This is a genomic window from Catenuloplanes atrovinosus (assembly GCF_031458235.1).
In the GTDB taxonomy this organism is placed as follows: Bacteria; Actinomycetota; Actinomycetes; order Mycobacteriales; family Micromonosporaceae; genus Catenuloplanes; species Catenuloplanes atrovinosus.
Map to the genome: position 1 here is coordinate 2278537 of NZ_JAVDYB010000001.1, position 223352 is coordinate 2501888.

General features: G+C 73.4%; 219 protein-coding genes, 9 tRNA genes, 1 pseudogene and 1 riboswitch (2 of these 230 only partly in view). Of the genes and pseudogenes, 111 read left to right on the forward strand and 118 right to left on the reverse strand.

All coding sequences use genetic code 11. From position 1 onward, the window contains the following. Nucleotides 1–199, reverse strand: the start of a protein-coding gene (locus tag J2S41_RS10140; protein ID WP_310365980.1) for a helix-turn-helix transcriptional regulator. It extends 740 nt beyond the left edge of the window; only the first 199 of its 939 coding nucleotides appear in the window; it begins with the start codon at nucleotides 197–199; the stop codon falls past the left edge of the window. A 150-nt stretch (nucleotides 200–349) separates the two neighbouring features. Between J2S41_RS10140 and J2S41_RS10145 the strand changes: the two genes are divergently transcribed. After that, nucleotides 350–1186, forward strand: coding sequence for an alpha/beta hydrolase (locus J2S41_RS10145; RefSeq protein ID WP_310365985.1), 837 nt, complete (start codon nucleotides 350–352; stop codon nucleotides 1184–1186). 55 nt (nucleotides 1187–1241) lie between these two features. Next, nucleotides 1242–1697 (forward strand): DUF4396 domain-containing protein, encoded by a 456-nt coding sequence (locus J2S41_RS10150; protein WP_310365987.1) that lies wholly within the window; start codon nucleotides 1242–1244, stop codon nucleotides 1695–1697. 58 nt (nucleotides 1698–1755) lie between these two features. On the opposite strand, the gene J2S41_RS10155 is transcribed toward J2S41_RS10150, so the two are convergent. Next, nucleotides 1756–2163 carry a YkvA family protein gene (locus J2S41_RS10155; protein ID WP_310365989.1) on the reverse strand — a complete coding sequence of 136 codons (408 nt, stop codon included), beginning with the start codon at nucleotides 2161–2163 and terminating at the stop codon, nucleotides 1756–1758. Nucleotides 2164–2261: 98 nt separating this feature from the next. Here J2S41_RS10155 and J2S41_RS10160 point away from each other — a divergent pair, with 98 nt between their 5' ends. Then, complete coding sequence (locus tag J2S41_RS10160) at nucleotides 2262–3410, forward strand: HD domain-containing phosphohydrolase (RefSeq protein WP_310365992.1); 1149 nt, start codon at nucleotides 2262–2264, stop codon at nucleotides 3408–3410. Between the two features lie 4 nt (nucleotides 3411–3414). On the opposite strand, the gene J2S41_RS10165 is transcribed toward J2S41_RS10160, so the two are convergent. Further along, complete coding sequence (locus tag J2S41_RS10165) at nucleotides 3415–5502, reverse strand: ATP-binding protein (protein ID WP_310365995.1); 2088 nt, start codon at nucleotides 5500–5502, stop codon at nucleotides 3415–3417. Nucleotides 5503–6494: 992 nt separating this feature from the next. Continuing rightward, entirely contained in the window at nucleotides 6495–7382 is an 888-nt protein-coding gene (locus tag J2S41_RS10170; protein ID WP_310365996.1) for an AfsR/SARP family transcriptional regulator, read from the reverse strand. A gap of 189 nt (nucleotides 7383–7571) precedes the next feature. On the opposite strand from J2S41_RS10170, the gene J2S41_RS10175 reads away from it, so the two are divergent. Next, nucleotides 7572–8786: a hypothetical protein gene (locus J2S41_RS10175; protein ID WP_310365999.1), complete on the forward strand. Its 1215-nt coding sequence runs from the start codon at nucleotides 7572–7574 to the stop codon at nucleotides 8784–8786. Further along, nucleotides 8783–9112 carry a hypothetical protein gene (locus J2S41_RS10180; protein WP_310366000.1) on the forward strand — a complete coding sequence of 110 codons (330 nt, stop codon included), beginning with the start codon at nucleotides 8783–8785 and terminating at the stop codon, nucleotides 9110–9112. The genes J2S41_RS10175 and J2S41_RS10180 overlap by 4 nt, the downstream gene beginning before the upstream one ends. Here J2S41_RS10180 and J2S41_RS10185 read toward each other — a convergent pair. Continuing rightward, complete coding sequence (locus J2S41_RS10185) at nucleotides 9049–11037, reverse strand: AAA family ATPase (protein ID WP_310366003.1); 1989 nt, start codon at nucleotides 11035–11037, stop codon at nucleotides 9049–9051. The two genes, J2S41_RS10180 and J2S41_RS10185, sit on opposite strands and share 64 nt — an antisense overlap. Nucleotides 11038–11460: 423 nt before the next feature. Between J2S41_RS10185 and J2S41_RS10190 the strand changes: the two genes are divergently transcribed. Then, complete coding sequence (locus tag J2S41_RS10190) at nucleotides 11461–13998, forward strand: ATP-binding protein (protein WP_310366006.1); 2538 nt, start codon at nucleotides 11461–11463, stop codon at nucleotides 13996–13998. Here the strand turns inward: J2S41_RS10190 and J2S41_RS10195 are convergent. Genes J2S41_RS10195 through J2S41_RS10205 form a run of 3 tightly spaced genes read right to left on the reverse strand, consistent with a single transcriptional unit; the run spans nucleotide 13995 to nucleotide 16836 of the window. Beyond that, the gene (locus J2S41_RS10195) at nucleotides 13995–14816 is read right to left on the reverse strand and encodes a metallophosphoesterase family protein (RefSeq protein WP_310366009.1); all 822 of its coding nucleotides are present in this window, start codon (nucleotides 14814–14816) and stop codon (nucleotides 13995–13997) included. The two genes, J2S41_RS10190 and J2S41_RS10195, sit on opposite strands and share 4 nt — an antisense overlap. Beyond that, nucleotides 14813–15715 carry a diacylglycerol/lipid kinase family protein gene (locus tag J2S41_RS10200; protein ID WP_310366011.1) on the reverse strand — a complete coding sequence of 301 codons (903 nt, stop codon included), beginning with the start codon at nucleotides 15713–15715 and terminating at the stop codon, nucleotides 14813–14815. Before J2S41_RS10200 ends, J2S41_RS10195 begins: the two co-directional genes overlap by 4 nt. Nucleotides 15716–15765: 50 nt before the next feature. Continuing rightward, on the reverse strand, nucleotides 15766–16836 hold the full coding sequence (locus tag J2S41_RS10205; RefSeq protein WP_310366013.1) for a glycoside hydrolase family 43 protein: 1071 nt from the start codon (nucleotides 16834–16836) through the stop codon (nucleotides 15766–15768). Between the two features lie 27 nt (nucleotides 16837–16863). On the opposite strand from J2S41_RS10205, the gene J2S41_RS10210 reads away from it, so the two are divergent. Beyond that, a complete protein-coding gene (locus J2S41_RS10210; RefSeq protein WP_310366016.1) occupies nucleotides 16864–18960 on the forward strand; it encodes an Hsp70 family protein in 2097 nt (698 codons plus the stop codon). 16 nt (nucleotides 18961–18976) lie between these two features. Then, entirely contained in the window at nucleotides 18977–19387 is a 411-nt protein-coding gene (locus J2S41_RS10215; RefSeq protein WP_310366018.1) for a hypothetical protein, read from the forward strand. Here J2S41_RS10215 and J2S41_RS10220 read toward each other — a convergent pair. Together J2S41_RS10220 and J2S41_RS10225 are read right to left on the reverse strand one after the other, a co-directional pair. After that, the gene (locus J2S41_RS10220; RefSeq protein ID WP_310366019.1) at nucleotides 19382–19852 is read right to left on the reverse strand and encodes an SRPBCC family protein; all 471 of its coding nucleotides are present in this window, start codon (nucleotides 19850–19852) and stop codon (nucleotides 19382–19384) included. The genes J2S41_RS10215 and J2S41_RS10220 overlap by 6 nt on opposite strands. A gap of 87 nt (nucleotides 19853–19939) precedes the next feature. After that, nucleotides 19940–20383 (reverse strand): hypothetical protein, encoded by a 444-nt coding sequence (locus J2S41_RS10225; RefSeq protein ID WP_310366021.1) that lies wholly within the window; start codon nucleotides 20381–20383, stop codon nucleotides 19940–19942. A 113-nt stretch (nucleotides 20384–20496) separates the two neighbouring features. Between J2S41_RS10225 and J2S41_RS10230 the strand changes: the two genes are divergently transcribed. From J2S41_RS10230 to J2S41_RS10240, 3 genes are read left to right on the forward strand one after another with little or no spacing between them, the layout of a single operon-like run. Further along, nucleotides 20497–21678: a hypothetical protein gene (locus J2S41_RS10230; protein ID WP_310366024.1), complete on the forward strand. Its 1182-nt coding sequence runs from the start codon at nucleotides 20497–20499 to the stop codon at nucleotides 21676–21678. After that, the gene (locus tag J2S41_RS10235) at nucleotides 21662–23362 is read left to right on the forward strand and encodes a VWA domain-containing protein (protein ID WP_310366028.1); all 1701 of its coding nucleotides are present in this window, start codon (nucleotides 21662–21664) and stop codon (nucleotides 23360–23362) included. The genes J2S41_RS10230 and J2S41_RS10235 overlap by 17 nt, the downstream gene beginning before the upstream one ends. Continuing rightward, entirely contained in the window at nucleotides 23349–23804 is a 456-nt protein-coding gene (locus tag J2S41_RS10240) for a hypothetical protein (RefSeq protein WP_310366031.1), read from the forward strand. Before J2S41_RS10235 ends, J2S41_RS10240 begins: the two co-directional genes overlap by 14 nt. 78 nt (nucleotides 23805–23882) lie before the next feature. On the opposite strand, the gene J2S41_RS10245 is transcribed toward J2S41_RS10240, so the two are convergent. Continuing rightward, on the reverse strand, nucleotides 23883–25082 hold the full coding sequence (locus J2S41_RS10245) for a S8 family peptidase (RefSeq protein ID WP_310366034.1): 1200 nt from the start codon (nucleotides 25080–25082) through the stop codon (nucleotides 23883–23885). A 197-nt stretch (nucleotides 25083–25279) separates the two neighbouring features. On the opposite strand from J2S41_RS10245, the gene J2S41_RS10250 reads away from it, so the two are divergent. Next, nucleotides 25280–25414, forward strand: coding sequence for a hypothetical protein (locus J2S41_RS10250; RefSeq protein WP_310366036.1), 135 nt, complete (start codon nucleotides 25280–25282; stop codon nucleotides 25412–25414). Between the two features lie 9 nt (nucleotides 25415–25423). Continuing rightward, entirely contained in the window at nucleotides 25424–25876 is a 453-nt protein-coding gene (locus J2S41_RS10255; RefSeq protein ID WP_310366038.1) for a response regulator transcription factor, read from the forward strand. Nucleotides 25877–25990: 114 nt separating this feature from the next. On the opposite strand, the gene J2S41_RS10260 is transcribed toward J2S41_RS10255, so the two are convergent. The 3 genes from J2S41_RS10260 to J2S41_RS10270 form a co-directional block, all read right to left on the reverse strand. Beyond that, complete coding sequence (locus tag J2S41_RS10260; RefSeq protein WP_310366040.1) at nucleotides 25991–26779, reverse strand: poly-gamma-glutamate hydrolase family protein; 789 nt, start codon at nucleotides 26777–26779, stop codon at nucleotides 25991–25993. Between the two features lie 61 nt (nucleotides 26780–26840). Further along, nucleotides 26841–28016: a metal-dependent hydrolase family protein gene (locus J2S41_RS10265; protein WP_310376340.1), complete on the reverse strand. Its 1176-nt coding sequence runs from the start codon at nucleotides 28014–28016 to the stop codon at nucleotides 26841–26843. A gap of 93 nt (nucleotides 28017–28109) precedes the next feature. Further along, the gene (locus J2S41_RS10270) at nucleotides 28110–28529 is read right to left on the reverse strand and encodes a BLUF domain-containing protein (protein WP_310366042.1); all 420 of its coding nucleotides are present in this window, start codon (nucleotides 28527–28529) and stop codon (nucleotides 28110–28112) included. A 66-nt stretch (nucleotides 28530–28595) separates the two neighbouring features. Between J2S41_RS10270 and J2S41_RS10275 the strand changes: the two genes are divergently transcribed. Continuing rightward, entirely contained in the window at nucleotides 28596–29060 is a 465-nt protein-coding gene (locus tag J2S41_RS10275; protein ID WP_310366044.1) for a DUF6194 family protein, read from the forward strand. Here J2S41_RS10275 and J2S41_RS10280 read toward each other — a convergent pair whose 3' ends face one another. The 3 genes from J2S41_RS10280 to J2S41_RS10290 form a co-directional block, all read right to left on the reverse strand. Continuing rightward, the gene (locus J2S41_RS10280; protein ID WP_310366048.1) at nucleotides 29061–30062 is read right to left on the reverse strand and encodes an LLM class flavin-dependent oxidoreductase; all 1002 of its coding nucleotides are present in this window, start codon (nucleotides 30060–30062) and stop codon (nucleotides 29061–29063) included. Nucleotides 30063–30079: 17 nt separating this feature from the next. Then, entirely contained in the window at nucleotides 30080–30367 is a 288-nt protein-coding gene (locus J2S41_RS10285) for an ArsR/SmtB family transcription factor (protein ID WP_310366050.1), read from the reverse strand. 83 nt (nucleotides 30368–30450) lie between these two features. After that, a complete protein-coding gene (locus J2S41_RS10290; protein WP_310366051.1) occupies nucleotides 30451–30861 on the reverse strand; it encodes a MarR family winged helix-turn-helix transcriptional regulator in 411 nt (136 codons plus the stop codon). 76 nt (nucleotides 30862–30937) lie between these two features. On the opposite strand from J2S41_RS10290, the gene J2S41_RS10295 reads away from it, so the two are divergent. Further along, entirely contained in the window at nucleotides 30938–31429 is a 492-nt protein-coding gene (locus J2S41_RS10295; protein WP_310366053.1) for a YbhB/YbcL family Raf kinase inhibitor-like protein, read from the forward strand. A gap of 831 nt (nucleotides 31430–32260) precedes the next feature. Here J2S41_RS10295 and J2S41_RS10300 read toward each other — a convergent pair. After that, on the reverse strand, nucleotides 32261–32881 hold the full coding sequence (locus J2S41_RS10300; protein WP_310366055.1) for a hypothetical protein: 621 nt from the start codon (nucleotides 32879–32881) through the stop codon (nucleotides 32261–32263). Between the two features lie 80 nt (nucleotides 32882–32961). On the opposite strand from J2S41_RS10300, the gene J2S41_RS10305 reads away from it, so the two are divergent. The 3 genes from J2S41_RS10305 to J2S41_RS10315 all read left to right on the forward strand — a co-directional run bounded on the left by J2S41_RS10305 (nucleotide 32962) and on the right by J2S41_RS10315 (nucleotide 35664). Further along, nucleotides 32962–33579, forward strand: a complete 618-nt coding sequence (locus J2S41_RS10305) for a TetR/AcrR family transcriptional regulator (protein ID WP_310366057.1) — start codon at nucleotides 32962–32964, stop codon at nucleotides 33577–33579. A gap of 89 nt (nucleotides 33580–33668) precedes the next feature. Beyond that, nucleotides 33669–34784: an oxidoreductase gene (locus J2S41_RS10310; protein ID WP_310366059.1), complete on the forward strand. Its 1116-nt coding sequence runs from the start codon at nucleotides 33669–33671 to the stop codon at nucleotides 34782–34784. Between the two features lie 76 nt (nucleotides 34785–34860). Then, entirely contained in the window at nucleotides 34861–35664 is an 804-nt protein-coding gene (locus tag J2S41_RS10315) for a class I SAM-dependent methyltransferase (RefSeq protein WP_310366061.1), read from the forward strand. On the opposite strand, the gene J2S41_RS10320 is transcribed toward J2S41_RS10315, so the two are convergent. The 3 genes from J2S41_RS10320 to J2S41_RS10330 all read right to left on the reverse strand — a co-directional run bounded on the left by J2S41_RS10320 (nucleotide 35652) and on the right by J2S41_RS10330 (nucleotide 39742). Continuing rightward, nucleotides 35652–36392 carry a dienelactone hydrolase family protein gene (locus J2S41_RS10320; protein WP_310366063.1) on the reverse strand — a complete coding sequence of 247 codons (741 nt, stop codon included), beginning with the start codon at nucleotides 36390–36392 and terminating at the stop codon, nucleotides 35652–35654. The genes J2S41_RS10315 and J2S41_RS10320 overlap by 13 nt on opposite strands. 185 nt (nucleotides 36393–36577) lie before the next feature. Then, on the reverse strand, nucleotides 36578–37573 hold the full coding sequence (locus J2S41_RS10325) for an alpha/beta fold hydrolase (protein ID WP_310366064.1): 996 nt from the start codon (nucleotides 37571–37573) through the stop codon (nucleotides 36578–36580). 63 nt (nucleotides 37574–37636) lie between these two features. Continuing rightward, nucleotides 37637–39742: an alpha-galactosidase gene (locus J2S41_RS10330; RefSeq protein WP_310366067.1), complete on the reverse strand. Its 2106-nt coding sequence runs from the start codon at nucleotides 39740–39742 to the stop codon at nucleotides 37637–37639. Nucleotides 39743–39781: 39 nt separating this feature from the next. On the opposite strand from J2S41_RS10330, the gene J2S41_RS10335 reads away from it, so the two are divergent. The 4 genes from J2S41_RS10335 to J2S41_RS10350 all read left to right on the forward strand — a co-directional run bounded on the left by J2S41_RS10335 (nucleotide 39782) and on the right by J2S41_RS10350 (nucleotide 42907). Beyond that, complete coding sequence (locus tag J2S41_RS10335) at nucleotides 39782–40795, forward strand: LacI family DNA-binding transcriptional regulator (RefSeq protein ID WP_310366069.1); 1014 nt, start codon at nucleotides 39782–39784, stop codon at nucleotides 40793–40795. A gap of 65 nt (nucleotides 40796–40860) precedes the next feature. Continuing rightward, nucleotides 40861–41391: a hypothetical protein gene (locus tag J2S41_RS10340; protein WP_310366071.1), complete on the forward strand. Its 531-nt coding sequence runs from the start codon at nucleotides 40861–40863 to the stop codon at nucleotides 41389–41391. 47 nt (nucleotides 41392–41438) lie between these two features. After that, nucleotides 41439–42518: a DICT sensory domain-containing protein gene (locus J2S41_RS10345; RefSeq protein WP_310366073.1), complete on the forward strand. Its 1080-nt coding sequence runs from the start codon at nucleotides 41439–41441 to the stop codon at nucleotides 42516–42518. After that, nucleotides 42515–42907, forward strand: coding sequence for a VOC family protein (locus J2S41_RS10350; RefSeq protein ID WP_310366075.1), 393 nt, complete (start codon nucleotides 42515–42517; stop codon nucleotides 42905–42907). Before J2S41_RS10345 ends, J2S41_RS10350 begins: the two co-directional genes overlap by 4 nt. 11 nt (nucleotides 42908–42918) lie before the next feature. Here the strand turns inward: J2S41_RS10350 and J2S41_RS10355 are convergent, their stop codons facing one another. Together J2S41_RS10355 and J2S41_RS10360 are read right to left on the reverse strand one after the other, a co-directional pair. Beyond that, nucleotides 42919–43254, reverse strand: a complete 336-nt coding sequence (locus tag J2S41_RS10355) for a TraR/DksA family transcriptional regulator (RefSeq protein WP_310366078.1) — start codon at nucleotides 43252–43254, stop codon at nucleotides 42919–42921. Beyond that, nucleotides 43247–43864: a TetR family transcriptional regulator gene (locus J2S41_RS10360; protein WP_310366080.1), complete on the reverse strand. Its 618-nt coding sequence runs from the start codon at nucleotides 43862–43864 to the stop codon at nucleotides 43247–43249. Before J2S41_RS10360 ends, J2S41_RS10355 begins: the two co-directional genes overlap by 8 nt. 70 nt (nucleotides 43865–43934) lie before the next feature. On the opposite strand from J2S41_RS10360, the gene J2S41_RS10365 reads away from it, so the two are divergent. Both J2S41_RS10365 and J2S41_RS10370 read left to right on the forward strand, forming a co-directional pair. Continuing rightward, nucleotides 43935–44411 (forward strand): nitroreductase/quinone reductase family protein, encoded by a 477-nt coding sequence (locus J2S41_RS10365; protein WP_310366083.1) that lies wholly within the window; start codon nucleotides 43935–43937, stop codon nucleotides 44409–44411. Between the two features lie 104 nt (nucleotides 44412–44515). Beyond that, nucleotides 44516–44959, forward strand: coding sequence for a hypothetical protein (locus tag J2S41_RS10370; RefSeq protein ID WP_310366087.1), 444 nt, complete (start codon nucleotides 44516–44518; stop codon nucleotides 44957–44959). A gap of 32 nt (nucleotides 44960–44991) precedes the next feature. On the opposite strand, the gene J2S41_RS10375 is transcribed toward J2S41_RS10370, so the two are convergent. Beyond that, on the reverse strand, nucleotides 44992–45864 hold the full coding sequence (locus J2S41_RS10375) for a ketopantoate reductase family protein (protein WP_310366089.1): 873 nt from the start codon (nucleotides 45862–45864) through the stop codon (nucleotides 44992–44994). Between the two features lie 55 nt (nucleotides 45865–45919). Here J2S41_RS10375 and J2S41_RS10380 point away from each other — a divergent pair, with 55 nt between their 5' ends. Continuing rightward, nucleotides 45920–46525, forward strand: coding sequence for a TetR/AcrR family transcriptional regulator (locus J2S41_RS10380; RefSeq protein WP_310366091.1), 606 nt, complete (start codon nucleotides 45920–45922; stop codon nucleotides 46523–46525). 175 nt (nucleotides 46526–46700) lie between these two features. Here the strand turns inward: J2S41_RS10380 and J2S41_RS10385 are convergent, their stop codons facing one another. Then, nucleotides 46701–47882, reverse strand: a complete 1182-nt coding sequence (locus J2S41_RS10385; RefSeq protein ID WP_310366093.1) for a hypothetical protein — start codon at nucleotides 47880–47882, stop codon at nucleotides 46701–46703. Beyond that, a complete protein-coding gene (locus J2S41_RS10390; protein WP_310366095.1) occupies nucleotides 47879–49057 on the reverse strand; it encodes a VWA domain-containing protein in 1179 nt (392 codons plus the stop codon). The genes J2S41_RS10385 and J2S41_RS10390 overlap by 4 nt, the downstream gene beginning before the upstream one ends. Nucleotides 49058–49223: 166 nt before the next feature. On the opposite strand from J2S41_RS10390, the gene J2S41_RS10395 reads away from it, so the two are divergent. Next, nucleotides 49224–49727, forward strand: coding sequence for a hypothetical protein (locus J2S41_RS10395; protein WP_310366098.1), 504 nt, complete (start codon nucleotides 49224–49226; stop codon nucleotides 49725–49727). 65 nt (nucleotides 49728–49792) lie between these two features. Here the strand turns inward: J2S41_RS10395 and J2S41_RS10400 are convergent, their stop codons facing one another. Both J2S41_RS10400 and J2S41_RS10405 read right to left on the reverse strand, forming a co-directional pair. Further along, nucleotides 49793–50758 carry an RNA polymerase subunit sigma-70 gene (locus J2S41_RS10400; RefSeq protein WP_310366100.1) on the reverse strand — a complete coding sequence of 322 codons (966 nt, stop codon included), beginning with the start codon at nucleotides 50756–50758 and terminating at the stop codon, nucleotides 49793–49795. A 46-nt stretch (nucleotides 50759–50804) separates the two neighbouring features. Continuing rightward, nucleotides 50805–51545 (reverse strand): lysophospholipid acyltransferase family protein, encoded by a 741-nt coding sequence (locus J2S41_RS10405; RefSeq protein ID WP_310366102.1) that lies wholly within the window; start codon nucleotides 51543–51545, stop codon nucleotides 50805–50807. Nucleotides 51546–51641: 96 nt separating this feature from the next. On the opposite strand from J2S41_RS10405, the gene J2S41_RS10410 reads away from it, so the two are divergent. After that, nucleotides 51642–52646, forward strand: a complete 1005-nt coding sequence (locus J2S41_RS10410; protein ID WP_310366104.1) for a TerC/Alx family metal homeostasis membrane protein — start codon at nucleotides 51642–51644, stop codon at nucleotides 52644–52646. Between the two features lie 12 nt (nucleotides 52647–52658). On the opposite strand, the gene J2S41_RS10415 is transcribed toward J2S41_RS10410, so the two are convergent. The 4 genes from J2S41_RS10415 to J2S41_RS10430 all read right to left on the reverse strand — a co-directional run bounded on the left by J2S41_RS10415 (nucleotide 52659) and on the right by J2S41_RS10430 (nucleotide 57282). After that, on the reverse strand, nucleotides 52659–53351 hold the full coding sequence (locus J2S41_RS10415; RefSeq protein WP_310366107.1) for a hypothetical protein: 693 nt from the start codon (nucleotides 53349–53351) through the stop codon (nucleotides 52659–52661). A 217-nt stretch (nucleotides 53352–53568) separates the two neighbouring features. Further along, the gene (locus tag J2S41_RS10420) at nucleotides 53569–55821 is read right to left on the reverse strand and encodes an FdhF/YdeP family oxidoreductase (protein ID WP_310366110.1); all 2253 of its coding nucleotides are present in this window, start codon (nucleotides 55819–55821) and stop codon (nucleotides 53569–53571) included. 71 nt (nucleotides 55822–55892) lie between these two features. Then, complete coding sequence (locus J2S41_RS10425) at nucleotides 55893–56786, reverse strand: alpha/beta hydrolase fold domain-containing protein (RefSeq protein ID WP_310366112.1); 894 nt, start codon at nucleotides 56784–56786, stop codon at nucleotides 55893–55895. Continuing rightward, complete coding sequence (locus J2S41_RS10430) at nucleotides 56779–57282, reverse strand: GNAT family N-acetyltransferase (RefSeq protein WP_310366114.1); 504 nt, start codon at nucleotides 57280–57282, stop codon at nucleotides 56779–56781. Before J2S41_RS10430 ends, J2S41_RS10425 begins: the two co-directional genes overlap by 8 nt. Nucleotides 57283–57430: 148 nt before the next feature. Between J2S41_RS10430 and J2S41_RS10435 the strand changes: the two are divergent. Then, nucleotides 57431–57655: pseudogene (locus J2S41_RS10435) on the forward strand (ketol-acid reductoisomerase); the annotation flags it as partial. A gap of 363 nt (nucleotides 57656–58018) precedes the next feature. Here the strand turns inward: J2S41_RS10435 and J2S41_RS10440 are convergent. Together J2S41_RS10440 and J2S41_RS10445 are read right to left on the reverse strand one after the other, a co-directional pair. Beyond that, a complete protein-coding gene (locus J2S41_RS10440; protein WP_310376342.1) occupies nucleotides 58019–58459 on the reverse strand; it encodes a cupin domain-containing protein in 441 nt (146 codons plus the stop codon). A 2-nt stretch (nucleotides 58460–58461) separates the two neighbouring features. Further along, a complete protein-coding gene (locus J2S41_RS10445; protein ID WP_310366116.1) occupies nucleotides 58462–59238 on the reverse strand; it encodes a MerR family transcriptional regulator in 777 nt (258 codons plus the stop codon). 49 nt (nucleotides 59239–59287) lie between these two features. On the opposite strand from J2S41_RS10445, the gene J2S41_RS10450 reads away from it, so the two are divergent. From J2S41_RS10450 to J2S41_RS10460, 3 genes are all read left to right on the forward strand, one after another. Then, complete coding sequence (locus tag J2S41_RS10450) at nucleotides 59288–59890, forward strand: hypothetical protein (RefSeq protein WP_310366118.1); 603 nt, start codon at nucleotides 59288–59290, stop codon at nucleotides 59888–59890. A gap of 21 nt (nucleotides 59891–59911) precedes the next feature. Further along, the gene (locus J2S41_RS10455) at nucleotides 59912–60892 is read left to right on the forward strand and encodes an SMP-30/gluconolactonase/LRE family protein (RefSeq protein ID WP_310366120.1); all 981 of its coding nucleotides are present in this window, start codon (nucleotides 59912–59914) and stop codon (nucleotides 60890–60892) included. A 159-nt stretch (nucleotides 60893–61051) separates the two neighbouring features. Further along, nucleotides 61052–61510, forward strand: a complete 459-nt coding sequence (locus tag J2S41_RS10460) for a hypothetical protein (protein ID WP_310366123.1) — start codon at nucleotides 61052–61054, stop codon at nucleotides 61508–61510. Nucleotides 61511–61556: 46 nt separating this feature from the next. On the opposite strand, the gene J2S41_RS10465 is transcribed toward J2S41_RS10460, so the two are convergent. Beyond that, nucleotides 61557–63035 (reverse strand): endo-1,4-beta-xylanase, encoded by a 1479-nt coding sequence (locus J2S41_RS10465; protein WP_310366126.1) that lies wholly within the window; start codon nucleotides 63033–63035, stop codon nucleotides 61557–61559. 191 nt (nucleotides 63036–63226) lie between these two features. Beyond that, entirely contained in the window at nucleotides 63227–64240 is a 1014-nt protein-coding gene (locus tag J2S41_RS10470; RefSeq protein ID WP_310366129.1) for a LacI family DNA-binding transcriptional regulator, read from the reverse strand. Nucleotides 64241–64435: 195 nt separating this feature from the next. Here J2S41_RS10470 and J2S41_RS10475 point away from each other — a divergent pair, with 195 nt between their 5' ends. Further along, nucleotides 64436–65401, forward strand: a complete 966-nt coding sequence (locus tag J2S41_RS10475) for a glycoside hydrolase family 6 protein (protein ID WP_310366132.1) — start codon at nucleotides 64436–64438, stop codon at nucleotides 65399–65401. Nucleotides 65402–65453: 52 nt separating this feature from the next. Here J2S41_RS10475 and J2S41_RS10480 read toward each other — a convergent pair whose 3' ends face one another. The 7 genes from J2S41_RS10480 to J2S41_RS10510 all read right to left on the reverse strand — a co-directional run bounded on the left by J2S41_RS10480 (nucleotide 65454) and on the right by J2S41_RS10510 (nucleotide 73469). Next, complete coding sequence (locus J2S41_RS10480) at nucleotides 65454–65900, reverse strand: DUF4383 domain-containing protein (protein WP_310366133.1); 447 nt, start codon at nucleotides 65898–65900, stop codon at nucleotides 65454–65456. Between the two features lie 59 nt (nucleotides 65901–65959). Beyond that, nucleotides 65960–66559, reverse strand: coding sequence for an HD domain-containing protein (locus tag J2S41_RS10485; RefSeq protein WP_310366136.1), 600 nt, complete (start codon nucleotides 66557–66559; stop codon nucleotides 65960–65962). Next, the gene (locus J2S41_RS10490) at nucleotides 66556–68835 is read right to left on the reverse strand and encodes a sensor histidine kinase (RefSeq protein WP_310366138.1); all 2280 of its coding nucleotides are present in this window, start codon (nucleotides 68833–68835) and stop codon (nucleotides 66556–66558) included. The genes J2S41_RS10485 and J2S41_RS10490 overlap by 4 nt, the downstream gene beginning before the upstream one ends. Continuing rightward, nucleotides 68832–70514 (reverse strand): S8 family peptidase, encoded by a 1683-nt coding sequence (locus J2S41_RS10495; protein ID WP_310366140.1) that lies wholly within the window; start codon nucleotides 70512–70514, stop codon nucleotides 68832–68834. The genes J2S41_RS10490 and J2S41_RS10495 overlap by 4 nt, the downstream gene beginning before the upstream one ends. A 97-nt stretch (nucleotides 70515–70611) precedes the next feature. Beyond that, nucleotides 70612–71001, reverse strand: coding sequence for a response regulator transcription factor (locus J2S41_RS10500; protein ID WP_310366143.1), 390 nt, complete (start codon nucleotides 70999–71001; stop codon nucleotides 70612–70614). Between the two features lie 22 nt (nucleotides 71002–71023). Beyond that, the gene (locus J2S41_RS10505) at nucleotides 71024–72172 is read right to left on the reverse strand and encodes a response regulator (RefSeq protein WP_310366145.1); all 1149 of its coding nucleotides are present in this window, start codon (nucleotides 72170–72172) and stop codon (nucleotides 71024–71026) included. Between the two features lie 94 nt (nucleotides 72173–72266). Continuing rightward, a complete protein-coding gene (locus tag J2S41_RS10510; protein ID WP_310366146.1) occupies nucleotides 72267–73469 on the reverse strand; it encodes a two-component system sensor histidine kinase NtrB in 1203 nt (400 codons plus the stop codon). Nucleotides 73470–73618: 149 nt separating this feature from the next. On the opposite strand from J2S41_RS10510, the gene J2S41_RS10515 reads away from it, so the two are divergent. Both J2S41_RS10515 and J2S41_RS10520 read left to right on the forward strand, forming a co-directional pair. Next, the gene (locus tag J2S41_RS10515; RefSeq protein ID WP_310366148.1) at nucleotides 73619–75790 is read left to right on the forward strand and encodes a two-component system sensor histidine kinase NtrB; all 2172 of its coding nucleotides are present in this window, start codon (nucleotides 73619–73621) and stop codon (nucleotides 75788–75790) included. Next, a complete protein-coding gene (locus J2S41_RS10520) occupies nucleotides 75787–76971 on the forward strand; it encodes an HDOD domain-containing protein (protein ID WP_310366150.1) in 1185 nt (394 codons plus the stop codon). The genes J2S41_RS10515 and J2S41_RS10520 overlap by 4 nt, the downstream gene beginning before the upstream one ends. A 395-nt stretch (nucleotides 76972–77366) precedes the next feature. Here the strand turns inward: J2S41_RS10520 and J2S41_RS10525 are convergent, their stop codons facing one another. From J2S41_RS10525 to J2S41_RS10540, 4 genes are all read right to left on the reverse strand, one after another. Beyond that, on the reverse strand, nucleotides 77367–78479 hold the full coding sequence (locus J2S41_RS10525) for a caspase family protein (RefSeq protein WP_310366151.1): 1113 nt from the start codon (nucleotides 78477–78479) through the stop codon (nucleotides 77367–77369). 308 nt (nucleotides 78480–78787) lie between these two features. Then, the gene (locus tag J2S41_RS10530) at nucleotides 78788–79177 is read right to left on the reverse strand and encodes a type III secretion system chaperone family protein (protein WP_310366154.1); all 390 of its coding nucleotides are present in this window, start codon (nucleotides 79175–79177) and stop codon (nucleotides 78788–78790) included. A 91-nt stretch (nucleotides 79178–79268) separates the two neighbouring features. Continuing rightward, nucleotides 79269–79733 carry a DUF427 domain-containing protein gene (locus J2S41_RS10535; protein WP_310366156.1) on the reverse strand — a complete coding sequence of 155 codons (465 nt, stop codon included), beginning with the start codon at nucleotides 79731–79733 and terminating at the stop codon, nucleotides 79269–79271. A 50-nt stretch (nucleotides 79734–79783) separates the two neighbouring features. Then, entirely contained in the window at nucleotides 79784–80122 is a 339-nt protein-coding gene (locus tag J2S41_RS10540) for a DUF6204 family protein (protein ID WP_310366158.1), read from the reverse strand. Nucleotides 80123–80732: 610 nt separating this feature from the next. Between J2S41_RS10540 and J2S41_RS10545 the strand changes: the two genes are divergently transcribed. Both J2S41_RS10545 and J2S41_RS10550 read left to right on the forward strand, forming a co-directional pair. After that, on the forward strand, nucleotides 80733–81938 hold the full coding sequence (locus J2S41_RS10545) for a pyridoxal phosphate-dependent aminotransferase (RefSeq protein WP_310366159.1): 1206 nt from the start codon (nucleotides 80733–80735) through the stop codon (nucleotides 81936–81938). 75 nt (nucleotides 81939–82013) lie between these two features. After that, a complete protein-coding gene (locus J2S41_RS10550) occupies nucleotides 82014–82517 on the forward strand; it encodes an LURP-one-related/scramblase family protein (protein WP_310366161.1) in 504 nt (167 codons plus the stop codon). A 203-nt stretch (nucleotides 82518–82720) separates the two neighbouring features. Here the strand turns inward: J2S41_RS10550 and J2S41_RS10555 are convergent, their stop codons facing one another. The 3 genes from J2S41_RS10555 to J2S41_RS10565 form a co-directional block, all read right to left on the reverse strand. Next, nucleotides 82721–83338, reverse strand: a complete 618-nt coding sequence (locus tag J2S41_RS10555) for a DUF6518 family protein (protein ID WP_310366164.1) — start codon at nucleotides 83336–83338, stop codon at nucleotides 82721–82723. Nucleotides 83339–83416: 78 nt separating this feature from the next. Next, nucleotides 83417–83812, reverse strand: coding sequence for a nuclear transport factor 2 family protein (locus J2S41_RS10560; protein WP_310366167.1), 396 nt, complete (start codon nucleotides 83810–83812; stop codon nucleotides 83417–83419). Continuing rightward, nucleotides 83812–84807, reverse strand: coding sequence for an NADP-dependent oxidoreductase (locus tag J2S41_RS10565; protein ID WP_310366169.1), 996 nt, complete (start codon nucleotides 84805–84807; stop codon nucleotides 83812–83814). The genes J2S41_RS10560 and J2S41_RS10565 overlap by 1 nt, the downstream gene beginning before the upstream one ends. A 127-nt stretch (nucleotides 84808–84934) precedes the next feature. On the opposite strand from J2S41_RS10565, the gene J2S41_RS10570 reads away from it, so the two are divergent. Together J2S41_RS10570 and J2S41_RS10575 are read left to right on the forward strand one after the other, a co-directional pair. Then, the gene (locus tag J2S41_RS10570; protein ID WP_310366172.1) at nucleotides 84935–85822 is read left to right on the forward strand and encodes a LysR family transcriptional regulator; all 888 of its coding nucleotides are present in this window, start codon (nucleotides 84935–84937) and stop codon (nucleotides 85820–85822) included. Nucleotides 85823–85875: 53 nt separating this feature from the next. Continuing rightward, nucleotides 85876–86403, forward strand: a complete 528-nt coding sequence (locus tag J2S41_RS10575; protein WP_310366178.1) for a DUF4240 domain-containing protein — start codon at nucleotides 85876–85878, stop codon at nucleotides 86401–86403. Here the strand turns inward: J2S41_RS10575 and J2S41_RS10580 are convergent. After that, the gene (locus tag J2S41_RS10580; RefSeq protein WP_310366181.1) at nucleotides 86400–86963 is read right to left on the reverse strand and encodes a hypothetical protein; all 564 of its coding nucleotides are present in this window, start codon (nucleotides 86961–86963) and stop codon (nucleotides 86400–86402) included. The genes J2S41_RS10575 and J2S41_RS10580 overlap by 4 nt on opposite strands. Before the next feature lie 314 nt (nucleotides 86964–87277). Here J2S41_RS10580 and J2S41_RS10585 point away from each other — a divergent pair. The 10 genes from J2S41_RS10585 (at nucleotide 87278) to J2S41_RS10630 (ending at nucleotide 88910) form a co-directional block, all read left to right on the forward strand. Next, a tRNA-Trp gene (locus tag J2S41_RS10585) sits at nucleotides 87278–87350 on the forward strand. 70 nt (nucleotides 87351–87420) lie between these two features. After that, nucleotides 87421–87491, forward strand: a tRNA-Gly gene (locus J2S41_RS10590). A gap of 39 nt (nucleotides 87492–87530) precedes the next feature. Next, complete coding sequence (locus J2S41_RS10595) at nucleotides 87531–87968, forward strand: HNH endonuclease (RefSeq protein WP_310366184.1); 438 nt, start codon at nucleotides 87531–87533, stop codon at nucleotides 87966–87968. Nucleotides 87969–88004: 36 nt separating this feature from the next. Beyond that, nucleotides 88005–88077: transfer RNA gene (locus J2S41_RS10600), tRNA-Gln, on the forward strand. Between the two features lie 13 nt (nucleotides 88078–88090). After that, nucleotides 88091–88184, forward strand: a tRNA-Ser gene (locus tag J2S41_RS10605). Nucleotide 88185: 1 nt separating this feature from the next. After that, a tRNA-Arg gene (locus tag J2S41_RS10610) sits at nucleotides 88186–88258 on the forward strand. Nucleotides 88259–88492: 234 nt separating this feature from the next. Beyond that, nucleotides 88493–88564 (forward strand) — tRNA-Pro (locus tag J2S41_RS10615). A 114-nt stretch (nucleotides 88565–88678) separates the two neighbouring features. Beyond that, a tRNA-Val gene (locus tag J2S41_RS10620) sits at nucleotides 88679–88751 on the forward strand. Between the two features lie 12 nt (nucleotides 88752–88763). Next, nucleotides 88764–88835, forward strand: a tRNA-Val gene (locus J2S41_RS10625). 2 nt (nucleotides 88836–88837) lie between these two features. After that, nucleotides 88838–88910, forward strand: a tRNA-His gene (locus J2S41_RS10630). A gap of 1443 nt (nucleotides 88911–90353) precedes the next feature. On the opposite strand, the gene J2S41_RS10635 is transcribed toward J2S41_RS10630, so the two are convergent. From J2S41_RS10635 to J2S41_RS10645, 3 genes are read right to left on the reverse strand one after another with little or no spacing between them, the layout of a single operon-like run. Next, the gene (locus J2S41_RS10635; protein WP_310366187.1) at nucleotides 90354–91181 is read right to left on the reverse strand and encodes a carbohydrate ABC transporter permease; all 828 of its coding nucleotides are present in this window, start codon (nucleotides 91179–91181) and stop codon (nucleotides 90354–90356) included. A gap of 2 nt (nucleotides 91182–91183) precedes the next feature. Beyond that, nucleotides 91184–92110, reverse strand: a complete 927-nt coding sequence (locus J2S41_RS10640; RefSeq protein WP_310366189.1) for a carbohydrate ABC transporter permease — start codon at nucleotides 92108–92110, stop codon at nucleotides 91184–91186. Beyond that, on the reverse strand, nucleotides 92107–93429 hold the full coding sequence (locus J2S41_RS10645; protein ID WP_310366191.1) for an extracellular solute-binding protein: 1323 nt from the start codon (nucleotides 93427–93429) through the stop codon (nucleotides 92107–92109). The genes J2S41_RS10640 and J2S41_RS10645 overlap by 4 nt, the downstream gene beginning before the upstream one ends. Before the next feature lie 413 nt (nucleotides 93430–93842). On the opposite strand from J2S41_RS10645, the gene J2S41_RS10650 reads away from it, so the two are divergent. Further along, the gene (locus J2S41_RS10650; RefSeq protein ID WP_310366194.1) at nucleotides 93843–95003 is read left to right on the forward strand and encodes a TetR/AcrR family transcriptional regulator; all 1161 of its coding nucleotides are present in this window, start codon (nucleotides 93843–93845) and stop codon (nucleotides 95001–95003) included. Between the two features lie 45 nt (nucleotides 95004–95048). On the opposite strand, the gene J2S41_RS10655 is transcribed toward J2S41_RS10650, so the two are convergent. Both J2S41_RS10655 and J2S41_RS10660 read right to left on the reverse strand, forming a co-directional pair. Next, nucleotides 95049–96263 carry an oxygenase MpaB family protein gene (locus J2S41_RS10655; RefSeq protein WP_310366197.1) on the reverse strand — a complete coding sequence of 405 codons (1215 nt, stop codon included), beginning with the start codon at nucleotides 96261–96263 and terminating at the stop codon, nucleotides 95049–95051. Between the two features lie 99 nt (nucleotides 96264–96362). Then, complete coding sequence (locus tag J2S41_RS10660; protein WP_310366200.1) at nucleotides 96363–96995, reverse strand: TetR/AcrR family transcriptional regulator; 633 nt, start codon at nucleotides 96993–96995, stop codon at nucleotides 96363–96365. Nucleotides 96996–97062: 67 nt separating this feature from the next. Here J2S41_RS10660 and J2S41_RS10665 point away from each other — a divergent pair, with 67 nt between their 5' ends. The 5 genes from J2S41_RS10665 to egtD all read left to right on the forward strand — a co-directional run bounded on the left by J2S41_RS10665 (nucleotide 97063) and on the right by egtD (nucleotide 103593). Further along, the gene (locus tag J2S41_RS10665) at nucleotides 97063–99225 is read left to right on the forward strand and encodes a 2Fe-2S iron-sulfur cluster-binding protein (RefSeq protein ID WP_310366203.1); all 2163 of its coding nucleotides are present in this window, start codon (nucleotides 97063–97065) and stop codon (nucleotides 99223–99225) included. Between the two features lie 76 nt (nucleotides 99226–99301). Further along, nucleotides 99302–100498: an ergothioneine biosynthesis glutamate--cysteine ligase EgtA gene (egtA, locus tag J2S41_RS10670; RefSeq protein ID WP_310366205.1), complete on the forward strand. Its 1197-nt coding sequence runs from the start codon at nucleotides 99302–99304 to the stop codon at nucleotides 100496–100498. 70 nt (nucleotides 100499–100568) lie between these two features. Continuing rightward, the gene (gene egtB, locus J2S41_RS10675) at nucleotides 100569–101870 is read left to right on the forward strand and encodes an ergothioneine biosynthesis protein EgtB (RefSeq protein ID WP_310366207.1); all 1302 of its coding nucleotides are present in this window, start codon (nucleotides 100569–100571) and stop codon (nucleotides 101868–101870) included. Then, on the forward strand, nucleotides 101870–102619 hold the full coding sequence (gene egtC, locus J2S41_RS10680) for an ergothioneine biosynthesis protein EgtC (protein WP_310366209.1): 750 nt from the start codon (nucleotides 101870–101872) through the stop codon (nucleotides 102617–102619). The genes egtB and egtC overlap by 1 nt, the downstream gene beginning before the upstream one ends. Beyond that, entirely contained in the window at nucleotides 102616–103593 is a 978-nt protein-coding gene (egtD, locus tag J2S41_RS10685; protein WP_310366211.1) for an L-histidine N(alpha)-methyltransferase, read from the forward strand. The genes egtC and egtD overlap by 4 nt, the downstream gene beginning before the upstream one ends. Before the next feature lie 45 nt (nucleotides 103594–103638). Here egtD and J2S41_RS10690 read toward each other — a convergent pair whose 3' ends face one another. Then, entirely contained in the window at nucleotides 103639–103884 is a 246-nt protein-coding gene (locus tag J2S41_RS10690) for a zinc ribbon domain-containing protein (RefSeq protein ID WP_310366213.1), read from the reverse strand. Between the two features lie 64 nt (nucleotides 103885–103948). After that, nucleotides 103949–104167, reverse strand: coding sequence for a hypothetical protein (locus tag J2S41_RS10695; protein ID WP_310366215.1), 219 nt, complete (start codon nucleotides 104165–104167; stop codon nucleotides 103949–103951). A 147-nt stretch (nucleotides 104168–104314) separates the two neighbouring features. On the opposite strand from J2S41_RS10695, the gene J2S41_RS10700 reads away from it, so the two are divergent. The 5 genes from J2S41_RS10700 (at nucleotide 104315) to J2S41_RS10720 (ending at nucleotide 108771) form a co-directional block, all read left to right on the forward strand. After that, nucleotides 104315–104893 carry a DUF5709 domain-containing protein gene (locus J2S41_RS10700; protein ID WP_310366218.1) on the forward strand — a complete coding sequence of 193 codons (579 nt, stop codon included), beginning with the start codon at nucleotides 104315–104317 and terminating at the stop codon, nucleotides 104891–104893. A 17-nt stretch (nucleotides 104894–104910) separates the two neighbouring features. Then, nucleotides 104911–105348 (forward strand): hypothetical protein, encoded by a 438-nt coding sequence (locus J2S41_RS10705; RefSeq protein ID WP_310366220.1) that lies wholly within the window; start codon nucleotides 104911–104913, stop codon nucleotides 105346–105348. Between the two features lie 2 nt (nucleotides 105349–105350). Then, nucleotides 105351–107567: a helix-turn-helix domain-containing protein gene (locus J2S41_RS10710; RefSeq protein ID WP_310366222.1), complete on the forward strand. Its 2217-nt coding sequence runs from the start codon at nucleotides 105351–105353 to the stop codon at nucleotides 107565–107567. An 82-nt stretch (nucleotides 107568–107649) separates the two neighbouring features. After that, nucleotides 107650–108483, forward strand: a complete 834-nt coding sequence (locus J2S41_RS10715) for an alpha/beta fold hydrolase (RefSeq protein WP_310366224.1) — start codon at nucleotides 107650–107652, stop codon at nucleotides 108481–108483. 90 nt (nucleotides 108484–108573) lie between these two features. Continuing rightward, on the forward strand, nucleotides 108574–108771 hold the full coding sequence (locus tag J2S41_RS10720; protein WP_310366226.1) for a hypothetical protein: 198 nt from the start codon (nucleotides 108574–108576) through the stop codon (nucleotides 108769–108771). Between the two features lie 152 nt (nucleotides 108772–108923). Here the strand turns inward: J2S41_RS10720 and J2S41_RS10725 are convergent, their stop codons facing one another. Genes J2S41_RS10725 through J2S41_RS10740 form a run of 4 tightly spaced genes read right to left on the reverse strand, consistent with a single transcriptional unit; the run spans nucleotide 108924 to nucleotide 113571 of the window. Continuing rightward, nucleotides 108924–109934, reverse strand: coding sequence for an XdhC family protein (locus J2S41_RS10725; protein ID WP_310366228.1), 1011 nt, complete (start codon nucleotides 109932–109934; stop codon nucleotides 108924–108926). Between the two features lie 15 nt (nucleotides 109935–109949). Further along, nucleotides 109950–112148, reverse strand: coding sequence for a xanthine dehydrogenase family protein molybdopterin-binding subunit (locus J2S41_RS10730; RefSeq protein ID WP_310366230.1), 2199 nt, complete (start codon nucleotides 112146–112148; stop codon nucleotides 109950–109952). Beyond that, the gene (locus tag J2S41_RS10735; protein ID WP_310366233.1) at nucleotides 112145–113110 is read right to left on the reverse strand and encodes an FAD binding domain-containing protein; all 966 of its coding nucleotides are present in this window, start codon (nucleotides 113108–113110) and stop codon (nucleotides 112145–112147) included. The genes J2S41_RS10730 and J2S41_RS10735 overlap by 4 nt, the downstream gene beginning before the upstream one ends. Further along, nucleotides 113110–113571: a (2Fe-2S)-binding protein gene (locus J2S41_RS10740; RefSeq protein ID WP_310376345.1), complete on the reverse strand. Its 462-nt coding sequence runs from the start codon at nucleotides 113569–113571 to the stop codon at nucleotides 113110–113112. The genes J2S41_RS10735 and J2S41_RS10740 overlap by 1 nt, the downstream gene beginning before the upstream one ends. Before the next feature lie 177 nt (nucleotides 113572–113748). On the opposite strand from J2S41_RS10740, the gene J2S41_RS10745 reads away from it, so the two are divergent. Continuing rightward, nucleotides 113749–115188 carry a nitroreductase family protein gene (locus J2S41_RS10745; RefSeq protein WP_310366234.1) on the forward strand — a complete coding sequence of 480 codons (1440 nt, stop codon included), beginning with the start codon at nucleotides 113749–113751 and terminating at the stop codon, nucleotides 115186–115188. 70 nt (nucleotides 115189–115258) lie between these two features. Next, nucleotides 115259–115654: a VOC family protein gene (locus J2S41_RS10750; protein ID WP_310366236.1), complete on the forward strand. Its 396-nt coding sequence runs from the start codon at nucleotides 115259–115261 to the stop codon at nucleotides 115652–115654. A 3-nt stretch (nucleotides 115655–115657) separates the two neighbouring features. Here J2S41_RS10750 and J2S41_RS10755 read toward each other — a convergent pair whose 3' ends face one another. Next, on the reverse strand, nucleotides 115658–115972 hold the full coding sequence (locus J2S41_RS10755) for a hypothetical protein (protein WP_310366239.1): 315 nt from the start codon (nucleotides 115970–115972) through the stop codon (nucleotides 115658–115660). Between the two features lie 194 nt (nucleotides 115973–116166). On the opposite strand from J2S41_RS10755, the gene J2S41_RS10760 reads away from it, so the two are divergent. Further along, the gene (locus J2S41_RS10760; RefSeq protein WP_310366242.1) at nucleotides 116167–116631 is read left to right on the forward strand and encodes a heme-degrading domain-containing protein; all 465 of its coding nucleotides are present in this window, start codon (nucleotides 116167–116169) and stop codon (nucleotides 116629–116631) included. On the opposite strand, the gene J2S41_RS10765 is transcribed toward J2S41_RS10760, so the two are convergent. Then, nucleotides 116632–116790 (reverse strand): hypothetical protein, encoded by a 159-nt coding sequence (locus J2S41_RS10765; RefSeq protein WP_310366245.1) that lies wholly within the window; start codon nucleotides 116788–116790, stop codon nucleotides 116632–116634. Nucleotides 116791–116894: 104 nt separating this feature from the next. On the opposite strand from J2S41_RS10765, the gene J2S41_RS10770 reads away from it, so the two are divergent. The 9 genes from J2S41_RS10770 (at nucleotide 116895) to J2S41_RS10810 (ending at nucleotide 127984) form a co-directional block, all read left to right on the forward strand. Next, the gene (locus J2S41_RS10770) at nucleotides 116895–117842 is read left to right on the forward strand and encodes an ABC transporter substrate-binding protein (RefSeq protein WP_310366246.1); all 948 of its coding nucleotides are present in this window, start codon (nucleotides 116895–116897) and stop codon (nucleotides 117840–117842) included. Continuing rightward, on the forward strand, nucleotides 117839–118588 hold the full coding sequence (locus J2S41_RS10775; protein WP_310366248.1) for an ABC transporter permease: 750 nt from the start codon (nucleotides 117839–117841) through the stop codon (nucleotides 118586–118588). The genes J2S41_RS10770 and J2S41_RS10775 overlap by 4 nt, the downstream gene beginning before the upstream one ends. After that, nucleotides 118585–119316 carry an ABC transporter permease gene (locus tag J2S41_RS10780; RefSeq protein ID WP_310366250.1) on the forward strand — a complete coding sequence of 244 codons (732 nt, stop codon included), beginning with the start codon at nucleotides 118585–118587 and terminating at the stop codon, nucleotides 119314–119316. Before J2S41_RS10775 ends, J2S41_RS10780 begins: the two co-directional genes overlap by 4 nt. Continuing rightward, nucleotides 119310–120053 (forward strand): ABC transporter ATP-binding protein, encoded by a 744-nt coding sequence (locus tag J2S41_RS10785; RefSeq protein WP_310366251.1) that lies wholly within the window; start codon nucleotides 119310–119312, stop codon nucleotides 120051–120053. Before J2S41_RS10780 ends, J2S41_RS10785 begins: the two co-directional genes overlap by 7 nt. Then, a complete protein-coding gene (locus J2S41_RS10790; protein WP_310366254.1) occupies nucleotides 120050–121216 on the forward strand; it encodes an acyl-CoA dehydrogenase family protein in 1167 nt (388 codons plus the stop codon). Before J2S41_RS10785 ends, J2S41_RS10790 begins: the two co-directional genes overlap by 4 nt. Next, nucleotides 121213–122229: a nucleoside hydrolase gene (locus tag J2S41_RS10795; RefSeq protein ID WP_310366256.1), complete on the forward strand. Its 1017-nt coding sequence runs from the start codon at nucleotides 121213–121215 to the stop codon at nucleotides 122227–122229. Before J2S41_RS10790 ends, J2S41_RS10795 begins: the two co-directional genes overlap by 4 nt. A 21-nt stretch (nucleotides 122230–122250) precedes the next feature. Beyond that, nucleotides 122251–123354, forward strand: coding sequence for a sensor histidine kinase (locus J2S41_RS10800; RefSeq protein WP_310366259.1), 1104 nt, complete (start codon nucleotides 122251–122253; stop codon nucleotides 123352–123354). Further along, entirely contained in the window at nucleotides 123351–124004 is a 654-nt protein-coding gene (locus tag J2S41_RS10805) for a response regulator transcription factor (protein WP_310366261.1), read from the forward strand. The genes J2S41_RS10800 and J2S41_RS10805 overlap by 4 nt, the downstream gene beginning before the upstream one ends. A 281-nt stretch (nucleotides 124005–124285) precedes the next feature. Then, a complete protein-coding gene (locus J2S41_RS10810; protein WP_310366264.1) occupies nucleotides 124286–127984 on the forward strand; it encodes an nSTAND1 domain-containing NTPase in 3699 nt (1232 codons plus the stop codon). A gap of 406 nt (nucleotides 127985–128390) precedes the next feature. Here the strand turns inward: J2S41_RS10810 and J2S41_RS10815 are convergent, their stop codons facing one another. Further along, a complete protein-coding gene (locus tag J2S41_RS10815) occupies nucleotides 128391–129347 on the reverse strand; it encodes an AraC-like ligand-binding domain-containing protein (protein WP_310366267.1) in 957 nt (318 codons plus the stop codon). Nucleotides 129348–129754: 407 nt separating this feature from the next. On the opposite strand from J2S41_RS10815, the gene J2S41_RS10820 reads away from it, so the two are divergent. Next, nucleotides 129755–130339, forward strand: a complete 585-nt coding sequence (locus tag J2S41_RS10820; RefSeq protein WP_310366270.1) for a hypothetical protein — start codon at nucleotides 129755–129757, stop codon at nucleotides 130337–130339. Between the two features lie 277 nt (nucleotides 130340–130616). Here the strand turns inward: J2S41_RS10820 and J2S41_RS10825 are convergent, their stop codons facing one another. Further along, the gene (locus J2S41_RS10825) at nucleotides 130617–130994 is read right to left on the reverse strand and encodes a winged helix-turn-helix transcriptional regulator (RefSeq protein ID WP_310366272.1); all 378 of its coding nucleotides are present in this window, start codon (nucleotides 130992–130994) and stop codon (nucleotides 130617–130619) included. Between the two features lie 129 nt (nucleotides 130995–131123). Here J2S41_RS10825 and J2S41_RS10830 point away from each other — a divergent pair, with 129 nt between their 5' ends. Beyond that, nucleotides 131124–131489 (forward strand): DoxX family protein, encoded by a 366-nt coding sequence (locus J2S41_RS10830; protein WP_310366275.1) that lies wholly within the window; start codon nucleotides 131124–131126, stop codon nucleotides 131487–131489. 50 nt (nucleotides 131490–131539) lie between these two features. Beyond that, the gene (locus J2S41_RS10835) at nucleotides 131540–132457 is read left to right on the forward strand and encodes a class I SAM-dependent methyltransferase (protein WP_310366278.1); all 918 of its coding nucleotides are present in this window, start codon (nucleotides 131540–131542) and stop codon (nucleotides 132455–132457) included. A 1-nt stretch (nucleotide 132458) separates the two neighbouring features. Here the strand turns inward: J2S41_RS10835 and J2S41_RS10840 are convergent, their stop codons facing one another. Then, the gene (locus J2S41_RS10840; protein WP_310366281.1) at nucleotides 132459–133181 is read right to left on the reverse strand and encodes an SDR family NAD(P)-dependent oxidoreductase; all 723 of its coding nucleotides are present in this window, start codon (nucleotides 133179–133181) and stop codon (nucleotides 132459–132461) included. A 70-nt stretch (nucleotides 133182–133251) separates the two neighbouring features. On the opposite strand from J2S41_RS10840, the gene J2S41_RS10845 reads away from it, so the two are divergent. Beyond that, nucleotides 133252–134100 carry a LysR family transcriptional regulator gene (locus J2S41_RS10845; RefSeq protein ID WP_310366283.1) on the forward strand — a complete coding sequence of 283 codons (849 nt, stop codon included), beginning with the start codon at nucleotides 133252–133254 and terminating at the stop codon, nucleotides 134098–134100. Here the strand turns inward: J2S41_RS10845 and J2S41_RS10850 are convergent. The 3 genes from J2S41_RS10850 to J2S41_RS10860 form a co-directional block, all read right to left on the reverse strand. Continuing rightward, nucleotides 134087–134548, reverse strand: coding sequence for an SPW repeat protein (locus J2S41_RS10850; protein WP_310366285.1), 462 nt, complete (start codon nucleotides 134546–134548; stop codon nucleotides 134087–134089). The two genes, J2S41_RS10845 and J2S41_RS10850, sit on opposite strands and share 14 nt — an antisense overlap. A 51-nt stretch (nucleotides 134549–134599) precedes the next feature. After that, on the reverse strand, nucleotides 134600–135994 hold the full coding sequence (locus tag J2S41_RS10855) for a M28 family peptidase (RefSeq protein WP_310366286.1): 1395 nt from the start codon (nucleotides 135992–135994) through the stop codon (nucleotides 134600–134602). A gap of 113 nt (nucleotides 135995–136107) precedes the next feature. After that, on the reverse strand, nucleotides 136108–136569 hold the full coding sequence (locus J2S41_RS10860; RefSeq protein ID WP_310366287.1) for a MarR family winged helix-turn-helix transcriptional regulator: 462 nt from the start codon (nucleotides 136567–136569) through the stop codon (nucleotides 136108–136110). A 74-nt stretch (nucleotides 136570–136643) separates the two neighbouring features. Between J2S41_RS10860 and J2S41_RS10865 the strand changes: the two genes are divergently transcribed. Together J2S41_RS10865 and J2S41_RS10870 are read left to right on the forward strand one after the other, a co-directional pair. Next, entirely contained in the window at nucleotides 136644–137669 is a 1026-nt protein-coding gene (locus tag J2S41_RS10865; protein WP_310366288.1) for an LLM class flavin-dependent oxidoreductase, read from the forward strand. Between the two features lie 4 nt (nucleotides 137670–137673). Next, nucleotides 137674–138351, forward strand: coding sequence for an NADPH-dependent F420 reductase (locus tag J2S41_RS10870; RefSeq protein ID WP_310366290.1), 678 nt, complete (start codon nucleotides 137674–137676; stop codon nucleotides 138349–138351). A gap of 29 nt (nucleotides 138352–138380) precedes the next feature. Here J2S41_RS10870 and J2S41_RS10875 read toward each other — a convergent pair whose 3' ends face one another. After that, on the reverse strand, nucleotides 138381–138773 hold the full coding sequence (locus J2S41_RS10875; protein WP_310366291.1) for a hypothetical protein: 393 nt from the start codon (nucleotides 138771–138773) through the stop codon (nucleotides 138381–138383). A gap of 40 nt (nucleotides 138774–138813) precedes the next feature. Between J2S41_RS10875 and J2S41_RS10880 the strand changes: the two genes are divergently transcribed. Further along, complete coding sequence (locus J2S41_RS10880; protein ID WP_310366292.1) at nucleotides 138814–139470, forward strand: TetR/AcrR family transcriptional regulator; 657 nt, start codon at nucleotides 138814–138816, stop codon at nucleotides 139468–139470. A 39-nt stretch (nucleotides 139471–139509) separates the two neighbouring features. Here the strand turns inward: J2S41_RS10880 and J2S41_RS10885 are convergent, their stop codons facing one another. Together J2S41_RS10885 and J2S41_RS10890 are read right to left on the reverse strand one after the other, a co-directional pair. Next, complete coding sequence (locus J2S41_RS10885) at nucleotides 139510–140589, reverse strand: Gfo/Idh/MocA family protein (protein ID WP_310366293.1); 1080 nt, start codon at nucleotides 140587–140589, stop codon at nucleotides 139510–139512. A 144-nt stretch (nucleotides 140590–140733) separates the two neighbouring features. After that, complete coding sequence (locus J2S41_RS10890; protein ID WP_310366294.1) at nucleotides 140734–141456, reverse strand: sugar phosphate isomerase/epimerase family protein; 723 nt, start codon at nucleotides 141454–141456, stop codon at nucleotides 140734–140736. A 347-nt stretch (nucleotides 141457–141803) separates the two neighbouring features. Here J2S41_RS10890 and J2S41_RS10895 point away from each other — a divergent pair, with 347 nt between their 5' ends. Together J2S41_RS10895 and J2S41_RS10900 are read left to right on the forward strand one after the other, a co-directional pair. After that, entirely contained in the window at nucleotides 141804–142106 is a 303-nt protein-coding gene (locus J2S41_RS10895) for a hypothetical protein (RefSeq protein ID WP_310366295.1), read from the forward strand. 77 nt (nucleotides 142107–142183) lie between these two features. Further along, nucleotides 142184–142543, forward strand: a complete 360-nt coding sequence (locus J2S41_RS10900; protein WP_310366297.1) for a hypothetical protein — start codon at nucleotides 142184–142186, stop codon at nucleotides 142541–142543. A 51-nt stretch (nucleotides 142544–142594) separates the two neighbouring features. Here J2S41_RS10900 and J2S41_RS10905 read toward each other — a convergent pair whose 3' ends face one another. Together J2S41_RS10905 and J2S41_RS10910 are read right to left on the reverse strand one after the other, a co-directional pair. Continuing rightward, nucleotides 142595–143176, reverse strand: coding sequence for a dihydrofolate reductase family protein (locus tag J2S41_RS10905; RefSeq protein WP_310366299.1), 582 nt, complete (start codon nucleotides 143174–143176; stop codon nucleotides 142595–142597). Between the two features lie 68 nt (nucleotides 143177–143244). Continuing rightward, nucleotides 143245–144084: a helix-turn-helix domain-containing protein gene (locus J2S41_RS10910; RefSeq protein WP_310366301.1), complete on the reverse strand. Its 840-nt coding sequence runs from the start codon at nucleotides 144082–144084 to the stop codon at nucleotides 143245–143247. Nucleotides 144085–144197: 113 nt separating this feature from the next. Here J2S41_RS10910 and J2S41_RS10915 point away from each other — a divergent pair, with 113 nt between their 5' ends. After that, complete coding sequence (locus J2S41_RS10915; protein WP_310366302.1) at nucleotides 144198–144791, forward strand: TetR/AcrR family transcriptional regulator; 594 nt, start codon at nucleotides 144198–144200, stop codon at nucleotides 144789–144791. 85 nt (nucleotides 144792–144876) lie between these two features. Here the strand turns inward: J2S41_RS10915 and J2S41_RS10920 are convergent, their stop codons facing one another. Further along, entirely contained in the window at nucleotides 144877–145887 is a 1011-nt protein-coding gene (locus J2S41_RS10920) for a LacI family DNA-binding transcriptional regulator (protein ID WP_310366303.1), read from the reverse strand. Between the two features lie 148 nt (nucleotides 145888–146035). On the opposite strand from J2S41_RS10920, the gene J2S41_RS10925 reads away from it, so the two are divergent. The 4 genes from J2S41_RS10925 (at nucleotide 146036) to J2S41_RS10940 (ending at nucleotide 150304) form a co-directional block, all read left to right on the forward strand. Beyond that, nucleotides 146036–147373: a cellulase family glycosylhydrolase gene (locus J2S41_RS10925; RefSeq protein ID WP_310366304.1), complete on the forward strand. Its 1338-nt coding sequence runs from the start codon at nucleotides 146036–146038 to the stop codon at nucleotides 147371–147373. A 236-nt stretch (nucleotides 147374–147609) separates the two neighbouring features. Continuing rightward, on the forward strand, nucleotides 147610–148104 hold the full coding sequence (locus J2S41_RS10930) for a PH domain-containing protein (RefSeq protein WP_310366305.1): 495 nt from the start codon (nucleotides 147610–147612) through the stop codon (nucleotides 148102–148104). Continuing rightward, nucleotides 148101–149597: a PH domain-containing protein gene (locus J2S41_RS10935; RefSeq protein WP_310366306.1), complete on the forward strand. Its 1497-nt coding sequence runs from the start codon at nucleotides 148101–148103 to the stop codon at nucleotides 149595–149597. The genes J2S41_RS10930 and J2S41_RS10935 overlap by 4 nt, the downstream gene beginning before the upstream one ends. Before the next feature lie 143 nt (nucleotides 149598–149740). Then, nucleotides 149741–150304, forward strand: a complete 564-nt coding sequence (locus J2S41_RS10940; RefSeq protein ID WP_310366308.1) for a hypothetical protein — start codon at nucleotides 149741–149743, stop codon at nucleotides 150302–150304. A gap of 62 nt (nucleotides 150305–150366) precedes the next feature. On the opposite strand, the gene J2S41_RS10945 is transcribed toward J2S41_RS10940, so the two are convergent. The 6 genes from J2S41_RS10945 to J2S41_RS10970 form a co-directional block, all read right to left on the reverse strand. Continuing rightward, entirely contained in the window at nucleotides 150367–151746 is a 1380-nt protein-coding gene (locus tag J2S41_RS10945) for a M28 family peptidase (protein ID WP_310366310.1), read from the reverse strand. 86 nt (nucleotides 151747–151832) lie between these two features. Then, nucleotides 151833–152711 carry a hypothetical protein gene (locus J2S41_RS10950; protein WP_310366311.1) on the reverse strand — a complete coding sequence of 293 codons (879 nt, stop codon included), beginning with the start codon at nucleotides 152709–152711 and terminating at the stop codon, nucleotides 151833–151835. After that, entirely contained in the window at nucleotides 152704–154131 is a 1428-nt protein-coding gene (locus J2S41_RS10955; RefSeq protein WP_310366313.1) for a CATRA conflict system CASPASE/TPR repeat-associated protein, read from the reverse strand. Before J2S41_RS10955 ends, J2S41_RS10950 begins: the two co-directional genes overlap by 8 nt. Beyond that, nucleotides 154122–154484 (reverse strand): CATRA system-associated protein, encoded by a 363-nt coding sequence (locus tag J2S41_RS10960; protein ID WP_310366315.1) that lies wholly within the window; start codon nucleotides 154482–154484, stop codon nucleotides 154122–154124. Before J2S41_RS10960 ends, J2S41_RS10955 begins: the two co-directional genes overlap by 10 nt. After that, nucleotides 154481–157240 carry a CHAT domain-containing protein gene (locus J2S41_RS10965; protein ID WP_310366316.1) on the reverse strand — a complete coding sequence of 920 codons (2760 nt, stop codon included), beginning with the start codon at nucleotides 157238–157240 and terminating at the stop codon, nucleotides 154481–154483. The genes J2S41_RS10960 and J2S41_RS10965 overlap by 4 nt, the downstream gene beginning before the upstream one ends. Continuing rightward, entirely contained in the window at nucleotides 157237–157911 is a 675-nt protein-coding gene (locus J2S41_RS10970) for a hypothetical protein (protein WP_310366318.1), read from the reverse strand. Before J2S41_RS10970 ends, J2S41_RS10965 begins: the two co-directional genes overlap by 4 nt. Nucleotides 157912–158514: 603 nt before the next feature. Here J2S41_RS10970 and J2S41_RS10975 point away from each other — a divergent pair. Continuing rightward, on the forward strand, nucleotides 158515–159084 hold the full coding sequence (locus J2S41_RS10975) for a J domain-containing protein (protein WP_310366320.1): 570 nt from the start codon (nucleotides 158515–158517) through the stop codon (nucleotides 159082–159084). A 12-nt stretch (nucleotides 159085–159096) separates the two neighbouring features. Here the strand turns inward: J2S41_RS10975 and J2S41_RS10980 are convergent, their stop codons facing one another. The 5 genes from J2S41_RS10980 to J2S41_RS11000 all read right to left on the reverse strand — a co-directional run bounded on the left by J2S41_RS10980 (nucleotide 159097) and on the right by J2S41_RS11000 (nucleotide 164775). Continuing rightward, nucleotides 159097–159804, reverse strand: a complete 708-nt coding sequence (locus tag J2S41_RS10980) for a hypothetical protein (RefSeq protein WP_310366322.1) — start codon at nucleotides 159802–159804, stop codon at nucleotides 159097–159099. A 118-nt stretch (nucleotides 159805–159922) separates the two neighbouring features. Beyond that, nucleotides 159923–161458: a glycosyltransferase gene (locus J2S41_RS10985; RefSeq protein ID WP_310366323.1), complete on the reverse strand. Its 1536-nt coding sequence runs from the start codon at nucleotides 161456–161458 to the stop codon at nucleotides 159923–159925. Beyond that, nucleotides 161455–162537, reverse strand: coding sequence for a glycosyltransferase (locus J2S41_RS10990; protein ID WP_310366325.1), 1083 nt, complete (start codon nucleotides 162535–162537; stop codon nucleotides 161455–161457). The genes J2S41_RS10985 and J2S41_RS10990 overlap by 4 nt, the downstream gene beginning before the upstream one ends. After that, nucleotides 162521–163558: a zinc-dependent alcohol dehydrogenase gene (locus J2S41_RS10995; protein WP_310366327.1), complete on the reverse strand. Its 1038-nt coding sequence runs from the start codon at nucleotides 163556–163558 to the stop codon at nucleotides 162521–162523. Before J2S41_RS10995 ends, J2S41_RS10990 begins: the two co-directional genes overlap by 17 nt. Then, nucleotides 163555–164775, reverse strand: a complete 1221-nt coding sequence (locus J2S41_RS11000) for an aspartate aminotransferase family protein (RefSeq protein WP_310366329.1) — start codon at nucleotides 164773–164775, stop codon at nucleotides 163555–163557. The genes J2S41_RS10995 and J2S41_RS11000 overlap by 4 nt, the downstream gene beginning before the upstream one ends. Nucleotides 164776–165257: 482 nt before the next feature. On the opposite strand from J2S41_RS11000, the gene J2S41_RS11005 reads away from it, so the two are divergent. Next, a complete protein-coding gene (locus J2S41_RS11005; protein WP_310366331.1) occupies nucleotides 165258–166091 on the forward strand; it encodes a S1 family peptidase in 834 nt (277 codons plus the stop codon). Nucleotides 166092–166321: 230 nt separating this feature from the next. After that, nucleotides 166322–166525: a cold-shock protein gene (locus tag J2S41_RS11010; protein ID WP_306829036.1), complete on the forward strand. Its 204-nt coding sequence runs from the start codon at nucleotides 166322–166324 to the stop codon at nucleotides 166523–166525. A 106-nt stretch (nucleotides 166526–166631) separates the two neighbouring features. Here the strand turns inward: J2S41_RS11010 and J2S41_RS11015 are convergent, their stop codons facing one another. Then, complete coding sequence (locus J2S41_RS11015; RefSeq protein ID WP_310366337.1) at nucleotides 166632–167066, reverse strand: DoxX family protein; 435 nt, start codon at nucleotides 167064–167066, stop codon at nucleotides 166632–166634. 270 nt (nucleotides 167067–167336) lie between these two features. Here J2S41_RS11015 and helR point away from each other — a divergent pair, with 270 nt between their 5' ends. From helR to J2S41_RS11040, 5 genes are all read left to right on the forward strand, one after another. Further along, on the forward strand, nucleotides 167337–169451 hold the full coding sequence (gene helR / locus J2S41_RS11020; RefSeq protein WP_310366339.1) for an RNA polymerase recycling motor ATPase HelR: 2115 nt from the start codon (nucleotides 167337–167339) through the stop codon (nucleotides 169449–169451). A 123-nt stretch (nucleotides 169452–169574) separates the two neighbouring features. Further along, the gene (locus J2S41_RS11025) at nucleotides 169575–169757 is read left to right on the forward strand and encodes a hypothetical protein (RefSeq protein WP_310366341.1); all 183 of its coding nucleotides are present in this window, start codon (nucleotides 169575–169577) and stop codon (nucleotides 169755–169757) included. Nucleotides 169758–169779: 22 nt separating this feature from the next. Next, nucleotides 169780–172749, forward strand: coding sequence for an NACHT domain-containing protein (locus J2S41_RS11030; RefSeq protein WP_310366343.1), 2970 nt, complete (start codon nucleotides 169780–169782; stop codon nucleotides 172747–172749). 66 nt (nucleotides 172750–172815) lie between these two features. Beyond that, entirely contained in the window at nucleotides 172816–173949 is a 1134-nt protein-coding gene (locus tag J2S41_RS11035) for an AI-2E family transporter (RefSeq protein ID WP_310366345.1), read from the forward strand. 144 nt (nucleotides 173950–174093) lie between these two features. Continuing rightward, entirely contained in the window at nucleotides 174094–175707 is a 1614-nt protein-coding gene (locus J2S41_RS11040) for an alpha/beta fold hydrolase (RefSeq protein ID WP_310366347.1), read from the forward strand. A gap of 25 nt (nucleotides 175708–175732) precedes the next feature. Here the strand turns inward: J2S41_RS11040 and J2S41_RS11045 are convergent, their stop codons facing one another. Then, nucleotides 175733–176458, reverse strand: a complete 726-nt coding sequence (locus tag J2S41_RS11045) for an alpha/beta fold hydrolase (protein ID WP_310366349.1) — start codon at nucleotides 176456–176458, stop codon at nucleotides 175733–175735. A gap of 157 nt (nucleotides 176459–176615) precedes the next feature. Here J2S41_RS11045 and J2S41_RS11050 point away from each other — a divergent pair, with 157 nt between their 5' ends. From J2S41_RS11050 to J2S41_RS11060, 3 genes are read left to right on the forward strand one after another with little or no spacing between them, the layout of a single operon-like run. Then, complete coding sequence (locus tag J2S41_RS11050) at nucleotides 176616–177188, forward strand: TetR/AcrR family transcriptional regulator (protein ID WP_310366351.1); 573 nt, start codon at nucleotides 176616–176618, stop codon at nucleotides 177186–177188. Between the two features lie 52 nt (nucleotides 177189–177240). Then, entirely contained in the window at nucleotides 177241–177933 is a 693-nt protein-coding gene (locus tag J2S41_RS11055) for a tryptophan 2,3-dioxygenase family protein (protein ID WP_310376347.1), read from the forward strand. Next, nucleotides 177930–179063, forward strand: coding sequence for a tryptophan 2,3-dioxygenase family protein (locus J2S41_RS11060; protein WP_310366353.1), 1134 nt, complete (start codon nucleotides 177930–177932; stop codon nucleotides 179061–179063). Before J2S41_RS11055 ends, J2S41_RS11060 begins: the two co-directional genes overlap by 4 nt. A gap of 306 nt (nucleotides 179064–179369) precedes the next feature. Here J2S41_RS11060 and J2S41_RS11065 read toward each other — a convergent pair whose 3' ends face one another. Further along, on the reverse strand, nucleotides 179370–182453 hold the full coding sequence (locus tag J2S41_RS11065) for an AfsR/SARP family transcriptional regulator (RefSeq protein WP_310366355.1): 3084 nt from the start codon (nucleotides 182451–182453) through the stop codon (nucleotides 179370–179372). Nucleotides 182454–182663: 210 nt separating this feature from the next. Between J2S41_RS11065 and J2S41_RS11070 the strand changes: the two genes are divergently transcribed. Continuing rightward, nucleotides 182664–183209 carry a LuxR C-terminal-related transcriptional regulator gene (locus tag J2S41_RS11070; protein ID WP_310366357.1) on the forward strand — a complete coding sequence of 182 codons (546 nt, stop codon included), beginning with the start codon at nucleotides 182664–182666 and terminating at the stop codon, nucleotides 183207–183209. 303 nt (nucleotides 183210–183512) lie between these two features. Here J2S41_RS11070 and J2S41_RS11075 read toward each other — a convergent pair whose 3' ends face one another. The 13 genes from J2S41_RS11075 to J2S41_RS11135 form a co-directional block, all read right to left on the reverse strand. Then, nucleotides 183513–184289, reverse strand: a complete 777-nt coding sequence (locus J2S41_RS11075; RefSeq protein ID WP_310366359.1) for an SDR family NAD(P)-dependent oxidoreductase — start codon at nucleotides 184287–184289, stop codon at nucleotides 183513–183515. A 9-nt stretch (nucleotides 184290–184298) separates the two neighbouring features. Continuing rightward, nucleotides 184299–185558 (reverse strand): APC family permease, encoded by a 1260-nt coding sequence (locus tag J2S41_RS11080; RefSeq protein ID WP_310366363.1) that lies wholly within the window; start codon nucleotides 185556–185558, stop codon nucleotides 184299–184301. A gap of 11 nt (nucleotides 185559–185569) precedes the next feature. Next, the gene (locus J2S41_RS11085) at nucleotides 185570–186505 is read right to left on the reverse strand and encodes a transketolase family protein (protein ID WP_310366366.1); all 936 of its coding nucleotides are present in this window, start codon (nucleotides 186503–186505) and stop codon (nucleotides 185570–185572) included. Further along, nucleotides 186502–187329, reverse strand: coding sequence for a thiamine pyrophosphate-binding protein (locus J2S41_RS11090; RefSeq protein WP_310366369.1), 828 nt, complete (start codon nucleotides 187327–187329; stop codon nucleotides 186502–186504). The genes J2S41_RS11085 and J2S41_RS11090 overlap by 4 nt, the downstream gene beginning before the upstream one ends. Then, nucleotides 187326–189200: a M20/M25/M40 family metallo-hydrolase gene (locus tag J2S41_RS11095; RefSeq protein ID WP_310366372.1), complete on the reverse strand. Its 1875-nt coding sequence runs from the start codon at nucleotides 189198–189200 to the stop codon at nucleotides 187326–187328. Before J2S41_RS11095 ends, J2S41_RS11090 begins: the two co-directional genes overlap by 4 nt. Continuing rightward, nucleotides 189197–190237: an N-acetyl-gamma-glutamyl-phosphate reductase gene (argC, locus tag J2S41_RS11100; RefSeq protein WP_310366373.1), complete on the reverse strand. Its 1041-nt coding sequence runs from the start codon at nucleotides 190235–190237 to the stop codon at nucleotides 189197–189199. Before argC ends, J2S41_RS11095 begins: the two co-directional genes overlap by 4 nt. Further along, a complete protein-coding gene (locus J2S41_RS11105; protein ID WP_310366375.1) occupies nucleotides 190230–191549 on the reverse strand; it encodes an aminotransferase class I/II-fold pyridoxal phosphate-dependent enzyme in 1320 nt (439 codons plus the stop codon). The genes argC and J2S41_RS11105 overlap by 8 nt, the downstream gene beginning before the upstream one ends. Next, nucleotides 191546–192181, reverse strand: a complete 636-nt coding sequence (locus J2S41_RS11110) for a PLP-dependent aminotransferase family protein (protein WP_310366377.1) — start codon at nucleotides 192179–192181, stop codon at nucleotides 191546–191548. The genes J2S41_RS11105 and J2S41_RS11110 overlap by 4 nt, the downstream gene beginning before the upstream one ends. Before the next feature lie 78 nt (nucleotides 192182–192259). Continuing rightward, entirely contained in the window at nucleotides 192260–193141 is an 882-nt protein-coding gene (locus J2S41_RS11115) for a RimK family alpha-L-glutamate ligase (protein ID WP_310366379.1), read from the reverse strand. After that, a complete protein-coding gene (locus J2S41_RS11120; RefSeq protein WP_310366381.1) occupies nucleotides 193138–193329 on the reverse strand; it encodes a lysine biosynthesis protein LysW in 192 nt (63 codons plus the stop codon). The genes J2S41_RS11115 and J2S41_RS11120 overlap by 4 nt, the downstream gene beginning before the upstream one ends. 115 nt (nucleotides 193330–193444) lie before the next feature. Next, nucleotides 193445–194902 (reverse strand): amidohydrolase family protein, encoded by a 1458-nt coding sequence (locus J2S41_RS11125; protein ID WP_310366383.1) that lies wholly within the window; start codon nucleotides 194900–194902, stop codon nucleotides 193445–193447. Between the two features lie 58 nt (nucleotides 194903–194960). Then, complete coding sequence (locus J2S41_RS11130) at nucleotides 194961–195371, reverse strand: hypothetical protein (RefSeq protein ID WP_310366386.1); 411 nt, start codon at nucleotides 195369–195371, stop codon at nucleotides 194961–194963. A 5-nt stretch (nucleotides 195372–195376) separates the two neighbouring features. After that, nucleotides 195377–195928, reverse strand: coding sequence for a PadR family transcriptional regulator (locus J2S41_RS11135; RefSeq protein WP_310366389.1), 552 nt, complete (start codon nucleotides 195926–195928; stop codon nucleotides 195377–195379). Between the two features lie 263 nt (nucleotides 195929–196191). Between J2S41_RS11135 and J2S41_RS11140 the strand changes: the two genes are divergently transcribed. The 3 genes from J2S41_RS11140 (at nucleotide 196192) to J2S41_RS11150 (ending at nucleotide 198737) form a co-directional block, all read left to right on the forward strand. Beyond that, nucleotides 196192–197175, forward strand: a complete 984-nt coding sequence (locus tag J2S41_RS11140) for a methionine ABC transporter ATP-binding protein (RefSeq protein ID WP_310366390.1) — start codon at nucleotides 196192–196194, stop codon at nucleotides 197173–197175. Nucleotides 197176–197242: 67 nt separating this feature from the next. Continuing rightward, entirely contained in the window at nucleotides 197243–197899 is a 657-nt protein-coding gene (locus tag J2S41_RS11145) for a methionine ABC transporter permease (protein WP_310366392.1), read from the forward strand. A gap of 19 nt (nucleotides 197900–197918) precedes the next feature. Beyond that, nucleotides 197919–198737: a MetQ/NlpA family ABC transporter substrate-binding protein gene (locus tag J2S41_RS11150; protein ID WP_310366394.1), complete on the forward strand. Its 819-nt coding sequence runs from the start codon at nucleotides 197919–197921 to the stop codon at nucleotides 198735–198737. 38 nt (nucleotides 198738–198775) lie between these two features. Here J2S41_RS11150 and J2S41_RS11155 read toward each other — a convergent pair whose 3' ends face one another. Further along, a complete protein-coding gene (locus J2S41_RS11155; RefSeq protein ID WP_310366396.1) occupies nucleotides 198776–201445 on the reverse strand; it encodes a hypothetical protein in 2670 nt (889 codons plus the stop codon). Between the two features lie 40 nt (nucleotides 201446–201485). Beyond that, nucleotides 201486–202073 carry a nucleoside/nucleotide kinase family protein gene (locus J2S41_RS11160; RefSeq protein ID WP_310376349.1) on the reverse strand — a complete coding sequence of 196 codons (588 nt, stop codon included), beginning with the start codon at nucleotides 202071–202073 and terminating at the stop codon, nucleotides 201486–201488. A gap of 41 nt (nucleotides 202074–202114) precedes the next feature. Between J2S41_RS11160 and J2S41_RS11165 the strand changes: the two genes are divergently transcribed. After that, the gene (locus J2S41_RS11165; RefSeq protein WP_310366398.1) at nucleotides 202115–202855 is read left to right on the forward strand and encodes a nucleotidyltransferase domain-containing protein; all 741 of its coding nucleotides are present in this window, start codon (nucleotides 202115–202117) and stop codon (nucleotides 202853–202855) included. 403 nt (nucleotides 202856–203258) lie between these two features. Here J2S41_RS11165 and J2S41_RS11170 read toward each other — a convergent pair whose 3' ends face one another. Together J2S41_RS11170 and J2S41_RS11175 are read right to left on the reverse strand one after the other, a co-directional pair. Next, the gene (locus tag J2S41_RS11170) at nucleotides 203259–203861 is read right to left on the reverse strand and encodes a GNAT family N-acetyltransferase (protein ID WP_310366400.1); all 603 of its coding nucleotides are present in this window, start codon (nucleotides 203859–203861) and stop codon (nucleotides 203259–203261) included. Nucleotides 203862–203873: 12 nt separating this feature from the next. Next, a riboswitch (SAM riboswitch) is annotated at nucleotides 203874–203987 on the reverse strand. Nucleotides 203988–204416: 429 nt separating this feature from the next. After that, complete coding sequence (locus J2S41_RS11175) at nucleotides 204417–205265, reverse strand: LysR family transcriptional regulator (protein WP_310366403.1); 849 nt, start codon at nucleotides 205263–205265, stop codon at nucleotides 204417–204419. A gap of 84 nt (nucleotides 205266–205349) precedes the next feature. On the opposite strand from J2S41_RS11175, the gene J2S41_RS11180 reads away from it, so the two are divergent. Together J2S41_RS11180 and J2S41_RS11185 are read left to right on the forward strand one after the other, a co-directional pair. Continuing rightward, a complete protein-coding gene (locus J2S41_RS11180; RefSeq protein ID WP_310366405.1) occupies nucleotides 205350–206204 on the forward strand; it encodes an LLM class flavin-dependent oxidoreductase in 855 nt (284 codons plus the stop codon). Nucleotides 206205–206272: 68 nt separating this feature from the next. Next, nucleotides 206273–206908, forward strand: a complete 636-nt coding sequence (locus J2S41_RS11185; protein WP_310366407.1) for a TetR/AcrR family transcriptional regulator — start codon at nucleotides 206273–206275, stop codon at nucleotides 206906–206908. Between the two features lie 732 nt (nucleotides 206909–207640). Here the strand turns inward: J2S41_RS11185 and J2S41_RS11190 are convergent. From J2S41_RS11190 to J2S41_RS11225, 8 genes are all read right to left on the reverse strand, one after another. Next, nucleotides 207641–208102 carry a hypothetical protein gene (locus tag J2S41_RS11190; RefSeq protein WP_310366412.1) on the reverse strand — a complete coding sequence of 154 codons (462 nt, stop codon included), beginning with the start codon at nucleotides 208100–208102 and terminating at the stop codon, nucleotides 207641–207643. 8 nt (nucleotides 208103–208110) lie between these two features. After that, nucleotides 208111–209169 (reverse strand): hypothetical protein, encoded by a 1059-nt coding sequence (locus J2S41_RS11195; RefSeq protein WP_310366414.1) that lies wholly within the window; start codon nucleotides 209167–209169, stop codon nucleotides 208111–208113. After that, nucleotides 209166–209492 (reverse strand): hypothetical protein, encoded by a 327-nt coding sequence (locus J2S41_RS11200; RefSeq protein ID WP_310366417.1) that lies wholly within the window; start codon nucleotides 209490–209492, stop codon nucleotides 209166–209168. The genes J2S41_RS11195 and J2S41_RS11200 overlap by 4 nt, the downstream gene beginning before the upstream one ends. Beyond that, on the reverse strand, nucleotides 209485–209886 hold the full coding sequence (locus tag J2S41_RS11205; RefSeq protein WP_310366420.1) for a YbaB/EbfC family nucleoid-associated protein: 402 nt from the start codon (nucleotides 209884–209886) through the stop codon (nucleotides 209485–209487). Before J2S41_RS11205 ends, J2S41_RS11200 begins: the two co-directional genes overlap by 8 nt. Next, a complete protein-coding gene (locus J2S41_RS11210) occupies nucleotides 209883–210200 on the reverse strand; it encodes a YbaB/EbfC family nucleoid-associated protein (RefSeq protein WP_310366423.1) in 318 nt (105 codons plus the stop codon). Before J2S41_RS11210 ends, J2S41_RS11205 begins: the two co-directional genes overlap by 4 nt. A 94-nt stretch (nucleotides 210201–210294) precedes the next feature. Then, a complete protein-coding gene (locus tag J2S41_RS11215) occupies nucleotides 210295–211194 on the reverse strand; it encodes an LLM class flavin-dependent oxidoreductase (protein WP_310366426.1) in 900 nt (299 codons plus the stop codon). A gap of 347 nt (nucleotides 211195–211541) precedes the next feature. Beyond that, the gene (locus J2S41_RS11220) at nucleotides 211542–212201 is read right to left on the reverse strand and encodes a response regulator (protein WP_310366428.1); all 660 of its coding nucleotides are present in this window, start codon (nucleotides 212199–212201) and stop codon (nucleotides 211542–211544) included. After that, nucleotides 212198–213028: a sensor histidine kinase gene (locus tag J2S41_RS11225; protein ID WP_310366430.1), complete on the reverse strand. Its 831-nt coding sequence runs from the start codon at nucleotides 213026–213028 to the stop codon at nucleotides 212198–212200. Before J2S41_RS11225 ends, J2S41_RS11220 begins: the two co-directional genes overlap by 4 nt. Before the next feature lie 98 nt (nucleotides 213029–213126). On the opposite strand from J2S41_RS11225, the gene J2S41_RS11230 reads away from it, so the two are divergent. The 4 genes from J2S41_RS11230 to J2S41_RS11245 all read left to right on the forward strand — a co-directional run bounded on the left by J2S41_RS11230 (nucleotide 213127) and on the right by J2S41_RS11245 (nucleotide 216217). Continuing rightward, nucleotides 213127–213846, forward strand: a complete 720-nt coding sequence (locus tag J2S41_RS11230) for an ABC transporter ATP-binding protein (RefSeq protein ID WP_310366432.1) — start codon at nucleotides 213127–213129, stop codon at nucleotides 213844–213846. Beyond that, entirely contained in the window at nucleotides 213843–214583 is a 741-nt protein-coding gene (locus tag J2S41_RS11235) for a hypothetical protein (RefSeq protein ID WP_310366434.1), read from the forward strand. The genes J2S41_RS11230 and J2S41_RS11235 overlap by 4 nt, the downstream gene beginning before the upstream one ends. 59 nt (nucleotides 214584–214642) lie before the next feature. Further along, the gene (locus tag J2S41_RS11240; RefSeq protein WP_310366436.1) at nucleotides 214643–215209 is read left to right on the forward strand and encodes a hypothetical protein; all 567 of its coding nucleotides are present in this window, start codon (nucleotides 214643–214645) and stop codon (nucleotides 215207–215209) included. A gap of 312 nt (nucleotides 215210–215521) precedes the next feature. Continuing rightward, nucleotides 215522–216217 carry a DUF6082 family protein gene (locus J2S41_RS11245; protein WP_310366438.1) on the forward strand — a complete coding sequence of 232 codons (696 nt, stop codon included), beginning with the start codon at nucleotides 215522–215524 and terminating at the stop codon, nucleotides 216215–216217. Here the strand turns inward: J2S41_RS11245 and J2S41_RS39815 are convergent. Together J2S41_RS39815 and J2S41_RS11250 are read right to left on the reverse strand one after the other, a co-directional pair. Next, entirely contained in the window at nucleotides 216166–216366 is a 201-nt protein-coding gene (locus J2S41_RS39815; protein ID WP_374728124.1) for a DUF397 domain-containing protein, read from the reverse strand. The two genes, J2S41_RS11245 and J2S41_RS39815, sit on opposite strands and share 52 nt — an antisense overlap. A gap of 1078 nt (nucleotides 216367–217444) precedes the next feature. Continuing rightward, nucleotides 217445–218011 carry a hypothetical protein gene (locus J2S41_RS11250; protein ID WP_310366441.1) on the reverse strand — a complete coding sequence of 189 codons (567 nt, stop codon included), beginning with the start codon at nucleotides 218009–218011 and terminating at the stop codon, nucleotides 217445–217447. 489 nt (nucleotides 218012–218500) lie between these two features. Here J2S41_RS11250 and J2S41_RS11255 point away from each other — a divergent pair, with 489 nt between their 5' ends. From J2S41_RS11255 to J2S41_RS11265, 3 genes are all read left to right on the forward strand, one after another. Continuing rightward, a complete protein-coding gene (locus J2S41_RS11255; RefSeq protein WP_310366442.1) occupies nucleotides 218501–219778 on the forward strand; it encodes a multidrug effflux MFS transporter in 1278 nt (425 codons plus the stop codon). A gap of 106 nt (nucleotides 219779–219884) precedes the next feature. Then, nucleotides 219885–220787 carry a dioxygenase family protein gene (locus J2S41_RS11260; RefSeq protein WP_310366444.1) on the forward strand — a complete coding sequence of 301 codons (903 nt, stop codon included), beginning with the start codon at nucleotides 219885–219887 and terminating at the stop codon, nucleotides 220785–220787. A 49-nt stretch (nucleotides 220788–220836) separates the two neighbouring features. Beyond that, nucleotides 220837–221049 carry a CDGSH iron-sulfur domain-containing protein gene (locus J2S41_RS11265; RefSeq protein ID WP_310366446.1) on the forward strand — a complete coding sequence of 71 codons (213 nt, stop codon included), beginning with the start codon at nucleotides 220837–220839 and terminating at the stop codon, nucleotides 221047–221049. Here the strand turns inward: J2S41_RS11265 and J2S41_RS11270 are convergent. Continuing rightward, nucleotides 221021–222031 carry an iron-containing redox enzyme family protein gene (locus J2S41_RS11270; protein WP_310366449.1) on the reverse strand — a complete coding sequence of 337 codons (1011 nt, stop codon included), beginning with the start codon at nucleotides 222029–222031 and terminating at the stop codon, nucleotides 221021–221023. The two genes, J2S41_RS11265 and J2S41_RS11270, sit on opposite strands and share 29 nt — an antisense overlap. Before the next feature lie 376 nt (nucleotides 222032–222407). On the opposite strand from J2S41_RS11270, the gene pip reads away from it, so the two are divergent. Further along, nucleotides 222408–223352, forward strand: the 5' portion of a protein-coding gene (gene pip, locus J2S41_RS11275; RefSeq protein ID WP_310366451.1) for a prolyl aminopeptidase. Its footprint extends 9 nt past the window's final position; only the first 945 of its 954 coding nucleotides appear in the window; its start codon is at nucleotides 222408–222410; its stop codon lies beyond the right edge, outside the window.

Below are 223352 nucleotides of genomic sequence, written 5' to 3' on the forward strand. Positions count from 1 at the left end.
CCATCCGCATCCCCGTGCCGTGGAACGAGAACGTGTGCACGCCGGCGCCGAGCGGCCAGAACTCCAGGTGCGCGCGGACCGGCGCGCCGGTCCGCTCCAGCGCCACGTCCACCCGGCCGCAGGAGATCTCCATCGTGCTGACGACCGCCTCCAGGGACTCCCGTTCCGCCAGTCCCTGGGTGCTCAGAACTATCGGCATGGCCGCAATGTAGACGACCGGTGTTACGGCGGAACGCGGCCCGTGACGGGGTTGCACGCACAGCAAAGCGCCGTGCGCTCTGGTCCATGTGCGTACCGAGGTGCTCTCCCTACGGTTCGTGGTGCACCCGCGCGAACGGAGAAACCTGACATGAGTTTGCAGACCGACCTCGCCCAGATCGAGGCCGCCAACGCGTCCGGCCGGCCGCCGGTCGTGTTCATCCACGGCCTGTGGCTGCTGCCGACCAGCTGGCAGCGGTGGGCCGACCTGTTCGCCGAGGCCGGGTACGCGCCGGTGCTGCCCGGCTGGCCGGACGACCCGGACACGGTCGAGGAGGCCAACGCCCACCCCGAGGTGTTCGCGAAGAAGAGCGTCGGCCAGGTCGCGGACCACTTCTGCGACCTGATCGGCAAGCTGGACCGCAGGCCCGCGGTCGTCGGCCACTCGTTCGGCGGCCTGCTCACCCAGATCAGCGCCGGGCGCGGCCTGTCCGCCGCCTCGGTGGCGATCGACCCGGCGCCGTTCCGCGGCGTGCTGCCGCTGCCGATCTCCGCGCTGCGGGTGGCGAGCGTGGTCATCGGCAACCCGGCCAACTACCACCGGGCGGTGCCGCTGACCTACGACCAGTTCCGGTACGGCTTCGCCAACGCCGTTGCCGAGGAGGAGGCCCGCGAGCTGTACGCCACGTTCGCGGTCCCGGCCTCCGGTGAGCCGCTGTTCCAGGCCGCCACCGCGAACCTCAACCCGTGGACCGAGGTCAAGGTCGACACGGCCAACCCCGAGCGCGGCCCGCTGCTGATCATCTCCGGCGAGAAGGACCACACCGTGCCGTGGGCGATCGCCAACGCCTCGTACAAGCAGCAGAAGGACAACCCCGGCGTCACCGAGATCATCGAGATCCCGGGCCGCGGTCACTCCCTCACCATCGACAGCGGCTGGCGCGAGGTCGCCGACACCGCCCTCACCTTCATCAAGCGCTTCCACTGAGCGGCACGCCCGGACCGGCCCCACCGGTCCGGGCGCGGCCGGAAAGGTCTTCCGCATGATCGAGCAGGTCCACCACGCCGGCTGGCGCATGGCGGTCAGCGCCACGCTGCACTGCCTCACCGGCTGCGCCATCGGCGAGGTCCTCGGCATGGCCATCGGCACCGCCGCCGGCCTGAGCGACGGCGCCACCATCGCGCTCGCCGTCGTGCTGGCGTTCGTCTTCGGCTACGCGCTGACCGCCCGGCGCGTGGTACGCACCGGACTGCCCTGGCGGCGGGCGATCCGGATCGCCTTCGTCGCCGACACCCTGTCCATCGCCGTGATGGAACTCGTGGACAACCTGGTGCTGCTGGCGCTGCCGGGCGCCATGGACGCGGGCCTGACCAGCGCCACCTTCTGGCTGTCGCTGGCCTTCGCGCTGGCGGTCGCGTTCGTCGTCACCGTGCCGGTCAACCGCTGGCTCATCGCCCGGGGCCGCGGACACGCCGTCGTCCCGCACGCCGGCCACTGACCCCGGCCGCGGGCCCGGCGCCGTGGGCACGGGCCGTCCCGCACGCCGGCCTCCGGGCTCAGCCGGCCAGGCCGGTGAGGCGGGTGAGGGCGGTGAAGCCGTCGTCGGTGCCGGGCCAGTGGCGGCGGACCGCGTCGAGGCCCGCGCGCCGGACCGTGGAGCGCAGGACCGCGATGACGATGATGGCGTCGTCGGCGTAGCCGAGGACCGGGATGAAGTCCGGGACCAGGTCGATCGGGACGGCCAGGTAGGCGAGCAGGAGGCTGAGGCGAATCCGGACGCCGCGCGGGAGGGTGCGGTCGGCTGCGAGGCGGCGCAGCAGCCGGAGCAGGTCGGGGAGCAGGCGGAGCGCTTCGGTGAGCCGCGGGCGGTCCGGCGCGACGATCACCAGGGCGACCAGCAGGCCGAGCCAGGCCAGCAGCAGCGCCGCGGCGAGGCTGATCAGCAGCTGCCACCACAGGTCCACCGCGCGACTCCTTCACCTGCGGACTACCGGCACATGATCGCATGGCCTGCGTAGAATCATGAAAAATCAGGACATTGCGACTGTGAGCGGAAGTGACCATGGCCGGCTCTGATCTGCCGCGAATCCTGCTGGTCGACGACGAACAGGATCTCCTCGACGGTCTTCGCCGGCAACTGCGCCGCGAGTTCGACGTGGAGACCGCGGTCGGCGCCGCGAACGGGCTGTTCTCGCTCGGTAAGGGCGCGCCGTTCGAGGTGATCGTGTCCGACTTCATGATGCCGGGGATCAACGGCGCGCAGTTCCTCACGGCCGCGAGGAAGGCGGCGCCGTCCGCGACGCGCATGCTGCTCACCGGCCACACGAACCTGGCCGACGCGGCGATCACGGTGAACCAGGGCGGAATCTTCCGGATGCTGCTCAAGCCGGTCGACCACGAGACGATGACCGGCGCGCTGCGCGACTGCGTGGCCCAGCACCGGCTCGTGGTGGCCGAGCGGGAGCTGCTGGAGCAGACGCTGCGCGGCAGCGTGCAGGCGCTGACCGAGGTGCTGTCGCTGGTCAGCCCGGCCGCGTTCGGGCGCGGCACGCGCATGCGCCGGGTCGCGGCCGCGATCCTGGACGCGGTCGGCGCCGAGGACCGCTGGGCGCTGGAGCTGGCGGTCCAGATGTCCCAGCTCGGCGCGGTCTCGCTGCCGCCGGCCGTGGCGGAGCGGCTGATGACCGGCGTCGACCTCAACGCCACGGAGCAGGCGATGGTCGACCGGATGGGCGAGGTCGCCGAGCAGCTCGTCTCGCCGATCCCGCGGCTGGGCGCGGTCGCGGAGGCGATCCGCTACTCCCGCAAGGGCTTCGACGGATCAGGAGCACCACCCGACGGTACGGCCGGCGACCGCATCCCGTTCGGCGGCCGGCTGCTGCGCCTGGTCGAGGACCACGACGCGCTGCTGGCCCAGGGCGCCTCGCCGACCGTGGCGATCGCCACGCTGCGCTCGCAGGCCGCCCGCTACGACCCGGTGCTGCTGGACGCGCTGGCCGCGGTCGCCTCACCGGCCGGCGGCGTGCGTGGCGTGCCGATGGCGGAACTCCAGGTCGGCATGGTGCTCGCCGCGCCGGTGACCAGCCTGTCCGGCGTCCTGCTGGTCAGCGGCGGGCAGGACGTCACGCCCGGGCTGCTCACCCGGCTGCGCAACTTCGCCGAGCTGGAGGACGGGGTGGCGGAACCGCTGATGGTGATGGACGCGGAGTGACCGGTCACGCGGCCACGGCGTCGGCGAGCGCGGCCGGCTGGGTGACCGGCAGGCGCACCGTGAACACCGTGCCGGCCCCGACCTCGCTGGTGAAGTCGATCGTCCCGCCGTGGCGGTCGGTGACCAGCGTCCGTACCAGCGGAAGCCCCTGACCCGTGCCCTTGCCGACCTCCTTGGTGGTGAAGAACGGCTCGAACAGCTTGTCCGCGATCTCCGGCGGCACTCCGGTGCCGGTGTCGGCGACCTGGATGACGAGCTGACCGGCCTCCATCCGGGTGCTGACCCGGATGGTGCCGCGCCCGCGGTCCGCGTCGGCGATCGCGTGCGCCGCGTTGACCAGCAGGTTCAGCATCACCTGGTTGATGTCGCCCAGGTGGCAGTAGATCGGGGGCAGGTCGGCCAGGTCCGTCTCGACGTCCGCCACGTACTTGATCTCGTTGTTCGCGACCACGAGCGTGTTCTGGATCGCCTCGGCGATGTTCGCCAGCGCCTTCTCGTCGGTGCCGGGGTGACCGAACGCCTTCATGGCGCGCACGATGCCGGCCACCCGGTCGACGCCCTTGAGCGTCTGGGAGATCGCGGTCGGCACCTCCTCCATCAGGTACTCCATCTCGATCTCCTCGGCCAGCCGGTCGACCGCGCGCAGCGCCTCCAGCACCTGCTCCGCGCCGCCCTCGGTGGCCATGGCCGCGCGGTACGCGGTCCACAGCCGTACCACGTCCGCGAACGAGTCGTTCATGAACCGCACGTTGTCCCCGATGAACTGGATCGGAGTGTTGATCTCGTGCGCGATGCCGGCGGCCAGCCGGCCGACGGACTCCAGCTTCTGCGCGTGCCGCAGCTCCAGCTCCAGCCGCTGCCGCTCGGAGACGTCCCGGGCGGTGAACACGATGCTGCGCGAGCCGTCGTGCTCGGTCGCGTACTCCAGCAGCGCCTCCACGTCGATCCACGGCGCGTCCTCGGTGCCGCGGATCCGGCACTGCCGCACCGGCGGCCCCTCCGCGGGCGCGGCCAGCAGCGCGGGCAGGTCCGCCGGGTGCACCAGGTTCCACAGCGAGTCGCCGACCAGCCCACCCGGCGGACGGCCGAGCATGGCGACCGCGGCCGGGTTGACGAACCTGATCGTGCCCGCCTCGCCGGCCAGCACCAGCGCGTCCGGCAGGTGGTCGACCACCACGGAGAGCCGCGAGCGGATCAGCAGCTCGTCCAGGATCAGCGCGGACTCGCCGGCCAGCGTGCGCACCGGCGCCGCGAGGTCGTCGGCGGTGCGCCGGTCCAGCGCCAGCACCAGCATGCCGAACGCGTTCTCGTGCGCGACCAGCGGCGCGAGCGCCACCGCGCGATGCCGGGGCAGCCGCAGCGCGTCCGTGACCTCGTCCGCCGCGCCGTCCGCCAGCACCGCGTACCCGCCGGAGCCGAGCAGTTCCCGCGCCTGAGCCGGCAGCCGGTCCAGCTCGGTGACCCAGCCGGTCGCGTCCGCGCCGACCCGGCCCGCCGCCGCGATCACGTGCAGCGCCGGCCCCGCGACCGTGAAGACCAGTGCCGCGCTCACCTGCCGGTCGAGCGACAGCGCGGCGCCCAGCGCCACGTCCAGCGCCTCCGCCCGGGACGACGCCGCCGCGAGCCCCGCGCCGGCCGACGCCATCACGCTCTCCCGGGCCGCCGCCCGGTCCCGGGCCGAGCTGGCGCGCGCCAGCACGTGGTTGACCGACAGTGCCAGCAGCGCGGTGAACAGCAGCGACACGGTGCTGCCCGGGCTGGCGCCGGCCACCGCGATGCCGGACACCATGATGACCAGCAGCACGGCGGCGCCGAGCACCTTCTCCGCCAGCCGGCCGTACAGCGCGCGGAAGTTGACCCAGACGAAGCACAGGCCGAGCGTGCCCTCGAAGTCGGACGCGCCCAGCACCACCAGCACGAGGAGACCCTCGGGGACCCAGCTCCACGCGGGGAACCGCTGCCGCCGGTAGCCGGCGTACAGCCAGGCCAGCAGCACCACGGTGGCGGCCAGCGCCAGCTCGATCCGGCGGATGCCGCCGGCCAGGTCGACGCCCCACAGCCCGACGACCGGCCACAGAATCAGAAAGCCCAAGAAAAGGGTACGAATCTGGCCCAACATCGTATCGGTGCCGCGCAGCCAGCGCTCCACACTCATCCTCTGGTACGTCATCGCCGACCTCTCCATCCTCAGCGCGCCCACGATCGGCACCCGTCCACGGATGCTGAGCAGGTCTCCGCCCGGCGACAGGCGGCGGAGCCGGGACGGGCGGGTGGCCACGTCGATCGCGATGACCGGCCGGCGCCGGTCACGATCCGCGGCACCAGCACCGCCCGCCCGCGCCGGCGGGCCGGCTCCGGGCGCGACCCCGGCGGAACGCCCCGCACCCGGCGCCGTGCCCGGCTCGCCGGCTTCCGCGCCGCCTCCGGCGCGCGCTCCACGATCGGCGCGACGACGACGCCGAACGGCACGGCTGACAGGCCGTGCGGCGCGAACGCGATCCGCTCGGCGGGAGGGAGCCGGTCCGGCCCAGCCCTACCTCCCCGGCCGGCACCGCCGCGTCCAGGGGATCGGCCTCGCCGGCCGAGCCGGGGAGCCGGAGTGCCACGGGGTACCGAAACCGGCGGAGGGGTGGAGAATCCGCTGCCGGGCATCGCGGCGGCCGGTGAGCCGCGGGCCACGGCGCCGGGGTCGACATAGTCGATTAAGTGCGCTAGGGTTCTCGGTGCGGAGAGAAACAAGGAAGTCGGCCCGGGGTCGGCCGTTCGGCGCCGACCCCGGAGAGGTGGTGCGAACTCGGGCTCAGAACCCGACTATGGTGAGTGCCAGAGCAATTCGATCTTCAATGAAGAGGATCAAGGGCATTACCTGTGGGATCTTGTTCAGAAGCAGGAACGAGATCAGGTTCGGTACCATTCGGCTCCATTGCTCGATGGTGAGGGCACGGTGTTGCTCGATGGGATCATGGTTCTCAGGCCTGCGAATCCCATCGACGGGAAATGATAGACCCTCACCCTCCACTTAGTGGAGTCGAGATCGAGAGCGCTCGACGGATCGCCCGTTCGGGTGATCCGTCGCCGACAACCCTAACGGCGCCTTGGGAGAATGAAGACCTGATCGCGCCCTGCGAAGTAGACATTGCCACAATTGGTGGCCGTCTGCTGCACCCGCTCGCCGTCCCGGTCCTCGTGCGGCCCGTGCTTCTCATGGGATTCGCGCGGCGGGCGCGGGGCGGCGGGCGGGTTCGCGGTCAACTCGGCGGCGCGCCTGCGGACCGCCTCGCCCGGCCGCACCGCGGCCAGCCGCCACATGCGCTCCGCCGCCTCGGTCAGGAACTGATCGATGTCCGAGTGCCGTCCGCCGCGGGCCAGCGCCTCCAGCCCGATCATGATGATCTCGTCCGTCGGCGTCACCTCGGCGAGCAGCACCGAGACGCCGGACGCCGCCTCCGCGTGCGCCCCGATCTCCAGCTGCCGCCGGACGAGCGCGCACCGCGCCTCCGTGTGCTCCCGCCGCAACCGGACCGCGGAGCGCGCGGCCCACGTGGTGCCCACGTCCGCCAGCGCCTCCCCGCGCCACAGCCCGACCGCTCGCGCGTAGAGATCCGCGGACGCGGGCGGTGAGTCCGCGCGCGCCGCGTCGCGCACCAGCGCGCGGAACCGGTGATAGTCCACCGACTCCGGCGGCACGTGCAGCTCGTACCCGGTCGTCCGCCGGTTCCTGAGCACGCCCGGATCGGCGCCGGCCGCGACCAGTGCCGCACGCACGGCGCGGGTGTACGTGGCGAGCGTCTCGCGCGCCTTCTCCGGCGGCGGGTCGTCCCACAGGCACGCGGTCAGCGCGCCCGTGCCGACCAGCCGGCCCGGTTGCAGCGCCAGCGCGGCCAGGACCGCGCGGTGCCCGGCGCGCTCCAGCCGTACCGGCCGTCCGGCGTCGTCCCTGATCTCCACCGGGCCGAGCAGGCTGATGTCCATGAATGCAGTGTGGCATCGCCCGCCACGATTTCTTTTTTCCGCGCCTGACCTGCGGCGTCCGGTTTTCCGTCCGGTTCCGCGTCCCGCTTCGCGTCCGCCGGGACCCCCGATGCTTCGGCGGTCATGCCGCATCGAGCAGGGGAGACGGGACGTCATGCGAGAACGATCAAAACCCGGCGTGGGTACGCGATGAGCGCGCACTGGCTGGAGATGCCGGCCGGTCCCGGCGCCGCACGCTGGCACACCGCGCCGGTGGAGCGGCTGGTGCTGGCGGTCTGCCACACGGTCGCGAGCGCGCAGCACGTGCTGGACGCGATCGGGCTGGTCGAGGCGGACGAGCGCGTGCAGGTGGTCTTCACCCGCGCGCCCGACGTGATCAGCAACGGCACCGACGAGCTGCTGGCGTCGCTGGGCGCGGTGGTGATCCCGTGGGAGCAGGCGATCCGGTCCACGTTCGGCCTGGCGGTGGCCGCGGACTGCGCCGGGCTGCACCAGGTGCGCGCGCCGATCATCCAGCTGCCGCACGGGATCACGAGTAACAAGGTCGCCTGGTCGCCGCCCGGTGAGCCGTCGACCGGGCTGGTCACCGGCCTGTCCGCGCCGTGGCTGACCTGGTACGGGCGCCTGATCCCGGAGGTCGTCACGATCTCGCACGGGGCCGCGCGCGACGTGCTGGCCCGGCAGTGCCCGCAGGCGCTCCCGGCCGCCCGGCTCACCGGCGACCTGTGCCTGGACCGGCTCACCGCGAGCCTGGCGCGGCGGGCCGCGTACCGCCGTGGCCTCGGCGTCCCGGTGGACCGCACGCTGGTCGCGGTCAGCAGCACCTGGGGGGAGTGGTCGCTGTTCCGGCGCGCCTGGCCCGCGCTCCGCGAGGCGCTGCGCGCGCTGCCCCCCGACCGGTACGCGATCCGCGCCGTCCTCCACCCGGCCGCGTGGATGGGACACGGGCCGCGCCAGGTGGAGGCCTGGGCGCGGAGCCGGCGGGTGCCGGGCCTGCGCTACGTCGAGCCGCTGGACTGGCGCGCGCTCGCCGCCGCCGCGGACGTGTGGATCGGTGACTTCGGCTCGCCCACCATCTACGCCGCCGCGGCCGGGATTCCGGTGGTGCACCTGCCGGCCCCGGAGGGCCGCGTCGCACCCGGGTCCGCGGCCGAGGCGCTGGCCCGGACCGCGACCCCGCTCGACCTGGACCGGCCGCTGGCGCCGCTGCTGCGGGACGCCGGCACCCGGCGCGAGGCGGTGGCGGCCGCGGTCCCGCCGCTGGTCAGCTCCGTGCGCGGACAGGCGGCGCGGCGGCTGCGGGCGGAGATCTACCGGCTGCTGCGGTTGCCGGAGCCGGCCGGGCGCGCGGTGGCCCGGCCGGTGGCGGTGCCGGAGCCGTACCGTCGCCGGGTGTCGCCGTGAACGGCGAGGTCTATCTGGTGGTGGCGGTGCCGGGCGGCGACCCGCGCTGGGTGCCGGTGGCCGACGTGCTGCTGCGTGCCGGAGCGGGCGCGGAGCCGGCGGAGGCGTTGCTGGCGCGGCATCCGGGCGTGTCCGCGGTGGCGTCGCCGCACCCGGGCGGCGTGACGCTGATCCACCGCAACGGCCGGATCGCCGCGTCCGCCGGGGCCCGTACGGCGTCGCCGGCGGTGCGGGCCGTGGTGCTGCTGCGGCTGCTCTCCGGTCACGGCAGCCGGTCGAGCAGCCGGCGCACCTGCCCCGCCTCGGTGTCGGCCAGCTCGGCGTAGGCCTGCTCGGCCGCGGTGAGGTCCCGCCGCGCCTCCGCGATCCGCCCGGCGGCGAGGTGCACCTCGCCGCGCCGGTGCAGCGCCTGGGCCCGGCCGCGCGCGGAGCCGAGCCGGTCCAGTTGGGACAGGGCGTGGTCGAGCTCGCGCCGGGCGGCGTCCAACTCGCCGAGGCCGGTCAGCGCGCGTCCGAGCTCGACGTGCGCGACCGCCTCGTTGTAGGGGTCCACGGCGAGCCCGGAGAGGAGCGTGACCGCCTGCCGCAGGTAGGTGACCGCGTCCGCGGGCCGGCCGGACTCGTTCTCCACCACGCCGAGCCGGAGCAGGCCGAGCGTGGCGCGGCGTACGTCGCCGTACTCGGTGAAGAGGCGGTGCTGCGCGGCGAAGTGGCGGCGGGCCTCGTCGTACCGGGCGCGGGCCAGCGCCACCATGCCCAGGCCGGCGTGGGCGCCGCCGAGCCCGGCGCGGTCGCCCGCGTCGGCGGCCAACTCCATCGCGCGGTCGAAGCACGGCGCGGACTCGTCGTACCGTCCGGTGTCGTAGAGCGACCAGGCGAGGCGCTTGACCATCTCGGCCTCGCCGGCCGGGTCGCCCAGCCGGCGCGCGCACTCGGCCGCGGCCCGGTCCACGGCCTGCCGGTCCGCGTGGTGGCGGCGCAGGTGGAACATCGGCCAGCACTCGTCCGCGATCTGCCAGGCGAGCAGCGGAAACGGCTCCGCGGTGGTGAGCACGGCGGCGACCAGGTTGGGCCGCTCGGCGTCGAACCAGGACAGCGCCGCCGCGCGGTCGGGCAGGTTCGGCGAGACCGGCCGTGACCGAGGGGCGGGCCGGTTCCGGTACGGCGTCAGGAGCTGCCCGGCCCCGGCGGCGCCGTCCCGGTACCACTCGCCGGCCCGGCGCAGCAGCTCGTTCCACTCCGGATCGGCGGACGCGGCCCGGCGCGCGTGCCGGCGCACCAGGTCGTGCAGGCGGAACCGCTCGCCGTCGGCGCCGCTCTCGTCCACCAGGCTCGCCTCGATCAGCCGGTCCAGCAGCGCCGCGGCCTCCGCCGTGGTGACGTCCAGCATGGCGGCCACGACCGGCGCACCGCACTCCGTGCCGGGGTGCGCGCCGAGCGCGCGGTAACAGCGGGCGGCTGCCGGGTCGAGGCTGCGGTACGAGAGCTCGAAGACCGTCGCCAGTGACATCTCACCGGGCAGCGCGGCGTCGTCCTGGTTCAATTCGTCCACCATTCGTCGTACCGGCCATCGGGGGCGGCTGGCGAGCCGGGCGGCGGCCACGGCCAGCGCGACCGGCAGGCCGGAGCACCAGCGCAGCAGCGAGCCGGTCGCCTCCCGGTCGGTGTCGATCCGCTGGTCGCCGAGCCGCCGGCGGAGCATCTCCGCGGCGGTCTCCTCCGGCAGCGGGCCGACCGGCAGGAACCGCGCGCCGTCGAGCGCCAGCCCGCCGAGCCGCCAGCGCGCGGTGACCACCACGGCCGAGGCCGAGGACGCGGGCAGCAGCGGCCGGATCTGCGCCGCGGAGACCGCGTTGTCCAGCAGCAGGAGCAGGCGGAGGCCGGACGTCACGGTGCGGAACATGGCGGTGCGCTCGGTGGCGCGGGCCGGGATCTGCTCCTCGGCCAGGCCCAGCGAGCGCAGCGCCTCGGCCAGCGTCTCCGCCGGATCGGCCGGGCCGGTCGGGTCGAACGCGCCGAGCTGCGCGTAGAGCTGGCCGTCGGGGTAGCGGCCGGCGGCGGCGTGCGCCCAGCGCAGGGCCAGCGCGCTCTTGCCGACGCCACCGACGCCGGTGAGCACGACGACCGCCGGACCGTCCGGCCCGCGTGCGGCGAGGGAGTCCAGCCGGTCGAGCTCCTCGGCGCGGCCGACGAAGCCCGCCGGGCCGGCCGGGATCTGTCGCGGGACCGGCCGTCCGGTCGATGAGTTCATCCGCCCCCTCCGAAGGATCAACTCGATGCCTGTGAGATTAGTGCACCATTAATCGATCAACATCTAATTGTGATCGACATGATGGTCAAATATGCGAATCGCGTACCGCCGAGATGAATGAATGGGAGTGAATGCTCGGATGATGACCGTTTCCCATCGCGGTGATCCATTGAGTAGGTGCTGCTGAAACCCTGTGTGAATCGGCGGAACGTGCGGGTGCCTGTGCAATTGCAGGTGACGTGCCGGGTACGGCCACCCGCGTCGATGCCGCCTACCCGATCAGGTCGTGCGTGCGCGGTGATGATGAGTGAGACACACCGGGAGCCGAAAGACCAGGGGGGATCATGCGAGTGCATGCCATCGGGGGATCACGATTTCGACGGGGCGGCCGTGACCGGCTGCCCGGAGTGACCGGCGGCCGTCATGCCGGGCGATGACGCCGGGGGGCGACCGTCGCAGCACGCGGAGGGCAGCGCCGAGGTGTTCCAGGCCGGCCGCGATCAGTACTTCTTCGGCACGCCCGGCGAGCGCCCCGCTCCGCCGTGGACCGTGCCGAGGGACGCGGGGCCGCTGATCGGCCGGGACGCCGAGATCGAGAGGCTGACCGCGGGGGACGGGCTGCACCTGATCGCGGGCATGCCGGGGGTCGGCAAGACCGCGCTCGCCGTGCACGTGGCCCACCTGCTGCGCCCGCGCTACCCGGACGGCGGGTTCCTGGTGGACCTCAAGGCGCACGCGCCGGGCATGCGCGCGGTGACCCCGGAGGACGCGCTCTACCAGCTGCTCATCGCGGACGGGCTGTCGCCCGGCCAGATCGCGACCGGCGCGGAGGCGCGCGCCCTGCAGTGGCGCAACCGACTGGCCGCGCGCAGGTGCGTCGTCGTGCTCGACAACGCGCTCGACCGCCCGCAGGTGGCCCCGCTGCTGCCGGCCGGCGGGGACAGCGTCGTGCTGGTGACCAGCCGGCGACGCCTGACCGGCCTGATGGCGCAGCACGCGGCGGACGCGCTGGAGCTGCCGACGCTCACCGATGCCGCGGCCGCGGCCCTGTTCGCCCGGAGGTCCGGCCGGGAGCACCGCGGCTCCGAGTCGGCGGCGGTGGCGGAGATCGTGCGCGACTGCGGCACGCTGCCGCTGGCGATCTGCCTGCTCGCGGCCCAGCTCCAGGGCCATCCACAGCAGACCGCGGCCGAGTTGCTGCGCGAGCTGCGGCGCGCGGTGCACCGCACGTCCCGGATGCGGGCCGAGGATCTGGCGGTGGGCCCCGCCTTCGACCTGTCGTTCCGGCGCCTGCCGAAGCCGCTGCGGCGGTTCCTGCTGCGGCTCGGCACATATCCGGGCGCCGACCTGGACGTGTCGGCCACCGCCGCGCTCACCGGCGTCGGCGCGGAGGAGGCGAGGCGCGGGCTGGACGCGCTCGTCCAGGAGCACCTGGTCATCGCGCGCGGCGCCGGCCGCTACCAGTTGCACGACCTGATCTGCGACTACACGCGGATGCGGAACGCGGAGCTGCCGAACGGCGAGGCGGAGCGGGTCGGGGCGCTCGCCCGGCTGGCGGAGGACTACGTCCGGCGGGTGCACGCGGCCGACGCGGCACTGGCCGTGCCGTACCCCCCGGTGCTGGCCCGGGTGGAGCAGCGCACCGTGGCACTGGCCTGGTTGCAGCAGCAGCGCGTCAACCTGCTCGCCTGCGCGCGGGAGCTGGCCCGGACCGGCGAGCACGAGCTGATGGCCCGGCTCACCGGCGGGCTGGCCGCGTTCCTGCGGGAGTACGGCCCGTGGGAGCAGGCGGTCACGCTCTACCGCATCGCGGCCGCGTGCGCCGCGCGCAACGGCGCCCACACCGCCCGCGCGGTGGCGCTGCGCGAGCTCGCCGGCGTGCTGTACCTGCGCAGCGAATACCCGGCCGCGATCGCGGAGTGCGAACGCGCGCTCGCCACGCTGCGCGCGCATCCCGGCGGTGACCGGGCCGAGGCGGAGGAGGCGGCGACGCTGCTCACCCTGGTCGCCGCGCGGCGGCAGGCCGGGACGCGAACCGCGCTCGCCGCCGACCTGGAACGGGCGCTGGACCTCTACCGGCGGTCCGGCGACCGGGCGGGCGAGGGGGAGGCGCTCGCCGAACTGGGGACGCTGCACCTGGCGAGCGGCGCGTACGACGCGGCCGTCGAGACGCTCCGCGAGGCGACGGCGGTCCTCCTCGGCGACCACGCCAGCGCCCGGACGTGCGCCGCCGTGCTGAACAAGCTCGGGGCCGCGCTCCAGAACCGTGGGGAGAACCGGGAGGCCACCGAGATCCACGAGCATGCGTTCCGGGTCAGCGACATCCTCGGCGACCGGCGTGGCATGGCCGTGAGCCTGAACTACCTGGGCCACCTGCACTGCCAGGCCGGCGACCACGAGCGCGCCGCCGCCGTGCTGGAGAAGGCCCGGGTCCTGCACGAACGGATGGGATCGCGCTCCGGCGGCGCGCACTGCCTGTTGTATCTCGCGCGCGCGTACCTCGGGCTCGCACGGTACGAGCACGCGGGCGAGGCGGCCCGGCAGGCGCTGTCGATCTTCCGGGAGATGCCCCACCGCACCGGGTACGCCAGCGCGCTCAACCTGCTCGGCACGCTGCACCGCCTGGCGGGCGACCCGGCGGCGGCCGAGGCCGCGCACCAGGAGGCGCTGGACGTCTTCGTCGAGGAGCAGTCGTTACTGGGCCAGGCGGAGGTACGCAACGCCCAGGGCGACCTCGACCGGCTCACCAAGCGCGTCACCCGGGCGCTGGACCGGCACCGGTGCGCGCTCGACCTGGCGACCCGGGCCGGCGGCGACGCGGAGCGGGCGCGGGCGTACCGGGGCATCGGCCACTGCCTCACCGCGCTCGGCGAGGACGAGGCCGGCCGCGACGCCCACCGGGCCGCCCGCGACATCCTGGAACGGCTCGGCGCCCACGACCCCGCGAAGGCGCTACCCTAGCCCGCCGGCGCGCCCGGGATGGACCATTCGTGGCCGTCCCGGGCGTACTCGGTGCTCTCGTGGGTCTCGAAGCGGTCGTCGCCCCAGCGGCGGATGGCGACGGTGACGCGGTCGCCGGTGGCGTCGATCAGGTTGTAGCTGTTCGGCTCGCCCTTGAGGCGGTTGGAGACCGCGGTGCCGCACTGGGAGACGACCAGGCCGTCGACGATGCCGCTGTACGCCAGGTGGATGTGCCCGCCGAGCAGCAGGTCGGCGCGGTGGCGCAGGTGGCGCAGGGCCAGCGAGGACCGGCCGACCAGCCCCCGGCCGCGGACCGCGTCGGTGAGCAGGAACGGGTGGTGCGCGATGACCACGCGCAGGTCGTCGCGCGGCGCCTCGTCGAAGGCCTCGCCGATCGCGGTCAGCTGGCGCATGTTGATCCGGCCGCGCGACCAGTCGTGGTGGAACGTCCACCGGCGGGCCGTGTTCACGCCGACCGCGATCAGGCCGTCGGTCTCGTAGGTGACGGCGCCGTACGGGTCGCTGGCGATGTGCCGGCGCCAGCGCCGCCACGGCCGGGTGAAGCGGGTCCAGAACCGCCAGCCGGGCAGGTCGTGGTTGCCGGGCACGATCAGCGACGGCGCGGGCAGCTTGTCCAGGAACGCGCTGGCCGCCTGGAACTCCGCCTCCGCCGCGGTCTGCGTCAGATCGCCGCAGACCGCGATCAGCGTGGGCCGGACCTCGCGCAACTCCTCCAGCAGCGTCTCCGCGACCGCGGGCACGTCCCGGCCGAAGTGCAGGTCGGCGATCTGCGCGATCCGGACGCCGGCCGGCTTCACGACGCCGCCCCGGGTGCCAGCACCGCCAGCGCGCGCGGCCGGATCTCATAGCGCAGCGGGGTGGCCAGCTGGGCGTTCTCCCCGTCGCTCATCACGCTCATCAGCGCGAGCCTCGACGATCTCACCTCTACAGTCTTACCCTCGTACACCCGGATCCGCTCGTCGTGCCGCCAGCCGCCGTTGAACAGCTTCGCGACCACCTCGACCAGGTCCCAGCTCGATCGCTCCCGGGTGACGTAGACCGCCAGCCGCCCGGCGTCGAGCCGTTCCCGGCCGGGGATCGGCGCCGGCCCGGCCGCGAGCGGGTTGCAGGAGACCACCACCGCGCGGGTACGGGTCAGGTGCTCCTCGCCGTCCACCGCGATCGCGAGCTCCATCCGCGGGTACCGGCGGATCAGCCGCAGCGCCCGGTCGGCCAGCCGCACCGCGCCGAGCCGCTGACCGCGCACCCGCTCCCGGATGCGCCCGAGGTGCGGCAGCATGGCCAGCATCGAGCTGTGCAGGTACGGCGAGCCGTTGACCGTGGCCACGTCGATCCGGTCGACCGGCGCGGCCAGCAGCGCGTCCACCGCCGATTCGAGATCATCGGGTACGCCCAGGTCGCGCGCCAGCAGGTTCATCGTGCCCAGCGGCAGGATGCCCAGCGGCACGTCGCCGCCCATCAGCTGCTCCGCGACCGACCGCACCGTGCCGTCCCCGCCCGCGACGACCAGCGCGTCGGGCTCGCCGGACAGCAGCTCACCCACGTCGATCCGCAGCGTGCCGGGCTCGAACGCCCGCAGCTCCGCGGTCACGCCGCGCGCCGCGAACAGCTCGGTCAGCTGCTCCTCCGGGGAGGCCTCGGCCCGGGCGAGAAGCGCGCCGGAGCGCGCGTTATAGACGACAGCAATGCGTTTCACCAGCGAAGTCTAGATTCGGTCGCGTCCGGGCGCGCGCCGGAGGACCGCGCTCACTCGTAGAACTTGAGCGCCCACCCGGTGTCCGACGTGGCGCCGGGCACGTTCGCGCGGGTGTAGGTGGTGTTGCCCCACCACTGGAACGTGCCGGTGTACCAGTACCGGTTCGCCCAGCTGTATGGCGTGCCCTTCGGGACCGCGTGGAACATCAGCGGGAACTGCGGGCCGGCCGGCGGGCTGGTGTTGATGTCGCCGTTGAGCAGCACGAAGCTGTGATGTCCCGGGCCGTCGACGTGGAGCGTCGGGTCCCAGCCGGCCATCATGGTGGCCCGGTTCGCACCGAAGTGACAGCCGTTGGACTTGTACCAGTCCCACACGTAGGTCGGGTCGCCGCCGGCGCGCAGCCGCAGGTCGGCCAGGCAGTACTGCTCGCTCCAGCTGCCGTTGGCGGAGTAGTAGAGGTGCAACTGCCCGCTCGGGTCCTTGATCGCCTCGGGGGCCTCGTTGATGAACGGGTTGCCGACCACGCGCTCCCACGGCTCGCGCGGCTGCGAGATCGCGTACCGCGGGCCGGTGGTGGCGGTCGGGCCGCTCATCCGCGCGATGTAGAGGTTCTGTTCGACGTTGGTGTCGCCGGCCCAGCCGGACCAGACGAAGTACCGCTGGCCGTTGAAGGTGAACATGGTGCCGTCGATCGCCCACTTGTCGTCCGGCAGCGCCATCCGCTGCGCCGCGGTGTAGCCGCCCGCCGCGGACGCGGAGCTGATCACGTACATCCGGTGCGCCGCGCCGACGCCCGCGGCGAAGTACACGTAGTACCGGCCGCCGTCGTAGTGGAGCTCCGGTGCCCAGACCTCGCCGAGCCGGCCGGTGTCCGACCAGACCTGGCTGACCGGCGCGTTCGCCAGCGCGGTCGTCGACGCGGCCTGCCGCACGCCGATCCCGCCGTTCCACACCTGCACGGAGACGTAGGTGCCGCCGACCCGGATCACGCTCGGGTCCGCGGCCCGGATCGTCTGCGCCGCGCTCGCGTCCCCGGCCCGGTACACGCCGACGCCGAGCGCGAGAGCGGCGGCCACCAGCAACGCGGCGGCGCCGATCAGCCGGCGGTGAGAGAACCTCATGAATTGAAGCTCGGCGTTGATGTCGGCATGTCCAGCACGGCGGCGGTCGCGGGCGACGGCACCGCGATCCTGTTCGACGGGCTGCCGCTGCTGCCGTCCGGGATCTGCGCGGCCGGCGATCGGCTGATCACCGGCAGCGAGGCGCTGGGGCGGGCCGGCATCACGCCGGACGCCTACGAGCCGCACCCGAAGCGCTTCGCCGGCGTCGACACCGTGCCGCTCGGCGCCTTCACGTTCCCGGTGCCGAAACTGATCGGGGCGGTGCTGGCGCGCGCGGCCGAGGAGGCCGCGGTGACCACCGGCGAGACGGTCACCGAACTCGTGCTCACCCACCCGGTGTCGTGGGGCGCGGACCGGTGCGGGACGCTGGTGGCCGCGGCCCGGGAGGCCGGGCTGCCCACGCCGGAGCTGGTGCCGGAGCCGGTCGCGGCCGGGCGCGCGCTCGGCGGCGTGCCCGTCGCCGAGGGGGCCGCGGTGCTGGTCTGCGACTTCGGCGGCGGCTCGTTCGGCGCGACCGTGCTGCGGCGTACCGGCGACGGCTACCAGGTCGCCGCCACGGAGACACTCGCGGACGCGGGCGGGCTCGCCCTGGACGGCGCGCTGCTGACCTGGCTGGCCACGTCCGTGCCGGGGGAGGCCGGCTGGCAGCGGCTGCTGTCGCCGACGTCGTCCGCCGACCGGCGCGCCGCGCGACGGCTGCGCGACGACGTGCGGCAGGCGAAGGAGGCACTGTCCGGCACCTCCTCCGCGACGGTACGGGTGCCGCTGCTCGACCAGGACGTCGTGATCACCCGGCAGCGACTCGAGGCGGTGGCCGGGCCGATCCTCGAGCGCGCGGTCGCGGCGAGCGGGTCGGCGCTGCGCGCGGCCGGCGCGGTACCGGCGGCGGTCGTCATGATCGGCGGTGGCGGCCGCATGCCGCTCGCCGCGACGCTGCTGCACCGGGCGTTGCAGGTGCCACCGGTCCTGCTGGCGGACCCGGAGCTGGCGATCGCCAGGGGCGGCATCGGCGGGTACGCCGCGCGGGCGGGCTCGCCGGGGGCCGCGAGGATGCCGGGCACGGCCGGAGTGCCGGCCCAGCCGGGGTTCCCCGGGAGCGTGGCCGGGCCGGGTGTCGCGGGAGCGGCGGCCCAGCCGGGGTTCCCCGGGAACGTGGCGGGGCCGGGTGTCGCGGGAGCGGCGGTCCAGCCGGGGTTCCCCGGGAGCGTGGCCGGGCCGGGTGTCGTGGGAGCGGCGGCCCAGCCGGGGTTCCCCGGGAACGTGGCGGGGCCGGGTGTCGCGGGAGCGGCGGTCCAGCCGGGGTTCCCCGGGAGCGTGGCCGGGCCGGGTGCCGCGGGGGCGGCGACCCAGCCGGGTCACCGGAATCGCGGCCCAGCCGGGTTCCGCCGGGGTGCCGGCGCAGCCGGGCTCGGCCGCGCCGGCAGCGGCAGCGTCCGCGCATCCCGCCGCGGCTCCCGGCCCGCTGCCCGGCACATCGGCGGCGGCCGGTGCGGCGACGGGAGCCGCGTTGCCGGCCGCGACCGCGCACCTGCCCGGCCCGCCGCAACACGCACCGATCTCCGGCGCTCCGGCGTCGGGCTCGCCGATCTCCGGCACGCCGGTCCCTGGTACACCTGTCTCCGGCGGCCCGGCCTCCGGCGCGCCGGTCTGGGGCCCGCCCGTCTCCGGCACGCCGATCTCCGGCACGCCGGCCTCCGGCGTCCCCGTGTCCGGTGCGGCGGCGTTTCCGGTGGGGGAGCGGGACAGCGCGACCGCGGTGCGCCGCTGGGCGATCGTCGCCGGGGCCGCCGCGGCCGTGGCCGCGGTCGCCGCCACCGCCACGCTGCTGATCCCCGGCGCCGGCGACCGGCCCGCCGACGGCGTCGCGTTCCCGCCGCCGGCCGCCACCACCGCCGCGCCCGGCCAGGGCGCGGTCACCACCGGCCGGCCGGAGCCCTCCGCGAGCGCCTCCGCCACCGCCACCGCCACCGCCCCGGCCGCCGGCGCGGCCACCGCCGCACCCGCGCCCGCGGCCACCACCGGCGCCCCGGCCGCGCCGCCGCCCGCGCGGGGCGCCACGTTCTCCGTACCCCGGACGCTCTGCCCGGCCGTTCGCTACGGCGCGGTCACCGCGCTCGTCGGTGAGCAGGTCAGCGCGCCGGTGCGGTCCAGCTTCGACCCGACCATCCCGGACCTGCGCACCTGCCAGGTCGACTACGCCACCGGTGGCTTCCAGGCGCTGGCCATCTCGCTGGGCAGCGAGGCGGAGGCCCGCGAGTACATGACGGGCGTCCGCGAGTTCGAGGCGGGCGGCGGCGGCATCGAGGGCGCCCGCCCCGAGCTCACCGAACGGGACGCCGGCGCGCTCGGGGTCGGCCAGGAGTCGTTCAGCTTCGCCGCGGAGGCACCGGGCGGCACCCGGGCCGGTCTGGTGCTGCGCAACGGCAACCTGGTCATGGAGTTCGAGATCTACGGCTACGACGCGCTGGTCAAGGACCGCGGCAAGCGCGACACGGTCACCGGCGCGATGGCGCGGGCCGTCCGCGAGACGCTGCCGCAGCTGCGCTCATAGCGCGGCGTACCGGGCGACCAGCGCCTCGAGCGTGGCGGTGATGCCCTTCGCGTTCTGCGCCGGGAAGCCGAGCAGCTTCATCATCCACGGCGCCCCGGTCGTGGAGTAGTCGAACGTCTCGGTGACCTCGGTGCGCCCGTCCGGCCGCTGTGCGAACTCCCAGCGCCACCGGTGCCCGAGCGGATGCCGCCACTCGATCAGCCGGTCCTCCTCGCACGCGGTCACCACCGAGGTGACCTTGTACGGCGCGCCGAGCTGCCGCATCGGCACGGTGAACCGGTCGCCCCTGGCCAGCCGGTGCGGCCCCTCGACGTGCTCCCGCCGCACCGTGCCGGAGCCGTCCAGCTCCGCATGCCGGTGCGGATCCGCGACCAGCGAGAACAGCTCCGCCGCGGGCGCGTCCACCACCGCGCGGCGAGACACCCGCCGCTCGCCGGTGTCAACCGCGATGACCGTGTCGCTCATGGACAGACCCCTCCGCTCGCCCCTGGACAGATGATCCCACGGACCGGCCGCGGCGCCACCGTGACCGGGGCGCCGCGGCGGCGGAACTCAGGTGTCGTACTCGCCGCTGTCCCACGGGGCGCTGAACGCCATGTAGTCGCCGGGCTCGGCGATCACCCACCACTCGTCGTCCTCGTCCTCCTCCTCCGGCGGCCAGGCGACCAGGCCGAACGTGGTGCCGAACCGGTCGACGGCGAACGGCTCGACCTCGATGCGCGCGATCGTCACCTCGCCCAGCTCCGCCAGCCGCGCGTCGTACGCGGCCTCGTGTGCCGCCTCGTCGAGGGTGTCGCGATGGCCGAACGAGTCGATCTTCGCCTCCAGGAGGCGCCCGCCCGCGTCGAAGAGGTAGAGCGCGATGAACTCCTCCCCCTCCGGCTCGAACGGCGTGGTGAGGAAGAACTGGCGGCCGTCGGCGGTACGGCCGACGTGCTCGGCGTGGTGGTCGTCGGGCTCGATGGCGATGCGGCTGGGCCGCCCGTCGGGGAACATGCCGCGCACGCTAGCGGCCCATGATCACCGGGTCCAGCGGCATCGACGGGACGGGACGGGCGGCATCGACGTACTACGCTGGAGATCGCCGATTCCTCCGAGGGCGGGCGTGGATGGACAGACAGCGGACAAGGGCGATTCTCGGCTTCCTCCTCACGACTCTGGTGATCGTCTCCATCGGACTGGTCTCGTCCGGCGTCCGCAGGGACGCGTGTGAGCTGCAGGTTCGTCACGTACTCGAATGTGATCTCTTCACCGTCAACGGCCTGGTCGGCTCCGAGAAGCTGTCCTTCTTCCAGGACGAGGACGTGATCGAGGAGTTCGCGCTGCGCGGCCTGACCGTCACGGTCCGGTCGGCCGGCTCGCGCACGATGGCGTGTGACGGTGATCTCTCCGGCTACGACTTCGCCTTCCCGGGCAGCGCGTCCGCGGCGGCGGACGTGCTGGCGAACGCGCAGGTGACCGGCGAACCGGTGGTGATCTTCTCGTCGCCGCTGGTGGTGGCGACCTTCGAGGACGTGGCCGCGGCGCTGCCGCCCGGGGTGGCGTCCGCGGACGCGCGCACGTTCGACGTGGCCCGCTACCTCACGGACGTGTTCCGTGCCGGGAAACGGTGGGGCGATCTGACGCTGGACGGGCCGTACCCGGCATTCCAGCGCGCGATCCTGCTCAGCACGCGGCTGGACACCTCGAACTCCGCGGAGCTGTTCCTGGCACTGGCCAGCGCCGCCGACAGCGGGAGCCCGGCCGTGCCGGCGCCGAACGTCAGCGCGCAGACCGAGTGGCTGACCGAACTGTTCCGCGCGCAGGGCAGCACCGGCCTGACCAGTGACGAGCCGTTCGACCAGTACCTGTCCGCGGAGGGCTATCAACTGCCGATGCAGGTCGTCTACGAGGCGCAGTTCCTCGACGCGCTGCGCACGGGCTCCGGCGACCTGGTCACGACGGTCACCGGCCCGGACGGCACGTCGTACGAGTCCCGGCGGCTCATGCTGTACCCGACGCCGTCCATCTCCAGCGACCACGCGATCGCGCCGCTGACCGATCGCGGACGCATGATCGCGGAGGCGCTCACCGAGGACGAGGACCTGCGCCGGCTCGCCGCGGAGCACGGGTTCCGGCCGGCCGGCGACCCGGCCGCGTTCGCGTCCGTGAACGAGGAGCTCGGCTTCGCGCTGCCGGAGGTGCCGGGGCCGGCGGTGTCGCTGCGGCCGAACGGCGAGTGGACCGGCTTCATGAACGGGGTCATCGACGGTGTCTACGGGGAGGATCGGGCCGGTGCCGCGTGTACGTAGGACGGTGAGCGCGCTGCTCGCCGCGCTGCTGGCGCTCGGTGCGGCCGGCTGCGGGGCGGCCGCCGAGCCCGGTGAGCCGGTGGTGCTGCGGGTGCTGGCCGGCAGCGAACTGGCCGACATGGCGGAGACGCTCCGCGAGGCCGAGGAGGCGCTGAACGTCCGCGTCGAACTCACCAGCATCGGCTCGGTCGAGGGCGCGCAACTGCTGACGGAGCCGGACGTGGCGCAGCGGTACGACGCGGTCTGGTTCGGCGCGGACCAGTTCTTCGGCCTCTGGCCGGGCAGCCGCGCCGCGCTGCTGCGGCAGTCGCCGCCGCTGATGCGCTCGCCCGTGCTGGTCGGTGTGCGAGCCTCGCTCGCGGAGGAGCGCGGCTGGACCGAGACGGCACCGCCGAACTGGACCGACCTCGTCGGCGCGGTCGCCGCCGGGCAGTTCCGCTTCGGCATGACCCGGCCGGACCACTCCAACTCCGGGCTCGCCGGGCTGGTCGCGGTGGCCACCGCGCTGGCCGGCACCGGGCTGCCGGTCACCGACGCCGACGTACCCGGACTCCAGGACGACCTCCGCGCGTTCTTCGCCGGGCACCGGCTGACCGCGAACACGTCGCTGGAGCTGTCCCAGGCCTACCTGACGCAGGCGGGATCGGGCGGCACCGACTGCGGGCGGGCGAGCGGCACAGACGGCGTCGACGGGCTGATCATCTACGAGTCCGAGATCAAGCGGATGAACAACACGGAGCTGAACGAGGACTGCCGGCTGCGGGCGATCTACCCGGGCGAGGGGACCACGATCGCGGAGTACCGGCTGAGCCTGCTGCGCGGCACCACGCCGCGCGTGCAGGAGGCGTTCGACCGGCTGTGGCGCTGGCTGCTGGAGCCGCCGGTGCAGGAGCGGATCAGCGACCGGACCAGCCGCCGGCCCGGCAACCCGGCGGTCGCGTCGCCGCAGAACGCGGTGCCGGTCGCGCAACTGCGCTACCCGACGAACCCGGCCGTGCTGCGGAATCTGGTCGAGCGGTACCGCACCAGCGTGCGGCCGCCGTCCCGGATGGTGTTCGTGCTGGACGTGTCCGGTTCCATGGAGGACAACATGAGCCTGCTGCGGAACGCGATCATCTCGCTGACCGGCACCGACCCGGAGGACCCGACCACGTACTACGCGTTCCTGCCCGGCGAACAGGTGACCTTCGTGCCGTTCAACCAGAAACCCCTGCCGGCGCGCACGTTTCCGCTGCCCGCCGGCACGGAGACCGCGCCGACGCTGGCCGAGATCCGGGACTACGTGCGGAACGACCTGCGGGCCGAGGGCAACACCGCCATGTACGCCGCGCTCGAGGAGGCGCACCGGCGGGTGGATCCGGGGCCGTCCACCTCGATCGTGCTGTTCTCCGACGGCCAGAACAACTGCGGCCACAACTACGGCGACTACATCCGGTTCCGTGACACGCTGTCGCCGGAGGAGCGCGAGGTGCCGATCTACACCATCGCCTTCGACTCCGGCGCGTCCGGCGGCGTCTCATGCGGCGGCTACCGGCCGGACGACGGACCGGCCGGCGTCGACGGCGCCACCCAGTGGGAGCGCGAGCTGCGAGCGATCGCGGCGGCCAGCGGCGGCCAGCTGTTCCCGGCGAGCCCGGACGCGCCGCTCTACAGCGTCTTCTGGAGCATCCGTGGCCAGCAGTAAGGTGACCGGCTGGTTCGCGTCGATGCCGCACCTGATCGGGGCGTCGGCCGCGCTGATCTTCGGTGGTGCCGCCATGCTCGGCGTGCTGGAGACGATGATGCGCCCGCACTTCCGGTTCTGGCCGCTGGTGGTGCTCGCCGCCTACCTCCTCGGCTCGCTGGTCACCGGGCTGCTGATGTGGCTCACCGCCGCCCGGCCCCGGCCGCCGCTCTGGACGTACTGGGTGATCGACGTGCCCATCTGGCGACTGGGCGGAGAGCCGCGCCGCCTGCTGCTGATGGCCGCCGTCACCCTCGGGGTGGTCAGCCTGCTCTACATCCCGCTGTTCTACCTCGGCTGGCAGCACCTCGAGGGGTGGAGCGGCCCGGCGAGCGTGATCGTCGCGGTGGCGTCGCTGGTCGTCGCCTATGTCGAGTCCCGCAACCGCCGCGGCCCCGGGTGACCGTGCCCGGGGTGCCCGCCCGGCGCCGAGGCCGCCCCCGGGAACCCGTTCCCGGGGGCGGTCCCCGATCTCCGGCGGTCAGAGACCGCCGGTGTGGAGCAGGAGGTTCGGCGAGCCGGTGCCCGGGTTGGCGACCACCCCCGGCGTCGCCGCCGCGAGGACGGCCGCGTTGACCTCGGCCGGGGCGGCGGACGGGTGGGTGGCCAGGTAGAGCGCGGCGGCGCCGGCCACGTGCGGCGCGGCCATCGACGTACCGCTGATGGTGCTCGTCGAGGTGTCGTCGGTGGACCACGCGGACGTGATGTTGATGCCCGGTGCGAACAGGTCGACGCACGTGCCGTAGTTGGGCCAGCCGGGCTTGCGGTCGACCGAGTTGGTGGCGGAGACGGTCAGCGCCTCGGTCACCCGGGCCGGCGACTGCGTGCAGGCGTCCAGCGCGATGATGCCGAGCAGGCCGTTGCCGGCCGCGATCGCGTAGGTGACGCCCGAGGCGATCGAGCGGCGCACCGCGTCGTCCAGCACGGTGTCGGCGCCGCCGCCCAGGCTCATGTTCGCCACCGCGGTGTCCGCCGCGTTCGCGGTGACCCAGTCGATGCCGGCCACCACCTGCGCGGTCGTGCCGCTGCCCTCGCAGTTCAGCACGCGCACCGCGACCAGCGAGACGCCCTTGGCCACGCCGTGCGCCTCGCCGCCGACCGTGCCGGCCACGTGCGTGCCGTGGCCGTTGCAGTCATCCGCGGTGCCGCCGTCGACCGCGTCGAAACCGCTGACCGCCCGCCCGCCGAAGTCGCCGTGCGTGGTGCGGATGCCGGTGTCGATGATGTACGCCGTCACGTTCTCCGCCGTGGTGGCGTACGTGTACGACTCGTCCAGCGGCCGTTCGCGCTGGTCGATGCGGTCCAGTCCCCACGACGGCGGGCTCGGCTGCGTCGCCTGCACCGTGTGGATCACGTTCGCCTGCACGTAGGCCACGCCCGGCGCGGCGGCGAGCCGCCGGGCCTGCGTCGCCGACATCGTCGCGGCGAACCCGCGCAGCGCGTGCTCGAACGTGTCCCGTACCGTCGCGCCGTGCCGTTTCGCCAGGTCACGTGCCTGGTCCGGGACCGCGGTGGTGCCGTCGTCGAGCACCACGACGTAGCTGTCCGGGACCACCCGCGCGCCCGGCGCCTCGAGCACCGTGCCCTCCGCGGGCGCCGCCGCGGACGCTCCCGGCAGGCCGAACGTGCCGATCGCCACCGCGATCCCGGCCGCGATCCCCAGCCGCCCTCGTCTCGCCATCCGTACCTCCCCATCGAAGACCGAACCGGCAGGCTCGGCCGCCCTGTCCGGACGCTATCGCCTGCGATCGATGAAAGGGAATGCCTGGATGCAACCGGATCGCACCCGGGCGGCACCCGCGCCGCCACCGGGTGACGGTTTCGTCAGCGTGGGCGGTGAATCCCCGCCGCCCGGCGGACGGCAGACAGGACGGCGGCATGGTGACCAAGGCGCTTCGCACCCACGACCCGGTCGCGGACGACGACTCCACCCCGAGCGCCCCGGCGCGCCCGGTCACGCTGCCGCCGCTGCCCGGCGGTGACGTTCCCGCACTCGGCATCCAGCGCGCGTAGGGGGTCATCGTGCGCCAGACCACCATGCCGTATCTGACCAGCGCGTTCATCGTTCCGGCCGGGACCGCGGCGCCGGAGCCGGCCGGGCCGCCCGGACCGCCGACCGTGCTGGTCGCCGACGACGACGAGGACGTGCGCGCGCTCGTCGAGTTCACGCTGGAGTCCGCCGGCTACCGGGTGATCATGACTGGGGACGGGCTGTCCGCGCTCAGCCTCGCGGTCCAGCACCGCCCGCAGCTGATCCTGCTGGACGTGGTCATGCCCGGCCTGAACGGTCTGGACATCTGCTACGAGCTCCGGGCGAAACCCCGCACCACGGACATCCCGGTGCTGATCCTGAGCGGCCGCGACACCAGCGGCGACATCGACCTCGGCATGACGCTCGGCGCCAGCTACTACATGACCAAGCCGTTCCGCCCTCAGGAACTGCTCAACCGCGTCCAGCGCCTGCTGCACCCCTGACATTCCGTTTCCAGCTTCCGGCGTGGTCACCCCCCGCACGCTCGGAGCGGGCACCGGTCGTCGCTGGCGCTCCTCCCTGTCCGATCCGAGGCCGGTCACCGAACGAAACCCGGGTCAGTCCGTGAGGGCGAGGCGGGTGGCGGCGACGAACGCGTCGAAGACCGCGGTGGTGGTGTGCTTGCGGCGGGGCCGGGTGTTCTCGGTGAACATGGCGGCGCGCAGGTCGGTGGTCAGCTCCAACTGGGTGCCCGCGCCGGTCAGCGTGCGGTTGGCGATGTTGGCCGGGTCGGTGCCGGACAGCGCGGGCACGGTGGCGGCGTCCACGTGCTGGATGCCGGCGGCCTCGTACCGGTTGCGGAGCCGGGTCTTCAGCGCCTGATCACGGCCGCCGACCAGGACCGCGGCGGTGCCGTCCGGCAGGCCGGCCTCCGCGGTGGAGCAGCCGTGCAGCGAGACGGTGCGGCGGGCGCCACCGGCCAGGGACAGCGCGACCGGGTCGTCGCAGTTCGTGGACGTGACGTGCAGGTCCGCGTTGCCGCTGGAACGCAGCCCCTCGAACAGCCAGTGGTCGTAGAGCCGGCCGGTCAGCGGCGCCTCGTCGGACGGGCGGTAACCGGCGATCGCGATGCACAGCTCGGACGTGCCCGGCTCGATGCCGCCGCCGTGCACCGCGAGAATCGTGGTGTCCGGGAACGGCTGGGTGCCGCCGTGCGCGGTCGCGTGCCGCCGGAACCGCCGCGTCCACTCGACGTGCTCGACGGAGGCCAGCGCGGCGTAGAGCGCGCTGTTGGACGGGTAGCGGTCGGCCGCGTGCGCGGGACGGGCGCCGGCGGCCACGGCGATCGGCGGCGCGGCCAGCGCGCCGAGCGCGACGAGAACGGTACGGCGGTGCAGCGTGGACATCGATCGGCTCCAGTCTGGAACATCGGGTCGTGACACGGCGTCCAGTATGGACGACGCGGTGTCACGCCGGTGTCACGTCCTTGACCCGGGTGCCGGCCCGCCACACGCCGATGATCCGGGACGGGTCCGCCAGCAGGGACGGGTCCGCCAGCGGGTCACCGTCGACGGTCAGCACGTCCGCGTCGTAGCCCGCCGCGAGCAGCCCGGAGCGGGGCGCCTGGCGGCCGAGCGTGGCCGGGCCGGTCGCGGTGGCGGCCTCGATCGCGGCCAGCGGCGTCATGCCGATCTCGGTGAGCAGCACGATCTCGCGCCCGTTGCGCCCCCACGCCGCCGTGCCGTCACCGGTGCCGCCGAGGTCGGAGCCCATCGCGATGGTCACGCCGGCCTCGTACGCGCGGGTGACGTTGTCCCGGTGGGTCTGCGCGATCGCGGCCATCTTCCGCGCGGCGTACGGCGCCACCCGTCCACTGTCGAGCACCTCGCGGATGATGGTGAGCGTCGGCACCAGGATCGCGCCGGTCTCCCTCATCGCCGCGCACGCCTCGTCGTCGAGGTAGCTGCCGTGCTCGATGGTGTGCACCCCGGCCGTGAGCGCCGCCATGATGCCCGGCTTGCCGTGGCAGTGCGCGGCGACGCTGCGTTCCGCGAGCCCGGCGACCTCCACGATGGTGCGCAGTTCCCGGTCGGTGAACTGCTGGTGGATCGGATCGTCGATCACGCTCATCACGCCGCCGGACGCGCACACCTTGATCACCTTGGCGTTGCGCCGCAACTGCTCGCGGACCACCTTGGCGCACTCGGCCTCGCCGTCGGCCAGGCGGAAGTCGGCGCCCAGCCGGGCGGTGTCACGGACCCACTCGACCGGGAACGAGTGCACGTCGCCGTGCCCGCCCGTGGTGGACAGCACCGATCCGGCCGCGTAGATGGCCGGTCCGTCGGCCAGGCCCTCCTCGACCACGGGCGCCAGGTAGAGGCCCAGGCCGCCCAGCTCGCGGATGCTGGTCACGCCGGCGTCGAGCGCCCGCCGCAGGCTCCGCGTGCTGCGCGCCGCCCGCGTCGCCGGGTGCTCCTGCGCGATCTCGGCGTAGTCGAACTGGTCCGGGCGGGTGCCGAGCAGGTGCGTGTGCGAGTCCCAGAGGCCCGGCATGACGGTACGGGCCCGGACCACCGGCGTCGCCTCCGTGCCGGGCGGTGCCTCGCCGCGCGGCCCGGCGTACGCGATGACGGGCCCGTCCATGACGACGACGGCGTCGCGGACCGGCTCGCCGCGCCCGGGGATCAGCTGCTCTGCCTCGATACGGTGCACCGGCGCACCCTACCGCCGCCGGGCTCAGGCGCTTCGGTGCAGCGCGCGGATGCGCTGCATCAGCGTGGTCACCTGATCGGTGCCGAGGTGGTCGGGGATGAAGTCGCCGGTGGACATCACGTCGGCGACGGCCTCGCGGACGCCCGGCGCCTCGGTGTCGATCAGGCCCATGGACCAGTCCGCGAACGTGCGCCGCGGCACGTCGCGCACCGCGATCAGCGCGACGTCGTCGTGCCGGGGGTCCTCCGCGATGGTCCGGAACGTGCGGGTGACCTGCGCGGCGTCGCCCTCCAGGCACTGCAGGAAGTGCTCCGGGCCGTACAGCAGCACGCCGGTCAGGCCGAGCCGCGCGTTGTTCTCCCGGGCCTGGTCGCGGATGTGGTGGATGCTCTCCGGCGACAGCCGATCCTGCCGGCTGCGGTAGATCAGTTGCGTCACCGTCACCGCCTCAATCTATCGCGTACTCGGGCGTATCGGGCGGGCTTGCGCCACGGATGGCAGGCTTGACGCATGACGATGGACGAGATCATCGCGTACGTGTCCGGCCTCGACGACGGCGTGCTGGTGCTGCGCCCGCGCCCGGGCGACGGCACGCCGGAGATCGCCTGGGGCGACGCGTTCTTCTACCACTCGCCGGACGGCAGCGTGCCCACCGCGGTCCAGCCGTTCGCCACGATCGTCACCAAGGACTACCCGGACGACCTGAGCTCGCGACTGGACCGGCCGGACACGTTCCGCCTCAACGTGCACGTGTCCAAGGACGACTTCGCGCGGCTCACCGGGCACCGGCCGCGGGAGGCCGGCGCGGCCGGGGCGGACCCGAGCGCGCCGGACACCGTGTTCCCGCACCCGCTGTACGGCACCATGGGCTGGCTGTCGATCGTCAACCCCGGCCCGCGCACCGGCGACCTCGCCCGCGAGCTGCTGCGCAAGGCGCACGAGACGGCCCGCTCACGGTACGAGCGCCGGGCCTGATCAGGCCGCGGCCGGGGCCGTCATCGCCGCGCCGGTCAGCTCCACGGACCTCACCCGCGCGGCCACGTCCTCCGCGTGGTGCGCGGTGATCAGCTCGTCCGCCTTGATCGAGGCGGCGAACGCCTCCAGGTAGTCGCGCACCTCGTCCGGCGTGCCGACCGCGGTGTACCGCGTCATCTCGGCCAGTTGGCGGCCGTTCGGCGAGGCGAGGAACGCGTCGATCTCCGCGTCCGTGAAGTTCTGGCCGACCGCGCCGCGCGAGATGAACGCGCGGGTGCGGTTGCGGTACGCGCGGGTCCGCTGGTCCTCGGCCTCCTCGCGGGTGTCCGCGGCGATCACGTTCACGCCGGCGATCACGTACGGCTCGGCGAGCTGCGCGGACGGCGTGAACGTCTCGCGGTAGACCTGCACGGCCTGGTGCAGCGCGTCCGGCGCGAAGTGCGAGGCGAACGCGTACGGCAGGCCGAGCTGCGCGGCCAGCTGCGCGCCGAACAGCGACGAGCCGAGGATGAACAGCGGCACCTCGCCGTCCGGCTTCGGGTACGACTGCACACCCGCGACGCGCGTCCGGCCGGTCAGATAGCCCTGCAGCTCCAGGACGTCCTGCGGGAAGGAATCGGCGGAGAGGTGGTCGCGGCGCAGCGCGCGCATGGTCACCTGGTCGCTGCCGGGCGCGCGGCCGAGGCCGAGGTCGATGCGGCCGGGGTAGAGCGTGGCGAGCGTGCCGAACTGCTCCGCGATGACCAGCGGCGAGTGGTTCGGCAGCATGATCCCGCCCGAGCCCAGCTTGATCGACTCGGTGTGCGCGGCCACGTACCCGATCAGCACGCTCGTGGCGGAGGAGGCGATCGTCGCCATGTTGTGGTGCTCGGCGTACCAGACGCGCCGGTAACCGCTGCGCTCCGCGGCGCGGGCCAGCTCCACGCTGGCCTCGAAGCTGTCGCGCGCGGTCTGGCCGGTCGCGATCGGGGCGAGGTCGAGCAGGGAGAGTGCGGTGGGCATGGTGCCGCCTTCCGGGGTCACAGGTCGTGGTGCAGGCGTTCGGCGAACGCGCGGATGCGGGCCTCGTCGCGGCGGTAGTACGTCCACTGGCCGCGGCGGGTGGCGCGCAGGAACCCGGCGCGCTGCAGGACGGCGAGGTGCGCGGAGACGGTCGAGGCGGAACAGCCGGCGCGCTGCTGGATCAGGCCCACGCAGACGCCGAGCGGCTCGTCCCCGCCGATCGGGAAGTGCGTGGCCGGGTCCTTCAGCCACTCCAGGATGCTCAGGCGAGTCTCGTTCGCCAGGGCCTTGCACTCGTCCAGCACGCGTACCGTCCTTCGGTATTTCGCTAAGTTCCGAAATTACGTCACGCAGCGTGGCGCCGCCAGCATGACGCTGCTCACGCTGCTCACGGTGTCAGCTTGCGCAGGATCTCCGGGATGCGGGCTGCGATGTCCCGCTCCGCGGGCGTGAGGTGGGTGAGCGTGCCGGCGATGACCGCGGCCCGCGCGCGCCGCGCCTCGGTGAGCCGGATGGTGCCGGCCGGGGTGATCACCACCACGACCTGGCGCCGGTCGAGCGCGTCCGGGCGCAGCGTGACCAGGTGCTGGTCCGCGAGGAGGCCGACGGTGCGGGTCATCGACTGGTGGCGGACGGCCTCGCGGCGGGCCAGGTCGGCGATCGAGAGCGCGCCGTCGCGGTGCAGGTGGCCCAGGGCGGCGAGTTGGCCGGGCGGCATCGCCTCCAGCGGGCGGACACGCCGCACGAAGTCGCCGACCGCGGCCCGCAGCGCCTCCGCGAGATCCAGATCATCGCTCATTGGCAGAACAATACAGCAATGCTGTACGTTCGGCGCGTCACGGATGTACAGCACTGCTGTGGAAATGGAGATGGTCATGGCCTACCACCCGTACGCGATCGCGTTCCCCGCCCCCGCGTTCACGCTGCGCTCGCCGGACTTCACGGACGGCGCGCCGCTGCCGGACACGGCCTACGCGGCGCACGGCGGCGAGTCGCCGGCGCTGAACTGGGACGGCCTTCCCGCCGGGACCCGGAGCCTGGTGGTGACCGCGTTCGACGCGGACGCGCCGATCCCGGGCGGGCTGTGGCACTGGGCCGTCAAGGACGTGCCGGCCGCGCCAGGCGGGCTCGGTCGCGGCGCGCGGGCCGGCGTGCCGCTGGTCAACGACCTGGGCGTGGCCGGCTACTCGGGCGTGCGCCCGCCGGCGGGCACGGGCGTCCACCGGCTGTTCGTGTGCGCGACCGCGCTCGGCGTCCCGGAACTGGAGCTGCCGCCGGGCGCGAGCCTGGCGATGCTGCACATCCTGATGATCCCGCACACGCTCGGGCGCGCGATCCTGGTCGGCACCAGCACCCCGGCCTCCTAGGAACCGGATCAACGCGGCCCGACCGCACCACGCCGCAGCTTCGCATCCCGCACCGCCTCGCGATCTCGCGCCGCCCTCAGGATCTCCGCCGGGCTCGGGATCTCGCGCCGGGCTCGGGATCTTGCGCCGGGCTCGGGATCTTGCGCCGGGCTCGGGATCTTGCGCCGGGCTCGGGATCTTGCGCCGGGCTCGGGATCTCGCGCCGGGCTCGGGATCTCGCGCCGGGCTCGGGATCTCGCGCCGGGCTCGGGATCTCGCGCCGGGCTCGGGATCTCGCGCCGCCCTCGAAATCTCCCGCCGGGCTCGAAATCTCGTGCTGCGGCTCAGAATCTCGCGCCGCAGCGTGGAATCTCACGCCCCGCCGATATTGGGCGCCGCGACTCGATATTCCGTGCTGCGGCCCGGCACTCGCGGCCGCGACCCGCATCTCCGGCCGCGAGTGGTAGCTGGTGCCGGATCCGCCGTTCCGTGCCGAGCCTGGTGTCCCGTGCGCCGTGCCGCGTCCGGTGTTACGTGCCGCAGCTGGTATCCGCGCTGCGATCGGTATCCCGCGCGGTGGCCGGCGGCCGGCACGGCCGACCTCCGGCCTCGTGACCGGCATCCGGCCCACTGACCGACCTCCGGCCGTGACCGACCTCCGGCCCACTGGCCGGCACCGGGGCCCACTGGCCGGCACCGGGCCCACTGGCCGGCACCGGGCCCACTGGCCGGCACCGGGCCCACTGGCCGGCACCGGGCCCACTGGCCGGCACCGGGCCCACTGGCCGGCATTCGGCCCCCGTGACCGGCCCCCGGCCCCCGGCCTCCCACGTCGATGCGGGCTGAGCCCGGTCAGGCGATGACCGGGTCGTTCAGGAACGTCCGGGCGAACGCGACCAACTCGTCCGGCCGGTCCGCGTGGAACCGCAGCTCCGTGACGCCCTCCTCGCGTCCCTTCGGCAGGTCGAGCGTCACCGGTGCGCGGAACACCACGTCGACCGCGGTGAGGCTGCTCATCGCGATGCTCACCACGTCGCCGGCGCGCTGCACGGTGTCGCTCTCCATCAGGTAGCGGCTGTGTGCCCGTACCGTCTCGATGGTGTCCCAGGGCAGGTCCAGCGTGAGCGTGTGCGAGTTGCGGACGCGCAGGCCGGACGGGCCGACCACGTGGCGGTGGGTGACCAGGTTCGCCGCGAGGCCGATCATCCAGAGCAGGCCCCAGACGCCGAGCACCAGCGCGACCGTGCGCAGCCACTCCCAGTCCGGCAGGAAGTGGCGCAGGGCCAGGTCGACCGCGACGATGTCGATCGCTGACACCACGATGAACACGCCGAGCACCGGCGCGACCGGGCGGACGTAGCCGAAGTCGCGCGCGCCCGGCTCCATCGGCATCGGACGACGGAACGTGAGCCGGTAGAGACTCACCCAGAGGGCGATCTCCCAGCGAACGACCTTCCTGACCAGCTCGATCATCTCACCCTCCCCGTTTTGCGTTGCACTCGTAATGTAAAAGACCGCCACGTGGGGTGTCAATACGACTGCAATGTGAAAACATGGGCCGCGTGCCGAAGAGGGTCGACCACGCCGAACGCCGGGAACTGATCGTCGAGGCGCTGATGCGCGTCGCCGCGAGCGGCGGACTGGAGGCGATCAGCCTGCGGCACGTGGCCGCGGAGGCCGGCGTCACCACCGGCATGGTGCAGCACTACTTCGCCACCAAGGACGACCTGATGCGGTTCGCGCTGCACGGCATCATGGAGCGCACCACCGCCCGGGTCAACGCGGCCATGGCCCGGCTGCCGCAACCCCTCACCCCGGCCGACACGGTACGGACGCTGCTGACCACGCTGCTGCCGCTGGACGAGGAGCGCCGCGCGGACGGCCGGGTCGGCCTGGCGTTCCTCGCCTACGCCGCGGTCGAGCCGTCCGCGGCCGAACTGCTGCGCGACAGCACCCGGCAGATGGCCGCGTTCATGGCCGACCAGATCCGCGCGGCGCGGGCCGCCGGTGAGGCGTCCGCGACCGTGGACGCCGAGGCCGCGGGCGCCGGGCTGCTGGCCGCCATGGAGGGGCTGTCCATCTACGTCCTGGGCGGCTACTACACGCCCGAGACCGCGCTGCGCGCGCTGGACGCCCACCTGACCATGATCTTCACGTCCCGGCCGGCGTGACGGGGATTACCACGCGTTGGCAATAATCCGCGTGCGCATCTAATCTGGCGAACCGACACGATGTCCACGCCCCGGGAAGCGAGACCGCCGTGACCGCACGCCTGTTCGAGCCGATCACCCTGCCCACGGCGGACGGCGCCGGGCTGCGCGTCCGCAACCGCGCGTTCGTGGCGCCGATGTGCCAGTACGCGATCGACGCCGAGGACGGCGTACCCACCGACTGGCACCTGGTCCACCTCGGCGCGTTCGCGTCCGGCGGCTTCGGGCTGGTCGTCACGGAGGCCACCGCGGTCGAGGCCCGCGGCCGCATCTCGCCGCGCGACGCCGGCCTGTGGAACGACGCACAGCGGGACGCGCACGCCCGGATCGTCCGCTTCGCGCACGCGCGGGGCGCGGCGGCCGGCGTCCAGCTCGCCCACGCCGGCGGCAAGGGCTCCACGTACCCGTCGCTGCCCGGCCGCCCGCTCGGCACCGTGCCGGCCGCAGAGCGCGGCTGGCCCACGGTCAGCGCCGTGGACGGGCCGGTCCAGCCCGGGCTCGCGCCGGCGACCGCGCTCGACGAGGCCGGCATCGCCGACGTGGTGGACGCGTTCGCGGACGCGGCCCGCCGCGCGGACGAGGCCGGATACGACGTGCTCCAGATCCACGCGGCGCACGGCTACCTGCTCCACCAGTTCCTGTCGCCGCTGACCAACACCCGCACCGACGGGTACGGCGCGGGCGAGGAGGGCCGCACCCGCCTGGCGCGCGAGGTCGCCGCCGCGGTGCGCAAGGTGTGGCCGTCGCACAAGCCGCTCGGCATCCGGATCAGCGCCACCGACTGGGTCGAGGGCGGCTGGGACGTGGCGGCCTCCGCCCGGCTGGCCCGCACGCTCGCCGACGAGCACGGCGTGACCTGGGTGGACGTCTCCACCGGCGGGCTGCAGGCCGGCGCCGCCATCCCGGTCGGGCCCGGTTACCAGGTGCCGTACGCCGCGCACCTCACCGCCGCGCTCGCCGGCACGGACACCGTGGTCAGCGCGGTCGGCCTGATCGAGCACGCCGCCCAGGCCGAGACCGTCCTCGCCACCGGCCAGGCCCACGCGGTCTCGATCGGCCGGGCCGCGCTGCGCAACCCGCACTGGGCCACCGAGGCCGCCGCCGCGCTCGGCGTGCCGGCCGCGGACCTGCCGCGCGCGGAGCAGTACTGGCGCGCCCGCTGGTGACGGTTCCCCGTCCGGGGCGCGCACGGCGTACCGTCTGAATCGAGGTTCTTCGTTCTTCGATGCGGCGGGGTGCGTGATGGCAGAGGACCGGATCGACGCCAGTGCGATTCCCGACGACGACGTGACCTGGACCATGCTGGCCACGCTCTACCTGCGGGCGCAGGAGAACCGGCGGGCCCGGCCGGTGCTCGGCGATCCGTACGCGGCCGAGGCGCTGGCGCGCATCGACTACCGCTTCCCGCCGATGCGCCGGCGCCTGCTCACCGGCGGCGCGCAGTTCATCGTCACGCTGCGCGGCCGGCGGTTCGACGACTGGGCGCGCGCCTGTCTCGCGCGGCGGCCGGACGCGACCGTGCTGCATCTCGGCTGCGGGCTGGACAGCCGCATGCTGCGCCTCGATCCGGAGCACCGGCTGCGCTGGTACGACCTGGACATCCCGCCGGTGATGGCGCTGCGCCGGCGGCTCTACGCCGAGCGCGGCGGCTACCGGATGATCGACGCCTCGGTCTCCGACCGGGGCTGGCTGGAGAGCATCCCGGCGGACCGGCCCGTGCTCGTGGTGGCGGAGGGCCTGCTGCCGTACCTGACCCCGGAGGCGGTCGGTGACCTGCTGCGGCGGATCACCGACCACTTCCCGGCCGGGGACCTGATCTTCGACGGCGTGCCCCCGTGGATGGTCCGGATCGCGCGGCCGGTCAGCTGGACGCCGGCCACGCACCCGGTCACGGCCGCGGCGCCGCGGCTGACGCTGGCCGAGCGCGTGCCGATCAGCGCCGGATACGACCGCATCCCGGTCCGCGGCTACCGGGCGATGTACCGGTTCGTGCACGCGGTCCGCCCGCTGCGCGAGTTCCTGGTCGGCTACCGCTACACGTTCTGAGGCCTCAGCTGCCGGGCGAAGAACCGGTTCGCGTCGTCCGCCTCGAAGGCCGGGATGCCGGTGTGCCCGCCCAGGTTCGCGTGCAGCGTCTTCTCCGCGGAGCCGAGCGCGTCGAACACGTCCAGTGCCAGCCGCCGGTCGTTGCCCTCGTCGTCCCACTGCAGCAGCACCCGTACCGGGACGGTGACCCGCCGGGCCTCCTCGATCATGCCGCGCGGCAGGTAGCTGCCCGCGAACAGCACCGCGGCCGCGATCCGGGGCTCGACCACCGCCAGCCGGAGTCCGATGGCGATCACCCCGCCGGAGTAGCCGACCGGTCCGCCGATCTCCGGCAGCGTCAGGACGGCGTCCAGCAGCGCCCGCCACTCCGGCACCGCGCGCTCGACCAGCGGCAGGACCAGCCGGTCCACGATCTCGTCGAGCGGCTCACCGGTTCGCAGCGCCCGTTGCAGGTCCGCCCGCGCCCGCTCGGCGTCCGCGAGCGGTGGCCGGTCACCGGCGCCCGGCTGTTCGATGGTGACCGCGGCGAAGCCCGCCGCGGTGGCGTGCCGACCCCGGGCGGCCAGCCGCGGATGCATCCGGCGCAGCCCGCCCGGGTGTCCGATCAGGATCAGCGGCATCGGCGCGGCGGCGGACGTGGGCGTCCACAGCAGACCGGGTACGCCGCCGAGCGTGAACTCGCGTTCGAGGACGCCGTCGTCGAGGCGCCGCGTGGTGGTGAAGTGCATGGTCGTGCCTTTCGGGAGTGCTCACCAACGGTGCTCCCGGACGACCTACCGCCCGACCGTGACCCCGAAGGAGAGCACCCACGTCGTAACGTCCACGGGTACCACCTCCTCGACTCCGTCCCGGCCCGCCGACATGCTAACCGCGCCGCCCACCCGCCGCCAGCGGGTTTCAGCTCCCGCCGGCGTCATCCGAAGAAGGCCAGCAGCTCGGCCGTGACGAAGTCCGGGTTCTCCGCGATCAGCCAGTGCCCGGCCCCGGGGACGTCGACCGCGCGGGTGATGTTCGGCATGCGGGGCTGGACCGTCGAGCGGGTGAAGGCGAGCGTGCCCTCGGCGGTCAGCAGCAGCGCCGGCACCGTGACCGGCTGCGCCGCCGTGTTGTCCCGCTCGTCCTGGTCCAGGGTGCGGTACAGCGCGAAGCCGCCGGTCAGGACCTCGGGGCGCTGGTACGTACGGGCGTATTCGTCGATCTGTTCCGCGGTGAACGGGGCCTTCGCGCCCGGCCCGCCGAAGCTGGTCCCGCCGTACGCGACGTACCCGTAGAACAGCGACAGATAGCCGCGGACGTCGTCGTCGACCAGCAGTTCGGGGAACCCGTCCTGGGTGTGGAACGACATGTGCCAGCTCGCCTGGCGGTAGGCGTTCGCGCCGAGTGCGGGACCGGGCAGCGGGTAGTCGAGGTGGGCGTACCTGACCAACTCGCCCGGGAACCGCGCGGCGTACTGGAACGCCACCCCGGCCCCGAGATCGTGCCCGGCGAGGTTGATCCCGCGCAGTCCCAGCCGGTCGGCGAGCAGCCCGTGGACGTACCGGGCGAGCGTGGCCTTGTCGTAACCGGACGGCGCGCCAGCGCTGTCCCCGAGCCCCGGCAGATCGAGCGCGTAGACCGTGTACCGCTCGGCGAGCGCCGGCATGATCTCGCGCCACGAGTACCACGTCTGCGGCCACCCGTGCAGCAGGACGAGCGGCTCGCCGCGCCCGCCGGTGACGTAGTGCATCGTCACGCCGTCGACCTCGGCCGTCTCGTGCCGGAACAGCCGGTTGAAGTCGGCGTCGTCCCGGGTGGCCGCGTCGTGGGCGGTCGCCGGCGTCGCCCCGGGCCGCTGGCCGGTGGTCGTGCACGCGGCCGTCAGGACGAGCGCGGCCGTGAGCGCCGCCGTGATCCATGCTTTCGTGAACATGGCCGTCAGCATGGCCGGCGCTGTTGCACGACCGCCAGAAAAATTGCCGATCCGCATGAGCGGTCAGGCGGACACCTCGAACAGCGCGGCCTGCTGCGGCTTGAGCAGCGGCACCGCCAGGCCGACCGCGGAGAGCACCCGGCCGGGCAGCGTCACCGAGCCGGACGCCAGCCACGGCGGCGGCGCGTCCTGCGTGACCGGGCCGGTGAGCAGCGGCCGTACCGTGTAGAGCCGGTCCGGGTGCAGGCCGGGGAACCGGATCGGGGCGGGCAGCGCGGCCTGCGGCGCGTCCAGCGTGACGTACGCGAAGACGGCCTGCCGCCGGTCCCGCGCGACCACGCCGTGCACGAGCTGCGCCGGGTCCGCGGTGTCGCCGCGCACCACCCGGCCGGTGTGCAGCAGCTCGCGCAGCCGCTTGTGCAGCGCGATCCACTCGGTGATCGCCTCGCGCTCGCCGGGCGTGGCGCGCAGCAGGTTCCACTCGATGCCGGCGCTGCCGAACAGTGCGGTGACCTGCCGGAACGCGAGATCCGTGGTGCGCCCGGTGATGTGCGCGGCCTTGTCGCCGAGGTGCCCACCGAGATATTCCGGGGGTACGAGCACCGACGTCCACCGCTGGATGGTCTGCCGGTCGAGCGGGTCGTTGGTGTCCGAGGTCCAGAACCGGTCGACCAGCTCCAGGATGCCCAGGTCGATCCGGGCGCCGCCGGACGCGCAGCTCTCGATCTCCACGTCCGGGTGGGCCACCCGCAGCTCGCGCAGCAGCCGGTAGAGCGCGGTGGTCTGCCGGTGCGCCACGCCGGGGGCGAGCACGTCCCGGTTGTGGTCCCACTTCAGGAACGCGATCGGGTACTCGCTGAGCAGCGCGTTCAGCCGTTCCAGCACGTACCCGTAGGCCTCGGGGTTGGCCAGGTCCAGCACGCGCTGGAAGCGCCAGGTGGGGGAGCCGTCCAGCACCCAGTCCGGGTGCCGCTCGGCCAGCGACGACGTGGGGCTCACCATCTCCGGCTCGACCCACAGGCCGAAGTCCATGCCGGCCTCGTGCACCCGGGTGATCAGCGGGTGCAGCCCGGCCGGCCAGACCTCGGCGTCGACGAACCAGTCGCCGAGCGCGCGCCGGTCGTCGCGCCGCCCGGTGAACCAGCCGTCGTCCAGCACGAACCGCTCCACGCCCACGGCGCCGGCCGCGTCCGCGAGCGCGCCGAGCGTCTCCAGATCCTGCGCGAAGTAGACGGCCTCCCAGGTGTTCAGCACCACCGGGCGCGGCCGGCGCAGCTCGCAGCGGCCGCGGATCCACGGGTGCAGCCGGTCGGAGAGCCCGTCCAGGCCGCGATCGGACCAGACCGCGACCAGCCACGGCGTGGTGTACTCCGCGCCCGGCGCGAGCGTGACCTCGCCGGCGCCGAGCAGCTCACCGGCGCCGAGCACGGCCGGGCCGAGCGCGGACCGCGCCGCCCACACCCGCTTGTCGCCGCTCCACGCCAGGTGCGCGGCCCACACCTCGCCGTCCCGGAACCCGAACCCGGGCGCGCCCGCGACCAGCAGGAACGCGTCGTCGTGTCCGGGGCGGCCGTGCCGCGACTCGCGCATCCACGCGCCGTGGCGCAGCTCGCCGCGCTGCGGCCGGCGCTCGTGCGCCCACAGCCCGGAGAAGTCCAGCACCTCGCGCGCCCGGTCCGGCACCGGCAGTTGCAGGTCCAGCGCGGTCAGCACGAAGTCGGCCGAACCGCGGTTGGCCAGCGTGTGCCGGATTCGCAGCACGCCCTCGCGGGACAGCTCCAGCCGCGTGGTGACCGCCAGCGTGCCGGTCCCGGTGACGCTCAGCCACCCGTCACCGGCGTCGGCCGACCAGGTCTCCAGCGCGACCGGGGTGTGGTCGGTGAAGAAGCCGTCGAGGCCCGGGCGCTCGCTCCACCCGTCGGTGAACGAGGGCAGCAACGGCAGCCACAGCGGTACGTCGATGCTGCTCGGCGGCACCGCGGGCACGGACGCGTCGGCGATCGCGGCGAGCGCGCCGGCCGGGAGATCGCCGAGGTCGGCGCCCCAGTGGACGATGGCGGGCGGTCGTGCGCCGCGGGCGTCCAGCACGATGCCGGTGCCCGCGGCGCGAAGCTGGCGGATCAGGGCTCTACTCCTCGCGTGTGTGAACGTGCACACGTTGTCACTCACCCGTCCGGTGGTCAAGGACGCGCCGCTACGCTGTGCCGCGTGGCACGGTCCCAACCGCAGAAGCGCGCCACGGTGCACGACGTGGCGGCCGCCGCCGGCGTCTCCCGCGGCACCGTGAGCCGGGTCCTCAACGGCGGGTACGTCTCCGCCGCCGCCCGCACCGCCATCGAGGCCGCGATCGCCGAGGTCGGCTACGTGCCGAACACGGCCGCGCGCAACCTGGTCCGGCGCCGCTCGCAGGCCGTCGGCTTCCTCACCCTCGAACCGCACTCGCTGCTGCTGGAGGACCCCAACCTCGGGGCGATCATGCTCGGCGCGAACGAGGAGCTCTCCGTCGCCGACCACCAGATGGTCAGCCTGGTCGTCGACTCCGCCCGCGACACCGAGCGCGTCGCCCGCTACCTCAGCGGCGGCTTCGTCGACGGCGCTATCGTCGTCTCCGCCCGCACCAACGACCCGATCACCCGCGTCATCGCCGCGCTCGGCCTGCCCGCCACGTTCGTCGGCCACCCGCCCGACCTGGCCCGCGAGATTCCCTGGGTCGGCATCGACAACGCCGGCTCCGCCCAGGCCCTGGTCACCCGCCTGGCCGCCACCGGCCGCCGCCGGATCGGCATGATCGCCGCCGCGCTCGACCGCGACTCCGGCGCGGACCGCCTCGCCGGCTTCCGCGCCGCGCTCGGCGACCGCTTCGACCCCGCGCTCGTGGCCGAGGTGCCGCTCTACGACTACGCCTCCGGCGTCAAGGGCATGCGCGAGTTGCTCAGCCGCGACCCGTCCATCGACGGCGTCTTCGCCGCCTCCGACGCGATCGCCGCCGGCGCCCTGGAAACCCTGCGCGACGCCGGCCGTTCCGTACCCTCCGACGTGGGCCTCGTGGGCTTCGACGACAGTTCCTGGGCGGTGCGCGCCCAGCCACCCCTCTCCACGGTCCACCAGCCCGCCCGCCAACTCGGCGCGGCCGCCGCCGACCTCGTCCTCCGCCAGATCCACGGCCACCACCCCACCCCCCTCCTCCTCCCTTCCCCCATCATCTGGCGCGACTCCGCCTGATCGTTCGGCTTCGCTACAATCGCCGGCCACGCGGTCGTGATCGACGGGGGTGGACGGTGGACTGGTTGCCGATCGTGAGTACCGCGGTGGGGGCGGGTATCGCGTTCGCCGGGACGATGGTCGCGGATCTGGGGCGGGCAAGGGGGCAGCGGCGCCGGGAGCAGGAGCTGGACCGGTGGCAGCACGGGATCGACTTCCTGGTGGCGCTGGACGCGGCGCACGGGCTGCTGCGGGAGGTCGCGCGCTCGCGGCCCGACCCGGGCGAGCTGCCGGCGGCGGTCGCGGAGGCGATGGGGGAGTCGGGTCTCTACGGGGCGCGGGAGAAGCTGCTGATCGCGGGCACGCCGCAGGTCGTGCGGGCGGCCGAGGTGGTGGTGGGCAGGCTGGTCGCGATCCGCAACGCGGTGCGGTCCGGTGCGACGCTCGACTCCCGGTCCTATCACGACGCCTACCACGACTACGCGGAGTCGCTGTGGGCGTTCCGGATGGTGGTGCGCAAGGGGTTCGGCCATCGCACGATCGCGCCGTCGGATCTGGACCGGCCGGACTGGTCCGAGCGGGCGCACTGCCGGGTCTGCGCCGCGGACGGGTCCTGAGCCCGGGCCGGGTCGTGCGGGAGGCGTTCGTTCTCTAGGCTGCGGGGGTGGTCGCACCCGAGAACCAGAAACTGCTGACGAAGTCCACCTTGGTGACGGTCTCGCACGCGATCGAGAGGGCCGCGCTCGCCGTGGGCGAGGACGGGCCGATGCTGGTCCTGGCGCTGTTTCAGCGGATGCCGTATTTCGAGCGGGAACGGGACGTCTACGAGCGGATCGCGCGGCGGGCGGCGGTCACGGTCGTGGGCGTGGTCGGTGACCAGCCGGGGCGGATGCCGGACGGGGTGCACCTGGTCGCGCTGAACGAGAACGAGGCGTACGCGCGGGAGTGGACGGTCGTGGTCCTCACGCCGCGGTTCGGGGCGGTGCTGGTCGCGTACGACCGGGAGCAGGTCAGCGGGGCCGCGGCGACGCTCGAGGCCGGCCGGCTGTTCGACGGCTGGTGGAGCCTGCGCCGGGACGACGCGCTGCACAAGGCGCTCGCGCTGCAGGCCGCGTTCGCGGACCGCTTGCCGCCGGCCGCGCGCGCCGCGGTGTCGGACGTGCTGGCGTACGTCCGCGATCTGCCGGCCGGCACGGGGGAGAGCCGCGCCGACGCGCTCGCCCGGCTGCTGATCGAGCACGCCGAGCGGGCCGGGACCGAGCTGGCCTCGCTGCGCCGCCGCGTCGCGGTGGCGGACCACTCGCCGGTCACCGCGGCGGACGAGGTGAGCCGCTGGTCCGGCACCGCGTCCGGTACGCTGCCGGTCGCGCTGCTGGCGGTGCGCGTCCCGAGCCCGCACCAGCTGCCGGAGCAGGCGGGCCGGCGTACCGGCGCGTTGCGCAACGAGGGCCTGATAGCCGTGCTGTCCGCGGTGCTGCGCGACTCGGACCGGCTGACCCGGCTGTCCGACGACGACTTCCTCCTCATGCTTCCGGCGCTGTCCCTCGCCGACGCGCTGAAGACGGCACACCAGCTGCAGGCCGACCTGGCGGCGGCCGCGGCGCACAACGCGTTCCTGCCGGGCGGCGCGCACATGCTGGTCATGGCGACGCGGCGCCGGCCGTTCCCGATCCCGCGCATCATTGAGGGGCTGGACTGGGCGCAGCGCGAGCGCGTCCCGGTGGCCCAGGTGGAGGACGCGTGACCTCGTACGTCTCGCACACCACGGTGGACTGCACCGACGCGTACGCGCTGTCCCGCTGGTGGCGGGTCGTGCTCGACTATCGCGAGGACCCCGCCGATCCGAACGAGCCCGGCGACGAGGAGTGCATGATCGCGTCCGCCGACGGGCGGCACCGGCTCCTCTTCATCGAGGTGCCGGACGCGAAGCGGGTCAAGAACCGGGTGCACCTCGACCTGCGCCCCGCCGAGGGCACCCGGGACGCGGAACTGGCCCGCCTGACCGGCCTCGGCGCCACGGTCGTGGCCGACCGCCGCAACCCCGACGGCACCGGCTGGGTGGTGCTCGCCGACCCGGAGGGCAACGAGTTCTGCATCCTCCGCGGCGAGGCCGAGGTGGCCGCCACGGGCTGACCGCGCGCCCGTTACGCGCAGCGGATGCAGCGCCGGGCGAACGGCCGCGCGGCCAGCCGCTCCGCAGCGATCAGCTGCCCGCAGCTCTCGCAGACGCCGTACGTTCCGGCGTCCATCCGCCGCAGCGCCTCGTCCACCTCGGCGATCCGTTCCCGCGCGCCGGCCAGCAGCGCGGTGAGCTGCGCCCGTTCGAACCCGATGGTCGACCCCTCCGGGTCGTGCTCGTCGTCCGCGTTCGAGTCCCGGGAGGCCGCGAACAGCGCCTCCAGGTCCCGCGCCAGCGTCGCGGCCTCCGCCTCGGTGCTCGCGCGCAGCCGCAGCAACTCCGTCCGCACCGGCTCAGTCATGGCCGGCAGCCGGCGTCGCGGGGAAGTCGAGCCCGGCGGACAGCAGGTCGAACGCCTGACCGGCCAGCTCGGACTCCGGTGCGTCCCGGCCGGCGGCCCGCCAGGCGACGACCGCCGGCTGCACCGCGCACAGCACGACCGAGGCCACCAGGTACGGCCGGGGGTCCGTGGCGGGGTCGGCCCCCATCCGCGCGCCGATCAGCCGCGCCGTCTCGTCGATGCGGGCGGTCGCGCGCTGGGCGCGGGCCGCCGTCAGCGCCGGGCTGACCGAGAGCAGTTCCTGCAAGGTCCGGAAGCGGGCCTGGTCCTCGTACGCCCGGACCACCCCGACCGCGGCGGTCCGCATCGCGGTCAGCACCGGCACGTCGGCCGGCTGTCCGGCGAACGCATCGAGGAGCGCGGTGATCTGCTCGTCCGCCAGCGACAGCGCCACGTCCTCCTTGGAGGTGAAGTACCGGAAGAACGTTCGCGGGGAGACGTCCACCGCCGCGGCGATCTCGTCGATCGTGGTGGCCTCGAAGCCGTTGGCGCAGAACAGGGCGTGGGCCGCGTCGATCAGCGCCTCGCGCGTGCGCTGCTTCTTCCGTTCGCGCAGGCCGGCCTTTTCCATGCGGCGAGCGTACCGGTAGCAAGATTTTGTCATTTGACGACAAGTGTCATGAACTGACAATATTGCCGGTATGCCTAAGCCACCCGCCCCGTCGTCCCTTTTCTGGAAGCTGCACCGCCGGTTGGCACGCCTCAACACGGTCCTGTTCCGCCGCACCCGCGGCCGGGTCGGCGGCACCTACTTCGGCGGCCCGCCGGTGCTCCTGCTGCACCACGTCGGCCGCCGGTCCGGTCGGGCGCGCATCAACCCGCTGATCTACCTCGACGACGCGCCGCGACTGGTGATCATCGCCTCGAAGGGCGGCGTCGACACGCATCCGGCGTGGTTCCACAACCTGATGGCGATGTCGGCCACGGAGGTGGAGTTGCCCGGCGGCGAGCGCCGCCGGGTCCGCCCGCGCGTCGCCGAGGGCGCGGAGCGAGCGTCGCTGTGGGAACGGGCGGTGGCGATCTACCGGCCGTACGCGACCTACGCGACCCACACCCGGCGGGAGATCCCCGTGGTCGTGCTCGAACCGGCCGGGGGAAGCGCGCCCGAAGGCCGGTGACGCCGAGTTACGCTGGTCACGATCGAAGGCGCCGGGCGAGGACGTTCATGGGACACGTGACGGTGGTGGTTCCGCCGCATCTCGCCGGTCGGCTGGATCCGCCCATGCGGTCCCTCGTCACGGGCGCGCGGGTGACCGACGTCGCGGACGTCCCCTGCGTGTCGGACGAGTCGCGAACCAGGCCCGTCACCCTGAGGCTGCCGGTCAGCGCGGCGGATCAGGTGGCGTTCCGGCGTGGAGCCGCCTACGACCGGCTGCACGGCCGCATCGTCATTCCGCTCGTCTACACGGTCATGGCCGCCGCCACCGCGCTGTGGATGCTCATCCGGCTCTCCGGCCGTCACGACCACCTGAAACTCGCGGCTTTCCTGCTGGCCGGCGCCTGCCTCCTGGTGGCCGTCTCGACGGGCGTCATGCGGCCGATCGTCATCAGCCGGGCCCACCCACGGATCCGGCGGAACGGCGACGTCGTCTTCCCGAGGATGCCGGCCGATCTCGCCGACGAGTGGAGGGACGCGAACCCCGGCATCACCGTACGGACGAGATGACGCCCGTGGCCGGCGGGTGGATGGACGCCGCCTCAGCCGGGCAGGCCCACGGCGCGCAACTGGTCGGCCAGCCGGTCGTACTCCGCGGCGGCCGAGGGTGAGGTGTCGCTGAGTCCGCTGTGGACGGCCGTGCGGCTGCGCAGGAAGGCGCGGAACGCCGGGACGAGCAGGGCCTCCGGCACGGTGTGGAGCGCGTCGAACGCGCGGGGGACCGGCGGGCCGGGCAGCGCGGCCAGGCTTCGCCGGATGTCGCGGATCATGGAGCGGACGGCGGCCGGATCGGCGGCCAGCGCGACCGGGCCCCCGGCGGCGTGGACGGCGCGGCCGAGCGGCACCTCGAACGCGGCGTGCGTGGTGAGCCAGGCGGCCGCGCGCGGCTCGTGCCGGGCGTTGATCCCGGCGGACCGGAAGGTCCGGATGATCCGTTCCAGGCGCGGCGTGGACCGGCCGCCGGGCTCGCCGACCGGTATCGGGACCCGGCGGGTGACGGCGCCGGCCCGGCGGGCGCGGACCACGTCGCCGTCCATCGTGCCGCCGAACGCGCCGAAGCCGAGCAGCACCCGCTCGTGGCCGAGCGCCGCGCCCAGCGGACCCGGACCGGCCGCCCAGTTGAGCATGAACAGCACGTCGCCGCCGGTCGGGGCCAGTGACTCCAGCACGGCGTCGACCTGGTGGGCGCGGACGAGGACCACGGTCAGGTCGTAGTCGCCGCCCGGGTGATCGACCACCGGCACCGGGACCGCCCGGACGGCCGGGCCGTCGTCCTCGGTCAGCCGCACGCCGTGCCGGCGCAGCGCGGCCAGGCGCTCACCGCGGGCCAGGAGGACGACGTCCCGCCCGGCCTCGTGCAGCCGGACGGCGAGCTGGCTGCCGAGGACGCCGGCGCCGAACACGAGAATCCTCATCACGAGACTCTTTTCAAACGATCGTATGAATCAAACGTTCGTATAGTATGCCCGAGTGGCCCGCCCCGACACCCGCACCCAGCTCCTCGACGCCGCCGAACGCCTCTTCGCCGAGCACGGCTTTCGTGGCACCTCGATCCGCGCGGTCACCGACCTGGCCGGCGCCAACCTGGCCGCCGTCGGCTACCACTTCGGCTCCAAGGCCGACCTGCTCGCCGCCGTCGCCCGCCGCGCCGTCGAGCCGATCACCGCCGCTCAATCGGCCAACCTGGACCGGCTGCTGGCCCGCACGCCGGACCCGGCCGTGGCGGACCTGGTGGAGGCGTTCGCCGGGCCGCTGTTCGACGGGCTGCCGGGCGGCGACGAGCCCGGTGCGCGCCGCTCCCGCCTGATCGTCGCGATCCTCACCGACCCGGCCGAGGAGATGCGCCGGTGGACGACCCCGGCGGAGGACACGCTCGCCGAGCGTTACCTGGCCGCGTTCCGGCGCGCGCTGCCCACCCTCTCCGCCGGCGAGCTGTGGTTCCGCATCCGCGGCATCCTGGCCGTCACCGCCGTGGACCGCCTCGAGGCGTACAACACGCCCACCACCCCGGGCGGGCCCGGCCGCCGCTGGGCGATCACGTTCCTGACCGCGGCGATGAGCGCGCCACCGAGCTAGCGCCTGTGTCGACGTGGGATGCCGGGCTGCGGCGTGGCCCGGGCACCGCCCGGCCGCACGCCGCGAAAGCCCACAGACGACACCGGTGTGCGGCCTTCCGCTCCGCACACCCGGACGACACCTGGACCTCGCCCCGCTCCGGCCCCCACGTCGATACGGGCTCTGGCGTCCATGGTCATCCGCCGAGGCGGAGCGTGTTCATCACCATCAGGTCGAAGTCGGCGATCAGCTGGTCGGCGGCCCGGTCGTCGCGGTAGACGGCGAGGTTCACCGTGTACCGGGTCGGTCCCGCGTCGAACACGTAGGTGACCAGCCGGTCGCCGGGGCCCTGCGCGCCGAACCCCTCCGAGGTGAGCACGCCGGACGAGCGCTGGCCGCCGGCGCCGGCCGCGGTCGTCACCCGCGAGACCTCGAGTCCGGTGAACGCGTCCGGGCTGGGCGGCTGGATCGCGCCGACCGCCTCGCCGGTCCGGATCCACACCCGGTAGAACAGGAAATCCGTCGGTACGCACTCCGGGATCAGCTCCGCGGATTCGGCCAGCCAGTGGTTGTAGACCGTGTCGATGCGGCACTCCTCGGACACCCAGGACGGCGGGTGGCGCAGCGAGTAGCCCTGGTCGGCGCTGGCGAACGCGGTCCACCCCGCGGTCGGGTCCGGCGGGGCGGGCAGCGTGATCTCCGAGGCCTCCGGCAGCTCCGGCACGGTCAGCTGCTCCAGCACGGCCGCGAGCGCCTCCGGCGTCTGCGGGAAGACCGGCGTGCCCGCGCCGGCCGCGCCCGCCAGCAGCGTGAACGAGTCCCGCTCCGCCTCCGGCACGGCGAAGCCGACGAACCGGAAGTCCAGGTCGAGCCCGCTGTCGCGCAGCTCCCGCTCGATCCGCGCGGAGACCGCGGCCTGGTCCTGCGTGCACGCGTCCGCGCCGTGGTGCGCCACCACGATGATCCGGTTGCTGAGCCGGCCGCGGAACGGGTACCGCCGGTCGAAGTCGCCGATCGCGGCGAGCACGCCGTCGAGCAGTGTGGGCCGGCCCGCGGCTTCGACCGTACCCATGGCGTCATTGATCCTCTGGGTGTTTCCGGTGCCGGCGGCGACCAGTTCCTCCGTGGTGCCGGCACCGCCGCACTCGCCGCCGAACCGGCGCAGCGCCAGCGAGTCCCGGTCGCCGGTGTTGCCGGCGGCGGCGCGCACGGCCGCGCCGACCGCGCCGAGATCGCCGGACGCCGGCACGGAGCTGTCGACGAGGAAGGTGATCCGGTGCTCGGGCACGCCGCGCAGCACCACGGCGGTGCCGATCACGACCGCGGCGACGGCCGCGAACACCCCCACGACCAGAACCCATCGGCGGGTACGGCTCATCGCACGCCCTTCGGTGCCGTGGCGCGCAGCGCCGCCAGTGCGTCGTTCATCGCGGTGACCTCGGCGTTGTAGCCGTTCGCGACGGTGGAGAACCGCTCGTGCCCGGGCCCGAGCGGCCGGCCGTCGCGCGCGTCCGCGAGCAGCGACTCCGCGGACTCGACCACGTCCCGTTGGAGGTCCTTGAGCGACAGCGCGCGCCGGTTGAGGTCCGCGGCCTCGGCGGTACCGGTCCGGCCGTCCAGGTCCTCGAACGCCGCGTCCGCCGCCGTGATCGCGTCCCGCGCGTCGCCGATGCGCCGCTCCGCCACGTCGAGCCGACCGTCCATGGTGGCCGCCACCGCCTCGTTCACCGTGGTCACGGTCGGGTTGAGCACGTCGACGACCGCCTTCGCGTTGCGCAGCACCGGCTCGACGTTGGTGAACCAGTCCAGCGCCGCGTCCAGGTCGGTGGCGGTCTCGACGAACATCGGCTCGGGCGCGCCGGACCCGGCCGCGAGCCGCGCGAGCTGGTCCTGCTGGTCGTCCTCGACCCGGTAGCCGATCACCCGGAACTCGATCTCCAGCCCGGCCGCCTCGATCCGGTCACTGATCTCCCGCTGCACGAACGCGGTGTCGGCGTCGCAGCCGTCCTCGCCCTGCCGCGCCACCACGACGATGCGGTTGACCTGCTTGGCGTCCTGCGCGAACGGCCGGCTGAAGTCCTCGATCGCCTGCACGATGCCGCGCTGCAGCGTGGCCACGCCACCGCCGCGCACGCCGGCCGCGGCCGCCGCGATCTCGTCCCGGTTGCCGGTGCCGAAGTCGACCAGCCGGGTGGTGTTGTCGTCCGCGCCGCACTCGCCGCCGAAACTGCGCAGCGCCAGCGAATCCCGGTCGCCGGAGTTCCCCACCACGGTCCGCAGCGACTCGGTGATCTCGGCCAGCCCCGCCGGATCCGCCGCCGCGGACGCGTCGATCAGGAACTCCGTCTTGTACGTCGGCGCGAACTGCGGCAGCACCAGCGCCACCACCGCCCACCCGCCGGCCGCCAGCACGCCCAGCGTGAGCACGGAGATCAGCGCCACCCGTACGCTGCGCGGCACCTCCATCCGGAAGACGTTCTGCTGCCGCCCGTGATCACCGATCTGGACACCGGCCGCCCCACGCGCGTCGACCCCGGCCCGTTCGCCCGCCACCGTTCCCCGCCCCCCGAGAGCATTCGTCAGGGCCTCTTTGTAGCGTCGCCGATCCACCACCCATCAGACGTTGTCCCGAACCCGACATTCCCCGGCCCCGAATCCGGCCACACGCGACCCAGTCCTCGCCGAGCGTCCACTGTCGCCGGGTTGGCATCATGGTGTGGTGGCTGTGCTCTTCGACGCGGAGATCTCCGTGCACTACGGCTTCGTCATGCTCTCGGACGGGGACGATCCGCCGGACCTGATCGAGAGCCGGGCCGGGCAGCGCAACGGCCTGTGCGGCGCCGCGATCCCGGGCGGGCTCGCGATGGTGACCGGGTTGCACACCGGCCGGGTCCCGTTCGTCGTGCGGTGGCACGACGAGGAACCGCCGGTCGGCGCGGAGTGGGAGGACGTGGTGGAGGTGCCGTTCCGGCCCGCCTCCCCCGAACTGGTGCTGAGTGCGTTCGAGGACTTCTTCGACGTCCGCGTGCCCTCGGCCGGGAGTCTTCGGACCCGGTACTGCGCGGTCGGCATGGACGCCGCCAACGACCGGGACACGATCCTCGACGACGAGCCGACCATCGATCGCTACCTGCTCTCGCTGTGGCCGGCCGAGCCGGCGCCGGACGCGGTGCTCAGGCAGTCCAGCGCCGTCGCGGCGTACTGGCACGGCGTCTGCTCGTAGCGGCCACCCCACCGGCCGGGATTGGGCCGGCCGCGCCGCACCACCCGAGCGCCGCTGCTCCGGGCCTACTCCGTGCCGTCGGCCGGCAGGCGGTCCGGGAGGCCGAGGCGGGGGAAACGGTCGTCGTGGAAGGTGAGGATCTCGGTGATCGCGCCGCCGGAGATGCGCAGGACGTCGACGGTGAGCGGCAGGTACGCGCGCTCGTCCGCCCGCCAGAGGTAGAACCCGACGGCCGGCTGCCGGTTGACGGTGGTGGGGACGGTCTTGAGCCGGCCCAGCGCCTCGAAGCCGTCCTCGACCCAGCTGCTCACCACCGCGTCGCGGCCGACGTGCACGCCGGGCGTGGGCGGCATCGCGCAGCGGACGTCGTCGCGGAGCAGGGCGGCCAGCGCCGGGACGTCGGTGGCCACGGCGGCCTCGGTGAAGCGGCGGACCAGGTCGCGGGTGGCGGCGTCCTCCTTGCCGCCGGTCCAGTCCTGCCGCTCGGCGGGCAGGTGCTCCCGCATGCCGGCGCGGGCCCGCTGGAGCGCGCTGTTGACGGAGTTGACCGAGTCGCCGAGCAACTCCGCGACCTCCTTCGCGGGCCAGCCGAGCACGTCGCGGAGGATCAGCACGGCGCGCGGGCGCGGCGCGAGGTGCTGGACCGCCACCAGGTACGCCAGCTCGATCGTCTCCCGCGCCACGGCCGCGGCCTCCGGCTCGTCCGCGCCGACGGCGGGCAACTCGTCGAGCAGCCGGTCCGGGTACGGCTGCAACCACGGCACCTCGCCGCCGGTGGCCGGCTCCGGGCGTACCGTGGCGAGCAGGTCCAGGCAGGCGTTGGTGGCGATCCGGTACAGCCAGGCCCGGACCGTCGACCGCCCCTCGAACGACTCCCGCCGCCGCCACGCGCGCAGGAACGTCTCCTGCACGGTGTCCTCCGCGTCCTCGAACGAGCCGAGCATCCGGTAGCAGTGCACGTGCAGCTCCCGCCGGTGCCGCTCCGCCAGCCCGGCGAACGCGGGTTTCTCCAGCCGCAGGTCCGTGTCCATGACGTCATCCTTCCGCCTCGTCGTGTCCCGTCCGAAGGTATGACGGCTACGAGCCGGAAAACTCATCACCGGCCGCGGTGAGCGCCGCCTCGATCTTGTGGTGGGCGGCCTCGCGGAGCGCGGCCGTGTCCGGGTAGTCGGACGGCAGCAGCGGCTCCAGCACCTCGACCCGCGCGTCGACCTGGGAGCGCAGCACCAGCCCGTGCTTGGGCAGCGCGCGGCCGGTGCCGTGCACGGCGATCGGGTAGACCGGCACGCCGTGGCGCACGGACAGCTCGAATGCCCCGTCCTTGAACCGCTGGAGCCGGCCGTCCGCGGAGCGCCGGCCCTCCGGGAAGATCAGCACCGGTACGCCCCGGTCGAGCAACTCGCCGCAGCGGGCCATCATCCGGCGCACCGACTCGCCGCTGCCGCGGACCAGCGGTACGTAGCCGTTGAGCCGCATGTTCCAGCCGACGAACGGCACCGCGAAGATCTCTGACTTGGAGACCCACTTGTACGGCCGGAACAGGTCGAACAGCACCAGGATGTCGATCAGCGAGGCGTGGTTGGCGACCAGCACCGCGCCGCCGCGCCACGGCAGCCGCCGCCGCCCGGAGGTGCGCAGCCGCCACAGCGGGTTCAGCCGGACGTAGAAGACGGCCCACGCGGACGAGTAGAGGTGCAGCACCACCTTGCGCCGGTCGAACGGCGCGGTCACCGCCCACGTGAGCAGCGCGCCGAGGAAGAAGAACGGGCAGGTGACGACGATGACCGCCCAGTACAGGTACGAGATGAGCCGGAGCATGCGCAGAATCTAGCCTGAGGCCTCGCCGCGCTGCTCACCCGCGTAATCGGCGGCCCGGCCGGGTAAAGAGCCGCGAACCGCTCGGAAGGGAGTCGCATGCTCGAGGTGACCGCGCTCGGCTGGGCGCTGACGATCGGCGTCATCGTGGCGCTGCTGGCGATCGACCTGCTGGCCGGCTGGCTGCGCCCGCACGCGGTCGGATTCGCGGAGGCGACCGCGTGGTCGGTCTTCTACATCGCGGTCGCGGTGGTCTTCGGCGTCGTGTTCGCCGGGCAGGTGGGGTGGGAGTACGGCACCGAGTACTTCGCCGGCTACATCGTGGAGAAGAGCCTGTCGATCGACAACCTCTTCGTCTTCGTGATCATCATCAGCACGTTCGCGGTGCCGGCCGAGCACCAGCACAAGGTGCTCACGTTCGGCATCCTGGCCGCGCTGGTGCTGCGCGTCATCTTCATCGCGCTCGGCGCGGCGCTGCTGTCGCTGTTCTCGTTCATGTTCCTGATCTTCGGGCTGGTGCTGATCTGGACCGCGATCCAGCTCTTCCGGCACCGGAACGAGGACCCGGACGTGGAGGACAACGGCCTGGTCAAGGTGGCCCGCCGGGTGCTGCCGACCACCACGGACTACCACGACGGCCACCTGTTCGCGCGCGTCGACGGCCGCCGGGTCGCCACGCCGCTGTTCATCGTGCTCATCTCGATCGCCGGCACCGACCTGCTGTTCGCGCTCGACTCGATCCCGGCCGTGTTCGGCGTGACCGAGGAGGCGTACATCGTCTTCGTCGCCAACGCGTTCGCGCTGCTCGGCCTGCGCGCGCTGTTCTTCCTGGTCAAGGGCCTGCTCGACCGGCTGGTCTACCTGTCCGTGGGGCTGGCGGTGATCCTCGCGTTCATCGGCGTGAAGCTGATCCTGCACTGGGCGCACGACCTCAGCGACGCCATCCCGACCGTCTCCACGCCGCTGTCGCTGTCCGTCATCATCGGCGTGCTGGTCATCGCCACCGTCGCCAGCCTGATCCGGGTCCGCCGCGACCCCACCGCGACCGCCCACGCCGGCTCGCTGCGCGTCCGCCCCCGCCGCGACGACGACCGCGACCGGTGATCCACGACCGGCCTACCAGCTCAGCAACCGGCGCCGGGACGACGGGCGCACCGATCCGGTGCGCCCGACCTCGATCGCGACCGGCACCAGGATGAGCACCAGCAGCAGCGCGCCGGGCAGCTCGCCCCAGCCGGCCGCCTTCAGCACGCCGCCCCAGATGGTCGCCCACCACGCCACCACCAGTGCGCGGCCCAGCCCGAGGACGCGTGCCCGGTACAGCGCGGCGGCCAGCAGCGCACCGCCGGCGTACTGCCCGCACGCGGCGATCACCGGCAGCCGCCACGGCCCGTACGACAGGTCCGCGTAGGCGTCCAGCACGAACGCCACCGCGAACTCCGTGCCGTACGCGTCCGCGAGGCCGAACGCGGTCTGCTCCACGCCCGCCCAGTAGAGCCGCGCCCCCAGCCCGGTGGCCAGCAGCAGCCCGCCCACGGGGGCCAGCACCGGCGCTCCGGGCGTGGCGAGGCGGGTCAGCACGGCCACCGCGATCACCATGACCACGGCGCCGGCCAGGAACACGGCGTAGCCGGCGACCACCAGAGCCGGATCCAGCCGGTACACCGCGAGCTCGCCCGGCACCGCGAACGGCTCGTCGCGGAGATGGTCCGGGACACGGGCGCCCGCGATCGCGCGGATCGTCAGGCCGCACAGCCACAGCAGCGGCCCGAGCACGAGCGCGCCCGCGGAGAGGAGACGCGTGGTCATGCGGGCGACGGTAGCGAGAAAGCGGCCGTGGCGGCCCGGCACGCTCAGGGCGCTCTCAGCCGTACCCCCGTGGGGCGGGGCACGGCCCGGCCGGAACGGGCTTGTCCGGCCGGGCCGTGCGTCCGGCGGTGTCGCCGCCGTGGACCCAGACGAGGAGACGGCGGTCGCGGGACCCGGAAGAGTTCCCGCGCGCCGCGGCCGCAAACGGGGTGGTTCGTCAGGCCGTGACCGGCTCCAGGCGGACCACGATCTCCTTGGAGGTGGGCGTGTTGGACAGCTCGGCCGTGGAGTCCAGCGGGACCAGCACGTTCGCCTCCGGGAAGTAGGCGCCCGCGCAGCCGGCCGCGATCGGGTACTCCACCACGCGGAAGCCGGGCGCGCGACGCTCCACGCCGTCCCTCCACTCCGAGACGATGTCCACCATGGACCCGTCGGCCAGGCCCAGCGACGCCAGGTCCGTCGCGCTGACGAAGACGACGCGCCGGCCGCCGGAGATGCCGCGGTACCGGTCGTCCAGGCCGTAGATCGTGGTGTTGTACTGGTCGTGGCTGCGCATGGTCTGCAACAGCAGCCGGCCCGGCGGCAGCGTCCGCTCCACGATCGTGTTGACCGTGAACCGCGCCCGGCCGTCCGGCGTGGCGAACTCGCGCGAGTCCCGCGGCCCGTGCGGGAGCGTGAAGCCCTCGCGGGTCGCGACCTTCGCCTCGTAGTCGTCGAAGCCGGGCACCACCTTCGCGATCACCTCGCGCACGGCCGGGTACGACTCCTCCCACCGAGCCCACGGCAGGTCCGCACCCAGCACCGCGCGCGCCAGGCGGGAGATGATGGCCAGCTCGGACAGCAGGTCGGGGGAGGCGGGCGCGAGCCGGCCGACGGAGGCGTGCACGGCCGACATCGAGTCCTCGACCGTGACGAACCCGGCCGGGTCCCGCTCGGTGCGGCCCAGGCACGGCAGGATCAGCGATACCCGGCCGGGCGTGGTGTGCGTGCGGTTGAGCTTCGTGGACACGTGCACGGTCAGGTCGCAGGAGGCGAGCGCGGCGAGCGTGACGTCGGTGTCCGGCGCGGCGGCGGCGAAGTTGCCGCCGAGCGCCATGAAGATGCTCGCGCGGCCGTCGCGCATCGCCCGGATCGCCTCGACCACGTCGTACCCGTGCGTCCCGGGCACCTCGACGCCCAGCTCACGCGTCAGGTTCCCGGCCCACGGCGGCGGGCGTTCGATGATGCCCATGGTGCGGTCGCCCTGCACGTTGCTGTGGCCGCGGACCGGGCACAGGCCGGCGCCGGGCTTGCCCACCATGCCGCGCAGCAGCTGCACGTTGACGACCTCACGGATCGTCGGTACGGAGTCGGAGCGCTGCGTCAGGCCCATCGCCCAGCAGACGATGGTCGCGTCCGACGCCGCCATCAGGGCCGCGACCTCCTCGATCTGCGCGCGGGCGAGCCCGGTCTGCGTCTCGATCACGGCCCAGTCCACGGTGGCGCGCGCCCGCGCGTACTCCTCGAACCCGGACGTGTGCGCCTCGATGAAGCCGGTGTCCGCGTGCGGCAGCAGCAGGTGACCGAGCGCCGCGAACAGCGCCAGGTCGCCACCGACGCGGATCTGCAGGTAGTGGTCGGCCAGCGCGGTGCCCCGGCCGACCACGCCGTCCGGGTGCTGCGGGTTCTTGAAGCGCAGCAGGCCGGCCTCGGGCAGCGGGTTGACCGCCACGATCGTGGCGCCCGCCTTCTTCGCCTTCTCCAGCGCCGTGAGCATGCGCGGGTGGTTCGTGCCCGGGTTCTGCCCGACCACCACGATCAGCTTCGCCCGGTGCACGTCCTCGAGCGTGACCGACCCCTTGCCGATGCCGATCGTCTCCATCAGCGCCACGCCGGACGACTCGTGGCACATGTTGGAGCAGTCCGGCAGGTTGTTCGTGCCGTACGCCCGGGCGAACGCCTGGTACGCGAACGCGGCCTCGTTCGAGGTGCGCCCGCTGGTGTAGAACACCGACCGGTCCGGCTCCACCGCGCGCATCCGCTCCGCGATCAGCGCGAACGCGTCGTCCCAGGAGATCGGCGCGTAGTGGTCGCTGTCCGCCCGCTTGACCACCGGCGCGGTGAGCCGCCCCTGCTGCCCGAGCCAGTAGTCGGACCGCCCGGCCAGGTCGGATATGGAATGCCGTGCGAAGAACTCCGGCGTGACCCGCCGCAGCGTCGCCTCCTCCGCGACCGCCTTGGCGCCGTTCTCACAGAACTCGAAGTGACTCCGGTCGTTCGGCGCGGGCTCCGGCCACGCGCACCCCGGACAGTCGAATCCGCCCGCCTGATTGACTTTGAGCAGGGTGAGCGCGCTGCGCCGCACCCCCATCTGCTGCTGTGCGGCGGCCAGCCCATGCAGAACACCGGGCACGCCGGCCGCCGCCTTCTTGGGCGGTGCGACGTGGAGATCACGGTCTCCGAGGTCGTCGGTGGGAGCGTTCTTGACCATGGGGGAGACCTTATGCCGGTTGAGATCCTTTTCGCACTAGTCAGGCGTCGGGATGAGTGTGCGGGCGGCAGTCACGCCCGGAGCGCGTCCCGGAGGAACGCCACGCTCCGCCGCACCTGCGCACCCAGATCCGCGCCGCCGAACAGGTGGTCCGCGCCCGGCACCAGGCCCAGCTCCACCCGCGCCCCCGCCGCCCGCAGCCGGTCGGCCAGCGCGACGCTCTGCCGGTACCCGACCACCACGTCCTCCTCGCCGTGCAGCAGCAGCATCGGCGGCGCGTCCGCGCGCACGTACGTCACCGGGCTCGCCGCCGCGGCCCGCTCGGGGGACCGGGTCACCGGCGCGCCGATCAGCAGCGACTCCGGCGAGTCGTCCGCGTCGTGGTCCCCGGTCGCGCGCGGATGCTGGTGCGCCCGCATGGTGGCCAGCTCCGACGGCCCGTACCAGATCACCGCTGCCTGCACGGACGAGTCCCCATCGGTCACCCCGACCGTGCCCTCCAGCGCCGGGTCCGTCACCAGCGCCACCAGCGACGCGAGCAACCCGCCCGCCGACTCGCCCCACACGCCCACCCGGGCCGGGTCGATGCCCAGCTCGGCGGCGTGGAAGCGCAGGTAGCGCACCGCGGACTTGAGGTCGTGCAGCGGCGCCGGGAACGCGGCCTCGCGGCTGAGCCGGTACGCGGGGAGCGCCACCGCGAGACCGGCGGCGAGCGCCCGGCCCACGTGGTCCTCGCCGGCGAGCCAGTCCGGCGTCACCTTGGGCGAGCCGTTGAGCCAGCCGCCGCCGTGGATCCACAGCACCACCGGGACCGGCCCGCCGGCGTCCGCGGGCACGATCAGGTCGAGCAGCAGCGGCCGGTAGCCCTGCTCCTGCGCCACGAACGCGTCGCGGTACTCGATCCGGTCGCCGCGGCGCTCGCCCGCGGGCGGCGCGCCGAACCGGTCCCTGCCAGCATCAGCCATGATCCGATACTGCCAGGTGCAGCACGTGTTCGCGCAGGCCGTCCGCGAGCCGGTGGGACACGGTCCAGTGGGCGCCGTCCGCGGCGGTGAACGAGCGGTGCCGTACCGCGCCGGCCATCGCCGGGTTACCCGGCAGCACGTAGCCGCGGACCTCGTCGATGCCGGCCTCGGCGCACCGGCCGAGCAGCTCGCGCAGCAGCCGGGTGCCGATGCCGTTGCGCTGCCACGGGTCGGCCACGATCACGGCGACCTCGTAGCCGTGCGCGGGCCCGCCCCGGCACTCGGCCCAGCCGACCAGGTGACCGTCCGCGACGGTGACCTGCATCAGCCACGGCGGCGCGGCCGGGTCCTGCTGGCGCAGCAGCATCCGGCGGTACGCGGCGGGCAGCGCGGACCCGCCGGTGAAGAACCGGCGCCACACCGTCTCCGCCGACAGGTGCGACTCGAATCCGCTCAGCAGCGCGTAGTCGTCGGCCTGCCACGGACGTACCGTCATCGTCGTCGTCTCCCGCATGCGAGGTACGACGGACGCGCGCGCGGCCGGTTCTGTGATGTGACGCGCGTCGCGCTGTCCGATTCGATCCGCATGCCCCGCTCCGCCGTCTGTGGGGCACGGGTCGTCATGGTGGCGGCTGAGGGAGGAACACCTGAAGGCCGGGGAGGCGCTGATGTTCGCGCACGGCTTCAACATCCGGTACGGGTTCGTCACCGCGCCCGCGGACGTGGACGTCGCCATGATCGCCCCGAAGGCCCCCGGTCACCTGGTCCGCCGCCAGTTCGTCGACGGCAAGGGCGTGCCGGTGCTGGTCGCGGTCGAGCAGGACGCGACCGGCACCGCGTTCCCGCTGGCGCTGCCCTACGCGGCCGCCGGCCGGCCGCGGTTCACCGCGTACCGCGAGCGGGCCGCCGCGCACCCGATCGAGGAGACCGGCCGCGAGCTGCGCGCCATGATGAGCTGGGTGGACCGCCCGATCACCGAGACGGCCTGAGCGCGGAGATCCCCCGCCGGGCTCAGCGGTCGGCCGAGTCCCGGTGCCTGACCACCAGGTGCCAGTAGATCCAGCCGGCGGCGCGCAGGAGGCGGGCGATCGTGCCGTACAGGAGATCCTTCACGGTGCTTCGGACGCGCGGGACCGGGAAAGGTTCACCGGCTGTGACGTGCGATACGCCGGCCCGCGCGCGGTGTCGCGGGCCGGCGGCGGGCCGCTACCGGCCCGGGCGATGATCGCCGGTCACTCGAAGTCGCACCCCGGGTTCGCCGCGTCGCGGGACAGCGGCGAGCCGGTGGGCAGCACGTACAACACCTCCAGGACCACGGGGGTACGCCCGCGGTTGATGCCGATGTGCACCTCGTCGTCGCCGCTCGGCTCGTGGATGAAGCTGCCGCGCGGGTAGTAGCCGTCCTGCGCGCAGGTCGAGTCGAAGTGGCTCAGCGCGCCCTGCCGGACCGTCGCGTAGAGCGGCCCGTCGTGGTAGTGCCAGCCGGTCGCCTGACCCGCCGGGATGGTGATCTCCCGCAGCACGTAGTCGGTCCCGCCGACCGTGTGCTGCGCGATGATCGTGCCGACCACGCCCGGGCCGGGCGGCGTCGCCCGCGCGGCACCGGCCATGCCGAGCGTGGTGGCGGCCACGGCCGCGGCGATCACCGCGGTGCGCCGGGCCTGTCGCTGCATCGTCACGTCTGCTCCTTCACTGTCGACCTCTCGGGCACATCGGACGGACGAGCGGGATACCACCCCGGTTCACCGGAGCGGCGTACCGGAATCTCCAGCACGGTGGCGGCGCCGCCGTCGCCGTCCACCAGGTGCTCCTCCAGCGTGGGCCCGTCCACCGCCAGCCCGTGCCGGTCCACCCAGCCGAACAGCGCCCGCCCGGACGCCACCAGACCCGCGCCGGCCGGCACCACCGCGCGGACCACGGCCCGGCCCGGCAGCGTCAGCGGCTCGCCGCGCGGCACGGTCACGGCCGCGTCGAAGCCCCCGGCCGGCGCGCCGGGCAGCCAGGTCAGCAGCGCGCGGGCCGGCTCGTCGCCGCAGAGCGCGGCCAGGCCGGACGGGTGCCCGACGTGCCCCCGCCGCACCCGCAGCGTCCGCGCGCCCACGGTCGCGCGCTGCGGTAGCAGCCCGGACGGGTCCGCGAGCCGGTCCTCGGCGGCCTGGACCGCGGCGGTCAGCTCCGCGATCGACGTGCGCAGCCCGGCGACCGTCTCGGTCAGCGCGGCCCGCAGCCGGGCGTCCGGCGCGTCGGCCAGCTCGGCGATCCGGGAAAGCGACAGCCCGAGCCGCCGCAGGCCGCGGATGCGTTCGAGCCGGGTCAGCTCGGCCGCGCCGTACCAGCGGTATCCGGTGCCCGGCGAGACCGCGGCCGGTGGCAGCAGCCCGATCGCGTCGTAGTGGCGCAGCGTGCGCTCGGACACGCCGGTCATCCGCGCCAGTCGCCCGATCCGCCACACGGCGTCCTCCTTGACCCTCGCGCTGCGTCAGGGTTCTACGGTCCGGCGCATGAGGACCCGCATCCTGCTGATCGCCGCCCCGCTCGCCATGGTGGCCTCCGCCGTGCTCGTCGTGCCATCCGGGCTCACCCTGAATCCGTCCGACCCCGCGTCCGCGCTCGCCGCCGTGCACGAGCGGACCGCGCTGCACCTGGTCGAGCTGGCGCTGGACGTGCTCGGCTGGCTCGCGCTGACCGCGGCCGGCCTGTCGATCGCCGGCGGGCGGCGGGGTGACCCGCTCGCCGGTGGCCTGCTCGCCGCGGCCGGACTCGCCGGGATGCTGCACGACGCCGGGAACCTGGCGGTCACCCAGCTGGCCGCCGCGCCCGCCGACCCGGCCGCGATCACCACGGCCGCCGCGGTGATGCTCACCGCGAAGTGGGGCGTCAACCTGGCCGGGCTGCTGTGGACCGCGGCCACCCTCGCCGCCGCGCGGGGCCGGTGGCCGGGGCTGCTGGCGGCGGCGTCCGGGCTGGCCGCCGTGGTGCTGCCGTGGACCTTCGGCACCGGTACGCCGTCGCCCGCGGCCGAGCAGGTGGGCTACCTGCTGCACGTACCCGTGATGGTCTGGTGGTTGATCCACGGTCTGCGCGCCGCTCCGCGCCGCGCCTGACCGGCATGGAAGACTGTGCGGGTGAGGTCCGGGTTCGCCGTCGCGGTGCTGCTGCTCACCGGCGGGTTCGCGGCCCCGGCGGCGGAGACCGTCTGCACGGTGCGCGACGAGCGGCTCGCGGAGCTGTCCGGGTTCGCGGCCACGGCCGACGGCTACGTCGCGGTCAACGACGGCGCGGACGACCCGGCCGCCCGCCGGATCTTCTTCCTCGACGCGGGCTGCGCGGTGGTGCGCGAGGTGCGCTACCCGTCGGAGCCGCGCGACACCGAGGATCTCGCGGTCGCGCCGGACGGCACGGTCTGGGTCGCGGACATCGGCGACAACGGCGCCGTGCGCGAGACGGTCGCGCTGTGGCGCCTCGACCCGGGCGGGGACGAGCCGGTGCTCGCGCGCTACACCTATCCGGACGGCGCCAAGGACGCGGAGGCGCTGTTGCTGGACGGCGACGGCACGCCGATCGTCGTGACCAAGGAGCCGTTCGCCGCCGGGCTGTACGCGGTGGCGGACGGCGGCACGCTGCGGGAGGCCGGCACGTTCCGCATCCCGGACACGTCGACCGGCAACCCGTTCGGCTTCGCCGGGCGCTACGTGGTGACCGGCGGCGCGGTGTCGCCGGACGGCACCCGGGTCGCGCTGCGCACGTACGCGGACGCGTTCGAGTTCCCCGTCACGGACGGCGACGTCGTCGCGAGCATCACCGGCGGTACGGCCGAGGCGACGCCGCTGCCGGACGAGCCGCAGGGCGAGTCCGTCACGTACAGCGCGGACGGTTCGTCGCTGCTCACGGTCTCGGAGGGCGCCACGCCCACGGTGCTGCGCTACCCGTCCGCGGTCCCGGCGCCCACGCCGTCGGCGTCGCCGTCCGCCGCACCGGCGCCGGCCGCGGCCGAGAGCCCGCGGGGCGGGCTCGGCACGGCCGGGATCGCGGTCATCGCGGGCGCGGCCGTGCTGGTGGCCGTGGCCCTCGCGGTCGGCCTCGCCCGCCGGCTGCGCCGTTCCTGACGGCCGGTCCGACACTGTGCTGACCTGCGGAAAGTCTCCTGTATGGAGGACCGCACCGTTCACTGTGGTGGCATAAATCCGGGATAACGCGGCCGTGCCGGTTCCCATAGTTTTGTCGCAGCGCCACCGGCGGCGCGGAGCGACAGAGGGGGAGCGGACATGAGCGAGTTCTACGGCGAGACGGTCATCACCGAGGTCGACAGCGACGACAACGGCGTGATCGACACGATCCTGCACGACTACAACGGCGACGGTGTCACCGACAAGGCCGAGTACGACCTGAACGAGAACGGCGTCGCGGAGAGCACCGTGATCGACCAGGACGGCGACGGCCCGATGGACAGCGAGTACCACGACCTGGACGAGAACGGCCTGGTCGAGTTCAGCGAGCACGACACGGACGGTGACGGCCTCCGGGAGACCCGGCTCTTCGACGTCGACGGCAACGGCGTGGCCGACGAGGCCGACATCGACTCCGACGGCGACGGCGACATCGACGTGATCCTGCGCGACGTCGACGGTGACGGGTTCGCCGACGAGTCGTACGACATCAACGGCGACGCCGGCTGGACCCCGGTCGAGGGCCAGGTCCAGGTCAACCCGTACGCCCGCGGCTGACCCGTCCGTGTCCGGGGCGGCGTCACCCGCCCCGGACACGGACGGGTCAGGACGCGGTGCAGGTGGGTGTGATGCCGGTGGCCGAGCCGGTGCCCTGGAAGCCGAACTCGGTGGACTGTCCCGCGGCGATCCGCCCGTTGTGGCCGGCGTTCGTGAACCGGACGGCGCCGCTGGTGCCGGTGGCGGTGCTGTTCCAGGTGTTGGTGACGGTGGCGCCGGCGGGCAGGTTCACCCCGACGGCCCAGCCGTTGACCGGCGCGGAGCCGGCGGTGACCCGGACCGTGGCGACGAAGCCGCCGTTCCAGGAGTTCAGCGACACCGCCGCCGCGCACCCGGCGGGCTGCGGTGACGGGCTGGACGTCGGGCTCGGTGAGGTGTTCGGCGTGGTCGGGGTGACCGGCGGCGTCGAGGGCGTGCCCGCGCGGCCCTTGTTCAGCTCGTCCAGCACCGCGGTGTAGGCGGCCTTCTTCTGGTAGTTGCCGTTGCCGCCGGTGAACAGCAGGCCCCGCTCGGAGGCGCGCCACGACTCGCTGTCGGCGATGCCCCACACCGTGATGCCGGTGCAGCCCGCGACGTTGAGGCAGGCGCGGACGACCTTGCGGTAGTTGTCCGCCTGGCCCTGCCCGATGTCGTTGTTGCTCAGGTCGTCGTCGATGTCCAGCTCGGTGATGTGCACCTCGACGCCGAGGTCGGCGAACCGCTGGATGTTGGCCTGCAGGTCGTTGCTGATGATGCTGTTCGGGTTGTCGTTGAAGTGCGCCTGGAAGCCGACGCAGTCGATGTACTGCCGGTAGGTGCGGACGATGTCGTACAGCGCGTTGGCCTTGCGGTTCGGCGTGCCACCCTGGACGGTCAGGCCCTCGACGTCGTAGTCGTTGATGCACAGCTTGGTGCTGAGGCCGTTGGCCTGGACGACCTGCTTGGCCCGGATGAACGAGTCCCGGATGACGTCGGTGTCGCCGGCGTCGAAGAGGTCACCGTCGCCGTTGGCGTCGCGGTTGAGCGTGTGCGGCCACACGGTGCGGCGGGCGCCGGTGTTGTTGTCGTCCAGCGCCTCGTTGACCACGTCCCAGTACGCGATGCGGTTGCCCCAGCGGGTGAGCGCGTTGCCGATGAACGTGTTCAGCGTGGCCTGGCTGGCGCCCTGCAGCGCGCCGGCCTGCGAGTGCCAGACCAGGGTGTGGCCGCGGACCAGCATGTTGTTGCTCTGCGCGTAGTTGACCAGCGTGTCCGCGTTGCCGGTGTTCTGCAGCCCGCCGCTGGACGTGGCGATGGTGGACGGCTTCATGTCGTTCTCGGGCGTGAGCTGGTTGAACTCCTGCGCCACGATCGAACTCAGCCGGCCGGGGGAGGCGGCGACCCCGAAGAAGAGGCCGGCCTTGGCGGCGGCCGCCCGCAGCGTGGTCTCGGCCGCGGCGGCCGGGGTGGTCGACTGGACGGCCACCGCGCCGCCGGCCAGCAGCAGCGCCGCTGCCGTCAGCGCGATGCTCCGTCGTCTCGTGCGGTGATCCGGGCTGCGACTCATGGGATGCCTCTCGGGTCAGCGACCAACGTCGATGCTTGTCGATGTGGCGAGTATCGATACGGCGTCCTCGGGATGTCAACTCCCGGAAACGTTCCGGAATCATCCACGCCGTCGACGTGCTGCTCACACCCGTGTCGGACGTCGGCGCGTGATCGCCTCACGGCGAGGTGTGCGGCCGGAATTTGCGGAGTTCAGGCGGAGCCGCGCCGCACCAGTCTGGTGGGCAGGATGATCGACGTGGGCTCCTGGCCGGCGATCACGGCGACGAGTACCCGGGCCATCTCCCGGCCGAGCGCCTGGATCGACTGGTGGACCGTGGTGAGCGGCGGGTCGGTGCGGGTGGCGATGCCGAGGTCGTCGAAGCCCACCACCGCCACCTCCGCCGGTACGGACCGGCCCGCCCCGCTCAGCACGCGCAGCGCCCCGGCCGCCATGTTGTCGCTGGCGGCGAAGACCGCGTCGAGGTCGGGGTGGCGATCCAGCAGGGACCTCATCGCGGCGGCGCCGCCGGCCTCGGTGAAGTCGCCCTCGGCCGTACCGTGCGGGGTCAGTCCTGCCATGGCCATGGCTTCCCGGTATCCGCGGTGGCGCGCGTCGCCGACGTCGGTGAGCAACTGGCCGGTGATCGTGGCGATCCGGGTGCGGCCGAGCCCGATGAGGTGCTCGGTCGCCAGGCGTGCCCCGCCGGCGTTGTCGGAGTCGACGTACCACCGCGGCTCGGTGCGCAGCGGCCGGCCGCCGTGCACCACGGGCAGGCCGGCCCGGTCCACGATGTGGGTCAGCGGATCGTCGCCGTGCAGCGCCATCAGCATGATGCCGTCCACGCCGCGGGTCTGCAGCAGGTTCAGCAGCCGGGACCGGCCCCGGCCGGAGCTGGCCAGGCACAGCAGCAGGTGCAGGTCGGTGTCTTCGAGCGCGGCCGAGACGCCGACGATGACCTGCGCGTAGAACGGGTCGGCGAACAGTTCGGGATCGTCGTGCGAGACGGCCAGTGCGACGATGCCGGTCTGCCGGGTGGCCAGGGCGCGGGCGGTGCGGTTGGGCAGGTAGCCCAGTTCCCGGACCGCGGTCTCGACCGCGTCGCGGGTGGCGCGGCTGACGTGCGGCGCCTTGTTGATCGCCCGCGACGCCGCGGATCGTGACACGCCGGCCCGCTCGGCCACCTCGTCCAGGGTGGGCTGTCGCCGAGGTGCCGCCGCTGCCATCTCGCCGCCGGTCCTTCCACGCTGGGATCGCGACCGATCGTATCGACCGGCGGCGTCGATGGCGACGAATGGCTGGAAGCGGTTCCAGTGCCGCGCGAGCTTCTTGACACGCGTGGGTGGATTTGCCGAGTATCAGACGGAAGCACATCGACGTATATGACTGGAAGCGCTTCCAGAATTCTGAGGAGAACCCCCATGAAACGACCTCTGCTCACCACGGCGCTGGCCGCGCTGGCGCTGGCCGTGCCCGCGGTGCTGGCCGCCGCGCCCGCCGCCCACGCCGACCCGATCAGCCAGACCAGCGGCTTCTACGTCAACCCGAATTCCAGCCCGGCCACCTGGGTCGCGGCGAACCCCGGTGACGGGCGCGCCGCCGCGATCCGCACCGAGATCGCGCAGCGGCCGATGGCGAGCTGGTTCGGCAACTGGAGCGGCGACATCGCGAGCGCGGTCGGCGGATACGTCGGGGCCGCGGACGCGGTCGACAAGCTGCCGCTGCTGGTGGCATACAACCTGCCCGGCCGGGACGCCTGCGGCGGCCACTCCGGCGGCGGTGCCGGCAGCGTCGCCGCCTACGACGCGTGGATCTCCTCGTTCGCCGGCGCCATCGGCAGCCGGCCCGCCGTGGTCGTCATCGAGCCGGACGCGCTGGGCGACTTCAACTGCATGAGCCAGGCGCAGATCAACGACCGCGTCGGCATGCTCTCCCGCGCCGTCGGCCAGTTCCGGGCCAAGGCGGCCAACACCTGGGTCTACCTCGACGCGGGCAACCCCGGCTGGGTCGACGCCGCGACCATGGCGCAGCGGCTCAACCAGGCCGGCGTGTCCGGCGCGCGCGGCTTCGCCCTCAACGTGTCCAACTACTTCACCACCGGCGAGAACAGCGCGTACGGCAACCGGGTCGCCGCCGAGCTGCAGCGCTTCGGGTACACCAAGCCGTTCGTGATCGACACCAGCCGCAACGGCAACGGCGCCAACGGCCAGTGGTGCAACCCGGCCGGCCGCCGGATCGGCACGCCCACCCAGCTCGGCGGCGGCGCCGAGATGCTGCTGTGGCTCAAGACGCCCGGCGAGTCGGACGGCGACTGCGGGGTCGGTGCCGGTTCCACCGCCGGGCAGTTCCTGCCGGAGGTGGCCTACCGGCTGGTCTACGGACACTGACCCGCCCACGCGCCGTGGTGGGGGCGATCCGGCGCCCCCACCACGGTACGGCTCAGGTGCGGGCCGGGCGCCGGACCAGCAGCAGGCCCAGGCCGATCATGGTGATCGCCAGGAACAGGTGCAGCCAGTTGTCCGCGTTGTTCAGCGGCACGAAGTTGGCCGCGGTGTCGTGGCCGATGACCAGGCCGTAGAGCCACAGCACCAGGTAGACGGCGCCGCCGACCACCAGGTAGAGGCGGGCGCCGCTGACGGTACGGGCGAGCGCGAGCCCGGCGATGCCGTAGAGCAGGTGCACGGCGTTGTGCAGGATGGACACCTGGAACAGGCCGAGCAGCTTAGCCTCGGACTCGTGCCCGGCGAACTGCATCGTGCCGTAGTCGGTGGTGACGCCCGGGATGAAGCCCAGGATGCCGACCAGCAGGAAGACGACGGCGTAGGCGAGCGCGGCGGTGCGGATGGGGGACCGCGTGACCGCCGTCGCGGAGGAGTGGTTGGCCATGACATTTACCTCCATCGAGAGGTGGGCCGTGTGCCCGGTCCCGATGGCGGTAAACGTGCTCACCTCAGCGCGTGCCCGTACCGGATGGTCAGCGGCGCCAGATCGGGATCGCCGAACTCCGCGCGGAGCTGCGCGAACCTGGCCGGCTTGTCCGCGCCGAACCGGCGGATCGAGGCGGCGAACGCGTCGGCGGAGTTGAACACCGGCGGCGTCTTCTTGCTGTGGAACTTGTCCGCGTACATGATCAGCCGTTCCTCCGCGGTCTCCGCGAGGTAGTCGGCGGGCGGCAGCGGGAGCCGCTGCGCGAGCACGTCCGCGCGGCTGATCCCGACGCCGGTGTGGTGCGAGCAGATCCGGCACAGCACCTCCGGCAGTCCTTCCGCACGCAGCAACTCGTCGCCGAGCACGCCGTGCCGGACGTAGTCGCGGCCGTGGAGCGCGCCGGTGTCGTCGTAGAGGCGGTAGACGCCGATGTCGTGCAGCAGGCATCCGGCGCGTACCAGCCCGGGATGGAGATCGAGGTCCGGCCGGCCGTCCATCAGCTGCTCGGCGATCGCGCAGACGATCTCGCAGTGCGTGTAGACCAGGTCGAACGCGGCCTGGTGCGGCGCGTACCGTTCGTGCAGGTCCCGGATCCGGCGGTCACTCGGAATGATCACGCCCCATTGTCCGGTACGACCGGCTCGGCCAGCGGCAGGGCCAGCGTGAACGTCGATCCCACGCCGAGCGTCGAGGTCACCGCGATGTCGCCGTCCATCGCCTGGGCCAGCCGGCGCGCGATGAACAGTCCGAGGCCGGTGCCGCCGGTGCTCATCGTCATCGGGTCCTCCACCCGGTGGAACTTCTCGAACACCTTCTCCAACTGGTCCGCCGGGATGCCCCGGCCCCGGTCGGTCACGTCCACCCAGGCGAGCTCGGCGCGCACGTGCAGCCGGACGTCCACCCGCGCGTCGGCCGGCGAGTACTTGAGCGCGTTGCCGACCAGGTTGCCCACCACTTGCACGGTGCGCCCGGCATCGCACCGGACCGGCACCGGCTCCCCGGGCACGTCCGTCACGATCCGGCCGCCGTCGCCGCCGAGGTCACCGGTGACCTGGCGGACCAGGGCGACCAGGTCGTGCGCGCCGAGATCCACCCGCAGCGCCGGCTCGTCCTGACCGTCCCCGACCCGCGACGCCAGCAGCAGGTCTTCGACCAGCCGGGACATGTGCCGGGCGCGGTCGGCCACGAGCTCCAGCGACTGCGCGCGCTTCTGCGGCGTCATCCGGTCGCCGCGGGTGCGCAGCAGGTCCAGATAGCCGATGATCGGCGTGAGCGGCGTGCGCAGCTCGTGCGACACCGTCGCGATGAAGTCGGACTTCAGGCGCTCGGCCCGGTACTCCCTGGTCAAGTCCGTGATCACGACGACGTCGCGGACCAGCCGGCCGGTGTCGAAGACCGCCGAGTGCGCCAGCCGCAGCCGGCGCAGCTCGCCGTCGGGGCGGCGGATGGTCAGTTCGGTGGCGGTCTGCGGCGACGCCGGCGTGACCGGCAGCAGGCCGGCGCGGTCGTCGTCGTCCGGCACGTCCAGCAGACCGGCCAGCGGCCGTCCGTCGGCCGCGGCGGCGCTGACCCCGGTCAGCTCCGCGAAGGCCTCGTTCCACATCCGGACGACGCCGTCCTCCTCCACCATCACGATGCCGGCCGAGGACTGCTCGACCACCGCGTGCAGCTTGCTCGACTCCTCGACCAGCCGGTCCAGGTGCTCGGCGCCGCGCAGCGCGACCGCCAGCGCGTTGCCCAGCGGCGCGAGCAGCGTCAGGTCCCGCGTCGACAGCCGCCGGCCGCGCCGGGTACGGGCGCCGAGCGCCACCGTCCCGAACCGGCGCCCGCCCGCCTCGACCGGCACGACCAGCAGGTCACGCAGGTCCGCGGTCAGCCCGGTGGTCAGGTGCGCCGGCCGGTCCGGGTCGCCGAGCCGCTCCAGGTACGCCGGAATCGGCCCGGTGGCGACCTCGCCGGGCGCGTCCGCGTCCACGCTCACGGCCGTGCCCGCGACGGTGACGGCCACCGCGATGTCCGCGTCGAACGCGTCGCGCACCAGCAGCAGGAACCGGCGGATCAGGTCCTCGCGCTCGGCCAGCACCTGGGACAGCTCCAGCAGCCGCGCGGACCGCGCCCGCTCGTCCGCCTCCTGCGCGGCCGCGCGGTACGCGAAGGTGAGCGCCAGCGCCGGCAGCGCCATGAACGGCAGCAGCATCGGGCTGTGCCGCGCGATCTCGACGGTGGTCAGGCCGGTGGCGACCGTGCCGAGCGCCATGTACAGCGACAGCCGCGCCTCGTCCCGGATGATCTGCCACGGCGAGACGCCGGAGACCACGCCGAGGATCTGCGCCAGGCAGCCCAGGTTGATCACGGTGAACAGCAGCGTGCCCAGCAGCACGCCGGCCAGCACCCGGGGCGTCAGGTGCCCGGGCGTTCCGCCGACCGCGTGCACCACCAGGATCAGGCCGGAGACGGCGGCGGCGTACGTACCGAGGTTGAACACCGCCTTGACCAGCGGGCGGCGCTGGACCGCGCTGGCCACGACCAGCGCGATGAGCGCGGTGAGCAGCGCCAGCCCGGGCGGCAGCAGCAGCACGACGATGATGAGCGCGGCCTCGTACAGGCTGAGCTCCTCGACCGCGTCACCGTGCCGCAGCCGGACCACGGTCAGCTCCGCCGCGCAGGTCAGCGCCATCAGGCCGGGCACCAGCCAGGCGTCGCTCAGGCCGACACCGTCCATCACGCCGCCGCGGTCCGCGGTGAGCCACAGGACCACGGCCGCCAGGGCCGCGCCGAGCAGGCTCACCGCGGCGACCCGCCGCAGCACCGGATCGCCGCGCGCCTCGCGCACGGCGGTGGCCACCCGGGCGAGAGCGCCCGGGTGGCCCGTCGGTGTCGGCGTGATCGTCACGTGTCCGTGCGGATCCAGGCCCAGGACCGGGCGCTCCAGCGGTCCGCCGCCCAGGCGCGGGCGGCCCAGTCGGCGTCGGCCCAGGCCCGGGCCGCCCAGGCGCGCGCGGCCCAGTCGTCCGCCGCCCACGCTCGTGCCGCCCAGGCACGTGCCGCCCAGGCGCGCGCGGCCCACTCCTCGCCGGCGCCGGCCCAGGCGCGGGCCGCCCAGGCCCGTGCGGCCCAGGCGCGGGCGGCCGGGTCCAGCTGGGCCCAGGCGCGCGCCGCCCAGTCACGGGAGGCCGGGCTCAGCGCGTTCCACAGCGCGGCGGACGCGTTGCCGTCGCCGTCGAGCAGCGCGGTCTCCAGCGCCGCCCACTGCTTCGCGTCCCTGGTCAGCGTGGCCATGTCCCGAGTCTGAGCCTGGTCGGCGGGCTGTGACCGCCACTCGCCGGCTTCGTCCAGGATGCGGGCGGCGTCGAGGCCGCCGGAGCCGCCGCCGGCGGACCGGGCCAGCCCGGTCGCGGCGTACGTGGTCTCGGTGAACAGCGTCTTCACCGAGTCCGGGCGCAGGCCCGGCTCCTCCGCCAGCGCCAGCGCGGCGATGCCGGAGGTGACCGCGGTGGCCATCGACGTGCCGGAGCCCCGGAAGTAGTCGGTGCCGACCCGGGCCTGCGGCGCGGCCGTGTCCACGACGCTGCCCGGCGAGCGCAGGCTCACCACGCGGCCGCCCGGCGCGACCAGGTCCGGCTTCGCGTCGCCCTGCGCGGTGGGGCCGCGCCCCGACCACACGCCCACGACGTCGTCGCCGCGGTCCGCGGTGCCGCCGTCGTCCAGGCCGCCGACGGTCAGCAGCAGCGGGTCGTTGCCCGGCGCGGTGACGGTGCCGGCCTCCGGGCCCTCGTTGCCGGACGGTACGACCACGGTGATCCCGCGGTTCCACAGCGCGCGCAGCGCCTGGTTGAGCGGGTCCACCTGGTACGGCAGCGTGCTGCCCGAGGAGAGCGACAGGTTCAGCACCTGCACCTGCCCGGCGTTGTCGCTGACCCACTGCAGGCCGCGCAGCACGGTGATCAGGTCGGTGCTGCCCGCGGCGTCGGCGACCTTCACGTCGATCAGCGAGGTCGCGGGCGCGACGCCCCGGTAGGCGCCGCCGGAGGCCGCGCCGGAGCCGGCGATCAGGCCGGCCATGAACGTGCCGTGCCCGTAGCCGTCGCCCGCACCGGTGCCGGTGAAGTCGACCCGCTGCGCGACCCGGCCGGCCAGATCCGGCACGTCCGCGATCCCGGTGTCGACCACCGCGACCGTGACGCCGGCGCCCTCGCCGCCGCCGGCCGGCAGGCCGAGCGTGTCGCGCAGCGTGGCCGTGGCCGTGGTGTCGGTGGTGCCGGTGGCGGCGACCCGCAGTTCGCGCTGCGGGGCGACCAGCCAGCGCGGGTCGAGCCGGGCGTCGCCGGGCAACCGGGCGGCGACGCCGCCGGCCACCGGAAGGGAGGCGAGCACCTCGCCGCCGGCCGCCAGCACGGCGTCCGCGGCTCCGGCCGGGCCGGTCACCACGACCTCGCGCCAGCCGGAACCGGCATGCGCGACGGCGGGCGTGGCCGTGAACGGGACCGCGACCGAGGTGACGGCGAGGGCTGCGGCCACCGCCAGGGCTATCGTGCGACGGGCCGGTGCCCGCCTGCTACCGCTGTGTTCCATGTTCCTGCCACCTTCGCGGGTGTGCTGGGGGAATGAGGCGAGATCAGCATCGGCCGCCCGGCCGGAGGGCTGAGGAAACCGGATCACACCCGGTGCACTACCCGTCGTCACCGACGCCCGGGACGCGGTCGCCGAGCACGCCCTCGACCAGATCGAGCAGCGTGTCCGCGGTGAACGGCTTGGCCAGGTAGTAGTCGACGCCGTCCGCCCAGCCGCGGGCCGCCGAGTCGGAATCGGCGGCGGCGGTGAGCATCAGGACCGGCACGGGATCGCCCTCGTGGCCGCGGATGGACCGCAGCACGCCGTACCCGTCCAGACCCGGCATCATCACGTCCAGGATCACGAAGTCGGGCTGGAGCACGTCGTAGGCGCGCAGGCCGTCGTTGCCGTCCACGGCCACCGCCACGACGTGCCCGTCCATCTCCAGCACGTCGGTCAGGAGCTGCCGGATCGCCGGGTCGTCGTCCACCACCAGGATGGTCGCCATGATCCCTCCGTCGTCTGCGCTGTCATCGGGTCTCGAAACGGTCTCCGGCCCGCGTCGACGCCGCCTGCGCCGCCCGGCGCCAGTCGGTGTCGCGGACGGCCAGTTGGGGATGGGCCAGCAGCCGGGCCAGTTCGTCGTCGCGCCGCCCGGCGGACGGATCGCGGGCGTCGGTCTGCTGCACCAGCAGGTGCGCGGTGCGCAGCGCGCCGGTCACGCCGAGCCCGGACTCGGCCGGCTCGTGCGGCAGGTCGCGCTCGGCGACCGCGGTCACGATCGGCGCGGGCAGGCCCCACAGGTGCAGCAGCTCCACGCCCACGTCGCGGAACGGCAGGCCGTCGTGGCCGGCCGCGGCCGGATCGGGTGCGTCGCCGTTCAGCGCGGCGAGCCGCCCGACGTCCTGCAACAGCGCGGCGGCCTGCGCGTACGGGCGGTGCGCCGGCGACGCCACCTGCTCCACCAGCAGCGCGGTCGCCACCGCGTGCCGCCAGACCGTCCGCACGTACGCCTCGGTGGCCGGCGTCCAGCCGACCGGCGCGTCCTGCGCGGACGCGGCGCCGAACAGGCCCTGGATGGTGGAGACCCCCATGGCACCGATCACCGCGGCGATGGAGGCGTTCTTCGACCGGGAGCCGAGGAAGCCCGAGTTGGACAGCTGCAGCAGCTTGGCGGAGAGCCAGATGTGCTGCACCACCGCGTCGATCACCCGGTCGTGGTCCACCTCCGCGGCGCCGAGCAGGCCGGCCAGCTCGGCGTCCTGCCGGGGGAGCGCGGGCAGCCACCGGACCGCCCCGGCGATCCGGCGGGCCCGCCGGCCGTGCGCGGCCGACGTGCGGACGATGAGCTGGCCCACCACGTCGATCACCACGTCGGCCTCGGTCGGCTTGGACAGGAAGCGGTGCCCGGCGATGGCCGCCTTGATCGCGGACTCCCGCTCGGTGTGCCCGGACAGCACGACCCGGGCGACCTCCGGATGCCGGCGGCTCACCTCGGCGAGCAGCTGAGCACCGTCCATCCCGGGCATCCGCATGTCGGAGACGACCACGTCGTACGGGTCCGCGGCGAGCGCCTCCAGGGCCGGCTCACCCCCGTCGGCGAAGGACATGTCCCACTCGTCCCGTTTGACGCGCAGCGACCGGCGCAGCCCGTCCAGGATGCGCGGCTCGTCGTCCACGAAGAGAACCCTCGGACGATTCATGCCGGGCCCCCGTGGAAGCCGCGGTCCCGGCGTGGCCGGCGCTGAGTCAGCGATTCGCTCGCCCGCGCGCTCATGCCGGCTCGCGCCTTCCCGCGATCGGCAGCCGGAGGGTGAACACGGCGCCCTCGCCCGGGCGGGAGGCGACGTCGATGGTGCCGCCGTGCTTGGCGCACACCGCCGCCGCCAGTGCCAGGCCCTGGCCGGTGCCCTTGCCGACCTCCTTGGTGGTGAAGAACGGCTCGAAGATGAGGCCCTGGATCTCCTCGGGGATGCCGGTGCCGTCGTCGGCGAAGGTGATGACGACCGTGTCGTCCTCCGCCCGCGTGCTGATCCGGATCTCGCCGCGCTCCTGGCGGCCCTCCATCGCGTGCGCCGCGTTCACCAGCAGGTTCAGGAAGACCTGGTTGAGGTCGCCGACGTGGCACAGCAGCTCGGGGATGTCGTCCAGGTCGAGCACCACGTCGGCCACGTACTTGACCTCGTTGCGGGCCACCGTGACCGTGGTCCGGATCGCCTCGTTCAGGTCGGCGTAGGCGCGCTCCTCCGTACCCTTGTGGCTGAACGCCTTCATCGCCCTGACCAGCGAGGCGACGCGCTCGATCCCCTCCAGGCTCTGCGCCACCGCGCCGGGCACCTCGGCGGCCAGATAATCCATGTCCGCGGCTCGCTCGGCCTCCGCGGCCCGGCGTTTGCGCTCCTCCCAGGGGCGCTCCCCGTGGTCGGGCTCCAGGCACTCGCGGTAGACCAGCAGAAGATCGAGCATCTGCTGGTACGCACCGGCGAGGAACCGGGTGTTGTCCCCGACGAACTGGATCGGCGTGTTGATCTCGTGGGCCAGCCCGGCGGAGAGCCGGCCGAGCGACTCCAGCTTCTGGTCGTGGCGGTCCTCGACCTCGCGCTGCTGCCGGCGGCGCTGCTCGGTGGTGTCGCGGAAGACCACGACCAGTCCCGGGACGTCCGCGCCGACGTCCAGCGGCGCGGCCGAGTACCGCACCGGGAAGACCGTGCCGTCCTTGCGGACGTACGCCTCGTCGTCGGCCTCGACCGGCTCGCCGGTCGCGCGCACGCGCAGCAGCGGGCAGTCCGCCGTCGGCGACGGCGCGTGAACGGTCCGGTGCACGTCCCGGCCGAGCAGTTCCTGCTCCGTCCAGCCGAGCATCCGGGACGCCGCGCGGTTGAGGGAGGTGAGCCGGCCCTGCTCGTCCGTGGAGTACAGGCCCTCCGCCATGTTGTCCATGACGATGGACCGGAATTCCTCAGCCTGACGCGACACGCGGAATCCCCCATCCCCGCCACGGACCGCCGTGAGCCGTCCCTATCGCCCCATCGGCGCGATCGGCTCCCAGTTGAGAGGAGCGGATTGTCTTAACTGTGGCGTTTTCGATGCCGATGCGAGTGACAGGGGCCGCGGAGGGGGCGACGATGCTGTCCAGACGGGTGTTCGTGGACCGGTGGCTCTGCGCCACCGACACGATGCTGGGCCAGATCCGGACGCTGTTCCTCGCGCTGCTGATGCTGTGGCCCGCGTTCGGCCTGTGGGGCGTCGAGACGCACGGCGACATCCGCCGGGCCGTGGTCGTCGTCGTCATGATCGTGGTGCTCCAGGCGTGGTCGTACTCCGGGTACCGCCGCCAGGCCTTCCCCGCCTGGAGCTGGATCCCCGAGGGCGCGTGCGTCCTGCTGGTGCTGGGCGCCTCCGACTTCGTGGCCGCCACCGGGCTGTGCTTCATCTGGGTCAGCTTCCGCGCGCTCTACGGACGGCTGCGCGAGCAACTCCTCGGCGCGTCCGTGGTGGCGGGCATCATGGTCACCGGCCGCGAGGTGTTCCACACCGGCTCCGGCGGCACCGTCTCGCTGATGTTCACCGCGCTGCTGTCGCTGATCGTCAGCCACGTGCTCGCCCGGGCCGGCCGCGCGCGGGACCGCGCCGCGGCCCGGGAGAGCGCGATGGCGTCGGCCGGCGCCGGCCTGGCGGCGTCCACCACCCGCGCGGACGTGCTGGACGTCGCGCTCGGCGCCGCGCTGGCGCTGGACCGTGAGGTGAACGCGGCGTTGATCTTCACGGTGGCCGGCCCGGCGCTGCACGTCATCGCCGCGGCCGGGCAGGTCGGCACGGAGGCGGTCGGCTGGGTCACCGAGCTGGACCGGCTGCCCCGGCAGGCCCGGGACACGCTGCGCTCCGGCGGCTACACCGTGATCACGGAGGAGGCCGCCGACTCGCTGACCACCACGCTGCGGCTGCCGCGGCACCGGGCGGTCGCGATGGCGCCGCTGGTGGCGCATGAGAGCACGTTCGGCATGCTGGTGCTCGGCCTCGACCGCCGCCCGGTCGACGACCTCTCCGCCCCGGTCCTCACGCTGGCCGGCGAGACCGCGCTGACGCTGGACCAGTTGCTCATCAGGTCCCGGCTGAGCGTGGTGGTCGAGCACCTGCCGGACGCGCTGCTGCTGGCCGGCGAGGCCGGGACCATCCGGTTCGTGAACCCGGCCGCCGAGTCCATGTTCGGCCGCCGGCAGGACGACCTGGTCGGCGAGCCGGTCTGGCGGCTGGTGCACCCGCAGGACGTACCGTCCCTGCTGGAAGCCGGCCCGTCGCCCCGGCTGTGCCGCATGCGGGGCAGCGACGACCTGCCGTGGGTCGAGGTGGAGGCGGTGCTCGAGCACGCGACCGAGCACGACGGCTCGCGCAGCATCGTGCTGACCGCGCGCGACGTCTCCGAGCGGCAGCGCCTGGAGCTGGAGCTGCGGCACGCGCAGAAGCTGGAGTCGATCGGCCGGCTCGCGGCCGGCATCGCGCACGAGATCAACACGCCCATCCAGTTCATCGGCGACAACGTCCGGTTCATGGAGAACTCCTTCGCCGACCTGGTACGGCTCTGGGCCACCTACCGGGAGCTGGCCGCGGCCGCCGGCGGGCCGGACGACCTGACCGAGACCCGCCGGCGCATCGACGAGATGGCCGAGGAGATCGAGATGGACTACCTCATGGAGGAGGTGCCGGCCGCGATCGCGCAGACGCTCAAGGGCGTCAACCGGGTGGCCGGGATCGTGCGCGCCATGAAGGCGTTCGGTCATCCCGGCACGGAGGAGAAGGCGCCGGCGAACCTCACCGAGGCGATCCAGAACACGCTCGTGGTCGCGAACAACGAGATCAAGTACGTGGCGGACGTGGAGACCGACCTGGCCGACCTGCCGCCGGTCTACTGCCACCTCGGCGACGTCAACCAGGTGATGCTGAACCTGCTGGTCAACGCGGCGCACGCGATCGCCGACGCGGACCGCGGCCGGGGCACCATCCGGGTGTCCACCAGGGTGGACGGCGGTCATGTGGTGATCGACGTGGCCGACACCGGCACCGGCGTGCCGCCGGAGATCGCCGACAAGCTGTTCGAGCCGTTCTTCACCACCAAGGAGGTGGGCACCGGCACCGGCCAGGGCCTCGCGCTGGTACGGAACCTGATCACCGACCGGCACGGCGGCACCGTCGACTTCACCAGCGAGGTCGGCGTCGGCACGGTGTTCACGGTCCGGCTGCCGATCTCGCCGGGTGACCTGGCGGGCGCGTCCGCGCGCCCGGTGGAGGTGCACCGGTGAGCGAGCGACCGCACGTGCTGTTCGTCGACGACGAGCCGATGATCATTGACGGGCTGCGCCGCATGCTGCGGACCTGCCGCGAACGCTGGGCCATGTCGTTCGCCGCGAGCGGCGCGGCGGCGCTGGAGATCATGCGGACGCGGCCGTGCGACGTGGTGGTGACCGACTACCGCATGCCCGAGATGGACGGTGCCGCGCTGCTGGAGCAGGTGCGCGTCGAGTTCCCCGGCACGGTGCGGATCATCCTGTCCGGCCAGACCAACGAGGACAACCTGCTGCGGATCATGGTGCTGGCGCACGAGATGCTGAGCAAGCCCACCACGCCGGAGATGCTGATCGCCGCGGTCGACCGGCTCCTCCAGGTGCGCATGCGCACGGACGACGGGCAGCAGACCGCGGTGGCGTACGTCGAGTCGCTGCCGAGCCCGCCACACACGTTCGCCGAACTGCTCGCGGCGCTCGACGCGGACGACGCCTCGGCCCGCTCGGTCAGCACCGTGATCGAGAAGGACCCGGCCGCGGCAGCGAAGGTGCTGCACCTGGCGAACTCGTCCGCGTACACCACCGGCCACAAGGTCAGCGACGTCGCGCAGGCGGTCACGCTGCTCGGCCTGCACACCGTACGCGGCCTGGTGATGATGCACGACCTGATCCGGGTCTTCGACGCGGACGGCGCGCTGCCGTCCGAGTGGATCGACGGGCTCACCACGCACGCGGTCGAGACGTCCCGGCTGGCCCGGCTGCTCGGCGCCGGAACCGGCTGGGAGAGCCACGCCTTCACCGCCGGCCTGCTGCACGAGGTCGGCCAACTCGTGCTGGCGTCGGCCCGGCCGAAGGACTTCCGCACCGTGCTGGACGCCTGGGCGTCGGGTGGCGGCGGCCTGGCCGATCACGAGGAGGCGGCCTTCGAGGCCTCGCACGTACAGGTAGGCACCAGCCTGCTGGGCCTGTGGGGCCTGCCGACGGAGGTGATCGACGCGATCGCCCGGCACACCGCCGCGCCGGCCCCCGGCCCGATCCCGGACGCGGCGGCGGCGGTAGCGCTCGCCCACGTGGTCATGGAGGCCGACCTCGGCGCCGTCTGCGGCCCCCACGACGCCACACACCCCGACGACGACCACCTCGACGCGGCGGCGCTTGCGGCGATCGCCCAATGGCGCCGCGACCGCACCCGGCCCTGACGCCCACCCGCCACCCCCACCGCTCCCGCCACCCCACCGCTCCCGTCACCCGCCCGGTCCCGGCCACGCCACCGGCCCTCGCGCGCCGGCCCTCGCGTGCCCGCCCTCGCGCGCCGGCCCTCGCGTGCCCGCCCTCGCGCGCCGGCCCTCGCGTGCCCGCCTTCGCGTGCCCGCCCTCGCGTGCCCGCCGCCGTGCCCGCCGCGCGCGCCCGCCCTCGCGCGCCCGCCCCCGTGCCCGCCGCGCGCGCCCGCCCCCGCTGGCGCCGCTCCCTCCCGCGTCGATCTAGGGCGGATTCCGGCGCTTTGATCTCCGATCGCGTGAATATGCCCTAGATCGACGGCGGGGGGAGCCGCGGGGGCGCGGGGGGCGTGGGCGCGGACGGGCGTGGGTGGGGTCAGGCGTCGTCGGTGCCGAAGACGCGGAACTCGAGGGCGTCGGCGTGGAGTGCGACCCGGTAGCAGTGTGCGGCCAGTTGCTGGGTGGAGGTGCCGGTCAGCGGCGTGAACGACTGCGTGACCACCACCGGCACGCCGGTCGGGCCGGCCACCAGCGCGACCCGGCCGTACCCCGGCCGGCCCGACGCCGCGAGCAGCCGCTCCGGTGTGATCAGCGGCGAGGTCGGCCCCACCTCGGCCTCCATGCCGCAGAGCGTGACGCCCTCGGCGAACGGATCGGTGCCGTCGGTCAGGAAGACCTGGACCACGTGGGTACGCCCGCCGGGCAGCGGCACGGTGACGTCGAGATGGCCGTCGTGCTCGGTCCACTCCGCGCCGAGCCGTTCCGCGACCGCGGGGATGCGCTGCCGGAGACGGCCGATTCGGCCCGAGGCGACCGCGGCCGGCGGCAGGGCCGACTCCGGTCCGGCCGGGTCCGGCGGGATCGGCGCGTCGGTGAGCAGCCACCGCTGGATCAGGTCGTCCAGGCCGACGTCGGCGTCGCGGCCCTCCTCCAGGAAGTCGACCGCGCGTTGCAGCGTGACCGGCCGGCCCCAGCCGGCGACCAGCGGGTACCCGCCGAGCGCGGTACGCCAGGCGGGCGCGTACGCGCCGACGTAGCAGGCACCGAAGATCACCAGGCGCAGCGCCGCCGAGACCGCCGCGGCGTCGAGGTCGGCGGGGGAGACGATCGTGCCGTCGCAGCACTCCAGGCTGCCGTCCGGGCCGCCGTGCGAGCTCCAGTAGATGCCGGCCGGGACCAGGCCGCCCGCGCCGGTGACCGCGTCCAGCAGATCCTCGCGGGTCGCCTGCCGGTCCACGATCACGGTGTATCCGGCGGCGCGCAGCACCGCCACGTCGTCGCCGATCTCGTCGAGTTCCGCGGCCATCATGCCGGGATCCTGCGTACCCGCGGTCTTGTAGCCGAACAGGAACAGGAACGCCTTGCCGTCGCCGATGCCGGACCCGGTCGGCGCGTGCACCTCGCGGGCGGCCGGGTCGTCGCCGCGCGCCCCCTCGGTCCAGTGCTTCGGCCCCGGCTTCCGCCCAGCCCATTCCGCCGGTACGTACACCTCGCTCGTGCCCGGCTCTGCCGGCTCGCTGAGGTCCTGGGGTGGTCGGCGCTGAGCCGATGATTCGCTCGCAAGCTCGCTTGTGCCGGGCTTTGTGGGTTTGCTGGGGTTTTGGGGTGGTCGGCGCTGAGCCGATGATTCGCTCGCAAGCTCGCTTGTGCCGGGCTCTGCCGGCTCGCTGGGGTTTTGGGGTGGTCGGCGCTGAGCCGATGATTCGTTCGCAAGCTCGCTTGTGCCGGGCTCTGCCGGCTCGCTGAGGTCCTGGGGTGGTCGGCGGTGAGCCGATGATTCGCTCGCAAGCTCGCTCATTAGAACTCGTCCCGCTCGGAGTGCTGCTTCTCCAGGTGGTCCGCGGTCATGGCGAGGGCGCGCAGCGGCAGCGCGAACTCGTCCGGGTCCAGCGTGGCCAGCGACGCCTGGTGGATCAGGAAGTAGTCGCCGTCCTCGTCGGTGGCGAGCGCGCCCAGCGAGAACTCCGCGTTCTTCCGCAGCGCCGCCCGCGGTGACATCTCGTCCGCCGCGCACACGTAACTGCGGAACTCCACCCAGTCCTGCTCGCTGTACGCGAAGCGGCTGACCGTCACCTGCTGCGAGCGCCCCGACTCGTACTGCCAGATCAGCGAGAACGCATCCTCCTCGTCCTTGACCAGCGTGTACGCGGTGCGTGCGTGCTCACGAAGCTCGTGCCATGTCGGCATGGATCGCGCCGTCCTGTCCTGCGGTGATCGGGAACGGCGCAGCCTAACCCGTACCGATGGACGGGTGATCACTGAGGACGGTGCACGTCCCTCACCAGCCGGTCGTCCCCGGCCCGCCCTTGAACGGCCCCACGATCCCGTCCGTGATCCACCCGCCGTAGAAGTCGCCCTCCTGCGCCCGGACCACCTCCCCGTCGACCCGGCACTCGTCCACCCGCCCGGGAAAGAACGCCAGCGCACCCGCCAGCGCCGCGTAGCCCGGCGAGGGCTCCTCGTACGACCAGGCCGCCCGCGCCACCCGGGCACCCGGCGTCACCAGGTCCCAGTAGCTCGCCACGCCCTTGAACTCACAGAACGTCCGATGATCCGGATCGGCGCGCAGCAGCCCGTCCGTGACGTCCGCGCGCGGCACGTAGTAGACCGGCGGATGCGACGTCTCCAGCACCCGCCAGCAGTTCACGCTCTCCGCCACCAGCACCCCCGCGTGCCGGATCTCCACCCGCGCCGCACTCCGCTCCAGCCTCGGCGGCCGCGGATAATCCCACACCGACTCCATCCCGCCATTGTTCCCGCTTCCGCCCGCGCCACGCGCGGTCATGGACGGTCTCAGAGGTTCTTGCGGCCGCGGGCGCCGAGCGGGACCTCGGCCGGGTCGATCGCGGTGGCGGTCACGTTCTTGTAGGCGTAGCCGTGGGAGTCGAGCCACTCGCAGGCCAGCAGTTCGCCGCGGGTCGCGGTGACGTCGAGCGCCTCGTCCTCGGGGGCGTCGAGCAGGTAGCGGAACGTGAAGAACGGGCGCGTGACGTCGTAGGCGAGGTAGCCGTCGGGCGTGTACGCGGTGTTCAGGAAGTCGTGGTCGGCGGCCTCGGCGCGCAGCGTCGCCGTCTGGGCGGGGGTCAGACTGTCGAAGGCGCCACGCACGGTGACCCTGATTCCACGGCTCATGCCGCGAACCGTATCCATCGCGAGGCCGGCCACGCACCGGGTTATCGCGCGGCGCATGTCGGTGGGCGGCCCTCGGCCTCGCCACGCCACCGGACGGCGGCCACCATGAGGAACCGCCCCACGGTGGCCGCCGATCCGATCAGGTCAGCAGGCCTGCACGACATTGAAACGGCGCGCTCACGATGGCGGAGCGGTTCTGGTTCTTGATGTAGGCGCGGGCGCCACCGTCGTTGTTCTTGAAATACCAGCCTTCGCCGTTCCAATTCTGCAACGCCCAGTCAGAGCCGTTCCGGCGGCAGTGATAGAACGTTGAGCTGCACCGCCAGTCATGTCGGCCCCTTCGGAAGGTCCGTCCCCACCGCAGCCGAACACGCGCTCGTGGGCGGGGCCACTCTCCGTCCAGAAGAAGGCAACGATCAGTGATCGTCCCTCATCCCGCGTGGCGGTCGGCCTCGACGTGGTGCGGCTCCGGCGCGGAACCCGATCGCGCCTCGGTCGCGGACCACCACGAAGCGGCGCGGCCGACTCGAAGGTGGCGACCGTGGAACAACCGCTTCTCCGATGGGTACGACGGCGTAGGCTGTCCGGATTCGTCGGGAGGAGATCAACGGTGAAGCAGGCGCAACGGCTCAAGAGCGTCCGGTACGACATCCGCGGGCCGGTGCTGCGCCGGGCTCAGGAACTGGAGGCCGCCGGTCACCGAATCCTGAAGCTGAACCTGGGCAACCCGGCGCCGTGGGGCCTGAACACCCCCGACCCGATCATGGCTGACGTGGTGCAGAACCTCGGTGTCGCGCAGGGGTACAGCGACGCCCGGGGCATCTACTCCGCGCGCGTCGCGGTCGCGCAGTACTACCAGTCGCGCGGCGTGACCGAGGTGCAGCCCGACGACGTGATGCTCGGCAACGGCGTCTCCGAGTTGATCGTGATGACGTTGCAGGCGCTGCTGGACACCGGCGACGAGGTGCTGGTGCCGAGCCCGGACTACCCGCTCTGGACCGCCGCGGTCACCCTGTGCAGCGGACGCGCGGTGCACTACCGGTGTGACGAGAGCGCGGGCTGGCTGCCCGACCTGGAGCACATCGAGGCCCAGATCACGCCGAACACGCGCGCCCTGGTGATCATCAACCCGAACAACCCGACCGGCGCGGTCTACTCCAAGGACGTGCTGCTCGGGATGTTGGACCTGGCCCGCCGGCACGGGCTGCTGGTGCTGGCGGACGAGATCTACGACAAGATCATCTTCGATGACGCGGTGCACCACACCGCGGCCGCGCTCGCGCCGGACGTACCCGTGATCAGTATGGGCGGGCTGTCCAAGACCTACCGGGCGGCCGGCTTCCGCTCCGGCTGGCTGGCGATGAGCGGCTTCACCGCGCGCGACGCCGAGTACGTCGACGGCCTGCAACTGCTGGCCAACATGCGCCTGTGCCCGAACGTGCCGGCCCAGCACGCGGTGCAGACCGCGCTCGGCGGATACCAGAGCATCGAGCGCCTGATCGAGCCCGGCGGCCGCCTCCACGAGCAGCGCACCCGCTCGTGGAAGGCGATCACGTCCATCCCCGGCGTGGAGTGCGTGCTGCCGGACGGCGCGCTCTACCTCTTCGCCCGCCTGGACCCGGCCGTCCACAAGATCCGTGACGACGAGCAGCTCATCATCGACCTGCTCGACCAGCAGCACCTCCTGCTCTCCCACGGCAGCGGCTTCAACCTCGACACCCCCGACCACATCCGCCTGGTCTTCCTCGCCCCGATGGAGGTCCTCGACGACGCCATCGGCCGCCTCGGCACCTTCCTCTCGACCTACCGCCAGTAGCGGCGCGTCCCGCGGCCGCGGTTCCCTCCGGCAGAACCTGGTCCGAGCGCGCCCCCGGCGGGTAAGACATGAGGCATGTATGTGATTCGTGAGAAGTTCTTCTCCATCGGCGACGACTTCGACGTGCTCGACGCGAACGGCGCCAAGGTCCTGCACGTCGACGGCAAGGTGCTCAGCGTGCGCGACAAGGTGGTGATCGAGGACCTCTCCGGCGAGGAGGTCGCCAGCGTCCACCGCCACCTGGTCTCGCTGCGCCCCACTTACGAGATCCGCGTCGGCGGCGAGAAGGCCGCGGAGGTCAAGAAGAAGCTGTTCACGCCGTTCCGGGAGAAGTTCACCATCGACGTCCCCGGCCCCGACGACCTGGAGATGAAGGGCGACCTGCTCGACCACGAGTACGTCATCGAGCGCGGTGGCAGCCGGGTCGCCGAGGTCTCCAAGCGGTGGCTGACCATCCGCGACACCTACGCGGTCGAGGTCGCCCCGGGCGAGAACCCGCTGCTGGTCATCGGCGCGGTGCTGGCGCTCGACCTCGCGATGGAGCGCGAGGAGAAGAAGAAGGACCGAAAAGACGACTGAGGCCTTCCCGCTCCCGGCGCGGTGCGGCCCGCATGCTCCCGCGGGCACCGGTCGGCCGTTGGCCGGCCTCCCTGCCGGTCCCGCACCTGGTCACCACGACCCGAGGGTCGCCCGGCAACTCGGGCGACCCCTTCCCTCCGCGCCGTCCTCCCGGCGCCGGCATCGATCCCGGATGCCGGGGCATCCCGGTTCCACAGCGGCACTCAGCGGAAGCCCGCCACCGTCAGCAGGAGCCAGCCGCCCGCGGTGAGCGGGACCGACCAGGCCAGCGTCAGCAGGCGATCGCGCCAGGTGCGGGCGAGCAGCGCGATCGCCAGCGCCCCCAGCCCGGCCACCAGGGCCGCGTAGGCGAGCTGCTCGCCGGCCGGGTAGCTCGGGTCGCCGATTCGCAGCGCCTGTAGCAGCGCCTCGGCGAAGAGGACGGCGGCGGGGAGCGCGAGCGCCGGGAGACGCCACCACCCGGTCCCGCGGGCCAGCACGCCGCCGGCGCCGAACACCAGACCGGCCACCACGCCGAAGCCCATCCAGACGACGGCGGTGGCGTTGTAGAGGTTGGCCCAGTCGTCGTTCTGGATCAGCGAGGCGGCCAGGTAGTAGCTGGGCACCGCGAGGACCAGGCAGACGATGGCGGCGGCCACGGACACCGGCAGGCGCCACCGGCCCCAGTAGGTGAGCAGGAACGCGGCGACCGCCCACGTCGCCAGGGAGTTGCCCAGGCCGGCGACCGGCGACGGCAGGAACTTGATCCACAGGAAGTCCACGAAGCCCAGCAGCAGACCGGCCAGCGGGGCGGCGACGACCACATGCCGCGCGAATCTCATGGCAGCCGATCCTAGGGCGTGTTTGGTGGATCACGCCGCAGGCCGGCGAAGATCCGCCAAACACGCCCTGGTGGGGCCTCAGCCGTCCAGGTCGCAGCGCAGCGTCGCGATCCGCCAGCGGTCGTCGTCCCGCCGCAGCGTGATCGTGTAGGAGCCGGTCGCCGCCACCCCCGACGGCGTGGTGAGCAGCAGATAGGCCCGTGCCACGGCCGTTGTGCCGTCCCCGTCGTCCACGACGACGTTGGTCAGGTGGTGCCGCCGCCGTTCGGCCTGGCCCGCCGCCGCCTCGCGGACGAACTCCAGGATCGCCGCGCGGCCCGTCACCGGTCCCGGTCCCGGCCGCCCGGCGACCGTGAACGTCCAGGTGGCGTCCTCGGTCAGCACCGCGGCCAGGCCGTCCGGGTCGTGCCCGTCCAGCGCGAACGCGTACCGTCCCAGCGCGCGCCGGACCTCGTGTTCCACGTCGCCGGCCATCACGCCACCGCCAGCACGATCTTGCCCCGGAGGTGGCCGCGCGCCGCGCGCTCGTGTGCCGCCCGCGCCTCCGCCAGCGGGAACACGCTGTCGACCGCCACCCGCACCGTACCGTCGTCGAGCAGGCGCCCGAGCTCGGCGAGCTGCGCGCCGCTGGAGCGCACCTGGCTCGTCGACACGGTGACACCGAGCCGCGCGACCTCGGCCGGGTCGAACTCGCCGAAGAACACCGGGAACAGCGCACCGCCGCGCCGCACCGTGCGCAGGAAGCGGCTGCTGCCCGCGCCGCCGACGCAGTCGAGCACCAGGTCGACGTCGCGCACGATCTCCTCCGGCCGCTGCCGGGTGTAGTCGATCACCTCGTCCGCGCCGATCGCGCGCAGGAACGCATCGTGCGCGCCCGACGCCACCGCGATCACCCGCGCGCCCCGCCACTTCGCCAGCTGCACGCCGAAGTGGCCGACGCCGCCCGCGGCGCCGTTGACCAGCACGGTCGTGCCGGCGCCGAGCGGGACCGGGCGGTGCCGCTCCTCCTGGAACGGCGACGGATGGTCGTGCCCGACCTCGATCATGAACTGCCACGCGGTCAGGCCCGCCATCGGCGCGCCCGCCGCCCGCACGTGGTCGATGCCGGCCGGCTTGCGCGCCAGGTCGGACGCGGGCGCGGCCACGTACTCGGCGTACGCGCTGCCGTCGAAGCCGGGGAAGCGCAGCATGCCGTACACCTCGTCGCCGACGGCGAAGCCGTCCACGTCCTCGCCGACCGCCGCGACCACGCCGGACACGTCCGTCCCCGGGCTCAGCGGCAGCTCGATCGCCGGGCGCAGGTGCGCGGGCATCACGGTCAAACCCTCGCGCACGTACCAGTCCGGCGGGTTGACGCCCACCGCGTGCACCCGGACCAGCACCTCGCCCGCCTTCGGCTCGGGGACCGGCACCTCCTCGTAGCTCAGCACCTCCGGGCCGCCGAACTCGTGCAACCGAATCGCCTTCATGCTGTCGTCCTCTTTCTCGTGGTGCTCCGTGCCCCTCAAGTCAAACTCCGGTGTGGACCGGCCGTCCAAGACCTGATCGGTACCCCGCTATACCGAATCCGTATGGGCCCGCGATAGCCTGGGGATCGTGAACGACCTGGGGCAGGATCTGGAACTGCGGCTGGTGCGCTACTTCACGGTCGTGGCGGAACATCTGAACTTCGGTCGCGCGGCCACCGAGCTGCATCTGGCGCAGCCGTCGCTGAGCCGCCAGATCCAGCGCCTGGAGCAACGCCTCGGCGTCCGCCTGCTGGACCGCACGCCGCACGGCAACCTGCTCACCGAGGCGGGCAAGGCCTTCCTGCCGGAGGCCAAGGCGCTGCTGCGCGCCGCCCACCGGGCGACCGTGACCGCCCGCGCGCACGCGCCGGTGGCCGGCCTCACCATCGGGTACGTCGAGGATCTGATCATCACGCCCGCGGTCCGGGAGCTGCGCCGCCGCCACCCGGGGGCACGGATCGACGTCCGCTTCCTGGACTGCCGGGAGACGTCGGCGCTCACCGAGGGCCGCGTCGACGCGCTGGTCGCCCGCGCCCCGCTGCCGTTCGCGGCCGGCGAGGTGTCGATCGGCACGCTCTACCGCGAGCCGCGGGTGCTGCTCGTGCCGGCCGGCCACGCGCTGGCCGCGCGCGTGTCGGTGAGCACGGCGGACCTGGCCGGTTACGCGCCGTTCCCGTGCGCGCTCACCGATCCCGCGTACCGGCTGCTCGGCACGGGTCCGGTGCCGGCCGGACCCGCGGTCGAGAGCTACCAGGACAAGCTGGAGCTGGTCGCGGCCGGGGAGGCGATCGCGGTCGTACCGGAGGGGGACCGGCGCAGCATGCTCCGCCCCGAACTGGCCACGGTGCCGATCACGGACGCGCCCGCCAGCGAGGTCGTCCTCGCCACCCGGCCCGGCGACCCGAACCCGCTGATCCGCGACTTCCGCGCGGCGGCCCGGGAGCACCTGGGCCGGCAGGTCGTCGGCGTGCGCTGAGCGTGCGGGCCGGCCGCCGGGAAATGTCGGTGGGGTCCGCTAACCTGCGCCGCGTGACCGACACAGTGCAGGGGCGGCTGCCGACCGCCGAGGAAGAGGCCCGGTTCTGGGCGTTGATCGAGTCCGTGTGGGCGTCGCTGGGCGACGAGCCGGCCGCGCTGCGGCGCGCGCTGGTCTCCGGCGACGACGGCAACATCGAGCCGGCCGGGATCGGCGCCTGGCTGAACCGGTTCCACGAGCGGCTGGTCGAGGCGACCGCGGAGCTGACCGCGCCGGAACTGGTCGCGCTCGACCGGGTGGTGGAGCGCAAGCTCTACGACATCGACCGCGCCGACGTGCACGAGGTGACCGACGGCTCCGACGACGGTTTCCTCTACGCCCGCGGCTTCATCGTGGCGCTCGGCCGCGACTACTACGAGGCCGTGCGGGCCGATCCGGCGTCCGCGGCGTGCGACGGCTCCTTCGAGCGGATGTGCTACTTCTTCGCCTCGCGGCTGGAGGACCGCTTCGGCACCTGGCCCGACACGGGGTCCGGCATCTCCCGGGAGACGGGCAGCAACCACGCCGGATGGCCGGACTAACCGGCCACGACCAGGGGCGGCACCGTGCGCAGACCCGGCGCCACCACCAGCGCGACCCGGCCGCCCTCGGAGCCGGGGAGGATCTCGTGCCGGCCGATCGGCCCGCCCGCGGCGGCCCAGTCCCACTCCGCCGCCGGCACCGCGCTGACCAGCGTGGCCGCGCCGTCCCGGGCCTTGATGAGCGCGCGGATCACCTCGGCGTCGTTGCGCCAGCCGGCGTCGCCGAGCAACCCGTCCACGGTGTCGCCGAGCCGGCGGTGACGGTCGTCCGGCTCGGCGGCGGAGTCCAGCAGGACCCGGCACAGCGCGCGCATGGCCGCGCCGCGCGCATGCGCCGCGGGCTCGGCGTGCGCGGCCGGCGCGGTGGGCGGGCGCCGGGTCAGCGCCTTGGCGATGCGCACCAGCGGTCCGGACCGCCAGGCGGCGTAGCGCTCCGTGAGCCGATCACCGGTGGCGGGCGGCGGGGGCGTGCGCAGCGCCCGCAGCTCGGCCCGGAGCGCGGCCAGTTCCGCGCGCAGCTCGCGGTGCCGGTTCGCGCGCACCTGCTTTCGAATCCGCATGATCCCGGACCCTATCAGTCGTTATTCGTGCGCCATTAAAAAGGTTGTGCGGCCCGCCGCGGGTCACTAACGTGTATTCCAGCACCGAGCGAGACCGGCAGGAGCCGGGCCGACAGGGAGAGATGGGGTGGCGACGATGATGTGGCAGTCGCTGCGCAGTTGCGTCGCCATCGTGGAGCGACCTGGTTCATCGGTTCGGGGCCATGTGGGTTTCCGTGGCGTGAGGCGCCGGTGCGGCCTGGGGTGAGGCATACCCCGGCACCCCGCGCCGCCTGCGTCCGAGACCCGGACCGGGCGGCTTTTTCGTACCCCCTATGGGTGTAGCTCAATTGGTAGAGCGACGGCTTCCAAAACCGTGAGTTGCGGGTTCGAGTCCTGCCACCCGTGCGCTTTTTCCTGCACATTTCACAATGTGTGCGGAATTGCTGGTTGACAATTGCACAGCGGATGGTTTCACGCGGTTGTAGCACAACGGTAGTGCGGCTGCTTGCCATGCAGCAGACCGGGGTTCGACTCCCCGTAACCGCTCTCGACGACAGATCAGGAACGACATGAAGGGAGGATCCGGTGGACGTGCTGGTGCTGAACGCCGACCTCGGCCCGTTACACCGGGTCAGTCTCCGCCACGCGGTGCGGATGCTGGTGCGCCGCGTGGCGGAGGTTCACGAGTCGCGACCCGACACGCAGATCGGGGTCTGGCCGGTCCCGACCGTGGTCCGGCTGGTCACCTACGTGGTGACCCGCTGGCGCCACTCCCGGGGCCCCGCCTGGTCGCGGGCCGGCGTGCTGGTGCGGGACGGCCGGCGCTGCGCCTACTGCGGCGGCCACGCCTCGACCATCGACCACGTGCTGCCCCGCTCGCGCGGCGGCCGCAACTCGTGGGCGAACACCGTCGCCGCGTGCGGCGCATGTAACCAGCGCAAGGGTGATCGCACGCCGTCCGAGGCGCGCATGCCCCTGCGATTCCGGCCGGTCGCCCCCACCTGGGCGGCCCTGGCCAGGTGACGCGGTGGGCCGTCCACACGGCCCACCGCGTCCCGATGCGGGCTGGTGCAATCCGGCAGCACATCCGGCTCTGGACCGGACGATGGGGGTTCGAGTCCTCCGCCCGCAGCGCACCACCCCGGGGAGAGCTGGCCGAGCGGTCCAAGGCGGCGGTTTGCTACACCGCAGCAGGGGTGCCAACCTCTGCCGAGGGTTCGAATCCCTCGCTCTCCTCCACGCCTCTGTAGCTCAGCGGATAGAGCACCGGATTACGGATCCGGGGGCCGGGAGTTCGACTCTCTCCAGAGGCACGATGCGTCTGCCATCAAAGGATTCCCATGAGGCATCCTGCCGTCATGGGTACGTGACAGCCGTCGCCCGCCGCGCCGGCCTATCATCCGTCCCCGCGCGGCCGCCGTTCACCATACGGGGATCATGATCTACCGGCTGTCCGGGGGCGAGGACGGCCTGCTGGAGGCGGTCTCGGCGCCCGGCGGCGATTCGCCGCACCGCCCGGCACCGGCAGATCGCTTCGGCCTCGCGTACGGGATGTGGCGCAGTGGTAGCGCACCGGTCTGGGGGACCGGGGGCCGCCGGTTCGAGTCCGGCCATCCCGACGTGGCGGGCGCACGAGCCCGCCCTCTTGGAGACGCCAGCCGATTGGCGCCGGCCACCGTCCCGAAAACGGTTGGGGGTAACACCCGTGGGCGTTCGACTCGCCCCGTCTCCGCGTTCCGATAGCTCAGCAGGGAGAGCGCCGCCCCGACAAGGCGGAGGCCGCCGGTTCGACCCCGGCTCGGAACACGCCCGACGCACGCCCGCATGGCTCAGCGGAAGAGCGCCGCTCTCACACAGCGGAGGCCCCAGGTTCGATCCCTGGTGCGGGCACGGTGACCGTAGCTCAGTGGTAGAGCGCCGGACCGTGGCTCCGGAGGCCGTTCGGTTCGATCCCGACCGGTCACCCTGTTTCCCGACCATCCGCTGTGCACTCTTCCGCGGGCGACCGCCCGGCTCGACCGCGTCCCGTGGCGCCAGAACGCCGCCGTGGCGAGCGTGCACGTCCAGTGCGGCGGCCGGAACCAATCCCGGCACAACGCTCAGCTGTGGCACACGGACCTGCTGGCGAGGCGGGCCGGTGCGCGGGTTGAGCGAACGCGGGTCCATGCCGGCGGCGACTTGATCGGCTTCTCCGGCGCGCCTGCGGTGGTTGGACCATCCCGATGAACGCGGCGAGGAACGGTACGTCGACGCCGATCGGTGCGAGCGGCTGGTCGCGGCGCGTCGTGTGCGGCCCGGCGTGCCGAACGAAACCCTGGATACGGAGATACGGTGACCGGCCTTCGCCGGCCGAACCCGCACCCGACGACGGTCCCTAGTCTGCGGGATCTCGGCTCGTTCTCACTTTGTGAGGCTCAGGCACCTTATTCGGCTCGAATAAGGTGCCTGAGCCTCACAAAGTCACAGTGGACGGCCGGACCGGTTGTCAATATGGTGAAATTTCGGGCGCAAAGCGCCCGAGCCCCAACCGGCGGCCGGACCCCGCGGTCGGTCTCGCCGCCGGTCCTGCGGCCGGACCCGCGCTCGTTCCTGCGGCGCGGCTTGCCGCCGGAATCGCGTTCGGACCGGCGGCCGGATCGGCGGGCCGGTCCTGTGGTGGGGCTTGCCGCCGGAATCGCGTTCGGACCGGCGGCCGGATCGGCGGGCCGGTCCTGTGGTGGGGCTTGCCGCCGGAATCGCGTTCGGACCCGCGTTGGGACCGGCGGCCGGATCGGCGGGCCGGTCCTGTGGTGGGGCTTGCCGCCGGAATCGCGTTCGGACCCGCGTTGGGACCGGCGGCCGGACGTGTGGTGGGGCTTGCCGCCGGAATCGCGTTCGGACCCGCGTTGGGACCGGCGGCCGGACGTGTGGTGGGGCTTGCCGCCGGAATCGCGTTCGGACCCGCGTTGGGACCGGCGGCCGGACGTGTGGTGGGGCTTGCCGCCGGAATCGCGTTCGGACCCGCGTTGGGACCGGCGGCCGGACGTGCGGCGGCCCTGCCGCCGGAACCGCGTTCGACCCGCGTTCGGACCGGCGGCCGGATGTGCGGCGCGCCTGGCGCCGGATCCGCGTTCGGACCCGCGGTGGGATCGGCGGCCGGAAGCACCGCCGGGGCGGTCACCGGAACGTTGGAGCGGCGCTTGCCGGACGTCAGCGAGACGCTGCGATGAACGACCCCGCACGCAAGGTGTGGCGGCTTCCCCCCGGGCGGCGCACGGGGTTCGCATTGAGCCGCGCGGGACCGGCAGGGAGGCCGGCCAACGGCCGACCGGTGCCCGCGGGAGCATGCGGACCGCGACCACGCCGCAAGCGGGAAAAGAAGATCCGGCGCCACGGGGAGTCTGCCGTGGCGCCGGAGAAAGAAACCGGTTACTTGCCGAAGCCGGCGGTGAGGCCGCTGAGGAGCTGGCGGCGGCCGATGGCGTAGGCGACGATGATCGGGATGGTGGTGAGGGTGACGGAGGCCGCGATGGCCGGGAAGTTGATGCCGAATTCGCCCTGGTAGGTCCAGAGGGCGAGGGGCATGGTGCGCTGGTCCGGGGTTTGCGTGAGGACCAGCGGCAGGATGAAGCCGTTCCAGATCGTCAGTGCGTTGTAGATGGTGACGGTGACCAGGGCGGGGCGGGTCAGCGGGAAGGCCAGCCGCCACAGCGTGCCCCATTCGGTGGCGCCGTCGACGCGCATGGACTCGAAGAGTTCGCGGGGGACGTCGCGGATGAAGTTGGCGAGGACGAGGACGGAGAGCGGGATGGCGAAGGCGATCGAGGGCAGGATGATCGCCGCCAGCGTGTCGTACATGTGCAGGCGGATGATGATCAGGTAGACCGGGATGACCACGGCCTGGAGCGGGATGGCGAGGCCGAGCAGGAACACCGAGTTTATCGATCGGAGCCAGCGGTTGCCGGCGCCGCGGACGATGGCGTAGGCGGCCATGAAGGCGACGGTGACGGCCGGGATGACCGCGCCGGCGGAGACGACCACGCTGTTCAGGAAGTACCGGATGAAGCCGGCCTCCACGACGGTGCGGTAGTTGTCCAGCGTCGGCTCGGCCGGGGGCGCCAGCGTGTCGGTGATGAAGTAGGTGGCCTGCGTCTTGAAGCTGGTGATGACGACCCAGTAGATGGGCAGCATCACGACGAGCAGCCAGAGCCAGCCGAACGCGCCGCCGATCCAGTTCAGCCGGAGCAGCCGGTACATCGTTACATCCCCTCCTGCTGGCTCTCGTCGCCGCGTCCGCCCAGCCGGCGCAGCAGCTGGGACATGATCAGGCCGACCAGGACGAGGATGACCGCGATGGCGCTGGCCGGTCCCATCAGGTCGGCTTGGAAGCCGGTCTTGTACATGTCCAGCGCGAGTGTCAGGGTCGCGTCACCGGGACCGCCGGCGGTCAGCACGTAGATCAGGTCGAACAGCGTCAGCGAGCCGACCACCATCAGCGTGGAGGACGTGACGATCGTGTAGCGCAGCTGCGGCAGCGTGATGCTGAAGAACTGCCGGACCCGGCCCGCGCCGTCGATCAGCGACGCCTCGTACATGGTGGTCGGGATGGCCCGGACCGCGCCCTGGTAGATCAGCGAGTGGAACGGGATGTACTGCCAGGACACGATGAAGACCAGCACGCCGACCGCGAGCGTGGAGTCGCCGAGCCAGTCCTGCCGGAGCAGGCCCATCCCGGGCCCGCTGCCGACGCCGAAGTTCGGGTCGAGCAGCGACTTGTACATGATCGCGATGGCGGCGGAGCTGAACAGCAGCGGCACGAAGTAGAGCACCGCGAGGAACCCGCGGTAGCGCTTGTGCGCGGCCAGGAACACGCCGATCAGGATGGACAGCGGGGTCTGGACCAGCCAGGACAACCCCATGATCAGGAACGTCACCCAGAGCGCGTGCGGCAGGTCCGGGTCGCGCAGCACCGCGGTCCAGCTGGTGAGGCCGGACGGCTGGATCGGGCCGATCTTGTCCCAGGTGGTGAAGCTGAGCGCGAGCACGCCGAGCAGCGGCACGATCCCGAACGCGGTGAACATCAGCAGTGCGGGCAGCGTCAGCCAGATCAGCGCGCCACTCCGCCCGCCGGCGCGGGTGGCGCGGGACTCGGACACCCGCACGGCGGGCGGAGCGAGCGTGGTCATTTGCCGATGACCGCGTTCATGTTGTCGACCCACTGCTGCGGGCTGACCTGTCCCTGGAAAAGCTTGGCGATGTTGTCCAGCAGCGTCTCCGCCGCGGTCGGGCTCAGCGCCTGGTCCCAGGACTGGGCGAACACCTTGGCGTTGATCGAGAGGTCGTAGACGAACTTGAGGAACTCGCCGTTCGGCTGGCCGGCGAACTGGGCGTCGCTGCCCTTGATGATCGGTACGTTGCCCGTCTTGATCCATTCGCCGGGTTCCTTGTCGTCGACCAGGGTGGCGAGGAACTTCTTCCCCACCTCCTTCGCCTCCGGGGTGGCGTTGGAGGCGATCGACAGGTAGTGGCCCGGGTTGCCGACCTGGTTCGTCGGGTCGCCCTTGCCGCCCTCGACCGGCGGGAAGTTCATGTAGCCGAGGCCGCCGTTCTTGACGAAGTCGCCGCCCTGGGTGGCTTGGATGCCGTACGACCAGGAGCCGTGCACCATCATCGCGGCCCGGCCGGTGTGCAGCAGCGCCTGGTCGGCGTGGGTGTCCGCGGCGATCGACGAGAAGCCCTGGATGAAGCCCTTCGCGTCGACGAGTTGCTTGACCCGGTTGAGCATCTCCAGCACGGCCGGGTGGGACCACGCGTTCGGCTCGCCCGCGAAGACCTGGTCGAAGACCTCGGGACCGGCGGCGCGGTCGAGCAGCAGCTCCAGCCACATCATGTTGGTCCACCGGGACTGGCCGCCGAGCGCGAACGGCGCGATGCCGGCCGCGTTGAATTTCGGCACCAGCGCCATGATGTCGCCCCACGACTGCGGCGGCTCCGCGCCGACCTGCTCGAAGACGTTCTTGTTCCAGTAGAGCAGGATCGGCTGCACGCTCTCGTGCGGCATCCCGTAGATCTTGCCGTCCACCGTGCCGGCCGCGAACGAGGTGGGGAACAGCTTGTCCTTGATGGCCGGGTTCTGCGTGAACCAGTCGGTCAGGTCGTCCACCTGGCCGGCCTTGACGTAGGACCGGAGCGTGCCGCCGCCCCAGCCCCAGACCAGCGTGGGGCCCTCGCCCGCGCCGATCGAGGTCTTGATCTTCTGCTTGAACGCGTCGTTCTGGAAGAACAGCGGTGCGATCTTGGTGTCCGGGTTGGCCGCGTTGAACCGGTCGATCGCCGCCTTGCGGGCCGGCTCGCCGGGCGGGCCGCTCAGCGACCAGTAGGTGGCGGCGCTGGAGCCGCCGGCCGAGCCGGGGCCGGCGGACCCGCACGCGGCCAGCGCGGTGGCCGCACCGGCTCCGACGCCGAGGCCGAGGAGGTGACGACGGGACAAGGCTTTACCGATCATGTTGAACTCCGTACTCGAGACGCTGGGTTGCGCTTGCCGGGTTCGCTCTGCGGAAAGCCCTGGCGCGGCCGAGCGGGCGCGCCGAGGACGAGGTGGCGCCAACCGTAAATTCGCGGAAACCCTCGTGTCAATGTTCCGAAACTTTCGAGATCGGCGTCGGAAACATGCGGAGCGCCGCTCCCGGACATATCGATGCTGGTCACGGGCGTTGCTGAAAAAAGACGACCATGCTCCGGTACGTACGGTGAGCGCGTTCCAGAAGGGTGCCGCCGAAAAGTTCCGGAAAATTGTGGCGTGTCGCCGATCGTCGGTTGCTCCGCAAAATGCGATGCTGTCCGGTCGAGCACCGAAATCGGGCTGTGATTGACTGGCGTGCATGGTTCAGCGTCCGGCCAGGCCCGCCCGGTGATCCGGTGAGCGCCGGGCCGTCCGCGGCCACCCGCCCGCGCAACCGCAAGCAGCTCATCGTCGAGGCGGCGGGCCAGGTCTTCACGGAGCGCGGCTACCACGCGGCCTCGATGGAGGAGATCGCCGGCGCGGTCGGGATCACGGCCGCCGCCCTCTACCGCCACTTCCCGAACAAGTACGCGCTGTTCGCCGCGTGTGCGGACGGCATGGTGGACCGGCTCGCCGCCGCGGTGGACGGCGCGCCACCGGACGCACCGCTGCGCGACCTGCTCACCGCGATCGTGGCGGTCACGGTCGCGCACCGTGCCTCGGGCGGGCTCTACCGGTGGGAGGCCCGCTACCTCGAGCGGGCCGACCGGCGGCGGGTGCGGGCCCGGTTCGCGCACGTCGTGGCGCGGGTGACGGAGGCGGTGCGGCGCGAGTACCCGCTGCCCGAGGAGCGGCTGCGCGCGGTGGCCGCGCTCGGTGCGATCGGCTCCGTCACCATGCACCGCACCTCGATCGCGCCGCGCCGGATCGACGAGCTGCTGCCGGCCGCCGCGCTCCGGGTGGCCGCCACCGACCCGGCCTCGGCCGCGGGCAGCGCGGACGCGGTGGAGTTGCCCGCCCGGCCGGTGCCGCGCACCCGGCGGGCCGAGATCCTCGCGGCGGCCGTGCCGCTGTTCGCCCGGGACGGCTTCGCCACCGTCACCAACGGGCAGATCGCGGCCGCGGTGGGATTGGCGCCGTCCGCGATCTACCGGCACTATCCCGGCAAGGTGGACATCCTGGTCGCCGCGTGCCTGCAGGCGGCGGACCTGCTGGCCCAGGCTGTGGACCGCAGCCTGCGGCGGTCCGCCGGGCCCGAGTCCGCGGTGCGCGCGCTGACCGCGGCGTACGTGGCCTACAGCTTCGAGCACAACGCGCTGAACAGCGTGGCCGAGGCGGAGGTGCGCGGGCTGCCGGCCGACGTGCGGCGCCCGCTGATCGTGGCGCAGCGCGAGCACATCGCGGTGTGGGAGCGGCAGTTGCGGGCGGCGCGCCCGGAGCTGGACGCGCGGCAGGCCCGGCTGCTGGTGCACGCCGCGTTCGGCGTGGTGGTCGAGGCCGGGCGCGCCCTGCGCTGGCAGGACACGCCCGGAAACCGCGACGCGGTCACGGCGCTGGCGGCCGGCGCACTGCTGTAGAGCCCGTATCGACGTGGGCTGCCGGGCCGCACGTCGATTCGGCTCCTAGGTGCCGGGCCGGTTGGCCGTGGGGATGGTGATCGGCGTGTACGTCGCGGAGGTGCCGTTGCTGAGGAACAGCATCGCCAGGGCGCGCACGAACCGGTCGAACGTGGAGAACCCCTCCGGCACGATCGGCGACAGGCCCTCACGGAACAGCACGTACGCCGGCCAGCCCACCTCGATCAGTGTGCGCGCGGCCAGGTCGCGCCGCAGGCCCAGCCAGTCGCCGATCCGGTCGCTGAGCACGTAGCGCACGAACTCGTTGAGGAAGCCGCGGGTGACGCCCAGGTCGATCCGTGCGGTCAGGCCGAGCAGGATCTCCGCCAGGTCCACGCCCTCGGGCGTGGGCGCGAGCAGCGGCGTCAGCGCGTACGCCGACTGCTGCTGCGCGGCGGCCCAGCTCGCCGGGATGAACTCGTCCCGCACGCCCAGCAGGTGCAGCGCGACCTGCCACTGATGCAGGTAGGCGGCCTCCTCCGTGGCGGACATCCGGATGCCCCAGGACTTGAGCTTTCCGTACACGTACGTCCCGAGGCTGTGGAAGGTGATCAGGATGTCGCCGTTGCTGATCGGGATGAAGTCCTGATCGTCGGTGACCGCCCGCCACGGGGCGGACCGCGGCAGCAGGTGCCGGACCGCGGCGTGGGTCAGGCGCGTCTTGTTCGAGGTGACGATGAAGTGACCGGACGGCTGGAACGCGTCGGCCGCGCTCAGGTCGTAGCCGTAGGTGAAGGTCTTGGCCGCGCGGGCCTTCATGTCCGAGCCGCCCTCGGACCAGTAGACGTTGCGCGCCTCGCGCGGGATCACCGTGCTCATGATGCCGCTGCCCAGCCCGTAGAGAAGGAACAGGTACATCCCCATGCGCTCGTTGAAGCGGGCGGCCCGGCCGAGCATGGCCTGGTCGGCCCATGCGGGCAGCCGGTTGACCCGCTGGAGGTAGGTGGTGAGGTCGGCGGGGAACGCGGCGGGCAGCGGATCGCCGTTCCTGACCCAGGTCTCCATGGCGGCGTTGACGCCCGGGATCGCGCCGCGGTCGAGCAGTGCGGCGACGAGCGGATCGGTGGCGTCGTCCCAGACGCCCCACGGGTCGGTGACCGCGTCGGTGCCGGCGATCGAGCCGGCGGACGACCACGCCCAGGCGGTGGACGGCGCGGCCACGCCGGTCAGGCCGAGCGCGGCGCCGAGCGTGAGGACGCGTCTTCTGTTGAGATTCTCCATTCGCTTACCTCCTTCTCAGTCGGCCGATCTCGCCTTGGGCGATGGCCTGCGGAGGGAACACGCGCATGTGATTTCTGATTAACATAGCGGCGCCGGTCACTATCGGCAAGGGTCGATGTCGCCGCGCAGGTAGCGGGTCACCATGTCGACCAGCTCGCGCGCGAACGTCTCGACCGGGATGGCGCGCGGCGCGGCCATCAGCTTGTGCGTGTTGATCTCCACCGTGAACAGGATCAGCTCGGCCGCGACGTCCAGGTCGCGCACGCGCACGTCCGGGTGCCGGCCGAGCAGCTCGCGCAGCTCGGCCACGCGGGTGCGCCCGTGCCGGTCCACCGCGTCCAGCAGCTCCTGGGACAGTGGCGCCTCCTCGATCATGATGCGCAGCAACTGGGGGTCGTCGCGGTGCGCGTCGATCGCGTCGCGGACCAGTGCCCGCACGGTCGCCTCCAGCGTGCCGGGCGACATGTCCAGGCGGCTCGCCTCCGGCCAGCTACCGCGGTCGATGTGCCGGACCAGCAGCGCGGCCAGGATCGCGTCCTTGTTCGGAAAGTACTGGTACAGCGAGCCGATCGAGACGCGGGCGCGCTCGGCGATGCGGTTCGTGGTGCCGGCGGCGTATCCGTGCTCGGCGAAAACGTGAGCAGCCGCGGCGAGGATGCGCTCGCGGGTGAGCTCCGCGCGCACCTGCCGGGGCTTGCGACGTGGTTGAAGACGGCGGTCGGCCGACGGCATCCGGTGGTCCTTCCGGGGCGGGGAAAGCGAGTAGCCACAGAGCTGAGCTATTGTTCACAATAGTGCGATGAGCTGGGAAAACAAGACTCTTCTGGACGCGCGTCGGCTGACCACGGCGACGCAGGTGGAGACGCTCGTGGGCCGGCCGGCGGCGGCCGTCATGTTGAAGCAGATCAGCGAGCTGGACGAGGGCTGCCGGACCGTGCTGGCCCGGTCGCCGATCGCGGCTTTCGGCTACCGGGACGCCGACGGCACCGGCCGGACCACGTTCGTCGGGGGTGCGCCCGGGTTCGCGCGCGTGCACTCGCCCACCCGGATCTCGTTCCCGCTGCCCGGCCCCGGCGCGGCGGACGGCCCGGTCTCGATGTTCTTCCTGCTGCCCGGCGTCGGTGAGGTGCTGCGCGTCAACGGCACCGCCACCCGGCGCCGCGGCGCGGAGACCACGGTGGACGTCGAGCAGGCGTACGTGCACTGCGCGCAGGCCGTGCTCCGGTCGCGCCTGTGGCAGCCGCCGGCCCCGCCCGGCCCGCTCGCGGAGGTCCCGGGCGACGGCCCGCTGAGCCGGCCCGGCGTCGCGGAGTTCCTGGCCGCGTCGCCGTTCCTGGCGCTGTCGAGCTGGGACGGCGGGCGCGGCAGCGACACCAGCCCGCGCGGCGACCAGCCGGTGGTGGCGCGGATTCTGGACGGCCGCACGCTGCTCATCCCGGACCGCAAGGGCAACAAGCGCGCGGACACGCTGCACAACCTGCTGGAGGACGACCGGATCTCGCTGGCCGCGCTGGTGCCGGGCCGCAGCGGTGTGCTGCACGTGCGCGGTCGTGGCGTGATCACCGACGAGCCGGCGCTGCTGGAGACGGTGGCGCTGCGCGGCATGCCGCCGCACGCGGCGCTGCTCATCGACGTCGAGCACGCGGAGGTGACCGGCAACGACGCGGTGGCCCGCTCCCGCATGTGGAACCCGGAGTCGCACCCGGGCCGCGGCGCGGCGCCGGACCTGATGGTGATGGCGAGCGAGCACCTGGCGATCGGCACCGCGAACGCGAAGGGCGGGCCGACCGCGTTCCTGCTGAGGGCGATCGGCGCGATCCCCGGCGTGTCGCGGCTGCTGCGCCTGGTGATGGACCGCGCCTACCGGTCCGGGCTGCGCAAGGAGGGCTACGACGACGTGCGGACCGGCGGCGCGCGCCGCGACGAGCCGGGTACCACGGTGGAGAGCCCGCTCCGCGAGGTGCGGGTGACGGAGGTACGCCGGGAGACGCCGAGCGCGGTGACGCTGGTGCTGGAGGACGCCGGCGAGCGCCGCGCCGCGTTCGACTTCCGGCCCGGGCAGTTCTTCACGCTGGTCGCGGACGTCGACGGCCGGCCGGTGCGGCGGGCCTACTCGGCCTCGTCCGCGCCGGGCGCGGAGCGGCTGGAGATCACGGTCAAGCAGGTGGCGGGCGGCCGGTTCTCCACGCATGCGCACCGCGGGATCGGCGTGGGGGACCGGCTGGCGGTCCGCGGCCCGTCCGGCACGTTCCACGCCGGCGCCCGCCCGCCGGCCGATGCGGTGCTGGTGGCCGCGGGCAGCGGCATCACGCCGATGATGAGCATGATCCGCACGTGGCTGGCGGACCGGGACGGCGACGGCCGGATCGCGCTGCTCTACAGCAGCCGCGCCGAGGAGGAGATCATCTTCGGTGACGAACTGGCCCGGCTGGCCGCGTCGGCGCCCGGCCGGCTGACGGTCACGCACGTGCTGACGCGGCGGGACGGGCGGCTGGACGCGGACGGGGTGCGCCGCTGGGTGACCGCGCTGTCCCCGGCGGCGGGCGCGCACTACTTCGTCTGCGGGCCGGAGCCGCTGATGGAGGCGGTCCGCCAGGTGCTGTCCGCATTGGACGTGCCGGACGCGCTGGTGCACCACGAGCGCTACACCAGCGCGCCGGAGGACGCTGCCGTGACCACCGTGCCGCAGAAGATGATCGTCGAGGAGGACGGGCGGACGATCGGCACCGTGGTGGTCGAGCCGGGGCAGACCCTGCTCGACGCGGGACTCGCGGCGGGGCTGCCGATGCCGTACTCCTGCACGGTCGGCACCTGCGGCGAGTGCATGGTGCGGCTGCGCGGCGGCGAGGTCACCCAGGGCCGGCCGAACTGCCTCACGCCGGAACAGCGCGCGGACGGGTACGTCCTGGCGTGTGTGGGATGCCCACTGTCGACGGTCACGGTGGACGTCGCGGGACATTGATGAGCGACGACTCAACGTACGCAGACTTCATCTCGTAGTGGTGTGGGCACCGAAGGTCACGGGTATGGTCGGGATCATGTCCGAACTGCTCGCGATCTCGGATGCCGCGGAGCACGTCAGCGGCATCTGCTTCAAGACCGGGCCGCCCCGGCGGATCGGCGTCGAACTCGAATGGACCGTCCACCCCACCGAATCCCCGCACACCCCGCTCGATCTCGACCGGCTGCGGGAGGCGCTCGGGCCTCACGCACCCGCCACGCTCGGTAATCCCACGCCGGAGAAGCTGCCCGGCGGCGGCACCGTCACCGTCGAACCCGGCGGGCAGGTCGAGCTCTCCTCCGCCCCGGCCGCCACGCTCGCGGACCTGCACACCGCCGTCGAGGAGGGCCGCGCCCACCTCGCCGGCCGTCTCGCCCGGTCCGGCCTCGCGCTCGGCGACGCCGGCCTCGATCCCCACCGGCCGCCGCGCCGGCTGCTGCACACCCCCCGGTACGGGGCCATGCAGCGCCTCTTCGACCGGCGCGGCGACCACGGGCGGATCATGATGTGCAGTACCGCCGGGCTCCAGGTCTGCCTGGACGCGGGCCGGCCGGAGGACGTGGCCCGGCGCTGGGCCGCGGTGCACGAGCTCGGCCCGCCGCTGCTGGCCGCGTTCGCCACCTCCCGGTTCCGGGCCGGCCGGGACACCGGCTGGGCCAGCGGGCGGATGGCGGCCTGGTTCAGCATGGAGCCGGGGCTCACCCGCCCGGTCGGCACCGGCGCCGACCCGGCACGCCTCTGGGCCGCGTACGCGCTCGCCGCGCCGCTGCTCTGCCTGCGCCGCGACGACGGCGACTGGGACGCGCCGCCCGGGCTGACCTTCGCCGGCTGGATCCGCGGCCGGCTGCCCCGCCCACCCACGGTCGAGGACCTGGAGTACCACCTCGGCACGCTGTTCCCGCCGGTCCGGCCGCGCGGCTACCTGGAGATCCGCTACCTGGACGCGCAGCCCGGCGACGAGTGGATCGCACCGGCCGCGGTCCTGGCCGCGCTGCTCGACGACGCGGTCCTCGACCGGGCCCGGGACCTGGCCGCACCGGCCCGCGACCGCTGGCTCGACGCGGCCCGCGAGGGCCTCGCCCATCCCGAGATCGGCACCGCCGCGTCCCACCTGCTGGACCTGGCCTGCCGGCACCTCTACCGCACCGGCCTGCCCGCGCACCTGCGCGACCGGGTGGCCGGCATCGCCGGGCGGCGCCTGTCCGCCCAACACCGTAAGGAGCCTCAGACATGAGCGAGCTTGCGAGTGAATCATCGGCTCAGCGCCGACCACGCCGGAACCGCGACGCCGAGGGGAGCCCGGCATGACGCGAGACCTGCGTTTGACTGTCGCCGCCGAGCTGGAGCGCACCCGCGCCCGCACCGAGGTGCTGACCGAGGCGGTGGACGACGCCGACCTGATCCGGCAGCACTCGCCACTGATGTCGCCGCTGGTCTGGGACCTGGCGCACGTCGGCAACCAGGAGGAGCTATGGCTGGTCCGCGACGTGGGCGGCCGGGACCCGGTCCGGCGCGACATCGACGAGCTCTACGACGCGTTCAAGCACCCGCGCCGCGACCGCCCCGCGCTGCCGCTGCTCAACCCGGCGGAGGCCCGCGCCTACGTCCGGCAGGTCCGGGACAAGGCGATGGACATCCTGGACACGGTACGCATGGACGGGCGCCCGCTGGTGGCGGACGGCTTCGCGTTCGGCATGATCGTCCAGCACGAGCAGCAGCACGACGAGACCATGCTCGCCACCCATCAGCTCCGGGCCGGCGCGCCGGTGCTGACCGCGCCCGCGCCGCCGCCCGCCACCGCCGCACCCCGCGGCGAGGTGCTGATCCCGGCCGGGCCGTTCACCATGGGCACGGACGTGGAGCCGTGGGCGCTGGACAACGAGCGGCCCGCGCACCGGGTGGACCTGCCCGCGTACTTCATCGACGCCGCGCCGGTCACCAACGCGGCGTACGCGGAGTTCATCGCCGCCGGTGGCTACGACGACCCGCGCTGGTGGGGCGAGGACGGGTGGGCGCACCGCACCACGGCCGGGCTGACCGCGCCCGCGCACTGGAACCGGGACGGTGAGACGTACACCCGGTTCGGCCGCGTCGAGCGGATCGTGCCGGACGAGCCGGTGGTGCACGTCTGCTGGTACGAGGCGCGCGCCTACGCCCGCTGGGCCGGGCGCCGCCTGCCGACCGAGGCGGAGTGGGAGAAGGCGGCCCGGTTCGACCCGGCGACCGGCCGGTCCCGCCGCTTCCCGTGGGGCGACGACCCGCCGGAGTCCCGGCACGCCAACCTCGGCCAGCGGCACCTGAGCCCGGCCCCGGCCGGCGCCTACCCGGACGGCGCGTCGCCGCTGGGCGTGCACCAGCTGATCGGCGACGTGTGGGAGTGGACGGACTCGGACTTCCACGGCTATCCGGGCTTCCGGGCGTTCCCGTACCGGGAGTATTCCGAGGTCTTCTTCGGCCCGGACTACAAGGTGCTGCGCGGCGGGTCGTTCGGCACGGACGCGGCCGCCTGCCGGGGCACGTTCCGCAACTGGGACTACCCGATCCGGCGGCAGATCTTCAGCGGCTTCCGGTGCGCGCGCGACGCCCGCCCGGAGGACCTCGGCTGATGTGCCGCCACCTGGCGTACCTCGGCCCGGCCGTACCGTTGCGGGAACTGCTCTTCGACGCGCCGCACGCGCTGTGCCGTCAGGCGTGGGCGCCGCGCGACATGCGGGGCGGCGGCACGATCAACGTGGACGGTTTCGGCGTCGGCTGGTTCCCGGACGGCGCCGCGGAGCCGGTGCGCTATCGGCGGGCCACGCCGATCTGGTCGGACCCGTCGCTCGCGGCCCTGGCCGGGGCGACGGCGTCCGGCGCGGTGCTCGCGGCCGTGCGCTCCGCGACCGTCGGCATGCCGGTGACCGAGGCCGCCGCCGCGCCGTTCACGGACGGGCCGTGGCTGTTCAGTCACAACGGGAAGGTCACCGGCTGGCCGGACTCGATGACGGCGCTGGCCGAACGGCTGCCGGTGCGCGACCTGCTCACGCTGGACGCGCCGACCGACTCCGCGCTGCTCTGGGCGCTGGTGCGGCAGCGGTTGCGCGCCGGTGCCGATCCGGGCGCGGCGCTGCGCGAGACGGCCCGCGCGGTCAGCGCGGCCGCTCCTGACTCACGACTCAACCTACTGCTGACCGACGGCCGCCGCGTCGCCGCGACGACCCGGGGCCACGCGCTGTCCTACGTGGTACGCCGGGACGGGGTGACGGTCAGCTCCGAGCCGCTCGACGACGACCCCGGCTGGGAAGAGGTGCCGCCCGGCCACCTGCTCGTCGCGACCCGATCCGCGCTGGACCTGACATCGCTGGAGGCATCGTGAACGCACCCCATTTGGAGATCCATCTCGACGAGCGGGACCTGGCCGCCGCACTGCGCGCCGACGTCCGCACCGGCCTGACCGCGGCACCGAAGTGGCTGCCGCCGAAGTGGTTCTACGACGCCCGCGGCAGCGAGCTGTTCGACGAGATCACCCGGCTGCCGGAGTACTACCCGACGCGCGCGGAACGGTCGATCCTGGCGGCCCGGGCCGGCGAGATCGCCCGGATCACGGAGGCGAAGACGCTGGTCGAGCTGGGCTCCGGCTCGTCGGAGAAGACCCGGCTGCTGCTGGACGCGCTGCTGGCCCACGGCACGCTCGGCGCGTTCGTGCCGCTGGACGTGTCCGCGTCCGCGCTCGCCGACGCGGTCGCCCGGCTGGACACGGCGTACCCGGCGCTGTCCGTGCGCGGCATCGTCGGCGACTACACCCGGCACCTGCACCACCTGCCGGACGGCGGCAGCCGGATGATCGCATTCCTCGGCGGTACGATCGGCAACCTGCCGCCCGCGGAACGCGCCACCTTCCTGCGCGGCGTGCGCGGCGTGCTCGACCCGGGGGAGTGGCTGCTGCTCGGCGCCGACCTGGTCAAGGGCGCGGACGTGCTGCTGCCCGCCTACGACGACGCGGCCGGCGTCACGGCGGACTTCAACCGCAACGTGCTCCGCGTGATCAACCGGCACCTGGACGCGTCGTTCGCGCCGGAGCGCTTCGACCACGTGGCGCGCTGGGACGAGACGCACGAGTGGATCGAGATGCGGCTGCGGGCGCGGGAGGCGATGCGGGTGCCGATCCGCGCGCTGGACCTCACGGTCGAGTTCGCCCGCGGCGAGGAGGTCCGCACCGAGATCTCGGCGAAGTTCCGCCCGGACGGCCTGCGGGACGAACTGGCCGCGGCCGGGTTCCGAATCCGCCAGCGGTGGACGGACGACGCCGGGCGGTTCACGGTGTGCCTGGCGCAGGCGTCGGACGACTGATCGCGATCGCGGCGCCGGGTACGCACCCGGCGCCGCCCCGCGGGCTCAGCGCAGCGCCGGCTGCAGGCGGCGGGCCTCGTCGCCGCTGATCCGGGTCTCGGCGTGGCAGAACGCGTTCTGGCAGCGCACCACGTGCTTGGTGCGGACCGGGATGAGCGGGATGAAGAACAGGCTGAACTTGGTGGTCTCGCGGATCAGCAGCAGGCTGCCGGCCTGACCGCAGACGCGGCAGGTCTCCGGCACCCAGCCGAGCGCGGTGGCCTTGGTCCGGAAACCGAAGATCAGAAACACGGGGGAACGCTCCGAGGGTGTGCGTGCGGCCCTGACACCATCAACTGTGCCAGGGCCGGGCGAATCAGTTCGGGCCGGTCGGTCCGGTGAAGTCGGTGCGCAGCGCGCGGTCGTTCCCGCCGCGCTCGCGGTCGACGTCCTCGATGCCCGCGTCGTTACCGGTCGGGTCGTCGGTCTGGCCGTCCGCGGGCGACGTGGCGACGGCGGCGGCCAGCTCGGACAGCGGCAGCCGCTCCTCGTCCCGCCAGACCCCGTCCGGCCGCTCCTCAGCTGATGTACTCATGCCGCGCTCTCCTCCATGTATCCGTTCCGGCGTGGTCGGCGCTGAGCCGCTGATTCGCTCGCAAGCTCGCTCATGCCGAGCGGCGTACCCCGCCCGCCGAGCCGCAAACGCGCGTGTGGAAACCGTGCCACTGGGTAGACGGCAGACATGTCCGACAACACCTATCCGCAGCCGGTCTCCGACCCGGAGGCCGAGGGCCTGCCCGATATCGCCGACGACGACTCCACCGCCCGGGACGACGTGGCCACCGGCCGGATCGCCGACGGTCCCGACCCGGCCGCGCTCCCGCTGGACCGCGACGACCGGCCGCTCGCGGTCGACCAGTTCGGTACCACGCCGGAGGAGGCCCGGCAGGGCGAGTCGCTCGACCACAAGATCGGTCGCGAGGTGCGCGACCCGGCGCTGGACGAGGCCGTGATCAGGGCGGACACCGTGCCGTCGCCGGTCTCCGCGGAGTCGTTCGACCCGGACGCGGTGGCCGAGGACGTGGACGCGGTCGACCGGGACACGCCGCTGGACGACGGCGGGCCGGTGGACCCGCACCTGGACTCCCAGGTCTCGATGTACGACACCGGGGTCGGTGACCGCCCGGTCGGCCGCCTGGTCGAACCGGACGAAGGTCTCGAAACAGATACCGAGTCCCAGTCGATCGCGTACGACGCCGGTGCGGCCGGCGGCGGCGCCAGCGCCGAGGAACTGGCGATCCACCCCGTTCCGGACCGCTGAGACGGCAAAATGATCTGATGAGCGTCAGTCTCGACGAGTTCGTCGCCTCCGACTCTTATCAGGCCGTGCTGCACGACGTGCTGTCCCGCTGCGGCCTGCCGCTGCATCACGGCCCGGAGCCGGCGGTCCTCGGCGAGCTGCTGCGACAGGACCTGGAGGCGGCGGACGTCGGCGTGCGCGAGCTCGCCGGCGTCGTCTCCACCCACGGCGCCGAGCTGGCCCGGTACGTCCAGCTGAAACTGGTCGCCTACCTGCGCGACCACGAGGGCGACTCGCGGATCGTGACCGAGGACCTCTCGCCCGCCTTCCTGGTCGGTCACATCGTCGAGTTCCACCTGCTCGCCAACCGCCCGGACGAGCTGGAACGGTACGTGCGCCGGCTGCGCATCCCGAACGCCCGCCGCTACGCGGTCAAGGTGCGAAGCATCTACGAACTGGCACTGCGTACCGTGTGAGGGTGCCTGAACCGACCCTGGGCGCCCGGCTGCGGGCGCTGCGCCACGCCGCCGGTCTCACACTCGAACAGCTCGCCGAGGCCTCCGGGATCAGCGCCCGGGCGATCAGCGACATGGAGCGCGGGCACAGCCGCACCCCGCAGGCCCGCACGCTCGCCGCGCTCGCCACCGCGCTGCGCGCCGACCCGGACGCGCTCGGCGCGGGCCGGGAGACCCGCACCGGCGGCCGGCCCCGGCAGCACGACCTGCCCCGCGCGGTCGCCGACTTCGTCGGCCGGGAGGACGAGTTGGCCCGGGTACGGGCACACGCGGCCACCGCCGGGCCCGGGCCGGCGCCGGTCGTGGTGGTGCACGGGCAGGGCGGTCTCGGCAAGACCGCGCTGGCCGTCCGGGCGGCCGGCGAACTGGCCGGGGCGTACCCGGACGGGCGGTTCCACGTCGACCTGCGCGGCGCCGGCGCCGACCCGCTGCCCGCGGGCGAGGCGCTGCTGCGGCTGCTGCGCGCGCTGGACGTACCGCCGCGCCGGATATCCGGCAGCGACGACGAGCGCGCCGCGCAGCTGCGCGACGCGCTGCGGGACCGCCGCTGCCTGCTGCTGCTCGACAACGCGGCCGACGAGGCGCAGGTCCGCCCGCTGCTGCCCGGCGACGGCCGCTGCCTGACCGTGATCACCAGTCGGCGCGCGCTCGCCGGGCTGGAGGGCGTGCTGCGCATCGCGCTGTCCCCGCTGGCGCCGGAGGAGTCCGCCGCGCTGCTCGGCCGGATCGCCGGGCAGGCCGCGGACCCGGCCGTCGCCGCGGACGTGGGCCGGGTGGCCCAGCTGTGCGGGCACCTGCCGCTGGCGCTGCGGATCGCCGGGACGCGGCTGGCCAGCCGGCCCGCCTGGACGGTCGAGAACCTGGTCGCGCGGCTGTCGGACGAGGACCGGCGACTGGCGAACCTGACCGCGGGCGACACCGGCGTGGAGGCCGCGTTCGCGCTGTCGTACGCGCAGCTGTCCGCGGCCGGGCGGGCGCTGTTCCGGCGGCTCGGGCACGTACCCGGCGGGGATTTCGGTCTTCCGCTCGTCGCGGCGCTGACCGGCGACGACCCGATGGAGGCGCTGGACGAGCTGGAGGAGTTGGGCCTGCTGGAGGCGGCCGGACCGGAGCGGTACCGCTTCCACGATCTGATCCGGCTGTTCGCGCGCGACCGGCTGCGCCGCGAGGAACCGCCCGGGGTCCGCGCCGCCGTGCGGCGTCAGCTGGCGCACCGTCTGCTGGACACCGCGATCGTGGCGGGCCGCTGGTTCGAGCCCGGCTACGGCGCGCCGCCGGACGGCTGGACCGGGCTGGTGCCGCTGCCCACCCAGGAGGACGCGCTCACCTGGCTGCGGCTGGAGGCGGAGAACTGGCTCGGCGCGCTGCGCATCGCGGCCCGGGCCGGCGACCACCAGCTCGTGGTGGACGCGGCCGAGGCGATGCACTGGTACTCGGACACCACGCTGTCCTGGACCGGCTGGTACGAGGTGTACGGGCTGTCCCGGGCCGCGGCGGCGCGGCTGCCCGACCGGCGCCAGGAGGTCAGGCACCTCAACTACCTGGCCTGGGCCGCGTTCACCTGCGCGCACCGGCACGAGGAGGGCGCCCGGCTGGCGACGGCCGCCCACGAGCTCGCGGTGGAGCTCGGCGACCCGCGCGAGCAGGCGTGGGCGCTGACCTACGCCGCGTCCGCGTGGCGCCGGGGCGGGCAGCCGGAGCGCGCGCTGGAGACCTACCGCCGCGCGGCCGGGATCGCGGACCGGGCCGGCGACCACGACTCGTACGTGCACGGCCTGCAGGGCGTCGGCCTGGCGCTGCACGCGCTCGGCCGGCACGACGCGGCGGTCGACGCGTTCCGGGTGGTGCTGGCCGAGACCGCGCGCCGCCCGGTCGCCCAGCGTCCGGCGCTGGGCGCGCAGACCGGCGCGCACGCGTACGCGGCACTGGCGCTGGCCGACGCCGGCCGCTGGCCGGAGGCGCTGCGCGAGGCGGAGATCGCGCTGCGGTACGCGGCCGAGTTCCGCGAGGCGGGCCTGCTCGCCGTGGTGCACCTGGTGCTGGGCCGGGCCAAGCGCGCACTCGGCGACGCGGCCGACGCCCGCGGCGACCTCACCCGCGCGCTGGAGTTCACCGAGGCCGGCGGCTTCGACGAGTACGAGCGGGCCGCGCGCGCCGAGCTGGCCGCGCTGGAATGCTGACGTTCTGCGTATCTTCTCGCATGGCCTCCGCCACGCGCCGCTGGTTGCATGGACACCGCAATCCACACGGACAGGGAGCACCATGACGTACGTGACCACGCCCGACGGCACGCAGATCTTCCTCAAGGACTGGGGTGCCGGCCGCCCGGTCGTGCTCAGCCACGGCTGGCCGCTGAACTCGGACAGCTGGGAGGCGCAGGCGCTGCATCTGGCCTCGAACGGCTACCGCGTGATCGCCCACGACCGCCGGGGCCACGGCCGGTCCACGCAGACCTGGCACGGCAACGAGATGAACACGTACGCGGACGACCTCGCCGCCGTGATCGAGGCGCTGGACCTGCGCGACGCCACGCTGATCGGCTTCTCCACCGGGGGCGGCGAGGTGGCCCGCTACATCGGCCGCCACGGCACCGCCCGCGTCGCCCAGGCCGTGCTCGTCTCCGCCGTGCCGCCGCTGATGCTGAAGACCGACGACAACCCCGGCGGCGTGCCGATCGACGTCTTCGACGGCCTGCGCGCCGGCTCGCTGGCCGACCGCTCGCAGCTCTACCGCGACCTGGCCGACGGCCCGTTCTTCGGCAACAACCGGCCGGGCGCCACCGTCTCGCAGGGCATGCGGGACTCGTTCTGGCTGCAGGGCATGGCGGCCGGGCACCGCAACGCGTACGAGTGCATCGCCGCGTTCTCCGCTACCGACTTCCGCCCCGACCTGGCCGCCTTCGACGTCCCCACGCTGGTCATCCACGGCGACGACGACCAGGTGGTGCCGTTCGAGGTGGGCGGCAAGGCGTCCGCTGCGCTGATCAAGGACGCGGAGCTGATCGTCTACCCGGGCGCGCCGCACGGCATCACCGACACCCACAAGGACCGGCTCAACGACGACCTGCTGACGTTCCTCAACGCGTACCAGGGCTGACGCCCGTGGTCGCCCGGCCGCGCGCCCGCCGCGGCCGGGCACCCCGGAATCGGGTGTACGGCGCCGTGGATCAGGCAGCAGAATGACACCATGGTCAGACAACCCAGCGATTCCCTCGGCCGCCGCCGGCCGGGCCGTGGCACGGACCCGAACACGCTCGCCGGCCGCACCTCGAACCAGGACGAGGCCTACCGCCGCCGTCAGTCCCTGGCGGAGAAGATGCGCGCCCGCACCCGCGACCCCGAGGCCTCCGACGCCACCCCGCCCGACGCGGACCCGGTGGAGTGACCGCCGGCTCCGGTGGTGCACTCCCCGCCGACCGTGCGCCCGGCCCGGGCCGGGGACGCCGCGCGGATGGCAACGGTGCACGTCCGGCCATCCCGGGTACGTCGTCGCGGCGCCACCTGGAGGCGAACATGGCCGCGACCGACTTCCTCTGATCAGAGCGCGCAGCTGACCGGCAGTTCGTCGCCGTCCGGCAGGCCGGGCGGGCGCACGGCACCGGCCGGCTGGGCCTGGATCGGCAGCGCGGACGCGGAGATCGGGCCGCCGGCTCGCGCGTGACCGGCCGCGACGATCTCGGCGAGGATCGACAGCGCGGTCTCCGCGATCGAGGTGGCGCCCAGGTCCAGGCCGGCAGGGCCGGACAGCCGGTCCAGGCCCGGCGTGCCGTGCAGCCGGTCCAGCCGCTGCTTCTGGGTGGCGCGGCTGCCGAGCGCGCCGACGTAGCCGGCCGGCCCGGGCAGCGCCACCCGCAGCACCCGGTCGTCGATGCGCGGGTCGTGCGTGATCGCGACGACCGCGTCGGCCGGCGAGGGCGGGTGCGCGGCCAGCCACTCGTCCGGCCAGGCGCGGGTGACCCGCGACGCGCCGGGGAACATGCCGGCACGGGCGTGGCTGGGGCGCGGGTCGACGATCTCCACCCGGCGGCCGACGGTGCGGCCGAGCGCGGCCAGCGCGGCGCCCAGGTCCGTGGCGCCGGCGACGATCAGCCGCGGGCCGGGCCGCAACTCCTCGGTGAAGCCGGCCGCGGCCGGGCCGGCCGACCAGGCCCACGGCGCCTCCGGCGAGACGCCGACCGTGATCGGCCGGTCCGCGGCCAGCGCCTCCGTGATCTCCTCGAAGACCGGGGACGGCGGCACCGGCACGATCAGCACCCGCAGCGTGCCGCCGCAGGCCGGGGCCGCCTCCCACGGCATCAGGTGCTCGCCCGGGCTGACCGAGACGAGGCGTGGTGCGCCGCCGTCGAGCACGGCGCGGGCCGCGTCGAGCACGATGCCCTCCACGCAGCCGCCGGAGACCGACCCGCACCAGGAGCCGTCGCCGGCCACGGCCATGGTGGCGCCGAGCGGCCGGGAGCCGGGCCCGTCGCGGTCCACCAGCCGGGCCAGCACGACCGGCTGACCTGCCTGCCGGGCCCGCACGACGAACGGCCACACCTCGATCAGCACGGATGCTCCTCTCTCTCAGGCGAGCGCGGCCAGAATCCGGTCCTGGGTGATCGGCAGGTCGCGCATGCGGTGGCCGGTCGCGTGGAACACCGCGTTCCCGATCGCCGCGGTCACGCCGGTCATCGGCGTCTCACCGAATCCGCGCGCGCCCAGGGCGGGGCTGTGCGGGTCCGGCTGGTCGACGAAGTCGACGTCGATGTCCGGCACGTCCGCGTTGACCGGCAGCAGGTACCCGGACAGGTTCGGTGTAACCACCCGCCCGAGGTGCGGGTCGACCAGCGTGTGCTCGGTCAGCGTGAACCCGATCGCCCACACCGCGCCGCCGATCGCCTGGCTGCGCGCGGTCTGCCGGTTCAGCACCCGGCCCGGGTCGAACACGCCGACCACCCGCCGGACCCGGACGCGGCCGAGCAGCGGGTCGACGTGCACCTCCACGAAGACCGCACCGGTCGAGTAGCCGAGCGGTGCCGGGACCGGGCCGGTCGACGTGGCGATCGGCGCGCCGTGCCGTCTCATCACGTCACGGTACGCGATCCGCCGCCACGGCTGCCCGATCGCGAACAGGTGCCCGTCCTCGGCTCCGATCCGGTCCGGCGCCAGCCCGTGCAGCGGCGAGCCCGGATCGGCCAGCGTCGCGGCCACGACCCGCTCGCGTGCGGCGGTGGCGGCCCGGACCACGGCCGCGCCCGCGCTCGGCACGGTGGCCGACGCGGCGGAGGCGAACGCGGCCGGGTACCGGGTGTCGCCGAGCAGGAACGTCACCTGGTGCAACGGCAGCCCGAGCGTCTGCGCGCCGGCCTGCCGCATCACCGTGTACGTACCGGTGCCGATGTCCTGCGTGCCACACGTGATCACGGCGGTGCCGTCCAGCCCGACCGTGGCGGTGGCGCCGGAGCCGGGCCGTCCGCCCGCGGTGTGCGCGGCCGTGGCCATGCCCCAGCCGATCAGCCCGTCCCGGTCCCGCATCGACCCGGGCCGCGGATTCCGCCGTGACCAGCCGAACCGTTCCGCGCCGCGCCGATAGCACTCGCGCAGGTGGTTGCTGCCCCACGGCTCGCCCGTCTCCTGGTTGACGCCGGACCAGTTGCGCAGCCGCAGTTCCACCGGGTCGACGCCGAGCGCGTACGCCAGCTCGTCCAGCGTGGACTCCAGCACGTGACCGGTCGCGGCCTCCGGGGAGCGCACGAAGCTCCCGGTGGCCAGGTCGAGCCGGACCGCGCGCTGCCGCGAGCGCACGTTCGCGCAGGCGTAGAGCAGCCGGGTCGGCTCGGAGCTGTTGAACATCGCCTCCTCGGTGCGCGACACCTGCTGCGTGACCTCGTGATCGATCGCGGTCAGCCGCCCGTCCCGGGTCGCGCCGACGCGCATCACCTGGTGGGTCTCCGCGCGGTGCCCGTGGGACGTGTACGTCTGCGCGCGGGTCAGCACCAGCTTCACCGGCCGGCCGACCTGCCGGGCCGCGGCGGCGGCGAGCACGGTGTGCGGCCAGCCCGGCCCCTTCGCGCCGAAGCCGCCGCCGAGGAACGGGCTGATCACCCGGACCCGGTCGCGGGGGAGCTGGAACGCCTGCATCAGCACGGTCTGCGTGATCGAGATGCCCTGTGCCGACTCGTGCGCGGTGAGGCCGTCGCCGTCCCAGACCGCGACGGTCGCGGACGGTTCGAGCGCGTTGTGATGTTGCAGCGGCGTCGTGTACGTCGCCTCCACGGTGACGTGGGCGGCGGCGAGCCCGGCGGCGACGTCGCCACGCAGGTAGTCGTTGGTGCCGTCCGCGCCGGGCGGGGGGATGTAGGCCTCGTCCAGGGCGTCGGCCAGGACCACGCGGGGCGGCTGGGATTCGTACCGGACCACCACGCGCGCGGCCGCCTCCTGCGCCTGGGCCAGGGTCTCCGCGACCGCGATCGCGACCGGCTGTCCCGCGTGCCGGATCACGTCGTCGTGCAGCGGCATGAACCGTTTCGGGAACTGCGCGTCGAGCCCGGGCAGCGTCACCGGCCGCAGGTTGCGGTGGGTGAGAACGGCCAGCACGCCGCGCCCGGTGGTGGCCGTGCTGGTGTCGATGGCGGTGATTCGGCCGCGGGCGATGGTGCTGGTGACCAGGGCGGCGTGGGCGAGGCCGGGGATGTGGGTGTCGGCGGCGTAGGTGGCGTTGCCGGTGACTTTGGTGGTGCCGTCGGTGCGGGCGATCGGTCGGCCGACCACGGTGGGGCTCATCGCATGCCTTCCAGGGCGCTTGTCAGGGCGCGCTGTACCAGTGGGATTTTGAAGGCGTTGTGTTCTTGGGGGGTCGCGGAGGCGACGAGTGCTCGGCCGGCGGCGGTGATGGTGGTGTCGTCGAGGCGTCGGCCGATGAGTGCCTGCTCGGCCTGTGTGGACCGCCAGGGTATGGGTGCGATTCCGCCGAATGCCAGGGATGCCTCCCGCACGATGCCGCTGTTGGTGCGGATCAGGGCGGCGACGGAGACGACCGCGAACTCGAAGGTGGCCCGGTCGCGGAGTTTGAGGTAGCGGCCGGTCATGCCGGTGACGGGTACGTCGACGGCGGTGATGAGTTCACCGTGGCGCAGCGTGGTTTCCAGGTGTGGGGTGTTGCCGGGTGGGCGGTAGAAGTCGCGGATGGGGATGGTGCGTGGTCCGGTGGTGTGTTGGGTGTGGATGGTGGCGTTGAGGGCGGTGAGTGTGACGGCGAGGTCGGAGGGGTGTACGGCGATGCAGTGGTCGCTGCCGCCGATGATGGCGTGCCAGCGGTTGTGGCCTTGGAGGGCGGCGCATCCGGTGCCGGGTTGGCGTTTGTTGCAGGGCATGGTGTCGTCGCGGAAGTACCAGCAGCGGGTGCGTTGTAGGAGGTTCCCGCCGATGGTGGCCATGTTGCGGATCTGTGGTGATGCTCCGGCCAGCAGTGTTTGCGGTAGCAGTGGTATGAGTGTGCCGGTCTGGGGGTGGGCGGCGACGGTGGCCATGGTGGCGAGGGCGCCGAGGCGTATCCGGTGGGGGGTGGTGTGGATGTCGTGGAGGGGGAGGCGGTTGATGTCGATGAGCTGGTCGTGGCGTTGGACGCCGTCCTTCATCAGGTTGAGCAGGTCGGTGCCGCCGGCGATGTAGCGGGTGCCTGGTCTGGTGGCGAGGGTCAGGGCGGTGGGGGTGGTGGTGGGGGCGTGGTAGGTGAAGTTGTGCATCAGTTGTCCTTGCCGGAGGTGGCGGCGTCGCGGATCGCGGCGACGATGTTGGGGTAGCAGCCGCATCGGCACAGGTTCCCGCTCATCCAGTCGCGGACTTCGTCGTCGGAGTCGGCGTGGCCTTCGCGGATGCAGGCGACGCCGGACATGATCTGGCCCGGGGTGCAGAACCCGCATTGCAGGCCGTCGTGGCGGATGAACGCCGCTTGGACCGGGTGCAGCCGTTCCCCGTCGGCCAGGCCCTCGATCGTGGTGATCTCCCGGCCCTGTTGCATCACGGCCAGGGTCAGGCAGGACTTGATCCGCCGGCCGTCGACCAGGACCGTGCACGCCCCGCACTCACCCCGGTCACAGCCCTTCTTCGTCCCGGTCAGTCCCAGGTCCTCCCGCAACGCGTCGAGCAACGTCACCCGCGCCTCCCACTCCCGCGAGTAGGACTCACCATTCACCCGCAACGTCACGTCGGTCGCGGGAACCGGAGACGGCACGAGCGCCGGCACCGGCGCCGCGATCGCCGTCTTGAGAATCGTTCGCCTGCTGGGATGCACGATCCCTCCACGGTGGTAGCGATACTAACAAGTTGACGGTAGCGACGCTAACGCATGATCGCAACACAGTGGATCTGTCAGGATGGGCGGGTGAACGACGACACGGGGACCGGGCTGCTGCACCGGCTGACGTCCTACCTGCCGGGACGCGAATGGAACGTGCCGGCCGACGATCCGCGGCTGCGGCACGACCTCACGCCGAACGATCCGGAGACGCTGCCGCCGCCGGTCAAGGCGTACCCGCCGGGGCTGCCGGTGACCGAGCTGCCGCGCGACCTGCCGGTGCCGGACGTGGCCGCGGTCGCGGTGCTCTCCGGCGTGACGGCGCCGCGCCTGCCGCTGGACGCGGCGCAGCTCGGCCGGATCCTGTTCCTCGGTGCCGGCGTGGTGCGCACGTCGGAGCGCAACGGCCGGCCGTGGCTGTTCCGAGCCGCGGGGTCGGCCGGCGCGCGGTTCCCGCTGGAGGTCTACGCGGTCACCACCGGCGTGCCCGGCGTGCCCGACGGCGTGCACTGGTACGACCCGGTGCGGCACGCGCTGATCCAGGTCGGGCCCGCGACCGGCGGCGCCACCACGCTGGTGGTGACCGGCGTGCCGTGGCGCACCGGCTGGCGTTACGCCGAGCGCGGCTTCCGCCACCTCTACTGGGACGCCGGGACGCTACTGTCCCAGCTGGAGGCGGCGGCCGCCAGCGCGGGCCTGCGGGCGCGGCTGCACACCCGGTTCCCGGACCGGCGGGTACGGGACCTGGTCGGCGCGGACGGCGTGCACGAGTTCCCGCTGGCGCTGCTCACCGTGGACGGTGACGTGCCGGTCGTCGACGCGGCCGGCCCGGCCGCCGCCGGTGAGCTGCCACCGGCGGAGTTCCCGCTGGTCACCCAGGCGCAGCGGGCCGGTGACGCGGACACGCTGGGCGCGCCCTGGCCGGTCGGCGCGCCGATCGAGGCGCCGGCGGGCACGGAGACGCTGGACGACGTGATCCGCCGCCGGGGCTCGCAGCGCCGGATGGACCGCTCCCGGACCGTACCGGCGGAGGCTCTGCACTGGCCGCTGGCGGCCGCGATGCGGGGCGTGGACGTGCCGCACTGGGTGGTCGTGCACGGGGTGGACGGCGTCGCGCCCGGCGTCTACCGCTGGCCCGACCTGGGCGCGCCGGTCCGCCCCGGCGCGCTTCGCGACGAGCTGACCCGGATCTGCCTCGACCAGGCGCTCGGCGGCGACGCCGGGTACGTGGTGATCGGCGCGGCCGACGGCTCCACACTGGACGATCGCGGCTACCGCGAGGCGCAGCTGGCCGCGGGCGTGGTGGAGGGGCGGCTGCACCTGGCCGGGTACGCGATGGGCGCCACCGCGTCCGGCATGACGTTCCTGGACTCGGAGGTGCCCGCGCTGCTGGGGGAGGACGACGGCCTGGTCACGCTGCTGTTCACGTGCGTCGGGGTCGCCGAGTACCGGTCGCGGCCCGGCGGTCGTCCCGGCGCGCCGGTGGAGTTTCGTACCGTTGTGCCCAGGATGGGGAGTGCGTCCTGACAGGACGGCGTTCGGTGGCTAGGTTGTGCCTTGACTTTCTACAACCGGTTTGACGGGAGGCCACCGCTCCATGCGCCTGGTCCACATTCTCGACTGCGCCGACCCGCAGCCGCTCGCCGAGTTCTGGTCGCAGGCGCTCGGGTTCCGGGTCGGCGCCTGGGAGCCGCCCTACCAGCGCATCGTCGACCCGTCCGGCCGCTGGCCCGACCTCATCTTCCAGGCGGTGCCGGAGGTCAAGCGCGGCAAGAACCGCATGCACCTGGACATCCAGCTCACCGACATGCGCGGCGAGCTGGGCCGGTTCCTCGCGCTCGGCGCCCAGCTGGTGGAGGCGCCGCACGACGACAACGGATACGAGATCGCGACGCTGGCCGACCCGCAGGGCAACGAGTTCTGCCTGGTGGTGCCGCCGCCCGGCTCCTACGACTACGACCACCTCAAGGCGCTGGAGGCGCAGCACCCCTGACGGTCAGCCCTCCGGCGAGACGTAGGACAGCGCCAGCGTGAACGCGCCGTCGCGCTGCACGGTCAGCGTGTAGGTGTTCCACGGCTCCGCGTCCGCGGCCGCGGTGTCGTCCCAGAGCTGGATCAGCGTCAGGTCGAACTCCGGCGGCGAGGCGACCGGCGTGACCGTACCGCCCGCATCGGACACCGTCAGTGACGACGTCGAGTGCCCGAGATCGGTCTCGCCGGTCGCGGTGATCCGCTCCGCGCCCTCCGGGAGCACCGAGACCAGCAGGTCGACCAAGGACTTCACGATCTCGTCGTGGCGCGGGCCGTGCATCCGTGACTCCTGTTCCCCGGGGTGATCTTGGGGAGAGATTACTCAACGTGCGCACCGATCCGGTGCACCCGGGGCCGTGCGGCGCGCGCCAAGGACCGAGATCACAGCGCCGGGGCGGCGGGGCGTCGGCATTGCGACGCTCCCGGCCCGATCGTGACAAGATCAAGACCTGACGACCACCGGAGGGTACGTACATGAGCGACGCCGATCTCATCGCCCGGATCGAGGAGCAGGAGGAGCGGTTGCGGTTCGACCGCTTCGACGACGACGACGCGTGGCGGCTGGGGGTGCTGCTGGTCGAGACGGCCCGGGAGCGTGGCCTGCCCGTCACCGTCGACATCCGCCGCGGCGGGCAGCAGCTCTTCCACGCGGCGCTGGCCGGCACCGCGCCGGACAACGACCGCTGGATCGACCGGAAGGTGCGCGTGGTCGAGCGGTTCCACGCCAGCTCGTACCTGGTCGGCCGCCGGCTCGCCGCCAAGGACCGGGCGCTGGACGCGAGCCAGGGCGTGGACCCGGCCGAGTACGCCGCGCACGGCGGCGCGTTCCCGATCCGGGTGCGCGGCGTGGGCGTGGTCGGCGTGGTCACCGTCTCCGGGCTGCCGCAGGCCGACGACCACGCGCTGGTCGTGGAGGTCCTGGAGTCGTACCTGCGCTGATCAGCCCTGCGGCACGGTCAGCGGCTCGTCGCCGCTGATCGCCTGATTCGCCGGCGGCGGGCTCGCCGGCGTGGTGGCGCGCTGATCCTCCGGGCGGATCCGCTCCGGCATCCGCCGCCAGCGCTCGGTGGCGGCGCGCTCCTCGATCTTCTGCTCCATGACGGCATCGTCGCATACGCACGCGGACGTAGTCAGTCCTACGACGCGGTGCGGATGTCCCCGGTCGCGCACGCGGGCACGCTGTGCGCGACGGGGGAGGCCTCATGATCAGGATTCGGGCGTGCGTCACCGCCGCGACGCTGCTCGCGCTGGCCGGCTGTGGCCTGCTGGGCGAGGAGCCGGTGGCGGACCGGGCCGGCACCACCGCGATCACGGTGTCGGTCATGCCGACGATCGACCTGGCGCCGTTCCACCTCGCGATGCGCAACGGCTACTTCACGGCCGAGGGGCTGGCCGTCACCACGGTCGGCGCGCCGAGCGGGCAGGCGTCGGTGGCGAAGCTGATCGGTGGCGACGTCGACATCGCCTACAGCAGCTACCCGCCGTTCTTCGTGGCGCAGGCCAGGGGCGCGGCGGACCTGAGGCTGGTCGCGGACGCGTCCGCCGCCGGGCCGCGCACCACCATGGTCGTGGCCATGCCGGACTCGCCGGTGAAGGGCATCGCGGACCTGGCCGGCCGGCGCGTCGCGGTCACCGGCCGCAACACCGTCTCCGACATGCTGGTCAAGTCCGCGATGCGCACCGCGGGCGCGGACTTCTCCGGCGTGCGCTGGGTGGAGATCCCGTTCCCGGACACCGCGGCCGCGCTGGAGCGCGGCGACGTCGACGCCGCGTTCCTCACCGAACCGTTCATCACCCAGGCCCGCCGCACCGTCGGCGCGGTCCCGGTCGCGGACACCGCGGTCGGCCCGGCCCGGGATCTGCCCACCGCCGGGTACGCCGCGCTGCGCACGTTCACCGACGCGCACCCGGACGCGGTCACCGCGTTCCGCCGCGCGATGGAACGGGCCACGGCCGAGGCGGCGGACCGGGCCGTGGTCGAGCCGCTGATCGTCGAGTTCGCCAAGGTCGACCCGGCGGTCGCGGCCGAGACGGAGATGCTCACGCTGCGCTCCCGGATCGAGCCGGCCACGCTGCAGCGGGTGCCGAACCTGCTGGCCGAGTACGGCATCATCCCCGCGCCGCTCGACGTCACCGGCATGATCGCATGATCCGCGGCCTGGCCGGCTCCGCCGCGCTGCTGCTGGCCTGGGAGACGGCCGTGCGGTCCGGCGCGGTGGACGGCCGCTTCCTGCCGCCGCCGTCCACGGTCGGCGCGCGGCTGGCCGAGCTGCTCGGCACGGCCGCGTTCCTGCGGGACGTGATCGCGACCGTGCTGGCCTGGCTGATCGCGCTCGGCATCGCGGCCGCGATCGCGGTGCCGGCCGGGCTCGCGCTCGGCATCAGCCCGCCGCTGCGCGCTGCCACGTACGCGGTGGTCGAGTTCCTCCGACCGATCCCGGCCGTGGCGCTGATCCCGCTGGTCATCCTGCTGGTCGGTGGCGGGCCCGAGGCGAAGCTGACGCTGGCGGCGTACGCGTGCGCCTGGCCGATCCTCTACAACACCGCGTACGCGGTCGCGGACCTGGACCCGCTGATGCTGGACAGCGCGCGGCTGTGCGGCGCCGGCCGGCTCGGCACGCTCACCCGGGTGGCGCTGCCGCACGCGGCCCCGTTCGTCCTCACCGGCCTGCGGATGGCCGCCGCGATCGGCCTGATCGTGGTGGTCAGCGTGGAGTTCCTGGCCGGCGCCGGGCGCGGGCTGGGCGTCTTCGTGCTGGACGCCGCGTCCGGCGGCGGGCGCACCGACCTGGTGCTCGCCGGCACCGCCGTGGCCGGGCTCGCCGGGCTGGCGGCCAACGAGGGCCTGGAACGGCTGGGCCGCAGGCTGTTCCGCTGGGACGTGGCGTACCGATGAGGTCCCTGCTGCTGCCCGCGCTGCTGCTCGCCGCCGGCGAGGCGGCCACCCGCGCGGCCGGCCACCCGTTCTTCCCGCCGCCGTCGCGGGTCGCGGCCACCGCGGCCGGGCTGTGGACCGGCCCGATGCTCGGCGGCGACATCCTGCCCAGCCTGGCCCGGGTGCTCGGCGGCTTCGCGATCGCGGCGCTGCTCGGGGTCGCGGCCGGCACCGCGCTGGGCCGGTCCCGCACTGGCCTGGCCTACCTGGGGCCGGCGTGCGCGTTCGCCCGTGCGGTGCCGCCGCCGGTGCTGATCCCGGTGGTGCTGGTGCTGCTGCACATCGGGCCGGTGGCGCAGGTGGCGGTCATCGTCTCCGGCGCGGTCTGGCCGGTGCTGCTGAACACGGCCGACGGCGTGCGCGCGGTCGAGCCGGTGCGCGAGGAGGCGGTCCGCGCGATGCGCACGCCCGCGGCGTACCGGCTGATGCTGGTGATCCTGCCCGGCGCGGCGCCGAAGATCTTCGCCGGGCTGCGGCTCGCGCTGTCGATCGCGCTCATCCTGATGGTCGTCTCCGAGATGACCGGCGCCGTCGACGGCATCGGCTACCAGCTTATCTTCGCGCAGCGGCAGTTCGACTTCCCGGCCATGTGGTCCGGCATCGCGCTGCTCGGCCTGCTCGGCTGGGGCCTCAACACCGCGCTGCTCGCCGTGGAGCGCCGCGTGCTGCGCCGGCGGCCCCGATGCTGACGATCACGAACCTCAGCCATCGGTACGCCGGCGGCCGGCTCGCGCTCGACGGCGTGTCGCTGGCCGTGGCCGCGGACGAGCTGGTGTGCATCGTCGGCCCGTCCGGCTGCGGCAAGTCCACCCTGCTGCGCTGCGTGGCCGGGCTGGTCACGCCCACCGCCGGCACGATCGGCCTGGCCGGCGACCCCGCGCCGGCCATGGTGTTCCAGGACTACGGCCGATCGCTGTTCCCGTGGCTGTCCGTCCGGTCCAACGTGGATTTCCCGTTGCGCGGCCGGGTGCCACGCGCGGAGCGGCGCGCGCGTGCGGCGGAGGCGCTGCGGGACGTGGGACTGCCGGACGTCGCGGACCGGTACCCGTGGGAGCTGTCCGGCGGCATGCAGCAGCGCGTCGCCATCGCCCGCGCGCTGGTGGTCCGGCCCGCGCTGCTGCTGATGGACGAGCCGTTCGCGTCCGTGGACGCGCAGACCCGGGCCGGCCTGGAGGACCTGCTGCTGCGCGTGCGGCGGGCGCACGGCGTCACGGTCCTGCTGGTCACGCACGACATCGACGAGAGCGTCTACCTCGGCGACCGGATCGTGGTGCTCTCGCCCGGGCCGGGCACGGTGGTCGCGGACCTGCCGTCCGGCCTGCCCGCGGAGCGCGACCAGATCGGCACCCGCGGCTCGCCCGCGTTCGCCGCCGCCCGTACCGCGGTGGCGAAGCTGCTCATGACCGGTACCGAGGAGACGCCATGACCGCGCTGCTGGAGACGGCGGCGACGCTCGCGGACACCTTCGCGGAGCGGGCCGCCGCGCACGACCGGGACAACACGTTCCCGTACCGCAACGTCGAGGATCTGCGCGCGGCCGGGTTCCTGCGCCTATCCGTACCGGAGGAACTGGGCGGGCTCGGCGCCGGGATGGCCGAGGTCCTGGCGGTGCTGGAGCGCCTCGCCATGGGCTGCGGGTCCACCGCGCTGGCGGCCACCATGCACATCTCGCCGCTCGGCCAGTGGGCCGGCGTGTGGCGCCGCACCCGTGACCCGCACCTGGAACGGCTGCTGCGCCGGGCCGCCGACGGCACGCTGATCTGGGCGTCGCTCACCGGCGAGCTGGGCCTGCGCAACGACCTGACCGACGCGCGCACCACGGCCGTGCGGGTGCCCGGCGGATACCGGCTGACCGGCCGCAAGAGCTTCGCCACGAACAGCGCCGTCGCCACCGACTGCTCGGTCACCGCACGGTACGAACTCGCGGACGGCGGACCCCGGCTGCTGCTCTGCCGGATCTCGCTGCGCGACCCGGCCGTCACCGTGCTCGACACCTGGGACACGCTCGGCATGCGCGCCACCCGCAGCGGAGACGTGCGGCTGGACGGCGTGTTCGTGCCGGACGCGCAGGTGGTGCACTCGCTGCCGGTCGGCCACCTGGACGCGCGCGTGGCCGAGACCGTGTGGGCGTGGGCGATGCCCGCGTTCTCCGCGGTGTACACCGGCATCGCGGCCGGTGCGCTGGACTTCGCGGCCCGCCAGGCGCGCCGGCGCGGCACGGACGGCGACCCGCTGGTGCAGGACGCGGTCGCGGAGTGCGTGGTGCTGGTCGAGACCGCGCGGGCGCTGATGCACCGGCACGCGGCCGAGGTCGCCGACCGCAGCCTGTTCGCCGGGGGGGTGCAGGCCGCGATCGCGCGCAGCGCGCTGGTCAAGTACGTGGCCAGCAACAACGCGGTGCGGGTGGTGCAGCGGCTGGTCGACGTGCTGGGCGGGGCGGCGTTCGCGCGGGCGCTGCCGTACGAGCGCATGTTCCGCGACGCGCAGGCCGGCGTGATCATGCCGATGAGCAATCTCGCGGCCCGGCGGCTGATCGGCGCGGACGCGCTCGGCCTGACCACCGCGCCCGTCCACGGGAGGTTCACATGAGGCGACTGCTGTCCGTACCGCTGATGCTGCTGCTGCTCCTGGTCTCCGGGTTCACGGCGGTGCGCCATCCGCTCGCCGTGATCTACGACAGCGACCTCGACTTCGACGACGCGTCCACCCTGGCCATGCTCTGCGAGCAGGACAGGCGCGGCCGGATCTCGCTGCGCGCGGTCACGGTCGCGGAGAACGGGTTCGGGCTGCCCGGCCGCGCGCTCACCCACGCGCGCAGCATCCTCGACGAGTGCGGGCTGCCCGGCGTGCCGATCGCGGCCGGGGCGGCCGGCCGCGGCGTCCATCCGGCCCCGGCGGAGCTGGTCACCGCGATCGAGACGGTGCTGACCGACGCGCTCGGCGACGCCGGCCACGGCGTGCCGGACACCCGGGAGACCGCGCCGGAGCTGATCGCGCGCACCGCGCGCAGCAGCCCGGACGGCGTGGTGGTGCTGGCCACCGGCGCGCTGACGAACGTGGCGGACGCGCTCGCCGACCCGCGCGTGGCCCGGCGGGTCGACGCGGTGCGGGTGATGGGCGGCGCGCTGGAGGTCGGCGGCAACCTGTTCGGCTCCGCGCTGCCCGGCTTCGACAACAGCCAGGAGTTCAACATGTGGCTGGACCCGGTGAGCGCGGCCCTGGTCCTGGACCGCGCGCGGGTGGATCTGGTGCCGCTGGACGCCACCCGGTTCGTGCCGATCACCACGGACTTCGTGGCCCGGCTCGGCGCGCAGCGGTCCGCGCCGGCCGCGGACATCACGTACCGGATCGTGTCGCACCCGATCCTGGCCGCGCTGATCGCGCAGGACGTCATGTACTGGTGGGACGCGCTGGCCGCGGTGTCGCTGCTGCACCCCGCCGTGATCACCGCGGAGGCGCGGGTCCGGGTGACCGTCGTCCAGGACGGGCCGCAGTCCGGCCGTACCGTGACCGGCCCGCACGGCAGCCGCGTCCGGGCCGCGCTCGCCGCGGACGGCCCGCGTTTCGAGGAGCTGTTCCTGCGCGCGCTCAACGGCGCCTAGGCTGTCCATCGAGGAGGACTGATGCCGCGGCGCCGCTATGTGATCGCGGCGGTGGCGGCCGCGCTCGTCGCCGCGCCCGCCACGGTGGCCGTGGACGTGTTCAACCCGGCCGACCGGCCGCCGGACGCGCCGGCGCTCGCGCTGGTCGTCGCCGGCGTGCTCAGCCTCGCCTGGCTGCGGGACCGGCCGCTGGCCGTGCTCGCGGTGGTCACGTCCAGCACCACGGCGTACCTGTGGTGCGGATACCCGTACGGGCCGGTGATGGTCACGTTCCTGATCGCGGTCTACGGCGTCGCGGTCGCGCTGCCGCTCACGGCCGCGCTGCCCGCGTCCGCCGCCGCGCTCGCGATGCTGCTCACCCACATCGCGGTCAACGACGCGGCGCTGCCCGGCCTGCTCGGCCTGCTGCCCGGGTCCGCGTGGGCGGTCGTGCCGTTCGCGGTCGGCATGTCCGTGCGCATGTGGCGCGAGGGTGCCCGCCGCGACCGCGAGGACCAGCTGCGCCGCCACCTCGACGCGGAACGCCTGCGGATGGCCCGGGAGGTGCACGACATCGTCGGCCACGGGCTCGCCGCGATCCACATGCAGGCCGGCGTGGCGCTGCACGTGCTCGGCAAGGACCCCGGCCGCGCCGAGGCCGCGCTGCGCGCGATCGCCACCTCCAGCGCCGCCGCGCTCGAGGAGCTCCGGCACACGCTCGCGGTCGTCCGCGGCGGTGACGGCACCGCGCCCCGGCAGCCGTCGCCCGGCCTGGACGGCGTCGACGACCTGGTCGCCCGCATGCGCGACGCCGGCCTGCGCGTGGCGCTGACCTCGGCCGTCCCGCCGGGCACGGTGCCGGCCGCGATCGGCCTGGCCGCGTACCGGGTGATCCAGGAGTCGCTGACCAACGTGCTGCGTCACGGCCCGGTCAAGAGCTCGGCCGTCACGCTCTCCTACCACGACGGTACGGTGGAGGTGCGCGTGGTGAATCCGGACGTCCCCGGCCGGGGACTGCGGCCGGGCACCGGCATCGCCGGCATGCGGGACCGGGTCGAGGCACTCGGCGGGCACTTCACGGCCGGATTCGCCCCGGCCGGGCGGTTCGAGGTCGTCGCCCGGCTCCCGACCGAGGAGAGGCCATGATCACCGTCGTCATCGCCGACGACCAGGACCTGGTCCGGATGGGCCTGCGCACGCTGCTGCAGCACGAGGACGACATCACCGTGGTCGGCGAGGCCGCCGACGGCCTGGACGCGCTGGTCGCCACCCGCCGCGAACGGCCCGACGTGGTCCTGATGGACATCCGCATGCCGGGCGTCGACGGCCTGGAGGCCGTCAAGCGCATCGCCGCCGACCCGGCGCTGTCCGCCACCCGCGTCATCGTGCTCACCACCTTCGAGATCGACGAGTACGTCTTCGAGGCGCTCCGCCACGGCGCCAGCGGCTTCCTGCTCAAGGACACCCGGCCCACCGCCATCCTCGAGGCGATCCGCGTGGTGCGGCAGGGCCAGGCGCTGCTGTCCCCGTCCGTCACCCGCCGCGTCGTGCGCGAGCTGAGCGGCCGCCCGCCCCGCGTCCTCAAACCCCACCCGCACCTGGACCGCCTCACCAACCGCGAGCGCGAGGTGGTCGCGCTGGTGGGGGAGGGCCTGTCCAACGACGAGATCGCGGACCGGCTGGTGGTCAGCACGGCCACGGCACGCACCCACGTGAGCCGGGCGATGGTCAAGCTCGCGGCCCGGGACCGGGCCCAGCTGGTGGTGTTCGCCTATCAGTCCGGGCTGGTCGCCTGATCCGTGGGTTGTCCGGAGGTGTGTCCGGCGGCTCCGGACGACGTCCGTCGCGGAGCGGCCAGGGCAACAGCGACATCACCATCCACCGGTATCGGGTGTCGTAACCAGCGCACCGACAGCGGCGGCCGGGGCCGTGCATCCGGCCGCCGCTCGCTGTCGTGCCGGCCCCGCCTCGGGATCTCGGGTGCTCCTCCGGCCGGCATCGGTGCGGCCCCGTACGGACAGGGGCCGGGCACGCAGTGATAATCGGCGATGGGTGGCGCTTGTATCGGGGGTGGGCGATGCCGAGGCCGGAACGGCCGTTGGAAGGGCTGGGCGGGCCGGTCGAGCAGTTGGCGGCCGGGCTGCGGGAGTTGCGGGAGCGGGCGGGCAGGCCGGGTTACCGGCAGATGGCCGCGCGGGTGAACTACTCGGTGGCGACGCTGTCCGCGGCGGCCTCGGGCCGGCGGTTGCCGACGTGGGAGGTGACGCTGGCCTACGTCACGGCCTGCGGTGGTGACCGGGAGGAGTGGGAGCGGCGCTGGCGGGAGGCCGAGCGGCTGACCACGGCACCGGCCGAGAACCCCGGCGTGGCGAACGGCCACTGCGCGCCGCCGTACCCGGGGCTGGCGGCGTTCCAGCCGCGGGACGCGGAGCTGTTCTTCGGCCGGGCCGCGCTGGTCGGTGAGCTGACGCGGCGCTTGCGGGAGCGGCGTTTCCTGGCGGTGTTCGGGCCGTCCGGGGTCGGTAAGTCGTCGGTGGTCCGCGCGGGGCTGGTCCCGGCGGCCGGCGGGCCGGCCGTGGTGCTGACGCCGGGTGCGCACCCGATGGCGGAGTTGGCCGTGCACCTCGCGCGGCATGCCGGGGTGGCGTGCGGCGGGCTGCTGGACGAGTTGCGGGCGGACCCGGCGCGGGCATCGCTGCTGGTCCGGCAGGGCATGTGCGGCGTACCCGCGGATGTCGATCTTCTGGTGGTGGTGGACCAGTTCGAGGAGGCCTTCGCCACCTGCGCTGACGCGGCCGAGCGGGCGGACTTCGTCGCCGCGTTGCTGGCGATGTGCCAGGCACCGGACGCCCGCGCCCGGGTGGTGCTGGCCACCCGGGCCGATCACTTCGTCCGGTTCACCGAGCATCCGGCGCTGCTCGCCGCGCTGACGGACGCGCAACTGCTGATCGGCGGGATGAGCCCGGCCGAGCTGCGCGAGGCGGTGACCGGACCGGCCGAGCGATGCGGTGCGCGGGTGGAGGGCGCGCTGGTGGCCACGATCGTCGCGGAGGTGACCGACCGGCCCGGCGCCCTGCCGCTGGCCGCGCACGCGCTGCGGCAGGCGTGGCACCGCCGCAAGGGCACGATCGTCACGCTGTCCGGGTACGAGGTGGCCGGTGGCATGGCCGGCGCGGTCGCGCACACGGCGGAGGAGGCGTACGAGCGGCTGTCCGTGCGGGAACGGCACGTGGCGCGGCAGGTGCTGCGGCGGATGGTCGACGTCGGGGAGGACGGACTGATCACCCGCCGGCGGCTGTACCGGACCGAGCTGGACGCGATCGGCCACGCGCCGGCCGTGGTCGACACGCTGGCGGCGGCGCGGCTGGTCACCACGGACCGGGACACCGTGGAGATCGCGCACGAGGCGCTGATCCATGCCTGGCCGCGGCTGCGCGGCTGGGTGGAGACCGACCGTGCCGGGCTGCGCCTGCACCGCCAGCTCACCGAGGCGGCCACGGTCTGGGAGACCCTCGGCCGCGACGACGGCGCGCTGTACCGGGGCGTACGCCTGGCGATGACCGCGGAGGCGGCGGACGCGAAGATCATCGACCTGACCGGTACGGAGAGCGCGTTCCTCGAGGCGAGCCTGGCCCTGCGCGACCGCGAGACCCGGCAGCGGCGGCGGCGCGCCCGGCGGCTGCTGACCGCGCTCACCGCCGTGCTGACCCTGGTTCTCTCCCTCGCCGCCGGCGCGGTCGCCTCCGCGTTGCGCGCGGAGTCCGAGCGCAGCCGCGCCACCGCCCGCGAACTGGCCGCCGCCGCCCGCGCGGAGCGGATGACCGACCCGGACCTGGCGCTGCTGCTCGCGCTGCGCGCCTACCGCCTCCACCCGGACGCCGAGACCGAGTCGGTGCTGCGCCAGGCGACGGCGCACTCCCGAACCGTGTCCACGTTCGCCTCGCACGACGCGGAGGTGCGCTCGATCGACGTGAGCGGCTCCCAGATCGCCAGCGCGGACGCGGACGGCGTGGTGAAGGTGTGGGACACGCAGCGCCGGACGCCGCCGGTCACCGCGCCCGTCTCCGGTCGCTTCGTCGACTTCGGCCCGGCCGGCATGCTGGCCCTCACCTGCTACAACCCGAGTCTCCGCGCCAGTTCGGTCGTGCTGTGGCGGCCGGGGGACACGGGCCCGGGCCGCAGGCTGGAACCGCCGGCCCCGGCCGCGCTCTCCCGCGTGGCGTACAGCGAGGACGGCCGGTGGGTCGCCGCGGTCGCCGACGACGACCGCGTCTACGTCTGGGACACCGCGACCGACGGCGGCCGGACGTCCATCGACTACACCGGCGACGTCGGCGGCCTCGCCTTCGGACCCGACGGGCGGCTCGCCGTCGCCTCGGACGACGGCACCGTCCGCGTCTGGAGGGCCGGCACGGCGGCGCCACCCGTGCTGATCCGCCAGGCCGAGGAGACCTATCCGTCGTCCGTGGCGTTCAGCCCCGACGGGCGCAGCATCGCGGTCGGCGGCTACGAGAAGGTCAGCGTCTGGTCCGCGGACGGGCGCTCCGGCCCGCGCATCTACCTCGGCCCGGAACTCTGGTACACCAGCGTCGCGTTCAGCCCGGACGGGCTCCGGATCGCCGCGGGAACCGCCGAGCGCACCGTGCGGATCTGGACCATGTCCGACGGCACGCGCCCACGGGTGCCGCACCGTGCGGACGGCGGTCACGGCACGGCGCTCCGTGGCCACCACGGCACGGTCCGGGACCTGGCGTTCAGCCCGGACGGCCGGCGCCTGATCTCCGGCAGCGACGACACCACCGTGCGGGTGTGGGACACCACCGCCGAACCCGAGACGATGACGCTCGCCGACGCCGCGCGGATCAGCGAGGACGGCAGCGTCGTGGCATCCTCCGCCGGCCCCGGTGCGATCTCCGTCTTCCCCGTCCGTACGCCGGGGACCGCGACCATGCTGCGGGGTGGCCCGCCCGGCCCACTGTCCCTCGCCGTCGGCCCGGGCGGCCGCGGCGTCGCGACCGCGTCCCCCGGCAGCCCGCGGATCCACTGGTGGGACACCGCGGGCGCCGGCGACCCGGCCGTGGTCGACTGCGGGAGCGACCCGGCGACGATGAACCCCGACCAGCTCCTGCTCGGCGCCGACGGGCGCACACTCGTCACCGACTGCGGGGACAACGAGATCCGGCTGTGGCGGTCGAGCGAACCGCACGACCCCACCGTCATCAGGGGCGACTGGCCGGTCGCCGTCGACGGTGCCGGCGGGCTGATGGCGGTGCGCGTGTGGCCGCAGGACATGGTGCTGTGGGATCCGGCCGCCGACCGGCTGGTCCGCACCCTGCACGCCCGGGCCGACCAGGCCCGGTTCAGCCCCGACGGGAGGCTGCTGGCCCTCTCCGGCGACGACGGCACGATCCGCGTGTGGACCGTCGCCGAGGCCGCGGACCCCGTCGTGCTGACCGGCGCGGTCGGGCGGATCTCCGCGATCGCCTTCAGCCCCGACGGCCGGCTGATCGCCGCCATCGGCACGGACGACGTGCTCCGGATCTGGAACACCGACGGCAGCGGCGAGCCGCTCACCTTCGACCAGCCGGCCGGGACGCAACAGGTCGCCTTCAGCGCGGACGGACGACAGCTGATCACCCTGCACGGTACGCACCTGCGCTTCACCCCGTGCGAGGTGTGCGGCCCGGTGGACGAGGTGCTCCGGCTGGCCCAGCAGCGCACCACCCGCGACTTCACCCCCGGCGAACGCACAAGATACCTGCACGACCCCGGATGAACCGCCGGCATGTCCAGCCGGTCACCTCCCGCACCGACGGCGGGCGAGGCCCTCTGACCAGCTCCGCTGGCCGGTCGGCCGGCGCTCGCCGCGAGTGTCCGCCGGAGGCCTCGCTCATTCGTGACCCAGCGGCGAGCCGGGCCGTCCACCTGCTCGGCGAAGGTCCGCAGCCGGATGGCGTCGGTCGGCGCCATCCGTCGGCGGGGCTACATAGCCGCAGTTCACATACGGCTCGATGTTGCCCGCCCGTTCTCCGGGAGCCGAGCATCGATCGGATCTCGCTCGGACAGCGGGCAGTTCATGATTGAAAACTGCCGCCGTCGGATTGATCGTCGGCGGTGGGCCGGTAGCCGGCGACGACCACCGGCGCGGACCACCGACCCGGAGCGCCGGTGGTCCGCGGACCTTACGCGACCGAGTCGGAGCGGAATTCGCCCGGGGTGACGCCGTAGGCTCTGCGGAAGGTCCGGCTGAAGTTGGCCGGGTCGGGATAGCCCCACCGGGCGGCGATGTCCCGGACCGGGAGGCGCGCCTGGTGGGGGTCGGCCAGGTCGCGCCGGCATCTCTCCAGGCGGCATCGGCGGATGTACTCGCCCGCGCTGGTGTCGTGGCCCAGGAAGAGGCGGTGCAGTGAGCGCACCGAGAGGTGATGCGCGGCGGCCACCTCGGCCACGGACAGGGCCGGGTCGCCGAGCCGGCTCTCGATGTACTGCCGCACCTGCAGGAGCCCGACCCGCCCCTGTGGGGTTTCGCCGGTTCCCAGGTGCGCGGCCAGCACCCCGCCGACCAGGTCGGTGAGGATGCCGCTGAGCCGCGCCTCATCGCTGGGCTGATATCGCCCGCAGTCCCGGCCCACCGTGCGCAGGAACTGCACCAGCAGGGTGCCGATCCCGCTGTCCACCGGAAGGCGTACGGCGACGACGTCGTCGGCCCGCGTCGCCGGCACCGGGACGAGACGGCGCGGGATGTGGGCCTCGATCACGGACACGGTGCCCGGCCGGCCGTCCGACGTGGTGCGGAACGGCCGCCACGATTGGTACAGCACCAGGTCGCCGGGCCCGAAGGTGACCGTCCGCCCCGCCTGACTCAGCCCGAACCGGCCGCGGATGCCGAGGTTCAGGTGAAAGCACTCCGGGTCTGAGCGGCGGATCAGCCGGGTCGTCCGGCTCGCCGTGACCGCCGAACAGCGAACGGTGGCCACCTGGGTGACGCCGCCCATGTCCAGGGCCTCGACGCCGCCGCGGAACGACGGTGGATGCGCGGCCCGGACGTCGATCGGCGCGTACATCGTGCTCAGGCTCTCGTGCCAGAAGTCGAACCGGTCGCGCGCGGCCAATCCATGAAGATCAATGATGTGGTGCATAGTCGCTTCCCCCGTTCGGCGGCTATCCACCGAACACTGTAGACGCTGCGCGTCCCCGGCTGTGTGGCACGCGATGACAACGGGGACGGCGCGTCCGCCCAATGACGGCGGCCCGGACGGCACGCGAAGGTACCGGAGGAGATCACGCGCTACGAAGGGGAACGCATGAGACTTCGCCGCCTCGTCGCCCCGGCGTCGGTGGGTGGAAGCACCCGGGCGCCGCACCGTGGGGGTCCGCACCCGACGGCGCGAGGCGATCCGCCTCCGCCCGGCACGCCGGGCCGTGTCACGGCGCGCACACCAACTCCGGCTCCGCCTGGTGGGCCGGTCCGGCGTCGGCGAGCGGCACATCATCGCCGCTCGCCCACAGAATCCATAACAGCCCGATCAACGAGAGGAACGGGGCAATGTCGATGAAAAGGTTCGGCGTCCTGACGGCGCTGGCGCTGGCCGCCGCGCTGATCCCGGGCGCCGCCGCACAGGCCGACACGGGCGCTCCCCTGTCGGCTTCCGGCAAGGCGTTCGTGGCCGAGTCGAGAGCGGCCGGCCTGACCGCCGAGCAGGCCAACGGCCTGCAGGCCAAGGTCGACGAGTATCTGTCCACGCTGGGGGAGGGCGCGACGCAGGTCGGCCCGGACAAGATCACGAGCGACGGATCGGACCTTTTCGTCACCGTGCCGGGCGAGGATCGCCCGCGCGGTCTCTCCTCACCGGAGGACGCGAAGCTCCTGGCCGTCCCGTGTCCCTACTACTACTTCTGCGCATTCTCGGGCGAGCAGTTCACCGGCGACGCGCGCCTCGAGGACGACTGCGGAACGTGGATCTCCATCCCGTTCTGGGGGTACGGCTCCTGGATCAACAACCAGACTCCGGGCACCCAGCCGACGGCCTACTTCAACAACGGAACCGCGCCGTGGCGGATGCCCGGCGCCTACGCCGAGGCCCGGGCCGGTGTCCTGTGGGACCCGGTCGTGAACATCGATCCTTGCTGAACAGGAGGGGGTGACCGGGTGGCGGCCGTGGATTCCACGGCCGCCACCCCGGTTCTCCTACCGGCCGCGCCCGATCCCGGAGTCGCTTCGGACCGCGGCGCGGGCGATGTCCCCGGAGCGGACGAGTTCGCGGATCGCGGCGGTCATCGCCGGTAGACCCGGGTGCGGCACGATCAGTTGGCCGGCGGCCCCAGAAATAGCTGCCGTTCGCCACCTCGCCGATCCCGCTGGCTCGTCGTGCCACCCGGCTCCGCGCCCCGATCCTGAGGCCCCGCCGTCAGCGCGCGCGGGCCTCGTACGCGGCGCGGCTCTCCTCGATGTGTGGCACGTGCTCGATCGCCCAGCTCGCCAGGGCGAGCGCCGGCGGGATGAGGCTGCTGCCGGCCGGCGTCAGCGCGTACTCCACCCGCGGCGGGACCTCGGCGTGCACGGTGCGGGAGACGAGCCCGTCGCGTTCCAGGTTGCGCAGCGTCAACGTCAGCATGCGCTGGGAGATGCCGGGGATCTGGGCGTGCAGGTCGCTGAAGCGCAGCGTGGAGCCGTCGAGCGTGGCGACCACCAGCAGCGTCCATTTGTTGCAGATCCGGTCCAGGATGCCGCGGAGTGTCCGGCCGCCGTCGCCGCGGATCATGCAGGTGTGCTCGTACTGCTCCATGACGGCTCCCTGTGCCTGAGGCACACGCGTGTGCCTTTTGTACGGCCCTGGAAAGTGACGCATGATGGGGCTACTTACCTGCGGTAACCATCCTGGTCACCGCCATTGTGCCATGCGGAGAGGTCGTCAATGGAGATCGCCTACTGGATCATCGCGGGCCTGCTGGCCGCGTTCTACCTCTACGCCGGCGGGCTGAAGGTCGGGCGCGACCGTGAGCGGTTGCGGCCGATGATGGGCTGGGTCGACACGATCCCGATGCCGGTGGTCCGGACGATCGGCACGCTGGAGATCCTCGGCGCGGCGGGTCTGATCCTGCCGCCGCTGACCGGCATAGCGCCCGGCCTGGCGGTGGCGGCCGCGGCGGGGCTGGTGCTGATCCAGGCCGGCGGCATCGTGGTGCACCTGTCCCGCGGCGAGGCCCGCCTGATCGGGCTCAACGTGGCGCTGTTGGTGCTGGCGGCGGTCGCCGTCTGGCTGGGCGCGGCCCGCCTGTGAAAAGGCGGATATCGCCCCGGCGGCCGGGCGGGCGGCCCTAGCCTGCACCTATGAGCCGCAGGACCGCGGACGCCGTGGCGTGGCTGGAGACGAACCCGGCGCTGGAGGAACTGGCCGAGGCGTTCCCGGACGAGTGGGTGCGGGTGCGGCGCGGCCTGGACGCGCTGATCGCCCGGGACGACGCCGAGGAGATCAAGGCGTACATCACCCGGGTGTCCCAGCCGGAGGCGGCGCTGCCCGGACGGTCACGGTCGCGGCGGGACCGGCTGCTGGCCGAGGTGCGCCGGCAGATGTCGGTCGCGGTGCTCAAACGGGAGATCCTGAGCGCCACCACCGGCGTGTCCGAGGGGCGGGTCAGGTTCAACCTCATCAACGGGTACGTGGCGCAGCGGCTGCTGTTCCGGCGCGGGCTGGAGCGCAAGCCGGTGCGGATGGGCGTGTTCCGGGCGGTGTGGCCGCTCCTGGGCCAGCGCCGGCTGCTGATGCCCCTGGTCCAGAGGAGGGGCATCTGGTGCTTCTACTCGAAGCCGCTGATCACACGGCTGGCGCGGCTGATCGGTGACCGATCGTGCCTGGAGATCGCGGCCGGGGACGGCACGCTGTCGCGGTTCCTGGCGCGGGCCGGCGTGCGGATCGTGGCGACGGACGATCACAGTTGGAGCGACAGCATCGAGTTCCCGGAGAGCGTGCTGCGCCAGGACGCCCGCGCGGCGCTGCGCGCACACGCGCCGGAGGTGGTGATCTGCTCGTGGCCGCCGGCCGGCAACGACTTCGAGCGGCACGTGTTCACCACCGAGAGCGTGCGGCTGTACGTGGTGATCGGCTCGAAGCACCGGGAGAGCACCGGTGACTGGGCCGCCTACGAGCGCCAGGACGGGTTCACCATGACGGCCGACGACGACCTCGGGCGGCTGGTGCTGCCACCCGAGGTCGAGCACGCGGTCTACGTGTTCCGGCGCCGGACGTGACTCACCACGGCACGGTGCCCTCGTCGGACAGGAACGCGGCGGTGGGGCGCTCACCGGAGGTGGCGAGCGTGACCGCGATGGCGGCGCCCTGCGCGGCGGTGCGGTCCAGGTGCAGGCCGAGCGCGGTGGCGAAGTCGGTGTCGCAGGCGCCGGGCGCGATGGCGGTGACCGTGATGCCGTCGTCGGCGAGCGCCTTGGCGTACTGGACGGTCAGCATGTTCAGCGCCGACTTCGACACCGGGTAGCCGGCCATCGCGATCCTGGTGGCGAACGAGAAGTCCGGGTCGGTCATCCGCGCCATCGACGCCGTACCGCTGGAGACGTTGATGATCCGGGCGCCGGAGGCGCGGCGCAGCAGCGGCAGGAACGCCTCGGTCACGCGGATGACGCCGAACAGGTTGGTGTCGAAGATGCCGCGGACGACGTCCAGGTCGACCGCGCCCGGTACCTGCCGCCGGCCGCCGGAGATGCCGGCGTTGTTGACCAGCACGTCGAGGCGGCCGAAGCGGTCGGTGACCTCCGCGGCGGCGCGGGCCACGGACGCGTCGTCGGTGACGTCCAGCGTGACCGCGTGCGCGCCGATCCGGGCCGCGGTCGCCGCGCCCTTGGCGGCGTCGCGCGCCGCCACCACCACGGTCAGCCCGTGCCCGGCGAGCCCTTCCGCGATCGCCGCGCCGATGCCCTTGTTCGCCCCGGTGACCAGGGCGATTCGCTCGTTGTCCATGCCTGCCATCGGACCACCGGCGGCTCCGCCGCTCCAAGATCGATCGGGTCCAGACCGATACCCTGAGGGTATGGATGACGTGGAGACCCGGGAGCTGCGCTACTTCGTGGCGGTGGCGGAGGAGCTGCACTTCGGGCGCGCGGCCGACCGGCTCGGCATCGCGCAGCCGCCGCTGTCGCGGGCGATCCGGCGGCTGGAGCACCGGCTCGGTGTGCCGCTGCTGGCGCGCACCAGCCGGTCGGTGCGGCTCACCCCGGCCGGGGAGACGCTGCTGCACGAGGGGCGCGCGGCGCTGAACGGGGTCGCGGCCGCGGTGCGGCGCACCCGCCGGGCCGGCCGGGACACCCCGGCGCTGGTGCTCGCGCTGAAGGCCGGCGGCGACTCGGGGCTGCTGCGGGCGATCCTGCGCGGGTACGCCGAGCGGCCCGGGTCCGTACCGGTGGAGCTAGTCTTCTCGGTGCACGAGCGGGCCGCCATGGTCCGGGACGGGCGCGCCGACCTGGCGCTGCTGCACCATCCGCAGAACGATCTCACCGGCCTGGACAGCGCGCCGCTGCACACCGAGCCCCGGATGCTGGCGCTGGCCGAGGACCACCCGCTGGCCGCGCGCGAGTCGATCACGCTGGCCGACCTGGACGGGCTGCCGATGCCGCGGTGGCCGGAGGCGGCCGATCCCGGGCCGGGCCCGATGGTGACCGAGGTCGGCGAACTGCTGCACCTGGTCGTGCTGGGCCGCGCGGTGTCGCTGGTCACCGAGTCGGCGGCCCGCCGCCCGTACGCCGGCGTCGCGTACCGCCCGGTGGTCGACGCCGCTCCGGCCACGCTGGTGGTCGCGTGGCCGGAGGGCAGCCGCTCGCGCCGGATCGCCGGGTTCGTCGAGGCGGCCCGGGCCGTGACGAGCGCGCTCAGTCCCGGGTGACGCTGCGGGACCGGCCGCCCGCCGCGGCGCTGGCCAGCGCCAGCACGCCGATGATCGCGCCGGTGGCCAGGCCGGTGCGCGCGGCGGTCAGGTCGTCGCCGTAGCCGAGCAGCCAGGGCGAGCCGATCAGCCAACCGCCGAGCGCCAGGTGCACCAGCCCGAGCCGGCTGGTCCGCGGCGGCGACCCGAGCCGGACCACCGCCAGCAGCGCGACCAGCACGCCGGTGACCAGCGTGTTCCACCGGCCGGCGCCGTCGAGGCCGAGCACGAACGGCGCCGCGACCAGCCAGACGCCGGCCAGCAGCACCGCGATGTCCGTGATCAGCGACAGCCGGCCGCCGGCCGGTCCCGGGTACGTCGGCGGCGCGCTCTCCTCGGCCAGCTCGTGACCGGGTGGCCGCGGCCGGTTCTCCGGTCCCTTGACGTTGTCCATGACGTTCCTCTGCATGCCTCGGGGGTGGGGCATCGACGGCTACCCCACCCGCCGTGGCGGCAAACGCTACGGGTTGCGGGCCGTGGCGTACGCGGCCGCGCCGATCAACTCCATCGACACCTTCAGCCGCTCCAGGCTGATGTTCTTCGCGATCGTGTCCTCGGGGCTGTGGTACGGCGGTTCGAGCGTCGCCGGGGACTCCTCGCCCCGCCAGGAGAAGTTCGCCGCCGCGATGCCGACCTCCTGGAACGACTGGTGGTCGCTGGACCCGCGCAGCGTGACCGGGGAGATCCGCGGCGTGTAGCCGAGCCGCCCGGCCGCGGCGGCCACCTCGTCGGTGGCGCGGTTCGCCAGGCCGGTGAAGGAGAGCAGCCAGTAGCGGGTGGCCGGGTCCCAGCTGGTGGCGACCATGTCGTTCTGGAACACCGCGACGATCCGGTCCCGCTCGGCCTGCGGTAGCTGTGCCACGTGGTAGCGCGAGCCGACCAGGCCCTGCTCCTCCGAGCCCCACAGCCCGAACCGGAGCGTGGCGTTGACCGGCAGCCGGCGCAGCACCCGGGCGAGTTCCAGGTTGAGCACGGTGCCGGAGCCGTCGTCGTTCGCCCCGGGCGCGCCGATCACGGAGTCGTAGTGCGCGCTGACCATGACGACCGGCCCGGTGCCGTCCCCCCTGGTCCGCTCCGCGAGCACGTTGTGCGAGGTCAGGCCGCGGTGCGCGGTGGTGGTGACGGTCAGCTTCCGCAGCCGTCCCGCGGCCAGCAGCGCGCGCAGCCGGTGCTTCTGCGCCTGCGCCACGCCGACCACCGGGATCGGCACCGGCGTGGTGGCCGAGCCGGGCAGCGACGGGCTGAACGCGGGCGCGCGGCGCGGGTCCACCAGGTCGGCCGGGAGGAACACCACGGCGGCGGCGCCGCGCGCCACCGCGGTCGCGACCACGGTCTCGCGGTCCGCGGCCACGTAGTCGACGAGCAGGATCTTGCGGCGCACGTCCTCCGGGTAGTCGGCGGCGGCGCCCGCGCCCGCGTCCAGCACCTCGCCGCGCACGGTCACGTCCAGCCGCGCCTGGCCGGACGCGCCGGCCTGCCAGCACAGGTCGCGGGGCAGCCCGCCGGGGGTGTCCAGGTCGGCGAGGAACTTGTCCGCCACCGGGAACGGCTGCAGCGTGGTGTCGTATCCGAGCCGGTCGAACACGCCGGCGCAGTAGTCGGCGGCGCGCCGCTCCGAGCGGGTGCCGCCGATCCGCGGGCCGATCCGCTCGGCGAGCACGCGCAGGTGCTCCAGCGCGCGGCGCGCGGACACCTCGCCGGCGACCTGCCGATCGGCCGGGGTCAGGGCGGGCGGGCGCACCGAGCCGGGGCGCTGCTCGTCCACGGCCCAGGCGGGTGCGGGCAGCGCGACGCCGGCCGCACCCCCGGCCGCGATCACCAGCATCCGGCGGCGGCTGAACGAGGACTGTTCCACGTCTCCTCCTAGGTGTCCGGCCGGCTTCGGTCCGTCGCCGTACCGTCACAGGAAGAGACTAGGGTCGATCTTGATCGTGGTCTATGGGGAATCCGTTTCGCCGGGATGATCTTTTATCGCGCGTTCAGGTGCGCGCGCAGCGCGGCGGCGATCGCCCCGGCGGCGGCGAGCTGCTCCGGGGTGAGCGCGTCGACGAACAGCTCGCGCACCACGCGCAGGTGCGGCACCGTGGCCGCGCGGAACGCCGCGCCGCCGGCCTCGGTCAGCACGACCAGCGCGCCGCGGTTGTCGCCCGGCGAGTCGGTGCGGCCGATCAGCCCGCGGCGCTCCATCCGGCCCAGGTGGTGGGAGAGTCGGCTGCGCTCCCAGCCGATGTGCGCGGCCAGCTCGGAGGAGCGCATCCGGGTGTCCGGCGCCTCGCTGAGCGCGAGCAGCACCGCGTAGTCGCCGGACCCGAGCCCGGTGTCGCTCTGCAGGCGGCTCACCACCCGGGTGCGCAGCGCCTCGGTGGACTCGATGAAGTCGCGCCAGACCGCGAGCTCGCCGCGATCGGGAAGTCTGCGGGCACCGGGCATAAACCCTCACCTCCACTGGTTGACGTGTCCATCGTACCGATGATTGACACGTCAATCACCCCTCGGAGGGCATCATGATTCTCGGACTGGACACGTTCGGCGACGTGCCGGTGGGCGACGACGGCGCGCCGGTCTCGCACGCGGTCGCGATCCGCCAGGTGGTCGACGAGGCCGTGCTCGCCGACGACCTCGGCGTGGACGTGATCGCGCTCGGCGAGCACCACCGGCCGGAGTACTCGATCTCCACGCCGGAGACCGTGCTGGCCGGCATCGCCACCCGTACCCGCCGGATCGGGCTCGCCTCCGGCGTGACCGTGCTCAGCTCGGACGACCCGGTCCGGGTGTTCCAGCGGTTCGCGACCGTGGACGCGCTGTCCGGCGGCCGGGCGCAGGCGATCCTCGGGCGCGGCTCGTTCACCGAGTCGTTCCCGCTGTTCGGCTACGACCTCAGCCGGTACGACGTGCTGTTCGAGGAGAAGCTCGACCTCTTCGTCAAGCTCCTCGACGAGACGCCGGTGACCTGGGAGGGCACGACCCGGCCCGCGCTCACCGACGCGGAGGTGTTCCCCAGGACCGAGTCCGGCCGGCTGGACACCTGGGTCGGCGTCGGCGGATCGCCGCAGTCGGTGGTCCGTACCGCCCGGCACGGCCTGCCCCTGATGCTGGCCATCATCGGTGGCGCGCCCGAGCGGTTCGCGCCCTACGTCGACCTCTACCGCCGGGCCGCGGACCAACTCGGCACGGTCGCGCACCCGGTCGGCATGCACTCGCCCGGCTTCGTCGCCGACACCGACGAGCAGGCCAAGGAGCTGTTCTACCCGTACTACAAGGTGCAGCGGGACCGGATCGGCGCGCTGCGCGGCTGGCCGCCGCTGCGCCGGGAGGAGTTCGACCACGAGGTCGCGCACGGGTCGCTCTACATCGGCTCGCCGGAGACGGTGGCCCGTAAGATCGCCCGCGCGGCGAAGGCGCTGGACGTGGGACGGTTCGACCTGATCTACACGGTCGGCGCGCAGCCGATCAGCGCGCGCACGCGCGCGGTCGAGCTGCTCGGCGCGAAGGTCTTCCCGATGGTTCGCGACCTGATGACGGAGAACTGACACCATGAGCGTCATCGGCATCCTCGGCGCCGGCAAGCTCGGCACGGTCCTGGCCCGGCTCGCGGTCGCGGCCGGCCACGACGTGCTGATCGCCGGCTCCGGCGACCCCGCCAGGATCAAACTGATCGTCGAGATCCTCACGCCGGGCGCGGTCGCGGTCACCGCCGACGAGGCCGCGCGGCGCGCCGACGTGGTCGTGCTCGCGCTGCCCCTCGGCCGGTACCGCACGGTCCCCGCGGACGCGCTGCGCGGCAAGCTGGTGATCGACGCGATGAACTACTGGTGGGAGGTCGACGGCGTCCGCGACGACCTCACCGACCCGCGCACCTCCTCCAGCGAGACCGTGCGCGCCTTCCTGACCGGCGCTCGCGTGGTCAAGGCGTTCAACCACATGGGATACCACGACCTGGAGGAGGGCGCGCTGCCCGCGGGCGCGCCCGGCCGCCGCGCCATCGCGATCGCCGGCGAGCCGGACGACGCGGCCGAGGTGGCGGCGCTGGTCGACGCGCTCGGCTTCGACCCGGTGGTGGCCGGGCCGCTCGCCGAGGGCGTACGGATGGAGCCGGGCACCGAACTGTTCGGCGCGAACACGGACGCGGCCGAGGTCCGCGCCATGCTGGACCGCTTCGCCGACTCCGCGCGCGGCCGCGTCGTCACGGCCGCGCGCGGCGGCGCGGTGTGACCGCCGCCGCGCCGTCTCCGCCACGGCGATCAGCTGCCGCGGATCCGGCCCGGCCACCCGCCGGCGACGTCGTCCCGCCCGCCGGTGAATCGGACCGTCACGACGGCGCGGCGGTCGTTCAGGCGTACGGCCGTCGCGTGGCCGGGGCGGTCGAAGCCGTCGAGCCGTACCGTGAGGGGGCCGCCCGCGCCGGTGAAGTTGCGCCACCACCGCTTGGTGTCCGGGATCGCGACGTTGATGCGCACGCCGTCGGGCGTGCGGACGTAGGCGACCGGGGTGCTGAACGCGCGCCCCGAGCGGCGCCCGACGTAGGAGACGACGGTCATCCGCCGCCGGACCAGCGGGCCCAGCCGGGGTGAGTCCTGGAGCGCGACGGCACAGGAGTTGACATGATGGACGATCGCCCGCGCAGCATGGTTCATGGCGGCGAACCTATCCACCGAACCCCCGCCGGAGCCGGAAGTGACAGAAACGAGTGCCGCGGCGTCTCCGCTTCCGGGCCTGCGGGCCGACGCCCGGCGCAATCGTGACCGGATCGTCGAGACCGCACGGGACCTGTTCACCGAGCGCGGCCCGGGCGTGCCGATGGCCGCGATCGCCCGGCGCGCCGGCATCGGCACCGCCACCCTCTACCGCCGGTTCCCCACCAAGGAGTCCCTGCTCGCGGCGGCCTACGCGGAGCAGTTCGCGGAGTGCGTGGCGGTGGTCGACGACGCGCTCGCCGATCCGGACCCGTGGCGGGGATTCCGCACCATGATCGGCGAGATCTGCGCGCTCCAGCTCGCCGACCACGGCTTCAGCGCCGCGTTCCTGGCCGGTGCCGGCACGGAGGAGCCGGGCCGGCACCGGGAGCGGGCGGTGCGGGGCTTCGGCGAACTCGTCGCCCGGGCTCAGGCGGCCGGCCGGCTGCGCGCGGACTTCGTACCCGCGGACCTCGCACTGGCCGTCGCCGCGACGGCCGGCCTCGCCGCGCTCTTCCCGGACGACGCGGCCGAGGCGTCCCGGCGGATGACGGCTTTCCTGATCGCCGGCTTCGCCGCCGGCCACGGCGGGCCACCGCTGCCGCCGACGCCGCTGACCATGCGCGACCTCTTCGACGCGAGCCGGCGGGCGCGGTAGATCCGTCGCGGCCCGCCGCCCGCGTGCCTGAGCCGCCGCTCAGTGGCCGGCCCCGGCCGCCGGGTCGAAGGTGCTGGTCACGGAGACGTACTCGCCGCGTTCGGCGGACTCGGTGATGGACAGCATCAGGTCGAGTACGTGCAGCGCACGCTCGCCGGAGGCCGCGTGCGGCACGCCGGCCCGGATCGCGCGCGCCATCTCGGCCACACCCAGGCCGCGCGCGATGCGCGGGTCGTCGTCGCCGGGCAGGTCCGTCCACGTGGTCTCGCCGCGGCGCAGCATCCGGCCGTGGTCGCGGTGCCGGTTCGGGTCCGGCAGCGCGAGCGTGGCGCCGGTGCCGGTGATCTCCAGCAGGCCGGACCGGCCGAGCGGCGAGTCGAAGCTCATCACCAGCGTGGCGATCGTTCCGGCGGCGAACTCGATCAGCGCGGTCACGTGCGTCGGCACCTCGACCTCGAACACGGTGCCGGCCTTCGGGCCGCTGCCGACCGTGCGCTCGGCGAACGCCTGCCGGGCCAGCGCGACCACCCGCGTGGCCGGGCCGAACGCGGCGGTCAGCGCGGTCAGGTAGTACGGGCCGATGTCCAGCAGAGGGCCGGCACCGCGCTGGTACAGGAACTCGGGGGAGGGGTGCCACGACTCCGGGCCGGGGCCCTGCATGATCAGCAGCGCGCTCTGCGGCGTACCGATGCTGCCGTCGTTGACCGCGCGCAGCGCGTTCCGCAGGCCCGGCGCGAGGAACGTGTCCGGCGCGCCGCCCACCCGGACGCCCGCGGCGGCCGCGGCGTCGAGCATGCGCGCACCGGACGCGCGGTCGAGCGCCAGCGGCTTCTCGTTGTAGACGTGCCGGCCGGCCGCGATCACGTCGGCCGCGACCAGATCGTGCGCGGCGGGAACGGTCAGGTTGACCACCAGCTCCACGTCCGGGTGCGTGATCGCGGTGGCCACGTCGGTGCCCAGCGGTACGCCGTACAGCGCGGCGACCTCGGCCGCGCGCGTGACGTCGAGGTCGGCGCAGGCGACCACGCGCACGTCGTCCGGGTAGCCGGCGAGCGTGGGAAGGTACTGGTGACTGACGTTGCCGCAGCCCACCACCGCGACCCCGACCGGCCCGCTCATGCCGGACTCCCCTCGAAGCCGCGGTTCCGGCGTGGTCGGCGCTGCGCCGATGATTCGCTCGCAAGCTCGCTCATGCCGGATTCCCTTTCGCGCTGCGGTTGCGGCGTGGTCGGCGCTGCGCCGATGATTCGCTCGCAAGCTCGCTCATCGCAGCGCCGCCGCGCTCGCGACCAGGGCGTCGAGCACGTCGCCGGCGCACCGGTCGAGCTCGACGATGCGCTGTGCGCCGGGGGCGGCGGCGAGCGAGGCCGCGATCGGCACCACGCCCTCGCCGACCGCGGTCATCGGCCCCTCCACGGTCGCGGGACCGTCCTTGACGTGCAGATATCGGACGCGATCACCGAGGCGGCCGAGCAGCGCGGGCACGTCGGCGCCGCCGGTCGCGGCCCAGTAGAGGTCGACCTCGAGCAGCACCTCGGGTGCCAGCCGGTCCGCGAGCACCTCCAGCGCGGTCCGGCCGCTGATCAGCGTGCCGACCTCCCAGTGATGGTTGTGGTAGCCGACCCGCAGGCCGAGGTCGCCGGCCCGGACCGCGGCCGCGTTCAGGCGGCGGGCGGTGTCCGCGACGGCGTCGGCGTCCGTGAACCGGTCGGGCGGCAGGTACGCCTGGATCAGCGTGTCCGTGCCGAGCACCGGCGCGGCGGCGAGCGCGGCGTCCGCGTCGTCGCCGAGCACGTCGGTGTGCGCGCTGCACACGGACAGCCCGGCCGCGTCGAGGTCGGCGCGGAGCGCGTGCGGGTCGCGGTGTGCCTGGAACGGCTCGACGGCGCCGTACCCGGCGTCGGCGAGCGCGCGGAGCGTGCCGGGCCGGTCCTCGGCGAGGCGGTCCCGGACGGTGTAGAGCTGGACGGCGAGGACGCTGCTCAATGAGACTCCTTCGGGCGCCGGAGGTTTTTCGAGTCTCGCCGAGTCCGGCCGGTACGTCTAGATCTTTATCGATGCGTTCGTGGTGTCACTGTAAGTAGTCACCGCATCGCTACGCGTTTCGGCGGCGCATCCTCCGTTCGATCACGACCCCCTCCCCCCTTTATGCCGATATTTCCGGACTTGGTGGCCGGGACGGTACGGGGCGATCGAAAGTCGCGGAGCTGCACGACCGACGGCGGCTTGTCAAGGTCATGCCTGACGGGCCGAGGGTGACCTACCGTTCTGCGACGGCCCGGATCTCACCCCACGACCCCGCGCCGCCCGACCGCAGAAGGGCCACCATCCCGATGAAGACCCGCGTGCTCGCCGGTACCGTCCACGACCTGCCGATCGAGGCCCGAGCCCTGATCGCCGGCACCGTCACCGCCCTCTGCGGCATGCTCGCCGGCGCCCTCCTGCTCAGCGCCTACCTCTTCCCCGGCCTGCACGGCCCCGCCCGCCAGGCCGCCGAACTCACCGCCGCCCTCACCCTGCTCGCCGCCGCCCCGATCGTCTGGTTCCGCGTCCTCCCGCGCCTGCGCTGGCTGGGCCTCCCCGCCGTGGCGCTGCTGCCCGCGGTGTTCGCCCTCTACCTGGGTGTCCGGCTCTAGGTGTGCCGTCCCCGGATGTGATCCTTCATCGCGGAACAGCACGACGGCCCGATGGGGTTCTGGGGCACGATCAACGCGTGGGCCTGGATCGGATCGTCGGATCGTTCGTGGTGGAGGTCGGCTTTCGTCAGGCGTGGCCGTTCCTCGGCTTGGCCGACAACCGCCCGGCGGTTGCCCGAGAGACACGCCTCTACATCGATTCCACCTGGACCATCACGACGGCAACAGCTGTCGCGGGCGGGGCCGACGAGGGCCTGGCCTGGCTGACCGCGGCCATTGCGATGAACGGGGAGACCATTCACACCGCCCGGGTGGATGACGGCGTCCTGGCGTTGACGACGATCTCGGGAATCGAACTCGTCGTCTCGAACGAGCCGCAGCCCTACACCGCCGGCGAGCCATGGCGCCTGTCCGGCTGGCGCGACGCCGCGTACTGACGGGCCCGGCGAACCGGCCGGCACGGCGGCACGGAGCCGATCCGGAACCGGTCAGCGGCGAACCGGATAGCGCAGGTGGAGCACCCGGTTGCCGGGGAGCACCACGTCCGGGTCCGCCAGGAGGTGCTGCGCGCCGACCGCGCCGAAGTAGCGCCTGCCGGAGCCGAACACCACGGGGACGACGTCCATGCGCACCTCGTCGACCAGGCCGGCGGCGAGTGCCTGGCCGCCGACGTCGCCGGCGGCGACCTCGACGACGCGGTCGCCGGCGAGTTCCCGCGCCTTCGCCACGGCGGCCTCGATGCCGTCGACGAAGTGGAACGGGGCCTCGGGGTTCCAGCCGTCGGGCATCGGCCGGTGGGTCACGACGACCACGTGCTCGACGCCGCTGGGCGGCTTGCCGTCCCAGCCGTCGGTCAGGTCGAAGACGCGGCGGCCGGCGATCGTCACCCCGATCGAGTCCCAGTACGGCCGGGTGTAGTCGTGGGAGGCCCGCGACACCGTCAGCACGCCGCTGTCGTCGAGCGGGACCTCGCCGTTGGACAGCCAGTCGAACAGCGGTCCGGGCTGGTCGTGCTCGTCCGCGATGAAGCCGTCCACCGACACCGCGCCGTACATGACAACCTTGCCCACGGGGGCTCTCCTCTGCTCGAAGGTGGCCCTCACGCTAACGCGTCGTGAGCTGCCGCTCTTGTAGAAAATCAATCGGCCGGCAGCGACCAGCCGTCCAGCGTGTGGCCGGGATGCTCGCGCAGGAACCGCCGCCGGACCTCGACGTACCGGGTGGGGGTGAGCCCGGTGAACGCCCGGAACTCGTGGCCGAAGTGGGCCTGGTCGAAATAGCCCGCGCCACCGGCGAGCTCGCCCCAGTCGATCGGCCCGGCGGGGTCGATCGCGAACACGGTGGCGGTGAAGCGGTGCGTGCGGGCCAGCCGCTTCGGCGTGACGCCGACGACCTCCTTGAACCGCCGTGCCAGTTGAGTGCCGCTGACCCCGGCCGCCTCGCTCAGGCCGCCGATCGACACCGCGCCGGCGGCCGCCGCGATGACGCCGCTCGCGTGGCGGACCAGCCCCAGGCCGGCGGTCCCGCGCAGCCGCCGCATCAGCTCCTCCTCGAGCAGCGTCAGCATCTCCTGCGGCCCGGCCGCCGAGGCCAGCCGGTCCCGCAGCTCGGCGACGGCGGACCGGCCCCAGACCTGCTCCACCGTCACCGGCCGGTCGCACAGCTCGGCCGCGGGCATCGGCAGGAACGGAGCCAGGCCCCACGCCTTGACGTGTGCGCCGACGGACCGGGTCCGGGCCGGGTAACCGAACTGCCACGCGCGGGTGGGCGTGGTGACCACGCAGCCGTCGGCGTACTCGGCCGGCTCCGCGTCGATGCCGGCGCGAATCCGGAACGGCGCCCCGAGGTTGATGATGAGTAGCGCCGACGGCGCTGGCGGCAGCGTCAGCCGGGCGTACGGCGCCGTGCCCTCCAGGTAGTAGAGGTCGTCGATCAGCCCGTCGAGCGGCGGTCGCGGCACTCTGGAGAGGTACTTCACGCCCGACAGCATCGCGGACGGCCCGCCGGCCTCGCGCGCCGGGGAGGTTTCCGCCTGTCAGGCCGGGATCCGCGCGGGGGAGAGGGCTATTCATGGGATGTTAGCGTGGGCGGGTGCAGACCAGTCGGCGGGCGGAATACGCGGCGGCCACACGCCAGGCGATCATCGCGGCGTCGCGGGAGTTGTTCCTGGCCAAGGGGTATGTGAAGACCACGGTCAACGAGATCGCCCGGACGGCCCGGGTGGCGCCGGCCACCGTGTACGCGGTCGGTGGCGGGAAGCAGGACCTGCTGCGGACCGTGATCCAGGACGGTACGGCGAATCTGCCGTGCGGCCCGCTCTTCGCGGCGAGCGTGGGCGCGGCCGGCGAGCCCGATGAGGTGCTGCAACTGGTCGTGCACGCGACCCGTGAGGCGTTCGAGGCGTGGGCCGACCTGATGCGCGTGGTCACGGACACCGCACCGCACGAGCCGGCCGCGGCGGAGAGCCTGCGGGTGGCGCAGGAGGGCCTGCGCAGCGGGCTGGCGCTCGGGGCGCGCCGGCTGGAGTCGCTCGGCGCGCTGCGGCTGGGCGTCGACCAGGCCACCGACGTGCTCTACTACTACCTCGGCACCACCTCCTGGTCCACGCTGACCGGCGACAACGCGTGGACCTTGGACCGCGCGGAACGGTGGCTGCTGGTCGCGGTGCGCACGGCACTGCTCTGACCGATGAGCGGTGCCCACGCCGATCACCGCCGATGCCGGGTGGCGGTGCCGATCGGCGATCACCGCCGGTCGCGCGCGAGGTCGGTCAGCGAGTGCTCTCGCGTACCGTGATGACGGGTTTCTGGGGGTTCTCGGGCTCGTCCGGGGTGCCGTGCACCAGGCGGAGCAGGCGGCGGGCGACCGCCTCGCCGAGGAGGACCGGGTCGCGGTGCACCGCGGTCAGGGACGGTCGCAGCGCCGTGCAGACGGGGGAGTCCTCCACGGTCGCCACCGCGACGTCGTCCGGGATGGCGAGGCCGGCGGAGCGCAGTTCGTGGACGCCCGCGACGGCCAGCACCTCGTTGTCGAAGATCAGCGCGTCCGGCCGGGCCGGCGCGGTGAGCAGCCGGCGGGTGGCGGTCCGGCCCTGCGCGTCGCCGTAGTCGGTGCCCAGCACGTCCATCGGCGCCCGGGCGGCGCCCGCCGCGCGGCGGAACGCGGTGACGCGCCGGTGCACGTGCAACAGCTCGCCGGGGCCGCTGACGTAGGCGAGCCGGCGCCGGCCGGTTTCCAGCAGGTGGCCGACCAGCAGCGTGATCGCCTCGCCGTCGTCGACGCTGACGCACGGGATCAGGCGTTTCGGGTCCGGTCCGCCGGCCAGCACCGCGGGCAGGCCGGCGTCGCGCAGCGCGGTGGGGCGGGGGTCGCCGCGGCGCAGATCGCTGATGATCACGCCGTCGACGCGGCGCTCGTCGCCCCAGCGGCGCAGCACGGTCAGTTCCTCGGCCATCGATCGGGTCATGTGGAACAGCAGGCCGTAGCCGGCACCGCCGAGCACGGCCTGCGTGCCGGCCAGCAGCCGCAGGTAGAAGCTCTCGGTGCCGAACTCGCGCACGTCCCGGGTGAGCGCGAAGCCGATCGTCATGGACGCGCTGCCGGAGAGCGTGCGGGCCGCGTGGTGCGGCGACCACTGGAGTTCCTCGGCGAGCGCCAGCACCCGCCGGCGGGTCTGCTCGGAGACGCCGGCGCGCCCGTTCAGCGCGAGCGAGGCGGCGGTCTCCGAGATGCCGAGGCGGGCGGCGAGGTCCTTCAACGTCGGGCGTGCTCTGCGCGGCATGGTGGTCCCACCGTACCGACATCGACGGATTGCGATCGTTTCAACCCGGCGGTAGGTTGAGGGACGATCCGGGCACCGTCACATGCGTCGCGCGCGGTCGTCGACCACGTGCTTGGGCAGGCGCATCATCACCTGTCTGAGGAAGGCCATGACACGCAAGCTGCTCGCGATCGGCGCGGTCCTCGCCGCCGCCATCGCCTCCGTCCTCCTGATCGTGCCGCCCGCGTCCGCCGCGGTCGGCCTGCACGTCAGCGGCACCGACATCGTCGAGGCCAACGGCCAGAAACTGATCATGCGGGGGATCAACCATCCGCACGTGTGGTACACCGGCCAGACCCGCGCGTTCGCGGACATCAAGGCCACCGGCGCGAACACGGTCCGCGTGGTGCTCGGCACCGGCAAGCGGTGGGGCCCGTCGAACGACGTGGCCGACGTGATCGCGCTGTGCAAGCAGAACCGGCTCATCTGCGTGCTCGAGGTGCACGACACCACCGGGTACGGCGAGGAGGCCGCGGCCGCGTCGCTGGACGAGGCGGTGAACTACTGGATCGGCCAGCAGGCGGCACTGGCCGGCCAGGAGAGCTACGTCGTGATCAACATCGGCAACGAGCCGATCGGCAACGTCGACGCGGGACAGTGGACCGCCGCCACGGCCGCCGCCGTGGCGAAGATGCGCGCCAACGGCTTCGAGCACCTGCTCATGGTGGACGCGCCGAACTGGGGCCAGGACTGGCAGTACACCATGCGGGACACCGCGCAGACCGTGCTCGACGCGGACCCGCACGGCAACACCGTGCTGTCGATCCACATGTACGCGGTGTTCAACACGGCACAGTCGATAATCAACTACCTGGACGCGATCGCGGCGAAGGGCTGGCCGCTGGTGATCGGCGAGTTCGGCTGGCAGTTCGCCGCCGGCGAGGTCGACGACGCCACCATCCTGGCGGAGGCGCAGCGGCGCGGTCTCGGCTACATCGGCTGGTCCTGGTCCGGCAACACCGACCCGATCCTGGACATGGTGCTCGCCTTCGACCCCGCGCAGATCACCACGTGGGGCGAGCGGATCATCAACGGGCCGAACGGCATCAGGGCCACCTCCCGCGAGGCGTCGGTCTACGGCGGCACCCAGCCCACCACGCCGTCCACCCCGTCCACGTCGCCCTCCACCTCGCCGTCACCCGGCGGGCGCGGGTGCACCGCGGTCTACGCCACGGCCGGACAGTGGCAGGGCGGCTTCCAGGGCGACGTCACCGTGACCGCCGGCGCGGCACCCATCACCGGCTGGACGGTCACGCTGTCGTTCCCGAACGGACAGTCGGTCACCCAGGCCTGGAACGCCACCGTCACGGGTACGGGCGCCACCGTCACCGCACGGAACGTCTCCTACAACGGCGCGCTCGCCGCCCGCGGCACCGCGTCGTTCGGCCTCCTCGGCTCCTGGACCGGCACGAACGGCGCCCCCGCGGTGGCCTGTACCGCGAGCTGACGGCCCGGCGGGCCGGGGTCGCCCGATCATCCCGGCCCGCCCTGCCCGCGGCGCCGATCTGACCTGCGGATCTTCGGGCACAGCGTGCGCACGACGGCACGGAAGGGTGTGCGCGATCGCGCGGGCCGGCGTGACCGAGTTCGTCGCCGCGCCGTTCGGCGACGGTGAGCGGCGGCGGCGCGCGCTCGATCTGCCCGGGGCCCGCGCGCATTGACCGCGGCGGTCATCATGGCTGCATGGTCCACGCTGACGTGTTGCGGCCGCCGCGGTACCGGGTGGACCGGCGGTTCGTCCTGTGGCGGACGCTGCGGGCGGCGATCGGGGCGGTGGTCGTGCTCGTACCGCTCGGGGCCGTCTATCTGCTCGTCGACGTCACCCGGCCGTGGATCGGTCCGGTGTGGCTGGTGCTCGACGTGGTCTACCTGATCGGCATCGCGGTCACGCCGGCCTGGCGCTACCGGGTGCACCGGTGGGAGGCGACCGGCGACGCGGTCTACGCGCTCGAGGGCTGGCTGACCCGCAAGTGGCAGATCGTGCCGATCTCGCGCATCCAGAGCATCGACACGGAGATCGGGCCGATCCAGAACCTGCTCGGCCTCGCCACGATCAAGGTGACCACCGCCTCGTCCGAGGGTGCGATCTCGATCGAAGGGCTGGACCGGGAGACCGCGGAGGCCACCGTGGACCGGTTGCGCGCGGTCACCGCGGCCACGCCGGGCGATGCCACGTGAGCGACTGGCGGCGGCTGAGCACCCGGCTGGTGGCGGTCGACCTGATCAGGGCCGTGCTGTCATCCGTACCCGGATATCTGGGCATCGTCGTGTTCGGCGACGACGGCCCGGTGTGGCCGCTGGTCGGCGCGTCCGTGGCCGGCGTGCTCCAGGCCCTGTTCGACCTGGTACGGGTGCTGACCACGCGGTACCGGGTGCTGGACGACCGGGTGGAGCTGCACAGCGGCCTGCTGGCGCGGCGGCGGCGCACCGTCGCCCGGGACCGCATCCGCAGCGTGGACACCACGGCGAAGCTGCTGCACCGGCCGTTCGGGCTGCGCGTGGTGCGGATCGGCACCGGCGAGCAGCAGTCGTCGTTCACGCTGGACGCGCTCGACCACCGCGCCGCCACCGGGCTGCAGCGGGACCTGCTGCACCAGCCCGACCCCGATGCCGGGGCCGACGCCGTGCCGGAGCCCGAGGGCGACGTCATCGTCCGGCTGCGCCCGGCCTGGGTGCTGATCAACGCGGTACGCGTCTGGGCCGTGCTCGCCGCCGTCGGCCCGGTCTTCGGCGCCTACTGGTTCCTGCGGCTGTTCGGCGTCGACCTGCTGGACACCGGCGAGCGGATCTACGCCGCGCTCGGGCTCGGGCCGGTCGCCACCGCCGCGCTGGTGCTCGCCGTCGCGTACCCGGCCGGCGTCGCGCTCCAGGCCGGCGCGTTCCTGGCGGAGAACTGGCGGTTCACGCTGGTTCGGGACGGCCACACGCTGATCACCCGGCGCGGCCTGCTGGACACGCACACCGCGCAGCGCGACGACCGGCGGGTGCGCGGCCTCGCGTTCCGGGAACCGCTGCTCTGGCGCCCGCTGCGGCTGACCGAGACGCTGCTGATCACGACCGGCCTGCGCGGCGTCGGCGAGGCCGGCTCTGCCACGCTGCTGCCCAGGGTGCGGCGCGCGGAGGCCCGCGCGGTCGCGGCCCGGGTGCTCCCCGACGGGCACCGGCCGCTGGAGGCGAGCCCGCACCGGCATCCGCGCGGCGCGCTCACCCGCCGCCTGATCCGCGCGGTCGCCGGCCCGATGATCATGTCCGGGGTGCTGTTCGGCTTCGGGCTCAGCGGCGCGATCCCGGACCGGTGGTGGCCGCTGCCGCTGACGCTGCTGCCGCTCACGCTGGTGCTCGCGGTCGCCGGCTACCGCGCGCTCGGGCACGCCGTGGCCGGGCCGTACCTGGTGCTGCGCCGCGGCGCGCTCACCCGGCTCACGGTGGCGCTGCGCCGGGACGCGGTGATCGGCTGGACGCTGCGGCAGTCGCTGTTCCAGCGGTGGGGCGGCCGGATCACGATCGGCGTCTCCACCGCGGCGGGCGACCGTTTCTACCACACCGAGGACGCGGGTACGGATCAGGCGATCGCGTTCATTCGGCAGGCGACGCCGGAATTGGCCGCCCAATTCGCCGAGTGTGTCCAGGCCGAACGGAACACCCCATCCGAAGCGGCCACCACCTGCTGAAACGCTCCGCGGCGAAGGACAGCACATTCGTGGTACGGGTGACATCCGTTCGCGGTACCGGTGGCCCGCTCGGATCATTCCGATCAGGATCGCGCGCGTGATACCACGGTGCTCAATCGATTCCGACGGACGGATGATCTCGCATGGGCACTGTTCCGCAGGACATGGACCCGGCGTCGCGATGCGCGACCCGGCTCGCCGAGGCCGTGCTGCCGGACGAGGCCGCGATCGCCGCGGACCTCACCGCACGGTACGGGGCCGGCGGCCACGCCCGCCGCGAGCTGCTCCGGCCCGCCCGGGCCGGCACCGGCACCGCCGGCGGCGACACCGCCCTCGCGTTCGTGCGGCTGCTCGAATCGCTCGACGGCGCCCAGGCCGCGCTGCGCGTCGTCCTCGCCGACCCGCTGGTGGCGAACCCGATCGCGGTCGCCAACCTGCTGGTCGCCTGGCGCATGTGCCGCAACGACCGGACGCGCCGGTTCGCGCCGCCGCGCGGCATCGACGCCGGCCTCGCCGCGCGCGTACAGAGCGGCGCGGAGAGCCTCTGCCTGGAGCAGGAGCGCCGCGGTACGCCCCCGGCCACCTCGATCGCCCGCACCGAGCTCGTGATCCGGGTGCTGGTGGACTCGCCGGAGGAGGCGCGCGCGTTCCTGGACGCGATCGCGCCGCGCCCCCGCCGTGGCTGGCTCGGCCGTGGGCGCGGCTGACCCGCGCGCCGCCGGACACCCGGCCTGGGTGTCCGGCATGCCGGTCGTGCTCGTGCGACGGGTCAGCGGGCCGCGCCGACGGTGGCGGCGGCGATGAGTTCCATGGAGACCTGGAGACGATCGAGGCTGACGTTGTGCGCGATGGTGTCCTGGGGGGTGTGGTAGGGCGGCTCGAGCTTCCAGGGACCTTCCTCGGAGCGCCAGGAGAAGTTCGCGGCCGCGATGCCGGCATCGTGGAACGACTGGTGGTCGCTCATGCCGCGCTCGGTCACCGGGGAGAGGTGCGGGGCGTAGCCGAGGCGGCCCGCGGCGGCGGCGACCTCGTCCGTGGCCCGGTTCGGTTCGCCGGTGACGGACAGCCGCCAGTAGCGGGTGGCCTCGTCCCAGCTGGTGGCGACCATGTCATTCTGGAACACGGCGACGAAACGGTCGCGTTCGGCCTGGGGCAGCTGCGCGACGTAGTGGGCGGAGCCGACCAGGCCCTCCTCCTCCGCGCCCCACAGCCCGAACCGCAGCGTGGCGTTGACCGGCAGCCGGCGCAGCGCGCGGGCGATCTCCAGCGTGAGGACGGTGCCGGAGCCGTCGTCGTTCGCGCCCGGGGAGCCGACCACCGTGTCGTAGTGGGCGCAGACCATGACGATCGGTCCGGTGCCGTCCCCGTGCCGGAGCTCCGCGACCACGTTGTGCGAGGTCAGGTTGCGCTCGGCGGTGGTGGTGACGCGCAGTTCGGGCAGCCGGCCGGCGGCCAGCAGCTCGCGCAGCCGGTACTTCTGCGCCTGGCCGGCGCCGACCACCGGGATCGGCACGGTCTCGCCCAGCCACGGGCCGAACGCGGGCGCCTGCGAGTGGTCGAAGTGGTCGAAGTGCCCGAACACGATCGCGGCGGCGCCCCGGGCGACCGCCCGCCCGGCCAGCTCGGCCGGGTCGTCGTTGAACGGGTAGTCGATGATCACGATCTTCCCGGTGACGTCCTCGGGGTACTCGCCGGCACCGCCCTCGCCCCCGTCGACGACACCGGCGCTCACCGTGGTGCCCAGCACCCCGAACGGCGACGCGCCCACCTGCCAGCCCAGGTCCCCGGGGAGCCCGCCGGGCGCGTCGAGGGTGCCCAGATCCTTGTCCATGGCCGGGAACGGCTGCAGCATCGTGTCGTATCCGAGACCGTCCAGCACGCCGGCGAGGTGGTCGGCCGCGCGCCGCTCCGCGGCCGTCCCGCCGACCCGCGGGCCGATCTCCTCCGACAGGACCCGCAGGTCCGCCAGCGCCCGCCGCACCGACAGCTTCGTCATCACCTGCCGGTCCGCGGGCGTGAGCGCGGGCATCCGCACCGATCCGGGCCGCCGGTCACCGACCGCCCAGGCCGGCGCCGGCATCGCCAGCCCGGCCAGGCCTCCGGCCGCGATCGCGAGCAGCGCGCGCCGATCTACAGAGGATTCGTCCATGCCGTCTGAGACTAGGAGCGGTCGTGACGCCAGTCTATGGGCCGTGACATTGCGGATACACCGGCAACCGATCCGGGGCGGCCGGATCAGCAGCTTACCGCCAGTGAAGCGACGACGCCGGTGACGAGCCCGGTCGCGAACAGCCACTCCAGGGTGACGAGCTCCGACCATCGGCGGAGGCCGAGCTCCTCGTCGGTGATCGCGCCGCCGGATCGCACGACGGCCAGCACCCGGTGCAGATCCGCGACGACCGCGGCCCGGCGTGCCCGCCAGGGCGGGCCCAGCATGGCGAAGACCTCATCCGTGGGGCGCCGGGCGAAGCCGTCGCCGGCGCCGAGCAGTTCGCGGCGATTGTGCCAGGCGGCGCCGGCCCGTGACGCCACGGCCACGAGGAGCCCGGCGAGCAGGATCAGCCGGTTGGGCCACGTCACGGCGGACCAGAGAGCGGCGACGCCGGTGGGCGAGCAGACTCCGGCGGACTCGAGCATCCGGCCGAGGACGACGGCGATCAGCAGCCCGGTTCCGGCGGTGGCGAGCCGTACCACGGAGCGCCGCGGCTGCCGGAGCCGCCGATCCGGGTAGCCGGCGGCGCGCAACCGGTGCGCGGCGGCGCGGACATCGTCCGGACGGCATGCCAGGAGATGGCGGACCGCGAGCCCGTGCCGCTCGTACGCCGTGGCGATGTCCGGCCGGTTCCGCAGCACGTCGAGGAAGACTCCGGCGTGCCGGCCGACGATCTCCTTCGCGTACGCCTCGGCCTGGGTGAAGACGAAACGCTCGATCGCCGTGCTGCGGCAGAGGATGATCAGCGCGGTCCCGAACGCGAGTGACCCGGCCTGCATCAGCGGCAGACCGGCGAACGCGAGCAGCGCGGTGAAGACCGTCGTGAGGACGACGGTCCTGATCAGCGCGAGCCGGTGCTCCGCCGACCGGTCGACGTCCTCGTCGAAGACGGGATCATTCATGTTCGCCCGCCCGCCCGCGCCACCGGAGCGCCGTCGCCAGGCCCGCGGCCGCCGCAGCGCCGGTCAGCGGCAGTGTCCACCGTGGTGGTGCCGGTGTTGAGGCGGCGATCTGCCAACCCGCCGTCAGCGCCAGCCAGACCAGCGATGCGGCGAGTCCGGCGATCGGGACGGACAACCATCCGGGGATACGCCGCCGCGGCGCGGACGCGGTCGGCAACCGGCCGACGTACGCGGGGAGCAGCACGGCCGCCCATCCCAGCGTGACGATCACCGGTAGCCGCAGCGACGGCGACAGCGGCCAGGTGTAGCCGAGCGATTGGATCGCCGTCAGCACCACCACCAGCGCGCCGAGCACGGTGGTCTGGAGCAGCACGAGCTGTTCGGTGCGGTCGGTGAGTTCGTGCAGGCGGCGTTCGACGCGGCCGGCGGTCAGACGATCCAGTGGCTCGATCATGTCGAGAGCGGCACGAGCGCGCGGCAGTTCGTCGGCGGTCTCCCGTTCCAGACGCCGAGCCGCCCGCAGATCGGCCGTGAACGGTCCCCGCTCCAGGCACTCGTGCGGCCACCCGCGAAGGATCGCCTCCGCGTCCGTGCGCGCCGAGGTCACGGTCGCCGCTATGTCCCGCGTCTCGGCGTGGACGAGGGCCAGGCGAACACCGCGGCGCTGCAGGTTCTCGGCGACCTCGTCCACGGCGGAGTCCGGTGCGGGCGGCTCCAGCGCGATCAGCACGTCCGTCGCGGCGTCGCGGACCGCGCGGCGCGTGACGCCGGGGCGAAGGGCGTTCCAGCGGCGGTCCTGCGCCCGGATCTGAGCGACCGCCCAGAGGACGCCGGCGAGCATGGGCAGGGTGCCGTCGTGCGGCCACAACCAGCGGTCCACCGTCTCCCGCTGGTCGACGGAGACCAGCAGCACCAGGTGACGGTGCTCCGGACGGCCGGATTCCGGTGTGACCTCCCAGAACAGGACGCCCGTCGCGAGTTCGACGATCTCCGTCGCCGTCCCGCGTATCGAGGCGGGCAGGGCCTTCTCGGCCGCCGCCCGCCATGCGGCCGGATGGGCGTGCGCGGTCGGTACGTACTCCGCGACGTACACCCGGGCACGGCCGGTCGGGGCGCGCTCCCCGGACGGGGCGCCGAGCGCGCGGTCCCAGGCCTCGACGAGCGACGGCCAGCCGATCTCCTCCGGCCGGGGAAGGAGTCGTACGAGCACCGCGGTCGGGTTGCCGGGACGCACCTGGACCTCGAACCGGCCCGGTGGCGAGCCGCCGGACAGCCGGGTCCCGCCGAGGCCGACGGCGTCGGAACCGTGCATGCCGAACGCGGGTGTGCGGGCGGCGGCCAGCATCCGTCCCACCTCGGGGGCGTTCGGCGCGGGGAGACCGAGGGCGTACTCGTACAGCGATTGGTCCCTCAGCTCCACGGATTGTCCCTCCCCGCGGACGCTTCCTCGTCCGCCGGCGAGGCCAGCTGTTCCTGCAGCCTGTCCGCCAGCTCCACGGTTGCGGCGTGGAGCCGGTCCGGAATCGGTATCCGGCCGTCGGCCGGGTGCTCCTCCTCGTCCGGCGGCCGGTCGCCACGGTACGGGCTCAGCCGCGCCAGCCGCTGATGGGCGTCGTGGAGCAGATCGGCCCGGCGCTCGGTGAGCGCACGCCGGATCTGCCCGAGGTGTGCGTCCGCTTCCTCCCACTGCTCACGGGTCAGGGACCAGGAGGGGACCTGGCGCAGCGTGCGCAGCGTCCTGCTGGCCACCGTGCCGGCGGGCGGCGTGCTCATGAGCGTCTCCGATCGGCGGGTGCGACTGTGTTGACCACGATGAATCCGGACCAGGAGCTGAGCCGCTCGAACAGCACCGGAGAGGACGCCCTTGCCGCGCGGAGGGCGGTGGCGAGCGCCTCGGCGGGGCTGAGTCCCGCGCGCAGCGCGGGATACAGGAGGTCCATGACGTGCTGTGAGCAGGCGTCCTGCACCGGCCACAGCGAGAGCACGAGCGCGGAGGCGCCGGCGGCGAGGAAGGCCCGGCTGAAACCGACCAGTCCCTCGCCGTCGCGTAGCTGTCCGTGGGCACTGTCGCAGGCGGCGCAGACCACCAGGTCCGCACGAAGGTCGAGGCCGATGATGTCGTGCAGGCTCAGGAACGGATCGTTGTCCTGCGCATCCGGGTCCGGCGAGAGCAGGATTCCGGAGTACAGCGGCTGGCGTTCGTCGATCGACGCGTGCGCCGCGATGTGCAGCAGGCGCGCGTCCCCGCTGTGCGCGCGGAAGGCCGCCGCGGTCGCCCCCGGACCGACGAACGTCCTGGCGCCGGGGAACAGCGCGGCTGCCTCCTCCACCTCGTCCCGGGCGGCCGGCAGGTCGGCGTAGCCGCCCGATGGTCGTTCGGCGGCGAATCCGGCGAACGGCGTGCGACCACCCGGCCGGGCGGCCGCGCCGAATCGGACCATGGTGGTCGCGGACGGCACCGACCAGGTCACGAAGTCGTCCACCAGACGGCCGGTGCCGACCGGCAACGCCGCGAACGGTACGTAGGCCAGCCGGCCTCCGGCGGAGAAGACGAGCTGGGTGATGCCGGGGCTGAGCCGGGCGAGCACGGGCTCGAGCAGCCACTCCGCGAGCCGCCGAAGCTCCTCGGCGGGCTCGGGGCCGCCGCGGGCCCGCAACGCGGTGATGGCCGCGTCCAGGGTGTGCAGAACGGTCGCGCTGGGCGTCCCGAGTCGCCGAAAGGCCCGGGACGAGGCGGTCAGCACCCACAGGAACACGGACTCGCCGGTGGCCTCGTAGATCACCAGCGCGGTCCGCTCGTCGAGCCGGTCCTGTGCGTCGCGCATCGAGCACACCGGACTCTCCGGGTCCGGCAGTCTCGGCGGCAGCCCGGAACGGATCTCGGCTCGCAGCCGCTCGAGTGCCTGCTCCGTCTCGGCGAGCCGGCCCCGCAGCGCGGTGGCGAGTGCGTCCTCCTGACAGGAGAGCGCGGCCACATTCCGGGCCAGGGTCGCGGCGCGACGGTACAGGCGGGTCTCTCGCTCGCGAAGCGCCCGCACCGGCGGCGGCAGCGTCTGCGCTGCGGTGCCGCGGCGGGCCAGCAGGTCGGCCAGCGTACGCGCCCGGATGCCTTCGGCGGCCTCGAACGCGAGCGCGTCGTCGCCGTCGCGTCCCCGCCGGAACGTGACCTCGATCAGCGACCGGTAGGCCTCGGTCGACTCCGCGAAGAACGTCTCCAGGCCGGGCTCGTCGGCGGCCCCGAGGCGGTGCCGTTCGCTCACCGCGATCGCCGACCGGTACTCCCGGATCGCGCCGTCGAGGTCACCACGTCCGGCGGCCAGGTCACCGAGAGCGGTGTGCACGCCGGTCCGCTCGGCGAGCCACGGTGAGATCCGATCGCAGATCTGCTCGGCGTATCGCACCATCAACGCGGCGCGGTCCAGGTCGTCCATCGCCGCATAGGCCGCGGCGGCCACCAGATAGGCGGCGATGAACTGCCGGCCGCCGCGTGCGCCGTCGGGGTGGCCGGAGATCGTCTCCCGGATCGTGGCGAGAGCCCGGTCCGGTTCGTCGCGTGCGAGCCACAGGTGAGCGAGGTGCTGGCTCAGGACGACGCTGAGCGGCGCTCGGGGCGCATGCGTGCGGCATATGGTGAGGGCTTCCCGCAGCTCGGCCTCGGCCGTCTCGTGATCGCCGGTGCGTAACAGCATCGCGGCGTGATTGCTGAGAGCGCCCGCGAGCATCATGGAATCCGGCACTGCCGTCCGCATCATGCCGAGCGCCGCGGCCCGGTGCCCGGCGGCCGATTCGTACTGGCCCATCTGTGCGTAGACCTCGCCGAGGTTCCCGCGGCAGAGTGCCGCCAGGAGGGTGTTCCCCGGGATCGTGCCGTCCCGCTCCATGGCTTCCACGTCCGCCCACTGCCCCTGGCAGAGGCGTAGCGCTTCGGCGAGATGGCCGGCACCGAGATGGTGGAAGGCCAGATTGCCACGCAGTCCGGCGACGGCGGTCCTGGTCAGTCCGGGCAGCTCGAGCGCCTCACGGGCCGCGGCGAGCGCGCCGTCGATGTCGCCCATCGACTGACGGGTCAGTGACAAGGCCGTCAGCGCCTGGGCGACCCGCTCCGGGCCGGCGCCGATCGCACGGGTGATCCGGACGGCTCGCTGGAGCCGCGCGTCGGCGTCGGCGAACTCGCCGGTTGCCTCCAGCACCGCACCGAGGGCGGTGAGCGCGTCGGCGACGGCTTCCGACCCGTCGGGGAAGAGCGCCTCGTACTGACGAAGGGCCGATTCGACCTGCACCCGTGCCGCTTGCGGACGGCCGAGCACGATCTCGACGCGGCCGAGGGCGAGCCGGACCCCGGCGCGATGCACCGCCCACATCAGCCGGACGGCCTCGTTCGCGAAGCGTGGCGGACCGCTCTCGAGGATGTGCATCGCGTCCCGGTAGAGCTCTCGCGCCTGGTCGATCTCGTACCGGTCGAGCCGCGACGTCGCCTGTCCGGACAGTTCGGCCACCCGGTCGAGGTGCCGCGACCGGGCGCGGATCATGGCCGTCCCGGGTGCCCGGGTGGCAGCGCGGGACGTGCCGGGACCGGCGGGGCCCCGTGGATCTGAGGGTGCGGCGCGACCGGAGGAAGGAAGCCCGGCGGGAACGGCCGGCCGAACATCAGGGCCGAGATGGCGACGGTCAGCCAGGGGATCCACGGACCGCGCAACATCATCGGCGGAGTGCCCTCGAAGTGCATGACGACGGACCAGTCTCCCAGGTCGGGCTGCATGGAGACCAACGAGCGGAGTTCGCATGATCGCCACTGATTCTCGATCATCACCAGGAGCCGCTGGTCGGTGATCGCCACCGGTGCCGTCCCGAGCGGACGCCACTGCGGCCTGGCCTGCTGCTCCGCCCGTCGCCGCTTCCGTGCGTCGTTGGCCGCGCCGGCCAGCATCCCGGCGGCCACGAACATCAGGCCGCCGCCGAACATGTAGCCGCCGGTACTGTATTCGACGTCCATGCCATGAAACGCGCTCACATCGGCCGCGAGTGCGCCGAACTGCGACTCGCCCGGCCGCGTCATAATGCTCGGACTGATGGCATATGGGCGCCCGCCCCTATTGACCACCTCAATCAGAGAATTCATGGCGGCCCATCCACGCTGCGCTTCCAGTGCTTCCGCTTGAGCGCGTTCCCTCGTTGACACCAGCACCTCCGGAATCGTCATGCGCGGTGAATCGTCGCATCGATTTCCATGATCCATCCATGGTGCTCAACCATTTGCGACGAGGATTGACCGATCGGTCGTCCCGGCGCACTGATCGTTGCGCTCGGACCTCGATTACGGCGACTCCGTTCCGCCCGCGGCCGGGCTAGCTTCTGACGGGGACGGGCCACGACAATCGACGTGCCGGGAGGCGTGGTGGCGGAGAAGGTCGCGGTACGACGGGCCGGTGACCTCGGCCCGGCACCGCCGAGGCGGATTCGCCGGGGGACCTACGGTGCCCCGGAAGGCTCAACCCGTCCGCCGGTTCCCGCCGATTTCCGTGCCGTCATCGGCCATCTTCCGGCACGTGCTCAGGCATTGTCGCGAGAGCCATTCATCGGTCACCCGGTCCCGTTCCTCGCTGATTCGTGCGTATGTCGGACGGTGGATCCGGGCGCGATCGGCAGCATCGCCACGACAGAGTCGTGGTGCTATCCGACGGATTATCGAACGCTGACCGTGACGAGCGGCACGGGAGCATCAGTCGTGCCCGATGCCGCCACGGACCGGGCGCTCACCTGCCGCCGTGTCGCCATCGGCGAGTGGTGAGGATCGGAGGCGGTCGTGAACGATGAGGGACTCTTCCGCGCTCTCGGCGGTCGAGACGCATACGACGTGCTCGGCGTGCCGCGCGGCGCCACCCGCGACGAGATTCTGCGAGCGAAGCGGGAACGGCAGCTGCAGGCCCATCCCGACCTGCACGGCAGCGACACGGGCGACGCCGACTCCAAGCTGATCAACATTGCGGCCGCGATCCTGGCGGATGACCGCGTCCGCGCCGACTACGACCGCTGGAGCGGCCGGGGCACCGCGTCGCAGGCGGCTTCGGCCACCGCGCCGTCCGCCTGGGACGCGGGAGTGCCGGGTACCGCCGCGCCCGTACCGGGTCATGGCGGCCCGCCCGGGCCCTTTCCACCGGTGTTCGGGCCGCGGCCGCCCGCGCCACCGGCCTGGGCCGGCCCGGCGATGCCGGGCTCGTCCATCCCGGCGGGCCCGATGGCCATGCCCGCCTACCAGCCGTCGCCGTCGGCGGCGTCACGGCCGTCCGCGCCGGCGATCGCCGGCCTGGTCATCCTGGTGCTGCTGGTGTTGTGCTGTGGCCCCGGTCTCTGCATGCCCTTCCTGCAACGGTGACCGAGCGGTACGTCAGGCGAGCAGCTTCTCCCGCATGGTCCTGCCGGGGTTGAACTGGCCGACGACCTGCTGACCGGTGGGGAGGTACACGTCGACGGTGTTGTTGCGGCGCATCAGCTCGCGGACCGGCTGCGGCAGCGGGGGCTCCTGCGGCATGGCGGCGCGGACGTCGGTGGCGCACTGGATGAGGCGGTCGGCGAGCATGGCGGAGTCGGCGTCGACGCGGACACGGCCGAACTCCCAGCCGCAGATGAGCAGGTCGAGCGTCTCGAAGAGGTGGGTGAGCGTGGCGTAGGAGTCGGTCACGTCGACGAAGCGGCCGGCGTTGCGGCCGATGGCGGTGGCGGCGGCCTGGACGTGGACGTACGGGTGGAAGCTGCACGGCAGCGCGAACAGCGGCCACTGCAGCGCGTGCCCGGCCTCCCTCCACAGCGGCCGGTAGTTGCGGCGGTCGACCAGCATGCGGTGGCCGGTGCGCCGGTAGATGTCGGCGCACTGGGCGGCCAGCGCGTCGTTGGCGGTGTCGGCGAACTCGCGCAGGATGGTGGCGGCCACCATCAGGCCGTCGTCGCCCTGCAGGTAGGGGCCGACCGCGGCGGCCTGGTCCGGGAAGCGGCCCTGCACGTGCGCGCCGAGGCCCTGCCGGACCTGCGCGAGCAACGCGGCCTGCTGGCCCGCGTCGTGCTGCACCTTCCGCTTTCCCAGACCGAAAAGTCGCATGTGCCCTCGTTTCGACCGCGCCCGCCAGACGCGGCAATGCTAACGAAGATCACACGGGACGGTCGCGGCGCGGGTGCCCGTTCCCTCCGGCGAGGTGCGGCAACGGGCACCCGGCGGCTCAGGCCGTGACCAGCGGGCGCGCGACCACGGCCGCGTAGAGCTGCTCCGGGGTCAGCGACGCGTACCAGGGCGCGCCGGGCGCCCGCTCGTAGCGCTCCATCGAGATCAGGAACGCGAACGCGTAGCCGGTGCTGAGCGCCACGAACGCGCCCGCCCAGGCCGCGATCGCCACGTGCTCGCCCTGGGCGAGGCGCACCACCGCGAGCGTGAGCACGGCCAGGTTGGCCAGCGCGTACAGCCGGTAGATGTTCTTCAGGCCGGTGCTGGACGCGCGGTCGGTGCGCTTGACCGTGACGCCGAACTTCCGCTCGTTGCCGGCGATCGCCTTCAGCGCCGAGATCATCGGTACGGTGTCCGCCACCGCGAACGCCTCGCTGTGCAGCAGGTGGTAGTGCCCGCGGCCGAACAGCACCACGATCCACACCGACACGACCGTGAACGCCAGGAACGCGAAGCCGTACCGGCTGTACGGCCCGGTCACCGGCGCCACCCCGGTGATCAGCGCGGCGAGCGGCGCCAGCAGGTACAGCACCCGCATCGGCCCCTGCAGGTGCGTGATCATTGCGCTGAAGTAGTTGAGCCGTTGCCAGCCGGTCAGCCCGCGCACGCGCAGCGGCGAGTCCGGGTGCCGGAACAGCAGGCGCAGGCTGCCCGCGGCCCACCGCCGCCGGGTGCGGTAGTACTCGCGCAGGTTCTCCACCTCCAGGCCGTACGCCAGCGGCTCGCGCAGGTACACCGACCTCCAGCCGCGGGCGTGGATGCGCAGCGAGGTGTGGATGTCCTCGGTGGGCGTGTCCGGCGCGAACCCGTCCGTGGAGTCCAGCGCGGCGCGGCGCAGGATCGCGGACGTTCCGGTGTAGATCGCGCTGTTGGTGTAGTTCTTGGTCGGCTGGATGCCGCCGTAGAACATGCCCTGCTCGTGCCAGCCGCCGCGCCGGTACGTGAACGACTCCTGGTTGTAGAAGCTCTGCGGCGACTGCACGAACCCGACCCGCGGATCGTCGAAGTACCCGATGGTCCGCTCGATGAACTCCGGCAGCGGGATGTGGTCCGCGTCCAGCGTGACCACGAACTCCGCGTCCGTGAAGCGCAGCCCGTTGTTGAGGTTGCCGGCCTTGGCACCCTCGTTCGTGGTCCGGGCCACGTAGCGGGCGCCGTGCCGCGCGGCCATCTCGCGCACCTCCGGCCGGTCGCCGTCGTCGAGCACCAGCACGTTCCGCACGCCGCGCACCCGGACCGCGCCGATCACGGTCGGTTCCAGCACCAGCGGCGGCTCGTTCGCGGTCGGGATCAGGATGTCGACGGTGCTGACGACCTCCGGGACGGTACGGGGTTCGGCGCTGGCCGCGCGGCGCAGCGTGAGCATGAAGCACACCGAGGTGAGCACGCCGAACAGCTCGATCAGCCAGGCGACCGGGCCGTACCAGACGGTCCAGTCGACGACCGCGGTCCGCCACACGGCGAACGCGGCGGCGAGCGCGAGGAACGTCCAGAACAGCGCCGGGAACCAGCGCGGGTCACGGTGGACGATCACGAAGGGTCCTCCTCGATCACGGTACGGGCGACCCGGCGCGCCTCCGCGCGCACCGGGTCCAGGAAGCGCGGGCTCAGCCGCAGCACCGCCGGCAGCAGCCGCGCCTCGGCCAGCGCGCCGTCGGCGTACGGCAGCGCCAGCCCGGCGATCGGCAGCCGCTCGGCGACGGTGACCTCGGCGGCGACCTCGCCGGTGACGCCGATGCGCAGCACGCCGTCGTGCCCGAGCACCACGGACGGCCGGACCTCGCCCAGCTCGTCCAGCAGGGCCGGGTAGGCCGCGTTCGCCCCGACGTCGCCGAGCGCGCAGGCCAGCTCCACGTCGTGGCCGGGCCAGCGGCGCAGGAAGTAGCGGTAGTTGACGGCCTCGGTGCGCCGGTTGGCGGCCACGTCACGCACGTGCGGCAGGTGCACGCCGTAGAAGTCGCGGCCCATGATGATCGGCGTGCCGGCGCGGCTCACCCGGTACGCCCATTCCAGGTCCTCCACGCCGTAGCCGGTGAAGGCCTCGTCGAAGAACGGCGTGTCCGCCCGGCGCAGCGCGATCAGCGCGGTCCAGGCGAACGCCCACGGGATCACGTGCGGCACGTGCAGGCGCGGGTCCTCGTCGACGACCTCCCGCGCCTGCAACTCGTCGAGCGTCCTGCGGTAGTGCGCGTAGGGCCGGGCGTCGACCGCGGCCACGTCGCCGGTGTTGTTGTCGTAGCCGAGCAGCTGACCGGCCACGCAGACGCGCTGCCCGTACCCGAAATGGCGCTGGTAGAGGGTTTCCAGCGCGCGCGACGGCAGCGCCATGTCCACGTCCATCAGCACCAGGACCTCGCCGGTGGCCTGCCGCAGCGCCAGGTTGCGGGCCTCGCCGACCCGCCACGGCGCGGCGGAGAGCACGGACACGATCGGCAGCCGCCCGGTGAACTCGCGGCAGATGCCCACGTACTCGTCCGTGTACTCCATCGCGCCGATCACGACCTGCGGCGTGAGCGTCTGGCCGGCCAGCGACTCCAGCGCCAGCCGCAGGTTGTCCGGCCGGTTCCGGTACGGGATCACCACGCTGATCCGGGGCTCAGGCAACGTGCTCACCCGGCATCAGCAGCACCTTGCAGCTCGCCTCCGGCGCGGGGCCGAGCCGGCGGGCGTCGAGGTCGCAGCCGAGCGCGGCGAACCCCTTGCGGTAGTCGGCCAGCGGCACCGTGTGGCTGATCAGCCGCTCGGCCGGCACCCGGCCGGACGCGATCAGGTGAAAAGCCTCCTCGAACGAGCCGTGCAACGAGTCGATCGAGCCGACGACGGTCAGGCTGCGGTCGCCGATCAGCATGGTGTCGATCGACGCGATCCGCTCCTTCAGCCCGATCGACATGAACGTGCCGCCGGGCGCCATCCGCGGCAGCAGTTCCTCCAGCAGGTGCGAGGTGGTGTCGACCACGATGTCGAGCTCCTCGTCACCGCGCAGGTGCGGGATCGCGCGGCTGCCGGCCGGGAGCCGGCTGCGGGCGAAATCCAGCCGTGCGGGGGAGCGCTCGACCACGGTCGGGGTGAGGCCCCTCAGCGACAGCATCCAGGCGTAGAGCAGGCCGAGCGGGCCCGCGCCGATCACGTACGTGTTCATCGCCAGCGACGCCGGCTGGATGCGGCGCACGCCGGTGACGACGCAGCTGAGCGGCTCGGTCAGCGCGGCCGCGCGCAGCGGCACCCGGTCCGGCACCCGGTGCGTGAACGCGGACGTGGTCCGGTACCGGCCGGCGAACGCGCCGTCGTAGCTGACGCCGCTCTCCGTGCCGTGCTTGCGCTCGCAGTGGTTGATCCGGTTGGTCCGGCACATCCGGCACCGCCCGCAGTACGGCGTCGGGTTGATCACGACGCGGTCGCCCGGCGCGACCGTGCCGACCCCGGCGCCGACCTCCGCGACCACGCCGGCCGCCTCGTGCCCGAGCGTGACGCCCGGCACCGCCACCGGGTACGCACCGGAGGCGATGCCCAGGTCGGTGCCGCAGACGCCGCAGTAGGCGATGTCGACCACCACGTCGTCGTCGCCGGTCACGTGCAGGTCGGGCCGGTCGGCGAGGTCGAGCTCCCACGGCCCGGTGAAGGTGAGCGCTTTCATCGGCCGGCCTCCTGGCGGGTGAACGTGTGCAGGGCCGCGCGGAGCCGGGCCAGCAGCTCGCCGACCTGCTCGGGCGTGATGATCAGGGGCGGGCGGACCTTGACGGCGCGGCCGAACCCGTACCGGCTGCCGCGCATGATCAGCCCGTGGTGCTTGGCGATCGGCAGGAACCGGCGCACCGCGTCCGCGTCCGGCAGGTCGAACGCCTGCATCAGCCCGACGCCGCGCGGCCCGGACACGGCGGCGAAGTCGCGGTCGAGCGCGCGCAGCCCGTCCAGCAGCGGCCCGGACACCGCGGTCACGTTCTCCAGCACGCCGTGCTCGCGGATGTAGCGCACCGTCTCCGCCAGCGCGGTCAGCGACAGCGGGTTCGCGCCGGCCGTGCTGGAGTGCTCCCACGGCTCCAGCACGTCCAGGTCCTCGCGCATCAGCACGCCCGCGACCGGGATGCCGACGCCGCCCGCGCCCTTGGCGAACGTGATGATGTCCGGCCGCAGGTCGCGCGCGACGCCGGTGGAGGCGAAGAACGTGCCGGTTCGCCCGAACCCGGTCTGCACCTCGTCCGCGATGATCAGGATGCCGAGGTCGTCGCAGACCCGGCGCAGCTCGCGGAAATAGCCGTCCGGCGGCACCAGGTTGCCGCCGTTGCCGAGCACCGGCTCGATGATCAGCGCGGCGACCCGGCCGCTGGACGCGTACTCCGCGAAGTCCGCGACCCGGGTGGCGCAGAGCATGCCGCACCGGTCCGGCGTCTGCCCGAAGAAGCAGTCGCCGCAGTCCGGCGCCGGGATCTTGACCGAGCCGGGGAACGGCAGCGTGAACGACCGGTGCCGGAAGGCGTTGCCGGAGATGCCGGTCGCGGCCACGGACTGGCCGTGGTGGGACAGGAACAGCGAGAAGACGTCGGTGTTCCCGGTGGCCTTCTGGGCGATCCGGATCGCCGCCTCGTTCGCGGTGGAGCCGGTGATGTCCCGGAACCAGAACGCGCCGATGTGTGGCGGAAGATATTCGCGCATCGATTCAAATATGCGCGCCGAGGCGTCCCGGGTGTGATCGGAGGTCAGATGCGCGAGGCGGTCCAATTGGCGGTGCAGCGCGTCGACGACCTCCTTGGCGGAATAGCCGAGCGACACGTTGAACGTGCCGGACGCGCAGTCGATGTACTGCTCGTCGTGTGCGGTCAGATAGATTCCGTTTCCGGTGTACTCGGTGAGCATCGAGTTCAACGGACGGCCCCCTCTTTCTGCATTCGGGCAGGATTCACCGGCGGTTTACCGCTGGTGAGGGATCGGAGTCTGGGCAGCGCGGATGCGGCGTTCACCCCCCTTGGGAACGCTTCCACGGCATCGCGCCGAATTCCGTACCGAAATCCGTGGCGATGCGCCAACAGTGCCCGGCGCGCATTCGCCTGACAAGACCGAACCGATCCCCATCGACCTTATTGAATAGGCGAGGCCATCGACCAGTGCCGACAATGATGGATACATCGGTGTGCGCTGCGTCACTGCGTAATGCGTGCCCGGTGACGACATTTCCGGCCGGGTGCGGGAATGGGTCGGTGTCGTTACCGCGATCGTCGGAATGGGGGCATATCGCGGAGGTCATCACCGCACCGATTTATTGACAGCGATCAAGTCCGATGCGATGGTACGGCTCGGCGGCCCACCCCCGAGCCGCCGCTGTCGCGGAAGGAATCCCCATGCAGCTTCGACGGGCCCTCGCGCTCGGCGCCGCCGCGGTCGCCGCCGCCGTCCTGATCGGACCGGCGCCGGCGCAGGCCGCGCCGCCGGCGCCACCGCTGGCCGCCACCACGCTCGCCTCGACGATCGAGCTCAGCAACTGCTCGGCGTCGCTGGTGCGCTACCCCACCTCGGCCGCCGGCGACCGCGCGATGATGCTCACCAACGGCCACTGCTACGAGGGCGGGTTCATCAACGCCGGCACCGTGCTGCGCAACGTCTCCAGCACCCGGCAGGGCACCCTGCTGAACGCCGACGGCGGCGCCCTCGGCCGGGTCCGCGCCGACCAGGTGCTCTACGCCACGATGACCGGCACGGACGTCGCGCTCTACCGGCTGAACACCACGTTCGCGGCGCTGCAGACCCGGTACGGCGCCACGCCGCTGACGCTGTCGTCCGGCCGCGCGTCCGCGGGCACGTCGATGTCGATCCCGTCCGGCTACTGGAAGCGCGTCTGGACCTGCTCGGTCGACGGATTCGTGCCCACGCTGCGCGAGGACCAGTGGACCTGGCGTGACTCGATCCGCTACAGCACCGGCTGCGACGTCATCGGCGGCACGTCCGGCTCGCCGATCGTGAGCGCGGTCACCGGCCAGGTGATCGGCGTCAACAACACGCTCAACGAGTCCGGCGGCCGGTGCACGCTCAACAACCCGTGCGAGGTGGCGGCGAACGGCACGGTCACGGTGCTGCCCGGGCGCGGGTACGGCCAGCAGACGTACTGGTTCACCACCTGCCTGACCTCCTCGCGCACCATCGACCTGACCATCTCCGGCTGCCTGCTGCCGCGCTGATCCGTGCCGGGGGCCGGCTCGTCCCGGCCCCCGCCGCGGCCCGGCCGTGATATCGTCGTGGCGTTGCAGTTTTGATTTCCGTAGACGTTGTGTTGCGTGGATTACAGCGCCTGCCGGTCATGCTGACCTGGCCGGGCGCTTTTTTCATATTCGTCTTTTCCGGCGATCAGACGCGGCAACGTGAGGGTCCGCACGGTGCGGCCCTCTCACGGTTTCGCGAAGGAGAAGACATGGCCACCGGCACCGTCAAGTGGTTCAACGCCGACAAGGGCTTCGGCTTCATCGTCCAGGACGAGGGCGGCGCGGACGTGTTCGCCCACTTCTCGGCGATCGCCACCAGCGGCTACCGCAGCCTCGAGGAGAACCAGCGGGTCGAGTTCGAGATCACGCAGGGCCAGAAGGGGCCGCAGGCGGCCAACATCCGCCCGCTCTGACGTCGTCCGGGCGGCGGCGCGACCGGTTCGGCGCGCCACCACCGCACGCGATCTGACCGGCCGCGGGGGTGCGGGTTCGTCCGTACCCCCGCGGCCGCTGCTTTTCTCAGGCCGTCGCCGGCTCCGCCGTGCGGCGGCGCACCATCGGCGTGAGCAGTGCGTCCACGCTGAACCGGCCAGCGCCGACCGCGGCGATCATCAGCGCGCCCACGCCGAGTGCCAGCACCAGCTCCGCGCCGCCGTCGGCGACGAACATCCCCTTGCCGGCGTGCACGAAGACGTACGCGCCCAGCATGTTGAGCGCGAGCAGCACGCCGAAGACCGGCGTGAGCAGGCCGAGGATCAGCGCGGCGCCGCCGCCGACCTCGAGCAGCGCGGCGAACCAGGCGGCCGCCGTGGGCAGCGGGATGCCGACGCTGCCGAAGAATCCGGCGGTGCCGTCCACGCCGTTCGTGACCAGCTTCTGCCAGCCGTGCGCGATGAAGACCGCGCCGATGCCGATGCGGGCGAGCAGGATCGCGAGGTCGCGGGCCAGGGTCATCGAGGGCTCCCATCCTGGTTGAGACTTCAACATCTTGTCCGGCGAGATATTACCGGTATCGATGTCCGGAGGCTCGCAAACGTGATGTTTGCCGTTTCGGGGAACCACACGCCGCACACCCGTTCCAGGGCACAAAAAAGGGAGAAAGGGAAAAACCCTTCCTCCGCCACCTCCAACGTATATCAGACCCCCGGTCTTGCCGCAAGACCCGGGTGGTGCCGCAAAATCGCTGGTCGACGGCCAGATACGTGGCCACTTGGGGGGAATTGCGTGATCACCAGCGCGTTCGCACTACCGGACACACTCGCGGCCAAGGCCGACCCGGCGCTGATCGACGCGGACGAACGGCACTTCGCGGCCATCGCGGCCGGCCTGCGGCGGCAGCTCGACGACCTGTCCGGGCGGCTGGACGAGGCGCGGAGGGCCGCGGCCGGCAAGGGGCGGCAGGCGGCCGACCGCGACGACGAGGTGCGCCGGCTCTCCGCCCGGCTGCGCACGCTGCGCCGCTACGGCCTGGACCTGTGCCTGGGCCGCATGGTCGACGCGGACACCGGCGAAACCGTCTACATCGGGCGGCTCGGGCTCACCGACGGCAGCGGCGGCCGGCTGCTGACCGACTGGCGCTCGCCCGCGGCCGAGCCGTTCTTCGGCGCCACGCACGCCAACCCGATGGGCCTGGCCAGCCGCCGCCGCTACCGGTGGACCGGCGGACGGGTCACCGACTACTGGGACGAGGTGTTCACGCCGGACGGGCTGGACGGGCACGCCGCGCTGGACGACCAGTCCGCGTTCATCGCCAGCCTCGGCGGCACCCGGACCGCGCGCATGCGGGACGTGCTCGGCACCATCCAGGCCGACCAGGACGCGATCATCCGGGCCGGGTCGCGCGGCGCGCTGGTCGTGGACGGCGGGCCCGGCACCGGCAAGACCGTGGTGGCGCTGCACCGCACCGCGTACCTGCTCTACTCCGACCCGCGGCTCGGCAACCGGCGCGGCGGCGTGCTCTTCGTCGGCCCGCACGAGCCCTACCTGGCGTACGTGTCCGACGTGCTGCCCAGCCTCGGCGAGGAGGGCGTGCTCGCCTGCACGCTGCGCGACCTGGTCCCGGAGGGGGCCACCGCGACCGCGGAGAAGGACCCCGAGGTGGTACGCCTGAAATCGTCCGCGGACCTGGTGCGCGCGGTCGAGGCCGCGGTCCGCTTCTACGAGGAGCCGCCGGCCCGGGCCACGGTCGTCGCGACCGGCGACGGCGACCTGCGGCTCACGCCCGCGGACTGGGCCGAGGCCTTCGACGCCGCCACCGGCACCCCGCACAACGAGGCCCGCGGGCCCATCCTGGACGAGCTGGTCGCGATCCTGGCCGACCGGTACGACGCCGACCCGGACGAGCTGCGCCGGCACGCGGAGCTGCCGGCCGCCCTGCACCGCGCCTGGCCGCTGCTGGACGCCGCCGATCTGGTCGCGGACCTCTGGTCGGTCCCCGCCTACCTGCGCCGCTGCGCGCCCTGGCTGAGCCCGGCCGAGATCGCCACGCTCCAGCGCGCGGACCCGCGCGGGTGGACCGTCTCCGACCTGCCGCTGCTGGACGCGGCCCGGCAGCGGCTCGGCGACGCCGGCACCGACGCGCGGCGGCGACGGCGGGACGCCGCCGTCGCCACCCAGCGCGCCCGGATGGCCACGGTCATCGACGACCTGATCGCCTCGAACGTCCACGACGACGGCGAGGGCCTGATGACCATGCTGGTCCAGCAGGACCTGCGGGACGTGCTGGTCGACGGCACCGTGCTCCCCACCGCCGAGCCGGACCGGCTGGCCGGGCCGTTCGCGCACGTGGTGGTGGACGAGGCCCAGGAACTCACCGACGCGGAGTGGCGGATGCTGCTGCTGCGCTGTCCGTCGCGCAGCCTCACCATCGTCGGCGACCGCGCGCAGGCCCGGCACGGCTTCACCGAGAGCTGGGCGGAGCGGCTGCGCCGGGTCGGCCTGGACCAGGTGGAGATCGCCTCGCTGACCATCAACTACCGCACGCCGGCCGAGGTGATGGCCGAGGCCGCGCCGGTCATCCGCGCCGTGCTGCCGGACGCGAACGTGCCGCGCTCCATCCGCGACGGCGGGCTCCCGGTCGTACACGCGCGGGTCGAGGATCTGGAGACGATCCTGGCGGAGCACGCGGCCGGCCCCGGCATCGCCTGCGTCATCGGCCTGCCGTCCTTTCCGGGCACCGAGCGGGTGCGCTCGCTCTCCCCGGAACTGGCCAAGGGACTGGAGTTCGACCTGGTCGTCCTGGTCGATCCGGACTCCTTCGGGGACGGCGTCGAGGGCGCGGTCGACCGCTACGTCGCCATGACCCGCGCCACCCGGCAACTGGTCGTGCTGACCGGCTGACCGCTGTCGCACACCCGACAGCGATGGGTCGTCCGGCTGAGCACCGCACCCCCGAACTACCGGCTGGCGAGCGCGGTCCGCGCGGGCAGAATGGCTGCGATCGCCGTTACGAGGGGGAGCACCATGGAGGACGCGTTGCTGGCCTACAACGCCGGCCGCGTCGACGCGCTGGAGGGCCGCCGCGACACGGATCGCGCGGAGCATCCGGAGACCGGCGCCGACTATCGCCGCGGCTTCCTCGACGCCCGCATCGAGGTCGTCAACATGCACGCCGGCCTCCGCCGCCTCCTCGGCCACGAGGACTGACCGGGGGCCGTACTCTGCGTCAATGGCGTCCACACAGGTCGGCTACTCGGATGCGGTGAAGCTGCTCGGTGGCGGGTCTCCGCTGATCACCGCGCTGGACCGCGCGCTCGGCGGGTTGCTGCTGGCCGCCACCGGCGGTGGGAGCGAGCTGGCGATCAGCCTGTTCGACGCCAAGACCGAGGCGGCCCGGCTCGGCCAGCAGCTGATCATCGGATTGCGTGACCGGATCAAGGGCTATTCCCGGTACGACCGGACCCGGCGCCTGGAGGCCGCGCACGCGATCGTGGTGGTGACCGCGTTCTTCGAAGGGCTCGACGACATCGGGCTGCCGTTCGACGCGCGGCGGCTGCAGCTCACGGCGCAGGAGCGGGGACGCATCACCGGTGCCGGCTCCTCCGTCCGTGAGCTGCTGGTGCGGGGCACGCCGACGCCGGTGCCGCACCTGGACCACGACGCGTTCGCCGACACGCTCCTCGACTGGTACGCGACCGCGGCGTCCGGCCTCGCCGACTTCCTGCCCGGCCTCGCGATCTGGGACGAGTTGACCGAGACGGAGCGGCGCGCCGCCCGCCACGCCGTGCACTCCCTGCCCCGCGTCGCGCTCCGCCGCTACGAGAATCAGCAGCGCAGCCTCGCGGCCGAGGTCCCGGAATTCGGCTACTGGACCGCCGAGCTGCGGCAGCGCGAGATCGGCACGGCGCTCGCCCGGGTCGAGACCGTGCTGGCGTCGTTCGCCTCCGTGCACACGCCCGGCGACGTCGCCGGCACGCTCGTCCGCGCCTGGCGTGCCGCGCTCGACCGGCCCATCCTCTCCGAGGGTGACGTCCCCGGCGACCTGACCATCCCCACGCTGGCCGCGGGCTACGTCGACCCGGACTTCCGGGTCCGGCCGGTCGACGCGGCCGGCTCCCCGGCCGAGGAGGCCTGGTGGGCACTCGCCCCGACCCGGTCGGACCTGGCCGAGTTCCTCGCCAGCCACCTGACCACGCCGGACGCGACTCGGGCGCCGCTGCTGGTGCTGGGCCAGCCCGGCGCCGGCAAGTCCGTGCTCACCCGGATTCTCGCGGCCCGTCTCGACGCGCGCGACTTCCTGCCGGTCCGGGTGGCGCTGCGCGAGGTGCCGGCCGAGGCGGAGATCCAGGATCAGATCGAGTACGCGGTGCGCACCGCCACCGGCGAGACGCTGAGCTGGCCGGCCCTGGTCCGCGCGGCCGGTCCGGCGCTTCCCGTGGTGCTGCTCGACGGCTTCGACGAGCTGCTGCAGGCCACCGGCGTCAACCACTCCGACTACCTCGGGCGGGTGGCCGCGTTCCAGCGCCGCGAGGCTGATCTCGGCCGCCCGGTCGCGGTACTGGTCACCAGCCGCACCGCGGTCGCGGACCGGGCCCGGCCACCGGCCGGCGCGCTCAGCATCCGGCTGGAACCGTTCCGGGCGGCACACGTCCGGCACTGGGTGGAGATCTGGAACGCGGCGAACACGGCCGCGCTGCACGGCCGTGGCCTGGCCACGCTCGACGCCGGGGTGGTGCTGCGTCAGCCGGGCCTGGCCGGGCAACCGCTGCTGCTGATGATGCTGGCGCTCTACGACGCTGACACCAACGCGCTGCGCGCCGCCGGGGAGACCCTGGACGAGAGCTCGCTGTACGAACGGCTGCTGACCACGTTCGCCCGCCGCGAGGTCACCAAGACCCGCGCGACCGCCACGGACGCGCAGCTCACCGCGCTCGTCGAGGCCGAACTGCTGCGCCTGTCCGTGGCCGCGTTCGGCATGTTCAACCGGAACCGCCAGTGGGTCACCGAGCAGGAGCTGGACGCGGACCTGCACGCGTTGATGCCGGACCGGCGCCCGGAACCGCCCGGCGACTTCCGCCAGCGGCTGGGCCCGGCGCAGAAGCTGGTCGGCCGGTTCTTCTTCATGCAGCGCGGCCAGGCCACCCGCGACGGCGAGCGGCTGCGGACCTACGAGTTCCTGCACGCCACGTTCGGCGAGTACCTCATCGCCCGGCTCACGGTTCGCCTGATCGAGGAACTCGCCGCGGAGGAGGAGGCGGCGTCGGCGTCCGTCTTCGGCCCGGCCGGCTGCCGCGACGGCCGGCTGCACGCACTGCTGTCGTTCGCGCCGCTGACCAGCCGCGAGCCGATCCTGGAGTTCCTGGCCGAGCGGGCGAAGAACTGCTCGCCCGGCGCCCGGCGGCTGCCGGTCACGCTGTTCCGCCGGCTCGACGATCGGGCCACGGACCAGGACGTACGCGACTACCTGCCGGCGACGCCGCCCGCGCCGGAGCGGCACGCCGCGTACGACCTCAATCTTGTGCTCCTCGCGGTCGTGCTGAACGGCGGGGTACGGGCGAGCGAGCTGTTCCCGGACTCGTCCGACGCCGCGCTGGCCTGGCGGCGGCACGCCCTGCTCTGGCAGGCGATGCTGAGCACCGTCGCCTGGTGGGCGCTGGTCTTCACGCTGCAGACCCGCGGCACCTGGCGGGACGGGCGCCGTGATCTCCTGGTCGTGCTGGACCGGGACACCGCTCCGCCGCCGGTCGATCCGTACTGGCTCTACCGCGCCCACCCCGGTGATCCGAGACGCGCGGTCCTGGCCTGGCAGGACACCCGGGCGGACGGGCTGTCCCGGCAGTGCAACCTGGTGCGGGACCGGGTCAACGAGACGCTGATGCACGCGGCGGAGCCCATGATGGAGCGGATCGCGGACGCGGCCACCACGTTCGTGGCGCGGGACGCCGAGCGGTCCTACTCGATCGCGGCCGCGATCGGCCGGCTGCAGCTGGCGGTGCTGCTCAGCGAGGACGCGGCGGAGATCCGGCGGGCCGCGGACGACGCGGTGCACGCGGTCACGCTGTGCTGGCCGCCGAACGCGGAGGAGAGCGTGCGCCGCCGCGGCGCGCGGATCGTGCTCGTCCTCGTCGGCCTCGTGCGGACGCGTATGCCGAGCGACGTTCACGGGCGCTGGTCCGAGCAACTGCACAACGCCCTGTGACGGCCCGGGAGCCGCCGGGCCGCGTCTCGGCGGGTGAGGACGTGCGAGATCCCATAGGGTACGGGTGTGAAGGTCTTGAACGCGGCGAAGAGCCGATCCGCGCTGCGTAACGCCGCGCTCGTCTCGGTGCAGACGCTCGTCGTCATGCTGCTCGGATATGTGCTGCTGCGGCTGCTCGGCTGGGCCTGGCCGGTGATCTGGCCGCTCACCGTCGCGCTGCTGATCACCACGCTGACCTGGCCGCCGGCTCGGTTCCTGCGCCGGCACGGCTGGCCGCCGGCGCTCGCCGCGGCCACCGTGACCGTGCTGTTCCTGCTGCTCGCGGGCGGGATCATCGTCGGCATCGTGGTGCCGGTGGCGGGGCAGTCCGGTGAGCTGGCCGACGGCGTCATCGACGGCATCAACCAGCTGCGCGAGTGGGCGTCCGGGCCGCCGCTGAACATCAACGACGCGCAGGTCGACTCCGCGTTCAACACCGGCATCGAGCAGCTGCAGAGCCGGGTCGGCAGCATCGTCAACGCGACGGTCGCGGGCGTCGGCACCGTGCTCAACGGCGTGGTGACGACGGTGCTGGCGCTGTTCCTGATGTTCTTCTTCCTCAAGGACGGGCCGCGGTTCCTGCCGTGGCTGAGCCGTCAGCTCCCCGGCCGGCTCTCGGTCGACATCCCCACGATCGCGGAGCGCAGCTGGAAGACGCTCGGCTCGTTCGTGCTGTCCCAGGCGTTCGTGGGCCTGCTGGACGCGGTGTTCATCGGCATCGGCCTGTGGATCGTGGGCGTGCCGCTGGTGCTGCCGCTGGCCGTGCTGACGTTCGTGGCCGCGTTCGTGCCGATCGTGGGCGCGCTGTTCGCCGGGTTCGTGGCGGTGCTGATCGCGCTGGTCTTCGAGGGATTCTGGGCCGCGGTGATCGTGCTGATCATCATCCTGGTGGTGCAGCAGCTGGAGGGGAACATCTTCCAGCCGATGGTGCAGAGCCGCGGGCTGGGGCTGCACGCGGCCGTGGTGCTGCTGGCGGTGACGCTCGGCGGCAGCGTGGCCGGGATCGTGGGGTCGCTGCTGGCGGTGCCGGTGGCGGCCGTGCTCGGCGTGTTCTGGACGTACCTGCGCGAGCAGCTCAGCGATCCGGCCGGTCCCGAGCCCGCCTCCGACGACGCCGACCCGTCCGATCCGGACTCGCCGGAGCCGGTCGCGACGGCCTGACCGGGTGGCCGGCGGTGCCCGGGGCGCCGCCGGCCGCGACATCGTGACCGATTGCGCGGCATCCATGGTGATCATTGCGGGATGGCCGTTACGGTGGCTGCGGCGCCGGTGACGAGGCCGGCCGCGAGCCCCGGGGGAGTGCCGATGAGCGGGCGTCTGCGTCGCGTGTGGGCCGCTGTGATGCTCGGCGCCGGGGCGCTGTTCGTGCCGGGGCCCGCCCACGCGACCGCGCCGCCGGTGTCGTGGGCGGACTGTGCCGACGGCCTGGAGTGCGCGACCGTGCCGGTTCCGCTCGACCACGACGAGCCGCGCGGGCCGGCCATCGGGATCGCGCTGATCCGCCTGCCCGCCACCGACCCCGACCGGCGCATCGGCTCCCTGCTGGTCAACCCCGGCGGCCCGGGCGGCTCCGGCGTCGACTTCGTCCGGTGGCACGCGGCGGCCATGATGCCCGCCGAGATCCGCGCCCGGTTCGACGTGGTCGGCTTCGACCCGCGCGGCGTCGCCCGCAGCGCGCCGCTGCTCTGCTTCGACTCGCTCGACGACGCGCTCGCCGCGCAGCCCGAGCGCTGGGTGCCGGACGACGTGGTCGCGCAGGAGCGGGCCCAGCGCGCGTCCGACGAGGTCGTCGCGGCGGCCTGCGCCCGGCGCGGCGGCCCGATCCGCGAGCACATGTCCACCGCCGACACCGCCCGCGACCTCGACCTGCTGCGCGCCGCGCTCGGCGACCGCGCGCTGACCTTCCTGGGCTATTCGTACGGCTCGGTGATCGGCCAGACGTATGCGAATCTCTTTCCGTCCCGTGTCCGCGCGCTGGTCGTCGACGGCGTGATGGACCCGGTCGCGTGGACCACGGGGCACGGGCGGGAGGGCACCCGCGTGCCGGTGGGTCACCGCGGGGGCGCGGCCGGCGGTGCCGAGGCCACGCTGGAGGAGTTCTTCCGCCTCTGCGACGCGGCCGGGCCGGGCTGCGCGCTGTCCGGCGGACCCGGCGCCGCCCGGCGGTTCGCGGAGGTCACGGCCAGGCTGCGCGCCGGGCCGGTCGAGGTGGTCGACCCGTTCGGCGGCGACGTCCGCCTCTTCACCTACGACGAGTGGCTCAGCACCATGCGGCTCACGCTGAACGAGCCGGGCATCTGGGCGTCGATGGCCGAGTTCTTCGCGGACCTGGCCGGGCAGATCGGCCCGGCGACCGCGCGGGTGAGCACCCCGCCGGAGGCGCCGGAGGCGCCGGAGTGGTACGAGAACATCGTCGAGGGCACGCTCGGCGTCACCTGCGCCGACTCGGTGAACCCGCGCGCGTTCGCCGACTGGCAGCGCGCGGCCGACGACGCCGAGCGGCGGTACGGCTACTTCGGGCGCACCTGGAGCTGGAACTGGTCGGCCTGCGCGGTGTGGCGGCCGGGCGCGGCCCAGGATCGGTACGCGGGACCGTGGTCGGCCCGCACCGCCGCGCCGGTGCTGATCGTGGGCAATCACTACGATCCCGCCACGCCGTATCACGGGGCGGTGGCCGCGTCCCGGCTGCTGCCGCACTCGCGGCTGCTCACCCACACCGGCTGGGGCCACGCCGCCGCCTTCCTGCTCGGCAACGACTGCGTGGACGGGTACGTCACCGACTACCTGATCTCGGGCCGGACGCCGCCGCGGGGCGCCACGTGCGCACCGGAGGGCTCGCCGTTCACGCTCGCCGCCGCCGGTCACCGGGCTCAGGCGGACGTCGCCCGCCCCGCCCCACCGGGCGGCGCCTCGGGCTGAGCGGCGGCCGGCGCGGAGCCGCGGCTCACGCCAGTTCGAGCAGCAGCGCGGCGAGGTCGTCGGGCACGGTGACCATGCAGTCGTGGCCGCTGCGCAGCTCACGTATCCGGGACGGGGAGCCGTTCGGCTGGGTCGCCGGGACCGGGCGCCGGGTGATGCCGTCGACGTCGAGGCCGACGCAGTGGATGTGGGTGCGCGGGATCGCGTCCGCGGCCGGGTCGTCCATCCGTACCGGTTGGCGGTAGGCGAGCGCGGGCTCGTCGACCAGCATCGAGCGCACCCAGGCCACGTCGTCCGGGTCGGTGACGCCGAACAGGCCGTGCGGTGCGGGCAGTTCCGGCAGCGGCGGGACCCGCCACGGTTCGTCCGAGGCCGCGGCCGCGTCGAGCAGCGTCTTGGTGATCGGCATGACGTCGACCGCGGTCTCGCCGTCGACCGGCACCATCGCGTCCAGGTAGACCAGGTGGCCGATCCGGTCCGGCACCCGGTTCGCCGCGGAGGAGACGACCAGCCCGGCGAAGCTGTGCCCGACCAGGATCACCTCGGTGAGGTCCTCCGCCAGGATCAGCGAGACGACGTCGTCGACGTAGGTCTCCAGGCCGACCTCGGGCGAGAGCAGGTGCGCGGTGTCGCCGTGGCCGGTCAGCGACGGCGCGAACACCCGGTGCCCGGCCGCGGTCAGCAGCGGGACCACCCGGTCCCAGGCACGGCCACTGTGCCACGCGCCATGGACCAGCAGAAACGTACTCACGCGGGCCGTCCTTCCGCGCGGTGGGCCCGGTGCTGAGCCGATGATTCGCTCATGGGAGACGACCTTTCGTCGGGTCTGGCATGATGGAAAGCGGGACGCCGTCCCGGTTTGAACATACGGGACACTGTCCCGTTTAACAACGGGGAGAGGTGGGATCGTGGCGGGCCACACGCCGGCCAAGCGGGCGGACGCACGGCGCAACGAGAAGGCGCTGCTGGACGCGGCCGCGGCGGTCTTCGTCACGTCCGGGGTCGAGGCGCCGATCCGGGACATCGCGGCCAGGGCCGGCGTCGGCACGGCCACCATCTACCGGCACTTCCCGAGCCGGGCGGACCTGATCGTCGCCGTCTACCGGCACCAGGTGGAGGCGCTGGCCGAGGCCGGTCCCGCGCTGCTGGAGAGCAGTGCCACGCCGTACCGGGCGCTGCGCCGGTGGGCGGACGCGTTCGTCGACTTCGTCATCACGAAGCAGGGGCTGGCCACGGTGCTGCAGTCCGGCGAGCGCTGCTACGACCCGCTGCACGCCTACTTCCTGGAGCGGCTGGAGCCCGTCTGCGCGCGGCTGCTCGCCGCCGCGGCCGAGTCCGGCGAGATCCAGCCGGGTCAGGACGCGTACGAGCTGATGCGCGCGATCGGCGGCCTGTGCGCGGGTGCCCGGGCCGACCTCCGGTACGACCCGCGCCACCTGGTCGGACTGCTCGTCGCCGGGCTGGTCAACAGCCGAGAGTGATACGTACATCACGGTCCGCGCGATTCCATTGATCGGTATGGTTCGGCGCGTGATGACCGACCTAAGTGGACCCGTGCTGCCCGGTGAGGGAGTCAACGACTACGTGCGCTACATGCGCACCGATGAGCTGCTCGCGCTGCAACGCACGGCCGAGCAGTGGGTACACCCGGACGAGCTGCTGTTCCAGATCGCGCACCAGAGCACGGAGCTGTGGCTGAAGCTCGCCACGGCGCAGCTCGACCGCGCGGCCGCGCACGTGGCGGACGGCCAGCCCGGGCACGCGGAGCTGCTGGTGCACCGCGCCGCGACCGCGCTGCGCCTGGTCACCGAGCAACTGGACATCCTGCGTCACCTGACGCCGGCCGACTTCGCGCGCATCCGGCCCGCGCTCGGCAACGGCTCCGGCGCGGAATCGCCGGGCTGGCAGGGGCTGCGCCGGGCGGCGCGCCGGCTGGGCCGCGCGTTCGACGGCCGGCTCGCCGCGGAGGGCACCGACCTCGGCGCGCTCTACCGCGGTGATCCGACCACGGCGGCGTACCGGCTGGCCGAGGCCCTGATCGAGCTGGACGAGCGGATCGCGCTGTGGCGCACCGAGCACTACAAGATCGCGACGCGGATCATCGGGCACGCCGTGCTGGGCACCCAGGGCACGCCGGTGGACACGCTGGCGCGCCTGATCGCGCAGAAGCTCTTTCCCCGGCTGTGGCAGGTCAGGACCGAGATCACCCGGGGGTACGGGTCGTGAGCGCCGAGGTCGCGGCCGTGCGGACCTGGGCGGCCGGCGGCGGTGAGTTCCCCTACGCCACGGTGCTGTCCGCGTACCGCCGATGGGGTAAGGCCCTGGTCCCGTCCGGCCTGCTGGACGCGCTGTCCGAGGCCCGGCGGCGCGCCGGTGGCGACCTGCGGCCGTTCCTGGACGTGTTGCTGGACAAGCGCGACGGCACCTACGACTACCGCTCCTACCTGGCGTTGCCGCTGCTGGCGCCGCACCTGGCCGAGTCCGACGTGGTCATCGCGCTGCTGGTCGCGGACCTGGTGCGGTTCGAGCTGGCCGCGGACGACGATCCGGCCGGGCCGCTGCCGGTGATGCCGCCGGACGACGTCCTGGTGGAGAAGCGGCTGCGGCACGGGCTGCGGGTGATCCGCCCGGTGCTGGACCGGCTCGACCGGCCGGTGCGCCCGGCGGAACCGGGCGTGCGGGCCGAGGCGCGGGCGGTGTGGGCGGCGGTGGAGGCGCGGATGAGCGGCGAACAGCGGCTGCTGCTGCGCTGCACGATGCTGCCGGTCGACATCGTGCACGACGAGTACCTGTTCATCCGGGTGCTGCAGACGTTCGAGACCGCGTTCGCCGGGCTGGTCCGCGATCTGGACTCGGCCGCCACCGCCCTGAGTGGACAATCCGCCACGCGCGCGGAGGACGCGCTGCGGCACGCGGCCGCTTCGCTGCGCGAGGTCAGTCCACTGTGGTCGATCCTGGCGACGATGCGGGTCGGCGCGTTCCGCCGGTTCCGGCAGTGGACCGAGGGAGCGAGCGCCATCCAGTCCCGGCACTACAAGCTGATGGAGAGCCTGGCCCGGCGGCCCGACGAGGCGCGCCTCGGCTCCGCCGCCTACGACCACGTGCCGGAGATCCGGACGCTGGTACGCACCGGCCTGCCCTCGGTGGACGCGGCGTTCCGGGCGGCCACGCTCGCGCCGGGGGAGCGCGCGGGCGTCGCCGGCGCGATGGCCGAGTTCGCCGCGGCCGTGGACACGTGGCGCCGTACCCATCATCGGCTGGCGACGCGGATGCTGGGTGCGCAGACCGGCGGCACCGGATACACCGGCGGCGTGTCCTACCTGGCCGGGGCGCGGGAGATCCCGGTCTTCGGCTGACCCCGCGCGCCGATGATCGAGGTGTCCCACGGCGGGACGCCTCGATCATCGAGCGGGCGGGCCAGCCGATCGGTCCCCGCGGCCGGGGCCGGCCCGTTTCGCGGTGGCCGCCACCACGACGCCGCCGGCGCTCGGCACCAGGGCGTGCGCGATGTCGCAGCCTCCGGCGAAGTCGACGGGCGTGGTGCTGAACGCCGGGTCGGGCGCGCCGGTGGCGCGACCGGCGACGACCGGGCCGAGCCCGGCGGCGCGCAGGACGTGCGCGGGCCAGGATCGGGACGTGACGAGACTCCCCTCGGTACCGACTCAGTCGCCGGCCAGGGCGGACCGGGGCCGGGCCGGCTCGGGGACGCCCAGCCGGTCGAACTCCGCCTGGGCACGCCGCCCGTAGTGCGCCGCCGCCTCGGCGTCGCCGTCGGCCCGGGCCGCCTCGGAGAGCCCGGCGAGCGCGCGCGCCACCTCGATCCGGTAGCCGATCTCCGAGGCTATCCGGTGCGCGTCGGTGTGCAGACCGAGCGCGGTGCCGGGCCGGCCGTGGTGCCGGTAGACGTCGCCGACCGTGTTCCGCACGGACGCCTGCCGGACCGGGGCGCGGGCGCCCTCGTCCTCCTCCAGCGCCCGCCGCGCGTGCCGCAGCGCCTCGGCCGGGCGGCCCAGCCCGTGGTGGGCGCGGGCCAGCAGCGCGTGCATGCGGGCCATCTCCGCCGCGGGCAGCGCCGCCGCGTCCGTCTCCAGCGCGCGGTCCAGGCAGCGGTGCGCCTCGTCCGGTTCCTCCTGCGCCAGGTGGATCGCGGCCAGGTCGGTCAGCGCCAGCGCCAGCACGTCCCACGCGCGGATGCCGTGACTGAGCTCCACCGCGTCCCGCGCCGCCGCGGCCGCCTCCGGGTAGCGGCCCCACTGCTCGTACAGCCCGCTCAGGTCGATCAGCGACTCGGCCTGGGCGCGCCGCTGGCCGAGCTCGCGCTTCAGCGCCACCGAGCGGCGCAGCGCGGGCAGCGCCTCCGGGTACCGGCCCAGCGTGGCCAGCAGCAGCCCGAGCATGCCGGTGCTCCGTGCCTCGCCGATCCGGTCGTCCACCGCGACCGCCAGTTCCAGGCTCTCCTCGGTCGCGGCCAGGCCGTCACCGAGCCGCCCCAGCCGCCAGTCCGCGGCCGCCACGTCCGAGAGGTTCTGCGACAGCAGCGACTCGTCCCCGACGCTGCGGGCCGACGTGACGCCGAGGCTCGCGGTCCGGTGGAAGTCGTCGAACCGGCCGCGGGCGTCCAGCACGTTCGCCGCGGTGTGGGCCAGCTCGGCCGCGTGCCGGTGCGCGCCGGAGTGCTGCGCCAGGTTCGCCGCCTGCACCAGGTTGTCGACCTCCCGGTGCAACCACGCGCGGGCCACGGCACGGCCGGTCAGCGGCGGCAGCGCGACCGCGGGACGGGACTCGGCGGCCCGCGTCCACCAGCCCGGGAACGCCTCGGCGCAGGCCAGCTCCGAGGCGGCGCGGTAGTACCCGAACAGCCGCTCCACCGCGGCGTCCCCGGCACCGTCCCGGTCGCCGTCGCGCGCCCGGATCCACTGGGCGAAGCTGCGCACCAGGTCGTGGAACGCGTATCGGCCCGCCTCGTGCTGCTGCAACAGGTGCGTGTCGAGCAGGAACTCCAGGATCTCCTCCGCGCGCGCCGGGCCGGTGCCGAGCAGCGCCGCGGCGGAATAGCGGTCCAGGTCCGCGCCGGGATTGCGGCCGAGCAGCATGAACGCGGTCCGGTACGGTGCGGCCAGCCCGTCGTACGACAGCGTGAGGTTCGCGGTGACGCTGCGATCCCCGGCCTTGAGTTCGTCGAGCCGCCGGGTCTCGTCGCGCAGCCGGTCCACCAGGTGCCGCACCGTCCACCGCGGGCGGTTGCGCAGCCGGGCCCCGGCGATGCGCAGCGCCAGCGGCAGGTGCCCGCAGAGGTCGATCAGCTCGGCGATCGCGTCCGGCTCCCGCTCGGCGCGCTCGCGGCCGAGCATGGCGGCCATCATCGCGGCGCCGTCCTCCTCCGGCAGCATGCCCAGCGAGACCCACTCGGCGCCGTCCAGCTCGACCAGACGGGTCCGGCTGGTCACGATCACCAGCGTGTCGGCGGAGCCCGGCAGCAGCGGCAGCACCTGGCGGCTGTCGGCCACGTTGTCCAGCACCAGCAGCAGCCGGTATCCGGCCACCTGGCTGCGCCACATGGCCAGCCGCCCGGCCGTGTCCTCCGGGATTCGCTCGCCGGGCACGTCCAGCATCCGCAGCAGTGTGCCGGCGACCGCACCCGGCGGCAGCGGCTCCTCGCCGGGCGTGTGCCCACGCAGGTCCAGGTGGAGGTGCGCGTCGGGATAGCTGTCCGCCAGCAGGTGCGCCATCCGGATCGCCAGCGACGTCTTGCCGCTACCGCCCATGCCGTCGATCGCGACGATCCGCGGGCTCCAGCCGGGGCCGTGCGCCGGGCCCGGGCCACGCTCGCCGGTACGGCGGCCCGCGCCGTCGACCAGCCGGGCCAGCTCCTGCTGCCGGCCGGTGAAGTCCGGCAGGTCGTACGGCAGCGTGCACGGATGACGGCCGGGCGCGTCGTGGCGCGGCCCGGGCACCGCGCGCACCGGCGGACCGGCGGCGGCCAGATCGGGGCTGTTGCGCAGGATCGCCTGGTGCAGCTCGGTCAGCCGCTCGCCCGGGTCGACGCCCAGCTCGCCGGCCAGCAGCGTGCGCAGCCGGTCGTACTCCACCAGCGCCTCCGCCGGGCGGCCGGAGCGGTAGAGCGCCAGCATCAGCTGCCCGCGCAGCGTCTCCCGGAACGGGTGGTCGTTCACCAGGTACCGCAGGTCCCCGACCAACTCGGCGCTCTCGCCGAGGCGCAGCCGCAGCTCGTAGAAGCGCTCGGCCGCGACCATCCGGCGCTCCTCCAGCGCGGCGGAGGCGGCCTCGATCTCCGTGCCGCCGGCGCCGGCCAGCACCGGGCCGCGCCACAGCGCGAGCGCGTCCCGCAGCGCTTCGACCGCCGGGGCCGGGCGGCCCGCGTCGGCCTCGTCCTGGGCGCGGCGCACCAGGTCGGTGAAGATCGTCAGGTCGAGCTGGCCGGGGCCGAGCACGATCCGGTAGCCGGGGCCGTCCGTGACGATCAGCTTTCGGCCGCCGGGGATGCGGCCGCGCAGGCCGGCCACCGCCTTGCGTACCTGGTGGGCCGCGGTGGCCGGTGGGTCGTCGCCCCAGGCGGCGGTGACCAGGCGGTCGACGGTGATCACGCGGCCGGGGGAGAGCAGCAGGCAGACCAGCACCCGCTCCGGCACCGGGCCGCCGAGCGGGATGAGCTCGCCGTCCGCCGTGACGCACTCCAGGCTGCCGAGGATGTTGAACCGAACCGAAGCCTCGTCGGTGTGCGCCAACCGCGCCACCCTCCTCTCCCGTGCCACGGAGCCCACGGCGTCCACGGTGGACGATAGCTCGAAGTAGAGCAATCCGTAACAATGCGTGGTCTGGAAGACATGCCGGTGAACGGTCGACCTCGGGAGCGGTGGCGGTATCGGAACGGGAAGGCATCGGTAGGCGTGGTCGCGACGCTACCGACGATCACAGCCGAACACCGGGGAGTGACGATGAGATTCCAGCTGGACCGGACGTTCCGCGACCGGCCGCAGCCGCACCGGGCCGACGCCCACCGCGCCTACTGGCGCCGGCGGTCCCTGCACGGATGGACCTGGGCGGACACGCCGGGGGAGACGCTGATCGTGGAGGCGCACGACCGGGCCGCGCTGACCGGGCTGCTGGCCGGCGACCCGTACACCCGCGCCGGCCTCGTGACGCACACCGCGGTACGCCCGCTGGGCGAGCCGGTCACCACCCCCGACCGGACCCAGCCCCACCCGGTGCGAGACGACCGGTCCCGCCCGCCGGTACGCACCATCTCCTCCCGCCCGGACCGGCTCAGCCCGCACGAGTGGCGGGTCGCCCGGATGATGCTCGACGGCCTCACCAACCGGCAGATCGCGGACCGGCTCGCGGTGTCCCCGCGCGCGATCGAACAGCACATCACCCGCATCTACCGCAAACTGTCCATCGACCGCCGCGCCCAGCTCGCCCTGGCCCTCCACGGCCACCCCGGCGAGCCGTCCCCGGTCCGCGGCGGCACCGTCCCACGCTGACGACCTCACGCCGCCGATCCCGATTCCGACGTGTCACTCGCCCCGCGCGGCCCGTTCGGCAACGCGCGCCGCTGCCGCCGGTTCCGCGGTGCGACCGGTTGCCGCGGCGGGGCGTTCCGGCGGTGCCGGGCCGGTTCTCGTGCTGCCTCGGTGCTCGTGGCACGTCTGATTCCGGCGGCGAGGCCCCTCCGGCGGCACGCCGCCCCCGGCGGTATCGCGGGTGACGCGGGCGGACGGCACTCCGGCGGGAGTCCCCCACGGCACCGGGTGGTGCGGGCCGGCCGCACCAGCCGGGAGGATCGGCTACAGCAGTGATCGGCTCGCGCCACCGTCGACCGGGAGGACCACGCCGGTGGTGCTCGCGGCCAGCGATGAGGCGAGGTATGCGGCCGCGGCGGCGATCTCGTCGGGTTCCGCCGGGCGGCCGAGGGGGATGTCGGCGCTGAGGCCGGCCAGGCCGCCGTCGAGTCGGTCGGCCCAGGCCTGCAGCGCGGGCGTGCGGGTCATGCCGGGCGCCAGGACGTTGACCGTGACCGCGCGTTCGCCGGCCTCCGCCAATTCGTGGACCAGGGATTTCGCGTAGCCGACGATGGCCGGGCGGACCGTGTTGGACAGTGCCAGGCCGGGGATGGGCTGACGGGCGGCGAGCGAGGTGTTGAAGATGATCCGGCCGTAGCCGGCGGCGCGCATGCGGGGCAGCGCGGCGCGGGTGAGCGCCACGGCGGAGAGCAGGTGCAGGTCCAGCGCGGCCCGGTAGTCGGCGAGGCCGAAACGGTCGGCGCCGCCCTCCGGCGGGCTGCCCGCGTTCGCGACGACCACGTGCGGGCCGCCGTGGGCGGTGGCGATCTCGTCGACCCAGGCGGACACGGCGGTGTGGTCGGTCACGTCGAGCGTGGTGCCGTGGGCCGCGCCGTGCGCGAGCTCCTTCAGCTCGCGCACGGCGTCGCGCAGGCGGTCCGGGTCGCGGCCGCAGATCGCGACCGTGGCGCCCTCCCGGGCGAGCCGGCGGGCGATGGCCAGGCCGATGCCGCTGGTGGCGGCCGCGACCATGGCGGTGCGGCCGTGCAGTCCCAGATCCACCGTGCCCCCTCAGGCGGTCGCGGCGTCGAGGGAGCGGGCCCACACCCGGGCGCCGCCGAGGGCGGCGATGCCGAGCAGCAGCGGTACGAGCAGCGCCCAGCCGCTGAACAGCAGCACCACGCCCATCACGCCGGCGGCCACGACCGCGCCCCACCAGACCGCGGAGCCGCGGGGCAGCAGCCACGCGCCGGCCACCAGGCCGGCCACGGTCACCGCGATGAAGCAGGCGGACGCGGCCAGCATCACCTGGGCCAGCGGCGTGCCGAACGTCAGCGCGACGGCGCTGACCAGCGCGCTCAGCACGAACAGCAGTGCCAGGCTGCGGTGCGGCACCCGGCCCGGCTCGTGGCCGGGCGCGAGCGCGGCGGGCAGCATGCCGTCGCGGGCCAGGGCGGCGCCGAGCCGGGACGCGCCGGCCAGGTACGCGTTCATGGTGCCGAACGTGAGCAGCATGGCCATCGCGGCGGTGAGCACCGCGGCGACCGGGCCGAGGCCGTGCTCCAGCAGCAGCGTCAGCGGCGCGGCGCTGCCGGCCAGCGCCGGGCCGAGCACCAGCACGCTGGTGGCGGCCAGGCTGAGGTAGAGCACGCCGACGACCAGCAGCGTGGCCACCGTGACCCGGGGCAGGTCGCGCCGCGGGTCACGGAACTCGCCGGACAGGTGGGTGACCGCCTCCCAGCCGGCGAAGCTGAAGAACAGCAGGCTGGCGGCCTGGCCGACGGCGAGCCAGCCGTGCGGCGCGAACGGCGTCAGGTTCGCGGTGTCCGCGGCCGGCAGCGCGATGACCACGGCGACCGCGAGCAGCACCGCGAGCGCGCCGACCAGCACGAGCTGGATCCGGCCGGACAGCCGCAGCCCGGCCGCGTTGCTGGCGAACGCGGCGAGCAGCAGCACCGCGGCCACGGCGAGCGCGGTACGGTCGCCGTGGCCGAGCGTGTGCGCGACGTACTGGCCGCCGACGTAGGCGGTGGCCGGCGCACCGGCCGGCAGCGCGAAGTAGAACCAGTACCCGACCGCGGCGGACGCGCGCGGCCCGAACGCCCGGGACACGAACGTCGCCACGCCACCACTGTCGGGGTAGCGCGCGCCGAGCGCGGCGAACGTGGCCGCCACCGGCACGCAGAACAGCAACAGCGTGAGCCAGGCCAGCAGCGACGCCGGTCCGGCGGCGTCCGCGGCGAGCGCGGGCAGCGCGAGGATACCGGCCCCCAGGATGGCCCCCACGTAGATGGCGGTCCCCTGCGCCAGGCCGATCCGGTGCGTGCTCATCGGTACTCCCTTCAGGTCGCGGCGGGGACGCGCGCTTCGCCGCACGCTGCGAGCGCCCGCCACACCGCCGTCTCGGTCAACCCCAACTCGGTCAGGACGTCCTCGTGGCTGCCGCCGTGGCTCGGCCACCGGTCACCGGCGTCGGCGGAGCGGACCTCGCGGCCGGGCATCAGCAGCGCCAGCGCGGACGCCGTACCGCCGCCGGGCCGGTGCTCCTCCACCACCACGAACCGCTCGTAGCGCCGGGACAGCTCCGCCGCGGCCGTGCTCAGGTTCCCCCGGTCGAGGTAGCACAGGTGCGCGTGCGGCAGGTCGGGACGTTCCCGGCGGACGGCCAGGCACAGCTCGGTGCCGACCTCGCCCACGGAGACCAGGCAGACGCGGCCCGGTGCGGCGCCGTCGTCGTCCCAGACCACCGGCGGCGGCTCCTCGCCCTGCCAGGGCAGGCTCTCCGGGGCGGCGTTGCGGCCGGTCCGGACGTAGTGCGGGGCGCCGGTGCGGGCCGCGCGGCGGATCACCGCGCGCATCTCCCGCTCGCCGTACGGCGCCGCGATCGTGATGCCCGGCATCGCGGACAGCACCGCGACGTCCTCCAGGCAGTGGTGCGTGGTGCCGAACCAGGCCCCGGACACCCCGGCGTACGGCGCCACCACGGTGATCCCGGCGCCGTAGTAGCCCATGGCCAGCTTGATGCTCTCCGCCGCCCGCAGCGCGGCGAACGGCGCGAACGTGGACACGAACGGCCGGAAGCCGGCCGCGGCGAGCCCGGCCGCCATGTCGATCATGGCGCCCTCGGCGATGCCGACGTTGAAGAACCGGTCCGGGAAGGCCTGCTGGAACGGGTGCCCGCGACCGCCGAGGTCGGCCTCCAGGCAGACGATGCGCTCGTCCTCGGCGGCGAGCCGGGTCAGCTCGTCGCGGTACGCGGCGCGGCCGGACAGCGTCATCGCACGAGCTCCTTCCAGACGGCGGCGCGGGCCGCGTCGATCGTCACGTAGTGCGCGGACGGCTTGCCCTCGACCGGGCGCACGCCCTTGCCCTTGACGGTGCGCGCGATCACGGCCAGCGGCCGGTCGGCGCCGTCCCGCGCGGGCGCCAGCGCGTCGCGCAGCGCGGCCAGGTCGTGGCCGTCCACCTCCAGGGTGTCGAACCCGAACGTGGCGAACCGGTCGGCCAGCCGGGGCAGCGGCGAGATCGCGTCCACCGCGCCGTCGTTCTGGCCGCCGTTGCGGTCCACCACCAGCACCAGGTTGCCGACCTTCTGCGCGGCGGCGACCTGGCACGACTCCCAGATCAGCCCCTCCTGCAGTTCGCCGTCGCCGGCCACCGCGATGGCCAGTCCGCCCCGGCCGGCCATCCGCCGGCCCAGGGCCCAGCCCAGCGCGTACGGCACGCCGTGCCCGAGGCTGCCGGTCGGGAAGCGCACGCCGGGCACGGCCGCGCCGGGGTGGCCGGTGAAGTGCCCGTCCGCGGCGCCGTAGCGCGGCACCGGGTCCTCGGCCAGGATGCCGGAGACGTGCAGCGCGGCGTACAGCCCGGCGGCGGCGTGCCCCTTGCTCAGCACCACCTCCGTGCCGTCACCGGCGTTCGCCCGGTCCAGCGCCGCGATCAGGATGTCCAGCACGGACAGGCTGCCGCCGAGGTGGCAGCCGGTCGGCGACGCGGCCATGTCGATCACCATCCGGCGGGCGGCGCGCGCCCGCGCGTGCAGGTCGTCGAGGCTCGCCCGGCCGGTCCGGACCGGCGCGGGCGGCGCGAGGGTGACGGTCACCGCGCACCTCCAGGGCTCCGCTCGCCCCCGCTGAGGGCGAAGAACTCCCGCACCGCCTCGCCCAGCACGCGGCGGGCGCGACGGTACTCGTCGGCGTCGAGGCGTTCGTCCCGGGTGTGGTCCAGGGCGGAGTCACCCGGACCGTAGGCCACCATCGGCACGTCACGCCATGTGGTCGCAAGAGTGTTCATATCGGAAGTTCCCTTCTTGAGCAAGAACCTCGGCCGGCCGCCCGACCGGGCGAACGCGCGCCCGAACGCCTTGGCCAGCACGGTGCTGCGCGGACCCGCGTGCCCGGGGGTGGCGCGCAGCACCTCGGTCCGTACGCCGTCGCCGCCGGCGTCCAGCGCGGCCGTGCGCAGCGCGTCGAGGTCCGCGCCCGGCGGCACCCGGAAGTTGAGGATGCCGACCGCGGACTGGCTGGCCGCGTCCGCGTCGCAGCGCAGGTCGATGACGGCGCTGAGCGCCTCGTCGGCCTCCTTGAGCACCGCGGCCCGGATCCGCTCCAGCGCGCCGATCAGCCGGTCCGGTGCGGAGACCGCCTGGAACCCGGCCGAGTGGCCGCTCGGCACGGTGGCGGTCACCCGCAGCTTGAACAGCCCGAAGTAGCCCAGCGTCAGCGCGCCCGCGCCGCTCGGCTCGCCGATCACGACGGCGTCGGCCGGGTAGTGGTCGCGCGCGTGGAACGCGCCCCGCGACGAGGACACCTCCTCCTCGACCGCGCCGACCACCCGCAGCCGCCAGCCGTCCGGGACCGGGGTGCCGGCCAGCACCTCCAGGAACGCGGCCAGCGAGCCCTTCGCGTCGACCGTGCCGCGGCCGTGCAGCACGGCCGGGTCCACGTCGTCCCAGCGCACCGGCCAGGTGAACGGCACGGTGTCCAGGTGGCCGAGCAGCAGCAGCGTGCGCGGGCCGGTGCCGCGCTCGGCGACCAGGTTCCCGGCCTCGTCGACGCGCGCGTCCAGGCCCCGGTCCCGGCACCAGCCGGCCAGGTAGGCGGCGAGTTCGCGTTCGTCGTACGAGACGGACGGGATCTGCGCGGCCCGGGTGAGCAGCGTCAGGTCCTCGGCGGGCTCCCGGGCGGCCCAGAACCGGGTCCACCCGGACTCCACGGCCATCGAGTGCGGGCCGGTGATCGCCACGTCGGCCGTGCCGTCGAGGGCGAGTTCGGCGGCGCGGATCTTCTGCCGCATGCGGCCCTTCGCGTACCGCCCGCAGGTGCCGGCGTACGCGTCGCGCACGGTGGAGCCGCGGTCGGCCGGGTCGGCCAGCACGCCCGGCGTGCCGGTGACCAGGCGCAGGTGGTCCGCGCCGAGCGCGTTGGAGACGGCGGCGGCCAGCATGTCCGCGTCCACGTTGAGTTCGCCGCCGCCGGCTGCGTCGCGCACCGGCGGGCTGAGGCAGACCACGTCGTAGGCGTCGAGCAGCGCGCCGAGCCGGGCCGCGTCGACCCCGCTGACCGTACCCGCGCGGTGGTCCCTGACGATCTTGGGTTTGCCGTCCTCCACCGCGCGCAGCGGCCGGTTGAGGTCGCCGGTGACCAGGCCGCCGTCCGCGGCCACGGCGGTGAACACGCGCAGCCCGTGCGCGGCCAGCCCGGCCTCCACGGCCGGCAGCGTGATCTGCCGGTACGCGGCCACGATGTGCGGCATCTCGGTGGGCGGGCAGTAGCGGACGGTGTCGCCGTTGCCGAGCGTCAGCTGCGGCATGGCCCGGCCCAGCGACCGGTAGTGCCGCTCGATGCCCTCGGCGCCGCCGGCCACCACCAGCACGCGCGCGCCCCGGTTCCGGATCGCCGCGATCTCGGCGAAGATCTCCGGGTGCAGCAGCGTGCCGCTCCCGACCTTGATCACGTAGAGCGCCCGGGTCATGGCGTCACCGCCGTGAACGGCAGCGCCAGCGACGGCGCGAAGCCGTACACCGTGTTCAGCGCCTGCACGGCCTGACCGGACGCGCCCTTGATCAGGTTGTCCAGCGCGGCCACCGCCACGTACTGGTCGCCCTCCACGCTCACCGCGACCTCCGCCACGTTGCTGCCGACCACGCTCTTGAGCATGGGGAAGTCGGCGGGGGTACGCGCGGCGCCGCGGAACCGGACGAACGGGGTTCGCGCGTACGCGGTGCCGTAGGCGCGCTTGACGTCCTGCGCGGACACGCCCGGGCGCAGCCGGCCGTACGCGGTGACCACGATGCCGCGCGCGACGTCCAGGCTGTACGTGGAGAAGCGCAGCCGCGGCGCGGTGCCGGCGAAGTCGCCGAGCGCCTGGGTGATCTCCGGCGCGTGCCGGTGACCGTACGGTTTGTGCACCCGGAAGTTGCCGATCCGGTCCGCCGGATGCTCCGCGGAGCGGCTCCCGCCCCCGCTGGCCCCGGTCTTCGCGTCCACCACCACGTCCTCGGTGGCCAGCCCGGCGGCGAACAGCGGCTGGAGCGCGTACAGCGTGGTCACCGCCATGCAGCCGGGCAGGTTCAGCAGCCGCTCCGGCACCGGTGACGCGCTGAACTCCGGGACGAAGTATCGGAACGGCTCGGTCCACGACGCCGACTCCGGGTAGTGGACCGCGGCCTGGGCGGCGTCCCTGAGCCGGAAGTCGCCGGCCAGGTTGATGATCCGCCCGGCCCGCTCGGTGAGCTTCGGCAGTTGCGCGGGCAGCGCGCCGCCCGGCAGGCAGCCGAACGCCACGTCCACCTCGTCGCACGCCTCCAGCGGCCGGAACCGCAGCCCGGCCGCGCGCGGGTGGTTGCGCACGCCGGCCAGCACCGAGGAGACCGGCCGGCCGCTGTGCCGCTCGCTGGACAGGTAGGACAGCTCGACGTGCGGGTGGTCCAGCAGCAGGCGCACCAGCTCCGCGCCGGTGTACCCGCTGGCGCCGAGGACCGCGACCCGCACCTTCTCCTGCTCAGCCAAGGCGGGCCGCCCTCTCGTAGGGCCGGCGGTACTCCCGCTCGGCGACGAGCTTGCGGATGGCGTCCGGGCGCGCGGCGACCTTGCGGAACGCGTCGGCGTAGCGGATCACGCGCTCGTACTCGACCGGGGAGCGCAGCTCGCGGCAGAGCACCACGGTGCTCTCCAGCATCGCCACCACGTTCGGGAAGTCGGCCGGCTCGTGGTCGCGGACCGCGTCCGGGTTCAGCGTGAACGGGTAGCCGTTGCCGAACCCGTCCCGCCGCCGGAACGGCAGGTGGCAGGGGATCGGCGTGTTCTGCCACTCGCGGGCCGGCACGCCCTCCGCGGTCAGCAGCTCGTGCACCGCCTGCTTGACCGCCCAGACCGGCAGGTCGTCCAGGCCGGCCGCGGCCGGGTTCAGCCCGATCCGGTACATGTTGTACGCGTGCACGTGCCCGTCCGGCACGTACGGCGCGGTGAACAGCCCGGTCGTGGCCAGCGCCTCGCCGAGCACGGCCGCGTTGCGGGCGCGGACCGCGTCGTAGTACGGCAGCCGCTTGAGCTGCCCGGCGCCGAACGCCGCGGCCACCCACGACATCCGGTAGTCGATGCCGGTGCGCTCCAGGAACTCCGTCGCCCGGCCGTACGCCTCGTCCGTGGCGAAGAACGCGATGCCGCCCTCGCCGCCGAGCGGGAAGTTCTTGTCCGCCATCAGGCTCTGCCCGGCGGCGTCACCCAGCGAGCCGCACATCCGCTCGCCGATCCGCGCGGAGTGCGCGTGCGAGGCGTCCTCGACCAGCGCCAGCCCGTGCCGGTCGCAGAGCCGCCGCAGCGCGGCCACGTCGGCGGGCAGGCCGTGCACGTGGACCGGCATGATCGCCCGGGTGCGCGGCGTGATGGCCTTCTCCGCCGCCTCCGGCGACATGCAGTACGTGCGCGGGTCGATGTCCACGAAGACCGGCACCGCCTTCGCCGCCACCACGGCCTGCGCGGTCGCGATGAACGTGAACGCGGGCACGATCACCTCGTCGCCGGGCTGCACGCCCGCGCCGATCAGCGCCAGGTGCAGGCTGGACGTGCCGCTCGCGGTGGGCAGCGCGTGCCGGGCGCCGACGTAGGCGCGGTACTCCTCGGCGAAGCCGTCCACCACCTTCTCCGGGCTGGTGCGCTGCGCCACCATCATGGTGAACACGTCCTCCTTGGTGATCACCGGGAAGATCGTGCGGCGCATCGCGCGCGGAATGACGGCCGGGCCGCCGAACTGGGCGAGTTCGGCGTCGACGTCCCGCTCGTCGGGCAGCGGGAGCGGAGCCGACGGGAAATCCGTGATCATCGCGGGTTACCTCCGGTCACTGCGGGCGTACGGGAACCGGCCTGCGCCAGCGCCATCCGGACACAGGCGGCGACCAGCGGGCTCAGCCGGTAGTTGAACTGGACGCCCGGCGCCAGGCCGGGCTCGGCCTCCTCCTGCGTCCACATGGTCCGCAGGTCGAAGGCGCCGAAGATCTTCAGCCGCTCGGCGCGGGCCCAGATCCGCTCGTCGTCGGTGAGCATCGCCGCGGCCGGGCCGAAGCCGAGGCCGGTCAGGTCCACGGCCAGCGCCGGCGCGGTCTGCCGGCGCGCCGCGCCGGCGAACTCGGCGGCGTTCTCCGGGGTCAGGCTCAGCAGCGCGAACGCCGGGTCGGTGCCGTCCGTGCGGCGGACGCCGAGCCAGGAGACGAAGCGCTCCGCCGCCGGGTCCAGCTCCGGCAGCGCGGCGGCGTCGCCGTGCCCGATGCCCTGGCCGCAGAGCGCGGCGTGGATCGCGGCGGTCCGGCTGTTCACCAGCACCGCGTGCGCGCGCCCGCTCTGCCTGGTGAGCCACCGCGACAGCGCCGGCAGCTCCTTGTCGTTCTTCTCGATGCTCATCACCACGCCGGACGTCAGCACCCGGGTGAGCACGAGCGCGGTGTCGAACTGATCCATCGGGGCTTCCTTTCCGCGGCCGCCCGCCCCGCGACGGGGGCGGGCGGCCGTCGTAGAGATGTGGGGGAGGTGCCGGGCTCAGCCGGCGAGGACCATCCCGGACCGGACGACCGACGCCGCGTACGCGGCGCAGTGCGCGGCCACGTCGACGCCGTGCACCTCGGACGAGCGGGCGAACTCGGGGTTCGCGTTCACCTCGAGCACCGCCAGCTCGCCGGTCGACCGGTTCTCGAGCAGGTCCACGCCGTAGAAGCCGGGACCGAGCGCGGACACCACGTCGGCACAGAGACCGTCGATGTCCGGCGTGATCTCGGCGCGCTCGACCCGCGCGCCGAGGTGGGTGTTGGTCCGCCAGTGTGCGCTGCGCCGCCGGAACGCCACCACCGGGCGTTCACCCACCACGACCACGCGCAGGTCGTGATCGGGCTTGTCGACGTAGCGCTGCACCAGGACCGGGAACAGCTTGCCCGCCGCATCGGCGGACTCGCGGCCCCCGGTCCACGCCTCCAGCTCGCCCTCGCTGGACAGCCGGGTCACGCCGCGGCCCCAGGAGCCGGACGGCGGCTTGACCACGACCGGCCAGCCGAGCTGCTCGACGGCGTCGCGGACCTGTTCGTGGGTGAACGCGTGCAGGGTGGCCGGGTGCGGGATGCCGTGCCGCGCGAAGAGCAGCGCCTGCAGCCCCTTGTCGCCGCACACCTCGATCGCGGACGCCGCGTTGACGGTGGCGATCCCGGCGCGTTCCAGCAGGCGCGCGGTGCTCAGCGCCTCCCGGTGCGACAGGTTCCGGATCCAGGCGAGCGTGGGCGGGGTGTCCCGCCGGGCCAGCACCCCGGCGAGGTCGGGCGGGAGCACGGGCTCGGCGGAGAGCCCCTGGGCGCGCAGGGCGTCCAGGAGCCGCCGTTCCTCGGGGCGCAGCACCGTCACCGACAGCAGTACATCGGTGGCCGCGCCGGTCATTCGCCCCAGTCCTCCTCCACCTCAGGCGCCAGCGCGACCTCCGGCCGGTCGTCGGTCCTGCCGATCAGCTCGTGCTCCTGACCGCAGGCCGAGCACTCGATGATCTCGCCCTTCTCGGCGTCGCCGTCGACGGTGAGCGGGCTGTCGCAGACGAGGCAGACCACGGCGTTGTCGGCGATTACCGGCATGACTCGTTCATCCTTTCTGATTCGCGGCTGTGTCCCGATGTCCTCGGACGTCTCGACGGTAACCAGCGTCGATGGATCAAGGCACTACGGAAACCCGTAGCTCGCGGCCACCGCGTTACGGGAACAGCCGCAGCGGTACGTCCGCCGCGCGGAACAGGTGGTCGCGCGAGGCCTCCAGCTCCGCGCGCAGGCGGCCCAGATCCGCGTCCAGCAGCGCGCCGCGCCACTTGCGGACCCGGCCGGCGACGATCACGGTCTCCACGTTGGTACGGTCCATCAGCGTCACCACCGCGCCCGGCGCGCTGTTCATCGGCGCGACATTGAGCGCGGTCGCGTCGAGCAGCACGATGTCGGCCTCCTTGCCCGGCGTGAGCGAGCCGGTGCGGCCGCCCAGGCGCAGGTGCTCCGCGCCGTTGCGGGTGGCGAAGCGCAGCACGTCGCGGTCGAGCAGCAGCGGCGGCGTGCCCGGCGCGGGCGTCGGCCAGAAGTTCTCCGGCGTGAGGTCGCCCTGGTCGAAGACGAGCTGGTTGACCAGCATGCGCTGCATCGTCATGGTGGACCGCATCAGCGTGAACGGGTCCGCGGCCATGGTGGTCTCGACGTCGGAGCTGAGCGACGGCTCCATGCCGAGCTCCTGCATGCGCAGCAGCGGCGGCGTGCCGTGCCGCATCGCCATCTCGATCGGCACCGCGAGCGACACCCCGACGCCGGCGTCCCGGGCCGCGCGCCAGACCTCGTCGGAGACGTGCACCATGTGGATGAGCAGCACGTCCGGGCCGAGCCCGAGGTCCCTGCCCGCGCCTCCGGTGCCGCGGGCCAGGTCCTCCAGCGCCGGCCGCATCATGATCGAGAACGCGTGCGCGGCGATCAGCAGGTCCAGCTCGCGGGCGATCGCCCAGGTGGCGCTGACCGCCTCCGGGCCGGCCGCGACCTCGCCGCCCATCGCCATGGTCAGCAGCTGGTCGTCCGAGGAGAAGTACCGCTCGCGGAGCCGGTACGCGTCCTGCGGGAAGCGGGACTCGGCGCGGCCGTCGCCCGCCCAGTAGCCGAACGCGGACCGGGCACCGGCGTCGGTCAGCGCCTGGACGGCCGCGTCGCTGTGCTCGGGCGTGTGGTGGATCTGCGAGGTGTCCAGCACCGTGGTGACGCCCGCGTCCAATTGGGACAGCCGGCCGTACAGCATGTTGATGTGCACGTCCTCCGGCCGGTAGACGGGCGAGAACCGGCCGATGATGTGGTCCATGTAGGACGGGTCGGCGCTCGGCGAGCCGGATCCGTCGTTGATCAGCAGGCCGTTCGGCAGGAACGAGCGCAGGCCGGTCTCGAACAGGTGGTGGTGGGTGTCGACGAAGCCGGGCATGACCACCCGGCCGCGCGCGTCGATCACGTCCGCGTCCGGGACGTCGAGCCCGGGGCCGACCGCGACGATCCGGCTGCCGTCGACCAGCACGTCCGCGGCCTCGAAGTCCCCGACGGCCGGGTCGAGGGACATCACGGTGCCGCCGCGGATGACGTAGCGGCGCCCGGGCCGTCCGGTGTCCGCGGGCGGGGTGGCCGGGAAGGTGTCTGACACGTTCGTCCTCCAGAGGTAGGTGAGTTCACCCCCCCAGACGGATCGCGCGGACGCCGGTTCACATCGGCCCGGCGGCGGCGCCGCGCGCCACGACCCCGCACAAAACCGCCATGACCAGCGCGTACGGCCCCCAGAAGTACCGTTCCCAGGGACTCGACGACGCGATGTTCATCACGCTGCCGACGACCAGCAGCCCGCACAGCGCCCAGACGGCCCACCGGGTCACCGCGCCGGGCAGGGACAGCGGGCCGAGCCCGGCGTGGCTGAGCACCAGCGTCGCGGCGGCGGTCCAGACCAGCAGGGACACCACGCTGGCCACCCGCAGCTCGCGGGGGAGCGTGCCGGCGTGGGCGCCGCCCCACGCGGCCTGGCCCAGCGGCGCGCCCAGCGCCAGGGCCAGCTGGAACAGCGCGATGCCGAGCAGGCCGGCGATCGCGGCGATCGTGGCCGTGCGCTCCATGGTCGTCATGGGTCTCACCGTCCGTCCGGGTCGAGGTGGTCCAGGGCCGCGAGGCTCTCGTCCGCCCAGGCGATCACCGCGTGGGCGTGGTGCCGGCCGGCCGAGATGGTCAGGTGCCAGAACGGCGCGTCGTCCGCGTACTGCGGCTCGGCCGCGGTGCGGGCGTCGAGCGCGTCGAACTCGCGCAGCCGCCGCTCCGCGTCGGCCCGGGCGCCGGCGATGAGCGCCCGGCAGGCCTCGGTGCCCAGCGCGCGGCCGAAGAACAGGCGCAGCAGCAGTCCGTTGCGCGCGGGCGCGGCCTGCACCGGCTCGGTGAGCAGTTCGCGCAGCCGCCGGCGGCCGGCCGCGGTGATCGCGAACGTGGACGCGCCGCGCTTGGCCGCGCCCTCGCGGCGGACGAACCCGTCGCGCTCCAGGCCGGCGAGCGCGGGGTAGATCTGGCCGAAGCTCTCGCTCCAGAAGTGGCCGAGCACGTCGCGGATCGACTCGCGCAGCGCGTAGCCGCTCATCGGCTCGATGCTGAGCGCGCCGAGCACGGCCATGTCGGTCTGGCCGGATCGTGGCATCGCCGCCTCCCTTCTATCTGGCAGATATATCTGACAGGTAGAAGGTGCCATCCGAACGTTTCGTGGATGTTACGCACGGCACAGAAAGGCGGTAGATCGCGCGCCGGGCACCGCCGGATGGGCACAATGGTGCTGGTCGACGCCGTGTGGGTGGCCCGGCGGCCCGGGCGCCGTGAGTCGAAAGTCTCTAAAACCTATCGGGTAGGTAGTGTAACCTGTGCGGTGCATATCCCCCGCACACCACCCCGACCAGGGACTCATTCGTGATCAGCATCAAGGACCTGCGCAAGGTCTACCGTGGACGGCACCGCGAGGTGACCGCGCTCGACGGCGTCTCGCTGGACGTCGCCGAGGGCGAGATCTACGGCGTGCTCGGGCGCAGCGGCGCCGGCAAGAGCACGCTGCTGCGCTGTGTGAACCTGCTGGAGCGGCCCGACTCCGGCACCGTCACGGTCGGCGGCGTCGACCTCACCGCGCTGCCGGAGCGGCGGCTGCGCACGGAGCGGCGGCGGATCGGCATGATCCATCAGCACTTCGCGCTGCTCAGCTCGCGTACCGTCGCCGGGAACGTGTCCTTCGCGCTCGAGGTGACCGGCGTGCCGCGCGCCACCCGCGCCCGCCGGGTCGCGGAGCTGCTGGAGCTGGTCGGCCTGGAGGGGCGGGCGAACGCGTACCCGGCACAGCTGTCCGGCGGCCAGAAGCAGCGCGTCGGCATCGCCCGCGCGCTCGCCGCGGACCCGGCCGTGCTCCTCTCCGACGAGGCCACGTCCGCGCTGGACCCGGAGACCACGGACTCGATCCTGGCGCTGCTGGCCGACCTCAACCGGCGGCTCGGCCTGACCATCCTGCTGATCACGCACGAGATGGACGTGGTCAAGCGGATCTGCCACTCCGCCGCGATCATGCGGGACGGGCGGTTCGCCGAATCCGGCCGGATCGCGGACGTCCTGGCCCGGCCCGGGTCCGAGCTGGCGGCGGAACTGCTCCGGCTCGGTCCGGCGCCGGACCTGCCGGGGCAGACCGTGCTGGACGTGACGGTCAGCGGCGACACGGCGGAACGGCCACTGATCGCGGAGCTGGCCCGCCGGTTCGAGGTGGACGTGCGCATCCTCGGCGGCACGGTCGAGCAGCTCGCCGCCACCCGCGCCGGCCGCCTCCGCCTGCTGCTGCCCGGCACCCCGGCCGACAACACACCCGCGCTGACCTGGCTGCGCGACAGCGGAATCCCGACGGAGGTGCGGGCATGAGCCTCGCGAGCGAATCATCGGCTCGGCGCCGGCCACGCGGGGACCGCGGCGAGGCAGGAGGTGCGGCATGACCTGGGCGGACATCTGGCCGTTGCTCGGTGAAGGGCTGTGGGAGACCGTCTACATGGTCGGGATCTCCGCGGCGATCACCGCGCTCGGCGGGCTGCTGATCGGCGTGCTGCTGGTGCTGACCGAGCGCGGCGGGCTGCTGTCCGCGCCGCCGGTCAACGCGGTCCTCGGGCTGATCGTCAACGTCGGGCGGTCGCTGCCCTTCATCATCCTGCTGGTCGCGGTCATCCCGTTCACCCGCGCGGTGGTCGGCACCACGATCGGCACGGACGCCGCGATCGTGCCGCTGACCATCGGCGCGATCCCGTTCTTCGCGCGGATCGTGGAGACCGCGATCCGCGAGGTGCCGCGCGACGTGGTCGACGCCGCGGTCGCGGCCGGCGCGTCCCGCTGGCAGATCGTCCACAAGGTACTGCTGCGCGAGGCGCGGCCCGGCCTGGCGGCCGGCCTCACCATCACGATCATCGCGCTGGTCGGCTATTCCGCGATGGCCGGCACCGTGGGCGGTGGCGGGCTCGGCGACCTGGCCATCCGGTACGGATACCAGCGCTTCGAGACCGAGATGATGATCGCCACCGTGGTGGTGCTGGTGCTGTTCGTCCAGGCCGTGCAGAGCGTCGGCGATCTCGTCGTGCGCCGTCTCTCCCACCGATGAACCCTCAGGAAGGTAAGCCATGATGCGTCGTACCCTCGTCGCCCTCACCGCGGCCGCCACGCTCCTGACCGGGCTGGCCGCCTGCGGCAACGACTCCGACAGCGGCGCTGCCGGCGGCGCTCTGAAGATCGGCGTCACGCCCGTACCGCACGGTGAGATCCTGAAGTACGTCAGCGACAACCTCGCCGCCGCGGAAGGGCTGACCATCGAGATAGTCGAGTTCAACGACTACGTCCAGCCGAACACCGCGCTCCAGGACGAGCAGCTGGACGCGAACTACTTCCAGCACGTGCCGTACCTGGAGGAGGAGATCGCGGCCAAGGGCTACACGTTCACGCCGCTCAAGCCGGTGCACATCGAGCCGCTCGGCGTCTACTCCAAGACCGTGACCGAGCTGACCGCGGTCCCGGACGGCGGCGTGGTCGCGATCCCCAACGACCCGTCCAACTCCGGCCGCGCGCTCAACCTGCTCGCCGCCAACGGGCTGATCACGCTCAAGGACGGCGTCGGCGTCAACGCCACCGAGCAGGACATCACCGCCAACCCGAAGAACCTGACGTTCGAGCCGCTGGAGGCGGCGCAGCTACCGCGCAGCCTCGAGGACACCGCGCTCTCCGTGATCAACGGCAACTACGCGATCGAGACCGGGCTCAACCCGGCCGCGGACGCGCTCGCGCTGGAGACCGGCACGGACAACCCGTACGCGAACCTGGTCGTGGTCCGCACCGGCTCGGAGACCGACGAGCGCATCGTCAAGCTGGAGAAGCTGCTGCACTCCCAGCAGGTCAAGGACTTCATCGCGCAGAAGTACAACGGCGCGGTGCTGGCCGCGTTCTGACGACCGGCCGGGGGCGGGCTCCGGCCCGCCCCCGAGCCTCAGAGCAGCCGCGACCGGTACGCCAGCGCCAGCTGCACACGGCCGAGGTTCGTCAGGTCCAGCCCGGTGGACGCCACCGCCGAGGCCTCGACCGACAGCCGCCACGCCGTCGCGGGACTCCGGCCCCAGAACAGGCTCGCGTCGTTGCCGACCGGGCCGCCGAACTGGTCCGCGCTGAACGCGGCGGCCAACGGGATGCGCCGCGCGGGTGACAGCGACTCCACCGTCACGCCGTCCAGGCGCCGGTTCACCGCGACGCCGGGATGCTCCAGCAGGACCGTGACCCGGGTGACCCCGGCGGTGGCGCCGACTAGCGACACGAAGGCCTCGGTGACCTTCAGCTCGTAGCGGCTGGGGTCGATGTCGGTCAGCGGCACCGTCAGCGTGGTGGTCAGGTGCGTGCGCAGCGCCTCCAGCACCACCGGGTCGTCGAACGTCCAGATCTGGAAGTTGCCGACGAGCTGCTGGGTGTAGGACACGTACCGGTCCCGCATGAACAGCACGTCCGGCAGCCGCGACCAGGACGTCACGTACGCCGACAGCAGCGCCGTCATGCGGCCGCCGTCGCCCCGCCGCAGCGCCGCGTAGGCGTGCTGCTCGATGTCCGGGTGCACGTACCCGACGTCGAAGGACAGGTGGCGCGCGTTGTCCTCGAAGGCCCAGTCGTCCAGGGCGCGCGCGGCCAGGTAGGCGTACTTCATCAGCACGTCGGCGTAGGCCTGCGCCTGCGTGACGAGCAGCCGGGCGAGCGCGCCGAGCTCGCCGAGGTTCGCGGTGAGCGCGCTCTGCTGGGCGTCGACGTCCCGCAGGCCGGACTCGGCGGCGGCCTGCCGCGCGTCGCAGACGGCCAGCTCGATCACCGCCCGGTCCTTCTCCAATTCGGCCAGCGCGCGGTCCAGGACGAGCTGGAGCCGCTGCTTGACCAGCTCCTTCTCCGCGTTGAGCAGTTCGCCGTCGACCTTGGCCTGAAGCAGTTCGCTGAGCACCCGGACGGCGGAGACGAACTCCGTGGTCTGCTTCACGGCGTCCTGGATGCCGCCGACGAGCGCCTGCGCCTCGGGCTTGAGGCGAGGGCCCGGCTGCACCGGCGGGTCGCCGGGGTTCGGGCCCGGCCGCGGCGCGGGCTTCCAGTCGACCCAGTCGGTCAGGTACGCGTCCCCGATCCGGTACGTGCCGGTCGTGGCGTCGAACGTGCCCGAACTCAGCGACTTCCCCAGCGTGGCGGTCAGGCCGATCGCGGAGACGAACGCGGCGATCGACGCGCCGCCGGTGTAGACGGCCGCGACCAGCGCCGCGACCGCGCCGATGATGGTGAGCAGATCGCCGACGACGTTGCCGTCCAGTTCCAGCCGCTGCTGGGCGAGCTTCTGGCGGATCTCGCGGACCGCCGTGTCGTTGTCGTTGATCCGCGCCTCCGCCTGCGCGATCCGGCTGTCCGCGATCTGCCGCTGCTTCAGCGCGCCGGTCCGTTCCAGGACCAGGACGGTGAGCGCGTTCCGCAGTTCCCGCGCCTGGCTCTGCAGGCGCAGCCGGTTGCCCGGCACGTCGGCCGCGTTGACGAGGATGTGCTGCGCGTCGCTGAACAGGCCCAGGACCATGCCGGCGTAGTCGGTCACCACCCGCTCGTACGCCGGGAAGTCGGGGATGACGTCGTCGCTGTACGCGATGCCGGCCGGCGTCTGGTCCGCGTTGATCTGCTGGGCGCGGCGCACCGCCCGGTCCGCGTTCGGCGAGAGCCGGATCGCCGCGAGGAACTCGTCCAGCGCCCGGGCCCGGCGGGTCGGCGCGGTCTGCTCGGCGCGCCGATAGGTGCGGAAGAGGTACTCGCCGACGCGGATGCGGTGCTGCGCCCAGTGTCCCGCCGTGGTGCCGAGCGCGAGCACGGCGTGCTGCCACCACTGGTCGATCGTGCCGCCGGTGCTGATCGGGTCCGTCGTGGCGCCGGCCGTGCCGGTGAGGCCGGGCGTGCCGGTCGCGCCGTCCGTTCCGGTGTCGGACAGGTCGTCCGGTTGCCCGGCGGCGCCGCCCGGACCGCCCGCGCCGCCCGGCCCGCCGGAACCGCCGGAGCTGTCCACGGTCACGCCGGCGCCCCGGGTGACGTACCGCAGGATGACCGATCCGGACCGGCCGCCCTCGCCGCCGGGGCCACCGTCCCCGCCGCGCCCGCCGTCGGTGGGCGGGCGGCCCCTGATCTTGCCGGGCACCTCGGCGACGCCGTCCATGCCGGTGCCGCCCGGACCGCCCGCGCCGCCGCGGCCGCCGGCACCGCCGGTGGCGAGCAGCCGGACGCCGGAGATCTGCTGTGCGATCACGGTCAGCGGCCAGCCCGGGTGTCCCGCGGTCCCGGCGCCTCCCGGGCCGCCGGGACCGCCGGGGCGGCGCGTGCCCGCGGCCGCGAAGCCGTCCGGGCCCTTGCCGCCGGCGGTGCCGTCCGTGCCCGGCGAGCCGCCGCAGTCGACCGTGCCGCCGTTGCCGGCGTAGACGTCGGCCACGATGAGCAGCGCGTAGCCCTCCAGCCGGAGCAGGTAGCCGGGATCGTGGCGGATCTCGCGCGCGGCGAGGATGATCGTGGCGCCGGCGGGGGCCACGCCGTGGTCGACCTCGGCCACGATCTCCCGGCGGAGGTCGTCGTTGACGATGATCAGGTCACGGATGAGTTCTATCGTCATCCATTCACCAGAGCGAGGCCGCGGCTCCGGGTCAACGCGGTCATGGACAGAACGGCGTGCCGGTGTTGTCGATGACGAGATCGGCGTGCGCGCGGACCTGGTTCGTGGCGTAGAACGCGTCCTCCTGGCGGGCCCAGCGGTCCCAGTGCGGGGCGTAGGCGTCCCCGTCGCGCTCCAGCGCACGCCGGCGCCGGACGGCCTCGGGCGCGTCGATCCAGACCAGCCCGCTGCGGTACGGGGCGAGAGCGCGCGCTCCACAGCCGACACCCTCGACGATCAGGTCGGTGCCGACGGTCAACGGCTCCCAGTCACGGTACGTGCCCGCCGCCCAGTCCCAGCGCCGCCAGCGGATCGGGTCGCGGGCCGCGAGCGGCTCCAGGATCCACTCCCGCAGCGCGCCGACGCCGCCGAGCAGGCCGTCCCAGCCGGGGTAGAGGTCGTCCATCCGTACCAGCGGGGCATCCAGGGTGTGCGCGAGCGCGCGGGCGAGGCCGGTCTTGCCCGCCCCGGAACGGCCCTCGACCGCCACCACCCGGACGCCGCCGGCCGCGGGCGACAGCGTGCCCGCCCAGGCGAGAACGCGCGCCGCCTGGGCGGTCGCGGGATCGGAGCCGGTGGTGCCGTGTATCCCATGATCGTACGTTGCCCGTGGTTACTACGGTGTCGGCCGTGATCGATCCGCGGGACGTCGCCGCCGCCTACCTGGAGATCGCCGACCGGCACGCGCCCGGCCTGGTCGAGGGCCTGTACCTGGTCGGCTCCGTCGCGCTGGGCGACTACCACCCGGGCGTCAGCGACATCGACTTCGTGGCCGTGACCTCCTCGGCCCCGGACGTGGCCGCGATCCGCCGCATCCACGCCGAACTGCACACGCGCCACGCCGCCCCGGACTTCGACGGACTCTACGTCTCGTGGGACGACCTGCGCGCCGACCCGGCCACGCTGCCACCCGGGATCGCCGCGCACGAGTGGCGCGTCTCCGCCGCCTCCGACTTCGAGCGAAACCTGGTCACCTGGCACGTCCTCGCCCAGGGCGGCGTGCCGATCCGCGGCCCGGCCGCGGACGTGTTCACCGACTGGCCGGCCCTGGCCGCCTCGACGCGCCGCAACCTCGAAACGTACTGGACGCCGTGGGTGACGCAGCTGTCCCGGTCGCCGCTGGGGTTGTCGGAGTGGGCCACGACGTGGACGGTGCTGGGCGTGGCGCGGCTGCGGCACACGCTCGCGGCCGGCCGCGTCACCTCGAAGACGGCGGCGGCCGCGTACGCGACCGCCACCTACGATCCGCGCTGGCACCGCGTCATCGAGGAGGCCCTGCGCATCCGCGTCGGCGGCCGCCCACGCTACCGCAGCCCTCTCCGCCGCCGCGCCGACCTGCTCGGCTTCGCCCGCGACGCCCTCCGCGGCTGACCTTTCCCACGTCGTGGCCCGTTCCGCTGCCCGCAGCCGTCTCCGCCGCCGTGCTGATCGGCTCGGTTCGCCGGGCCGCCCTACAGGCCCTACGCCGCGGCGGGAGGTGCTCCTGGGAGCGGGGTGTCGCCGTCCGCTGCCGGTCCCCGGTGTGCCGCCGCGCCGACCTGCTCGGCTTCGCCCGCGACGCCCTCCGCGGCTGACGTTTCCCACGTCGTGGCCCGTTCCGCTGCCCGCAGCCGTCTCCGCCGCCGTGCTGATCGGCTCGGTTCGCCCGGCCGCCCTGCAGGCCCTACGCCGCGGCGGGAGGTCCTCCTGGGAGCGAGGGGTCGCCGTCCGCTGCCGGTCCCCGGTGTGCCGCCGCGCCGTCGTCCCTCCTGCCGCGGTTCTCGGACCGGGTCGGCTACGCCGCGCCGGGGTGAGGTGGCTCGCTGTCGAGGTGGGCGAGGACGGTCGCGTCGGTCCAGACCATGCGGAACTTGCCCGGGGTGCCGTTGAGGCGGGACGCGTCGCCTCGGGGTGGCGAGGCGGTGCCACGCTCGCGGTTCTCCGCGCCGCACGCCAGGTAGAACCGTTGCGCGGCCACGTTCTGCTCCAGCACCCACAGGTGCAGCACGTTCGAGTCCGCCGCGGTGACCGCGATCCGCGCCGCGCGGGCCAGCAGCCGCCGTCCCACGCCGGATCGGTGCCGGTGGTGCACCACGTGCAGGTTGTCGACCAGGCTGCCCCAGACCGGATCACGATCGAGCACCACGTGGACAAAACCGGCGATCCCGTCGTCACCGTCGTGCTCCGCGATGATCGTCGCCGTGCCCGCCGTGCCCGCCGTGCCCGCCGCGGCCGCGAGCCGCGCCGACCACACGGCCTGGCGGTCCGCCAGCACGTCACCGTCCAGGTAGGCGTCCGTGTACGCTCCCCGATAGTGACGGCGCCAGCTATCCGCGTGCAGCGCGGCGATCGCGGGGACATCGGCGATCCCGGCCGTGCGTAGGGTGATGTCAGGCATGTGCGCCTCCACGTCGCGGTGTTGCCCGGCGGGTCCGCCGGGCCCGGTCATCACCCGGGGCACCCCGACCGCGCGACGGAGGGTTGCCGGCCAGCGAGCCGGGGCTTCGCGCTGGCGCTCATGACCTTGCGTCAATCTATCAACCCCATCAAGTCGTTTAATCAACCCATCCAGACGTCAACCCTCCTGTATTGACGACGGCCGCGTATGGGCGTGGGTGGATCTCATCCACGCGCGGTGCCGCTGTGGGCCGGTGCTGAAGGCGAGTGCGGCTACCAGTGATGACGCGGTGGTTCCCACGGATCGATCGTTGGTGATATATCGGGTGGCGCCGTGGTGTAGATCATCGGGTGGCGCTGGCCGGTTCGGGCGCTGGCCGGGTGGGTGCTGGCCGGGTGGGGCTTTGGCGGGCCGGGTGGGTGTTGGCCGGGTCGGGCATTGGCGGGCCGGGTGGATGCTGGCCGGTTCGGGCATTGGCGGGCCGGGTGGGTGCTGACCGGGTGGGGCACTGGCGGGCCGGGTGGGCGATGGGGGAGTGGGTGGTGGATGGGGAGGTCAGTCGGCGAAGGCGGTGGTCAAGGTGCGCATGCAGGGAGCGGGCATGGCGGGGGAGGCCACCACGTACCCGTTGATGGTCATCGGCGGGTCGAGGGGGACGGCGCGGATGCGGGTGGAGCGGGTGTTGGCGAGGTGTTCGGCGGGGAGGACGGTCCAGGTGTGTGGGGCGGAGCCGACCTCGAAGAGGACGTTGACCGGGTCACCGGCGGGCTGGTGGGGGAGGCCGGGCGGGAGGGCGGCGACGATCGCGTCGAGGAGGGCGGGGTCGTGGTGGCGGGCGGGGAGCCGGAGGCCGTCGGGAGCCAGGTCGCGCAGCGTGACCGTGGGGTGAGCCGCGGCCGGGTGCGCGCGGGCGAGCACCACGTGAAGTGGCTCGGACCAGGCGTGGGAGACGGTCAGGCCGGGGGCGGTGAACGTGCCGCGGATGAGGGCCAGGTCCAGGTCACCGGTGCGTACGGCGTCGAGGCGGGCAGGGACGGGAAGGTCGATCAGGACCGGGTCGGCGGGGCGGGCGGCGTTGCGCAGGCGGGTGACGGCGCGGTCCAGGCGGTCGGTGACGCAGGACTCGACGCCGATGCGCAGTGGGGCGGCGTGTTCCCCGGCCACCACGCGCACGCGGGCGGCGGCGGCGAGCGTGTCGCGGGCGGCGTCGAGGACGCGGAGGCCGGCGGGAGTCAGGCGTACGCGCCGGGACGTGCGGTCGAGCAGCTGGACGCCGAGTTCCCGTTCGAGGCGGGCGATCTGCTGGCTGACGGCGGGCTGCACGATGTGCAGCCGCTCGGCGGCGCGGCCGAAGTGCAGTTCCTCGGCGACGGTCACGAAGTAGCGCAGTGCCCTCAGTTCCACTCCACCTGATCTATCACGGAATGTGATCGCTGCCGAGTGGGGTTGACCATCGATCGGACGCCGGCGGGGCGATGTGATGTGCCCATGCGTATCGGAACCGGCCTGCTCGTCACCGACTCTCCCGCCGACGTCGTCGCCGCGGCGGCGGACGCCGCACGTCGCGGGCTCGACAGCTTCTGGACCAATCAGATGGCGGGCGGATGGGATCCGCTGACGCTGCTGGCCCTGCTCCGCGAACGGCCGGCCGAGGTCGGTACCGCGATCGCGCTCACCTACCCACGGCATCCGGTGACCATGGCGACGGAGGCGCTGACGCTGCGGGCGGCCGGTGGCGGCCTGGCGCTGGGCGTCGGGCCGGGTCACGCATGGTACGTGGAACGGCAGCTCAAGATGTCGTACCAGTCGCCGCTCGGGCATACCCGCGACTACCTGGAGACGCTCCGGCCGCTGCTGCACGGCGCACGGGCGGGCGACGCCGCACTGGACATCACCGCGCCGGCGCCGGACCTGCTGCTGGCCGCGCTCGGGCCGAAGATGCTCGGGCTGGCCCGTGAGCTGGCCGACGGCGTGGTGGCGACCTGGGTCACGCCGGAGATCGTCGCGGAGCGGCTGGTGCCGAGCCAGCCGGACGGCGCGCGGATCGTGGTGAGTCTGGTGGTGGCGCTGACGACCGATCCGGACACGGTACGCGAGCGGATCGCCCGCGACTTCGCCGGCGCGGGGGCGCTTCCGGCGTACCGGACCTCGCTGCGGCGCGCCGGGCTGGGCGGCGTCGCGGACACGGTCGTGGTCGGTGACGAGGCCGCCGTGGTGCGGGCGCTGGACCGGCTCCGGGACGCGGGGGCGACCGATGTGGTGCTGCTTCCGGTCGGCGAGCGGGCACGGACGCTGGACATCGTGACCCGCACCGCGACGCCGCGGGCCGGCGGCGCCACGTGACCCGCGGTGGGCCGGCGGCGGGCTCTATAGGGTCACACTCACGGATCATCGCGGAGGGGACCTGATCAATGGCGCGATCGGACGCGGCGCGGACCGCGCTGCTGGACACGGCGGAACGACTCTTCGCCGAGCACGGCATCGCGCAGGTGTCCGACCGGCGCGTCGCCGAGGTCGCGGGCAACACCAACCACTCGGCCGTGCGCTACTACTTCGGCGGGCGGGAGGGGTTGCTCCGGGAGCTGGTCGGCCGGCACGCCCGGGCGATCGAGGAGCGGTGCGTGCCGGCCACGTCCGACTCCGTGCTCGCGGACGTGCGCGCGCTGGTCGTACCGTCGATGGAGGTCTTGGCGGCTCTGCCCCGGCCGAGTTGGCGGGCGCGGTTCATCGGGCTGGCGGTGCACGAGCCGGGCGTGCGTGACCTGGTCCGGGACACGCTGACCACGCTCCCGGTCATGGTCGAGATCCGCCGCTCGCTGCGTGCCCGCCTCGCCGGACTCGACCCGGACGTGGTCGCCGGCCGCGCCGCGATGATCGGCCTGATCGTCACCACGGCCACGGCGGAGATCGAGGCGAGGGCCGAGCGGGACGGGTCCGCCCCTCGCTGGCTGGAGGCCGGCGACTTCCTGGCCGACGCCATCGCCGGCATGCTCACCGCCCCGGTCACCCGCTCCGGCCGCCTCAACCCACTGGCCGGAGCCCGCTGACCGCGACCTTGCCGATGAAGGGTTTCGGCCGGGCTCGGCCGGACCTTGAGCCGCTGGGGAAGGGAAGCCCCGGGTCGGTCGCGCTGCGGGCTGCTGGTGGAGGGTGGCGGCTCGGGACCGTTCGCGCCGGAAGCTGCGGCCGGAACGTCGCCGCCCTGGTTTGAACGTGCCGGGACCCGCTGCGGGAACGTCGCCGCCCTGGTTTGAACGTGCCGGGACCCGCTGCGGGAACGTCGCCGCTCCGGTTTGAAGGTGCCGGGACCCGCTGCGGGAACGTCGCCGCTCCGGTTTGAAGGTGCCGGGACCCGCTGCGGGAACGTCGCCGCTCCGGTTTGAAGGTGCCGGGACCCGCTGCGGGAACGTCGCCGCTCCGGTTTGAAGGTGCCGGGACCCGCTGCGGGAACGTCGCCGCTCCGGTTTGAAGGTGCCGGGACCCGCTGCGGGAACGTCGCCGCTCCGGTTTGAACGTGCCGGGACCCGCTGCGGGAACGTCGCCGCTCCGGTTTGAACGTGCCGGGACCCGCGGCAGGAACGTCGCCGCCCCGGTTCGAACGTGCCGGAACCCGCGGCAGGAACGTCGCCGCCCCGGATCGAACGTGCCGAGAGCCGCGGCAGGGAGGCCGCCGTCGAGGATCGAACGCGCCGGAAGTCGCGCGGCCGGACCTGGCTGCGCCGGGAGCCTCGGACCCGGTGCTCGGCCGGAGGGATCGCCAGCCGCGCGGCCTGAACGCGCTACTCGGCGGCCAGCAGGCGCGTCAGCCGCTCATGGCCGCCGCGGATCAGCTTTCCGTAGTCGTCGTCCGGGAGTGCGTCCATGGTCGCCTCGGCCTGGTGCAGGTGGGAGTGGGCACGGTCGAGGTCGCCGAGTTTGCGGTGGCAGTCGGCCAGGTTGAGGTGGAGTGACGGGTAGAGCGCGGCCACGGACATCTGCACCCCGGCCGCCGCGACCCGCTCCTCCGTGAGCGTCCCGGCCGCGGTCAGGGCACGCTCGTCCCACAGGAGTTCCTGTCGTACGTCGTCCTGGACGTCGGCCATCGAGTGGGCGAGCACGCAGACGTGCAGCGGGTCGCCGCGCTCGCCGTCGATGTCGTCCCAGATCTGCGCGAACAGCGCCCGCGCGCCCGCGCGGTCGCCGCGCGCATGGTGCAACTCCACGCCCCGCGCGATGCGGGCCATGACGTCGTCGGTCTCCACCGGCGCTCCTAACCCTTGGTGACGTCCAGCGCGTCCTCGATCTCGGTCGGCGTCATCTCCGGGTCGCCGGCGTCCTCGTTCTTCCACAGGCCGGTGATCAGGTTGTTGCCGCCGGGGCCGCCGTAGGAACGCGGGTCGGCGAGCACGTCGCCGGCGATCCGGGCGACGGTGGAGAGCGTGGCGGCGGAGCCCTTGAACTCGACCACGCTGTCGCCCACCTTGGACTTCAGCACGGCCGGCAGGACCTTGCGCAGCACCGCGCCCATCTTGTTGAGCAGCGACACCACCTTGTCGACGATCCGCACGGCACGGCTGGTCGCCACGGTCGCCTGCACGGCGGTGGCGGCGCCGGCCGCGGCCACGGAGGCGCCGGCGGTCGGGACGGCCGCGGCCATCGCGATGCCCCACTCGATGATCATCCACTCGATCAGCGTGGCGAGGATGCCGATGATGATCTGCTGCGCCGCCCCCATGATCTTGGAGAACAGCGTGAGCAGGCCGCCGATCGACGTGGCCTCGCCGCCGGTCGCCTCGACCGCGTCCGCGAACTCGCGCAGCCGCGCCTTGGCGGCCTCCGCGTCCTTACCCTGCCACTCGAGCAGGTCGTCGTCCGCGGCCTGGCGGGCGGCCGCGGCCAGCGGGACCAGCGCGGTGCCGAGCTTCTCCCACTGCTCCGCGTACGGCTCCATCCGCTCCGCGTTGCCGGTGAAGAGGCTGAGCAGGTCCTCCAGCGGCTGCACGAAGTCGATCAGGAACGTCAGGCCGGCCGAGATCAGCCAGTTCAGCGGGTCGGCCCAGAACGAGACCGCGTTGGCGGTGATGTCCGCGGCGGAGGAGAACAGGTCCGACCAGTCACCCTCGGTGACGCCGGTGTACGCGTTCTTCGTCGCCTCGCCGAACGGCAGGACCGAGGCCGGGTCGGTGTCGACCACGCCGCCCGCGTACTGGCTGTCGTCCTTCGCGTCGTTGCTCACGTACGCGTCGGTCGCGGTGGTGTCGGGCGGCTGCGCCGCGGGTGGGACGGCCGGTGGCAGCGGCTGCGGACTCGGCACCGGCTGATCGGTCACGATCCACCCGCCAGCTTGTCCTGGAACCGCTGGAACGCCGCGGCCAGCTCCTCGTCGAGCCGCCGGTACGCGTCCGCGTTCGCCGTGATCGCGCCGTGCTGCGAGTCGAACGCCTTGACGATCAGGCCGACGTGCTCGCGTACCTCATCGGCCTTGCCGTTGTAGTGCCCCATGAACAGCAGGCCGAGCCCGCCCCAGAGCACGCCCGGCGGGTCCGCCGCGGCCATCGCGGTCTGGATCTCCCCGGCGCTCGTGCTGAGCCCCTTGAGCACCTCGGCCGTGCTGGTCAGCTTGTCGGTCGGGACGATGACGCCGTCAGCCACGAGTCTCCTCCCTCCTCCTGCGCTCGGCGATCCGGTCCAGCGTGTGCGCGGGGATCGCCGCACGCACCCGCTCCGCCGTGCCCGCGCCGTTCAGTCCCTCGCCCAGCTCCACCAGCTTGAGCGCGCGGTCGGCCTGCGCCTCCCGGATCGCCACCATGATCATCTCGCCGAGGTGGGCGCCGCGGCGCAACGCCCGGTCCGGGATGTCCAGCCGGGAGACGTACCCGTCCTCGTCGACCTCGGCGCGCACGCTGCCGTCCTCGGAGAAGCCCTCGCCGGTCAGCGCGCCGGCCTCCGCCAGGTATGCCTCCAGGTGGGCCATGTCCCGCCGGTTCCGCTCCCGGACCCGCTCGATCAGCGCGTGCACCTGCTCGGGGCTGTCGAAGACGGTCATCGCCGCTCCTGCCGCAACTGGGTGCGCAACTCGCTCAGCGACGGGGACGGCGGGACCGGCGTGGAACCGCTCAGCGTGGCCCGGATCTCCGCGTCGACCTGCGCGTTCGCCTGGCGGATGGTGCGCACCACGACCTCGCCCAGCTCGGCGCCGGTGAGCTGGAACGCGCGCGAGCTCAGCCGCACGGACCGGACCGCGCCACCGGGGCCGGCGACCACGGTCACCGCGTGGTCCTCGCTGGTGACCTCTGCGGCCGCGTCCTCGACCGCCTCCCGTACCTGCCGCAGGCGCGCGGCGACGTCGAACCGATCCATGAGCCCCGTTTCCCTCCGGCCCGGGACGGATCCACCCAGGCTGGTGCCACCCTAGAGCCCCGGGGCAAGGCGGCACAGCCCCGGGGACCCCGGCTCAGGACGTCGCGTCGCGCAGCGCCGCCATCGCGGCCCGCGCCTGGCCCTCCGGGTCGGTGCCGAGCGGCCGCAGCACCACCGTGCCCGCGCCCGCCGCCCGCAGCGCGGCCACCCGGCCCGGGATCGAGTCGGCCGGGCCGATCAGCGTGAAGAGATCCGCCACCGGTACGCCGAGCCAGGCGGCCTGCCCGGCCAGCATCTCGCCGGTCTCCGCCGCCGCCCGCGCCGGGTCGTCGCCGACGTGCAGGTAGGCGAAGACGATCAGCTCGTGCTCCGGGCGGTCGCCGGCGTTCCGGCCGCGCTGGATGTGCGCGCGGGCCGCGGTCAGCGCGTCCGGGCCGTTGCCCTCCGCGATGATCGTGCCGTCCGCGACCCGGCCGGACAGCTCCAGCGACTTCGGCCGGACCACGCCGGTCACGATCGGCGGTACCACGGCCGGCGGGTGCACCAGCGACACGCCGTCGATCGTGACCTCCCGGCCGTGCATCGTGACCGTTTCGCCGGCCAGCAGCCCGCGCGTGGCGACGATCGACTCCTCCAGGCGGGCCAGCGGCGACGCCGGGGCCGCACCGACCTGCCGCATCCAGTCGGTCACGCCGTGGCCCAGGCCGGCGACCAGCCGCTCCGGGTAGATCCGCGCCACCGTGGCCAGCTCCATCGCCAGCAGCGCCGGGTTGCGCAGCGCGACCGGTGCGATCCCGATGCCGACCCGCAGCCGCCGCGTCGCCGCGAGCGCGACCGTGGCCGCGCTGATCGACCCGGTCCAGCCGAGATCCTCGACCACCCAGAGGTCGTCGGCGCCGAGATCCTCCACCGTGGCCGCGAAGCCGGGCAGTTCCTCGGGCGAACGGTCACGATCGAACATGAACCCGATGCGCGGGCGCGGGGCGTTGGTCACCGGCCCACCCTAGATCAGCCCCGGGTGACCGCGTAGCGTCCGGCGGCCTCCGCCGCGCGGCCAGATCTGGCCTGCGCTGGCTGCGGGGTCGTTCCTCGAAGGCTCAGTCAGGTGCGTGGCCGGTTCGGCCCGCGCTGGCCGCGCGGTCGTGCCTCGGAAGCGGCGTCAGGTGCGTGGCCGGTTCAGGCCTGCGCCGGCCGCGTGGCCGCTCCACGAATCTTGCGTCGGCGCGCGACCGGGCCGCGAGGCTTGCGTCTGGCCGTGTGGCTGGGCCGCGAAGGTTGCGTTGGCCGTGTGGTCGTGCCGGGAGGCTTGCGTCGGCCGTGTGGCCGGGCAGTGAAGCGGCGTCAGCCGCGTGGGCGGACCAGGCCCGCGTTGAAGGCGGCGATGACCAGTTGGGCCCGGTCGCGGGCCGCCAGTTTCGCCAGCAGGTGGGTGATGTGGGTCTTGACCGTCTTGACGGAGATGACCAGCGCGGTCGCGATCTCGTCGTTGGAGAGCCCGCCGCCGATCAGCGTCAGCACCTCCACCTCGCGCGCCGTCAGCCCGCGCAGCGCGGGAGCCGGCCGGCCGGGGCGGGGCGTGCCCACGTAGTGGCTGATGAGGCGGGTGAGGATGGACGGCGCGAACAGGGAGGCGCCCGCGTGCGTACGGTGGATGGCGTCGATCAGGTCCTCCGGCCGCGCGTCCTTGAGCAGGAAGCCGGAGGCGCCGGCGTGCAACGCCTGCCAGACGTACTCGTCCAGCTCGAACATGCTCAGGACCAGCACCCGCGTGCCGGACAGCACCGGGTCGGCGCAGATGCGGCGGGTGGCCTCCAGGCCGTCGAGGTGCGGCATGCGCACGTCCATCAGCACCACGTCCGGCCGGGTGGCGCGGGCGCGCGTCACGGCCTGCGTGCCGTCCGCGGCCTCGCCGACCACCTCCAGCGCTGGCTCACTGTTGATGATCATGGCGAGGCTGCGGCGGAGCAGCGGCTGGTCGTCGACGAGCAGGACGCGCGTCACGACGCCGTGTCCGGGATGCGGGCGGTGACGCGGAAGCCGCCGTCGACCGCGGACGTGAGCAGCGTGCCGCCCAGGCTGGTGACGCGTTCGCGCAGGCCGGCCAGGCCGTGGCCGGCGCCCGGCGTGGCGTGCCAGCCGGGTGCGGGCCCGCCGTCCGCGACCGTGACCACCACGTGCGGGCCGTCCCGGTGGACGTGCACGCGCACGTCGGTCGGGCCGGCGTGGCGGGCGGTGTTGGCCAGCGCCTCGCGGACCGTGCGCGCGACCGTGACCTGTACGCCGGGCGACACCGGGCCCAGATCGGTCACGATGAGCTGCGGGCGCAGCCCGGCCCGGCCCGCGTTCTCCACGATGCCGGGCAGGTCGTCGAGGCCGTCGACCGGGGTGAGCGCGCCGGCGGGCGCGCGCAGCACGCCCAGCATGCGGCGCAGCTCCGCGGTGGCCTGGCGGCCGGTCTCCTCGATGTCGGTCAGCGCGTCCGCGACCTCCGGCGACTTGGGCAGGTGGCGGGTGGCGGCGGCCCGCACCGTGATCAGGCCCAACCCGTGCGACACGATGTCGTGCAGGTCACGCGCGATGTGCAGCCGCTCGGCGAGCACCGCCTCGGACGCGGCCCACGCGGTCAGGCGCGCCTCGTAGGCGGCCCGGTCGGCTCGCGCGCGCCGCACCGCCCAGATCGCCGCGCCGGCCGCGGCGCCCGCGATCACCGGCGGGAGCACGGACGCGAGGGGCCCGGACGCGCCGATCGAGCACATGCCCAGGGTGAGCACGACCGCGGTCACGACCGCGACGACCAGCACGGGGGACAGCGCGCGACGGGGTCTCACCGCATCGACTGTAGTTCTCGGACCCAGGTCGGAGACGGCCGCGGGATTCGGATCGCGGTCCGATGTGTACGCGCCGACCCGGCGGTTGACTGACCGGCATGATCACTATCGATCGGGTCAGCAAGACCAAGGGCAGGACCCGGATTCTGTACGACGTGAGCTTCGAGGCCCGGCCCGGCCGGGTCACCGGCTTCCTCGGCCCGAACGGCGCGGGCAAGACCTCGACGCTGCGCGTCCTGCTCGGCCTCGACCGCGCGGACGGCGGCACCGCGCTGGTCTGCGGCCGCCGCTACCGCGACCTGGACCGGCCGCTCACCCGGGTCGGCGCGCTGCTCGACGGCTCCGGCGCGCACCGGGCCCGGACCGCCCGCGCGCACCTGCGCTGGATGGCCGCCAGCAACGGCCTGCCGGGTTCGCGGGTGGACGAGGTGCTGGAGGTCGTCGGCCTGACCGCCGACGCCCGCAAGCGTGCCGGCCGGTTCTCGCTCGGGATGAGCCGCCGGCTGGGGCTGGCCACGGCGCTGCTCGGCGACCCGGAGGTGCTGATCCTGGACGAGCCGATCAACGGGCTCGACCCGTCCGGCATCCGCTGGATGCGGACGTTCCTGCGGGAGCGTGCGGCACAGGGGCGCACGGTCCTGCTCTCCAGCCACCTGATGGGCGAACTGGCCGAGACCGCGGACGACGTGGTCGTGATCGACAAGGGGCGGGTCGTGGTGTCCGGCTCGCTGGCCGAGGTCACGGGCGATCACCGTACGCTGGAGGACGCGTTCTTCGCCCTGACCGCCACGAGCGCGCCGGACGGTGCCGCGTGGTGACCGCGGAGCTGCGCAAACTGCTCGGGCTGCCGACCGCGTGGGCCGGCCTGATCGTCGGCACGCTGCTGGCCCCACTGACCGTGCTGATCAACGCGCCGTCGATGCGCCGGGTGATCGCGGACGGCACCATCGACGACCTGTCCGACCTGGGCCTGCGCGACCTCGGCATCGGGCTGGTCGGCCCGATGGTGCTCGGCGTGGTGGTGATCAGCAGCGAGTTCACGCCGACCGGCGAGCACTCGCCCGGCGTCACGCAGCTGCACGCCACGCTGACCGCCATGCCGTCCCGGCTGCGGCTGCTCGCCGCGAAGACGGCCGCGCTGATCGTGATCGTGTTCGGGCAGGCGGTCGTGGTCACGACCGCGGTGCTCACGCTGACCCGCGCGCTGCACGGCGATGTGATGCCGCCGACCGACTGGGCCCGGGTGGTCTCGGCGGTGCTCTACTGGGTGCTGCTGGCGCTGCTGTCGTACGCGATCACGCTGATCGTCCGCAACGGCATCGTGACGCTCACCCTGCTGATCATCAACAGCACGTTCGTCTCCGTCTCGTACCTGCTGACCAAGGTGACCGATCTGGCGCACTACCTGCCGGACATCGCGGGCGCGCGGATGTTCATCCGGGGTGGCGCGTTCGAGATGCCGATGTCGCCGCTCACCGCCGGCCTCACCATGACCGCCTGGGTGGTGGCGCTGCTCGCGATCGGCGGCTGGCTGTTCCACCGGCGGGACGCATGAGCGAGTCATCGGGTCGGCGCCGCCCCACGGCGCGACCGCACGATGGAGGACCGTCCGGCATGAATCTCCTGGTCGCGGAGTCGATGAAACTGTGGACGCTGCCGTCGCTGCGGCTCACCGTGCTGCTCACGCTGGCCTCGACCGGGCTGCTGCGCTGGGCCGCCGGTGAGCCCGGCGCGCTGCCGCTCACGTACACGCAGGCGGGTTTCCTGATCCTGGGGGTGCTGGCGGCGTCGTCCGAGCACGAGGCCGGCGGCCAGTTCCGGTCCACGCTGCTGGCCGTGCCCCGCCGCGCGCCGCTGCTCGCCGCCAAGGCGGTCACGCTCGCCGCCGCCACGCTCCCGGCCGCCGCGGCCGCGGCGCTGACCTGCGGTCTCGGCGTCCCGGCGACCGCCTACCTGGTGCTGACCACGCTGCTGGCCGCCGCGTCCACGGTCGTGATCCGCCACGCGGTCCCGGCCGTGCTCCCGCTGCTGCTCGTCTACTTCATCGCGAGCCCGCTGCTCCGCGACCGCCTGGCCGACTGGCTCCCCGGCGACCCGGGCGACCTCGGTCCGGCGCTCCCGGCCTGGACCCTGACCGCCGCGGCGATCGCCGCCGTGACCTTCCACCGGCGGGACGCGTGAGCATGCTCCGCGGCGATGTGGAAGGTTGGTCACTCGCGCGGCGCGCGGGCGGTAGGCGACCGTCCGGTGCGGTTCAGAGATCTTGTCGACAGATACGCCTTGTGCTGCCTGGGGGATCGTAGGGGTGAATGTGAGGGGCGGCCGGATCGGCATCATGTGAGGCCGGAGTCGAATCAGGGGCGCGACAGACGCCAAGGCTGTCGACGTGGACGGCGCGGTGGACACTTCAGGTATCGGAGACCCCGTCTGGAGGAACCAATGCCGCTATCGCCCATCCCCCGGAGGGTGGGCAGCCTTGGGCTGCTCAGAACGGTGATCGCCATAGTGGTCTGGACCGCTGCCTTGGCGCTCATGGCCACGGCTGTTCTCATTTCGCCGATGCTTCTCCTGCTCGTCGATACTGAAAGTGCCAACTTCGGTCGTTTGAGCGATATCGGTCAGGCCTATGGCCCGGTTTCCACGTTGCTGTCGGCGATTGCGGTGTGTGTGGCTGTGCTCGTCCAGCGGCGTCAGTTACGCCAAGAGCGCATGGTTATGGCGCGTGAACTGCATGCGGGTATCCTCAAGACCGCGATGGAGGAGCCGTCATACACACAGTGTTGGGGACCGAGGGTAGCGCCCACCGATGTCGATGAACGACTCTTCTACTACACCAGTTCGATCATCTCGACTTGGTACTACGGCTGGGACTGCGGCGAGCTGTCCGATGACACCGTGCGTGCGTATGTACGCGCAATGGCGGACAGTGAGATTCCAAGAATGTATTGGGCGTCGTACGGCGCATGGCGCTTGTCGGCGGCCAGAGGGCGTCAACGCCGGTTCATGGGGATGGTGGACACCGAGTTCCGGGCCGTCATGGCTGCGGGCCCACCGTTGAGGAGGGCGGAGCCGGCCGTCGCGCGGCAGCAGGCGACGGAGCCCACGCGGCCCGTCACGTGCTGCCGCCCGGCTCGTTCCTATTCTGGCCGTTCCGCGGACCGTACCTTCGCGAGGAAGTGGCGCCACTGATGCTTGCTGACCGTCAGCAGCCCGGTGGGCCGGGTCGAGTTGCGGATCAATACATTGCCTTGCCACGAAGCGACCTCAACGCAATGAAGGTCTGACACGCAGCGGGTGCTCCGCTTCCAGGCCGGTGCGTTACTGCCTTGCTTCGTCATGGTTGCGAACCTCTCGGAGATACGAAGAGGCGGCGCCGGAGATGGGACTCCGGCGCCGCCTCTTGCGTGCGGTCGATCGATGGATGAGAAGGTTAGGGGGCTGATGGACTCTCGGAGGCGGGCAGTGGTGCCGGCGTTGTCGTGTTCGGGTGCGGCGGCTTGGGCGCCGGCGATGTTCCGGCCGGAGTCGGTGGCGGTGTGCCGATCGGGTCCACCGGATCGGATGCCGGGGAATCGGGCTGCTCAGTCGGCGTCGCCCACCCGGCGTAACCGCCGCTGAGAACCTGGCATCCGTCGTCCGGCCCGTCCGGTCCGGAAAAGACGGAGAGACCGGACGATTCTCCGACCGTGACCGCGGCCCTGACTTCTTCACCTGGTTGCAGGTTCACGGTTCCGGTGTCCGCGAGAGCCTCCTGGAGGGATCTCACGATGCGCCATTCACAGGCCTTGCTCGCCGGTGCCTTCAGGGTCACGACATATCTTCGGCCGGGCGGGCCGGCCAGCGTGACCTCGAGTTCCGGGTGGCCGGCTGAGGCGGGTACCGCTGGCGTCAGCGATGGCGCGGATGCGCTCGGTATAGGAGCGAAGCTCACCTTGACCTCTGGTGGGACCGCGTGGTCCGGGCTGAGCGTCGCGCGAGCCGCACCGGGGCGTGTTTCTCCCGTCCCGGGCATGGATCCGGTTCGGTAGCCCAGTGCTGATGCGGCGGCCATCCCGGATACTACGAGAGCCACCATCGCGAACCTGTAACCGCGACCGCGACCGCGTGCGGCTGTGGTGTGGTCCCAGTACCGGGTCCACGCTCTGGCCGCTGATGTCGTCATCGCCGGTTCGCCCCAATCGGTGCTGCCCGGCTGGCGGCCGGTGGCTCGGCACAGTGTCAGATCGGATTCGGCTTCAGGATGCCCACATCGGGCAGCGAGGATTAAGAAGCCTAGGGCGATCTGCCACTGTCCATGCTTGAACAGCCGGAGGCAGATCCGGTAGGCATCCGCTGCGGCTGATAGTACGGAGATCATTTCTTCATGAGAGGCTCCATCTAGGTCGACGGATGCGATACGGCTTTGTTTGCCTTTGATCATCTTCGTTCCAGGGGTCGGCTGCGGTGGGCATCGCTTGCGATATGTGTGGCCGTGTTGCTGATGAGGGCCTTGATCTTATCCATATCGAATTTCGTGATTTTCTCGATGTCCCTGTAGCGGAAGTACAGCATTCTGGCTAGAAGATAAGCCCATTGCTCGTTGCGTGGTCGTTTCGTGAGCGCTTCGTGGAATCTGGGATAGCGTTTCTCATGGAGTCGTAATAGATGGTCAAGGGCTTCCTTGTTTCTGGCGGGATCGTTATAGGTGATGATCCAGTCCGGAACGAGGTCCCTCTGTGCCAAGTTGAGGCATGCGTCGATGTGGCCAGGGCGTGCCGCGGGGTCGTCGGGCGGGCTGAAGGCCTGGGAATGCCTCTTGGCTAGCTCCTGGATGTCGTCCGTAAACGGTGATTTGCGAGTCCGGAGACGGTATTCGACCTCGACAAAAAAATTCGCCCGTTCGGTGGCGAGGCAGCGCCATGACTCACTTTCGAATTCGCCTGAAGTCCTTCTTTTCTTTTGCGTGGTCTCGTGGTCGCGGTGTCTATCGTTGTCGACGACCATTTGGTTGCTCCGATTCAAAGCGAACGGCCCGGCTGCTCAGCAGCCGGGCCGTTCGTCGATATATGTCATGGGGGTGGATGGTCGTGGGGTGCACGGGCATGTGGTGGCGTCGTCACCCCGATCGGCGCCGTTTCGGCGCCGACTAGGTCGGATGTGGCAAACAGTACACGAACCGGGCAACTTGCGCAAAGCGGAATTTTTTTCGCCTCGAGATGGCTATGCGGTGCTGGCCGGTGTCGTAAGAGCAAACGATCTTCTGGCGAGGAGGACATGGCGACCCGGCCGCAGCGCCTGCTCGTTGTGCGGGGGTCCTGGCGCATCGGCCGGGTCATCCCTGGGGAGGCGGCCGGCGCGCCCGTCGACACGTGGTGTGACCGGGCGCACGGCGCGGGATATCGGGAATGCGGTCGCGTTCGCGGGACTTGTCGGCCACTGTAAGGGCGGCGGTCCGGGCGGGTCGTTACGCGCAGTGACGGGGCGAGGAGAGCGATGACGGCGACCATGGAACGGCAGGTGGCGGGGACCGCCACGCCGGGTGATCTGATGAGCGCGGGGGCGCGGGCACGGCTGGTGCTGGTGCTCGGCTCGCTCATCGCGATCGGGCCACTCACGATCGACATGTATCTGCCGGCGCTGCCGTCGCTGACCGCCGAGTTCGCCACGACGGCGGCGGCGGTGCAGCTGACGCTGACCGGCACGCTGGCCGGGCTGGCCGCGGGGCAGCTGGTGATCGGGCCGCTGTCCGACGTGGTGGGCCGGCGGATCCCGCTGCTGGCCGGCACCGCGGTGCACGTGCTGGCCTCGATCCTGTGCGTGTTCGCGCCGAACATCGCGGTGCTCGGCGGGCTGCGCGTGCTCCAGGGCCTGGGTGCGGCGGCGGCCGCGGTGGTGGCGATGGCGGTGGTGCGGGACCTGTTCACCGGACTGCCGGCGGCGCGCATCCTGTCCCGGCTGATGCTGGTGATGGGCGCGGCGCCGGTGCTCGCGCCCACGTTGGGCAGCGCGCTGCTGTCGCGTACCGACTGGCGTGGGGTGTTCGCGGCGCTCGCGGTCTTCGGCGTGCTCCTGATCGTGATGACCGCGCTGGCGCTGCCGGAGACGCTGCCGCGCGAGCGGCGCCGGCCGGCCACGCCGGGCAGCGTGCTGCGCGCCTACGCGGGGCTGCTCCGCGACCGGGTTTATGTGGGCCTGGCGCTGGTGACCGGCCTGATGATGGCGGCGATCTTCGGGTACGTGGCCGGCTCCAGCTTCGTCATGCAGGGCGAGTTCGGCCTCAGCGAGCAGGAGTTCGGCGTGGCGTTCGGTGGCGGCGCGGCCGGCATGATCATCGCCACGCAGCTGAACGTGCGGCTGCTGCGCCGGTGGACGCCGAGCCAGATCCTGGTGAGCGCGCTGCTCGGCGGCCTCGCGGCGGCGGTGGCGCTGGTGGTGTTCGCGGTCGCCGACGTGGGCGGGCTGGCGGGCGTGCTGGTGCCGCTCTGGCTGGTGCTGGCTGCGGCGGGGCTGGCGTTCCCGAACGCGCCCGCGCTGGCGCTGTCCCGGCACGGCGAGGCGGCCGGTACGGCGGCCGCGCTGCTCGGCGCCGGGCAGTTCGGCATCGGCGCGCTGGCCGCGCCGGCGGTCGGCGTGCTCGGGTCGAACGCGACGGCCATGGCCGCGGTGATCGCGGGCAGCCTCGCGGCGGCGACGCTGGTGCTGTTCACGCTGGCGCGGCCGTGGCGGCTGGCCGAGCCGTCGGGCACGGACGCCGTGGTGGCGGTGCACTGACCGCGCGGGGCCCGCACGCCGCAAAGACGTGCGGGCCCGCGACTTGTTGACGCTACAACCTTCGCGGGCGTACCGTGTTGGTTGTAGGTACAACAAAGGAGTCCGCATGGCACCCGCCCCGCTCAGCACGACCGCGGCGGCCGACGCCCGCATCCCCGCGGGGCACCCGTTCGCCGCGCACCTGCGCCGCGCCGCCGACCTGCGCCGCGACGCCGCCCACCGGCCGTGGACCGCGGCCGACGGGCCGCTGCCCAGCCTGTACATCAGCCACGGCGCGCCGATGCTGTTCGAGATGACCGAGTGGATGACGCAGCTGCACAGCTGGGCGCGCTCGCTGCCCCGGCCGGCCGGCATCGTGATCGTCTCCGCGCACTGGGAGTCCGCGCCGCTCAGCGTCAGCAGCACCGAGCCGGGCGAGCTGGTCTACGACTTCGGCGGGTTCCACCCGATGTACTACCGGATGCGGTACGACACGCCGTCCGCCGCGCGCCTGGCCGAGCGGATCGCCGCGCTGATGCCGGACACCGAGCCGGTGCACGAGCACCGCGGCCGCGGCCTGGACCACGGCGCCTGGGTCCCGCTGAAGATCATGTACCCGGAGGCGGACATCCCGGTCCTGCAGCTCAGCATGCCCACGCACGACCCGGACCGCCTGATGGACCTGGGCCGGCGGCTGCGCACGCTGCGCGAGTCCGGCGTGCTGGTGATCGGCTCCGGCTATATGACGCACGGCCTGCCGTTCGTCGACTGGCGCCGGCCGGACGCGGTGCCGGGCTGGTCCTCGGACTTCGACGCCTGGGCCGCGGAGGCGCTGGGCCGCGGTGACGTGGACGAGCTCGCCGCGTTCCGCGACCGCGCGCCCGGCATGCCGTACGCGCACCCGACGGTCGAGCACTTCACGCCGCTGTTCGTGACGCTCGGCGCCGCCACCGACCCGGCCGCGCCGCCGCTGTCGGTGATCGACGGCTACAGCATCGGCCTGGCCAAGCGCTCCCTTCAGGCGGCCTGACCCCCGCCGTTCGTGTTTGTGCCGGTGACGGCGGGGAATCCGGGTCCGCATGGAAGATCACAAGGCGCGGATCACGCCCTACGAGGACGGGCCGCTGCTGGTGCGCGGCGACTTCGAGCTGATGACGCCGGACGGGGAAGTGATCGACGCCGGCCGGTCCACGGTGGCGCTGTGCCGCTGCGGCCGGTCGGCGCTCAAACCCTTCTGCGACGGTACGCACAAGGTGGTCGGCTTCACGGCTGGGACAGGCCGGGAGCGCTGACGCCGGGACGGAGTGAGCTGCGGCCGTCCGCCCACGCGTCCAGCAGGTGGCCGGCCCACAGCCCGTCCACGGCCAGGCAGGCCGCCGCGCCGAACAGCACGTCGCCGGTGAGCTGCGGCTCGGCCGCGCAGAACGACCCGCACAGGTCCGTGGCCGCGATCTGCTCGTGCACCGCGTCCGCCTCCACGTGCTCGTCGTAGAAGAGCGTGGCGTCCGTGCCGAAGCCGAGCCGGCGCAGGCCGTTGCCGTACCGCCGGTTGGGCAGCGACGACGTCATCTCGAACGCGGCCAGGTGCCCGATGATCGCGCCGCGCAGCCGACGGTGCAGGCCGAACAGCGACATCGTGTTGTTCGTGGCGAGCGTGACCGCGGGCACCGCGTCCACGTACGTGCCGTAGGTCGTGTCCAGGCCGAGCGCGGTCATCGTGTTCGCGAACAGCGTGGCGTGCATCCGCTCCGCGCGGCCCTGCCCGTACTCGTCGGCCTGGATCTCGATCAGCGCGGCCTTGGCGCGCCCGCCCAGCCGCGGGATCGCGAAGCTGTGCGGGTCCGCCTCGCGCAGATGGTAGACGGACCGGTGCGCCACGAACTCGCGGAACTCCGCCAGGCTGGACCCCTTCTGCAGGTGCTTGGCCAGCGACGGGCCGTCGTCGGCGTCGACGATGCCGGTCAGCGCGTGCGGCACCTCGGACGGGACCGTGTCCGGCTGCGGGCCCACCAGCTCACGCAGCTCGCGCTCGAACGGCGCCTCCAGCGCGGCGCGCAGCCGCAGCAGCGACGGCTCCCACTCCCAGCGCTCGTCCACCCCGTCCCAGCCGCGGAAGTGCAGCTCGTACGCGATGAACAGCGCCAGCTGCGCGTCCTCGTCGGTGAACGCGACCCGCTCGGGCAGCGACGGTGCGTCGTGCAGGTCGTGCGGGTCGCGGGCGAGTGCATCGACGAGGTACTCGCTGAGCGCGCCGCGGGGGATCGGCAGCTTCATCGCTACTCCTTCAAAAGCATCTGCGCAGGTCGCACGCGAATTCCCCGGGAGGCGCGGGCTAAACGATCAATCGCCGTGTGTCGATGGGCTGTTTTCGCCATAAACGCGTACATACCCGGCACGGTGGCATTTTTCAGGAACCGGCGCCGGTGAGCGGCCGGGCCGGCCGCCCGTGGAGGCGACGACGAGGGTACGTCGACGCCGAGCGCCCGGCGGAGTAGTCACGCTGTCCGCCGGCCGGCTCCTGCTCCCGGCGTGCCGATTCCCCGCGCTGGAGATCCTGTCCGGGGGTGATCGGCGCGCGCGATCGGGCGCCGGCCGGCCTCGCGTCCTAATAGGAGTGCGCCGGCGGCCGGTTCGCTGCCAGGATCGGGCCGTGACACGCGATCTATATCCCCCGATCGAACCGTACGACAGCGGCATGCTCGACGTCGGCGACGGCAACCACGTCTACTGGGAGACCTGCGGCAACCCGGACGGCAAGCCCGCACTGGTGGTGCACGGCGGCCCCGGCTCCGGCAGCACCGACGGCATGCGGCAGCTGTTCGACCCGGAGCGCTACCGGATCGTCCTGTTCGACCAGCGCGGCTGCGGCCGGAGCACGCCGCACGCCGCCGACCCGGCCACCGACCTGCGGCACAACACCACGCAGCACCTGATCGCCGACATGGAACGGCTGCGCGAGCACCTCGGCATCGACCGCTGGCTGCTGCACGGCGGCTCGTGGGGCTCCACGCTGATCCTGGCCTACGCGCAGACGCACCCGGCGCGCGTGTCGGAGATCGTCATCGCGGCCGTCACCACCACGCGCCGCTCCGAGATCGACTGGCTCTACCGGGGTGTCGGCCGCTTCTACCCGGAGCAGTGGGAACGGTTCCGCGACGAGGCGGGCGGCGGCGACGACGTGGTCGCGGCCTACGCCCGGCTGATGGAGGACCCCGACCCGGCGGTACGCGAGAAGGCCACCACGGACTGGTGCGCCTGGGAGGACGCGGTGCTGTCCGGCGAGCCCGGCGACACGCGATACGTCTACGGCGAGCGCCCACCGGCCGCGCGGCAGGCGTTCGTGCGCCTGTGCGCCCACTACTTCTCGCACGGCGCGTGGCTGGAGGAGGGCGCGCTGATCCGGGACGCGGGCCGCCTCGCCGGCATCCCCGGCGTGCTCGTCCACGGCCGCCTCGACCTGGGCGGCCCGCTGCACACCGCCTGGGACCTGCGCAAGGCCTGGCCCGGCGCCGAGCTGGTGGTGGTGGAGAACGCGGGCCACGCCGGCACCACCGAGACCCGCGCCCACGTGCTGGACGCGCACGACCGCTTCGCC

Bases quoted from the DNA above. Each gene is read 5' to 3' on its own strand.
- J2S41_RS10145 (WP_310365985.1), top strand. From the start codon at position 350: ATGAGTTTGCAGACCGACCTCGCCCAGATCGAGGCCGCCAACGCGTCC.
- J2S41_RS10150 (WP_310365987.1), top strand. From the start codon at position 1,242: ATGATCGAGCAGGTCCACCACGCCGGCTGGCGCATGGCGGTCAGCGCC.
- J2S41_RS10160 (WP_310365992.1), top strand. From the start codon at position 2,262: ATGGCCGGCTCTGATCTGCCGCGAATCCTGCTGGTCGACGACGAACAG.
- J2S41_RS10170 (WP_310365996.1), bottom strand. From the start codon at position 7,382: ATGGACATCAGCCTGCTCGGCCCGGTGGAGATCAGGGACGACGCCGGA.
- J2S41_RS10175 (WP_310365999.1), top strand. From the start codon at position 7,572: ATGAGCGCGCACTGGCTGGAGATGCCGGCCGGTCCCGGCGCCGCACGC.
- J2S41_RS10185 (WP_310366003.1), bottom strand. From the start codon at position 11,037: ATGAACTCATCGACCGGACGGCCGGTCCCGCGACAGATCCCGGCCGGC.
- J2S41_RS10190 (WP_310366006.1), top strand. From the start codon at position 11,461: ATGCCGGGCGATGACGCCGGGGGGCGACCGTCGCAGCACGCGGAGGGC.
- J2S41_RS10205 (WP_310366013.1), bottom strand. From the start codon at position 16,836: ATGAGGTTCTCTCACCGCCGGCTGATCGGCGCCGCCGCGTTGCTGGTG.
- J2S41_RS10210 (WP_310366016.1), top strand. From the start codon at position 16,864: ATGTCCAGCACGGCGGCGGTCGCGGGCGACGGCACCGCGATCCTGTTC.
- J2S41_RS10220 (WP_310366019.1), bottom strand. From the start codon at position 19,852: ATGAGCGACACGGTCATCGCGGTTGACACCGGCGAGCGGCGGGTGTCT.
- J2S41_RS10225 (WP_310366021.1), bottom strand. From the start codon at position 20,383: ATGTTCCCCGACGGGCGGCCCAGCCGCATCGCCATCGAGCCCGACGAC.
- J2S41_RS10230 (WP_310366024.1), top strand. From the start codon at position 20,497: ATGGACAGACAGCGGACAAGGGCGATTCTCGGCTTCCTCCTCACGACT.
- J2S41_RS10245 (WP_310366034.1), bottom strand. From the start codon at position 25,082: ATGGCGAGACGAGGGCGGCTGGGGATCGCGGCCGGGATCGCGGTGGCG.
- J2S41_RS10250 (WP_310366036.1), top strand. From the start codon at position 25,280: ATGGTGACCAAGGCGCTTCGCACCCACGACCCGGTCGCGGACGACGAC.
- J2S41_RS10260 (WP_310366040.1), bottom strand. From the start codon at position 26,779: ATGTCCACGCTGCACCGCCGTACCGTTCTCGTCGCGCTCGGCGCGCTG.
- J2S41_RS10265 (WP_310376340.1), bottom strand. From the start codon at position 28,016: ATGGACGGGCCCGTCATCGCGTACGCCGGGCCGCGCGGCGAGGCACCG.
- J2S41_RS10275 (WP_310366044.1), top strand. From the start codon at position 28,596: ATGACGATGGACGAGATCATCGCGTACGTGTCCGGCCTCGACGACGGC.
- J2S41_RS10280 (WP_310366048.1), bottom strand. From the start codon at position 30,062: ATGCCCACCGCACTCTCCCTGCTCGACCTCGCCCCGATCGCGACCGGC.
- J2S41_RS10290 (WP_310366051.1), bottom strand. From the start codon at position 30,861: ATGAGCGATGATCTGGATCTCGCGGAGGCGCTGCGGGCCGCGGTCGGC.
- J2S41_RS10295 (WP_310366053.1), top strand. From the start codon at position 30,938: ATGGCCTACCACCCGTACGCGATCGCGTTCCCCGCCCCCGCGTTCACG.
- J2S41_RS10300 (WP_310366055.1), bottom strand. From the start codon at position 32,881: ATGATCGAGCTGGTCAGGAAGGTCGTTCGCTGGGAGATCGCCCTCTGG.
- J2S41_RS10305 (WP_310366057.1), top strand. From the start codon at position 32,962: ATGGGCCGCGTGCCGAAGAGGGTCGACCACGCCGAACGCCGGGAACTG.
- J2S41_RS10315 (WP_310366061.1), top strand. From the start codon at position 34,861: ATGGCAGAGGACCGGATCGACGCCAGTGCGATTCCCGACGACGACGTG.
- J2S41_RS10320 (WP_310366063.1), bottom strand. From the start codon at position 36,392: ATGCACTTCACCACCACGCGGCGCCTCGACGACGGCGTCCTCGAACGC.
- J2S41_RS10325 (WP_310366064.1), bottom strand. From the start codon at position 37,573: ATGTTCACGAAAGCATGGATCACGGCGGCGCTCACGGCCGCGCTCGTC.
- J2S41_RS10355 (WP_310366078.1), bottom strand. From the start codon at position 43,254: ATGACTGAGCCGGTGCGGACGGAGTTGCTGCGGCTGCGCGCGAGCACC.
- J2S41_RS10360 (WP_310366080.1), bottom strand. From the start codon at position 43,864: ATGGAAAAGGCCGGCCTGCGCGAACGGAAGAAGCAGCGCACGCGCGAG.
- J2S41_RS10365 (WP_310366083.1), top strand. From the start codon at position 43,935: ATGCCTAAGCCACCCGCCCCGTCGTCCCTTTTCTGGAAGCTGCACCGC.
- J2S41_RS10370 (WP_310366087.1), top strand. From the start codon at position 44,516: ATGCGGTCCCTCGTCACGGGCGCGCGGGTGACCGACGTCGCGGACGTC.
- J2S41_RS10375 (WP_310366089.1), bottom strand. From the start codon at position 45,864: ATGAGGATTCTCGTGTTCGGCGCCGGCGTCCTCGGCAGCCAGCTCGCC.
- J2S41_RS10385 (WP_310366093.1), bottom strand. From the start codon at position 47,882: ATGAGCCGTACCCGCCGATGGGTTCTGGTCGTGGGGGTGTTCGCGGCC.
- J2S41_RS10400 (WP_310366100.1), bottom strand. From the start codon at position 50,758: ATGGACACGGACCTGCGGCTGGAGAAACCCGCGTTCGCCGGGCTGGCG.
- J2S41_RS10405 (WP_310366102.1), bottom strand. From the start codon at position 51,545: ATGCTCCGGCTCATCTCGTACCTGTACTGGGCGGTCATCGTCGTCACC.
- J2S41_RS10410 (WP_310366104.1), top strand. From the start codon at position 51,642: ATGCTCGAGGTGACCGCGCTCGGCTGGGCGCTGACGATCGGCGTCATC.
- J2S41_RS10415 (WP_310366107.1), bottom strand. From the start codon at position 53,351: ATGACCACGCGTCTCCTCTCCGCGGGCGCGCTCGTGCTCGGGCCGCTG.
- J2S41_RS10420 (WP_310366110.1), bottom strand. From the start codon at position 55,821: ATGGTCAAGAACGCTCCCACCGACGACCTCGGAGACCGTGATCTCCAC.
- J2S41_RS10425 (WP_310366112.1), bottom strand. From the start codon at position 56,786: ATGGCTGATGCTGGCAGGGACCGGTTCGGCGCGCCGCCCGCGGGCGAG.
- J2S41_RS10430 (WP_310366114.1), bottom strand. From the start codon at position 57,282: ATGACGGTACGTCCGTGGCAGGCCGACGACTACGCGCTGCTGAGCGGA.
- J2S41_RS10440 (WP_310376342.1), bottom strand. From the start codon at position 58,459: ATGCAGCGACAGGCCCGGCGCACCGCGGTGATCGCCGCGGCCGTGGCC.
- J2S41_RS10450 (WP_310366118.1), top strand. From the start codon at position 59,288: ATGAGGACCCGCATCCTGCTGATCGCCGCCCCGCTCGCCATGGTGGCC.
- J2S41_RS10460 (WP_310366123.1), top strand. From the start codon at position 61,052: ATGAGCGAGTTCTACGGCGAGACGGTCATCACCGAGGTCGACAGCGAC.
- J2S41_RS10465 (WP_310366126.1), bottom strand. From the start codon at position 63,035: ATGAGTCGCAGCCCGGATCACCGCACGAGACGACGGAGCATCGCGCTG.
- J2S41_RS10470 (WP_310366129.1), bottom strand. From the start codon at position 64,240: ATGGCAGCGGCGGCACCTCGGCGACAGCCCACCCTGGACGAGGTGGCC.
- J2S41_RS10475 (WP_310366132.1), top strand. From the start codon at position 64,436: ATGAAACGACCTCTGCTCACCACGGCGCTGGCCGCGCTGGCGCTGGCC.
- J2S41_RS10480 (WP_310366133.1), bottom strand. From the start codon at position 65,900: ATGGCCAACCACTCCTCCGCGACGGCGGTCACGCGGTCCCCCATCCGC.
- J2S41_RS10495 (WP_310366140.1), bottom strand. From the start codon at position 70,514: ATGGAACACAGCGGTAGCAGGCGGGCACCGGCCCGTCGCACGATAGCC.
- J2S41_RS10500 (WP_310366143.1), bottom strand. From the start codon at position 71,001: ATGGCGACCATCCTGGTGGTGGACGACGACCCGGCGATCCGGCAGCTC.
- J2S41_RS10515 (WP_310366148.1), top strand. From the start codon at position 73,619: ATGCTGTCCAGACGGGTGTTCGTGGACCGGTGGCTCTGCGCCACCGAC.
- J2S41_RS10530 (WP_310366154.1), bottom strand. From the start codon at position 79,177: ATGCCGACATGGCACGAGCTTCGTGAGCACGCACGCACCGCGTACACG.
- J2S41_RS10535 (WP_310366156.1), bottom strand. From the start codon at position 79,733: ATGGAGTCGGTGTGGGATTATCCGCGGCCGCCGAGGCTGGAGCGGAGT.
- J2S41_RS10540 (WP_310366158.1), bottom strand. From the start codon at position 80,122: ATGAGCCGTGGAATCAGGGTCACCGTGCGTGGCGCCTTCGACAGTCTG.
- J2S41_RS10550 (WP_310366161.1), top strand. From the start codon at position 82,014: ATGTATGTGATTCGTGAGAAGTTCTTCTCCATCGGCGACGACTTCGAC.
- J2S41_RS10555 (WP_310366164.1), bottom strand. From the start codon at position 83,338: ATGAGATTCGCGCGGCATGTGGTCGTCGCCGCCCCGCTGGCCGGTCTG.
- J2S41_RS10560 (WP_310366167.1), bottom strand. From the start codon at position 83,812: ATGGCCGGCGACGTGGAACACGAGGTCCGGCGCGCGCTGGGACGGTAC.
- J2S41_RS10565 (WP_310366169.1), bottom strand. From the start codon at position 84,807: ATGAAGGCGATTCGGTTGCACGAGTTCGGCGGCCCGGAGGTGCTGAGC.
- J2S41_RS10580 (WP_310366181.1), bottom strand. From the start codon at position 86,963: ATGCGGATTCGAAAGCAGGTGCGCGCGAACCGGCACCGCGAGCTGCGC.
- J2S41_RS10635 (WP_310366187.1), bottom strand. From the start codon at position 91,181: ATGTACCGGCTGCTCCGGCTGAACTGGATCGGCGGCGCGTTCGGCTGG.
- J2S41_RS10640 (WP_310366189.1), bottom strand. From the start codon at position 92,110: ATGACCACGCTCGCTCCGCCCGCCGTGCGGGTGTCCGAGTCCCGCGCC.
- J2S41_RS10645 (WP_310366191.1), bottom strand. From the start codon at position 93,429: ATGATCGGTAAAGCCTTGTCCCGTCGTCACCTCCTCGGCCTCGGCGTC.
- J2S41_RS10655 (WP_310366197.1), bottom strand. From the start codon at position 96,263: ATGGAGAATCTCAACAGAAGACGCGTCCTCACGCTCGGCGCCGCGCTC.
- J2S41_RS10660 (WP_310366200.1), bottom strand. From the start codon at position 96,995: ATGCCGTCGGCCGACCGCCGTCTTCAACCACGTCGCAAGCCCCGGCAG.
- J2S41_RS10665 (WP_310366203.1), top strand. From the start codon at position 97,063: ATGAGCTGGGAAAACAAGACTCTTCTGGACGCGCGTCGGCTGACCACG.
- egtA (WP_310366205.1), top strand. From the start codon at position 99,302: ATGTCCGAACTGCTCGCGATCTCGGATGCCGCGGAGCACGTCAGCGGC.
- egtB (WP_310366207.1), top strand. From the start codon at position 100,569: ATGACGCGAGACCTGCGTTTGACTGTCGCCGCCGAGCTGGAGCGCACC.
- egtC (WP_310366209.1), top strand. From the start codon at position 101,870: ATGTGCCGCCACCTGGCGTACCTCGGCCCGGCCGTACCGTTGCGGGAA.
- J2S41_RS10695 (WP_310366215.1), bottom strand. From the start codon at position 104,167: ATGAGTACATCAGCTGAGGAGCGGCCGGACGGGGTCTGGCGGGACGAG.
- J2S41_RS10700 (WP_310366218.1), top strand. From the start codon at position 104,315: ATGTCCGACAACACCTATCCGCAGCCGGTCTCCGACCCGGAGGCCGAG.
- J2S41_RS10705 (WP_310366220.1), top strand. From the start codon at position 104,911: ATGAGCGTCAGTCTCGACGAGTTCGTCGCCTCCGACTCTTATCAGGCC.
- J2S41_RS10715 (WP_310366224.1), top strand. From the start codon at position 107,650: ATGACGTACGTGACCACGCCCGACGGCACGCAGATCTTCCTCAAGGAC.
- J2S41_RS10720 (WP_310366226.1), top strand. From the start codon at position 108,574: ATGGTCAGACAACCCAGCGATTCCCTCGGCCGCCGCCGGCCGGGCCGT.
- J2S41_RS10730 (WP_310366230.1), bottom strand. From the start codon at position 112,148: ATGAGCCCCACCGTGGTCGGCCGACCGATCGCCCGCACCGACGGCACC.
- J2S41_RS10735 (WP_310366233.1), bottom strand. From the start codon at position 113,110: ATGCACAACTTCACCTACCACGCCCCCACCACCACCCCCACCGCCCTG.
- J2S41_RS10750 (WP_310366236.1), top strand. From the start codon at position 115,259: ATGCGCCTGGTCCACATTCTCGACTGCGCCGACCCGCAGCCGCTCGCC.
- J2S41_RS10755 (WP_310366239.1), bottom strand. From the start codon at position 115,972: ATGCACGGCCCGCGCCACGACGAGATCGTGAAGTCCTTGGTCGACCTG.
- J2S41_RS10760 (WP_310366242.1), top strand. From the start codon at position 116,167: ATGAGCGACGCCGATCTCATCGCCCGGATCGAGGAGCAGGAGGAGCGG.
- J2S41_RS10765 (WP_310366245.1), bottom strand. From the start codon at position 116,790: ATGGAGCAGAAGATCGAGGAGCGCGCCGCCACCGAGCGCTGGCGGCGG.
- J2S41_RS10770 (WP_310366246.1), top strand. From the start codon at position 116,895: ATGATCAGGATTCGGGCGTGCGTCACCGCCGCGACGCTGCTCGCGCTG.
- J2S41_RS10775 (WP_310366248.1), top strand. From the start codon at position 117,839: ATGATCCGCGGCCTGGCCGGCTCCGCCGCGCTGCTGCTGGCCTGGGAG.
- J2S41_RS10780 (WP_310366250.1), top strand. From the start codon at position 118,585: ATGAGGTCCCTGCTGCTGCCCGCGCTGCTGCTCGCCGCCGGCGAGGCG.
- J2S41_RS10785 (WP_310366251.1), top strand. From the start codon at position 119,310: ATGCTGACGATCACGAACCTCAGCCATCGGTACGCCGGCGGCCGGCTC.
- J2S41_RS10790 (WP_310366254.1), top strand. From the start codon at position 120,050: ATGACCGCGCTGCTGGAGACGGCGGCGACGCTCGCGGACACCTTCGCG.
- J2S41_RS10795 (WP_310366256.1), top strand. From the start codon at position 121,213: ATGAGGCGACTGCTGTCCGTACCGCTGATGCTGCTGCTGCTCCTGGTC.
- J2S41_RS10800 (WP_310366259.1), top strand. From the start codon at position 122,251: ATGCCGCGGCGCCGCTATGTGATCGCGGCGGTGGCGGCCGCGCTCGTC.
- J2S41_RS10805 (WP_310366261.1), top strand. From the start codon at position 123,351: ATGATCACCGTCGTCATCGCCGACGACCAGGACCTGGTCCGGATGGGC.
- J2S41_RS10810 (WP_310366264.1), top strand. From the start codon at position 124,286: ATGCCGAGGCCGGAACGGCCGTTGGAAGGGCTGGGCGGGCCGGTCGAG.
- J2S41_RS10815 (WP_310366267.1), bottom strand. From the start codon at position 129,347: ATGCACCACATCATTGATCTTCATGGATTGGCCGCGCGCGACCGGTTC.
- J2S41_RS10820 (WP_310366270.1), top strand. From the start codon at position 129,755: ATGTCGATGAAAAGGTTCGGCGTCCTGACGGCGCTGGCGCTGGCCGCC.
- J2S41_RS10825 (WP_310366272.1), bottom strand. From the start codon at position 130,994: ATGGAGCAGTACGAGCACACCTGCATGATCCGCGGCGACGGCGGCCGG.
- J2S41_RS10830 (WP_310366275.1), top strand. From the start codon at position 131,124: ATGGAGATCGCCTACTGGATCATCGCGGGCCTGCTGGCCGCGTTCTAC.
- J2S41_RS10835 (WP_310366278.1), top strand. From the start codon at position 131,540: ATGAGCCGCAGGACCGCGGACGCCGTGGCGTGGCTGGAGACGAACCCG.
- J2S41_RS10840 (WP_310366281.1), bottom strand. From the start codon at position 133,181: ATGGACAACGAGCGAATCGCCCTGGTCACCGGGGCGAACAAGGGCATC.
- J2S41_RS10845 (WP_310366283.1), top strand. From the start codon at position 133,252: ATGGATGACGTGGAGACCCGGGAGCTGCGCTACTTCGTGGCGGTGGCG.
- J2S41_RS10850 (WP_310366285.1), bottom strand. From the start codon at position 134,548: ATGCAGAGGAACGTCATGGACAACGTCAAGGGACCGGAGAACCGGCCG.
- J2S41_RS10860 (WP_310366287.1), bottom strand. From the start codon at position 136,569: ATGCCCGGTGCCCGCAGACTTCCCGATCGCGGCGAGCTCGCGGTCTGG.
- J2S41_RS10865 (WP_310366288.1), top strand. From the start codon at position 136,644: ATGATTCTCGGACTGGACACGTTCGGCGACGTGCCGGTGGGCGACGAC.
- J2S41_RS10870 (WP_310366290.1), top strand. From the start codon at position 137,674: ATGAGCGTCATCGGCATCCTCGGCGCCGGCAAGCTCGGCACGGTCCTG.
- J2S41_RS10875 (WP_310366291.1), bottom strand. From the start codon at position 138,773: ATGAACCATGCTGCGCGGGCGATCGTCCATCATGTCAACTCCTGTGCC.
- J2S41_RS10885 (WP_310366293.1), bottom strand. From the start codon at position 140,589: ATGAGCGGGCCGGTCGGGGTCGCGGTGGTGGGCTGCGGCAACGTCAGT.
- J2S41_RS10895 (WP_310366295.1), top strand. From the start codon at position 141,804: ATGAAGACCCGCGTGCTCGCCGGTACCGTCCACGACCTGCCGATCGAG.
- J2S41_RS10920 (WP_310366303.1), bottom strand. From the start codon at position 145,887: ATGCCGCGCAGAGCACGCCCGACGTTGAAGGACCTCGCCGCCCGCCTC.
- J2S41_RS10925 (WP_310366304.1), top strand. From the start codon at position 146,036: ATGACACGCAAGCTGCTCGCGATCGGCGCGGTCCTCGCCGCCGCCATC.
- J2S41_RS10930 (WP_310366305.1), top strand. From the start codon at position 147,610: ATGGTCCACGCTGACGTGTTGCGGCCGCCGCGGTACCGGGTGGACCGG.
- J2S41_RS10940 (WP_310366308.1), top strand. From the start codon at position 149,741: ATGGGCACTGTTCCGCAGGACATGGACCCGGCGTCGCGATGCGCGACC.
- J2S41_RS10945 (WP_310366310.1), bottom strand. From the start codon at position 151,746: ATGGACGAATCCTCTGTAGATCGGCGCGCGCTGCTCGCGATCGCGGCC.
- J2S41_RS10950 (WP_310366311.1), bottom strand. From the start codon at position 152,711: ATGAATGATCCCGTCTTCGACGAGGACGTCGACCGGTCGGCGGAGCAC.
- J2S41_RS10960 (WP_310366315.1), bottom strand. From the start codon at position 154,484: ATGAGCACGCCGCCCGCCGGCACGGTGGCCAGCAGGACGCTGCGCACG.
- J2S41_RS10965 (WP_310366316.1), bottom strand. From the start codon at position 157,240: ATGATCCGCGCCCGGTCGCGGCACCTCGACCGGGTGGCCGAACTGTCC.
- J2S41_RS10970 (WP_310366318.1), bottom strand. From the start codon at position 157,911: ATGACGATTCCGGAGGTGCTGGTGTCAACGAGGGAACGCGCTCAAGCG.
- J2S41_RS10980 (WP_310366322.1), bottom strand. From the start codon at position 159,804: ATGCGACTTTTCGGTCTGGGAAAGCGGAAGGTGCAGCACGACGCGGGC.
- J2S41_RS10995 (WP_310366327.1), bottom strand. From the start codon at position 163,558: ATGAAAGCGCTCACCTTCACCGGGCCGTGGGAGCTCGACCTCGCCGAC.
- J2S41_RS11000 (WP_310366329.1), bottom strand. From the start codon at position 164,775: ATGCTCACCGAGTACACCGGAAACGGAATCTATCTGACCGCACACGAC.
- J2S41_RS11005 (WP_310366331.1), top strand. From the start codon at position 165,258: ATGCAGCTTCGACGGGCCCTCGCGCTCGGCGCCGCCGCGGTCGCCGCC.
- J2S41_RS11010 (WP_306829036.1), top strand. From the start codon at position 166,322: ATGGCCACCGGCACCGTCAAGTGGTTCAACGCCGACAAGGGCTTCGGC.
- J2S41_RS11015 (WP_310366337.1), bottom strand. From the start codon at position 167,066: ATGACCCTGGCCCGCGACCTCGCGATCCTGCTCGCCCGCATCGGCATC.
- J2S41_RS11025 (WP_310366341.1), top strand. From the start codon at position 169,575: ATGGAGGACGCGTTGCTGGCCTACAACGCCGGCCGCGTCGACGCGCTG.
- J2S41_RS11030 (WP_310366343.1), top strand. From the start codon at position 169,780: ATGGCGTCCACACAGGTCGGCTACTCGGATGCGGTGAAGCTGCTCGGT.
- J2S41_RS11040 (WP_310366347.1), top strand. From the start codon at position 174,094: ATGAGCGGGCGTCTGCGTCGCGTGTGGGCCGCTGTGATGCTCGGCGCC.
- J2S41_RS11055 (WP_310376347.1), top strand. From the start codon at position 177,241: ATGACCGACCTAAGTGGACCCGTGCTGCCCGGTGAGGGAGTCAACGAC.
- J2S41_RS11070 (WP_310366357.1), top strand. From the start codon at position 182,664: ATGAGATTCCAGCTGGACCGGACGTTCCGCGACCGGCCGCAGCCGCAC.
- J2S41_RS11080 (WP_310366363.1), bottom strand. From the start codon at position 185,558: ATGAGCACGCACCGGATCGGCCTGGCGCAGGGGACCGCCATCTACGTG.
- J2S41_RS11085 (WP_310366366.1), bottom strand. From the start codon at position 186,505: ATGACGCTGTCCGGCCGCGCCGCGTACCGCGACGAGCTGACCCGGCTC.
- J2S41_RS11095 (WP_310366372.1), bottom strand. From the start codon at position 189,200: ATGACCCGGGCGCTCTACGTGATCAAGGTCGGGAGCGGCACGCTGCTG.
- J2S41_RS11105 (WP_310366375.1), bottom strand. From the start codon at position 191,549: ATGATCACGGATTTCCCGTCGGCTCCGCTCCCGCTGCCCGACGAGCGG.
- J2S41_RS11110 (WP_310366377.1), bottom strand. From the start codon at position 192,181: ATGGATCAGTTCGACACCGCGCTCGTGCTCACCCGGGTGCTGACGTCC.
- J2S41_RS11115 (WP_310366379.1), bottom strand. From the start codon at position 193,141: ATGACCGGCGCGGCCACCGATGTACTGCTGTCGGTGACGGTGCTGCGC.
- J2S41_RS11120 (WP_310366381.1), bottom strand. From the start codon at position 193,329: ATGCCGGTAATCGCCGACAACGCCGTGGTCTGCCTCGTCTGCGACAGC.
- J2S41_RS11130 (WP_310366386.1), bottom strand. From the start codon at position 195,371: ATGACGACCATGGAGCGCACGGCCACGATCGCCGCGATCGCCGGCCTG.
- J2S41_RS11135 (WP_310366389.1), bottom strand. From the start codon at position 195,928: ATGCCACGATCCGGCCAGACCGACATGGCCGTGCTCGGCGCGCTCAGC.
- J2S41_RS11145 (WP_310366392.1), top strand. From the start codon at position 197,243: ATGACCTGGGCGGACATCTGGCCGTTGCTCGGTGAAGGGCTGTGGGAG.
- J2S41_RS11150 (WP_310366394.1), top strand. From the start codon at position 197,919: ATGATGCGTCGTACCCTCGTCGCCCTCACCGCGGCCGCCACGCTCCTG.
- J2S41_RS11155 (WP_310366396.1), bottom strand. From the start codon at position 201,445: ATGACGATAGAACTCATCCGTGACCTGATCATCGTCAACGACGACCTC.
- J2S41_RS11170 (WP_310366400.1), bottom strand. From the start codon at position 203,861: ATGCCTGACATCACCCTACGCACGGCCGGGATCGCCGATGTCCCCGCG.
- J2S41_RS11180 (WP_310366405.1), top strand. From the start codon at position 205,350: ATGCGTATCGGAACCGGCCTGCTCGTCACCGACTCTCCCGCCGACGTC.
- J2S41_RS11185 (WP_310366407.1), top strand. From the start codon at position 206,273: ATGGCGCGATCGGACGCGGCGCGGACCGCGCTGCTGGACACGGCGGAA.
- J2S41_RS11205 (WP_310366420.1), bottom strand. From the start codon at position 209,886: ATGACCGTCTTCGACAGCCCCGAGCAGGTGCACGCGCTGATCGAGCGG.
- J2S41_RS11210 (WP_310366423.1), bottom strand. From the start codon at position 210,200: ATGGATCGGTTCGACGTCGCCGCGCGCCTGCGGCAGGTACGGGAGGCG.
- J2S41_RS11230 (WP_310366432.1), top strand. From the start codon at position 213,127: ATGATCACTATCGATCGGGTCAGCAAGACCAAGGGCAGGACCCGGATT.
- J2S41_RS11240 (WP_310366436.1), top strand. From the start codon at position 214,643: ATGAATCTCCTGGTCGCGGAGTCGATGAAACTGTGGACGCTGCCGTCG.
- J2S41_RS39815 (WP_374728124.1), bottom strand. From the start codon at position 216,366: ATGACGAAGCAAGGCAGTAACGCACCGGCCTGGAAGCGGAGCACCCGC.
- J2S41_RS11250 (WP_310366441.1), bottom strand. From the start codon at position 218,011: ATGGTCGTCGACAACGATAGACACCGCGACCACGAGACCACGCAAAAG.
- J2S41_RS11255 (WP_310366442.1), top strand. From the start codon at position 218,501: ATGACGGCGACCATGGAACGGCAGGTGGCGGGGACCGCCACGCCGGGT.
- J2S41_RS11260 (WP_310366444.1), top strand. From the start codon at position 219,885: ATGGCACCCGCCCCGCTCAGCACGACCGCGGCGGCCGACGCCCGCATC.
- J2S41_RS11265 (WP_310366446.1), top strand. From the start codon at position 220,837: ATGGAAGATCACAAGGCGCGGATCACGCCCTACGAGGACGGGCCGCTG.
- J2S41_RS11270 (WP_310366449.1), bottom strand. From the start codon at position 222,031: ATGAAGCTGCCGATCCCCCGCGGCGCGCTCAGCGAGTACCTCGTCGAT.